The sequence below is a fragment of the Variovorax paradoxus genome, from assembly GCF_902712855.1.
Classification (GTDB): Bacteria; Pseudomonadota; Gammaproteobacteria; order Burkholderiales; family Burkholderiaceae_C; genus Variovorax; species Variovorax paradoxus_Q.
Genome location: NZ_LR743507.1, coordinates 1,240,754 through 1,471,439, shown reverse-complemented (window position 1 = coordinate 1,471,439; position 230,686 = coordinate 1,240,754). Strand labels below are relative to the sequence as shown.

Annotated in this window: 172 protein-coding genes, 5 tRNA genes and 2 riboswitches (1 of these 179 only partly in view); of the genes, 69 read left to right on the top strand and 108 right to left on the bottom strand. The window is 67.4% G+C overall.

Annotated features, from left to right (window positions below; translation table 11 throughout):
- On the bottom strand, nt 1-699 hold the 5' portion of the coding sequence (locus tag AACL56_RS06530; RefSeq protein ID WP_339089011.1) for a glycosyltransferase family 4 protein. It extends 399 nt beyond the left edge of the window; only the first 699 of its 1,098 coding nucleotides appear in the window; it begins with the start codon at nt 697-699; its stop codon lies off the left edge, out of view.
- Between the two features lie 45 nt (nt 700-744).
- On the opposite strand from AACL56_RS06530, the gene AACL56_RS06525 reads away from it, so the two are divergent.
- A complete protein-coding gene (locus AACL56_RS06525; RefSeq protein ID WP_339089010.1) occupies nt 745-1,503 on the top strand; it encodes a glycosyltransferase family 2 protein in 759 nt (252 codons plus the stop codon).
- On the opposite strand, the gene AACL56_RS06520 is transcribed toward AACL56_RS06525, so the two are convergent.
- Nucleotides 1,500-2,483, bottom strand: coding sequence for a glycosyltransferase family 2 protein (locus tag AACL56_RS06520; protein ID WP_339089009.1), 984 nt, complete (start codon nt 2,481-2,483; stop codon nt 1,500-1,502). The genes AACL56_RS06525 and AACL56_RS06520 overlap by 4 nt on opposite strands.
- Nucleotides 2,483-4,258 carry a glycosyltransferase family 2 protein gene (locus AACL56_RS06515; protein WP_339089008.1) on the bottom strand — a complete coding sequence of 592 codons (1,776 nt, stop codon included), beginning with the start codon at nt 4,256-4,258 and terminating at the stop codon, nt 2,483-2,485. The genes AACL56_RS06520 and AACL56_RS06515 overlap by 1 nt, the downstream gene beginning before the upstream one ends.
- 294 nt (nt 4,259-4,552) lie before the next feature.
- Here AACL56_RS06515 and AACL56_RS06510 point away from each other — a divergent pair, with 294 nt between their 5' ends.
- The 3 genes from AACL56_RS06510 to AACL56_RS06500 are packed head-to-tail and all read left to right on the top strand — an operon-like array spanning nt 4,553 to nt 7,479.
- A complete protein-coding gene (locus tag AACL56_RS06510) occupies nt 4,553-5,971 on the top strand; it encodes a mannose-1-phosphate guanylyltransferase/mannose-6-phosphate isomerase (RefSeq protein ID WP_339089007.1) in 1,419 nt (472 codons plus the stop codon).
- A 32-nt stretch (nt 5,972-6,003) separates the two neighbouring features.
- A complete protein-coding gene (locus AACL56_RS06505) occupies nt 6,004-6,771 on the top strand; it encodes an ABC transporter permease (RefSeq protein ID WP_339089006.1) in 768 nt (255 codons plus the stop codon).
- Nucleotides 6,772-6,774: 3 nt separating this feature from the next.
- Nucleotides 6,775-7,479, top strand: a complete 705-nt coding sequence (locus AACL56_RS06500) for an ABC transporter ATP-binding protein (RefSeq protein WP_339089005.1) — start codon at nt 6,775-6,777, stop codon at nt 7,477-7,479.
- On the opposite strand, the gene AACL56_RS06495 is transcribed toward AACL56_RS06500, so the two are convergent.
- From AACL56_RS06495 to AACL56_RS06460, 8 genes are all read right to left on the bottom strand, one after another.
- On the bottom strand, nt 7,480-11,484 hold the full coding sequence (locus tag AACL56_RS06495; protein WP_339089004.1) for a glycosyltransferase: 4,005 nt from the start codon (nt 11,482-11,484) through the stop codon (nt 7,480-7,482).
- Between the two features lie 40 nt (nt 11,485-11,524).
- Nucleotides 11,525-14,065 carry a glycosyltransferase gene (locus tag AACL56_RS06490; protein ID WP_339089003.1) on the bottom strand — a complete coding sequence of 847 codons (2,541 nt, stop codon included), beginning with the start codon at nt 14,063-14,065 and terminating at the stop codon, nt 11,525-11,527.
- Between the two features lie 79 nt (nt 14,066-14,144).
- Nucleotides 14,145-15,182 carry a GDP-mannose 4,6-dehydratase gene (gene gmd / locus AACL56_RS06485; RefSeq protein WP_339089002.1) on the bottom strand — a complete coding sequence of 346 codons (1,038 nt, stop codon included), beginning with the start codon at nt 15,180-15,182 and terminating at the stop codon, nt 14,145-14,147.
- Between the two features lie 142 nt (nt 15,183-15,324).
- Nucleotides 15,325-16,467 carry a dTDP-4-amino-4,6-dideoxygalactose transaminase gene (rffA, locus tag AACL56_RS06480; protein WP_339089001.1) on the bottom strand — a complete coding sequence of 381 codons (1,143 nt, stop codon included), beginning with the start codon at nt 16,465-16,467 and terminating at the stop codon, nt 15,325-15,327.
- Between the two features lie 86 nt (nt 16,468-16,553).
- Entirely contained in the window at nt 16,554-17,222 is a 669-nt protein-coding gene (locus AACL56_RS06475; protein WP_339089000.1) for an acetyltransferase, read from the bottom strand.
- Nucleotides 17,219-17,863, bottom strand: coding sequence for a class I SAM-dependent methyltransferase (locus AACL56_RS06470; RefSeq protein WP_339088999.1), 645 nt, complete (start codon nt 17,861-17,863; stop codon nt 17,219-17,221). Before AACL56_RS06470 ends, AACL56_RS06475 begins: the two co-directional genes overlap by 4 nt.
- A 7-nt stretch (nt 17,864-17,870) precedes the next feature.
- Nucleotides 17,871-18,806, bottom strand: coding sequence for a glycosyltransferase family 2 protein (locus tag AACL56_RS06465; protein WP_339088998.1), 936 nt, complete (start codon nt 18,804-18,806; stop codon nt 17,871-17,873).
- Entirely contained in the window at nt 18,803-19,498 is a 696-nt protein-coding gene (locus tag AACL56_RS06460) for a WbqC family protein (protein ID WP_339088997.1), read from the bottom strand. The genes AACL56_RS06465 and AACL56_RS06460 overlap by 4 nt, the downstream gene beginning before the upstream one ends.
- Nucleotides 19,499-19,659: 161 nt before the next feature.
- Between AACL56_RS06460 and AACL56_RS06455 the strand changes: the two genes are divergently transcribed.
- The 4 genes from AACL56_RS06455 (at nt 19,660) to AACL56_RS06440 (ending at nt 25,225) form a co-directional block, all read left to right on the top strand.
- The gene (locus AACL56_RS06455) at nt 19,660-21,582 is read left to right on the top strand and encodes a hypothetical protein (protein WP_339088996.1); all 1,923 of its coding nucleotides are present in this window, start codon (nt 19,660-19,662) and stop codon (nt 21,580-21,582) included.
- 97 nt (nt 21,583-21,679) lie between these two features.
- A complete protein-coding gene (locus AACL56_RS06450) occupies nt 21,680-22,642 on the top strand; it encodes a class I SAM-dependent methyltransferase (RefSeq protein ID WP_339088995.1) in 963 nt (320 codons plus the stop codon).
- Between the two features lie 8 nt (nt 22,643-22,650).
- Nucleotides 22,651-24,069 carry an MBOAT family O-acyltransferase gene (locus AACL56_RS06445; protein ID WP_339088994.1) on the top strand — a complete coding sequence of 473 codons (1,419 nt, stop codon included), beginning with the start codon at nt 22,651-22,653 and terminating at the stop codon, nt 24,067-24,069.
- Between the two features lies 1 nt (nt 24,070).
- Entirely contained in the window at nt 24,071-25,225 is a 1,155-nt protein-coding gene (locus AACL56_RS06440) for an alginate O-acetyltransferase AlgX-related protein (RefSeq protein WP_339088993.1), read from the top strand.
- On the opposite strand, the gene AACL56_RS06435 is transcribed toward AACL56_RS06440, so the two are convergent.
- Nucleotides 25,226-26,359, bottom strand: coding sequence for an acyltransferase family protein (locus tag AACL56_RS06435; protein ID WP_339088992.1), 1,134 nt, complete (start codon nt 26,357-26,359; stop codon nt 25,226-25,228).
- A gap of 20 nt (nt 26,360-26,379) precedes the next feature.
- Nucleotides 26,380-27,477 (bottom strand): hypothetical protein, encoded by a 1,098-nt coding sequence (locus AACL56_RS06430; protein WP_339088991.1) that lies wholly within the window; start codon nt 27,475-27,477, stop codon nt 26,380-26,382.
- Nucleotides 27,478-27,634: 157 nt separating this feature from the next.
- On the opposite strand from AACL56_RS06430, the gene AACL56_RS06425 reads away from it, so the two are divergent.
- Nucleotides 27,635-28,012, top strand: coding sequence for an EamA family transporter (locus AACL56_RS06425; RefSeq protein ID WP_339088990.1), 378 nt, complete (start codon nt 27,635-27,637; stop codon nt 28,010-28,012).
- Nucleotides 28,013-28,021: 9 nt separating this feature from the next.
- On the opposite strand, the gene AACL56_RS06420 is transcribed toward AACL56_RS06425, so the two are convergent.
- The 17 genes from AACL56_RS06420 to rfbB form a co-directional block, all read right to left on the bottom strand.
- Entirely contained in the window at nt 28,022-28,939 is a 918-nt protein-coding gene (locus AACL56_RS06420) for a hypothetical protein (protein WP_339088989.1), read from the bottom strand.
- On the bottom strand, nt 28,923-29,924 hold the full coding sequence (locus AACL56_RS06415; protein WP_339088988.1) for a class I SAM-dependent methyltransferase: 1,002 nt from the start codon (nt 29,922-29,924) through the stop codon (nt 28,923-28,925). The genes AACL56_RS06420 and AACL56_RS06415 overlap by 17 nt, the downstream gene beginning before the upstream one ends.
- Before the next feature lie 26 nt (nt 29,925-29,950).
- Nucleotides 29,951-30,811: a phytanoyl-CoA dioxygenase family protein gene (locus AACL56_RS06410; RefSeq protein ID WP_339088987.1), complete on the bottom strand. Its 861-nt coding sequence runs from the start codon at nt 30,809-30,811 to the stop codon at nt 29,951-29,953.
- On the bottom strand, nt 30,808-31,575 hold the full coding sequence (locus AACL56_RS06405; RefSeq protein ID WP_339088985.1) for a PIG-L deacetylase family protein: 768 nt from the start codon (nt 31,573-31,575) through the stop codon (nt 30,808-30,810). The genes AACL56_RS06410 and AACL56_RS06405 overlap by 4 nt, the downstream gene beginning before the upstream one ends.
- Before the next feature lie 17 nt (nt 31,576-31,592).
- Nucleotides 31,593-32,939, bottom strand: coding sequence for an ANL family adenylate-forming protein (locus AACL56_RS06400; protein WP_339088984.1), 1,347 nt, complete (start codon nt 32,937-32,939; stop codon nt 31,593-31,595).
- Between the two features lie 10 nt (nt 32,940-32,949).
- A complete protein-coding gene (locus AACL56_RS06395) occupies nt 32,950-33,972 on the bottom strand; it encodes a 3-oxoacyl-ACP synthase III family protein (RefSeq protein ID WP_339088983.1) in 1,023 nt (340 codons plus the stop codon).
- Nucleotides 33,962-34,624, bottom strand: a complete 663-nt coding sequence (locus AACL56_RS06390) for an MBL fold metallo-hydrolase (protein ID WP_339088982.1) — start codon at nt 34,622-34,624, stop codon at nt 33,962-33,964. The genes AACL56_RS06395 and AACL56_RS06390 overlap by 11 nt, the downstream gene beginning before the upstream one ends.
- Complete coding sequence (locus tag AACL56_RS06385; RefSeq protein WP_339092810.1) at nt 34,624-35,325, bottom strand: SDR family NAD(P)-dependent oxidoreductase; 702 nt, start codon at nt 35,323-35,325, stop codon at nt 34,624-34,626. The genes AACL56_RS06390 and AACL56_RS06385 overlap by 1 nt, the downstream gene beginning before the upstream one ends.
- A 2-nt stretch (nt 35,326-35,327) precedes the next feature.
- Nucleotides 35,328-35,615 carry a hypothetical protein gene (locus tag AACL56_RS06380; protein WP_187113771.1) on the bottom strand — a complete coding sequence of 96 codons (288 nt, stop codon included), beginning with the start codon at nt 35,613-35,615 and terminating at the stop codon, nt 35,328-35,330.
- Nucleotides 35,616-35,630: 15 nt separating this feature from the next.
- On the bottom strand, nt 35,631-36,704 hold the full coding sequence (locus tag AACL56_RS06375) for a hypothetical protein (protein WP_339088981.1): 1,074 nt from the start codon (nt 36,702-36,704) through the stop codon (nt 35,631-35,633).
- A gap of 20 nt (nt 36,705-36,724) precedes the next feature.
- Nucleotides 36,725-37,069, bottom strand: a complete 345-nt coding sequence (locus AACL56_RS06370) for a hypothetical protein (RefSeq protein ID WP_339088980.1) — start codon at nt 37,067-37,069, stop codon at nt 36,725-36,727.
- Nucleotides 37,070-37,128: 59 nt separating this feature from the next.
- Nucleotides 37,129-38,127 carry a glycosyltransferase gene (locus AACL56_RS06365; protein WP_339088979.1) on the bottom strand — a complete coding sequence of 333 codons (999 nt, stop codon included), beginning with the start codon at nt 38,125-38,127 and terminating at the stop codon, nt 37,129-37,131.
- Nucleotides 38,124-40,595 carry a hypothetical protein gene (locus tag AACL56_RS06360; protein ID WP_339088978.1) on the bottom strand — a complete coding sequence of 824 codons (2,472 nt, stop codon included), beginning with the start codon at nt 40,593-40,595 and terminating at the stop codon, nt 38,124-38,126. Before AACL56_RS06360 ends, AACL56_RS06365 begins: the two co-directional genes overlap by 4 nt.
- A 113-nt stretch (nt 40,596-40,708) precedes the next feature.
- Nucleotides 40,709-41,257 carry a dTDP-4-dehydrorhamnose 3,5-epimerase gene (gene rfbC / locus AACL56_RS06355; protein ID WP_339088977.1) on the bottom strand — a complete coding sequence of 183 codons (549 nt, stop codon included), beginning with the start codon at nt 41,255-41,257 and terminating at the stop codon, nt 40,709-40,711.
- Nucleotides 41,254-42,150: a glucose-1-phosphate thymidylyltransferase RfbA gene (gene rfbA, locus AACL56_RS06350; RefSeq protein WP_339088976.1), complete on the bottom strand. Its 897-nt coding sequence runs from the start codon at nt 42,148-42,150 to the stop codon at nt 41,254-41,256. The genes rfbC and rfbA overlap by 4 nt, the downstream gene beginning before the upstream one ends.
- Nucleotides 42,151-42,170: 20 nt before the next feature.
- A complete protein-coding gene (rfbD, locus tag AACL56_RS06345) occupies nt 42,171-43,061 on the bottom strand; it encodes a dTDP-4-dehydrorhamnose reductase (RefSeq protein ID WP_339088975.1) in 891 nt (296 codons plus the stop codon).
- Entirely contained in the window at nt 43,058-44,146 is a 1,089-nt protein-coding gene (gene rfbB / locus AACL56_RS06340; RefSeq protein WP_339088974.1) for a dTDP-glucose 4,6-dehydratase, read from the bottom strand. Before rfbB ends, rfbD begins: the two co-directional genes overlap by 4 nt.
- 116 nt (nt 44,147-44,262) lie before the next feature.
- Nucleotides 44,263-44,372, top strand: a riboswitch (glycine riboswitch).
- A 17-nt stretch (nt 44,373-44,389) separates the two neighbouring features.
- A riboswitch (glycine riboswitch) is annotated at nt 44,390-44,504 on the top strand.
- Between the two features lie 91 nt (nt 44,505-44,595).
- Here rfbB and AACL56_RS06335 point away from each other — a divergent pair.
- The gene (locus AACL56_RS06335) at nt 44,596-45,897 is read left to right on the top strand and encodes a D-amino acid dehydrogenase (protein WP_339088973.1); all 1,302 of its coding nucleotides are present in this window, start codon (nt 44,596-44,598) and stop codon (nt 45,895-45,897) included.
- Nucleotides 45,898-45,918: 21 nt separating this feature from the next.
- Here the strand turns inward: AACL56_RS06335 and AACL56_RS06330 are convergent, their stop codons facing one another.
- From AACL56_RS06330 to AACL56_RS06320, 3 genes are all read right to left on the bottom strand, one after another.
- Nucleotides 45,919-47,199: an FIST signal transduction protein gene (locus AACL56_RS06330; RefSeq protein WP_339088972.1), complete on the bottom strand. Its 1,281-nt coding sequence runs from the start codon at nt 47,197-47,199 to the stop codon at nt 45,919-45,921.
- A gap of 45 nt (nt 47,200-47,244) precedes the next feature.
- Entirely contained in the window at nt 47,245-48,006 is a 762-nt protein-coding gene (locus tag AACL56_RS06325; protein ID WP_339088971.1) for a PhaM family polyhydroxyalkanoate granule multifunctional regulatory protein, read from the bottom strand.
- A gap of 70 nt (nt 48,007-48,076) precedes the next feature.
- Entirely contained in the window at nt 48,077-49,522 is a 1,446-nt protein-coding gene (locus tag AACL56_RS06320; protein ID WP_339088970.1) for a PLP-dependent aminotransferase family protein, read from the bottom strand.
- A 127-nt stretch (nt 49,523-49,649) separates the two neighbouring features.
- On the opposite strand from AACL56_RS06320, the gene AACL56_RS06315 reads away from it, so the two are divergent.
- The 9 genes from AACL56_RS06315 to AACL56_RS06275 all read left to right on the top strand — a co-directional run bounded on the left by AACL56_RS06315 (nt 49,650) and on the right by AACL56_RS06275 (nt 57,642).
- Nucleotides 49,650-50,249, top strand: a complete 600-nt coding sequence (locus AACL56_RS06315; RefSeq protein WP_339088969.1) for a LysE family translocator — start codon at nt 49,650-49,652, stop codon at nt 50,247-50,249.
- A gap of 154 nt (nt 50,250-50,403) precedes the next feature.
- The gene (locus AACL56_RS06310; protein WP_339088968.1) at nt 50,404-51,357 is read left to right on the top strand and encodes a DMT family transporter; all 954 of its coding nucleotides are present in this window, start codon (nt 50,404-50,406) and stop codon (nt 51,355-51,357) included.
- Nucleotides 51,358-51,676: 319 nt separating this feature from the next.
- Nucleotides 51,677-52,879 (top strand): PLP-dependent aminotransferase family protein, encoded by a 1,203-nt coding sequence (locus AACL56_RS06305; protein ID WP_339088967.1) that lies wholly within the window; start codon nt 51,677-51,679, stop codon nt 52,877-52,879.
- Nucleotides 52,880-52,892: 13 nt separating this feature from the next.
- Nucleotides 52,893-53,567 (top strand): LysE family translocator, encoded by a 675-nt coding sequence (locus AACL56_RS06300; protein ID WP_339088966.1) that lies wholly within the window; start codon nt 52,893-52,895, stop codon nt 53,565-53,567.
- Between the two features lie 5 nt (nt 53,568-53,572).
- Nucleotides 53,573-54,214: a glutathione S-transferase family protein gene (locus AACL56_RS06295; protein ID WP_339088965.1), complete on the top strand. Its 642-nt coding sequence runs from the start codon at nt 53,573-53,575 to the stop codon at nt 54,212-54,214.
- A gap of 134 nt (nt 54,215-54,348) precedes the next feature.
- On the top strand, nt 54,349-55,272 hold the full coding sequence (locus AACL56_RS06290) for a PhzF family phenazine biosynthesis protein (RefSeq protein WP_339088964.1): 924 nt from the start codon (nt 54,349-54,351) through the stop codon (nt 55,270-55,272).
- A gap of 51 nt (nt 55,273-55,323) precedes the next feature.
- Nucleotides 55,324-56,016, top strand: coding sequence for a VOC family protein (locus AACL56_RS06285; protein WP_339088963.1), 693 nt, complete (start codon nt 55,324-55,326; stop codon nt 56,014-56,016).
- Between the two features lie 2 nt (nt 56,017-56,018).
- The gene (locus tag AACL56_RS06280) at nt 56,019-56,651 is read left to right on the top strand and encodes a LysE family translocator (RefSeq protein ID WP_339088962.1); all 633 of its coding nucleotides are present in this window, start codon (nt 56,019-56,021) and stop codon (nt 56,649-56,651) included.
- A gap of 25 nt (nt 56,652-56,676) precedes the next feature.
- Complete coding sequence (locus AACL56_RS06275; RefSeq protein ID WP_339088961.1) at nt 56,677-57,642, top strand: threonine dehydratase; 966 nt, start codon at nt 56,677-56,679, stop codon at nt 57,640-57,642.
- Nucleotides 57,643-57,652: 10 nt separating this feature from the next.
- Here the strand turns inward: AACL56_RS06275 and AACL56_RS06270 are convergent, their stop codons facing one another.
- Nucleotides 57,653-58,480, bottom strand: coding sequence for a creatininase family protein (locus AACL56_RS06270; RefSeq protein ID WP_339088960.1), 828 nt, complete (start codon nt 58,478-58,480; stop codon nt 57,653-57,655).
- A gap of 135 nt (nt 58,481-58,615) precedes the next feature.
- Here AACL56_RS06270 and AACL56_RS06265 point away from each other — a divergent pair, with 135 nt between their 5' ends.
- Nucleotides 58,616-59,413 (top strand): SDR family oxidoreductase, encoded by a 798-nt coding sequence (locus AACL56_RS06265; protein ID WP_339088959.1) that lies wholly within the window; start codon nt 58,616-58,618, stop codon nt 59,411-59,413.
- Between the two features lie 393 nt (nt 59,414-59,806).
- Here the strand turns inward: AACL56_RS06265 and AACL56_RS06260 are convergent, their stop codons facing one another.
- A complete protein-coding gene (locus AACL56_RS06260) occupies nt 59,807-60,715 on the bottom strand; it encodes a LysR family transcriptional regulator (RefSeq protein ID WP_339088958.1) in 909 nt (302 codons plus the stop codon).
- Nucleotides 60,716-60,823: 108 nt separating this feature from the next.
- Here AACL56_RS06260 and AACL56_RS06255 point away from each other — a divergent pair, with 108 nt between their 5' ends.
- Nucleotides 60,824-61,834 carry a zinc-binding alcohol dehydrogenase family protein gene (locus AACL56_RS06255; protein WP_339088957.1) on the top strand — a complete coding sequence of 337 codons (1,011 nt, stop codon included), beginning with the start codon at nt 60,824-60,826 and terminating at the stop codon, nt 61,832-61,834.
- Nucleotides 61,835-61,852: 18 nt separating this feature from the next.
- On the opposite strand, the gene AACL56_RS06250 is transcribed toward AACL56_RS06255, so the two are convergent.
- Entirely contained in the window at nt 61,853-63,622 is a 1,770-nt protein-coding gene (locus AACL56_RS06250; RefSeq protein WP_339088956.1) for a chloride channel protein, read from the bottom strand.
- Between the two features lies 1 nt (nt 63,623).
- A complete protein-coding gene (locus AACL56_RS06245) occupies nt 63,624-64,049 on the bottom strand; it encodes a MarR family winged helix-turn-helix transcriptional regulator (RefSeq protein WP_339088955.1) in 426 nt (141 codons plus the stop codon).
- 92 nt (nt 64,050-64,141) lie between these two features.
- Here AACL56_RS06245 and AACL56_RS06240 point away from each other — a divergent pair, with 92 nt between their 5' ends.
- Entirely contained in the window at nt 64,142-64,696 is a 555-nt protein-coding gene (locus AACL56_RS06240; RefSeq protein WP_339088954.1) for a GNAT family N-acetyltransferase, read from the top strand.
- A 49-nt stretch (nt 64,697-64,745) separates the two neighbouring features.
- Here the strand turns inward: AACL56_RS06240 and AACL56_RS06235 are convergent, their stop codons facing one another.
- Nucleotides 64,746-66,116, bottom strand: coding sequence for a PQQ-dependent sugar dehydrogenase (locus AACL56_RS06235; RefSeq protein WP_339088953.1), 1,371 nt, complete (start codon nt 66,114-66,116; stop codon nt 64,746-64,748).
- Nucleotides 66,117-66,247: 131 nt separating this feature from the next.
- On the opposite strand from AACL56_RS06235, the gene AACL56_RS06230 reads away from it, so the two are divergent.
- The 10 genes from AACL56_RS06230 to AACL56_RS06185 all read left to right on the top strand — a co-directional run bounded on the left by AACL56_RS06230 (nt 66,248) and on the right by AACL56_RS06185 (nt 82,204).
- Complete coding sequence (locus AACL56_RS06230; protein WP_339088952.1) at nt 66,248-67,024, top strand: alanyl-tRNA editing protein; 777 nt, start codon at nt 66,248-66,250, stop codon at nt 67,022-67,024.
- 54 nt (nt 67,025-67,078) lie between these two features.
- A complete protein-coding gene (locus tag AACL56_RS06225; RefSeq protein ID WP_425336990.1) occupies nt 67,079-69,319 on the top strand; it encodes a protein-disulfide reductase DsbD family protein in 2,241 nt (746 codons plus the stop codon).
- A 220-nt stretch (nt 69,320-69,539) separates the two neighbouring features.
- On the top strand, nt 69,540-70,232 hold the full coding sequence (locus tag AACL56_RS06220) for a thioredoxin family protein (protein ID WP_339088950.1): 693 nt from the start codon (nt 69,540-69,542) through the stop codon (nt 70,230-70,232).
- A 195-nt stretch (nt 70,233-70,427) separates the two neighbouring features.
- The gene (locus AACL56_RS06215; RefSeq protein WP_339088949.1) at nt 70,428-71,750 is read left to right on the top strand and encodes an MFS transporter; all 1,323 of its coding nucleotides are present in this window, start codon (nt 70,428-70,430) and stop codon (nt 71,748-71,750) included.
- Between the two features lie 155 nt (nt 71,751-71,905).
- Nucleotides 71,906-74,383: a type VI secretion system Vgr family protein gene (locus AACL56_RS06210; RefSeq protein ID WP_339088948.1), complete on the top strand. Its 2,478-nt coding sequence runs from the start codon at nt 71,906-71,908 to the stop codon at nt 74,381-74,383.
- Nucleotides 74,384-74,393: 10 nt separating this feature from the next.
- The gene (locus AACL56_RS06205) at nt 74,394-76,688 is read left to right on the top strand and encodes a M23 family metallopeptidase (RefSeq protein WP_339088947.1); all 2,295 of its coding nucleotides are present in this window, start codon (nt 74,394-74,396) and stop codon (nt 76,686-76,688) included.
- 216 nt (nt 76,689-76,904) lie between these two features.
- Nucleotides 76,905-77,339 (top strand): hypothetical protein, encoded by a 435-nt coding sequence (locus tag AACL56_RS06200; protein ID WP_339088946.1) that lies wholly within the window; start codon nt 76,905-76,907, stop codon nt 77,337-77,339.
- Nucleotides 77,340-77,544: 205 nt separating this feature from the next.
- Nucleotides 77,545-78,669: a uroporphyrinogen decarboxylase gene (gene hemE, locus AACL56_RS06195; RefSeq protein ID WP_339092809.1), complete on the top strand. Its 1,125-nt coding sequence runs from the start codon at nt 77,545-77,547 to the stop codon at nt 78,667-78,669.
- Nucleotides 78,670-79,161: 492 nt separating this feature from the next.
- Nucleotides 79,162-81,237: a primosomal protein N' gene (locus AACL56_RS06190; protein ID WP_339092808.1), complete on the top strand. Its 2,076-nt coding sequence runs from the start codon at nt 79,162-79,164 to the stop codon at nt 81,235-81,237.
- Between the two features lie 37 nt (nt 81,238-81,274).
- Nucleotides 81,275-82,204: a hypothetical protein gene (locus AACL56_RS06185; protein ID WP_339088945.1), complete on the top strand. Its 930-nt coding sequence runs from the start codon at nt 81,275-81,277 to the stop codon at nt 82,202-82,204.
- 46 nt (nt 82,205-82,250) lie between these two features.
- On the opposite strand, the gene AACL56_RS06180 is transcribed toward AACL56_RS06185, so the two are convergent.
- On the bottom strand, nt 82,251-82,460 hold the full coding sequence (locus AACL56_RS06180; protein ID WP_339088944.1) for a hypothetical protein: 210 nt from the start codon (nt 82,458-82,460) through the stop codon (nt 82,251-82,253).
- Nucleotides 82,461-82,761: 301 nt separating this feature from the next.
- Here AACL56_RS06180 and AACL56_RS06175 point away from each other — a divergent pair, with 301 nt between their 5' ends.
- Nucleotides 82,762-83,439, top strand: coding sequence for a hypothetical protein (locus tag AACL56_RS06175; RefSeq protein WP_339088943.1), 678 nt, complete (start codon nt 82,762-82,764; stop codon nt 83,437-83,439).
- A 27-nt stretch (nt 83,440-83,466) separates the two neighbouring features.
- Here AACL56_RS06175 and AACL56_RS06170 read toward each other — a convergent pair whose 3' ends face one another.
- Entirely contained in the window at nt 83,467-84,486 is a 1,020-nt protein-coding gene (locus tag AACL56_RS06170; protein ID WP_339088942.1) for an AEC family transporter, read from the bottom strand.
- Nucleotides 84,487-84,672: 186 nt separating this feature from the next.
- On the opposite strand from AACL56_RS06170, the gene AACL56_RS06165 reads away from it, so the two are divergent.
- The 6 genes from AACL56_RS06165 (at nt 84,673) to AACL56_RS06140 (ending at nt 91,751) form a co-directional block, all read left to right on the top strand.
- The gene (locus AACL56_RS06165) at nt 84,673-86,778 is read left to right on the top strand and encodes an ATP-dependent helicase (protein ID WP_339088941.1); all 2,106 of its coding nucleotides are present in this window, start codon (nt 84,673-84,675) and stop codon (nt 86,776-86,778) included.
- Complete coding sequence (locus AACL56_RS06160; protein ID WP_339088940.1) at nt 86,775-87,266, top strand: hypothetical protein; 492 nt, start codon at nt 86,775-86,777, stop codon at nt 87,264-87,266. Before AACL56_RS06165 ends, AACL56_RS06160 begins: the two co-directional genes overlap by 4 nt.
- Nucleotides 87,263-88,438, top strand: a complete 1,176-nt coding sequence (locus tag AACL56_RS06155; RefSeq protein ID WP_339088939.1) for a phospholipase A — start codon at nt 87,263-87,265, stop codon at nt 88,436-88,438. Before AACL56_RS06160 ends, AACL56_RS06155 begins: the two co-directional genes overlap by 4 nt.
- Nucleotides 88,439-88,772: 334 nt before the next feature.
- Nucleotides 88,773-89,633, top strand: coding sequence for an ammonia-dependent NAD(+) synthetase (gene nadE, locus AACL56_RS06150; protein ID WP_339088938.1), 861 nt, complete (start codon nt 88,773-88,775; stop codon nt 89,631-89,633).
- A gap of 5 nt (nt 89,634-89,638) precedes the next feature.
- Nucleotides 89,639-91,054 carry a coniferyl aldehyde dehydrogenase gene (locus AACL56_RS06145; protein WP_339088937.1) on the top strand — a complete coding sequence of 472 codons (1,416 nt, stop codon included), beginning with the start codon at nt 89,639-89,641 and terminating at the stop codon, nt 91,052-91,054.
- 283 nt (nt 91,055-91,337) lie between these two features.
- Entirely contained in the window at nt 91,338-91,751 is a 414-nt protein-coding gene (locus tag AACL56_RS06140) for a hypothetical protein (RefSeq protein ID WP_339088936.1), read from the top strand.
- Here AACL56_RS06140 and AACL56_RS06135 read toward each other — a convergent pair.
- The 8 genes from AACL56_RS06135 to AACL56_RS06100 all read right to left on the bottom strand — a co-directional run bounded on the left by AACL56_RS06135 (nt 91,748) and on the right by AACL56_RS06100 (nt 125,717).
- Nucleotides 91,748-93,031, bottom strand: coding sequence for a tetratricopeptide repeat protein (locus AACL56_RS06135; RefSeq protein WP_339088935.1), 1,284 nt, complete (start codon nt 93,029-93,031; stop codon nt 91,748-91,750). The two genes, AACL56_RS06140 and AACL56_RS06135, sit on opposite strands and share 4 nt — an antisense overlap.
- 5 nt (nt 93,032-93,036) lie before the next feature.
- Complete coding sequence (locus tag AACL56_RS06130) at nt 93,037-94,272, bottom strand: HlyD family type I secretion periplasmic adaptor subunit (RefSeq protein WP_339088934.1); 1,236 nt, start codon at nt 94,270-94,272, stop codon at nt 93,037-93,039.
- A complete protein-coding gene (locus AACL56_RS06125; protein ID WP_339088933.1) occupies nt 94,259-96,385 on the bottom strand; it encodes a type I secretion system permease/ATPase in 2,127 nt (708 codons plus the stop codon). Before AACL56_RS06125 ends, AACL56_RS06130 begins: the two co-directional genes overlap by 14 nt.
- On the bottom strand, nt 96,382-97,809 hold the full coding sequence (locus AACL56_RS06120) for a TolC family outer membrane protein (protein ID WP_339088932.1): 1,428 nt from the start codon (nt 97,807-97,809) through the stop codon (nt 96,382-96,384). The genes AACL56_RS06125 and AACL56_RS06120 overlap by 4 nt, the downstream gene beginning before the upstream one ends.
- Nucleotides 97,810-97,814: 5 nt before the next feature.
- Nucleotides 97,815-120,710, bottom strand: coding sequence for an Ig-like domain-containing protein (locus tag AACL56_RS06115; protein ID WP_339088931.1), 22,896 nt, complete (start codon nt 120,708-120,710; stop codon nt 97,815-97,817).
- A gap of 310 nt (nt 120,711-121,020) precedes the next feature.
- Nucleotides 121,021-122,394, bottom strand: coding sequence for a sigma-54-dependent transcriptional regulator (locus AACL56_RS06110; RefSeq protein ID WP_339088929.1), 1,374 nt, complete (start codon nt 122,392-122,394; stop codon nt 121,021-121,023).
- Between the two features lie 7 nt (nt 122,395-122,401).
- Nucleotides 122,402-124,276, bottom strand: coding sequence for a sensor histidine kinase (locus AACL56_RS06105; RefSeq protein WP_339088928.1), 1,875 nt, complete (start codon nt 124,274-124,276; stop codon nt 122,402-122,404).
- A gap of 91 nt (nt 124,277-124,367) precedes the next feature.
- Complete coding sequence (locus AACL56_RS06100) at nt 124,368-125,717, bottom strand: dicarboxylate/amino acid:cation symporter (protein ID WP_339088927.1); 1,350 nt, start codon at nt 125,715-125,717, stop codon at nt 124,368-124,370.
- 250 nt (nt 125,718-125,967) lie between these two features.
- On the opposite strand from AACL56_RS06100, the gene AACL56_RS06095 reads away from it, so the two are divergent.
- From AACL56_RS06095 to AACL56_RS06085, 3 genes are read left to right on the top strand one after another with little or no spacing between them, the layout of a single operon-like run.
- Nucleotides 125,968-127,386 (top strand): MFS transporter, encoded by a 1,419-nt coding sequence (locus tag AACL56_RS06095; RefSeq protein ID WP_339088926.1) that lies wholly within the window; start codon nt 125,968-125,970, stop codon nt 127,384-127,386.
- Nucleotides 127,387-127,397: 11 nt separating this feature from the next.
- Nucleotides 127,398-128,246, top strand: coding sequence for an amidohydrolase family protein (locus AACL56_RS06090; RefSeq protein WP_339088925.1), 849 nt, complete (start codon nt 127,398-127,400; stop codon nt 128,244-128,246).
- A gap of 26 nt (nt 128,247-128,272) precedes the next feature.
- Complete coding sequence (locus AACL56_RS06085) at nt 128,273-128,971, top strand: aspartate/glutamate racemase family protein (protein ID WP_339088924.1); 699 nt, start codon at nt 128,273-128,275, stop codon at nt 128,969-128,971.
- 31 nt (nt 128,972-129,002) lie between these two features.
- Here AACL56_RS06085 and AACL56_RS06080 read toward each other — a convergent pair whose 3' ends face one another.
- The 3 genes from AACL56_RS06080 to AACL56_RS06070 form a co-directional block, all read right to left on the bottom strand.
- The gene (locus AACL56_RS06080) at nt 129,003-129,305 is read right to left on the bottom strand and encodes a hypothetical protein (protein ID WP_339088923.1); all 303 of its coding nucleotides are present in this window, start codon (nt 129,303-129,305) and stop codon (nt 129,003-129,005) included.
- 11 nt (nt 129,306-129,316) lie between these two features.
- Nucleotides 129,317-133,534: an OmpA family protein gene (locus tag AACL56_RS06075; RefSeq protein WP_339088922.1), complete on the bottom strand. Its 4,218-nt coding sequence runs from the start codon at nt 133,532-133,534 to the stop codon at nt 129,317-129,319.
- Between the two features lie 92 nt (nt 133,535-133,626).
- Nucleotides 133,627-141,699 carry an SdrD B-like domain-containing protein gene (locus AACL56_RS06070; RefSeq protein WP_339088921.1) on the bottom strand — a complete coding sequence of 2,691 codons (8,073 nt, stop codon included), beginning with the start codon at nt 141,697-141,699 and terminating at the stop codon, nt 133,627-133,629.
- A gap of 229 nt (nt 141,700-141,928) precedes the next feature.
- Here AACL56_RS06070 and AACL56_RS06065 point away from each other — a divergent pair, with 229 nt between their 5' ends.
- From AACL56_RS06065 to AACL56_RS06055, 3 genes are all read left to right on the top strand, one after another.
- A complete protein-coding gene (locus tag AACL56_RS06065; RefSeq protein ID WP_339088920.1) occupies nt 141,929-142,786 on the top strand; it encodes a response regulator transcription factor in 858 nt (285 codons plus the stop codon).
- 7 nt (nt 142,787-142,793) lie between these two features.
- A complete protein-coding gene (locus AACL56_RS06060) occupies nt 142,794-145,103 on the top strand; it encodes a sensor histidine kinase (protein WP_339088919.1) in 2,310 nt (769 codons plus the stop codon).
- 122 nt (nt 145,104-145,225) lie between these two features.
- Nucleotides 145,226-145,633: a PaaI family thioesterase gene (locus tag AACL56_RS06055; protein WP_339088918.1), complete on the top strand. Its 408-nt coding sequence runs from the start codon at nt 145,226-145,228 to the stop codon at nt 145,631-145,633.
- Here AACL56_RS06055 and AACL56_RS06050 read toward each other — a convergent pair.
- The 3 genes from AACL56_RS06050 to AACL56_RS06040 all read right to left on the bottom strand — a co-directional run bounded on the left by AACL56_RS06050 (nt 145,599) and on the right by AACL56_RS06040 (nt 147,161).
- The gene (locus AACL56_RS06050) at nt 145,599-146,618 is read right to left on the bottom strand and encodes a lysylphosphatidylglycerol synthase domain-containing protein (RefSeq protein WP_339088917.1); all 1,020 of its coding nucleotides are present in this window, start codon (nt 146,616-146,618) and stop codon (nt 145,599-145,601) included. The genes AACL56_RS06055 and AACL56_RS06050 overlap by 35 nt on opposite strands.
- Nucleotides 146,615-146,812, bottom strand: coding sequence for a hypothetical protein (locus AACL56_RS06045; protein ID WP_339088916.1), 198 nt, complete (start codon nt 146,810-146,812; stop codon nt 146,615-146,617). Before AACL56_RS06045 ends, AACL56_RS06050 begins: the two co-directional genes overlap by 4 nt.
- Before the next feature lie 118 nt (nt 146,813-146,930).
- Entirely contained in the window at nt 146,931-147,161 is a 231-nt protein-coding gene (locus AACL56_RS06040; protein ID WP_339088915.1) for a hypothetical protein, read from the bottom strand.
- A gap of 557 nt (nt 147,162-147,718) precedes the next feature.
- Between AACL56_RS06040 and AACL56_RS06035 the strand changes: the two genes are divergently transcribed.
- Nucleotides 147,719-148,678: a hypothetical protein gene (locus tag AACL56_RS06035; RefSeq protein ID WP_339088914.1), complete on the top strand. Its 960-nt coding sequence runs from the start codon at nt 147,719-147,721 to the stop codon at nt 148,676-148,678.
- 916 nt (nt 148,679-149,594) lie between these two features.
- Complete coding sequence (locus tag AACL56_RS06030; RefSeq protein WP_339088913.1) at nt 149,595-149,921, top strand: hypothetical protein; 327 nt, start codon at nt 149,595-149,597, stop codon at nt 149,919-149,921.
- Nucleotides 149,922-150,387: 466 nt separating this feature from the next.
- On the opposite strand, the gene AACL56_RS06025 is transcribed toward AACL56_RS06030, so the two are convergent.
- On the bottom strand, nt 150,388-150,819 hold the full coding sequence (locus AACL56_RS06025) for a hypothetical protein (RefSeq protein WP_339088911.1): 432 nt from the start codon (nt 150,817-150,819) through the stop codon (nt 150,388-150,390).
- Nucleotides 150,820-151,063: 244 nt separating this feature from the next.
- Between AACL56_RS06025 and AACL56_RS06020 the strand changes: the two genes are divergently transcribed.
- Both AACL56_RS06020 and AACL56_RS06015 read left to right on the top strand, forming a co-directional pair.
- Nucleotides 151,064-151,339, top strand: coding sequence for a hypothetical protein (locus tag AACL56_RS06020; protein ID WP_339088910.1), 276 nt, complete (start codon nt 151,064-151,066; stop codon nt 151,337-151,339).
- A gap of 80 nt (nt 151,340-151,419) precedes the next feature.
- Nucleotides 151,420-152,379 carry an integrase gene (locus AACL56_RS06015; RefSeq protein WP_339088909.1) on the top strand — a complete coding sequence of 320 codons (960 nt, stop codon included), beginning with the start codon at nt 151,420-151,422 and terminating at the stop codon, nt 152,377-152,379.
- A gap of 2 nt (nt 152,380-152,381) precedes the next feature.
- On the opposite strand, the gene AACL56_RS06010 is transcribed toward AACL56_RS06015, so the two are convergent.
- The 28 genes from AACL56_RS06010 to trpE form a co-directional block, all read right to left on the bottom strand.
- On the bottom strand, nt 152,382-152,753 hold the full coding sequence (locus tag AACL56_RS06010; protein ID WP_339088908.1) for an aspartyl protease family protein: 372 nt from the start codon (nt 152,751-152,753) through the stop codon (nt 152,382-152,384).
- A 548-nt stretch (nt 152,754-153,301) separates the two neighbouring features.
- Nucleotides 153,302-153,377: transfer RNA gene (locus tag AACL56_RS06005), tRNA-Phe, on the bottom strand.
- A 24-nt stretch (nt 153,378-153,401) separates the two neighbouring features.
- Nucleotides 153,402-154,103, bottom strand: coding sequence for a response regulator (locus tag AACL56_RS06000; RefSeq protein WP_093126705.1), 702 nt, complete (start codon nt 154,101-154,103; stop codon nt 153,402-153,404).
- Nucleotides 154,104-154,192: 89 nt separating this feature from the next.
- The gene (locus AACL56_RS05995; RefSeq protein WP_339088907.1) at nt 154,193-156,523 is read right to left on the bottom strand and encodes a sensor histidine kinase; all 2,331 of its coding nucleotides are present in this window, start codon (nt 156,521-156,523) and stop codon (nt 154,193-154,195) included.
- Nucleotides 156,520-157,101: a DUF4390 domain-containing protein gene (locus AACL56_RS05990; RefSeq protein WP_425337050.1), complete on the bottom strand. Its 582-nt coding sequence runs from the start codon at nt 157,099-157,101 to the stop codon at nt 156,520-156,522. Before AACL56_RS05990 ends, AACL56_RS05995 begins: the two co-directional genes overlap by 4 nt.
- A 37-nt stretch (nt 157,102-157,138) precedes the next feature.
- A complete protein-coding gene (gene rsmB / locus AACL56_RS05985; protein WP_425336989.1) occupies nt 157,139-158,518 on the bottom strand; it encodes a 16S rRNA (cytosine(967)-C(5))-methyltransferase RsmB in 1,380 nt (459 codons plus the stop codon).
- Between the two features lie 87 nt (nt 158,519-158,605).
- A complete protein-coding gene (locus tag AACL56_RS05980; protein ID WP_339088905.1) occupies nt 158,606-159,223 on the bottom strand; it encodes a lema family protein in 618 nt (205 codons plus the stop codon).
- A gap of 98 nt (nt 159,224-159,321) precedes the next feature.
- Nucleotides 159,322-163,557 carry a DNA-directed RNA polymerase subunit beta' gene (rpoC, locus tag AACL56_RS05975; RefSeq protein WP_339088904.1) on the bottom strand — a complete coding sequence of 1,412 codons (4,236 nt, stop codon included), beginning with the start codon at nt 163,555-163,557 and terminating at the stop codon, nt 159,322-159,324.
- Nucleotides 163,558-163,578: 21 nt separating this feature from the next.
- Entirely contained in the window at nt 163,579-167,703 is a 4,125-nt protein-coding gene (rpoB, locus tag AACL56_RS05970) for a DNA-directed RNA polymerase subunit beta (RefSeq protein ID WP_339088903.1), read from the bottom strand.
- A gap of 296 nt (nt 167,704-167,999) precedes the next feature.
- Nucleotides 168,000-168,377: a 50S ribosomal protein L7/L12 gene (rplL, locus tag AACL56_RS05965; RefSeq protein WP_280814954.1), complete on the bottom strand. Its 378-nt coding sequence runs from the start codon at nt 168,375-168,377 to the stop codon at nt 168,000-168,002.
- 43 nt (nt 168,378-168,420) lie between these two features.
- Nucleotides 168,421-168,954 carry a 50S ribosomal protein L10 gene (rplJ, locus tag AACL56_RS05960; RefSeq protein WP_339088902.1) on the bottom strand — a complete coding sequence of 178 codons (534 nt, stop codon included), beginning with the start codon at nt 168,952-168,954 and terminating at the stop codon, nt 168,421-168,423.
- Between the two features lie 257 nt (nt 168,955-169,211).
- Nucleotides 169,212-169,910: a 50S ribosomal protein L1 gene (gene rplA, locus AACL56_RS05955; protein ID WP_339088901.1), complete on the bottom strand. Its 699-nt coding sequence runs from the start codon at nt 169,908-169,910 to the stop codon at nt 169,212-169,214.
- Nucleotides 169,911-170,342 carry a 50S ribosomal protein L11 gene (gene rplK, locus AACL56_RS05950; RefSeq protein ID WP_093206996.1) on the bottom strand — a complete coding sequence of 144 codons (432 nt, stop codon included), beginning with the start codon at nt 170,340-170,342 and terminating at the stop codon, nt 169,911-169,913.
- A gap of 137 nt (nt 170,343-170,479) precedes the next feature.
- Nucleotides 170,480-171,091 (bottom strand): transcription termination/antitermination protein NusG, encoded by a 612-nt coding sequence (gene nusG / locus AACL56_RS05945; RefSeq protein ID WP_425336988.1) that lies wholly within the window; start codon nt 171,089-171,091, stop codon nt 170,480-170,482.
- On the bottom strand, nt 171,091-171,474 hold the full coding sequence (secE, locus tag AACL56_RS05940) for a preprotein translocase subunit SecE (RefSeq protein ID WP_339088900.1): 384 nt from the start codon (nt 171,472-171,474) through the stop codon (nt 171,091-171,093). Before secE ends, nusG begins: the two co-directional genes overlap by 1 nt.
- A gap of 103 nt (nt 171,475-171,577) precedes the next feature.
- Nucleotides 171,578-171,653 (bottom strand) — tRNA-Trp (locus tag AACL56_RS05935).
- 22 nt (nt 171,654-171,675) lie between these two features.
- The gene (gene tuf / locus AACL56_RS05930) at nt 171,676-172,869 is read right to left on the bottom strand and encodes an elongation factor Tu (protein ID WP_339087812.1); all 1,194 of its coding nucleotides are present in this window, start codon (nt 172,867-172,869) and stop codon (nt 171,676-171,678) included.
- 73 nt (nt 172,870-172,942) lie between these two features.
- A tRNA-Thr gene (locus AACL56_RS05925) sits at nt 172,943-173,017 on the bottom strand.
- A 52-nt stretch (nt 173,018-173,069) separates the two neighbouring features.
- Nucleotides 173,070-173,143 (bottom strand) — tRNA-Gly (locus AACL56_RS05920).
- Nucleotides 173,144-173,208: 65 nt separating this feature from the next.
- A tRNA-Tyr gene (locus AACL56_RS05915) sits at nt 173,209-173,294 on the bottom strand.
- Nucleotides 173,295-173,400: 106 nt separating this feature from the next.
- Entirely contained in the window at nt 173,401-174,108 is a 708-nt protein-coding gene (locus AACL56_RS05910) for a uracil-DNA glycosylase (RefSeq protein ID WP_339088899.1), read from the bottom strand.
- Nucleotides 174,105-174,905, bottom strand: a complete 801-nt coding sequence (trpC, locus tag AACL56_RS05905; protein ID WP_339088897.1) for an indole-3-glycerol phosphate synthase TrpC — start codon at nt 174,903-174,905, stop codon at nt 174,105-174,107. The genes AACL56_RS05910 and trpC overlap by 4 nt, the downstream gene beginning before the upstream one ends.
- A gap of 29 nt (nt 174,906-174,934) precedes the next feature.
- Nucleotides 174,935-175,957 carry an anthranilate phosphoribosyltransferase gene (gene trpD, locus AACL56_RS05900; protein ID WP_339088896.1) on the bottom strand — a complete coding sequence of 341 codons (1,023 nt, stop codon included), beginning with the start codon at nt 175,955-175,957 and terminating at the stop codon, nt 174,935-174,937.
- 33 nt (nt 175,958-175,990) lie between these two features.
- Complete coding sequence (locus AACL56_RS05895) at nt 175,991-176,659, bottom strand: LysE family translocator (RefSeq protein WP_339088895.1); 669 nt, start codon at nt 176,657-176,659, stop codon at nt 175,991-175,993.
- Nucleotides 176,660-176,675: 16 nt separating this feature from the next.
- The gene (ltaE, locus tag AACL56_RS05890) at nt 176,676-177,734 is read right to left on the bottom strand and encodes a low-specificity L-threonine aldolase (RefSeq protein WP_339088894.1); all 1,059 of its coding nucleotides are present in this window, start codon (nt 177,732-177,734) and stop codon (nt 176,676-176,678) included.
- A gap of 5 nt (nt 177,735-177,739) precedes the next feature.
- Nucleotides 177,740-178,324, bottom strand: coding sequence for an anthranilate synthase component II (locus AACL56_RS05885; RefSeq protein WP_339088893.1), 585 nt, complete (start codon nt 178,322-178,324; stop codon nt 177,740-177,742).
- A complete protein-coding gene (locus tag AACL56_RS05880; protein ID WP_339088892.1) occupies nt 178,321-178,713 on the bottom strand; it encodes a GxxExxY protein in 393 nt (130 codons plus the stop codon). The genes AACL56_RS05885 and AACL56_RS05880 overlap by 4 nt, the downstream gene beginning before the upstream one ends.
- A gap of 2 nt (nt 178,714-178,715) precedes the next feature.
- Nucleotides 178,716-180,218, bottom strand: coding sequence for an anthranilate synthase component I (gene trpE / locus AACL56_RS05875; protein ID WP_339088891.1), 1,503 nt, complete (start codon nt 180,216-180,218; stop codon nt 178,716-178,718).
- A gap of 349 nt (nt 180,219-180,567) precedes the next feature.
- Between trpE and AACL56_RS05870 the strand changes: the two genes are divergently transcribed.
- Nucleotides 180,568-181,176, top strand: a complete 609-nt coding sequence (locus tag AACL56_RS05870; protein WP_339088890.1) for a chalcone isomerase family protein — start codon at nt 180,568-180,570, stop codon at nt 181,174-181,176.
- A gap of 17 nt (nt 181,177-181,193) precedes the next feature.
- On the opposite strand, the gene gph is transcribed toward AACL56_RS05870, so the two are convergent.
- Entirely contained in the window at nt 181,194-181,898 is a 705-nt protein-coding gene (gene gph, locus AACL56_RS05865) for a phosphoglycolate phosphatase (RefSeq protein ID WP_339088889.1), read from the bottom strand.
- A gap of 53 nt (nt 181,899-181,951) precedes the next feature.
- Nucleotides 181,952-183,007 carry an alpha/beta fold hydrolase gene (locus AACL56_RS05860; RefSeq protein ID WP_339088888.1) on the bottom strand — a complete coding sequence of 352 codons (1,056 nt, stop codon included), beginning with the start codon at nt 183,005-183,007 and terminating at the stop codon, nt 181,952-181,954.
- A gap of 364 nt (nt 183,008-183,371) precedes the next feature.
- On the opposite strand from AACL56_RS05860, the gene AACL56_RS05855 reads away from it, so the two are divergent.
- The 3 genes from AACL56_RS05855 (at nt 183,372) to AACL56_RS05845 (ending at nt 184,603) form a co-directional block, all read left to right on the top strand.
- A complete protein-coding gene (locus tag AACL56_RS05855) occupies nt 183,372-183,926 on the top strand; it encodes an Rrf2 family transcriptional regulator (protein ID WP_339088887.1) in 555 nt (184 codons plus the stop codon).
- 27 nt (nt 183,927-183,953) lie between these two features.
- Nucleotides 183,954-184,310 (top strand): hypothetical protein, encoded by a 357-nt coding sequence (locus AACL56_RS05850; protein ID WP_339088886.1) that lies wholly within the window; start codon nt 183,954-183,956, stop codon nt 184,308-184,310.
- 128 nt (nt 184,311-184,438) lie between these two features.
- Complete coding sequence (locus AACL56_RS05845; RefSeq protein ID WP_339088885.1) at nt 184,439-184,603, top strand: hypothetical protein; 165 nt, start codon at nt 184,439-184,441, stop codon at nt 184,601-184,603.
- Between the two features lie 19 nt (nt 184,604-184,622).
- Here AACL56_RS05845 and AACL56_RS05840 read toward each other — a convergent pair whose 3' ends face one another.
- Nucleotides 184,623-186,014, bottom strand: a complete 1,392-nt coding sequence (locus tag AACL56_RS05840; RefSeq protein WP_339088884.1) for a PLP-dependent aminotransferase family protein — start codon at nt 186,012-186,014, stop codon at nt 184,623-184,625.
- 354 nt (nt 186,015-186,368) lie between these two features.
- On the opposite strand from AACL56_RS05840, the gene AACL56_RS05835 reads away from it, so the two are divergent.
- From AACL56_RS05835 to AACL56_RS05805, 7 genes are all read left to right on the top strand, one after another.
- Complete coding sequence (locus tag AACL56_RS05835; protein WP_153282735.1) at nt 186,369-186,851, top strand: MSMEG_0572/Sll0783 family nitrogen starvation response protein; 483 nt, start codon at nt 186,369-186,371, stop codon at nt 186,849-186,851.
- Between the two features lie 145 nt (nt 186,852-186,996).
- Nucleotides 186,997-188,043: a Nit6803 family nitrilase gene (locus AACL56_RS05830; RefSeq protein ID WP_339088883.1), complete on the top strand. Its 1,047-nt coding sequence runs from the start codon at nt 186,997-186,999 to the stop codon at nt 188,041-188,043.
- A complete protein-coding gene (locus AACL56_RS05825; protein WP_339092805.1) occupies nt 188,006-189,076 on the top strand; it encodes an MSMEG_0568 family radical SAM protein in 1,071 nt (356 codons plus the stop codon). Before AACL56_RS05830 ends, AACL56_RS05825 begins: the two co-directional genes overlap by 38 nt.
- Before the next feature lie 2 nt (nt 189,077-189,078).
- Nucleotides 189,079-189,642, top strand: coding sequence for an MSMEG_0567/Sll0786 family nitrogen starvation N-acetyltransferase (locus AACL56_RS05820; RefSeq protein ID WP_339088882.1), 564 nt, complete (start codon nt 189,079-189,081; stop codon nt 189,640-189,642).
- On the top strand, nt 189,639-190,718 hold the full coding sequence (locus AACL56_RS05815) for an AIR synthase related protein (protein WP_339088881.1): 1,080 nt from the start codon (nt 189,639-189,641) through the stop codon (nt 190,716-190,718). The genes AACL56_RS05820 and AACL56_RS05815 overlap by 4 nt, the downstream gene beginning before the upstream one ends.
- The gene (locus tag AACL56_RS05810; protein WP_339088880.1) at nt 190,709-191,002 is read left to right on the top strand and encodes an MSMEG_0570 family nitrogen starvation response protein; all 294 of its coding nucleotides are present in this window, start codon (nt 190,709-190,711) and stop codon (nt 191,000-191,002) included. Before AACL56_RS05815 ends, AACL56_RS05810 begins: the two co-directional genes overlap by 10 nt.
- A gap of 34 nt (nt 191,003-191,036) precedes the next feature.
- Nucleotides 191,037-192,359, top strand: coding sequence for an MSMEG_0569 family flavin-dependent oxidoreductase (locus AACL56_RS05805; RefSeq protein WP_339088879.1), 1,323 nt, complete (start codon nt 191,037-191,039; stop codon nt 192,357-192,359).
- Nucleotides 192,360-192,383: 24 nt separating this feature from the next.
- On the opposite strand, the gene AACL56_RS05800 is transcribed toward AACL56_RS05805, so the two are convergent.
- A complete protein-coding gene (locus AACL56_RS05800; RefSeq protein WP_339088878.1) occupies nt 192,384-193,082 on the bottom strand; it encodes a response regulator transcription factor in 699 nt (232 codons plus the stop codon).
- 242 nt (nt 193,083-193,324) lie between these two features.
- Here AACL56_RS05800 and AACL56_RS05795 point away from each other — a divergent pair, with 242 nt between their 5' ends.
- The gene (locus AACL56_RS05795) at nt 193,325-194,647 is read left to right on the top strand and encodes a DotU family type IV/VI secretion system protein (protein WP_339088877.1); all 1,323 of its coding nucleotides are present in this window, start codon (nt 193,325-193,327) and stop codon (nt 194,645-194,647) included.
- Between the two features lies 1 nt (nt 194,648).
- The gene (locus tag AACL56_RS05790) at nt 194,649-195,809 is read left to right on the top strand and encodes a type VI secretion system protein (protein ID WP_339088876.1); all 1,161 of its coding nucleotides are present in this window, start codon (nt 194,649-194,651) and stop codon (nt 195,807-195,809) included.
- 14 nt (nt 195,810-195,823) lie between these two features.
- Here the strand turns inward: AACL56_RS05790 and tssJ are convergent, their stop codons facing one another.
- Nucleotides 195,824-196,360, bottom strand: coding sequence for a type VI secretion system lipoprotein TssJ (tssJ, locus tag AACL56_RS05785; protein WP_339088875.1), 537 nt, complete (start codon nt 196,358-196,360; stop codon nt 195,824-195,826).
- A gap of 71 nt (nt 196,361-196,431) precedes the next feature.
- Between tssJ and tssA the strand changes: the two genes are divergently transcribed.
- The 7 genes from tssA (at nt 196,432) to AACL56_RS05750 (ending at nt 203,401) form a co-directional block, all read left to right on the top strand.
- Nucleotides 196,432-197,469, top strand: a complete 1,038-nt coding sequence (tssA, locus tag AACL56_RS05780; protein ID WP_339088874.1) for a type VI secretion system protein TssA — start codon at nt 196,432-196,434, stop codon at nt 197,467-197,469.
- A 52-nt stretch (nt 197,470-197,521) separates the two neighbouring features.
- Nucleotides 197,522-198,037, top strand: coding sequence for a type VI secretion system contractile sheath small subunit (tssB, locus tag AACL56_RS05775; protein ID WP_339088873.1), 516 nt, complete (start codon nt 197,522-197,524; stop codon nt 198,035-198,037).
- A 50-nt stretch (nt 198,038-198,087) separates the two neighbouring features.
- Nucleotides 198,088-199,581: a type VI secretion system contractile sheath large subunit gene (gene tssC / locus AACL56_RS05770; RefSeq protein ID WP_339088872.1), complete on the top strand. Its 1,494-nt coding sequence runs from the start codon at nt 198,088-198,090 to the stop codon at nt 199,579-199,581.
- Between the two features lie 174 nt (nt 199,582-199,755).
- Nucleotides 199,756-200,229, top strand: coding sequence for an Hcp family type VI secretion system effector (locus tag AACL56_RS05765; protein WP_339088871.1), 474 nt, complete (start codon nt 199,756-199,758; stop codon nt 200,227-200,229).
- A gap of 115 nt (nt 200,230-200,344) precedes the next feature.
- Entirely contained in the window at nt 200,345-201,499 is a 1,155-nt protein-coding gene (locus AACL56_RS05760) for a peptidoglycan-binding domain-containing protein (protein ID WP_339088870.1), read from the top strand.
- A gap of 40 nt (nt 201,500-201,539) precedes the next feature.
- Nucleotides 201,540-202,400, top strand: a complete 861-nt coding sequence (locus tag AACL56_RS05755) for a hypothetical protein (RefSeq protein WP_339088869.1) — start codon at nt 201,540-201,542, stop codon at nt 202,398-202,400.
- Between the two features lie 2 nt (nt 202,401-202,402).
- Entirely contained in the window at nt 202,403-203,401 is a 999-nt protein-coding gene (locus AACL56_RS05750) for a peptidoglycan-binding domain-containing protein (protein WP_339088868.1), read from the top strand.
- A gap of 54 nt (nt 203,402-203,455) precedes the next feature.
- Here AACL56_RS05750 and AACL56_RS05745 read toward each other — a convergent pair whose 3' ends face one another.
- From AACL56_RS05745 to AACL56_RS05650, 20 genes are all read right to left on the bottom strand, one after another.
- Nucleotides 203,456-204,250 carry a PP2C family protein-serine/threonine phosphatase gene (locus AACL56_RS05745; protein ID WP_339088867.1) on the bottom strand — a complete coding sequence of 265 codons (795 nt, stop codon included), beginning with the start codon at nt 204,248-204,250 and terminating at the stop codon, nt 203,456-203,458.
- A 53-nt stretch (nt 204,251-204,303) separates the two neighbouring features.
- Entirely contained in the window at nt 204,304-206,031 is a 1,728-nt protein-coding gene (tagH, locus tag AACL56_RS05740; protein ID WP_339088866.1) for a type VI secretion system-associated FHA domain protein TagH, read from the bottom strand.
- Nucleotides 206,032-206,120: 89 nt separating this feature from the next.
- Nucleotides 206,121-206,288: a hypothetical protein gene (locus tag AACL56_RS05735; protein ID WP_339088865.1), complete on the bottom strand. Its 168-nt coding sequence runs from the start codon at nt 206,286-206,288 to the stop codon at nt 206,121-206,123.
- Nucleotides 206,289-206,300: 12 nt separating this feature from the next.
- Entirely contained in the window at nt 206,301-207,548 is a 1,248-nt protein-coding gene (locus AACL56_RS05730) for a TIGR02270 family protein (protein ID WP_339088864.1), read from the bottom strand.
- Nucleotides 207,549-207,579: 31 nt separating this feature from the next.
- Complete coding sequence (locus AACL56_RS05725; RefSeq protein WP_339088863.1) at nt 207,580-208,434, bottom strand: hypothetical protein; 855 nt, start codon at nt 208,432-208,434, stop codon at nt 207,580-207,582.
- 35 nt (nt 208,435-208,469) lie between these two features.
- The gene (locus tag AACL56_RS05720) at nt 208,470-209,516 is read right to left on the bottom strand and encodes a DUF4150 domain-containing protein (protein ID WP_339088862.1); all 1,047 of its coding nucleotides are present in this window, start codon (nt 209,514-209,516) and stop codon (nt 208,470-208,472) included.
- Nucleotides 209,506-210,564 (bottom strand): hypothetical protein, encoded by a 1,059-nt coding sequence (locus AACL56_RS05715; protein ID WP_339088861.1) that lies wholly within the window; start codon nt 210,562-210,564, stop codon nt 209,506-209,508. Before AACL56_RS05715 ends, AACL56_RS05720 begins: the two co-directional genes overlap by 11 nt.
- Nucleotides 210,565-210,569: 5 nt before the next feature.
- Entirely contained in the window at nt 210,570-211,721 is a 1,152-nt protein-coding gene (locus AACL56_RS05710) for a DUF2169 family type VI secretion system accessory protein (RefSeq protein ID WP_339088860.1), read from the bottom strand.
- 16 nt (nt 211,722-211,737) lie between these two features.
- Nucleotides 211,738-212,214, bottom strand: coding sequence for a DUF6484 domain-containing protein (locus AACL56_RS05705; protein WP_339088859.1), 477 nt, complete (start codon nt 212,212-212,214; stop codon nt 211,738-211,740).
- Nucleotides 212,215-212,239: 25 nt separating this feature from the next.
- Nucleotides 212,240-214,618 carry a type VI secretion system Vgr family protein gene (locus AACL56_RS05700; protein WP_339088858.1) on the bottom strand — a complete coding sequence of 793 codons (2,379 nt, stop codon included), beginning with the start codon at nt 214,616-214,618 and terminating at the stop codon, nt 212,240-212,242.
- Nucleotides 214,619-214,687: 69 nt separating this feature from the next.
- A complete protein-coding gene (locus AACL56_RS05695; protein ID WP_339088857.1) occupies nt 214,688-215,083 on the bottom strand; it encodes a DUF4150 domain-containing protein in 396 nt (131 codons plus the stop codon).
- A 19-nt stretch (nt 215,084-215,102) separates the two neighbouring features.
- The gene (locus AACL56_RS05690; protein ID WP_339088856.1) at nt 215,103-215,753 is read right to left on the bottom strand and encodes a DUF3540 domain-containing protein; all 651 of its coding nucleotides are present in this window, start codon (nt 215,751-215,753) and stop codon (nt 215,103-215,105) included.
- Nucleotides 215,754-215,791: 38 nt separating this feature from the next.
- Complete coding sequence (locus AACL56_RS05685) at nt 215,792-216,853, bottom strand: pentapeptide repeat-containing protein (protein WP_339088855.1); 1,062 nt, start codon at nt 216,851-216,853, stop codon at nt 215,792-215,794.
- Nucleotides 216,850-222,696 (bottom strand): type VI secretion system tip protein TssI/VgrG, encoded by a 5,847-nt coding sequence (gene tssI, locus AACL56_RS05680; RefSeq protein ID WP_339088854.1) that lies wholly within the window; start codon nt 222,694-222,696, stop codon nt 216,850-216,852. The genes AACL56_RS05685 and tssI overlap by 4 nt, the downstream gene beginning before the upstream one ends.
- Before the next feature lie 173 nt (nt 222,697-222,869).
- Nucleotides 222,870-225,599 carry a type VI secretion system ATPase TssH gene (tssH, locus tag AACL56_RS05675; protein ID WP_339088853.1) on the bottom strand — a complete coding sequence of 910 codons (2,730 nt, stop codon included), beginning with the start codon at nt 225,597-225,599 and terminating at the stop codon, nt 222,870-222,872.
- 39 nt (nt 225,600-225,638) lie between these two features.
- Complete coding sequence (gene tssG, locus AACL56_RS05670) at nt 225,639-226,721, bottom strand: type VI secretion system baseplate subunit TssG (RefSeq protein ID WP_339088852.1); 1,083 nt, start codon at nt 226,719-226,721, stop codon at nt 225,639-225,641.
- Nucleotides 226,718-228,610, bottom strand: a complete 1,893-nt coding sequence (gene tssF / locus AACL56_RS05665; protein WP_339088851.1) for a type VI secretion system baseplate subunit TssF — start codon at nt 228,608-228,610, stop codon at nt 226,718-226,720. The genes tssG and tssF overlap by 4 nt, the downstream gene beginning before the upstream one ends.
- Nucleotides 228,611-228,721: 111 nt before the next feature.
- Entirely contained in the window at nt 228,722-229,231 is a 510-nt protein-coding gene (tssE, locus tag AACL56_RS05660; protein ID WP_339088850.1) for a type VI secretion system baseplate subunit TssE, read from the bottom strand.
- Nucleotides 229,224-230,063 (bottom strand): type VI secretion system accessory protein TagJ, encoded by an 840-nt coding sequence (locus AACL56_RS05655; RefSeq protein ID WP_339088849.1) that lies wholly within the window; start codon nt 230,061-230,063, stop codon nt 229,224-229,226. Before AACL56_RS05655 ends, tssE begins: the two co-directional genes overlap by 8 nt.
- Nucleotides 230,064-230,108: 45 nt before the next feature.
- Nucleotides 230,109-230,666, bottom strand: coding sequence for a type VI secretion system tube protein Hcp (locus tag AACL56_RS05650; protein WP_339088848.1), 558 nt, complete (start codon nt 230,664-230,666; stop codon nt 230,109-230,111).
- Nucleotides 230,667-230,686: the final 20 nt, after the last annotated feature.

The following is a 230,686-nucleotide window of genomic DNA, read 5'->3' as shown; positions in this document are numbered from 1 at the left end:
CACGGCGATCACCATGCCCCAGACGTAGGCTCCGCCGTCGCCGGCGAAGATCTTGCCGCGCGGATAGTTCCACACCAGGAAGCCGAAGGTGGCGCCGACGAGGCAGACCATCATGGCCGCAAGTTGCCGGTCGCCCACCTGCAGCGCCACGTGCGAGATGGCCAGGCAGACCAGCACCGCGACGGTGCCCGCCAGGCCGTTGTAGCCGTCGATGATGTTGAACGCGTGCGGCAGTCCTCCGATGGCCAGCGCCGCGAACAGCACCGTGGCGAACGGAATGGCGACCAGCCAGCCGTCGACCACCTCGAAGCCGGTGCGCGACACGCCCAGGCCCAGCAGCCAGCACACCAGCAGCGCGGAGCCGATGGTCAACCCCAACCGGTAGCGCACCTTCACGCGCTGCGTGACGTCCTCGACGATGCCGCCCAGCACGGCCGGCGCGATGCACAGCAGCGTGAGCATCGAGGTCTTCACCGGCCAGGAGACGTTGAACGGATCGGTACCGGTGATGCCGGCGGCGAGCCAGGCCACGCCCATGCCCAGCAGGATGCCCGCACCGCCCAGGCGTGGCACGTGGCCCTTGTGGAAGCGTTGCGGCATGTCTGCGCCATAGAGACGGGCATGCCTGCGCGCACGGCGCATGAACACCTGGACCGAGAAGGCGGCGACGAAGAAACTGATGACGATCAGAGCAATCATGTGTGGGGGTTCGGGAACCCTAGAATTCCCGAGCGAAATTAGACCATGCCCACGCCCCCCTCTTCCTCTTCCCCACCGTTTGCCCCGATCACGATTTCCATCGTGAGCCACGGCCAGCTCGCGCTGGTATTGCCGCTGCTCGAGCAGCTGGATCGCCACAGTCGCGCCGCCACCGCCAAGGTCGTGCTCACGCTGAACATTCCGGAGGCCGACCTGCTCGCGGGCCGGACGTGGGGCTTCGAGGTGGAGCGGATCGAGAATGCGAGCCCCAAGGGCTTCGGTGCCAATCACAACCAGGCGTTCGAACGCTGCGGCACCCCCTGGTTCCTGGTGCTGAACCCCGACATCCGCTTCGACAGCGACGTGCTGGGGCCGCTGCTTGCCCAGGCCACGGCCGATGCCGGCCTGCTGACGCCGCGCATCCTCGAGCCGGGCAAGGCCGCGCCTGAGCCGCACCGCGCGCTGCTCACGCCGTTCGAGATCGTCGGACGCAAGAAGCCCGGCTACGTGCAGCCGAAGGTGCCGGCGTGGATTCCCGGCCTGTTCATGCTGTTCCGCAGCGAGGCCTACCGGCAGGTCGGCGGCTTCGACGAACGGTTCTTCATGTACGGCGAGGATTTCGACATCTGCGCCCGCACCCGTCTCGCAGGCTGGAAGCTGCAGGTCGGCGAAGACCTCGTCGCCCGACACGACGCCCAGCGCGAAAGCCATCGCAGCAGGAAGTACCTGTACTGGCACGTGACCAGCCTGCTGAAGGTATGGCTGTCGGGGTCGTTCTGGCGCTACCGGCGCCTTCGCGGCTAGCCGCGCTCGAGCAGGTCCTGCGCGACGGCATGGCCGCCGCGCCCGAAGCGCGCATAGCGCCCGCGCAACGCTTCCACCAGGATCGGCAACAGCCGCAACGGGCGCGCCGCCGGCAGTTGCGCACGGAAGCGCTGGTGCGCCACCTTGGCGTGCTGCGCCTCGAGGTAGCGCGCCGGCACCCGATCGCCAAGCTGCTGCAGGCGCTGCAGCAGCGCCTCGGCCCGGCGCAGCCGCGCCACGTGCTTGTCGCCGCGCTCGGCGAAGGCCTTGGCGATCTTCTCGGACAGCGTGAGCCGCCGCGCCCCGATCTGGTTGCTGGCGTGCTGGCGGTAGTCGATGGTCGGTTCGGGCAGCACGTCCATCCGCCCGATGGCGGCTGCCACGGCTGCCAGCCACTCGTCGTGCACCCACTCGGGCGCGAACGGCAAGGCCGTGTCGAGCAGCGCCCTGCGGAACATCGTGGTGGCGCCTGTCACCAGATTGCGGCGCAGCAGCACACCGAAAGCCTCGCCTCGCCCGATGGCCGAGAGCTCGACGGGCTGCACTTCCAGCGCGTGGAACAGCGTGGAGCCCAGGGGCTTCAGGTCGCCATCGACCAGGCGTGCGTCGGTGTGGAGCAGCAGCAGGTCGGGCCGCGCCTCGAACTGCGCCACCATGCGCGCGAGCCGTCCCGGATGCCAGACATCGTCCTGGTCGCACAGCGCGACAAGTTCATGGCTGCAGGCCCGCGCCGCCTGTTCGAAATTGCGCGTGACGCCCAGCGGCGGCACGTTGCTGAACACGCGCAGTTCGATCTGGTCGGCCATGCCGCACTGCGCAAGCGTGTCGCGCACCACCGCCAGCGTGTCGTCGGTGGAGCCGTCGTCGGACACCACGATCTCCCGCGGAAGGGGCGTCTGCGCGCAGATGCTGCGGATCTGATCGGGAAGGTAGCGCGCGCCGTTGCGGGTGCAGAGGGCGACGGAGACGGTGAGAGTCATCAGACAGGCGGCAGCCGGGGGGGCCAGGCGTAGCTGAAGTCTTCGCGGGCGAGCATGAGGTTGGGGCTGTAGGCGGGGTCGTTCTGGATGAGGTCGCCCCAGCGCTGGTGCATGTAGGCGGACTCTTCCTGGAACTGCGCCTGCCTTTTGGGCGACATGTTCTTGGAGCGCGTTGCGGACTCGTAGTGATAGAGCTCTGCGTAGGGTGTCCAGACGTTGCGCAAGCCCGCCTCGCGCAACCGGAGACAGAAGTCGATATCGTTGAAGGACTCCTTGAGGTGCACTTCATCGAGTCCGCCTACCGCCAGATAGTGGCGCTTCTGGATCACCAGGCAGGCCGCCGTGACGGCAGAGAACGATTGAATCAATGCAGCCCGGCCGCCATAGCCTTCGCGCCCCATCGGCATGCCGCGATGCGCATGCGCCGCGATACCACCGATGCCCAGGATCACTCCCGCGTGCTGGAGTGTCTTGTTTGGATACCAGAGCCGCGCACCCACCGCACCCACGCCTGGCTGCACGGCGAGGCTCACCATTTCGCTGAGCCAGTCCGGGGTGATGACTTCAATGTCGTTGTTGACCAGTGCGAGTATCTCGCCAGTGGCCGAGGGCATCGCGCCATTGTTCAGCGCTGAATAATTGAAATCCCGATCGTCACGCAGCACGCGAACATTCGACCTTTGCGCTGAAATTTGCTTGAACCACGCCAGTGTCGCCGGATCGTCGGAGCCGTTGTCCACGATGATGATTTCGTAGTTCGAATACGTGGTCTTCGCCAAGATCGAATCCACGCATTGCCGCGTCAGCTGCAAGGCGTTGCGCGTCGGGATGATGATCGATACCAGAGGTAAAACCTCGGGCAGCGCGTAACGCACTCGATAGCCGAAGTCGAGATGTTCGGCCGTGGCCCGCACGCCTGTGCGCTGGAAATGCTCATTCAATGCGCGCTCGCCGGCGACGGCCGCGTAGGGCTTCGCGTTCATCGAGCGCGCCGTACTTTCGACATGAACGCGCCAGTGGTACAGCACGCGCGGGATGTGATGAATCTGCGACGGATCGACTTGCTCGATGCAGCGCAGCACGAGATCCCAATCCTGGGAGCCCTCCATTCCAACCCGAAAGCCGCCAACCGACCGCATCAGTTGGGTCGACAGCACACCCAGATGGCTGAACATGTTCTGCGAGCGGAAGAGATCAACGTTCCAGTCGGATTTGAAATACGGGCCGAAACGGAAGCCCGTCTCGTCAGCCTTGTCTTCGTCCGAATAGATCAGCTTCGCGCCGGGGTTCCTGACGATGCAATCGGCCACCCAGAACAATGCGTCGGCGGGCAACAGGTCGTCGTGGTCCATGAGCGCGACCCAAGGCCCCGACACCAGTTCCAGCGCGCTGTTGGAAGCCGCGGAGATGTGCCCGTTCTTCGGACGAAACACGACTTTGATACGGGAATCACTCTCGCTGTACGACTTGAGAATGTCGCGCACCTCTGCCGACGGCGATGCGTCGTCTGCGATACAGAGTTCCCAGTGCGGGTATATCTGCGCACGGACCGACTCGATGGCCTCGCGCAGCCAACCGGGGTTCGGGTTGTATGTCGGCATCACGACCGAGATCAGCGGCGAGCCTTTCATGCCCGATACGCGTTGCGCAATCTTTTCGCGAATCTCCGGGGTCAACGTGTCGTAGCGGCGCACCCAGGTCGAATAGTTGTTGTAGCCGCCTATGCGGCGCCCCATTTCCCAGCGGATGCCTGGCCAGCCCGACTTCTTGAACATCCGCCACGCCCGCTGGACACGCCCGGTCAATCCGGGACCCCGCGCGAAAGAGACCAAAGCAAGAAGAAACCGATAGACAGCATGCATAGATTGCAGACCCGCAAGCGGGCAGAACGAAAACTTGGGAGGCGGGGAACGAGCCGACGGCGGAGCACAGGGGCGGTCGCCGCCCGGGCGATTATCTTCCCACCCGTCATCGGCCGCCCTTAGGGACGCGCGTCGGCCGAATCTGCAGTGCCGGTCCGGCACAGGGGCTGCCCGTAAAATTGGCCGGTTAACACGCAAAGGAAAACAATGAGGCTGCTCTCAGTGGTGCTCTCGGGAGGCGCCGGCTCCAGGCTGTGGCCTGCTTCGCGCCAGGCTTTTCCCAAGCCATTCATGAAGATCGGCGACTCCACGTTGCTGCAGCAAGCGATCGAACGCGGTCAGGCCTGCGGCACGGGCGACCTGATGATCGTGACTAACAAGGAACATCTGTTCCTGACCCGCGACGTTCTTCAGCAAATGGCCGATCCACCGGTCACCTCACTACTGCTCGAGCCCAAAGGTCGCAACACAGGTCCTGCAATCGCCTTGGCCGCTCTGCAGTGCGCGCGCGAGTTCAGCGGTGACACGGTGATGCTGGTCCTGTCCGCCGACCACCTCGTACCCGATGTGCACGCCTTCGTGGCCAGTGCAAGTGAAGCGTTCCGCTTGGCGCAGAACGGCAATCTCGTGGTATTTGGCGTGAGCCCAACCAGCCCCGACACCGGATTCGGCTACATCGAGGTCGAGCACGTCTCGCGGGAAAGCCAAGGTGTCAAGCGCTTTGTGGAGAAGCCCGACCTCGAAACGGCGCAGAGCTACCTGGCGACGGGCCGCTACTACTGGAACAGTGGCATGTTCGCCTTCACCGCGGACACCATCATCGCGGCGCTTGAAGAACATGCGCCCGAGGTCATCCGGGCTGCAAGGGCTGCGCTGGGTACATCCAAAGCCACGGGCAACTGCATCAATTTCGACTTGCATACCTTCGGCCTGCAACCGGATATCAGCATCGACTACGCAGTGATGGAACGCGCCTCGAACGTTCACGTGGTCCCGGCCAAATTCAGTTGGAGCGACGTGGGTTCATGGCCTGCGGTGTCCAACGCGCTCATTCCGGACGCCAGCGGCAACACCTTGCCCGATGATGTTGTGGCGATCGACACGACGGGCACGCACGTGCAAGTCGAGAGTTTCGGGCCCAAGGTGGTCGCCACCGTGGGCGTGCACGACCTGGTCATCGTCGACACGCCGGACGCTCTGCTGGTACTTCACAAGGACAGTGCGCAGAAAGTGAAGCAAGTGGTCAACGCGCTCAAGACCCGGAAGCACGACACGGTCCATCAGCCCACGCTGGTTCACCGTCCGTGGGGCACGTACACTTCGCTCAAGCAGGAAGAGGGCTACAAGGTCAAGCGCATCACGGTCAGACCCGGTGAAGCGCTCTCCCTGCAATATCACCACCAACGTGCGGAACACTGGGTGGTGGTACAGGGTCAAGGAATGGTGCAGATCGGAGACGTCGAACACGAGACATTCCCGGGACAGTATCGCTACATTCCCTTGAAGGAAAAACACCGCCTCACCAACACCGGCGAAGAGGAACTCGTACTGATCGAAGTCCAATGCGGCGGCTATCTCGGCGAGGACGACATCGTTCGCCTCGCGGACACTTACGGGCGTACATGAGCCAAGTCCATTCCAACCTACATCGAAACGCCTTGTCAGACTGGTGGCAGGGAACCCGCCGCACAGACATCTGGCTTACCCTTGCATGGTTCGATATCGTGCTGCGCTATCGGCGCTCGATGCTCGGACCACTATGGCTCACGCTGAGCATGGGCGTCATGATCGCCGGCATGGGGCCGCTCTACAGTTCGTTGTTCGGCACCGAATTGTCGCGATTCTTTCCTCATCTGGCGCTTGGCATCATCTTCTGGGCGCTCTTCTCGAGTATCGTGACCGATGCGTGCAACGCGTTCGTGGGATCGTCCAACTACCTGAAGCAGGGCTATTTTCCGATCAGCCTGTTCGTCTGGCGCAGCCTGGCGCGCAACCTGATCCAGTTCGCCCACCAGATCGTGCTCTACATCCCAGTCGCAATCTGGGCCGGCATTTCTCTTTCGTGGTCGACGCTGCTCATCTTGCCGGCCTTCGCAATTCTGATCATCAACGCGCACGCACTGGGACTGTTGCTGGGCCTGATCTGCACGCGCTACCGCGACGTCACACAAATCGTGACCAGCGTGATGCAGATGCTGATGTTCCTGACACCCGTGTTCTGGCTGCCCGAAAGCCTCCCGGGGCGTGCCAAGTACGTCCTCTGGAATCCGTTTGCGCAAATGCTCGATCTGCTTCGCACGCCACTGATGGGCGGCGTCGCACATGTGCACAGCTGGATCGGCATCTTGGTCTGGACTGGGCTGTGTCTGGTAATTGCCGCCTTTCTGTTCTCGAAGTACCGCCGCCGCGTCGTTTACTGGCTCTGATTCATGGCTTCCATTTCACTCAAAGACGTCGCCGTCAATTTTCCGATCTACGGTGCCGGAGCTTCCTCACTCAAGAAGACGCTGGCGGCATCCGTCACTGGTGGACGCTTCGGCAAGGAAACCGGTGTGACCGTCGTCCAGGCTCTCAGCGGAATCAACCTCGAATTGAAAAGCGGGGATCGGCTTGGCTTGATAGGGCACAACGGCGCGGGCAAGTCGACGCTGCTGCGCACGCTCGCAGGAGTCTACGAGCCGTCATCGGGCGAGTTCGTGAGACAAGGAACGGTTGCAAGCCTGATCGACCCATCGCTGGGCATCGAGATGGATGCCACGGGTGTCGAGAACATCATGCTGCGGGGACTTGTGATGGGCATGAGCAAGAAGGAGCTCGACCGCCTGACACCGGATATTTGCGAGTTCAGCGGGCTTGGCGAGTATGTCAACATGCCTGTGCGCACCTATTCGACCGGCATGATGATGCGTCTGGCATTCTCGATCTCGACCAGCGTCGAAGCCGACATCCTGCTCATGGACGAATGGCTGTCCGTGGGCGATGCGGAGTTCACGGAGAAAGCCGAGCAACGCATGCGCGATGTGGTTTCCAAATCGGGCATCCTGGTATTGGCGTCGCACTCCCCCGAATTGATCGCCAAGGAGTGCAACCGTGTGATCCACCTTGAGCACGGACGGATCGTCGAAGTTTCCTGATCAGGCGCAGTTACTGCGCTTGCTGCGTCGTAACGCTTGAATCTCGTTGAGTCGCTGCGCAACCTTGGCGCCTGCGACCTCAAGTGACAGCGCAGCCTCTGCGCTGGCCCTGCCCTTCTCTCCCAACTCGGCAGCCCACGCCTGATCGTCATATACGCGACGCATCAGCTCGGCCGCGTGAGATTCCGAAGGCTGTGCCCATTCAAAATTCGCCTCGTAAGGAGGAATTGCCTTACCTAGCTTCACGATCTCATGACGCACCGGCAGGCTGTTGCTCTCGTTCATGAAGTCGACGTTACCGGAGAAATCGGTGGCGATGACTGGCTTGCCCATCAACATGGCTTCGGCCATTGTCAGTCCAAGGCCTTCGCTGCGATGCAGCGACACATATGCGTCGCATACATCCATCAGCGCCAGCACATCACCAGGACTATAGACCTCGTTGATGATCTTCACATTTCCTGCGCTGGCTGCAGCATCCTTCAGCGCCTTGAATTGCTCCGGGTGGCGTTCTGCAAAAGAAGTTTTGAGCACCAACTGCACAGACTCTTCTGGTTTGAAAGCACTGGCAAAGGCTCGGATCAAGCCAAGCGGGTTCTTGCGCTCCATCACGCTCATCATGTGGAACGTGAACAGGAATGTATAAGGCGCTGTCTCGAGTCCAAAATGAGCTCGTGTGCGCCGGTCAAAAGACCCGAGCTTCACGCCTGGAAAAATCGTATGTACAGGCTTGGAAACCTTCGCGCGAAGCCCGCGCGCCACAAACTCCGTCGCGACCCATATCTCGTCGACCTCATCGATGTGCGAAAGCCAAGAATCCGGAATGACGTCGAACTCCCAATACCAGTAGCCGATGCGATAGGTGCGTGGCAAACGCTCGAAAAGATCGCTTCGGCTATAGACCTTGTCGAAGAACGGCTCGGGCTGCACGTGGATCAGCGTGGTTTCAAAATCTTCGAACCCCTGGAAGTCCGCATGCAGCGGGTCGTCCTTGCGGTCGGTCTTCAGATCGCGCAGCGACGTTTGGACGCCAGCGCCCTGCGCCCCCTCGACCAGGGCCTCGATCGACACCCGCAGACCCGAGGGGTAAGCGAAATGGCCGATCACGTTCAATCCTGGCGCGACCAATTCCGCCGCGACCTGCTGTACGTCGAGCGCAGCACACCATTCGACGACATCCGGCGGCTGCGCTGAGGCCGGTGTTGCCAACCACTCGACCAAAGCAGTCGCATGGCGCTGATCGTCCAGCGCACAGGGATGAAGCAGGCGCCAGTCTTCACGTGCCCAGTAGGCCGCACGGATCTGGCGTGCAGGGGTGATGTCCAAGGGCCAGCATGCCGGATCGATCCAGGGGTCCCTCACTCGGTATGTCGCTGCAAGCCAACCTGCGAACGCGCGGCGGCCGAAAACCGTGAGCCCGTCCGGATAGAGCGCCTGCCAAGCAGGCGAGAAAGCATAGGCTCGTACCAGTTCGGCGGCGGGCCGCTCAACCGCCTCATGAAATAGCCACCAGATCTCTTCGAGCCTCAGATCCGCAACGTGGCGGCCCTCGCGCATGAACCAACGGAACAGCGCATGCTGCCCCATCGGAAGCAAACCATGCGGCAGCCTGGTCTTGACGTCTTCATCGAACAGATACGCCTGCCTCGCTCGCGCTCCCAGACGCTCGCCCAGGCACTGGACGATCCATGATCTTGCGCTGCCGGACAGCCCCAGCGCGACGCCACCTTCACCCGCAATCCAAGCGCCGAAGCGCCCTTGCGGGCCTTCTGACAAGGCAGTGGGAAAGCGCCGGACGACCTCCGGACAAGTGCGCAGGAGATCCAGACACCAACGCGCCGCGGACCACACATCGGTCACGCCGTACGCTGGCTGCGGCAGCCACAGTACATCTTCGCGTGGCAAGCCCGCCGCCTCAAGGCTCGAACGTTCGACCTGGAGGTCTAACGTCAAGGACGGCAGCATCATCGATCCGAGCGCCCGTGTATCGATCTGCAGGCTCTCACGCGGGGACCGCGCCTCGCCTATGCGCAGCGAGGGAATCGGCTGATTTGCATCCAACTCGGGATGCAGATAAGGATCCTCGTCGATGCCCAGGAGACGAACATCATCGGCAAAGCGTTGAAGATCTGCAGTGGGGTTAACGACCCCGCGCGTTGCGCCCTCATGGTGCAACAGGCGGGCGTGCGGGGCGTAGGCAGTTCGATACCCTAGGCGCCAAACCCGAAGGCAGAGTGCAACGTCGCTGAAGGCAACGGCATAGGCCTCGTCGAATCCGCCTGCTCGCTCGAAGGCTTCGCGCACCACCATCTGGCATGCGCCCATCACGGCCATCCAGTTGCGTGGATGATCTGCCGAGCCGAAGATACCCCAGCCATTGTTGCGATCGGAGTGGTACATGAGTCCACAGAGCGTCACGCCCACACCGACACCTCCGTGCTGCAATTCACCGCCTGGGTAGCGCAGTTGGGTACCGACCACACCCACACCCGGCCGCTGCGCGAATCGCACCAACTCCTGCAACCAGTCCGCCGTGACGATCTCGACGTCGTTGTTGAGAAACAGCATCAAGTCGCCACGCGCAAATCCAGCGCCGAAATTGCACGCAGCCGAGTAGTTGAACTTCCTGCCGAAATGGACGATCGACACCTCCGGAAAAGCACGAAGCCTCTCGTAGTAGGCCAGCGTGGATTCTTCGGTGGAACCTGTATCTACAAGAATGATTTCCTTGTTTGGATAGTCGGTACCTTGCAGCAGTCCGTCCAGGCACACCTGCAACAGGTCTGCCTTGTCTTTGGTAGGAATGACGATCGACACCAGCGGTGGTGCCTGCAACTGCCAGACACTGCGCTGCGTACCGTCGGGCTGCGTTTCGATGTTGGCAGCAATGCCAGCGCGTGCCCACCGGTTCCGCAGGGCCTTGCGCTGGTCTGCTGCCGCCTCGGATGCAGGCGCAGGCCGCTCGGACTCGCCATTGCCGCCCCGATGACAAAGCACCTTGGGAATGCGTGTGACGATGCCGGCCTTTTCACATGCTCGAAGGTTGAGATCCCACTCCACGCCTGCGCCCATGGTGGCATCGACACCCCCGACCTGAGCGACCAACTCACGCCGCAACAACGTCAGGCGGCCAAAGTAGTTGAAGGCATAGAGAAGATCGGGCGACCATCCCGGCTTGAAGTACGGGTTCTGGCGCAAGCCCTCCTGGGAAAGCTGATCTTCATCACCGTACAGGATGTCGCTCCGCGGCGCCCGTCGAAGCGAGTGAGCCAGTTCGTTCAACGCCCCTGCAGCCAGCATGTCACCCGCGTCCAACAAAGCAACGAGGTCTCCGCTGGCCGATGCGAGGCAAGCAGCCAGACCGGGCGCACGAGAGTCGCTCGACACCGGTATGCGGGTAATTCGCTTGTCCTTCGAAAGACCTTCAAGTAACGTTTGAATGTCGTCTGGCGCGTCATTCGAGACGGCCACCAGAGCGTCCCAATGCCCGACGGACTGCGAAAGCAAAGACTTCAGCGTCTGCTGTAACTTTTCAGGACTCGCGCCTGCCGTCAGCAGAAACGAAACATGCTGCCCGGCAACGCGATCAGGCAACAGAGGTGAACGCATCTCATTGGTCGCAATCCACACGCCGTACGCATCCGAAGCGTCCGTGGTGCCGCGCAGAACCACTTCCTTGAGTGGCCGAAATCGCATGGCCCGCAACCGCGCAGGCATTCGCCACGGCGTCATCGCCCACCATGCAGCCTTTGCGACGCGCCGCAGGTTGGCGCGCACCTGCGGCGACACGGTGGAGGCGGCCTTGCGAAGGGGCGCCGTGACGCGCCAGGACATCGATGCGCGCATGGCGCGCTCACGATCCAACGCAGCTTCAGCGCGTTGATTGGCCGCTTCGAGCAGGATTTCGAAGGCGGATGTATTGCCTTCTTCCGAGACTGCCGGCTTGTCTGTGGCGGGCTCAATATCGGTCGTGGGGCGATCCGTACCGGATCTGTTGTTATTCATGGGACTCACCGTGGCCAATCGAGAGAAAAACCCGATCGCCTCAGGCGGGTGTTATTCGCCCGAAATCACCATTTTCCGCCATGATCTGCTCAAGTGACCGTCGGCACCTGAGTTCCTGCCGGGTCAACCACGTCTGATCGGCCACCTCCATCGCGCGCATGCAAATCTTCGACGTCGCGAGACGCGAGTAGTTTTCTTCTACGTACGACAATCCTGCTTCTCGCATGGCCTGCCATGCAGCCTCGTCACGATACAACCGCAAAACCTCGCTGGCGAATTGTTGAGGGTCATCCGTCGTCGACAAATGGCCATCTTCCGGATTCGCAATACCCTCTGCTGCAACGGCCGTTGCCACGCTGGGCACACCATGCGCCAATGCGGTGACGATCTTGCCCTTGATGCCCGCCCCATAACGCAGCGGTGCAACAAAGACGCGTGAGGTCTGAAAATACGGCGCAAGCTCTTCCACAAAACCCGTGACCACGATGCGATCCGACGCCAAGGCCACGACTTCAGGCGGCGGCTTGTTACCAACGACGAGCAGTTTGGCCTCGGGCGGCAATTCTCTTTCCAGCGCAGGCCATATCGCCTTGACGAAATAGAGAACCGAATCGACATTGGGCGCATGTGGAAAGTTGCCCAAGAACATGATGTCCGACCGACTCGCAAAACCGGGCGTGTCGCGATATACGTCAGCAATCCATGGCAACACGACCATATTGCCAAGCGGTGCCGGCAACGACTGCTGGATCACCTCGCGCTCGATCTCGGTATGAACGAACGAGGCATCAGCCTGCGCGAACATCTCAAGCTCCAGCTTCTTTGTGACCTTGGCGGAAAACAATGCTTCCGGCGTGTTTGAGGTTTCCGCCGCACGCGTTTCTCGCAGGAAATGCAGATCGACGTTGGCAAACAGAATTCGGGTGCTGGGCGCCTTTTTGCGCAGATGCGAATAAACCGAACTCGCAACGTTGTAGCGATACAGCAGCGCGTAGTCGAATTTGCTGTCGATATCGAGTAGCGCAGGAATGCCGGATGCAAAGGGCATGTAGTAGCAGCAAACCCCTCGACGCTGCAGCGCGCCGGTGTATTTCTTGGACCAATAAGGTGAATGCTCCGGGAAAAAACTTTCACCGAAGCCGCATTCCCTGTATGCGCTCATCACTTCATCGGTCACGATGGAGCCGGAGTCTTGGTCCGGTGTTGGCGTGAGTGCGTCCACCACAAGGATGTTGCGGCGCACACGCCAGCTGGCGGCGCGCATCGAGCTCGTGCCCGGCTGCGGGTGTGCCTTGAGTTCGGTGCTGAAACGCTTGGCGAATTTCTCCAAATTCGTCACCTGATAGGCTTTGATGCCCTTGGTGGTGTCGCGCCCGTGGGTGATGCCTTCGTAGTGAATGGCACGCGAGGTCGGCACGAACCAGACCTCGTAGCCAACGCGGCGTAAACGAAACGCCAAGTCGGCGTCCTCGCAGTACGCCGGCTTGTATTCCGGGTCGAAGCCGCCGAGTTCGTTCCACACCGACTTGCGCAACGCGATCGACGCGCCAGAAATGAAATCGGCCTGCCGCGCAAAGCAGTACTGCGGCAAGTTGGGATCTTGGTTCCGACCGTAGTTGTGGGCCGACCCGTCGCGCCAGAAGATGCCACCCGCCTCTTGCAACGTTCCGTCGTCGTTGAAGAGCTTAGAGCCAACCATGCCGGCTTTAGGGAAGAGCATGAAGGCGTCGACCAATTCGTCGAGCCAGCCCTCAACCACGCGGGTATCGCTGTTCAGGAGAACTACGAATTCACCGTTCGCCAGTTGCACCGCGGAGTTGCAGCACTCAAGAAAACCGCCGTTCTCGGCGCGCCGCTCATAGCGGATCCACGGAATGACCTTCAGTACGTCCACGCGCGACGCCACCGGCGAGGCGTCGTCGGCGACGATGATTTCAACCGAGTGTTTCGAACGCAGCTTCGCGAGCGAGTCGAGGCAATTGAGCACGAAATGCGTTTGCCCGTAGACCGGAATGATGATCGACACCTTGGGTGCAGCCGTCGTCACCTGCAATAGCGGTGTTTTCGCAGCCATTGCCTTGGCTGCGGCCTGCACGGTGTCACCCGCTTCTCGCTGCGCGAAATCAAAACCGGCTCCTGCGAAATACGCCTTGCCAGCCATCAGCGCGTACTGCACCACGTCATCCGGCAGAGGATAGCGTCGGCCTTCCTCATCTGACCAAAGCGGCTCTGCATGTGGTGCGGTAGGCAGAACTCGGCCCTCATGGCGACCAAAACGCACCCAATGCACGAGAGGATTCAGGTTTACCTTGCGTAGATCAGGGTTCTCGGCCATGTAGGCCCGCACAGAGAAGTTAGGCGACGGCTCCAGGCCGTCTTTCCAGCCGTGCACCAGATAGTGCTTGAGCGGATCCTTGCCGCTGGAGGCCACCGCCGGGTACTCTTTTAGATAGAAGTCGGCATCGAAAAAGCCGCCTTCCTGAATCGCACGGACATCCGATGCGGTGTGACGTGCGCTGATTCCGAGGACGCGCAGCGCCTTCTTGGAAAGCCGGACAGCCTGCTTGAATTCGTTGATCAAATCTTCTCCACTGTGGGCGTCTTGATGCGCCTGCTCCGCGCTGTAAAAACTCGAAGAGGCACGATCGGCTGCAAAGCAGTCAGAAAGAGTAGCCCTGCTTGTTACGGCGAAGATCCGCTTCAACCATCATCGCGCACAGTTCCTCGAGCGTGGTCTTGGGTTCCCATCCGAGCTTTTCTTTGGCACGTGCTGGGTTGCCAATCAGCAACTCGACTTCAGCAGGTCTATAGAACTTGGAATTCACCCGCACCAGTGTCTTGCCGGTGGCGACATCGATGCCCACCTCGGTGTGTTCTTCTCCTTCGAACCGAAGCTCATAACCCGCGGCTTTGAACGCCATATCGACGAAACTCCGCACCGTCTCGGTACGGTTGGTCGCAAGAATGAAGGTGTCGGCCTCATCAGCCTGCAACATGCGCCACATACCCTCGACATATTCCTGAGCAAAACCCCAATCGCGCTTGGCGCCCAGGTTGCCGAGTTCGAGCACGTCCAGTTTGCCTAGCTTGATCTTGGCAACCGCGTCGGTGATCTTGCGTGTGACGAACTCGCGTCCGCGCAGCGGGCTTTCGTGGTTGAACAGAATTCCGCTCGCACCGAAGATGTCGTAGCTCTCGCGGTAGTTAATCGTCATCCAGTGCGCGAACAGCTTGGCAACGCCGTAGGGGCTACGCGGATAGAACGGAGTGTCCTCGACCTGCGGAATCGCCTGCACCTTCCCGAACATCTCGGAAGTCGACGCCTGGTAAAAACGAATGCTCCGGTCGGTCAGGCGAATGGCCTCCAGCAGATGGAGTGCGCCCATGCCTGTGATCTGAGCCGTGGCATCGGGCTGGTTGAAGCTCACGCCCACGAAGCTCTGCGCGGCGAGGTTGTAGACCTCATGCGGCTTGGCGTCCTTGATCAGGGTGAGCGAACTGCCAAGGTCGGTCAGATCATGTTCGACCAACTTGAGATCGGGGTGATCCTGGATCCCCAACTCTTCCATCCGCCAGAAGTTGACCGAGCTGGTGCGACGGAACGTGCCATGGACCACATAGCCCTTATTCAGCAGGAGTTGGGCCAAGTAGGCACCGTCCTGACCAGTGATACCGGTGACAACTGCGATTTTCTTCATGGGTAGTTGGAAATTTCTCTATATGGAAAACGTTCGGCGTAATTGTGCCGCAATGAACCAATCGACTTTTTATGGCGGGCGCCTAAAAAAACCCGCAATGGGCGTTTCTGCCACACTTGTCCGCGACGCTTGGCAGACGGCGTCACTTCAGCGTAGCTTCCAACACGGCAAGCACCCTGTCCTGCTGCTGCTCGGTCAGGCCTACCCACAATGGAAGGCGAACCAGACGCTCCGACTGCGAATCGGTGATGCTCAACGTGTCGCCATGGGCCCGTCCATAGCGCCGGCCGGCAGGCGACGAGTGCAGAGGTACGTAGTGGAACACCGAATTGATGTCGTTTGCCTTGAATTCGTCCAGAAGTCGCTGCCGGTCGAAACCGTCTGCAAGCAGTACGTAATACATGTGTCCGTTATGAACGCATTCTTCCGGAATGATTGGCCGTCGGAGCATGCCGCGGCGCTCAAGCGGCTCCAGCATCGTGTTGTAGCGGTCCCATGCGGCGAGGCGCGCATGCGTGACACGGTCGGCTTCTTCAAGCTGGGCCCACAGGAATGCGGCGATCAGTTCACCCGGCAGGAATGACGACCCCACCTCCTGCCACGTGTACTTGTCGACCTCGCCGCGAAAGAAACGGCTGCGATCGGTGCCCTTTTCACGGATGACCTCCGCCCGCAGCGCGGCCGCCGGATCGTTCACGAGCAGCGCACCGCCCTCACCCGCAATCACGTTCTTGGTCTCGTGGAAGCTGTACGCGCCAAAGTGCCCGATGGAACCCAACGCGCGGCCTTTGTAGGTCGACATCACGCCTTGGGCCGCATCCTCCACGACCTTGAGGTCATGCCGCGCGGCGATGGCCATGATCGTGTCCATTTCACAGGCGACGCCGGCATAGTGCACCGGTGCGATCGCCTTGGTGCGCGGCGTGATGGCCGACTCGATGAGCTTTTCGTCAAGGTTCAGCGTATCCTCGCGGATGTCGACGAACACCGGCACCCCGCCGCGTAGCACGAACGCATTGGCCGTCGACACGAAGGTATAGGACGGCATGATGATTTCGTCGCCGGGCTTGATGTCCAACAGCAATGCGCCCATTTCCAACGCCGCGGTGCACGAGTGCGTGAGCAGCGCCTTCGAGCAGCCGGTACGCTCTTCGAGCCAGGCGTGGCAACGCTTGGTGAACGGGCCGTCTCCAGCAAGGCGACCGTTGAAGTGGGCCTCCGCGATATAGAAGAGTTCCTTGCCGGTCATGTGCGGCCAGTTGAAGGGGATGCGTTGGTCGTTCACAGGGTCAGGCTCCTTTGTGCCACAGGGCTTCTTTTTCCACCCGTTTGCATTGATTGCGAATATTTGGGCAGCAGTGCCATTTCAGATCAGATGCCCCGCAGCCTGGTGCTTGGCACTTTGGAGCGCTCCGTTGCCGCGCCGATGTAGACCCCTTCGGGCTCGGCGTCGGACAACAGCAATGCACCGGCACCTACCACGCAGCGCGCACCGACCTTGATGTGATCGCGCAGAGTGGCATTCACGCCAATGAAGCACTGTTCAGCGATCTCGACGCCGCCTGATACAACCGCATGGGAAGCAATGAAGCAGTGATCGCCAATCGTCGAGTGATGGCCGATGTGATTACCGCTCCACAAGGTCACGTTGTTGCCTATCGTGACGAAGGGCTGGATCGTGTTGTCCTCGAAGATGAAGCAGTTCTCGCCGATGCGCCCCTGGTTGAGCACAGTCGCATAGGAACTGACGAAGCTCGCGAGCGAATACCCCAGCGCTTTGACGCCAAGGTACTTTTCTTTTCGCACCGCGTTGAGCTTCGAGTAACTGAGTGCCACGAACACCTCGACCTCCGCGGAGGGATGGCGGGCAGCGAGTTCTTCGAACGGCACCACAGGCAGACCGCAGAATTCCGGCCCGGGCACGAAGGCCGCATCGACCGTGAAGGCCACGACCTCGTAGTCGGAATCCGAACTGAAATAGTAGTGCGCGAGCTGACCGATATCTCCGCAGCCGAAAATGACCAACTTCTTCGTTTTCATGGCATCTTTCGCACGATCATCGTGAACTCGTACAGGCCGTAGTCGTGCATCAAGGCGACGTTGCGTGAATATCGGCACTTACACAGGTCGAACAATGCAAGCGGGTCTGCGTAATAGAGATCGGCTCGCATCCTGTCCTTGTCCGAATAGGAAGTCAGACAGTTGAATGCGAAGCCTTTGGCGCTCGTGCGGTGCAACGCGTCAAGCGTGGCCTCTGCATAGGCTTGCCACTCGGCGTCGGAGCGGCCCAGCCGAACATTGAAGATGCCGCTGGCAACACTGTAGTCTGCAACCTTATCAGCTTCGCTCGCGATGACGAAGCGCGCATTCGGCTTGCTGAGATGCCTCTGTTCGGCCGCACGCACCATGGCCTCGGACACATCGATACCTATATATTCGAACGACTTGAAACGCGGCACTAAAAAATCGCAGAGAGCGCCATAACCACAGCCCAAATCATTCAGCGAAAAGGGGGCGTCGGCGTCGATCACCTTGCACAGTTGCTTGAAGCGCAGCATTTGCCCCTCTTCGCCATTCCAATCCACGCCGCGCGGACTCTCGCCGAATTCGGCGAGCTTGCCGGTGTAGTAATCCGCCACTTCGGAGAGCAGCGTTTGCCGTGGGTCTTGTTTCATGGTCATGGGACGGTTAACGCTGAGCCTTGGGATGCGCATAGACCTGCCGTACGATCGTGTAAGGCCTGCGTTTCACCTCGGAGAAGATTTTTGCGATGTAGATGCCCTGGACACCCAGAAAGAAGACGATCAGGCCCGAGAAGAACCAGATCGACGCAATAATCGACGTGTATCCGCTCGGTGCCGAAGCACCGAAGAAGTAGCGAAGCGCCAGATACATGATGTAAACAAGCGCCGAAAGGGAAATCAACAGCCCCGAATAGAACGTGAAAACCAGCGGCAGGCTGCTGAACGACGTGATCGCGTTGACCAAGTGGCTGAACTTTCGCGACAGCGAATAGGTCGTTGGACTGGTCGCATGCTTGCGAACGACCTGTTGCGACTGCCCGAAACCGGTGATGACCCACAAGCCACCGATGTTCAACTCACGCTCTTCGTGCAACAGCAGGGCATCGACATAGCGCCGCGTCATCAACCGCGCGGTGACGATGTTGCTCGGCTGAACGATTCCGGTCAGCGTGCGAAAGAGCTTGTAGAACAACGTGCCGGTGATCTGCTCGATGAAGCCACCACGGCGCTCGGCCTGCACGCCGTAAACCACGTCCGACTCATCGGCTTCCATCTGCGCCGCGAACGAGGTCAGCCATTCCGGCTCTTCCTCGAGGTCGCTGTCGATCAGGAACACGCGCTCGCCATGCGCTGCGGCCAAGCCGGTCATCATGGCCTTGTGGTGCCCGAAATTGCGCGACAGGTCGACCACCACCACATGGCTGTCGACCTGTGTGAGCTGCACGGCGACATCGAGGCTGTTGTCTGGCGACCCGTCGTTGACGAGCACGATCTCGTAGTCGTCGCCAGCGATCTGCTGCGCGGCAGTTCCCGCACGAAGGCAGAACTCGTTGATGTAGGCCGCGGATTGATAAAGGGTTGCAACGATCGACAGCTTCATGACCCGGCGTACCTCATGAAGCGACCTGCGTCCCTCCCGCAATTGAACAGCAGGTCGAGCACGGTCACTCCGTGCGCGAAGTCACCCCACAACTGCGGGTACTCGGGATAGCCGGCGTAGTCGAACCACGTGAGCTTGATGCCGCTGCGTTCGAAGACGCTTTCGTCCACGTAGTCGCGGGCAGACGGCCCCGACACGTACTCGGTGCCGCCAGCCTGTGCGCAAAGGTCGGCCAGGCGCTCCGTCTTGCCATCGATCAACACGTAATCGCGCGAATCGCTGATGACCGTATCGATGTGCAGATAAGCGCAGATCGCCTGGATGAATCGGCGATTGAGATCGGACAGGAGGGGGTAGGAGCCGCTCAGGTAGAGCGGCTCCAGCCAAGCGGCGATTTCGGCGAAGTGCGGTGCGCGCGCGTAGTTCTGCACGAGCGCCTTCCAATGCGCAACGGCCCAATCGCTGCCGTCGATCTCCGTGTCCCTGATCTTCTGCTCGTACTTGCCCTTGACACGCACCGGCACCGTGAGCCACTGCACGCCCTGTGGCGTCTTGATCTGGTTGCGGTTGCGCCAGTCGCGGCGTGTGTACTGCATGTCGTCGTAGAGGATGAATTCATCCACTGCGCCAATCAGGTCGAAGTAGCCCTTCCACGGAATGTAGTTCGACTGCAGGATCGCTACCTTTTTCAATGCTCTGGCCCTTCTTCGTTGTTGCCCTGGTACGGGGCCGTACGTCGGAAGGTCAACCCCGAAGTCCCCGCAGGGATTATCGGACACAATTTGGAGACACTTTTAAACCTCGGGAGGCGCCTGGCCTCCACGCGGTTACACGACCTAGCCAGCCGCCACAGATGCACGCATCCATTCCTTCCGCCAAAGCCCGGCAGCTTCCGATCCTCGCTATCTCCGTCATGACGGCGCTCGCGCTTTTTCTTTTGGAAGGCGCCAAGGGACTGAATCTGTGGGACGAAGGCTTCTTCTGGTACGGCGTGCAGCGCGTCATGCACGGCGAGGTCCCGCTGCGCGACTTCCAGGCCTATGACCCGTTCCGCTACTACTGGTCCGCCGCGCTGATGGGGCTCTGGGGCGGCGACACAGGCATGCTCGGGTTGCGCGCCTCGGGCGCCATCCTGCAGGCGGCAGGACTTTTCTGCGCTCTGTTGGTCATCGCCCGAGATGCACGACCAGACCGGAAGCTCCTGTATCTCGTCACCGCGTCCGTCGCAATGGCTGTCTGGATGATTCCGCACTTCAAGATGGCGGACATGTGCGCGTCGATCCTGCTGATCGGCGCGCTGACGATGCTGATCGAGGCCCCCACCGCGCGCCGCTACGTTCTGACGGGCGTGTGCGTGGGCTTTTCGGCCATCATGGGCCGCAACCACGGCATGTACGGACTTGCCGCGGCGGGCGCGACCATCCTCTGGCTGAATCTCCACCGCACGCAGGGCCCCGCGGTCGTGCGCGCAGCGCTGCTGTTCGCCGCCGGCGTCGCCCTCGGTTTTTTGCCCGTTGTCGCGATGCTGCTAATGATTCCCGGGTTCGCATCGGCGTACTGGGAGGGCATTCGCTTCCTGTTCGAAATCAAGGCGACCAACATCGGCCTGCCCGTGCCCTGGCCTTGGCGCGCCAACTTTTCAGGCCCGGTGGTGGCCATTGTGCGCGACGTGATGCTCGGCGTGTTCTTCCTCGCGACGCTCGTGTTCGGCATCGTTGCGCTGATCTTGGTGGTCTGGAGCCGCTGGCAGCGCAAGCCGGTGGTGCCTGCGTTTGCCGCATCCGCGTTCCTTGCACTGCCGTATGCGCACTACGCCTTCTCGCGCGCAGACTTCTATCACCTGGCTTTCGGGATTTTCCCGCTGCTCGTTGGCTGTTTCGCGCTCGCACTTGCAAAGCCGGGCGCAAGAACCCGCTGGGGGGTCGCGGGCGCGCTGCTCGCGGCCAGTGTCTTGACGATGTATGGCTATCACGCAGGCTGGGAATGCCGCTCCAGCGAACGCTGCGTGGACGTCGAAGTGTCCGCCAGCCGCATGCGCGTGGACCCGATCACTGCCAAGGAAGTGGACGTCCTCCGCCGGATTGCCAGACAGTACGCGGCCGGGGGACGAAACTTCGTCGCTGCGCCGCTCTGGCCCGGGGCCTACGCGCTGCTGGACCAGAAGTCGCCGGTGTGGGAGATCTATGCGCTGTTCCCCCGCCCCGCTGAGTTCGAGGAGGTGGAAATCGCGCGAATCAAGGCCGCCGACCCGGGCTTTGCGCTGATTTACGACCTGGCACTCGATGGCGACGAACAGTTGCGCTTCAAGAACTCGCATCCGCTGACCTACCGGTACTTTGCCGAAAACTTTCAGCGCGTGCCCAATCCGCTCAAGCCCGAACTCGAGCTCTTCGTTGCTAAGGGCAACCCCGGGCTCGCCAGCAAGCCCGAATTCCTGCAGAAGAGTACTGAGGAACTCGCCAAGCTGGCCGCCGGTGCCGCAAGGATGCGCATCCTGAATTGGGGACCGCGCTCGGCAACTGCCGGTACGGTGCCGAACGCGCAGCCGAACGGCAGCGCCGGCATCTGGGTGCAGGTCGCTGACGCGGACGACATCGGTGACGTCCGGATGACTCTGGACGGCAAACCCGCGTCGTCGACCGGCATCTCCCCGGCCGCCATCACGGCAGCTTTCGCCCCGGCGCTTTTCAGCGAAGGCGAGCATGAAATCGCCATCGAGCAGCTTTTCACGGGCACCGTGATCAAGGTCGGCCGCTTCTCAGTAACACCGAAATAGCGCTTGCCAGGCCTGCTGCACAATCGAGCCCGCTTTTTCCAGCCACACACAAGCCAGAAACCCAATGATCCTCGACGCTATCCAGCCCAACCTGGCCATGTTCATCCGCCCGCTCCGGTTGGTCTCCAGCGGCTGGACCGGGCATGTGCCCTTCGGCGCATGGCTCACCGCCGTGCAGCAGCCTCGCGTGCTGGTCGAGCTGGGCTCACACTTCGGCATGTCGTATGCGGCGTTCTGCCAGACCGTGCAGAACGAGGGCCTCACCACCAAGTGCTATGCGGTCGACACCTGGCAGGGCGACGAACACGCGGGCTTCTATGGCGACAGCGTCTACAACGACCTGGCGGCGTTCAACGACAAGCATTTCGCGGGCTTTTCGCGTCTCATGCGCATGACCTTCGACGAGGCCACGACCTATTTCGAGGACGGCTCGGTCGACTTGCTGCACATCGACGGGCTCCATACCTACGAGGCCGTGAAGCATGACTTCGAGAGCTGGCTGCCCAAGTTGTCGGACCGCGCCATTGTGCTGTTCCACGACACCAACGTGCGCGAGCGCGACTTCGGGGTCTGGCAATACTGGGCCGAGATCACGAAGAAGTATCCCGGCTTCGAGTTCGATCACTCGGCAGGCCTGGGCGTGCTGGCCGTCGGCCCCAATCAGCCGGCGGAAGTGCGCAAGCTTCTGAACCTGCCCAAGGAGCAGGCCCACGCCAAGGCGGTCAAGGAAGTCTTCTCCAGCTTGGGCGAATCCACGCTACGCCGCTGGGAGCTCGAGAGTACGCGCCAGGAACTGGCCTCCAAGGCCTCGGACGTCGAGCGAGTGCTCGCTCAGTTGGCCAATGTCGACAAGGAACTGAGCACGCTGCAGAAAGACCACCTCCGCGCGGCCAGCCTGCTGGAACAGTACGACCGCACCATCAAGGAGACCCACGCTCGCAATGAAGCGCTGAGCAGCGAACTCGCCCGCAGCGAAGCCGCACGCGGCGGGGTCGAGAATTCGTTGTCTTGGCGCATCACAAAGCCGCTGCGCGCCGCGCGTCGAATGTTCAAGGGCTAGAACGCAAAGTGACTTTCAGTTCGCCCGGCTTCCTGTTCGGCTTCATGCCGATCGTGTTCCTGCTGTATTTCGTTCTCCCCGCCCGCTCGCGCAACGCGTTCCTGATGTTGGCGAGCTTTGCGTTCTATTTCGTGGACGCCGGGCTGGTGTCGGTGGTCCTGCTGGGGTCGGTGGTCGTTAACGCGATCATCGGCAACGCGCTCTACCGCATGCCCGCCGACGGCCGAGCCCGTGCCTTGCTGGCGGTCGGCGTGGTCGCCAACCTGGTACCGCTGATCTATTACAAGTACTGGAACTTCATGCAGCGCGCAGCACTGGACGCGGCCGCTGCACTCCACATGCCCGCTTCATGGACGCTCAGCGACATCGTGCTCCCTGCGGGCATTTCGTTTTTCACGTTTCAGGGCATCTCGTACATCGTCGACATCTACCGGCGCGACGCGCCGCCAGCGACCACGCTGGTCGACTTTGGCATGTACCACACGCTGTTCCCCCAGCTCATCGCAGGGCCCATCGTGCGCTACAGCGAGCTGGTGAGCCGCATCCAGCACCGCCCCGTTCGCCTGGAAGACGTGCATGCCGGGCTGCTGCGCTTCTGCCTCGGCCTGGCCAAGAAGATCGTCATTGCGGACAACGTGGGCGTGGTCGCCGACCGCATGTTCGGACTGCCGGCCGACCAGCTCGGCACCGCCGCCGCCTGGATCGGCATCCTGGCGTACACGCTGCAGATCCTGTTCGACTTCTCGGGCTACTCCGACATGGCGATCGGCATGGGCCGGATGCTGGGATTCAAGTTTCCGGAAAACTTCAACCAGCCCTACCGGTCGCACAGCATCACCGAGTTCTGGCGGCGCTGGCACATGACGCTGTCGCGCTGGTTCCGCGACTACCTGTACATCCCGCTGGGCGGCAACCGCGCGGGGCCGGTGCGCACGTACCTCAACCTGCTCATCGTGTTCGTGCTGTGCGGCCTGTGGCACGGAGCGGCCTACACCTTCTTGCTGTGGGGGCTGTTCCATGGCGTGCTGCTGGTCATCGAGCGGCTGGCGCTGAACCGGTTCGGCTGGACGCCGCGCGGCTTCAGCGGCTGGCTGACCACGCTGCTGCTGGTGATGGTCGGCTGGGTGCTGTTCAGGGCGCCGTCGGCCGGCGTGGCCGGGCACTACCTGATGGCAATGGCCGGCGTGACCGCAGGCGAGACGCCTGCAGCCGCATGGTCTGTGCTGACATCCGACAAGCTGCTCTTTCTGGTGATCGGCAGCGTGGCGGTGCTGGTGCCCGAAAACTGGCGGCTCTCCGCCTGGCAACGTGCAGGCGACTCGATCGCCGCGCCGGTGCTATCGCTGGGCGCCCTCGTGCTCTTCGCCTACTCGGCCATGCTGATCGCAGCCAACGGATTCAATCCGTTCATCTATTTCCGCTTCTGAGATGCGCTCCACCGCCACACGCCGGATCTTCATAGCGGCCTTCCTCGTCCTGACGCTGCTGCCGGGCCTGCAGATGGCCACGCGATGGCTGCCGGAGATGACCATCGACGAGCAGCGCACGCTTGCGGCCCCGCCGAGCATGGCGCACCCCGATCGCTACCTGCAGCAGGCCAACAGCTGGTTCTCGGACCACTTCGGGTTTCGCGCGCTGCTGATCCGGCTCAAGGCCACGGTCGACTACCGCCTGTTCCGCGTGTCCGACAAGGTTCACGTGGGCCAGGACGGCTACCTGTTCTACCGCAGCACGCTCGACGTCGAAAAGCCGGCCGTCGACGCCTACCTCGGCACGCACGAGGCCGCAGTGGTCGACGGCGTGCGGCGCTATGCCGAAGCCCTGCAGCAAAAGGGCATCGGCATGGTGATGGTCGTCAACCTGCTGGGCGACCGGTTCCTGCCCGACAAATTGCCGGCCTCGGTTGCAGAGCGGCCATCGCTGCGGCGCATCGACAGCCTGCTCGACAGGCTGAAGCAGGTGCCCAACCTGACCTTCATCGACAGCACGGCCATCCTGAAGGAAGTCGAGAAAACGCGTCCGATCTTCCATCGCACCGACTTTCACTGGAACGACCCCGCGGCCTATCCGGTGGCCAAGAGTGTTGTCGACGCGATGAGCCACGCTGAGGGGCTTGCGGGCAGCACGTGGACGCATCCGCTGCGCTACGAAACGCAGTCTTACAGCGGCGGCATTGCCCGCTTCATGCCGCTACTGCGTTCGCCGTCCGAAAAGTCTCTCTTCGTGACGCCGTCGTGGCAATGGCCAAGGGGATTCACCAGCGTGTCCGGGCCGGCGCCGTATACCGACGTCAGCCACGTCGCTCCCGGCAGTCAAGGTTTGCTGCACCCAGTTCTGTTCGTGGGCGACAGCTTCATGGACGCATGGATGCGCAATGGCATGGCGGCGTATTTCGAGTCGTCTTACCGTTTGCGCTGGGGCGAGGGCTTGCGCCTGTCGGCGATCACCTCGGCCATACCTTCGGATGCCCGGTGGGTCACGGTGCAGTTCATCGAAGTACAGCAGGCTGCGCTGCTTGCCTTTGCTGACAAGACGGATGTCACGCACTCCATCGAACTGCTGCAGGCGCGCGCCTCGCGGTAGTCACGGCTTTTCCGGCAGGAAGACACTCGCAGGCTTTTTGCGAGCCAACAAGAAGTCCCTGAGCTCCTTCGCGGCGCGAATTCCCCATCGATCGATGGGCGTCAGCATCGTTGCAGAGGCGATGCTGACCGCGGCAATCGAGAGATTCAGCCAGAGTTTTTCCAGATCGGTCGGCTGGTCGATCCATTGGTACGCGCGGTTGCCATAGGCGAGCAACAACGGTCCGTGTATGAGGTAGAGAGGGAACGAGATCCGGCCCAGATAGCGACTCACGGGGCCCGAAAGCATCTTGGCCAGGGTCGCGTTGAAGATGCACGGAATGATCAGAAGCGTCGCGACCGTCAGGCAGGCGCCGAACGGATCGTTTCCGGCCCGGGGCAGGAGACTGGCGCCATAGATCCCTGGCACCAAGAGCAGCAACGAGGCCTTGGACCACAGGCTCGCGCTGGGTGACCGAGGGGTCGACACATGAATCTCGGCAAGCACAAGGCCAAAAACAAATGCCGTGTAGATGGGATGAATGAAGTACGCCACGACCGCCAACGCCCCATAGACGAGCATGCGCCGCTCGAGCCGACCTGCGACATACAGCGCGCCGAGAACAAGGCACGATCCCCATAGCTCGAAGCGCATGGTCCACAGCGGCCCGATCAACGCCTTGCTGAAGCTGTAGTCAAAAAACGTATCGAATAAGGAAGATCTGACGACATCCCAAAGCGACGGTGCGACAGGCAGGAAGCCCTGAAAATTGGGAAGGCGCTGTTCAGCGGGAAGAATAAGACCGGTGACGAAGAAAAGATAAAGGATGAAAGTCGCGCACAGAATTGGAACTGCCAGCCGCACATAGCGCCCTAGAGCAATTTTTGTCAGTGACTGCTGATCGCGCCGACGACAGAATTCGACGGAAAGCGACAAGCCCGACACCAGAAAAAATATCCAGACGGCCAGCACCCCATTGAAGAAAAAAAATTTCCGAAGCGCGATGGTCACGTCCGAATTTATTGGAAATGCATCCAGAAATACATGATAAACCAGAACGATCAATGCACCCCAGCCGCGAAGGCCGTCGAGAAACAGAAGCCGGCCCTGCTCTGTCGAGGGAAAGCTGGCAGGAAGATTCTCCTTCGCGTCCATAACGATGCCCTTCCTCTTGCTCACCAGTAAGTACCGACGAGCATGAAGTAGGGTGTCGCAAACCAGATCGCACCAAATATCACGTGAATTGCAAAGGCGATCCACGCCAGAATTGATTTCCTCCAAGAAATCGCGACCAGCGCAATCGCGCTTTCTACATAGAGAATGAAAGTCACCGCCTGCCCGGTCCAAGCAAAATTTCCGTGCATCAAACGCGGGCCGGTCTCTATCACGCACAGACTGATGAGCATCCCCACGGCATAAAGGAACCAGGAAAATTTCAATTTATCTGAAACCTTGCCGGCGGCTGCTAGCACGATCAGGGCCGCAACAGGAAACAAAAGAGATGCCGGTAGCTTTGTCAAAACCTCAATAGCCCCACCATAAACCTTGAACGGCGCGAACCCCAAGCCCGAACCGGTCCCTTCGTAGGTCATACGGAACTGGAGTGCAAGTGCGACGATGGCAGGCCCCGCAATCAAGACAATGTTGCGCAATGCCGGTCGCCATGACCCACGAACGACTCTTATCAATTCGACCAAGCAAGCGCATGGAAGAAATGCAATGAGAAAAGAAGGCTTTGCGATTGCCGAAAGAACGATGCTCAGCGGCAACATCAACTTGAGATAAAAATCTTCTCTCGAATCAAACGCAAGCGCAAAATAGGCGTAAATTGAAATTACTGCCAATATTTTGCACAACACCTGCGTTGGATTGTGATAGACAACCGGGGCGATATAGCCATACAGAAAATTGTATTTGAAAAATGTTTGCGCAAAGATGTGCGATGCAACCAACACACCCAGCGTGACCATGAAAACCACGCCAACACCGGATTCGCTCGCAGAGTTGCGAATTCTCTGGGCAATGATTGCAGCCATTCCGGCATAGCACGCGGCCATCAAAAAAATTGTTCCCCTCTCGAAATCAAGACCTGTTGCCTGGGCAATGCCAATCAGCAGGATCTGGAATAGAAAATGAGGCGAAACAATGTCGGAGGCCTGATGAATGGTTCTTGCATATTCAATATGAAGATTGATATCGCTGCCCTGCTCCAGATAAGGAGTCATCGGCATGGAGAACATCAGTGCGCCAGCCAGCGCGACGAGAATCAACATGGGGCTAAGATTTTTTTCGCGCCCCCCTCGCGAATCAGACACATTCATAATTTCCCCGCCAAATATCTTGAATTATTCTAAAATGCGATTCGCTGGGCTCGAACCAAAATCGAGCACCAAGATCAATTTTTCCTAACTTTTACGTACAGCAGAACCCATGTTTTCACGCCTGGCCGACTACATCTATATCGCCGCCACCATCGGATTCACCGTTTACGGTCAACTCATTCTCAAATGGCGTGTGGGCAAATTCGGAAGCCTTCCGGCCGACCTCATGGGCAAGCTTCAGTTTGTCTTCGGCGTGCTTTTCGACCCATGGGTGCTGTCGAGCCTTTTCGCCGCCTTTCTCGCCTCGCTGGCCTGGATCGCCGCCATGTCGAAGTTCGAGCTCAGCGAGGCTTATCCCTACATGAGTTTGAACTTCGTGGTGGTGCTGGTCCTGAGCGTCTGGTTTCTCAACGAACCACTGACCGCGGCCAAGTTGATCGGCGTTGCGATGATTGCAGCGGGCACCGTCGTGATCGCGCGAGGTTGAATTCGGCGCTCAAGATTCCGACCACACCGCAATACCGAACCCGGTCTTTCCGTACCCGTTGCCGTTGTAGAGCATGTAGCGCTGAGCGCCGTGCTCGAAAACAAACGGGTACTCGATCATGTCCGAATCCCATCCGCTTGCCGACACATCGATGCCTGCATCGGAGAGTGCCAGTTCCCAATGGTCGCAATCCGGGCTCCTTGCATATCCGATGCGGTAACTCTGGCCCGTGCCGCTGCGGTACGAGAACCACATCTCGTATCCTGCATCCCGTCCGCGCAGGACGTTCGGCCGTGAAAACGCCTGGGCCTTGCCGAGCGCATAGGGAACCGCCAATCCCTTGCGTTCCCAATGATCGCCGTCCGCTGATTCGGCGCCGTAGAGCACCGCGAGCATCTCGCCGTTGCCGGCTTCCCAAGCGATGGTCGACGGATACCACATTCGGTAGCCGTCACCCACCTTCATTACCCAGGGATACGAGAGACTGATGGGGTCCGTGGCGTCCGAGCCCATGAAAGGCCCGGGGCTGTCGAGCTCGAGGGTCAGGTCGTCGCGCACCACGAGGCGTCCGATGTCGCCGCGCCAATGTTGGCCAGGCGGAGCCTGCCAACCCATGAAAAGCATGTAATGCCGCCCGTTGGCTTCGTAGCAGTTGCCGATGCTCACGCCGTCCGCATAGAAGCTGCCGGGTGCGCCAAATTCGAAGAAGGGTTCGGTGTGCTCTTGAACCACTCTTCTCTGGCGTATGTCCATGTCCACAGCACCCACCGATGAGCGATTCTGAGCATCTCTGGCGCTGTAGAAGATCCTGTACACGTCTCCTTCGAGGTGTACAGCCAGCGGGTTGGCCGCATGCGACATCAGCTTCGGATGCAGGCCACCCTCGGGCAGCGAGTACAGCAGACCCTGCTTAACCCAGCGTTCCATCTTCGCTCTCGGTATTCTCGTTGATGAGCGCTTCGAGCAGATCATGGACGGAGATGCCACGCCGCTTTGCAGCGGCCGCCAGCTTGAGCTTGGTTTTCTCGGTGACGCCCTCGATCTTTCCAAAGTACCGCGTGCGGGCGGAGCCGCCGCGCGTGCCGATGTGGGGAATGTCCAGATCGACCTTCGGTAGTCCTTCGGTCGGAGCGAAGGAAATCAGATAGAAGCAATTTCCCAGGACGTAGCTGACGTGGATGTCCTCCGCGTTGTGCGGCAAGGAATCGACTGGCGCATGCAGGGCCCATAGGCCGTTGTTGTTGATCAGCACGTCGGCATATTCGGTGCCTCTGAGGTGCGGCGCGATGCCCTCGTCGCCAAACATGACACGTCCACCGATCTTGCAGACGCGTTCAAGCTCGGCAATCGCTTTCTTCATATCGCCGAACAGATTGATGCCGCCGAAGTGAAACACCACGTCGAAGTAGCGCGACCGGTAGGGCAGTTGGGTGGCATTGGACACCGAGAAGCTGGCGTTGTCAGCCCTCAGATGCGTGCTCGCGTTCTGGACCATCGACTTGCTGATGTCCTGTGCATGCAACTCGCCCTCGGGACCGATGGCTTCCAGGATGGCGGGGATGTCTTCGCCTAGCCCGCATCCGACGACGAGAACCTTCATGCCGCGATTCAGGTTCAACCTTCGCGTCAGATCGGCACGGAAGTTTGCTTCCTCGACATTGAAGGTCGCGAACAGCCAGTTCAGAAAGTTGCGATACTTTTCCGTCGACTGCTCGTCGTTGTACATCTGCAGGTTGACGTCGTCGGCCGCGGAGACGATGGAGGGCGCAATGAAATCGACGACCCGGCACTCGTCATCCAGGAATTCGAACGACACGCCCGAGCGGCTTGAAAGACCTTTTTCAGCCTGCATCAATGGCTCATGCGTCACGGGATCGCAGAAGGCTTGAAGAAGTGGTGAGTTCTTTGTCATCTCTTGAACGGACTGCTGGGTCCGAGTTATTTCTTTCGCGTACCGAAAAATTCGCCGAGAGTTTTGGGTTCCTGAAAATCGAATCCGAGAATCTCTCGCGCTTGTGGCGACAAACCGGCGCCATCGACGCTCGCAGGGATATTGATCTGCTGCTTGAAGTACGGGATGTTGTAAAGGTGGTTGACCGCCCGCCGTACCTTGTTGCTGGCGTTGTAGCCGCCCGAGTGGAACGTCATGCAATCCAACAGGATGAACTGGCCGGCCTTCGCCGGGATTTGCACCGCATTCTTCTGTACGTAGGCATCGGACGGAAACTCGGCGCTCTTGTGCGAAGCCGGCAGCACGAATGTCGCGCCGTTCTCGAACGTGAAATCGTCAACGCAGAAGAGTGCATTGATCGCCAAAGGCGTCGACGAGGTGAAGTGCTGGTACGGCAGGTCACGGTGCCACGCGCCCTGGTTGTAATCTTCTTTCGGCGGATTGACGATGCCGTTCTGCTGGTTGAGTATGAACTTCCCAGTGATCAGTTTTCCCAGGACCTGCAGCAGGTTCGGGTTGAGGGCCAGGCGCAGAAACATGCCGTCGCCTCGCGTGGACATCAGCCTAATGTTGTTGTGCTCGTCAAGGTCCTTGAGAAACGGCAGGCCGTGTTCGCTCTGATAGCTCGCGAGCGAAGCGTCGAATGTCTTCGAGATGGCGTCCAGCTCGCTGTCGGCATACCCGGCGTCGAGCGTGGCATAGCCCAGGACCCGAACCTGCTCGACGGCTTGGTCCAGCATCGTCGACGCCGCCCCGCGTTGCAGAATGCCGTAGGACTGCGATGGAATCTTGCTAAGCGCCGACATGATTGCCCTTGAGGTGTGGGTGCCCGACATCCAGTCGGTCAAGTGTTCGAGTCCGTAAACGCAGCAACGCGCCCGCTGAGCTCCGCCCAAGTAGTGAATTGCCGCCGCTCATAGTAAAGCGCCCCTTCATGCGGCCTCGAGGCCAGCCGCTCGGGAAACACCGGCTGCATCGCATCCCGCCCGCCAAACACATAGTGCAGCAGCACGAACGGAAACAGCCCGATCCAGGTCTTGCGCTGCGTCGGATAGCTGAGGCAATGGCGCATGAACGCGATACGGTTTCTCCATGGGACCGCAACAGGCTCCACCGGCCCATTCATGGGTAGCGGGCGCATGACATTGAAGAGTTGACCCGGGCGCTTGTAGCCGTTGTAGAGAGAGGATTGCCGTGCAAGATGCAGCAGCCCTGCTTGCCGAGCCACGGTGACGCCTACAGCGTGCAACGAGTCATGGTCGGGATGACCGCCCTCCCACGCTGGCAGGTACAGCCCGCACAGCGATGGGCAGCCGTCGATCCAGCCGCGCAACCAGGCAGCAGCATCGCCGAGGCGATACATCAATGCGCCGTCGTCGATCTGGAGCTGCTGCCCCACGAACAACACGTCGCCCGCGCCAACGCCGAGCTTTTCCAGGACGGCAAGCGACTCGCGATTGCGCGCCTCGGGAGACGCATCGCCCACCGTGCCCGTGGTCATGAACGCGCAGACCACCCGCGCGCCGGCGACCCGTTCATCGAGGATCTTCTGGAACACACCGAACTCGTCGTCCTGGTGCGCAAAGAGAAAAAGTGCGGTGCTTGCGGTCATGCCACGACAGTTGGCGTTCAAGACTTGGCGCGTACGCGCTTGAGCCTGTGCGACTGGGCGATCTCGGTCACGAACTTGATCTTTGCCGGGATCATGAACGGTTGGAGCCGTTCCTTGCCCAGCTTGCGGATGCCGCTGCGCGCCGCGGCCTCGTCGAAGCCCTCGCGCAGGATGACCTGCGCGCAGACGATCTTGCCCAGCAGCGGGTTGGGCTCGCCGTACACCACGGCATCCGCCACTTCGGGGCAATCGAGCAGCACGGCCTCGACTTCGGCCGGGTACACCTTCTGGCCACCGACATTGATGATGTCGGACTGCCGCCCCAGCACGCGGATCCATTCGCCGTCGGTTTCGACCAAATCGCCCGTCATGAGGAAACCGTCATCCGTGAAGGGGCTCGGCGCATTGATGTAGCCCAGCATCGCGGAATCGGCGCGAATCTGCAGCATGCCGTCGACCACGCGCACGTTGTAGCCTTCGCCGCCAAGCTTGACCCACAGCGAATCGGGCGAACGCGACTTTGCGCGCAAGACACCCAGTTCGATCATGCCGTAGGTCTGGCGCAGCTCGATGCCGGGGAACACCTTGCGCAGGTTCCTCAGCGTCGTCTCGGGCATCGGTTCGGCGCCGTAGGTGATGAGCTTCAACGAGCCGAGGTCGTGCCCCAGGTAGGCCTTGCTGATCAGCAGCATGCTCAGAAAGCTCGGCGTGGCGGGCAGCAGTTCAATGCGGTGTGCCGCCACCAGCGCGCACACCTGCTCGGGCGAGCGGCCGGCTGGCACGACGATGAGGCACAGGTTCGACAGGCAATGCAGCAACGTGTTGAGGCCGCCCCAATGGTCGAACAGCAGGAAGTTCAGGGTGATCATCGCGGGGCGAACCGCGTGGAACTTCTCCATGAGCTTGGAGAAATCGTGCACCACGGCCTTGGGCTTACCCGACGAGCCGGAAGTGAAGAGCACCAAGCCGGGCGCGGCGCGCTCGATCACGATCTTGTACAGATCAGGCAACGGCCTCGCGGCGAGCTTCTCGAAGCTGGCCTCGGTCTTCGACACGTCGATCAACCATTCGGGCGCCACGTCGTCGATCGAAGCGCCGAGGCTGTCGTAGGCCTCGGGCGTCAGCGGAATGATGATGCAGCAACGCTCGATGAGTGCGAGCAGCATGCTCACGGCCAGCGCCGAGTAGTCGCCACGCAGGATCACCGGCACGCCGGGTTGCACGCCTGCAGCTTCCAGCGCTTGCTGCTGCTGCGCAATGGCGGCGGACAGTTCGCCGTAATTGACGGAAGCGCCACGGAAGACAACCGCCGGAGCTTCTGGCTTCGACGCGAATCGGTCGAGAAGAAATTGGATCTGGCTCACGGTCTGGCCTTCAAACTTGAATGAGAACGGTGGCCCAGGACAAACCCACGCCAAAGCCGCAAAGAACGATGGTCTGGCCTTCGGCAACGACACCCTTGTCGATGAGCTTGGCCAGCACCACGGGAATGGAGGCCGAGACGAGATTGCCCGTGTTCTCCATGTCGACGACCATCTTCTGCTCGGGTATCTGCAGCGCACGCGAGATGCCGTCGAGCGCCAGCCGGCTGGCCTGGTGAAACACGAACAGCGAGATGTCGGAAACGGCGAGCGCATGCTTGCCGAGCATGTCGCGCACCGCCGTCGGCACGGCGTTGTTGAAGAAGCTCAGCAGGCCGATGCCGTCCATGCGGATGTGATCGTCGCTGTAGATGCGGCCGCTGCGGTCGGGTTCGGCGGGCGCACCGCCGGCGGTCGACGCATAGCGGGCGCCGCCGTTCTTCACGATAAAGCGCTCGGCATTCTTTCCGGACGTGCCGAAGCTTGCGTCGATCACACGCAGCTTCGGCTGCTGCGCGGAAACCACCGTGGCTGCGGCGCCGTCGCCGAACAACGGCCGGATCGACCGGTCCAGCGGATGCACCAGGCGCGAATAGGTGTCCGCGGTGACGACCAGCACGCGGCGTGCGGTGCCGCTGATCACGAGGCTGCGCGCAATGCCCAGCGCATAGACGAATCCCGAGCAGGCATGCGTGATGTCGAAGGCCATGACCGAGGGCTGCATGCCGAGCCGGCCATGCAGCAGTACCGAGTTGGGCGGGAGCACATGGTCCGGTGTCTGCGTGCAGAAGATCAGCGCGTCGATGTCGGCCGCGCCGATATCGAGGCGCTGAAACACGTCGACGCTCGCTTGCATCGCGAGGTCGAGCGCAGTTTCTCCTTCGGCTGCGATCGGCCTGGAGGACACACCGGTTCGCTCGATGGTCTTGGACATGTCCCAGTGCGGGTTCTCGGCCTGCAACTGGTCATTGGTCACGGTCAGGGCGCCGAGGCTGTAGCCGATGCCCTCGATGCCGACACCGGCGTTATTTGTCATCGAATTTGCTCCAGAACTCGCCCAGGGCGAACGGCTTGCCGTGGCCCGGATGCACGAGATAGCCAGCGTCCAGCTGGCGCAGACTTTCCAGCGTTTGCGCCAGCTTCATTTTGTCGCCACCAGGCAGATCGGTCCTGCCGGGTGCTCCCGGCAGCAGCGTGTCACCGCTGAACAGGTTATTGCCGACGATCAGGCAGATGCTCCCGGGCGTGTGGCCTGGCGTACGCACGATGCGTACGACGAACCCGTCGAGCGCCAGTTCGTTGCCCTCAATCTCAGCCAGATTTCGGTCGAACTCCGGCACCTTGATGCTGGTCTTGCTCTCGAACAGGATCTTGTAGATGTTGGCCTGCTTCATCAGCTTGGCATCGTCACCGTGCAGGTAGAACGGAATGCTGAACTTTTCTTGCAACGCGACCACCGCGCCAATGTGGTCGTAGTGCGCGTGCGTGTTGACGATAGCCACCGGCGTCACGCCGAGGGCGTCGATCAGCGCGACGAGGCCTTCGGCGTCACTGCCCGGGTCGACGATCAGCGCCTTGTGCTGCGCGTTGCCGACCACATAGCAGTTCTGCCGCCATTTGCCGTTGGTGAAAGTCGAAACGCTGTCGGTGCCCGTGTTGCTGGCGACGTGGCTCGTGCTGGCGGTCATCAGAGTCCCCCAAAATAGAGGGTCTGGCACGTCATGTTGCGCGCCAGCGGGGAAGCGAAGAAATTCACCGCATGCAGGATCTCGTCCACATCGAGGACCGTCGGCTTCAGCATGTTCGACTGCTTGGCGGACACGGCCTTCTCGCCGAGCGCGTCGAGCATGCCTGAATTGTTCACGAGCGACAGGCCCAGCGTGTTGATCGTGATGTCGGCGTTGCCGCACTCCCTGGCGAGGACGCTTGAGAACGCCTCCACCCCGGCCTTGCTGGCGTTGTAGAGGGAACTGCCGGCGCTGCCCAGCGGGACGTTGATGGAAGAGAAGTTCACGACGCGGCCGTACTTTTGACGCTGCATCAGCTTGAGCGCTTCGCGGGAAACAAAAAAGGTTCCAAGAAGGTTGGTGCGGATGATGGCCTCGGCATTGGCCGCTCGCGTCAGGATGCCCAGGCTGGCCTGCGAAACGCCCGCGTTGTTGACCAGCAGCGTCAACGGCACCTTGAGCGCCGCGATGTCCTTGAACATGGCGACGACACTCGGCTCGTCGCTGATGTCGACGATGAAATGGGTGTAATTCGGGTGCTCGATGTCGGACGACTGCCGCGAGCAACCCGACACGATCGCACCGGCCGCGAGAAGCCGCTCGACCAGCCCACGGCCCAGGCCTCTGCTGGCACCGGTGATCAGAATGCGGCCGTCCTGCATGTTCAAGCCAGAAGGTGGGTCACGTGCTGCAGCAGCGTGCCGACGGTAGCGAACGGGCTCTGCTCGGTCTCGAAGGCGGTATCGTCCACCACGGTGATGGCCTTGCCAGTTTTCTCTTCGATGAGTCGCTCGACGGCAAGCAGCAGGCGCACCAGCGCGAGCGAATCGACGTTGCTGCCTTCGCTGAGCAGCGCGGTGTTCGGCTCGTTCGCGATCTGCGCGTCGGCGTCTTGGTCCGCGTTCACTTCGAGGATCGCCTCGTCGACGATCTGTTTTGCCAAATCACTCATGATGTTCCTTCTAGTTTAAAAATAGTCTAGGTCTGCCAGCGAAAAGAACAGGTCCGCTCGCGCCATGGCGCCGCGCCTGCCCTCGACAGCATGAACGAATATTGGTGTCGGATGCGGCAGATGGCGGTCGGGAATGCCGAGGAACGGAAAACCGCCCATCCATTTCAAGGCCGGGTTCTGCAGGTTTGCGATGGTGAACACCGCATCACAACCGGCGTCCGCCGCCATGCGCGCCGCCATAAGCTTCAAGTGCACCGATTCTCCGCCCGACAGCGGCCTCAACAACACCGAGTCCATGATGACCATGATCTTCAGCCCGGCCAGTTCGACCTGCTTGAACGCCAGATAGCCCAGGCATTCCTGTTTTTTCCAGAGCCACTTGACGTCGCCGCGGAACAAAGTGCCTTTAGAAAACCGCCAGTCGACAAACGCATCGTCTCGCGCGAGGTGCGGCCCTGCATAGTTCCGGAAGCGCCGAAACACCTCGGCCCTTTCGACTTCCTGCGGCACCGGACCGAACGCCAGCCGGGTGCCCCATGCGCAAACTCCCGCGCCCACGCGGATCAGCAACCGCCAAGGCGACGCCAGGGAATTGCCGAACGCGATGAGCGCACGGTTCGACACGAAGCGCCCGATCGCACCAGCGACGCCGATCGGCAAGCCCGCAGCCTGCAAGGTAAACGCCACCGGGAACTTGAACAGCTTGCGATAGAAGATGTCGCTCACCTCGTTCGAGGTGTGAAACACGACGTCGACTCCCTCGGGCGCCCGCACCGCACGGGTCATCGAGATCATGGTGGCGGCATTGCGCTCTCCAGGCTTCACCACGAGGTCGGTGACAGTGGCTCCTGTGCACGACTCTGCCGCGTCTAGCGATACTCGTCGCGGCTGCAGGAACGAGCGCCCCACCAGGTCACCTTGCGGGTTTCGTGCGCTGATGCTTGTGGATACGCCGGCCGGGTTGCCCAGGTGCTTCCAGCGAAGATGCTCGCGGTCGGTGACTTCGGGAGTCGAATACACCGCAGCACCGACAGCGATCTGCTCGTCGAGTCCGTCCGCCTGCAGCGCCTCCAGTCGAATCTTGTTCATCGGTGTTGCGACGCCAGCACTCAGATCTTCTTGTCGATCGAAAGAACGACGAGGCCCGCTACGACCAGCGCCAAGCCCAGCCAATAACTTCCGCTGGGCATGTTGCGCTGAATGATGGCCTGGAAAATGGCGGTGAAGAATATGGCGGTTGAGGAAATAGGGTACGCGTACTTCACGTCGAAACGCGACAGGATATAGACCCAGAAGATCATGGCAAAACCATAAATGAAGATTCCGAGCCAAAGCCATTTACTGGTGATCAGCGCATTGATCGACAAGCCTCCCAGAGAAAAAACTTCCTTGGAAGCCTGAGACAGCACCAGCTGCCCTGAACCCATGATCATTGCAAACAGCAATGTCAGCATGACATTAATCATTTGACCGCTTCGTCCGTTGTTTAGATAAATAATTTTCGGTGAATCAGTCACAGCACATGCCGTGAAATCTTCTTGTGCAAAGGTGTGCGCGGAACCGCGGCAATGTCTTGACCAAAAAATGAAAGAATCAGTTGAATTCCCATCAGGATGGGAAGTGCAGCGAGCATTACCGTGCCTGACGAGGTTTCAACGCCGGCGCGCATCGAATTGGCCCAGTGGTAAATACCGAAAACACCGCCACCACAAAACAGCAATAGTCCAACCGGCAACTCGAGCGAACCGAGCGACATATCGCGTAGATAGTAGTTATAGCCGATTCGCTTCATGAAATTTCTGGCGTGCTTGAAAAGAAACTCAGTCACGATTTTGGATATTTTCAAATTGCTCACCTCGTCGCCGTATTGCGCTTCCATAGGCACATCCATGACCACCGCACGCAACGTATTGAGCCGAAAAAGCACATCAGTTTCAAAAAAGTAGCGCCGGCTCAATTTTTCCATGGGCAAGTGTTCAGCCACACGCGCGTGAATGGCCGTGTAGCCGTTCGTCGGATCGAAGAGATCCCAATAGCCGGATGAGAGCTTGGTCATCAACGAGAGAACCGCATTGCCGAAGAGGCGGACCTTCGGCATGGCGCGGACCTTCTCCAGGTCGAAGAACCGGTTTCCCTTGGTGTAATCGGCCTCCCCCGAAAGAATGGGGTCTACAAAATTCGGAATGAGCGCCGGGTCCATCTGCCCGTCGCCATCGATCTTCACGATGACCTGGGCCCCGTCCTTTATGGCGGCGCGGTAACCGGTCATTACCGCACCGCCGACGCCTTGGTTGACTTCATGAAAAACGACGGTGATTCGCGGATCGGAACAATTGGCCTTGACAAAATTACCCGATTGGTCGGGACAGGCGTCGTCCACTACGTAGATTTTCCACACGTACGACGGGATAGATGCAATCAGCGGCGCGATGTGCCGGGTGACTTTGTAGGACGGGATCACGACCGCGATCCGGGCACTCGACATCTGCGTTTCGTAGCTGGTGGAGGTCATTGTTTGAAAGATACTTCACTGAAGGTGACGGGGATGTCGGTCTGGCCCGAGGCATAGATAACGGCAGTGGCTGCTTTTCGGGGCGCCCTGACTTCCATGGAATAGGTCGTCGCCTGGGCAACGCATTCAAAGACTTGGATGTTCGTCCCGATAAATCGGCCCTTCGCATCCATCCAGTTCACCTGCAGGCGCCCCTGCGTCGGCTGCGTTTCGCAGACGCTCCTCGCGCTGTTCTTATAGCGACGTCCGGCAACCACGGGAACCTGCTGCGTAGCCACGGCCGTCACATTGACCGAAATGCCGTCCGCGCGCCTGCTCGACATGCCAGGAGGCAGATACCAGCCGTCGTCCGTGGCGAATTCAGGGTTGCGCAGCAGTTCCTGCGCGAACCGATATTGATCCTTGACGCGACGCACCGCAATGGGCGAGAACGCGGTGACCGGGTCGCTCACCTCCTCGATCAGTTTTCTCTGCGCGGATGTGCCCCAACTGCTGTCGAGAATGAGATAGTCGCCACCGGCAAGCACCAGCGCCTTAGCCATCGAGTCGGCTGAATCGGCAGCGGTCACGGCGCGCTCGAAGTTCGGGTTGTACCAACTGGGGTACAGCGCATCGGCGTGAAGGCCTGCGCCCAGCGGTGAGGAGAACACCGCGACCCGCGAATCGTCGAGGTTGAGCTTGTTCACTACGTCGACGGCGCTGCGAATGGGAAGCCGCTCGCGCAAGAAGGCTTCCCTGCCGGTCTGACTGAGCAGCGGCTGCGCCAAGATGTCCGCGTAATGGGTGCCCGACTTCAGGAAAAGGAGGTTCAGCAGCACGACGAAGGCGCCAGCGATCCAGAGCACCCTCCTGCCGGTCGGCCAAGCGATCTCCGATTGGGAGAACGCGGCTGCGATCAACGCGACCATCAACACGAAGGCTGGGAAGATGTAGCGAAGGTAGGCGATGGACTGAAACGTAATCACCGCCGAAGCAGCACCTACGAAGAGAATCGCCAGCGCGCGCTGTTTTCCTTTGCGGGCCACCAGCACGACTGCGGGCAGCAGAAGCAGCAACCACTGGAAACCACTCGCGCCAGGCCAGCTCTCCAGAAAAGTCTCTGTGTGGAAGGTCGCTTGGTAGAGCGTGTCCCACTTGAAGCCCTTTGTCCAACGCGAGTCCTGAAAGTTGGAGAGGGGCCAAAGCTTCGAACGGAAGATTTCGTTGAAGTAGGGAAACAGCGGATTCCTGGTGATCACCCACGCGGCGAAATAAGGAATACAACCCACCATCGCGAAGAGCCCCAGGGCGCGCGCAAATCGCCCTGCCGACGCCTTCGATGTCCACGCACGAAAGCGCAACAGGAACACGATGAGCAATCCGGGCAGGATTGCCAGAGTGATCGCTTTCGCAGCCAGCGCGCCTCCTAGCAGAATCGCTGCCGAGCGAATGTCAGCGGCACGCTGCCCGTCGCGTTGCAATGCTCTGAAAAGAGAGAGCGAGCCAGCGACGGCAAATGCGGCCCATACAGATTCGATGTACAAGCTGCTGCTTTCCAGCAGCGTCAAAGGCGTCGTAAGCAAGAGCAACGCGCCCCATTTCGCCCCGGCTCGGCTGCCGCCAGCCCACAGCACAAGTTCGCGAACCAAAAAGCAGGTTGCCAAAACAAAGCCGACATTGACAAGTCGCGCACCCTCTTCGCCCGCCAGCATGTAACCTAGGGAGAACAGCCAGTCCCCCATCATCGGCATCACCGCCCACGCATAAAGACTGACATCGAAGCCCCAGGCATGGCGCGCCGCTAGATGAGCGGGAATGAACAGATGCGACGCAAGCGCATCGTGGCCGGTTTCCGGCATCAGCCCCACGACGAAATGAAGCAGCGCTACACCAACGATCAGCAGGTCCAACCAGGATGTCGACTTGCTGCGCGCGAAAGTCCTCATCGACATCAGAGCCGCGCAAACGTGCCGCCACCCTAGCGCGACTGGCAAAGCCAGGGCAAACGCATAAACGCCGGGATAGTTGACTGGCCGATGTGCAGCGAGGCCGATCAGCGAACCATAGATGACAGCCCCGACAAGCATGGCGATCAAAGCCGAAGGCTTGTTGTCTGGGTGTTTGGTCCATACAGTGAGGACCGTCGAGCCCAGAACGTAGCTCGAAAGTGCAATCCACGCCACTACCAGCGACGCGCCCGCGGTGCCTGTGGCGAGAGCGATCGCGGCGGCCGCGATCGCGCCGACCGCGATGCGGTGGATGCTGAGCCAGCGCGAACCTACCTCGACAAACAACATGCCGCCCGCCAGCACGACGGCATAGGGCCTCAACGCATCCCACCGCAGGGCTGCGATCGAATGCCAGCTCAGTTGCTGCAACCCTGTCACCGTTGCCACGATGCCCGCGAGGAGCAAGACAAGCACGGCGGTCCATCTAAAAGTCATTGGGCAGCGATCAGAAAAATGCGAGACGGCGATTTGTTCATTCATTCGCCGTCGTCAAAACCGGCCATGCGCAAGTGAATCGCCAAAGGCAATTCACATGCAGGGAGAGATAGCGTCTTGCGCCCGAACTTGCTGGTGCTGCCGCGTTGCGTGCAACGTCATTCGAATACTTCAGCTTCGTCCAGTAGCTTGCCGGCTTGGTCCTTGGTGGACAGCACGAAGTCGGTTTGAAGATCTGGCCAGGCAATCGCGATCTTCGGGTCGTTCCAGGCAATGCATCGTTCGCTGGCTGGCGAGTAGTAGTCCGTCGTCTTGTACAGAAAGTCAGCCGTATCGCTCAGCACGAGGAAACCATGCGCAAAACCTGCGGGAACCCACAACTGCTTGTGATTCTCCTCGCTCAGCTCCTGAGACACCCATTGCCCGAAGGTCGGCGACTTGCGCCGGATGTCAACGGCCACATCGAGCACCGCGCCGCGCACCACCCGCACCAGCTTGCCCTGCGGTTGTTGAATCTGGTAGTGCAAGCCCCTCAGAACGCCCTTGACGGAACGGGAGTGGTTGTCCTGAACAAAATCGACATGCGCGCCCACTGCTTCGTCGAAAGCTTTTTGGTTGAAGCTCTCGAAGAAAAAGCCCCGGCTGTCGCCGAACACCTTGGGCTCGATCACCAGCACGTCGGGAATAGCCGTGGGCGTGGCCTTCATGAGCGCACCTCGTCGTTCAAGAGTTGCCGCAGGTACTTGCCGTAGCCGCTCTTTTCCAGGGGCTTGGCGAGTTTCTCGAGTTGCTCGCTCTGGATGAATCCGTTGCGCCACGAAATCTCTTCAGGACAGGCAATCTTCAACCCCTGCCGATGCTCCAGCGTCGCAATGAACTGCCCCGCCTCCAGAAGGCTCTCGTGCGTGCCCGTGTCCAGCCACGCGTAGCCGCGCTGCATGATCTGCACATTCAACTGGTCGAGGTCGAGGTATGCCTGATTCACCGCGGTAATCTCGAGTTCGCCGCGCGCGCTCGGCTTCACGGCCTTGGCGATGTCGACCACCTGGTTGTCGTAGAAGTACAGGCCCGTCACCGCGTAGCTGCTCTTCGGCTTCACCGGCTTCTCTTCGATGCTGCTGGCTTTGCCTTTGCCGTCGAATGCGACGACGCCATAGCGCTCGGGATCGTGCACGTGGTATGCGAACACGGTCGCACCCGATTGCTTCGCATCGGCGGCCGAGAGCAGGTTCACCAGGTCGTGCCCATAGAAGATGTTGTCGCCCAGCACCAGCGCGCTCGGCGAATTGCCCACGAACCTGTCACCGATGATGAACGCCTGCGCGAGCCCGTCCGGGCTGGGCTGCACCGCGTACTGCAGGTTGATGCCCCACTGGCTGCCGTCGCCTAGAAGCTGCTGGAAGCGCGGCGTGTCCTGCGGCGTGCTGATGATGAGGATGTCGCGCATGCCGCCGAGCATCAGCGTGCTGAGCGGGTAGTAGATCATCGGTTTGTCGTACACCGGCAGGAGCTGCTTGCTCATCGCCAGCGTGGCGGGATGCAGGCGGGTGCCCGAGCCACCGGCCAGGATGATGCCCTTGCGTTGCGTTGTCGTGGTCATGTTGTTCTTCTCGTGAGCGTTCACAAAGTCTCGCGCAGCATGCGCGAGACGCCCTCCTGCCACGGGGGCAGGCGCAGGCCGAAAGTGGTCTGCAATCTGGTGGTGTCCAGGCGCGAGTTGTGCGGCCGCTTCGCCGGCGTGGGGAATGCACTGGTCGGCACCGGTTCGACGGCCTGCGGCCCGGCCTTGAGTTCGATGCCCGATTGCTGTGCCATCTCGAGCACGAAGCGCGCATAGCCGTACCACGTGGTTTCACCGCCAGCGATCGCGTGATACAGGCCCGCCTTGGCAGGATCCTGCAAGGTCGCACGAATGGCATGTGCCGTCACGTCAGCCAGCAGTTCGGCGCCGGTGGGCGCGCCGAACTGGTCGTCGATCACGGTCAGCTTGTCGCGCTCCTTGGCCAGCCGCAGCATGGTCTTGGCGAAGTTCCCGCCGCGCGCGGCATACACCCAGCTGGTGCGGAAGATCAGATGCTTCGCGCAGTTCTGCGCCACCAGTTGCTCGCCTTCGAGCTTGGTCTGGCCATACACGCTGAGCGGGCCGGTGGCGTCGTCTTCCTTCCAGGGTTTGCTGCCGCTGCCGTCGAAGACATAGTCGGTCGAGTAGTGCACCATCAGCGCACCGATCTGCTGGGCAGCCTCGGCCACGACGCCGGGCGACGTGGCGTTGAGCTTGCGAGCGAACTCGGGCTCGCTCTCGGCCTTGTCGACGGCCGTGTGCGCAGCGGCATTCACGATGACGTCGGGGCGCACTTTCAGCACCGTGTCGGCCAGCTGCTCGGGGCGGCTGAAGTCGGCGTGGAAATCGGTGCTGTCGAAATCGAGTGCGACCACCTCACCGAGCGGCGCCAGGCTGCGCTGCAGTTCCCAGCCGACCTGTCCGCCCTTGCCCAGCAGCAGCAGCTTCATGCCACGGCCTTTGCAGATGCCGCCGGCGCTGCGTCGTATTGCTTCTCGACCCACTCGCGGTAGGCGCCGCTTTGCACGTTGCGCACCCATTCGCTGTTCGCGAGGTACCACTCGACCGTCTTGCGGATGCCGGTATCGAAGGTTTCGGCGGGCTTCCAGCCGAGTTCGGCTTCGAGCTTGCGCGCATCGATGGCGTAGCGGCGGTCATGGCCGGGACGGTCGGTGACGTAGGTGACCTGCTCCTTGTACGGCTTGCCGTCGGCGCGGGGGCGCAGTTCATCGAGCAGCGCACACACGGTGTTGACGATCTCGATGTTGGGCTTCTCGTTCCAGCCGCCCACGTTGTAGGTCTCGCCGAGCCGGCCGGCCTCGAGCACGCGGCGGATGGCGCTGCAGTGGTCCTTCACGTAGAGCCAGTCGCGCACCTGCATTCCGTCGCCGTACACGGGCAGGTTCTTGCCGGCCAGCGCGTTGACGATCATCAGCGGAATCAGCTTCTCGGGGAAGTGGAACGGGCCGTAGTTGTTCGAGCAGTTGGTGGTGAGCACCGGCAGACCGTAGGTGTGGTGCCAGGCGCGCACGAGATGGTCGCTGGCGGCCTTGCTGGCCGAGTACGGGCTGTTGGGCTCGTACTTGTTTTCCTCGGTGAAGGCCGGGTCGGTCTTGGACAGCGAGCCGTAGACCTCGTCGGTCGACACGTGCAGGAAGCGGAAGGCGGTCTTTTCGTCGGCCGGCAGCGCGGTCCAGAAGCCGCGCACGGATTCGAGCAGCCGGAAGGTGCCGAGCACGTTGGTCTGCACGAAATCCTCAGGGCCGTGGATCGAACGGTCGACATGCGACTCGGCGGCGAAGTTCACGACGCCGCGCGGCTTGTGCTCGGCCAGCAGCTTGTCGACCAGCGCGCTGTCGCCGATGTCGCCCTGCACGAAGATGTGCTTCGGGTTGTCCTTGAGCGACGCGAGTGTCTCGAGGTTGCCCGCGTAGGTCAGCTTGTCGAGGTTCACGACCGGCTCGTCGGTGTTGGCGATCCAGTCGAGAACGAAATTGGCGCCGATGAAGCCGGCGCCGCCGGTAACCAGGATCATGGGGTCCCCTGCTTGTTTTGAAAAATTCGCCCCGAGGCAAATGAACCGGCGATTATCCCATCGCCTTGACGCGAAAAAGTCACAGATTGGCAACCGCGTGCGCGCCTTCTACAATCGCGCCCACTGCAGGAGAGCGGGCCACCCCGGTGGCCCTACCGAAGGCGCAAACTCCCATAAACGCTCAGGTCGGCCCGACGAAATCCACGACACGGACTTCGGCAAGGGGTCAGTACTGCACCAACTGAAACGCCGTCTGGAGAGCCGTCACGCCAACACATGGCCGTGACGCACCGAAGGAGCAAACCCGCTGCGGGCGCAGCCGGTGAATCTCTCAGGTACCGAGGACAGGGGGAGCGGCAACTTGGACTTCGGTCGTCCGGTTGCCTGCTATTTATTCAATAGCACACCACGCCCGCCGTTCAAGCGCTGCAACCTCAAAGGTATTTGAAATGCGCGTGATCGTTCTTGGCGCCGGCCTGCTCGGCGTGACCTCGGCTTATTACCTCCAGCAACTCGGCCACGAAGTGACCGTGATCGACCGGCAAGCCACGCCGGCCGCCGAGACCAGCTTCGCCAACGGCGGGCAGATCTCGGTCAGCCACGCCGAACCCTGGGCCAACCCGAGCGCGCCGCTCAAGGTGCTGCAATGGCTGGGCAAGGAGGACGCGCCGCTGCTCTTTCGCATTCGCGCCGACATGCGCCAGTGGCTCTGGGGCCTGCAATTCCTGCGCGAATGCACACCGGCGCGAACCCGGCACAACATCGAGCAGATCGTTCGTTTGGGTACATACAGCCGCGCGATGTTGCAGCAATTGCGCCGCGACACCAATCTGGCCTACGACCAGCGCACGCAGGGCATCCTGCACTTCTACACGACGCAGAAGGAATTCGATGCTGCCCTCGCCCCTGCCGAGCAGATGCGCGCGCTGGGCTGCGAGCGGCAGGTCATCTCGGCCGACGAGGCGGTGAAGATCGAGTCCGCGCTCGCCCACATCCGTCCGAAGCTGGCCGGCGCCACCTTCACCGCAGAAGACGAGTCGGGCGACGCCAACCGCTTCGCGCGCGAACTCTCGAAGCTTGCGGCCGCGGCCGGCGTGAAGTTCCTGATGAGCCACACCATCACCGCCCTGCGCGAAGCCGGCGGCAAGATCGACCATGTCGAGGCCACCGACAGCGAAGGCCGCTTCCAGCGCATCCGCGGCGATGCCTTCGTGATGGCGATGGGCTCGCTGAGCCCGCTGCTCGCGGCACCGCTGGGCATCCGCCTGCCGATCTATCCGGCCAAGGGCTATTCGGTCACGCTGCCCGTGAAGGACGCCTCGAAAGCCCATCAGGTCTCGCTGACCGACGACGAGTTCAAGCTGGTGTTCTCGCGCTACACGTCGGAGTCCGGCGACCGCCTGCGCATCGCCGGAACAGCCGAACTCAACGGCTACGACCGCGACCTGAACCGGATTCGCTGCGAAGCCATCGTGCGCCGTGTCGAAGAGCTGTTCCCGGGCGCCGGCGACACCACGCAGGCCCAGTTCTGGACCGGCCTGCGCCCGGCCACGCCGAGCAATGTGCCGCTGATCGGCAAGACGAAGCTGCCGAACCTGTTTCTGAACACGGGCCACGGCACGCTGGGCTGGACGCACGCCTGCGGCTCGGGCAAGTCGATCGCGCGGATCGTGAGCGGCTTGGCGCCCGAGGTGGATTTCGCGTTCACCGGCATGCCGGCGCCGCAGCAGGGCGCACTGCAGCCGGCCTGACAGCCTGGCCGCGGCGTTCGCTCAGTCGTCGCTGGTGAACACCGTGAGCACCCCGGTATAGCCATACAGGTGATGCCGGGCAATCTCGCCCGCGGCGAAGAAACCGACCAGCGGCACGTCGCCGAGGGCATGCCGCACGATCTGCAATTCGGCGCCTGGCGCGCCGAAGTGCGGACCGCCGCGGCCGGAGCAGCTCACGTACACCGCACCCGCGATGCGCCTTGCCGGGTGCGGTGCGGCCTCGGCTTCGCCGGCGGCCACGGCGCGCGCGGTGGCCAGCGTCTGCTCCTCGGGCTCGAGCTCCTCGCGGATTTCCGCGCAGATGCGCATCAGGTCGGCGCGCGCGGCCTGCGCGTTGCGGCGGCAGAAGGTCAGCCGCATGCCGGCTTCGGCGGTGTCGGCGATGGCAATGCCGCGGCGGGTGGGATCGAGTCCGATGATGTGTCGCACCAGCACGTCGGCGCCCAGGTCGCCGGTGCGGCGGATGCCGTCGCTGCCTGCGTCGGCCAGGCCGACCAGGGTGTTGCGCACCGCGTCGATGGCTTCCTGCGGCCGGTCGAGCGACACCTGCAGGTCGGCGAGCAACACGTCGAGCGCCGGCTCGCCGTCGAGCCTGAGCAGCAGGTTGCCGTCGGCTTCGGTGATCTCGCGCTGGCGCCCCGCGCTCGAGCGCAGCGGCTGGCAGCCCTGCGTGACGCGCGACACCAGCCGCACGCCCTCGCCGAACACCACGCCCGACAACCCGCCCGAGAAAACGCCGCCCGCCGCGCCCTGGCCGCGGATGTTGCCGTTGCCGCCAATGGCGAACTGCAGCGCGCCGTGGCGGCTCGAGGACAGGCCGCCGAACAGGTAGCCGGTGTCGGTGCGCCCGGCCATCTCGCCGATCAACTCGGCCAGGTCGGGCGTGGCGGGGTCGGCATGCACCAGTGCGGTGTGCGCCTCGAAACCGCTCATTTCGGAACTGCCCAGCGGCGCCACGCCCGAGAACACCCGGTACTGGTCGCTGGGCAGCGCGCACAGCATCAGGCTGATGCCGGGCTCGTCGAAATACTCGGCGTTGTTAGCCGATACGCCGACGCCCACGGTGCCCGACCAGTCGGTCACCTCTGGCAACTCGGCGCTCAGGTGGTCGAGGATGTCCTGCGCGTCGCTCGCGTAGTGGTCGGTGATGTAGAGCAGGCCGAGCGTCGGCGACGATGCGTAGTCGGGCAGGGCCATCTGCGCGCGCAACTGGGCCAGCACGAGGCCGGCCGCCATGCGCCATTGCGGATGGGTGGCATGGCCGGAGGGAAACAACTTCATGATGCGTGCCAACCCGTTCTCTTCGAAAGATAGATGTGTATGACGTCAGCGCCGCGCGGAGGTTCGCTTGCGCGCTGCGGTGGTGGAGGTCTTCTTCTTCGCAGCCGGCGCAGCGGCCTTCCTGGCGGGCGCCGGCTTGCGGGCGGCGGCGGCAGCGGGCTTGCCGCCCATCGCCTTGCCGACCGCGTCGGCCAGCGGCTGCGCCATGGCGGGCACCTTCAGCTGGGCCGCATCCTGCAGTGCGGACGTGGCGATCTGCTGGAACTGCTCGGTGAGCGAGCCCCACCATTGCATCGGGTCGACCACGCCGGCGGCGCCGGCCTTGGCGTCAGCCTTCGCACCGGCCGACGCCCTGGCGCGCGGCTTCTTCGGTACCGGCGTCTCCTCTTCTTCAGGCGCTTCGTCCTCGATCTCTTCGACGTCCTCGGGCTCGGGCTCGGGTGCCGCGGCGGCAGGCGCCGGTGCGGGCGCCATCGCGCCCGCCTGCCTGGTGAAGGCGCTGGCGATGTCTTCCATCCGCACGTTCATGCCGCGCAACGTCGACAGCGTCATCTTCTGCACCTCGAGCGCCTGGATCGTGGCCTTGAGCGCATGGCCGTTCTGCTCGAGCCAGTACTGCACCGTCTTGAGCTCCTGGATGCGCTTGTCGACTTCTTCCACGCTCAGCGTGGGCGCCACCCAGCTCGCCAGGCTTGGAATGCCGGGCACCGAACCGCCGCCAGCGGCGGCACCGCCGGCAAGGTTCTTCAGGAAGTCGAATCCGGGAACGAACTGGCTGAAGTCGAAGGGCTTGCTGGTATTGCTCATGCGGCAGGTCTCCGGGGTGGGTTTTCTTGTGTTGCCAGCTTACTCCAAGGCCCCGGGGTTTTCGCGGCCGTCAGAGTTCGCTGCGCGCCTTGCTGAACACCTTCCAGAACGTGGCGTCCTGCGAGGTGGCGAAGTTGATCCGCATCATCGTGCTGGGCGGCCGCCGTGCGTGAAAGAGCGAGCCCGGCGCCAGCAGGTAGCCCTGGTCGAGCATGCGCTGGGTGAGTGCGTCGGTGTCCACGCCGGTGTCGACCCAGCCGAAGAGCCCGGCCGGCTCCGAGGCGAAGCGGCAGCCGTGCGCCATCGCCAGCTTCACCGCGCGTCCGCGCGCCCCGTCGAGCCGGATGCGCACGCGCTCCGAGTGCCGGCGCAGTTGCCCCTGGTCGATGCACCACGACAGGGCCCGCTCGAACAGCGTGGGCGAAGTCAGCGTGGCCAGCAGCTTGGTCTCGAGCAGCCGCTCCTTCAGCGCGGGCGGCGCGGCCAGGAAGCCGATGCGCCAGTTGGGCGCCAGGATCTTGGCGAAGCCGCTCACGTAGATGGTGCGCTGCAGCCCGTCGAGCGCGCTCAGCCGGGTGGCGTGCTCGGGCGCGAGGTGGCTGTAGGTGTCGTCCTCGACGATGTGGAAGCCGTGCTCGTTGGCCAGTTGCAGCACGCGGTGCGCGCTGCCGGGGGTGAGGCTGTAGCCGGTCGGGTTGTGCAGCACGCTCACGCTCACGAACAGCTTCGGGCTGTGCAGCTTGCAGTACTGCGCCATCACGTCCAGGTCGGGCCCGTCGGCACGCCGCGGCACCGGCAGGATGCGCATGCCCAGCGCCTCGAGCCGCGCGAACTCCAGCGCCCAGCCCGGCTCCTCGACCATCACCGGGTCGCCGGCGCGCAGCAACGTGCGGCTCACGATGTCCAGCGCATGCGTGGCGCCGATGGTGGTCACGATCTGGTCGGGCGCGGCCGGCACGTTGATGCCCACCAGCTTCTGCGACAGGCTGCGCCGCAGGCTCATGTCGCCGGCGGGCTCGCCGTACTGCAGCGACAGCTCCTGCAGCGAGGCTGTATTGGTCATGCGGCGCACGGCCGTGGCCATGAAGGTGGACGACATCCAGTCCGGCGGGAACACGCCCATGCCCGGCTGCGGCTTGTCGCTCGGCCGGTGGAACATGCTGCGGATGAGCGAGCTGGCGTCGGCCGGCACGCGCGAGGCCATCATCTGCACAGCCAGTGCGGCCGGCATGCCGCTCACGCCGCCTGCGTCCGAGCCCTTGCCCGGACGGGTGTCCTGCACGGGCGCGGAGTCGCGCACGTAGAAGCCGCGCTGCCGTCGGGCCTCCACCAGGCCCTGCGCCAGCAGCTGGTCGTAGGCGGCGACCACGGTGTACGGGCTCACGCCCTGCTGCCGCGCGCACTCGCGCACCGAGGGCAGGCGGGCGCCGGGCGGCAGCAGGCGGGTGCGGATGCGCTCGGCCAGGCGGTCGGCCAACTGCCCCGTCAGCGACTGTGTGGAGGTGCGTGTCAGCATGCGTTTTTCGGGAGACACGGGGCCGGGCGGAGCGGCTTCTGTGTCGAAGGGTTGACCAATACAGATTGCAGGTTTGTTTGATCAACTGTACTGCAACTGTAATGGTCTCAAGTTTAGAGTGTGTGCCATGAACTGGCAAGAATTCACCGCGCTGCTGGTGCTGGCCACGGCGATGAGTTTCTCGCCCGGTCCCAACACCACGCTTTCGACCGCACTGGCGGCCAACGGCGGCCTGCCGCGCGCGATGCGGTTCGTGATGGCAGTGCCTGTCGGCTGGACGCTGCTGCTGGCGCTGAGCGCCGCCGGCATCGGCGCGCTGGTGGTGGCCATGCCCTCGCTGCGGCTGGCGATCAAGGCGCTGGGCATCGGCTACCTGCTGTGGCTGGCGTACAAGCTCAGCGGCAGCGGCACCCTCGGCAAGGCCGACGGCGCGAACCTGACGGTCGGCTTCGGCCAGGGCGTGATGCTGCAGTTCGTGAACATCAAGGCCTGGTTGCTCGCGCTCACGCTGGTGGCGGGCTGGATCGCCGGCCAGCCCGACGCGTTCGGACGCTTCGTCATCGTCGCGCCGGTGATGCTGGTCTACGCCTTCGCCAGCAACTTCGCCTATGCGCTGGTCGGCGCGCTCCTGCGCGAGTGGCTTGCCAAGGGCGCACGCCTGTTGTGGTTCAACCGCGCGATGGGCCTGGTGCTGGTGCTCACGGCCTGGTGGATGGTGACGGTATGAGGTTGGCCAACCCTCAGGCTTCGCGCACTTCGTGTCGCTTCTCCTCCCCCCTTGCAGGGGGCAATGCCTGTGGCCCGGCGAAGCCGGTTCCACGGCATTTCGCGAAGGAATGCCGCCCCTTTTTGGCGGCGTTTCTTTCTTTGGGTGCGTGCGCATGAAGAGCATCAAGGACGAGACGCTGGGCATGTGGCTGGGCGTGCTGGGTGTGGCGATGTTCGCCATCACACTGCCGATGACGCGCCTGGCCACCGGCCCGCAGGACGCGCCGCAGCTGTCGCCCTGGTTCGTGACGCTCGGACGCGCGGCGCTGGCGGGCGTGCTGTCGGCGATCTTCCTGCTGGTCACGCGCTCGGCGCGGCCGGCGGCGCACCAGTGGAAGTCGCTGGGGGTCGCGGTGCTGGGCAACTGCATCGGGTTTCCGCTGCTGCTGGCCTATGCGCTGCGCGTGGTCACGGCCAGCCATGCGGCAGTGGTGACGGCGCTGCTGCCGCTGGTCACGGCGGCGGTCGCGGCCTGGGTGCTGCACCAGCGCGCGCGGCTCGGCTTCTGGCTCTGCGCGGTCGCGGGCAGTCTGCTGGTGGTGGTGTTCTCGGTGCTGCGCGCGAGCCAGACGGGCCACGGCTTCGGCTTCGAATGGGCCGACCTGCTGCTGGTCGGCGCGGTGATCGCAGCCTCGTTCGGCTACATCTACGGCGCGCAGGTCACGCCGTCGCTGGGCGCCGAGCGGGTGATCTGCTGGGTCTGCGTGATGGCGTTGCCTGTCACCCTGCCGGCCACGCTCCTGCTGTGGCCGACGCAGCCGGTCGCCACCTCGTCGTGGCTGGGCTTCGTGTACGTGGGCATGTTCTCGATGTGGATCGGCTTCTTCGCGTGGTACCGCGGCCTGGCCCTGGGCGGCGCGCTGCGCGTGAGCCAGACCCAGCTGCTGCAGCCGTTCCTGTCGATCCTGGCATCGATCCCGATCCTGGGCGAGCCGCTCGACCTGGTGACGCTGGGCTTCGCCGTCGCGGTGGTGGCCACGGTGGTGATCGGCAAGCGGCTGTCGCAGCCGGCAAGTGCGGGCACGGGCGCCGTTCCCCCGACCGCTCCCGCGCCGAGGAGAGGCTGATGTCCGGTCCGCGCTTCCCAAACATGTACATCGCGCTGGACGGTGAACCCGCCAGCGCCGGCAACGGCAGCAGGGTCGCGCGCGACGCGCCCGGCACCGACGCCATCGACGCCGCCCACGAGGCGGCCCTGCGCCACGGCGGCCTCGACGAAGGCGCGCCGGGCCCTCGCCCGCACCCACGCTGCGGCCAGGGCTATTGCGGCGCCTGTCCGCGCGACCCGGACGGCAACAAAATGCCCCCTGTCCCCCGCGCGGCCCTCCGGTCCGCCTGTACGCTCCCCACCCGAATCTCACCCTCACCGCCTGAAAGAAGATCCCCATGAACTGGAAACTCGCCGCTCGCGCCGCAAAGATGAACCCCTCGGTGCTGCGTGAAATCCTCAAGGTCACCGAACGCCCCGGCATCATCAGCCTGGCCGGCGGCCTGCCCTCGCCCAAGACCTTCCCGATCCAGGCCTTCGCCGATGCATGCGCCGAAGTGCTGCACAACGACGGCCAGGCGGCCCTGCAGTACGCCGCCAGCGAAGGCTACGGCCCGCTGCGCCAGGCCGTGGCCGACATGCTGCCGTGGGAGGTCGACCCCTCGCAGGTGCTCATCACCACCGGTTCGCAGCAAGGCCTCGACCTGGTGGCCAAGGTGCTGATCGACCCGGGCAGCAAGGTGCTGGTCGAGACCCCCACCTACCTCGGCGCGCTGCAGGCCTTCGGTCCGATGGAACCCCATCCGGTGGGCGTGGCCAGCGACGACGACGGCGTGGTGGTCGACGACCTGGTGGCCAAGGCGAAGGACGCGCGCTTCATCTACCTGCTGCCCAACTTCCAGAACCCCACCGGCCGCACCATGACCGAGGAGCGCCGCGCCGCGGTGTCCGCCGCGGCCGCCGCCGCCGGCCTGCCGATCGTCGAGGACAACCCCTACGGCGAACTCTGGTTCGACGAAGCCCCTCCGCTGCCGCTGGCCGCGCGCAACCCCGAAGGCGTGATCTACCTGGGCTCCTTCTCGAAGGTGCTGGCACCGGGCCTGCGCCTCGGCTTCCTGGTGGCACCCAAGTCGATCTATCCGAAGCTGCTGCAGGCCAAGCAGGCGGTCGACCTGCACACGCCGATCTTCACGCAGCGCATGGTCTCCGCAGTGATGAAGGACGGTTTCCTCGACACCCACGTGCCCACCATCCGCGCGCTCTACAAGAGCCAGCGCGACGCCATGATGGCCGCGCTCACGCGCGAGATGAAGGGCCTGGACGTGAAGTTCAACGCGCCCAAGGGCGGCATGTTCCTGTGGGCGCGCCTGCCCGAGGGCATCGACACCGTCACGCTGCTGCCCAAGGCGGTGGAGCGCAACGTGGCCTTCGTGCCCGGCGCACCGTTCTACGCCGGCGAGGGCGACCCGCGCACGCTGCGCCTGTCGTTCGTGACGGCCAGCGTCGAGCAGATCGACACGGCCATTGCCGCGCTCGCGCAGACGCTGCGCGAAGAGCTGGTGCTGCTCGGCGACAAGACGCTCGCCGCCGCGCAGATCTGAGCCGGCCCGCGCCATGATCGGCCTCGCCACGCTGTCGCTGTTCCTGCTCGCGGTCCTGGCGCTGTTCCTGTCCCCGGGCCCGAACATGGCGTTCGTGCTGTCGCACGGCGTGGCCCATGGGCCGCGCGGCGGCTTCGCGGCGGCGCTCGGCATCTCCGCGGCCGACCTGGTGCACACGCTGTTCGCGGCCACCGGCGTCACGGCGCTGGTGGCGGCGTGGCCGCCGTCGTTCGACGTGCTGCGCCTGGCGGGCGCGCTGTACCTGCTGTGGCTCGCGGTGCAGGCGCTGCGCGGCGGCGGCAGGCTGCACGCCGGCGCGCATGCCGGGCCGGTCGCGCCGGTCGCCTTTGGCCGCATCGTGCGCATGGCGCTGCTGAACAACCTGGTCAACCCGAAGGCGCTGCTGTTCTTCATGGTGTTCCTGCCGCAGTTCGCCGATCCCGCGCGCGGCAGCGTGCCGCTGCAGCTGGTGCAGCTCGGCGCGGTGCTGTCGGCGGCGGCGCTGGCGTTCAATACCTTGCTCGGCGCATGCGGCGGACAGGTCGGCCGCTGGCTGCAGCGCCGCCCCAGCGCCGAAAGATTCCAGCGCACGCTGCTCGCGCTCGTGATGGCCGGGCTGGCGCTGCGCCTGCTGTTCCTCGACCGACCGGCCACGCCCGTGGCCTCCCTTTCCCTACAAGGACACTGACAGACATGCTCAACATCTGGGGCCGCATCAGCTCGATCAACGTCCGCAAGGTGGTGTGGTGCGCGCAGGAGCTCGGGCTCGACTTCCAGCGCACCGAGGCCGGCGGCAAGTTCGGCGTCGTGCAGACGCCCGAGTACCTCGCGCTGAATCCGAACGCCATGGTGCCGGCCATCGACGACGGCGAAGGTGCCGAGCGGGTGACGCTGTGGGAGTCGAACGTGATCGTGCGCTACCTGTGCGCCAGGCACTCGCACGGCAATCTCTATCCGAGCGAGCTGCCCGCGCGCTTCGACGCCGAGCGCTGGATGGACTGGCAGCAGACCACGCTCAACCGTGCGAGCCGCGATGCCTTCATCCAGTGGGTGCGCACGCCGCCGTCGGAGCGCCAGTTCGCGCTCATCGACGCATCGGTGCGCGAGAGCGAGGCGCTGTTCGCGATGCTCGACGCGCACCTCGCCAGGCGAGCCTACATCGGCGGCGAGCGCTTCACCATGGCCGACATTCCCGTCGGCTGCGAGGCGCACCGCTGGTTCGGACTGCCCGCCGCCGAATACCGCCGGCCGGGCTGGCCGAACGTCGAGCGCTGGTACGCCGACCTGCTTTCCCGTCCGGGCACGCGCGGCGTGCTCGACCTGGGGCTGGAATGACCCCCAGGCTTCGCGCACTTCGTGTCGCTTCGCCACCCCCCTTCCAGGGGGCAACACCTGTGGCCCGGCAAAGCCGGCTCCACGGTGTTATCCCGACTGACATCGCCCCTTGATCCGATCCTGCTGAGTCCCCAATGAAATCCCGCCCCTTCAAGCAAGTCGACGTCTTCACCGCGACCGCCTACTACGGCAACCCGCTCGCAGTCGTGATCGACGGCCAGGACCTCGACGACGCTGCGATGCAGCGCTTCGCGCAATGGACCAACCTGTCGGAGACCACCTTCCTGCTGCCGCCGACCGACCCGGCGGCCGACTACCGCGTGCGCATCTTCACGCCCGGCGGCGAACTGCCGTTCGCCGGCCACCCGACCATCGGCAGCTGCCATGCCTGGCTGCAGGCCGGCGGCAAGCCCAAGGCCGCGGGCCAGGTGGTGCAGCAGTGCGGCGCGGGCCTGGTGCCGCTGCGTCGCGAAGGCAGCCGGCTGGCGTTCGCGGCACCGCCGCTCAGGCGCAGCGCCCCGAGCCCCGCGCTGCTGGCCAAGGTGGCCGGCGCGCTCGGCCTGAAGGCGCAGCAGGTGATCGCGGCGCAGGTGCTGGACAACGGCCCGGTCTGGTTCGGCCTGCTGGTGAACGACGCCGATGCCGTGCTGGCGCTGCAGCCCGACCACCGCGCGCTGAAGGAACTCGGCGTGAAGGCCGGCGTGGCGGGCGTGCCCGCGGCGCACGACACCTCGCTGCTCATCGGCCGTTCGAACCGCGAGGCGCGCGCCTTCGGCAACCGGCCCGCAACGCCGAACGACGACGGCGCGAAGATCGACCTCGAGGTGCGCGCCTTCGCCGAACCCATCGGCGTGCAGGAAGACCCCGTCACCGGCAGCCTCAACGCGAGCCTGGCCGAGTGGCTGATCGCGGACGGCCACATGCCCGAGCGCTACCTCGCCGCGCAGGGCCAGTGCCTGGGCCGCGCGGGCCGGGTGTACATCGAGCGCGACGCCGCGGGACGCATCTGGGTCGGCGGCGATGCCGTGACCTGCGTCGACGGCAGCGTCACGCTGTAAGAAGGAAAGCAGGCAAGCCGCCACCGCGCCACGGAAGGAGACCACCGCACCATGCAAGCGCAGCTCGACCACCTCGTGATTGCCGCCGCCTCCCTCGACGAGGGCGTGGCCTGGTGCGAAGCCACCCTCGGCGTGGCGCCGGGCCCGGGCGGAACGCACCCGCTGATGGGTACGCACAACCGGCTGCTGAACGTCGCGAGCGATACCTTCCCGGCGGCCTACCTCGAGATCATCGCCATCGAGCCCGGCAGGAAGCCGTCGCGCCCGAAGACGCGCCGCTGGTTCGACCTCGACGACAGCGCGCTGCAGGCGGCGCTGAGGCAGCGCGGCCCGCGGCTCATTCATTTCGTGGCCCGCGTGCCCGACGCGCATGCGGCCACGCACGCCCTCGCGCACGAGGAGCATGCGCACATCGACCGGGGGCACCTCGTCGCAGCGTCGCGCGACACGCCGGCCGGCCGGCTCGAATGGCAGATCACCCTGCGCGACGACGGCCAGCGGCTGTTCTACGGCGCGCTGCCCACGCTGATCCAGTGGGGCCCGGTGCACCCCACCGACGCCATGCCGAAGTCGGGCCTGGCGATGCGCGCGCTGCGCGCCACGCACCCGCGCGCGCCGGCGCTGTCGGCCGCGCTCGCCGCCATCGGCATGGGCGGCATGCCGGTCGATGCCGGCCCGCCGAACCTCGTGGCCGTGCTCGACACGCCGCGCGGTCCCGTCACGCTCGAATCCCAAGGACTCTGACCATGCTGAGCCTCACCGAAATCGCCTGGTTCGCCCTCGCCTCGCTGCTGCTGGCGCTCACGCCCGGGCCGAACATGATCTATTGCGTCTCGCGCACGCTGATCCAGGGCCGCCGCGCCGGCCTCATCTCGCTGGGCGGCGTGCTGCTGGCCTTCCTGGTGCACCTGTTCGCGGCGGCGCTGGGCCTCACGGCGCTGCTGCTGGCGGTGCCGCTGGCCTTCGACGCGATCCGCGTGGCCGGCGCGGCCTACCTGCTGTGGCTCGCGTGGCAGGCGGTCAGGCCGGGAGGCAATGCGCCGTTCGAGGCGCGCGCATTGCCGGCCGATCCGCCGGGCAAGCTGTTCCGCATGGGCTTCCTCACCAACCTGCTGAACCCGAAGGTGGCGATGTTCTATCTTTCGTTCTTTCCGCAGTTCATCCACCCCGAGCGCGGCTCGGTGCTGCTGCAGAGCATGCAACTGGGCATCGCGCAGATGACGGCCAGCGCCGCGGTCAACACGGTGATGATCGTCGGCGCCGCCAGCATCACGGCCGTGCTGTCGCAGAGCGCCGGCTGGCTGCGCGCGCAGCGCTACATCATGGGCAGCGTGCTTGCGGCACTGGCCGTGCGCGTGGCGCTCACCGAACGCAAGTAAAGCCGATCCACCGCAGGACCACCCGATGCGTTTCACCCGCGAAGAAATCGAAGCCGCACAGCGCACCGTGCGCGCGGCCATGCCGCCCACGCCGCAGTACGCCTGGCCGCTGCTGTCCCGGCGCCTCGGCGCCACCGTGTGGGCCAAGCACGAGAACCACACGCCGGCCGGCGCCTTCAAGATCCGCGGCGGCCTCACCTACTTCGAGACGCTGGCACGCGAGCACCCCGAGGTGCGCCACGCCATCAGCGCCACGCGCGGCAACCACGGCCAGTCGGTCGGCTTCGCCACGAGGCGCCACGGCCTGGCCGCCACGATCGTGGTGCCGCACGGCAACTCGATCGAGAAGAACGCCGCCATGCGCGCGCTCGGCGTGACACTGGTCGAGCACGGCGACGACTTCCAGGCCGCGTCCGAGCATGCGGCGCTGCTCGCCGGGCGCGACGGCCTGCACCGCGTGCCCTCGTTCCATCGCGAGCTGGTGCGCGGCGTGTCGACGGCCTACGTCGAGTATTTCGAGGCGCTGTCGGCCACGCCGCCCGACGTGCTGTTCGTGCCTATCGGGCTCGGCTCGGGCTTCGCGGCCGCGGCTGCTGCGCGCGCGCATTGCGGCGTGTCGACGAAGCTCATCGGCGTGGTCTCGGCGCACGCCACGGCGTACCGCGATTCCTTCCGCGCCGGCAAGCCGGTCGAGTCGCCCGTCACCACGAAGCTGGCCGACGGCATGGCCTGCCGCACGCCGGTGCCCGAATCGGTCGAGGTGATCCTGCGCGAGGCCGACGACGTGGTCATGGTCACCGACGACGAGATCGCGAACGCCATGCGCGTTCTCTTCGCCGACACCCACAACGTGGCCGAGGGCGCAGGCGCCGCGGCGCTGGCAGCGGCGCTCCAGCAGCAGGAGCGCTGGCGCGGCAGGACCGTCGGCATCAGCGTGAGCGGCGGCAACGTCGACTCCGACGTGTTCGCCGCGGTGCTGGCGGCGGCCTGAGCGGCGGGCCTCAGGGCAAGGGCTGCGTGTTGGCGGTGCTCAACGGCAGCCGCGACACTTCCGCCAGCAGCAGCGCCAGTTGCTGCGCGGCCGCATCCACCACCGCCTGGCCGTTCCCGGCCGTTGCCGCCGCCGCGTTTCCCGCGGCGCCGTGGACGTTGTAGTCCTCCATCGCCCAGCCGAGCTTGGCGCTCTTTCCGTTGCCCAGGATGGCGTAGTCGGCCGCGCGCTGCTGCGAGGTGGAAGCGAAATCCCTTGCCTCGTCCATGCGAACCTGCTGGGGCGCGAGCGCCAGCATCATCGAGGTCTCGATCTCGCCCGCGTGCACGCCGAAGCGATGTTCCTGCGCGCTGAAGCGCGAGCCCGCGTCGCCCAGCGGCAGGTTGAACCAGCTCACGCTGTAGACGATGAGCCCGTGCGCCGCACGCAGTTCGCGCGCCACGATGTCCATCGCGCCCACGTGTCCGCCATGCGCGTTGAACAGCACCAGCTTCTTCACGCCCGCGCGCGCCACGCCCGCGCCGATCTCGTTCCAGACGCGGATCAGCGTCTCGGCCGACAGCGTGAGCGTGCCCGCGAAGCGCGCGTGCTCGGGGCTCAGGCCGATCTGCTGGGTCGGCAGGAACAGCACGGGCAGCCCGGCCGGCAGCAGCGGCAGCGACGCGGCCACGATGCCGTCGGCCAGCACGGTGTCCACGCCCAGCGGCAGGTGCGGCCCGTGCTGCTCCGTGGCCCCCAGCGGCAGCACCGCGACCGTGGCGTCCGCGTCGAGCGAAGCGAAGTCGCGCGTGGTGAGCTGGGACCAGAAGCGGGGCAAGGGAGCCGTCGGAGCGTTCATCGCGCGATCTTACTGACTGGGCCCGCCCGTGGGCCGGCCCACGCCCGATCGGCGCCGAGCAGGAATTTCGCGGCGGTGCTTCAATCGCCGCCGTACCTCGTTCATCCATCACGCCATCACGGCAAGGACTCTTTCATGGACCTCCAGCTCCAGGACCAGCACGTACTCATCACCGGCGGCAGCAAGGGCATCGGCCTGGCCTGCGCGCTGGGCTTCCTGCGCGAAGGCGCGCGCGTGAGCCTCGTCTCGCGCGACCTCTCCAACCTGCAGCGCGGCCAGCAGAGCCTGGTCGAAGCCTTCGCGCAGGCGGAGGGCCGCGTCTCGCTCCACGCCGCCGACCTCAAGGACCCGCTCGGCGCCGTGGCTGCGCTCGACGCGGCGGAGCAGGCCTTCGGCCCTGTCGACGTGCTCGTCAACTCCGCCGGTGCCGCGCGCCGCACCACGCCCGCCGAACTCACCGCCGCGTCCTGGCACGAGGCGATGGACGCCAAGTACTTCACCTACATCCACATGCTCCATCCCGTCGTCCAGCGCATGGGCGAGCGCGGCAGCGGCGCCATCGTCAATGTCATCGGCAAGGGCGGCAAGGTCGCCAGCCCCGTCCACATGGCCGGCGGCGCCGCCAACGCCGCCTTGATGCTCGTGAGCGCCGGCATGGCCGCGGCCTATGCGGCCAAGGGCGTCCGCGTGAACGCCGTGAACCCCGGCCTCACCCTGACCGAGCGGCTGCAGGAAGGCATGAAGGCCGACGCCAAGCTCGCCGGCATCGGCACCGACGAGGCCTTGAAACGCGCCACCGCCGGCCTGCCGCTCGGACGCATCGCCACCCCCGACGAGATCGCCAACATGGTCGTGTTCCTGGCGTCCGCGAAGGCGAGCTATGTGACGGGTGCGATCGTGGCGATGGATGGGGCCGTGACGCCGATGATCTGAGGGGAAGGGTCGCGGGCAACGCTGTGGCGGTATCGACGGCCGATGCCCTCACCCGCACCCTCTCCCGGAGGGAGAGGGAGTAAATCCGAAGGCCGAGCGCAGCGACGGTAAGGAAGGCGCTTGGAGGCCGAGCGAAGCGATGGCCCGTGTGTTCCCGCGCCCTCCCCTCTGGCTGCGCCGAGGAGCGCAGCGTTTCGCGGATCAGGGCCGCAGCTGTCTGAGCGAAGCGAGTTCTGCGGACCCCGCGAAACGCGAGCACCGCAGGTTGCCCGCAGCGAAGCGGAGGGTCGCAGACAGTGGGGTCGCCTTTCTTTTGCCTACTTTTCTTTGGCGAAGCAAAGAAAAGCAGGTCGGCCGCCGGGCCGAGACCCGGCCAGCAGCCTCAAACCCTCATTAATCCGCCACCCGCAGCCCCTCAAACTTCATCCCCAGAAAATCCACAAACGCCCGAACCCGGGCAGGCACAAACCGCCCGCTCGGCAGCAACGCATGCAACGGATAGGGCTCCGTCTCCCATTCGGAAAGCAGCCGCACCAGTCGTCCTTCCCGGATGTCGTTGCGCACATCCAGCGCCGACTTCAGCGAGATCCCGTACCCCGCCACCGTCCACTCCCGCGCCAGCGAGGCGTCGTCCACGCTGCGGTTGCCGTTGACGCGCACTTCAGTCCACTGGCCGTTGAGTGCGAAGCGCCACACGCGATGGCGGCGCCCCGAACGATTGAAAGTCAGGCAGTTGTGCTGCACCAGGTCCTGCGGCACCTTCGGCGCCCCATGGCGGCGCAGGTAATCAGGCGATGCCGTCAGCACCGGATTCGTCATCGCGAACGGCCGAGCCACCAGCCGCGAATCGGCCAGTGCGCCGTAGCGCAGCGCCACGTCCACCTCGTCGCGCATCACGTCGAGCGGCCGGTCGCCCACCGACAGCGACAGCTGCACCCCCGGATGCAGCGCCAGGAACTCGTCGAACCAAGGCAGCAGCGTGCTGCGCGTGAGGTCCGACGGCGAGGCCACGCGCAGCGTGCCCACCAGGTCGCCGCGATCGGCCGTGACCAGCGACTCCCCCTCGTCCAGCAATTCGAAGGCCCGCACCGCGTACTCGAGCAGCGTCTGGCCCTGCGGCGTGAGGCGCATGGCGCGGGTGGAGCGTTCGAACAGCCGCGCGCCGAGCTGGGCCTCCAACCGCTTCAGGGTGGCGCTGGCCGCTGCCGGCGTGATGCCCAAGGCATGCGCCGCCGCGGTGAGCGTGCCGCCGCGCGCGGTGTGCACCAGCACCTGCAGGTCGGAGACATTTTCAATCTTCATTTGAAAGTGTTGCTTTTCACGCCCGTCTTATCAAATTCTGATTGCGATCCTACATTCGAGGCATCGTCATTGAAAGAACGCGCTCCGAGCGCATCAAAGGTCCTCGCCATGAAAGCCATCGGTTACTACCAGCCCCTCCCCATCGACAACCCCGAATCGCTGCAGGACATCGAGCTGCCCGCGCCCGTGCCCGGCGCGCGCGACCTGCTGGTGCGCGTGAAGGCGGTGTCGGTCAATCCGGTGGACACCAAGGTCCGCAAGAACGCCGCGCCCGAGGCCGGCCAGGCCAAGGTGCTCGGCTGGGACGCCGTCGGCACCGTCGAGGCCATCGGCGGCGGCGTGACGAACTTCAAGGTGGGCGACCGCGTGTACTACGCCGGCTCCATCGTCCGCCCCGGCGCCAACGCCGAGCTGCACGCGGTGGACGAGCGCATCGTCGCGCTCGCACCGAAGAGCCTCGACGATTCGCAGGCCGCCGCGCTGCCGCTGACCACCATCACCGCCTACGAACTGCTGTTCGACCGCCTGCAGGTGCCGAAGGACGGTGGCGAAGGCCAGACCCTGCTGATCACCGGCGGCGCGGGCGGCGTGGGCTCCATCCTGATCCAGCTCGCGCGCCAGCTGACGAAGCTGCGCGTCATTGCCACCGCCTCGCGCGCCGAAACCCGCGCGTGGTGCCTGTCGCTGGGCGCGCACGCGGTCATCGACCACTCGAAGCCGCTCGCCGCCGAACTCAAGGCCGCCGGCATCGGCGAGGTCGACATGGTCGCCAGCCTCACGCAGACCGAGCAGCACTACGCGCAGATCATCGAAAGCCTCAAGCCCCAGGGCCAGCTCGCGGTGATCGACGACATGAAGCTGCTCGACGCCATGCCGCTGAAGACCAAGAGCCTTTCGCTGCACTGGGAAATGATGTTTGCGCGCTCGCGCTTCGAGACGCCCGACATGGCCGAGCAGGGCGCGCTGCTGGCCGAGGTGGCGGCGCTGGTCGACGCCGGCCGCATCCGCACCACGGCGAATGCGGCCTTCGGCACCATCAACGCGGCCAACCTCAGGAAGGCGCATGCGCTCATCGAGAGCGGCAAGGCGCAGGGCAAGGTGGTGCTGGCGGGGTTCTGACCCTGCGGGCAGCAGCCGCTAGGTGGACTGCCAGGGCAGCCCGCGCATGCGCTCGCGCTTCTCTTCCTCGTCGAAGTGCGCGAGCGACGGCTTGATGAGGTCGCTGCGCGCCACAAGGCCGACCAGCGCGAGCGTGTGCGCATCCTTCACCACCGGCAGCCGTTCGAGCCGGTGGCGCGCAAGCCGCGTGGCGACCGTGCGGCAGTTCTCGCCCGGCAGCGCGTAGTACAGCGGTGCGTCGGCGCAGGCGTCGCCCACCGTCGCGATCGGGTCGCTGGCGCCGCGTGCGGCCAGCATCGCGCGATCGGCCACGCCGATCACCGCGCCGTTGCGCAGCACCGGGAACGCACGGTGCGACTGCCCTTCGCCGAAATGCGCGTGCAGCGCCTGCGCCACCGGCATGGCGGCGTCGATGCTGCGCACGTCCCGCGTCATCACCTCGTCCACCGAATGCCGCTCGAGCGGATCGATGCCGTACTCGCGGTAGATGTGATAGCCGCGGCGCGCGATCTTCTCGGTGAGGATCGAGCGCCGCATGGTCAGCACCGTGAAGCCGTAGGCCACGGCCGAGGTGGCCAGCAGCGGCAGCAGCGCGTTGCTGTCGTGCGTGAGTCCGAAGGCGAAGATGGTGGCGGTGAGCGGTGCGCGCATCACGCCGCCGAGCGTGGCCGCCATGCACACCAGCGGCCACAGCAACGGGTCGTTGCCCGGCAGCACGTGCGACAGCACCGCGCCCAGGCCGGCGCCCATCATCAGCAGCGGCGCGAGCACGCCGCCGGAGGTGCCCGAGCCCAGCGAGATGACCCAGATGACCGCCTTCACGGCCAGCAGCGCGGCCACCACGCCGAGCGCGAGATGCCCGTGCAGCAGGTCGCCGATGACGTCGTAGCCCACGCCCAGCGCACGCGGCTGGAAATAGCCGCCGATGCCCACGGCCAGCCCGCCGATGGCCGGCCACCACATCCAGTGCAGCGGCAGCTTGCCGAACCAGTCCTCCACCTTGTAGAGCGAGAGCGACAGCGACGCCGACAGCGCGCCGCACAGCACGCCGGCGATCACGCACGACAGCATGGCGAGCGGGCCGGGCACGGCCGTCTGCAGCGGGAACAGCGGGCCGGGGTCCATCAGCAGCGGCCGCGCGAAGCCCGCCACCGCGCAGGCCACGGCCACCGGCAACAGGCTGCGGGGACGCAGCTCGAACAGCAGCAGTTCGACGGCCAGCAGCACGGCCGCCACCGGCGTGCCGAACACCGCCGTCATGCCGGCGGTGGCGCCGGCCACCAGCAGCGCCTTGCGCTCGGCTGCGGTGAGATGGAAGTGCTGCGCGATCAGCGAGCCGATGGCACCGCCGGTCATGATGATCGGCCCCTCGGCGCCGAACGGCCCGCCGCTGCCGATGACGATGCCCGAGGACAGCGGCTTGAGCAGCGCGACCTTCGGCGACATCTTGCTCTTGCCGAACAGGATCGCCTCGATGGCCTCGGGAATGCCGTGGCCGCGGATCTTGTCGGAACCATAGCGCGCGACCAGGCCGACGATGAGCCCGCCGACGACGGGCACCACGATCACCCATGCGCCCAGCGTGTGCTGCGCGGGCGAATGCTCGGCCAGCGAGAAGGTCTGGAAGAAGAACAGGTTGGTGAAGAAGCGGATCAGGTCGAGCAGCACGCGCGCGGCCACGGTGCCGATGGCGCCGATGACGGCCGCCATGACGGTGATGCGCATGAGGCGCGTGTTGAGCGCGAAGTCGCCGCGCGGCGGATGGGAGGTGCTTTTCCTGGAGTTCATGTCATGGCATGTCGGGAAGATCGATCTGCGGCACGTCGAACACGCCCTTGAGCGAGCGCAGTTCCGCACGGTGGAGTTCGGCCAGCCGCAGCAGCAGCTTCTCGCCCTTGGCGAGCAGGTGCACCTCAACTTGGCGGCGGTCGGTTTCGCTGGACCGGCGCTGCACCAGCTCGAGCGCCTCGCAGCGCGTGACCAGCGCCACCGCGCCGTGCGGCTGCAGCTGGAGACGCTCGGCGATCTCGCCGACCGAGGCCCAGTCGCGCCCCGGCACGCCCTTGATGTGCAGCAGCACCAGGTACTGCTGCGGCGTGAGGCCTTCGGCCTGCGCGGCGCGCTCGGAGAAGCGCTCGAAGCGGCGCATCTGGTAGCGGAACTGGGACAGCGACTCGAAGTCTTTCTTCGCGAGCTTGCGGGGTGTGGAGGCCATGGAACATCGCCCGGGTGGCGTGTGTGATGCGTCTGAAACGGCCGCAAATATATCACGTCATGACATAAATGCGTTACGCCAGAATCTGCGGCATGACGACCTCACCCATCGAATTCGACACCGCGCGGCTGCGGCTGCGTGCCTGGCGCGAGAGCGATCTCGCTCCGTTCTTCGCGCTCGCCTGCGACCCGCAGGTGATGGAGTTCCTGCTTCCGCTGCCCACGCGCGCCGACAGCGACGCCATGGTCGAGCGGCTGCGGCAGCGCTTCGCCGAGAACGGCTGGGGCTTCTGGGCGGTGGAGCACAAGGCGTCCGGCGCGTTCATGGGATTCACCGGGCTGAATTCACCGGCGGTCGCGCTGCCGTTCTCGCCATGCGTGGAAATCGGCTGGCGCCTGGCGCGCGAATGGTGGGGCCAGGGCTTCGCGAGCGAAGCGGCACGCGGCGCGCTTCAGGTCGGCTTCGAGCAGCTCGGGCTCGACGAGATCGTCGCCTTCACCGCATGGAACAACGTCCGTTCGGCGGCGGTGATGGAGCGCATCGGCATGAAGGAAGACATGGCCGGCGCCTTCGACCATCCGCTGGTGCCCGAAGGGCACGCGCTGCGCCGGCACCGGCTCTACCGCATCGCCCGGCCGAAGGGCTGAACCGGCAGAGCGGGCGGAGCGGGCGGAGCGGGCGGAGCGGGCGGCAAGGCTACTTCGCCTTCGTCACCCGCCACACGGCGTTGCCCACGTCGTCGGCCACGATCAGCGCACCGCCCTTGTCGAGCGCCACGCCCACCGGCCGGCCCTGCGCTTTCTCGTCGGCGGTCAGGAAGCCGGTCAGCACATCGACCGGCGGGCCGCTGGGCTTGCCGCCGATGAAGGGCACGAACACCACCTTGTAGCCCGACTTGGGCTTGCGGTTCCACGAGCCGTGCTCGCCGATGAAGGCGCCGCTGGCGTACTGCTCGGGCATGAGTCCGGCGCGCGAGAAGGCCATGCCCAGCGGCGCGACGTGCGAGCCGAGTGCGTAGTCGGGCGCAATGGCCTTGGCTGCCATCTCGGGGTTCTGCGGCGTCACGCGCGCATCGACGATGCCGCCGTAGTAGCTCCACGGCCAGCCGTAGAAGGCGCCGTCCTTCACCGAGGTGAGGTAGTCGGGCACGAGGTCGCTGCCGATCTCGTCGCGCTCGTTCACCACGGTCCACAGCGCCTTCGACTCGGGCTCCCAGCCCATGCCGTTGGGGTTGCGCAGGCCGCTGGCGTAGAGGCGCTTCTCGCCGGTCTTGGTGTCGACCTCCCAGATGGCGGCGCGCCCCTCTTCCGCGGCGAGGCCGTTCTCGCCGATGTTGCTGTTCGAACCCACCGTCACGTAGAGCTTGCTGCCGTCTTCGCTGGCGATGACGTTCTTGGTCCAGTGGTGGTTGATGCCCGCGGGCAGCTGCGTCACCAGCGTGGGGTTGGCGCTGATCGAGGTCTGGCCCTCGGTGTAGGGCACCTTCACCAGCGCGTCGGCGTTGGCGATGAAGAGTTCGTTGCCGACCAGCACCATGCCGTAGGGCGACATCAGGTTGGTCATGAACACCTGCTTCACCTCGGCCAGGCCGTCGCCGTTGGCGTCGCGCAGCAGCGTGATGCGGTTGGCGCTGGGCACGCCCGCGCCGGCGCGTCCCATGACCTTGCCCATGACCCAGTTGCGCACCTTGGCGAACAGGCCGCTGCCGCCGTCGCTGCTGCCGCCGGGCTTGGGCGGCTTGTTGCTCTCGGCCACCAGGATGTCGCCGTTGGGCAGCGTGTAGACCCAGCGCGGGTGATCGAGGCCGCGTGCCAGCGCCGTCACCTGGAGGCCTTCGGCGGGGGTCGGCGTGGCGGTGTCGGTCCAGCCGACGGCGGGAGCGACGTTGACGGTGGGAATCAGTGTCTTGTTCGGGGGGGCGAGCTGCGGGCGCGGGCCGGTGGTGAGCTCGGGGGCCAGCTTGGCCGCCTCGCCGCAGCCTGCCACGAGCAGCGCGACGGCCAGGGCCGAGGCGCCGGCCTGCCATGCGGATGCCACGCGGGTGGGTGCTTGCTGCGGTGCTTTCATGCGTATTCCTTGCGCGGCCGGATGCCGCATACCGGGCGGATGATCCACGGCGGGCCGGTGCGGGGTTGTCGGTCGTGGGCGCTTTCTGGCGTGGGCGCACCCCATTCGCGCATCGCCGCTACCATCGCCGCATGACCGACGACCTGTTCCGCGCCGACGCCTACCTGCGCAGCTGCGAGGCCCGCATCCTGCGCATCGACGATGCCGGCATCGTGCTCGACCGCACCGTGTTCTACCCGCTGGGCGGCGGACAGGCCGGAGACAGCGGCGTGCTGGTCATGGCCGACGGGCGCGAGCTCGTCATTGCCGACACGCGCAAGGCGAAGAACGAAGAGGGCCAGCCGACCAGCGAGTTCGTGCACGTGCCCGCGCCCGGCCAGGCCGACCTGCTGGCGGCACTGGCGCCCGGTGCCACCGTGACCGCACGCCTCGACTGGGAGCGCCGCCACCGGCTGATGCGCTTCCACACCGCCACCCACCTGCTGTGCCACCTGGTGCCGCAGCCGGTGAACGGCTGCTCGATCACCCCCGAGTACGCACGGCTCGATTTCCACATGACCGAGCCGCTCGACAAGGACGCGCTGACGGCCGGCCTCGCCCGGCTGGTCGAGGCGGCCCACCCGCTGACCGTGGGCGCCATCACCGACGAGGAACTCGATGCCAACCCGGCGCTGGTCAAGAGCATGAGCGTGCAGCCCCCTCGCGGCACGGGCACGGTGCGCACCATCCGCATCGGCGGAACCGGCGAGGGCGAGGTGCAGATCGACCTCCAGCCCTGCGGCGGCACGCATGTTGCGAACACGTCGGAGATCGGCGCGGTGGTGGTCACCAAGATCGAGAAGAAGAGCGCCAACAGCCGCCGCGTGGTGCTCGGCTGGGCACCGGCCGTTGCCCCCACTGCCGCCTGAAACATCCGGGAACATCCAGGAACTTCGCCCCCATCGAGCGCTCCGACTGCAGGCATGATCTTCTCGCGCATCCAATTCGCTACGCTTCTGATAGCAACCACCGCAGCCTGCATGCCGGCTGCCGCGCAATCGACCGCCGAATTGGGCAGCAAGCCCGGCGCCGTGGTCACCACACCCCACGTGCGCGCCGAACTGATCGCGCATGCGCCCGACGGCGTCACGCCCGGCGCCCCGGTGTGGGTGGGCCTGCAGATCACGCACCAGCCCGAGTGGCACACCTATTGGAAGAACGCCGGCGATTCGGGCCTGCCCACCGAGATGACCTGGACACTGCCGGCCGGCGTCTCGACCGGCGAGATCGCCTGGCCGGTGCCCGAGAAGCTCCCGGTCGGCAACCTCGCCAACTACGGCTACGAGAACACCGTGCTGCTGCCGGTGCCGCTGGAGGTGTCCACGCTGTATAAGCCGCCGGTCGCCCTGGGCAGCACGCCGGCCATGGACATCCAGCTCAAGGCCTCCTGGCTGGTGTGCCGCAAGGAGTGCATTCCGGAAGAAGGCACGTTCTCGCTGTCGCTGCCTTTGCAAGGCTCGACCGCGCTGCACAAGGCCGAGTTCGACGCCGCCGCTGCGGCCCAGCCCCAGGCGCTCGAGCAGGTGGGCTCCGTTCAGGTCGACGGCCACAACCTGAAGGTGCGCCTCGAAGGCCTGCCGGCCGCCGCGCAGGGCAAGACGTTGGGCTTCTTCCCCGAGACTCCCGAGGTGATCCGCACCGCGGCCGTTTCCGGCAAGGACTGGACCCAATCGTGGGACAACGGCGTGTGGACCGCGTCGATCCCGCTGGCCGACCAGCGCAGCGCGAGCCCGACGGTCATGCCCGTGGTGGTGGCGCTGGCAGCGGCCGACCGGCAGGCCGGCCAGCCGGTGGCCTGGCGCGCCGAGCCGCCCGTGACGGGCGACTGGCCCTCCACGGCGCCGCGCGCCCAGGTGTCGCCGGCGCTGCAGGCCGCACTGACCGCGAACGCCGCCGGCGCCACCTCGGCCGCGGCAGCATCCACCGAACTCCCGGCCCCTTCCTCCACCACCTTCCTGGCTGCGCTCTTCGGCGCCCTGCTCGGCGGCCTGTTGCTCAACCTGATGCCCTGCGTGTTCCCGATCCTGGCGATCAAGGTGCTGGGCTTCGCGCGACAGGCGGGCAACGACAGCGCGCACCGCAAGGCCGGACTGGCCTACACGGGCGGCGTGATGCTGTCGTTCCTCGCGCTCGGCGGCGCCATGCTGGCGCTGCGCGCGGCCGGCGCCCAGCTGGGCTGGGGCTTCCAGCTGCAGTCGCCGGGCGTCGTCGCTGCGCTGGCGGCGCTGTTCACGCTGATCGGCCTCAACCTGGTCGGCGTGTTCGAGTTCGGCCGCGCCGCGCCGTCGTCGGTGTGCAGCGCGCAGGCCAAGCATCCGCTGGCCAACGACTTCCTGTCGGGCGTGCTGGCCGTGGTCATCGCCTCGCCCTGCACCGCGCCGTTCATGGGCGTGTCGCTCGGCTTCGCCATCGGCCTGCCGGCCGCGCAGGCGCTGCTGCTGTTCGCCGCGCTGGGCTTCGGCCTGGCACTGCCCTACCTCGTGGCCGGCTTCGTGCCCGCCATCGCGCGGCTGCTGCCGAAGCCGGGACCCTGGATGCACACGCTGCGCCGCCTGCTGGCCTTCCCGATGTTCGCCACCGTGGCGTGGCTGGTGTGGGTGCTGGGCCAGCAAAGCGGCATCGACGGCGCGGGCACGCTGCTGGCGCTGCTGGTGTGCATGGCGGCCGTCGTCTGGGCGCTCACGCTGAGCGGGCGCACGCGCGTGGTCATCGCCGGCCTGCTGATCGCCTTCACCGCCGTGCTCACCGCCGCCATCGGGCGCAATGTGTTGCAAGTCGTAGAGCCGGCGCAGCTGGCGACAGCCGCGGGCAAGGATGCGGCGGGCCAGCGCTGGCAGCCGTGGTCGGCCGAGCGCGTGGCCGAACTTTCGGGCGCCGGCCAGCCGGTGTTCATCGACTTCACCGCCGCCTGGTGCGTGACCTGCCAGTTCAACAAGAAGAGCACCCTGGCCGACGCGCAGGTGCTGGCCGACTTCGACGCCAAGAAGGTCGCCATGCTGCGCGCCGACTGGACCCGCCGCGATCCGGCCATCACCGCCGCGCTCATGGCGCTGGGCCGCAGCGGCGTGCCGGTGTACGTGCTGCAGGCGCCGGGCAAGCCGCCCGTGGTGCTGACGGAAATACTGGGCAAGGACGAAGTCCGCGCCGCGCTCGCGAGCCTATGACTCGCCCGCAGGCCGCGCGCACTTCGTGCCGCTTCTCCAACCCCCTACCGGGGGCAACACCAGCAGCCCGGCAAAGCCGGTTCCGCGGTGTTCCACGAAAAGACGACGATCTTTCTTGCACGCAGCGCTGAACAATGACATGGGTTGTCACAAGCACTTGAAGAAACCGTTCTAAGCTGCAGTTGTTGTTTGGAATTTTTCTTTGGAGTTCAAGCTGGCCATGTCTCTCTCGCCAACCGCCGACTCGCGTTCCCTGCGCGCCGCGCGCCATGCCCGCGCCGCCCTGAGCCGGGCCTCCCGCCGTGCCGTCGTCGCCGCCGCAGTGGCGCTGGGCGCCACCTTCCTCATGGGCACCAATGCCGCCGCCGCCCCTGCAGTGGGCCAGCAGGCGCCCGATTTCGTCGCCGTCGACACCACCGGCGCCCAGCACAAGCTTTCAGACTTCGCCGGCAAGTTCGTGGTGCTCGAGTGGACCAACCCCGGCTGTCCCTTCGTGCGCAAGCACTACGGCAGCGGCAACATGCCCGCCACCCAGAAGGCAGCGACCGACAAGGGCGTCGTGTGGCTGGCCATCAATTCCACTGAGCGCGCAGCCACCGACTACCTGAAGGCCGACGCGCTCGACGCCTGGATGAAGTCGCAGAAGGCCGCGCCCACCGCCGTGCTCATGGACGAGGACGGAGTGATCGGCCAGGTCTACGGCGCGCGCACCACGCCGCACATCTTCATCATCGATCCCAAGGGCACGCTCGTGTATGCGGGCGGCATCGACAGCATCGCCTCGGCGCGGGTCGACGACATCAAGACCGCCACCAACTACGTGAACCAGGCACTGGGCGAGGCCTTCGGCGGCAAGCCGATATCGACGGCCAGCACGCGGCCCTACGGCTGCTCGATCAAATACAAGACGTAGTTCCCGCCGCAGGCTTCGCGCACTGCGCGTCGCTTCCCCGACCCGCTGCCGGGCGCTGCACCGGCAGCCCCGGCAGGGCCGGCTCTGCGGCGCTCCCCGAAAGACGCAACGACAGCTACCTGACTCGCCGCGTCAGCCAGCGGTCGGGGAGCCCGGCCTACCCTTGGCGGCACACATCGCTCAAGGGGACACCAGATGAACCACGCGCCCATCGACGCGCAACCGGGCGCCGCCGCGTCCGCCTCCAAGTTCGCCACCGTCCTGCGCGTGACCGGCGGCAACTTCATGGAGATGTTCGACTTCTTCCTGTTCGGCTTCTACGCCACGCAGATCTCGAAGGCGTTCTTTCCCGCGGGCAACGAGTTCGCCTCGCTGATGCTCACGTTCATGACCTTCGGCGCCGGCTTCCTGATGCGGCCGCTGGGGGCGATCTTTCTCGGCGCGTATGTCGACCGCGTCGGCCGCCGCAAGGGCCTGATCGTCACGCTCGCACTGATGGCCGTGGGCACGCTGCTCATCGCCTGCGTGCCGTCTTACGCCACCATCGGCTTCGCCGCGCCGCTGCTGGTGCTGATCGGGCGCCTGCTGCAGGGCTTCTCGGCCGGCGTGGAGCTGGGGGGCGTGTCGGTCTACCTGTCGGAGATGGCCACTCCGGGCCGCAAGGGCTTCTACGTGAGCTGGCAGTCGGCCAGCCAGCAGGTGGCCATCGTGGTGGCGGCCGCGCTCGGCTACTGGCTCAACGTGAGCTTCACCCCGCAGGAGATCGGCGACTTCTACTGGCGCGTGCCCTTCTTCGTGGGCTGCCTGATCGTGCCGGTGCTGTTCGTCATCCGCCGCTCGCTGCAGGAGACCGAGGAGTTCATGGCGCGCAAGCACCGCCCCGACGCACGAGAGATCTTCCGGTCGACGGTGGCCAACTGGGGCCTGGTGGTGGCCGGGATGATGCTGGTGTCGATGACCACCGTGTCGTTCTACCTGATCACCGTCTACACGCCGACCTTCGGCAAGGCCGTGCTGCACCTGAGCACCACCGACGCGCTCGTCGTCACGCTGTGCGTGGCCATCTCCAACTTCATCTGGCTGCCGGTGATGGGTGCGCTGTCGGACCGCGTGGGCCGCAAACCGCTGCTCATCCTGTTCACGGTGCTGACCATCCTCACCGCGTACCCGTCGCTCAAGTGGCTGGTCGGCGCGCCGAGCTTCGCGCGCATGCTCGAGGTGGAGCTGTGGCTGTCGTTCCTCTATGCGAGCTACAACGGCGCGATGGTGGTGGCGCTGACCGAAGTGATGCCGGTGAACGTGCGCACGGCCGGTTTCTCGCTCGCGTACAGCCTGGCCACGGCGCTGTTCGGCGGCTTCACGCCGGCCGTGGCGACCGGGCTGATCGAGATGACCGGCGACAAGGGTGCACCGGGGTTGTGGATGACGGCAGCCGCCGTCTGCGGGCTGATTGCCACGCTGGTGCTGTACCGGCGCAACGTGAGCCCCGCGGACGCGGGACGCGTGCCGGTGGTCTGAACGCGGGGCCGGCGCAACGCCCCGGGTGTGGCGCCTTTCACGGATCGGTCAGGGCACTGGCGGCCGCCCCCTTCGAACGTGACCATTGTTAGCAGTGTGAGCCAGGCAGTCCTCGCAAACTGCCGCGACCTCTTGTCCCGCCAAGGAAGTCGCCGATGCCGCGCACGCTGTCTGTTTCGTCTCCCGCCATTCCTGTCGTTCGCGAATGTCCCGCATTGGAGCCCGTGCGGCTGTCGGGCCATGAGGCACTGAACGCCCTCTTCGAATACGAGCTGCTGCTCAAGACGCCCGATGCATCGAACCTCGATGCGTCGATGGCCGCGAACTTCGATCTCGATGCGTTCGTCGGCCGCGAGGCCTGCTGCGAGATCGCCCTGGACGACGGCGCCTCGGGCGTGCGCCAGATCAACGCGCTCATCACCGATGCGGCCCTCTGGGGCGAGGAAGGCCGCCACGTCCAGTACAAGCTCACGCTGCGGCCCTGGCTGCACCTGGCCACGCTGCGCACCGACTGCAGGATCTTCCAGGACCGGACGGTCGTGCAGATCCTCGACGCGCTGCTCGCGGACTACGCATTCCCGGTGGACAAGCGCCTGGTCGAGACCTACCCCGCACGCGACTACCAGACCCAGTTCAACGAGAGCGACTTCGCCTTCTTCAGCCGGCTGTGCCAGGAGTGGGGCATCAGCTACCACTTCGAGCATTCGCACGGCAGGCACCGCCTGGTGCTGTGCGATGCGATAGGGGCCTACGGGCAGGCAGACAGTGCGGCTTACAGGGAGGTCGAGTACCACGCCCCGGGCTGGAAGCTCGATGCGGAGTACATCCACAGCTTCGTGCCCGCGAGCCATCTCGCGAGCGGGCGGTATGCGACACGGGACTACGACTACACCCGGCCGCGGGCCGACCTGGGTGCGAGCCGGAAGGACCCCCGCCCCACGGGCCATGCCGATGCCGAGGTCTACGAATGGCATGCGGAGGCCGGCGGCAGCCACTACGCCCAGCCCGGCGCTGGCAATGCAGCCACCCGCGACCCTCGCAGCGAAGGCAGCCTGCTGGCCCTGCTGCGCATGCAGGCCCTTCGAACCCACGGTGCCAGGGCCGAGGCCAGCGGCAACCTCCGGGGCATGGTGCCCGGGCGCACCTTCAGGCTGAACAGGCATCCTCGCGAGAAGGCCAACACCGAATACCTCGTGCTGGACACCCGCTTCCTCATCGAAGACATCGGCGAGAACAGCCAGCCCCGCGAAGCCTCCGGCAGAAAGCAGCAATGGCGGGTCGAGGTCGACTTCACCGCGCATCCAGTCACCGAGCCGCTTCGCCCCGCCCTGACGCAGCGCAAGCCCCGTTGCGACGGCCCGCAGGTCGCGCGGGTCGTCGGCCCCGAAGGACAGAACCTCTGGACCGACGCGCTCGGGCGCATCAAGGTGCAGTTTCCCTGGGACCGCATCGGCGGCAGCGATGCGCACAGCAGCTGCTGGCTGCGCGTGAGCTCACCCTGGGCGGGTAACCAGCTGGGCGGCATCCACCTGCCGCGCATCGGCCAGGAGGTCGTCGTCAGCTTCATCGGTGGCGATGCGGACCTGCCGATCTGCACGGGGCGCGTGCACAACCAGGTCAACATGCCGCCATGGGCGCTGCCCGGCCAAGGCGCGCTGAGCGGCTTCCGGTCCAGGGAACTCACGAGCGAAGGCGGCAACGCCGCGATGGGGCGCAGCAATCACCTGATCCTCGACGACACGGAAGGCGGGATCCAGGCGCAGCTCAGGAGCGATCACCGGCACAGCCAGCTCAGCCTCGGCGCGATCACGCGGATCGAGGACAACGCCGGGCGCAGGGACCCGAGAGGCGAAGGCTTCGAACTGCGCACGGACGGCCACGGCGTGCTGAGGGCGCGAGACGGGATGCTCATCAGCGCCGAAGCGAGGAGCCATGCGGCAAACCACGCCAAGGACATGGGAGAAACCGTCGCCCGCCTGACGTCGGCACAGGACCAGCATGAAGCGCTGGCCGAAGCTGCGCAGGTGCACAGGGCACAGGACAGGGGAGCGGATCAGGACGAGGTTCAGAAATCGCTCGCTGCCCAGAACGACGCGATCCAAGGCAAGGGCCGACCCTTCCCCGAACTGGACGAGCCCCATTTGGTGCTCGCAAGCCCGGCGGGCATCGAGGCGTCGACGCCCGGCAGCATCCACCTGCACACGGGCAAGCACGCGGCTATCACCAGCCAGGGCCACGTCTCCATCAGCGCCGCGAAGCGCTGGCTCGCAAGCGCCGCCGACGGCATCAGGGCCTTCACGCACAGGCAGGGCATCAGGCTCGTCGCGAGCGAAGGTCCGATCGAAGTCCAGGCGCACAAGGACGAGCTGGTGCTGGTCGCGCACAAGGACCTCGTGATGAAAAGCGTCGAGGGCGAGCTGCACATCACCGCGAGCAAGAAGGTCGTGATCATCGGCGGCGGCAGCTACACCGAGTGGAGTGCGCTGGGCATCAGGCATGGCACCGCGGGCACCTGGCAGGAGCACGCCGCGCTGCATGCGCAGGTCGGGCCGGCGAGCCGGCCGGTTCCCACCGTGTCGTTCGACACACCCAACGCCTTGCCACCGCACGGCAGGTTTCGTTTCTCCGCCTGAGGGCTTTCGAATGATCATCAGCCCTCCCTTTCTCTCGTTGGCCGAGATTCCTGTCTACGATGACACATGCATCCGCAATGTCATGCCCGGCGGCATCGTCGGCAGCGGCGCATACCCCGTGAGCCAGGCCATGGCGTGGCATGGCGGCATCCACATTCATGCCCCCACGAACACCGAACCCGTGCGTGCCATCGCCGATGGCGTCGTCATCTTCAGGCGTGACGGTGCCGTCGCGGGCAAGGCCGGCAGCGGCATCGCCCGCTACGACAACGAAGATCATTCGACGGGCTGCGTCGTGATCCGCCACACGACGGAAATCGGCGCCCAGGGAACCACACCGGTCACCGTCGTGTACTACTCCATCACCCAGCACCTGCGGCACGACGCCGGCCTGCCGGCCGTCGGCAGCCCGATCCACCGCAAGGACCGCCTGGGGTTGGCGGGCTTCATTCACGGACAGGGCGACCGCATCCACCTGGAGATCGTCGCGGGCGATGCGGACGTCCGGAATCTCGTGGGGCGAAGCACGGGCAACCTCGACCTGAGCCGCGACGGTCGAAGCGATGCGGTCTTCGGAAACCTCCATGTGCTCGTGCCTGCAAGAAGCCCGTACTACAGCGTGCAGCCCGTCGGCGTACCTCCTGCGCCCGCTGGATATTCGGGGGCGGATGACCTGATCATCGAAATTCAGTATGCCGGCGATGCCATCGTGACAACGTGTCTGCTTGATGGCAAGGAGGTCGGCCGCGTCGTCGAGGCGAATGCCGAATACAACCTGTATCTCGAGGCTGGGGTACGTCACCAGCGCGCGCCAACCGGTTCAAGCCCCAGCGGATGGATCGAGTTGTTGCGCTTTGGACGCAATTTGGGTGTTGATCCGCTCCCACCTTATGCACCTCACTGGAGAAAAGCAATCCTGCCCGGCCAGCCCGGTGGGGTTTGGATCGATCTGAACTCGTCAGTCTCGCTGAAGTTCAGCGACGCAGACTTTCCTCATTGGCGAGGATGGAAACTGATCGATGACGACATTGGCGACGACGACAGCCGCTGCGACTCCAGGTTGATCGACAAAATTCTTGCCCCACCACCGCAGGCGAATGCCCCAGCAAGCGCAACGGCAGAACCAATGCCTAAGGTCCGGGCAGTTGAACGCATGCGAAATCTTTGCGATCCAGTTGTCCAGGAGAACCTGGCCAAGACCATCTGCAAGTTCCCGACGGAATGGGCCAGGAGCGAGGTGCGGACCCGCTGGCTATGGACACGAAAGACTGGCAATCCCTATATGCCGTATCCCTTGGAGGATGAAACCGACTTCACCGAGATGACAGACTTTGCGCAAAAGCTTTGCTTCTGGGAAGAACTGCCCGATGAGGACAAGGCGAGGTTGACCATCAAGCACTGGCACTTTCATCCGCGCGAGTTCATCAGGCAATTCAGAAAGTGTGCCTGGCTCAGCGAGAAGGAGTTCAAGCAACTGCTTCCACAAAATGCCATGCGGCTTGACAGGAAACGCGGCCTGCTTTGGGAACCGATTCGGCTCAACGGTGCAAGAAACACCATCATCGCCAATCACCGGCATCCGTTAAACGTTGCAATGCGCAAGTGGGGAATCGACAACCCCTTGCGAAGAGCAACATTCTTCGGCAACTCAGTACAGGAAACACAGTGGTGGGCCCTTCTGGGAGAAGCTGCGGGTTCGACGCTCTGGTATGCACCTTGGTACGGACGCGGCTTCCTGCAGCTAACCAATCCGGGCAACTACATCGACTACTGGAGGTATCGGGGACGCTCCGTCCCAGAGCCCTTGCGGGCCGCTCTCGTGTCGGCATACCAGGCAGTCGCGGGCACATCTGTCGCAGCTCGCAGCAACGCAGGCCTTCAGGATGCTTGCTTTACGGCACTCACTCAGGAAATGCTGGGTTGGCGCTCAAACGTCGAGGCAGGCTCGGCGCCCGGTTCGCAAACAGCGGAAGACAACCTCGCGCCATCCGACAGCGCAGGCTACTACTGGGCCAAGAACAATATGTCCCGGGAAGCCGATGCCGCCCACGTGCTGACGCGAGTTCCGATTCAAACCGACCAAGGCGCCAAGGCGTACTACCGCAGTCCTACGTTCTGGAGAGCGTCGGCTGCAATCAACCTGCCAGGTGCAATGAACAGAACGAACTACACGGGCATCAACGGATTCGATGCCCGATGCATCGCCTACGGCTACGCATTGGCAGTGCTGACAGAAGCGAAATTCGAGGATTCGACAGGCCATGTCGCGCTTGAGTTTCCGGATACCAACGTGCCAAGAAGGTAGCGGATGAAACGCCGGCCATGCGAACGATCTGTTCGGCGGATACGCCTTACGGTCAGGTTGCTCCTTCTCACTTTTTCCGCGCTCTCGATGGCGAGCACGGCCGCAGCTCAGCCTGTGGTATTTCATGAGGTCGATGCCGGACCCGGTTGCAGGATCCGGATTGCAGGACTGCCTGACGGCAGCAGCACTGCCTCCTCCGCTCACCACGCAAATCCATTGGACGGCCTGAAGTTAAGCTGCATTTCAAGCGAAGACAGCCGCGTCGGGTTCTACGGCATCGCGACAGTGCAGCCATACACCAAGCGGTGGGTCCTGGATTGGAGTCGAATATTCGAAAATGCGGAAACCTCAAGTGCGCAACGTTGGCTTGACCGCTGGTACCACGCACAGTACAAGCTGATCCAACTGGCGACCCGCAACGCGGACGGCTTTGCCATCGTCGATCGCACACAAACGGACGACGGCTACATCCCGAGCGAGTCCGCCAGGAGCGCGCAAGGCAGGGGCCCCATCCTCTTGTCGTTTTGCGTCGTCCATCCGCCAACGGCCCTTTGCGGCGAGGGACTCATGGGCAAGAAGCAGGACGGTCCCAGAGGCGATCGCACCGCCCGTACGCTCGACGCTCTTCGCAGCATCGAGTTCGTGGACTGAGCTGCGGCCGGCGCCAAGATACGCGTGGACCGTGCTCGGGCTCGCTGAGGATGAGTGCGTCGCTCGTGCTGTCTTGGCATCGCGGCCTCATCACGATTGCCAATGGCGAGGCTGATGACCTGGGCACTCTGCGATCAGCCCGCCGCCTCCCCGCCGCGCCGACCGCTGCGTCCGGAAACAGCCCGCCGGACACACCCCTGCGACAATCGCGCGATGCCCTTCGCCCCCTGAAAACGACACCTTCCTGCGAGCCTGCTGGCGCCAGGCCACCGATCACACGCCCGTCTGGCTGATGCGACAGGCCGGCCGCTACCTTCCTGAATACGTGGCCACCCGCGCCAATGCCGGAAGCTTCATGGGGCTGGCGACCAACACCGACTACGCCACCGAGGTCACGCTGCAGCCGCTCGCGCGCTACCCCCTCGACGCGGCGATCCTGTTTTCCGACATCCTGACCGTGCCGGACGCGATGGGCCTGGGCCTGTCGTTCGAAGCCGGTGAAGGCCCGCGCTTTGCACGTCCGGTGCGCGACGAAGCGGCCGTGGCGGCGCTGGAAATCCCGGACATGCAGAAGCTGCGATACGTGTTCGACGCGGTGGCCTCGATCCGCAAGGCGCTCGACGGCCGCGTGCCGCTGATCGGCTTCTCCGGCAGCCCATGGACGCTGGCCTGCTACATGGTCGAGGGCGCAGGCTCCAGCGACTACCGGCTGGTGAAGAGCATGCTGTACGGCCGCCCTGACCTCATGCACCGCGTGCTCGCGGTGAATGCCGACTCGGTGGCCGCGTACCTCAACGCGCAGATCGACGCCGGCGCACAGGCCGTGATGATCTTCGACAGCTGGGGCGGCGTGCTGGCCGATGGCGCATTCCAGGAATTCAGCCTCGCCTACACGGCCCGCGTGCTGGCAGGCCTGAAGCGCAACGGCGCCGACGGCCAGCCGGTGCCGCGCATCGTGTTCACCAAGGGCGGCGGGCTGTGGCTCGACGCCATGCGCGCACTCGACTGCGAGGTGCTCGGCGTCGACTGGACCGTGAACCTGGCATCGGCACGCAGACAGGTCGCCGAGGGCACCGACGGCAAGGCGAAAGCGCTGCAGGGCAACATCGACCCGAACGTGCTGTTCGCGCCGCCCGCGCAGATCGAGGCCGAAGTCGCCAAGGTGCTGCAGGCCTTCGGCGCGCCGCACGCCGACCGCACGACGTCGGGGCCAACCCACATCTTCAACCTGGGCCACGGCATCAGCCAGTTCACGCCGCCCGACCATGTGGCGGCGCTGGTGCAGGCGGTGCACGACCGTTCGCGCGCGATGCGCACCGCGCGCAGCTGATTCAAAACTGTCACCTGCAGCGGGCTGGCGGGCGCCGGCCGGGCGCCGCGCGCCGCCGCCGAAAAACCGGTCCTCGGCGGTTTGTCAAGTGCAAAAACGGTATATCGGTCCCGACTTATGCACAAAACACGTGCTGCACTGCGCAAGATTGTCAAGGCCACCGCCTCGTTTGCTCACAAAGCAATAGCGCCGCTAAGTCGTTGATTTATATAGGATTTGAACTTTGCTTTTTTTCCGGGCATTTCAGCGGAAGCCTTGATTTTCAAGGCTTCGCGGCCTGCGAGGCCCGCTTGTCAACAAAGTTATCCACAGAAACTCTGGATCGATTTCAAAGCTCTGGAAAATCAACGACTTAAGTGGCCTTGCTCCAAGTCGCATTAACAACCCTTGCCAAGAAGGTCAACCATTTCCACCGCCGCCCTTCCCCTCGACGAGCCGTCCCAGCCGACGAACGGTCGTCCGCCGGCGCTTCCCTGGCGTCTCGACATCGCGGTGCAGACGCCCGCGCATGCCGCGTTGGGCGACCTGCTGAGCTACGCCAGCGCCGAGCCGATGCCGCCCGGCACGTTGGTGCGGGTGCCGCTCGGCAAGCGCGAGGTGCTGGGCGTGGTGTGGAACGAGCCTGTGTCGCTGGAGGGCGCCGAGCCCGACATGGCCCTCAGGCCCGTGGGGTCCGCGCTGGATGCGCTCGACCCGCTCGGCGAGGCCTGGCGCAACCTCGTGGCCTTTGCCGCGCGCTATTACCAGCGCTCGATCGGCGAGATCGCGCTGGCCGCGCTGCCGCCGCAGTTGCGCGACCTGACGACCACCCAACTGGCTCGCCGGCTCAAGCGCAGGACGACGGCGGGGCCGGTGGCCGAGACCGCCGAATCGTCGAACCTGATAGCACTCAGCGCAGAGCAAACGGCGGCGTTGGCGCGGATCGACGCTGAAACCGGCACCTTCCTGCTGGTCGGCAGCACCGGCAGCGGCAAGACCGAGGTGTACCTGCGCTGCGTGGCCGACCTGCTGGCGCGCGATCCCGACGCCCAGGCGCTGGTGATGGTGCCCGAGATCAACCTCACGCCGCAGCTCGAGGCCCGCTTCAAGGCCCGGTTCGGCGACGAGGCGGTGGTGTCGCTGCACAGCGGCATGACCAACCCGCAGCGGCTGGCGAGCTGGCTGGCGGCGCACGGCGGCGCAGCGCGCATCGTGCTGGGCACCCGCATGGCGGTGTTCGCGTCGATCCCGGCGCTGAAGCTGATCGTGGTCGACGAGGAACACGACCCGAGCTACAAGCAGCAGGAAGGCGCCCGTTATTCCGCGCGCGACCTCGCCGTGTGGCGCGGCCAGCGCGAAAAGGCCAAGGTGATCCTCGGCTCCGCCACGCCGTCGCTCGAGAGCTGGCACCAGAGCCGGCCCGCCGAGGGCGAAGACCCGGGCGGGCGCTACGTGCGGCTGGCCATGCCGTCGCGCATCGGTGCGGGCGAACTGCCGGCGGTGCGCCTGGTCGACATGAACCTGCAGCCGCCCAAGACCGTGATTTCGGGCGCGCTGCTCGATGCCATCGGCCAGCGCATCGCGCGCGGCGAGCAGAGCATGATCTTCCTGAACCGGCGCGGCTATGCGCCAGTGCTGGCCTGCGGCGACTGCGGCTGGAAGAGCGAGTGCCCGCACTGCAGCGCCTACCGCGTGTTCCACAAGATCGACCGCACCTTGCGCTGCCACCATTGCGGTTTCACGGAACGCGTGCCGCGCGCCTGTCCCGCCTGCGGCAACCCCGACATCGCGCCCGTGGGCCGCGGCACCGAGCGGCTGGAGGAACACCTGGCCGAACTCTTCGCCACGGTGAAGCACCCGGACGGCAGCCCGGTGCGCATCGCGCGCATCGATGCCGACAGCACGAAGAAGCAGGGTGCGCTCGAGTCGCAGCTCGCGGCGGTGCACGCTGGCGAGGTCGACGTGCTGGTCGGCACGCAGATGATCGCCAAGGGTCACGACTTCCGTCGCATCACGCTGGTGGCGGCGGTGAATCCCGACGGCGCGCTGTTCTCGAGCGACTTCCGCGCGCCCGAGCGCCTGTTCAGCCTGCTGATGCAATCGGCCGGCCGCGCGGGCCGCGACGCCGCCTACCTGGCGGCGCAAGGCGCCAAGGCCGAGATGTGGATCCAGACGCACCATGCGCAGCACCCGCTGTTCATGGCACTGCGCAAGCACGACTACGCCGCCTTCGCGCAGCAGCAGCTCGACGAGCGCCGTGCCGCGGCCATGCCGCCCTTCGCATTCCAGGCGCTGCTGCGCGCCGACGCCCGCGAGCAGTCGGTGGCGCAGGCCTTCCTGAACATCGCCGCCGACCAGGCCGAGGCGCTGCCCGGCGCCGACGTGGTAACGCGCTACCCCGCCGTGCCCCTGGCGATCCAGCGCGTGGCCAACGTCGAGCGCGCGCAGATGCTCATCGAAAGCCCCTCCCGCGCGGCCCTTCAGCGGCTGCTCGCAGGCTGGCAGCCGCTGCTGCACGAACTGCGACGCACGCCCGAGGGCAAGGGCGTGATCCGCTGGCTCGTCGACGTCGATCCGCACAGCATCTGAGCCGGTTGTCCTGCACGGCGGCGCGAAGAGGACGATCATGGTCCGCACCATGGAAATCCGTTCCGCCAGTTCCGCCAGGTTCGCTCGCACTTTTCATCGCACCGGCCTCGGCTGGCTGCTGGCCGTGGCTGCGGTGCTTGCGTCCTTCGCGGCGCTAGCGCAACAGCCGGCGCCATCGTCCGGCGATGCCGACGCGCTGCGCGCCAAGCTCGAGACCCTCAAGCCGCAGCTGGCGCGCAATGCGTTCAGGCGACCGCTGACGCTCGAATCGAGGGAAGCGGCAGACCGCCTGAGCGGCGATGTGTATGCGCTGGTCGACCATCCCTTCGCACGCGTGAGCGGCGCGCTGCGCGAGCCCGCCGCATGGTGCCAGGTGCTGATGCTGCACCTCAACACCAAGCACTGCGCCGTCACGAACGGCGGCGCAACGGTCGCGTTGGCGGTAGGCCGCAAGTTCGACCAGCCGCTGTCCGACGCGCAGAAGATCGATTTCGCATTCATGCTCTCGAAAGCCGAAGCGGACTACCTCGACGTGCGCCTGAGCGCGGCCACCGGCCCGCTGTCCACGCGCGACTACAGCATCAGGCTCGAGGCCACGCCGGCCGAGGGCGGCAAGACCGCCGTGCACCTGGGCTATGCCTACGCCTACGGCGTGGCCGCGCAAATCGCGATGAAGGGCTACCTGGCGACGCTGGGCAGCGACAAGGTCGGGTTCACTCGCAAGGACCAGGGCGAGGGTTACATCGGCGGCGTGCGCGGCGTGGTCGAGCGCAACACCATGCGGTACTACCTCGCGATCGACAGCTACCTCGATGCGCCCGCGCCGGGCCAGCTCGAGCAGCGCCTGGGCGCGTGGTTCGATGCCACCGAGCAGTACGCGCAGCAGCTGCACGAGATGGACCGCGCCGAATACATCACGATGAAGCGCCACGAATTCCAGCGCCTGCAGGAAAAGCCGGGCTCATGACCGGACCGGCCCGGAGCCGTGCCTCTACAGGACACCGCGATATCTATCAGTGGTAGCCCGTGGGCTCCTTGCCCATGTCGACATAGCGCAGTTCGTTGTGCCTTCGCCGCGCCACGCTCGCCGGCCAGGCGAACACCACGAGACTCAGCGCCCCGAGCGCTATCGCAGTGGCCGTGCCGAACTTGCCGGCTTGCCACAACCACCCGACTCCTGCGAGCCAGGTCACCCACACCAGGATGCGAACCAGAATTGCCATCGCGCGCCCCATTCACATCTTTGACTTGGGACTACTGTACCAGCGGTTCTGCAAACACAAGCATTCACCTGAAGTGGTAGCGGCCCCTATGCCGTACGGCCTGCCCGGCCTACCCGAAATTTTGTGAAAAAACAGTTGACGCATCCCCTGCCGCTGCACAAGCTGTAACGGCGCGAACTCGCCGCGGGTTTCGCGTTCCAAGCCTGCTCGCACGCCATCCTTCGGGTGCCGCGAGTCCAGCTTTGCAAAGGTCGCCATGAAACCGCCGTTCGTGTCTGGTTGGGTTCTGTCCGTCGCAGCAATGCTCTGCGCGGTCGCGGGCATTGCTGCCGTACCACCGGCTCGCGCGGCCGAGCTGGCGGTGCAAGGCAGCCGGCTGCTGGTCTCGGGCATGCTCGACGGCAGCGCCGTCAAGGAGTTCACCGAACAGCTTTCCAGCGGCACTGTGCACACGGTGGTTTTCGAGGATTCGTTCGGCGGCACCGCCGAGGCGGCGGGCGCCTACGCAGACGCCATTCGCGCGAGCGGCGTGCAGACCGAGGTGCGCGGCCAGTGCATGGCCGCCTGCGCCTATGCCTTCCTCGCGGGGCGGACGCACCGCTTCGGCTACGGCGGACAGGTCAACGGCATCCTGCTGCCGGTGGCGGCGCGACCCACGGCGGCCGAGCTCGCGGTGCGCTGGCGCGGCGACGAGGCGCACAAGACGCTGGCCGACTTCACACCCTCGCCCGGTTCCGCCTCCGGCGCGACGACGCTGGCCGCCGCCAAGCCGGCCGAAGCCGGCGCCGCGCCGGCATCCCGGGAACTGATGAAGGACAACTGGCAACCCGACCACGGCGTTCTCTTCACCGCGAGCCCGACGCTCTTCGGCCGCGTCTACAACACCTACTACTGCGACGGCACGCAGGGCCGCGACTTCTCCAAGTGCGAGCGCCTGCCCGACGCGGACCCCTACAAGCTCGGCGTGCTCACGCCCTGACCCAGCCGCGTCGCCGGCCCGGCCCGCTCACTTCAGCAGTCCCACCGCCAGCGGGAAGCTGAAGAAGGCCACCGCGGTCGTCCAGAGAATGATGCGGGCGATGCGCCCGTTGTCCGCGCCGAAGCGCTCGGCCAGCATCGACACGTTGCTCGCGCTGGGCAATGCGGCGACCAGCACGATCGTCGCCAGCGCGGCATGCGACAGCGCCAGCCCCGCCGCGATGGCGCCGAGCCCGAGGCCCCACACCAGCAGCGGATGCACAAGCAGCTTCACGGCCACCACCGGCAGCACGTCGGCCCAAGGCGCCCGGGGCGCAGCCTTCAAACCGGTGCCCATCGCCTGCGCCACCGCCTCGCTGGCGCCGTGCTCGCGCGCCAGCAGTGCCGAACGCGCCAGCACCGCGCCGATGGTGAAGAGCGCCACCGGCGAGGCGGCATCGGCCAGCATGGCGATGGTTTTTTCGATCGGGCCCGGCAGTGGCCAGCGCGCAGCCGACAGCAGCACGCCCAGCAGGATCGACCACGGCATCGGGTTCACCAGGATGCCGCGCAGCGCCTTGCGCGCCGCCAACGAGGCGCCCTGCCGCCCCGCGCCGGCGGCGCCGTCGAGCCGGGACAGCGCGATGCACAGCGACGAGGTCACCACCATGTCGAAGGCGATCGCGATGATCATCGGACCCGCGGCCTGCGCCCCGAGAATGGCCACCAGCAGCGGCACGCCCATGAAGCCGGTGTTCGGAAATGCGGCCACCAGCGCGCCGAAGGCGGCGTCGTTCCAGCCGACGCGCGCATTGCGCGTGAACATCACTACGCCCGCCACCACCGCCAGCGCGCACACGCCCCAGACCAGTGCGACGCTGCCGTCCAGCAGCTGGCCGATGGGCGTGCCCGCGCCGAAGCGCAGCAGCATGCACGGCAGCGCGAAATACAGCACGAAGGTATTGAGACCGGGAATCGCGTCCAGCGGGAGGATGCGCCCACGTGCGGCGGCGTACCCTGCGGCGATTAACGCGAAGAAAGGGAAGGTAACAAGGAATACAGGCAGCACCTGCCGATTGTCGTGTTTCCGGCAGGGTCTCGCCGAGGCGACCCGCCGGCCACGCAGGGGCTGCAGAAGCCGCATGGAGGGGTGCACGGCCTACATCGCCGGCTCGAGCCGTCCCCGTATCATTGCGCGCTTTCACGCTTTTTCGCCCGCGGTTCCGCGCGGCGACTTCCGGTTTCGCCATCCCCCATGTCTCACGGTCTCAATCTCGCGCAGCAGGAAGCTGTCAACTACATGCACGGTCCCTGCCTGGTGCTTGCAGGCGCAGGCTCGGGCAAGACGCGGGTGATCACTCACAAGATCGGCCGCCTCATCCAGGCCGGTCTTGCGCCGCAGCGCATCGCGGCCATCACCTTCACCAACAAGGCCGCCGCGGAAATGCGCGAGCGCGCCAAGGACCTGATCGGCAAGGACGCGCGCAAGGTCGTCGTCTGCACCTTCCACGCGCTGGGCGTGCGCATGATGCGCGAAGACGGCGGAGTGCTCGGTCTGAAGCCCGCATTCAGCATCCTCGATGCCGACGACGTCACCAAGATCCTGAAGGACGCCGGCGGCACCACCGACGCGGCGACCGCGCGCATCTGGCAGTGGACCATCAGCAAGTGGAAGAACATGGGCCTGAACGCAGCGCAGGCCGAGGCCCAGGCCGCCGACGACAACGAGCGCATCACGGCCAAGATCATGGCGCGCTACGAAGAGCGCCTGCAGGCCTACCAGAGCGTCGACTTCGACGACCTGATCGGCATGCCGCTGAAGCTGCTTCACGATTTTCCCGAGGTGCGCGCCAAGTGGCAGGCCGCGCTGGGCCACATCCTGGTGGACGAATACCAGGACACCAACGCCACCCAGTACGAAGTGCTGAAGGCGCTGGCCGGCGAGAAGGGCCAGTTCACCGCGGTGGGCGACGACGACCAGTCGATCTACGGCTGGCGGGGCGCCACGCTCGACAACCTGCGCAAGCTGCCGGTCGACTACCCGACGCTGAAGGTCATCAAGCTCGAGCAGAACTACCGCTCCACCAGCGCCATCCTGCGCGCGGCCAACAACGTGATCGGCCCCAACCCCAAGCTGTTCCCGAAGACGCTGTTCTCCGAGCTCGGCGAAGGCGAACCGGTGCGCATCGTCGATGCCGACAGCGAGGTGCACGAGGCCGAGCGCGCGGTGGCGCGCATCGTCAGCATCCGCGCGGGCGACGCGCTCACGCAGGGCAAGCAGTACAAGGAGTTCCGCGACTTCGCCATCCTGTACCGCGCCAACCACCAGGCGCGCGTGTTCGAGCAGGCGCTGCGCAAGGCGCAGATCCCGTACAAGGTGTCGGGCGGGCAGAGCTTCTTCGACCGCGCCGAGATCAAGGACCTCTGCGGCTGGTTCCGGCTGTGGGTCAACAACGACGACGACCCGGCGTTCCTGCGCGCCATCACCACGCCCAAGCGCGGCATCGGCCACACCACGCTGGCGAGCCTCGGCACCTTCGCGAGCCAGTACAAGCTCAGCCTGTTCGAGGCGCTGTTCAGCCCCTCGCTGCCGAGCGTGATGCCCAAGCGCACGCTCGAGGGCATCCACGAGTTCGGCCGCTACATCAACGATCTCGAATACCGCGCGCGCCGCACCATGGGCGCGGAAGACTCGCGCGCCTTCATGCTCGACTGGCTGAAGGAGATCGACTACGAGAAGCACCTGTACGACGGCGAGGACAGCGAGGCCGCCGCGGCATCGCGCTGGTCGAACGTGCTGGAGTTCGTCGACTGGATGTCGCAGCGCGCCGGCGGTGCGCTCGACGACACATCGGGCGCCGACAGCAACATCGAGACCGAGCGCAAGAGCCTGCTTGAGGTGGCGCAGACCATCTCGCTGCTGTCGACCATCAGCGAGCGCGAGCAGGACCAGAACGTGGTCACGCTGTCCACGCTGCACGCCTCCAAGGGCCTCGAGTGGCCGCACGTGATGCTGATCGGCGTGAGCGAAGGGCTGCTGCCCTTCAAGCTCGACGACGACAACGGACGACAGCAGAAGGTGAGCGACGACACGCTGCAGCGCCTTCAGGAAGAGCGTCGCCTGATGTACGTGGGCATCACGCGTGCGCAGCGCAGCCTGGCCGTGAGCTGGACCAAGAAGCGCAAGCAGGGCCGGGAGATGGTGCCCTGCGTGCCGAGCCGCTTCATCGCCGAGATGGGCCTGGACAAGGCCACCATCAAGGAAGACCCGCGCGAGAAGCTCAAGGCGCTGCGCGCCGAGTTCGCACGCAAGGCGCAGGACAGCGCGGCCAAGGCCGCGGCTGCCGCGGCAGCGCCATGAGCGCGGCCCGCCTCCCGCTCGCCGCCGCGCTGCTCGCCGGTGCGGCACTGCTGGCCGGCTGTGCCGCCGGCCCCGGCGGCGTTCGCGGCAGCAACCCCGACTGCCCCACCGACGCACGCGACCTGCCCCCGCAGGCGCTCTACGGCCGCTGGGAAGCCCGCTTCGACGGTCTGCCCGCCGTGTCCGCGGTGCAGCTCGGCAAGCACCCCGACTACGAAGGCGTGCGCGGCACCATCACCCGGGGCGCGCCCGACGCGTCCCGCGCGGGCAAGGCCACCGTGGCGCAGCTCGCCGGCGACGTCGACGACGAAGGCGCCCTCTCCATCGACGAATCGCTCGACGGGCGCGCCATCAGCGGCGTCTGGTCGGGCAAGCTCCAGGCCGGCTCGTGCGGCCGGGAGTTCAGGGGCACATGGCGCAACGCGGCGGACGAGAGCGTCCACCCGTTCGTCCTGAGCAAGGCAGCCTCACAGGAAGGAAAGCAATGAAGAGCACACGACCTCATCACTTCGGGTTCGGCACGCTGGCGGCCATGGCCGCCTGCCTGGGCGGCGCGGCCACGGCGCACGCGCAGGCCGTCGACAAGCCCGCGAGCCCGCTGGCCGACGCGCAGCTCACCTGGCAGCAGTGCACCGCGCTCGGCGCCAACAACGAGGCGCGGCTGGCCTGCTTCGACCGCTGGGCGCAGCAGCAGACGCTGCCTTCGGTGTCGGTGCCGGTGGCGCCGCCGGTGCTCGCGAGCACCCAGGCCCCGCCCGTGGACGGCGCCGTTCCGGCCACGCGCGTGGTCTCGGTGGCCACCACCGAAGGCTGCCGCGACCGCCAGTACTCGACGCTCTCGCGCTTCTGGGAACTCGAGAACGCCACCGACTGCGGCACCTTCGGCTTCCGCGGCTATCGCCCGCTCAACGTGTCGGTGTCGGCCGCCACGAAGCGGCCCGACACCCCCACCTCGCCCTCGGCCGACCACACCGCCGACCCCGTGGCCTACCAGGCCAACGAGATGCGCATCGGCCTGTCGGTGCGCACCAAGCTGGCGCAGGGCCTGCTCACGCAGAACGACCCGGTCAAGAAGGACTCGCTGTGGTTCGCCTACAGCCAGCAGTCGACCTGGCAGCTGTTCAACGGTGCGATCTCGCGGCCCTTCCGCACCACCGACCACGAACCCGAGCTGATGTATGTCTACCCGACCGACTTCAAGCTGCCGGGCGGCTGGCGCTGGCGCTACGCGGGCCTGGGCATCGTGCACCAGTCGAACGGCCAGACGCTGCCGCTGTCGCGCAGCTGGAACCGCGTGTACCTGATGGGCGGCGCCGAGCTCGACGACCGCTTCACCATCACCGGCCGCATCTGGAAGCGGATTTCCGAGAATGCCGCGAAGGACGACAACCCCGACATCGCCGACTACATCGGCCGCGCGGAAGTCACCGGCCGCTGGAACCTCAACCGCGAGAACCAGCTTGCCGTGACGGTGCGCAACAACCTGCGCGACAGCGGCCGCGGCTCGATCCGCCTCGAATGGCTCAAGGCCATCGGCGACCCGACCAAGAGCAACCTGCGCTTCCACACGCAGCTGTTCTCGGGCTACGGCGATACGCTGGTCGACTACAACCGCAAGCGCACCGTCCTGAGCATCGGCCTGAGCCTCGTGGATTTCTAGGCTCGCCCCCAGGCTTCGCGGCACTTCGTGTCCGCTGCTCCTTCCCCCTACCGGGGGCAACACCCGAGGCCCGGCGAAGCCGGTTCCTCGGTGTCCCTGGACTCGCCCCCAGGATTCGCGCACTTCGTGTCGCTGCTCCTTCCCCCTACCGGGGGCAACACCCGAGGCCCGGCGAAGCCGGTTCCTCGGTGTTCCTGGACTCGCCCCCAGGCTTCGCGCACTTCGTGTCGCTTCTCCTTGCCCTGCCGGGGCAGCACCTGAGGCCCGGCAGCCCGGCTCCCCGGCGTTTCTGGCCTAGGATGCGGGACTCCATCGAACGCAGAATGGTCTTCTCATGAGCCAAGACACCCTCACCCCCGCCGACGACACGCAGCGCGAGATCATCGCGGCGCTGCATGTCGCACCCGTCTTCGACGCCGCGAAAGAGCTGGCGCGCCGCGTCGACTTCCTTGCCGACTACCTGAAGCGCACCGGCCTGAAGACGCTGGTGCTCGGCATCAGCGGCGGCGTCGATTCGCTCACCGCCGGCTGCCTCGCGCAGCGCGCGGTCGAGAAGCTGCGCGCCACCGGCTACGAGGCGACCTTCATCGCGATGCGCCTGCCGTACGGCGTGCAGAAGGACGAGGCCGAGGCGCAGGCATCGCTCGCGGTGATGAAGCCCGACCGCACGATCACCGTCGACATCCGCCCTGCGGCCGACGGCATGCTGGCCGCGCTGAAGGCCGGCGACCTGAAGTTCCGCGACGCGGCGCACGAGGACTTCGTGCTGGGCAACATCAAGGCGCGCGAACGCATGATCGCGCAGTTCGCGGTGGCCGGCGCGCACGACGGCATCGTCATCGGCACCGACCATGCGGCCGAGGCGCTGATGGGTTTTTTCACCAAGTTCGGCGACGGCGCGGCCGACATCACGCCGCTCACCGGCCTCAACAAGCGCCGCGTGCGCGCGGTGGCGCAGCTGCTCGGCGCACCCGACGCACTGGTCTACAAGGTGCCTACCGCCGACCTCGAGTCGCTGGTGCCGGGCAAGCCCGACGAGGACGCGTTCGGCGTCACCTACGAGCAGATCGACGACTTCCTCGAGGGCAAGCCGGTGTCGGCGCGGGCCCGCGAGATCATCCTGTCGACGCACCGCAAGAGCGCGCACAAGCGCGCGCTGCCCGTCGAACCCGCGCCCCCCGGCACCGCGGGCTGAAGCCCATGACGCCCGAAGCCATGACGCAACAGGACATGCGCCAGGGCTTCGATGCCCTGCGCGCCGCGAACCTGCGCGCACCCACGCCGCCCTGGCCCGAGCGCGCCGACCGGCTCGAGCGGCTGCGCGCGCTCATGCTGGCGAACCGCGCGGCGATCGCCGCGGCCATCAGCGCCGACTTCCACAACCGCGCGGTGCAGGAGACCGAGCTCGCCGAGCTGTTCCCCTCGGTCGAAGGCATCGACCATGCGCTGCGCCACGGCAGGCGCTGGATGCGCGTGAAGCGCCGCAGCACCGGCCTGTGGTTCAAGCCGGCGTCGTCGAGGCTCATGCCGCAGCCGCTGGGCGTGGTCGGCATCGTGGTGCCGTGGAACTACCCGCTCTACCTGGCCGTGGGGCCGATGACCGCCGCACTGGCTGCGGGCAACCGCGTGATGGTCAAGCAGTCGGAGTTCACGCCGCGCTTCGCCGAGCTGTTCGCCGCGCTGGTGCGCAAGGCCTTCGCGGCCGACGAGATCGTGGTGGTCAACGGCGACGCCGAGGCCGCGCGCGCCTTCTCCGCCCTGCCCTTCGACCACCTGCTGTTCACCGGCTCGACCGCCGTCGGCCACCAGGTGATGCGCGCGGCCAGCGAGAACCTCACGCCGGTGACGCTGGAGCTCGGCGGCAAGTCGCCCGCGATCATCGGCCCCGGCGCGAACTTCGAGAAGGCCGTCGAGCGCATCCTCGTGGGCAAGACGCTCAACGCGGGCCAGACCTGCATCGCGCCCGACTACGTGCTGCTGCCCGAAGGCCAGCAGCAGCGCTTCGCGGACACCGCACGCCGCCTGTTCTCCGCGATGTACCCGGGCGTGGCAGGCAACGCAGACTACACGAGCATCGTGAGCCCGCGCCACTTCGCGCGGCTGCAGGAACTCGAAGCCGCGGCCCGGCAACAGGGCGCCGTGGCGCTCCCCTTGACCGACGCGCCGCCCGACGCCGCCACGCGCTGCTATCCGCCGGTGCTGCTGACCGGCATGAACGACGGCATGCGCGTGATGCAGGAAGAAATCTTCGGCCCGCTGCTGCCGGTGCTCGGCTACGCCGATATCGGCGAAGCCATCGCCTACGTCAATGCACGGCCGCGCCCCCTGGCGCTCTACCTGTTCGAGAAGGACGGCGCCATCATCGAGCGCGTGATGCACGACACGGTGGCCGGCGGCGTGTCGATCAACGAGACCCTGATGCACGTCGCGCAGGACGACCTGCCCTTCGGCGGCGTCGGCGCGAGCGGCATGGGCTCGTACCACGGCGAGCACGGCTTCCAGACCTTCTCGAAGATGAAGCCGATCTTCCGGCAGTCGGCCTTCAACGGCGTCGGCCTCTTTCGCCCGCCCTACGGCAAGACCTTCGCGCGGATGATGAAGCTGCTGCTGCGTTAGCCAGGTCTCGGGCCGGGGCCCTCGATATACTGAGCCGTCACGTCCGGACACGACGTGATCGGGATTGGCGTCCCGCTGAAATCACTGCGACACAAGCCGCAGTCACCCCGCATGGTCCGCGGCTTTGTCGTTCGTGCCTCCAGTTTTTGGCGGCTCGACGGGAGGGCTCGCGCCCTGCCGGTTTCACGCAAGTGGTTTCCCGGTACGCCAACCCGTCGAGCTGCCGCCCTCGATTGGCGTTGGAGGCGGCGGTTTCTGCAAACCGAAACCTCTGGAGGCTCTCATGGCCAGCCCCGCTCTTGCCCCGTCATTCCCTCAAGCCGCCAGCGCTGCCGCCGACGCGACGTCGAAGCATGCCCCCTCTTACCTCGACCCCGAGTCCCTTGCCTTGCAAGCGAGCGACGACATCGAGCACCTGCGCAATCTCCACTGTGTGAGTGCATGCATCGAGAAACTCGTTCTTCCTCAGCATGTGAACGACACCGAAGAGATGCCTCCCACGCGCTCGGAGCTGGGCGCGCTGATGCGGCTCGTCAACGATGAACTGCACCGCCGCATCGATGCAGCCGACGCGACGATCCAACTGCTGCGAAGTGTTGTCCGCACGTCGCCGCAAACCGCCGATCACGTGGCAGACCTCTCCAGCGGCGATGGCCCGACAGCAACAGGGCCGAGCCACGCCGCGCCCGGCAGTTAGCCCACCCGCCGCGTCACGACCTTCCAGCGGCCCGCACCGAGTTCGGCCGCATACGGCGCAGGGATGCCCACGGTGAAGCCGTTGTCGGCAATGACGGCGTCGTAGGCGCACACGGGCTGCCCCTGCGCGTCGTACAGGGTCCAGCTCACGGGCGTGCCGTCGGGCGCGGCGTGCGCCACATGCATCGAGGGCGCGCCGACGTTCGCGCCCACGTGGGCGTAGCGCGCGTCCACGGCCATCGGCGCATGCGCGGGAAAGGGTTGGCTGCCGGGCAGGTCGAACCACTCGTCGTGCGCCAGCAGGCTGGCCTGCGCCACCTGCCAGACGCGGTGCCGCAGGAAGTGCTGGTCGGCGAAACGCGCCGAGAACGGCCTGCTCGCCAGGTAGGCCCGCATCTCGCCCGCCACGTCCACCAGCATGCCGCCGCAGGCGCCCCACAGGCCGGCGAGCATCAGTTCGGAGTGCGAGGGGTAGTCGCGCATCAGGTGGAACCAGCAACCCGAGGCGCACCAGGCCTGCACGGCCGCCTGGTCGCGCGTGGACAGCAGCGCATCGGCGTCGCGGAACTGCACGCGGTCGACCGCCGGGTCATCCAGCGCCAGGAAGCGCCACATGGTGCCCGGCAGGCCCTCGCCGCCGGCGGCCTGCGCATCGACGACGGCCGCGCCCTCCTTCAGCAGCCGCTCGCGCACGGGCGGCGGCACGGAGCCGTCGACGTAGAAACGGCAGGTCCACTGCGGGAACAGCGTGCGCGCCGCGCGCACGTTCAGCACCGCCATCTCGCAATAGCGCGGGTCGCGGCCGAACAGGCTGAAGGCGATCAGGTTGCGTTCGCGCGCGGCCGGGTCGAACGGCGGCGGAGGCACCGGCCCGTCGCACGTGGCGGCGGCGGCGGCGGGCTCGCGCGCGGCCTCCTGCATCTTCAGCCGCAGCGACGCGGTGCCGTACTCGCGCACGTCCTCGCGCTTGCCCAGCTGTCCGGCCGCTTCCGCGAGTCCGTCGAAGGTGTTGGCGGTCTTGAGGTGCTGGATGGCGCGGCGGTAGGTGTCGTAGGCCTCCTGGGGCTGGCCCAGGCGCATCTGGCATAGCGCCACGTCGGCCAGCGGCTGCGGGCTGTGCGTGGCATGCCAGGCCTGCATGGCGAACTTCAGCGCCTGCGCGTAGTCGCCCTGCGCGAACGCGGCCCGGAAACGCTGGCCCATGAAGTCCAGCGCCTGCTGCGTGACGCCCGGCGCACGCCGCGGAAGATGCTGGATGCCGCGAATGTGGGGGGCCGCCATGCGCGTCATCTTTCGCGCAGTGCCTCGCGCGCCTTGTTCAGCGGCTTCAGCAGGTAGTCGAGCACGGTCTTGCTGCCGGTGTGGATGTCCACCGTGGCGATCATGCCGGGCACGATCGGGAAGTTCTCGCCGGCCTTGTTCTTCAGGTGGTCCGCGTCCGTGCGGATGTACACGCGGTAGTAGTACACGTCGCGCTTCACGTCGTCCTGGATGGTGTCGGGCGAAATGGTGGTCACCTTGCCCGGCAGGCCGCCGAAGATCGAATAGTCGTAGGCCGTCACCTTCACCGTGGCGTCCTGCCCCGGGTGGATGAAGGCCACGTCGCGCGGCGAGATGCGCGCCTCCACCAGCAGCTTCTCGTCCAGCGGCACGATCTCCATGAGCTTGCCGCCGGGCGGCAGCACGCCGCCCACGGTGGTCACGACGATGTCCTTCACGATGCCGCGCACCGGCGAGGCGAAGGTCAGCCGCGTGAGCGAATCGGAGCGCCCGCGCGTCACCGAGCGCTGCGCCTCGATCTCGGCATTGGCCTTGGCGAGGTCCTCGCGCGCCTTCACGTAGTACTGGCTCTTCAGGTCGGCGGCCTTGGTCTCGGCCTCGTTGATCTGCCGCTTCAGCCGCAGCACCTCCACGTCGCTGGCCGCGCCGCGCGCCACCAGCGGCTCGGTCAGCGCGAGTTCGCGGCGCATCAGCACCAGCGCCTGCGTCACGCCGGCCAGGCTGCTGGCGAGCTGCTCGCGGCGCGACTGGTAGAGCGCCGTCTCGGTGCGCACCAGGTCGGGCTCGGTGCGCACCTCGGCCGGAAACACCAGCGGCGTGCCGCCCACCTCGGCCGTGAGCCGCGCCGACATGGCCAGCGCCGCGCGCACGCGCGAGGCGCTTTCCTGCACCGTCGACTCGGTCTTGGTGCGGTCCAGCTGCGCGAGCACCTGGCCCGCCGCGACGATGTCGCCCTCGCGCACCTTGAGGTCGACCAGGATGCCGCCTTCCAGCGACTGGATCATCTGCTCGCGCGACGACGGCACCACCTTGCCGGTGCCGGTGGACACCTCGTCGAGCCTGAAGTACCAGGCCCAGGCGAGCATGGCGGCCAGCAGCGCCGCCACGATCCACACCACCAGCGAGGCGCGGGGCAGCGGCGGCTCCACCGGCGCGTAGCGGCGCTGGTCGGCGCGGGCCGCCTTCGCGCCGCTGCGCGGGCCGGCGGCAGGAGGCTGGTGCGCGAGGTCAGGCGTGGCCATGGGAGAGCTTTCCGAGAATCTGGTCCTTCGAGCCGTCCATCACGATGCGGCCGCCCTCGACCACCACGATGCGGTCCACCCACTGCAGCACCGGCATGCGGTGCGTGGCCACCACCAGCGTGCGCGGCGCGAGCCACTCACCCACAGCATCGATCACCTGCCGCTCGGTGACCTCGTCGAAATGCGCGGTCGGCTCGTCGAGCAGCACGATGGAAGGCTGGCGGATCAGCGTGCGCGCCAGCAGCAGCGCCTGGCGCTGGCCGCCCGACAGGCCCAGCCCGCCCTCGTGGATCAGGTCGTCGAGTCCCTCGGCGCGCGAATGCACGAAGGGCAACGCGCCGGCCATCGCGATGGCCTCGAGCACCTGCGTGTCGGTGGCCATCGGCATGCCGAGGGTGACGTTCTCGCGGATCGAGCCGTGGAACAGCCGCGCGTTCTGCGTGAGCAGGCCCATGTCGCGCCGCAGGTCGGCCGGGTCGATCAGCCGCAGGTCGAGCGCGTCGAGCGACACATGGCCGCGCTGCGGCGCGTGCAGCCCGGCGAGCAGCTGCAGCAGGGTCGACTTGCCCGCGCCCATGCGCCCGAGCAGCGCGATCTTCTCGCCAGCCTTGATCTGCAGCTGCGCCAGCGCGAGCGCCGGGGCCTTGTCGTCCTTGCCGTAGCGGAACTCCACGTTGGCGAGCGCGTAGTGGCCGTTCAGCGCCGGCACGTGCACGCGGCGCGCATGCTCGGGCTGGTCCACGGGGCGCTGCATGAGCTGGTCGAGCCCGGCGCGCGCCACCTTGGCCTGCTGCCAGCGCGCGAACACGCCCGACAGCTGCGCCAGCGGCGAGATCATGCGCGAGGCGAGGATCGACGAGCCCACCAGCGCGCCGGTGGTCATGTCGCCCTTCATCACCAGGAAGCAGCCCGCCAGCAGCACCACCGCGTAGACGATGCCCTGCACTTCCTGCGTCCACGTCATGAGCAGTCCGGTGAGGAAGCGCTGGCGCATGCTCACGCTGGCGGCCACGTCGTTGGCGTGGTTCCACTGGTTCTGGAAGCGCGGCTCGGCCCGCATCAGCTTGATGTCCTCGATGCCTTCGACGGCCTCCACCAGCAATGCGTTGCGCAGCGCCGACTCGCGCATGCCCTCGTTGGCCAGGCGCGCGAGCGGCTTCTGCACCAGCAGGCCCGGAATCACCAGCAGCGGCACCGCTGCCAGCGCCACCCATGCCAGCGGGCCGGCCACCATCCACAGCACCACCAGGAACAGCACGAAGAACGGCAGGTCGGCCACCGCGCCGATGGTGGTGGAGGTGAGCAGCTCGCGCACCTGCTCCACCTCGCGCACCTGCGCGATGAACGAGCCGGTGGACCTGGAGCGCGCGTCGTTGCGCACGCGCAGCGCATGGCCGAACACCAGGTCGGACACCTTCAGGTCGGCGCGCTTGCCGATCACGTCGGAGATGTGGGTGCGCGACATGCGCAGCACGAACTCGAAGGCCACCGCCAGCATCACCCCGCCGAACAGCACCCACAGCGTGGACTCCGACTGCGCGGGCACCACGCGGTCGTAGATCTGCATCGAGAACACCATGCTCGACAGCGCCAGCACGTTGGCGAACACCGAGGCCAGCACGATGTCGCCGTAGCGGCGCCAGTCGCGCAGCGCGATCGACCAGAACCAGTTGGCCTCGTAGGGCTTGATGTAGTCGTCCACCCGCGAGTCCGGCACCGCCGTCTCCGGCCGCAGGATGGCCACGCGCCGCGCACGCCGGCGCAGCTCTTCCACCGGCACCGCGGTCTCCAGGCCGTGGTCGCCGCCGAGCAGCACGCCCAGCTGGCCCTTGCCGTCGGCGGTGCGCACCACGCCGACCTCGCCGTCGTCGAACTCCACCACCAGCGGCAGCCGCCACGGATCGAGCTGCGCGTCGGAGAACGCGTCCAGCCGCAGCGCCAGGCCGAGCTGGCGGGCCATGTGGTCGAGCAGCGTGTCCAGCGGGGCGCCGCGCTCCCAGGCCAGCGAGACGCGCGCGCTTTCCTCCGAGGCGCCGATGCCGTAGTGCCGCGCCACGTAGACCATGGCGTCGAGCCAGCTCGTGTATGCGCGCGGAAGCTCCCTTGCGTTCATGGCAGCAGCTCCATGCCCTGGACCGTGGTGTTGTCCAGCCCGTAGAAGGCGCGGGCCTGGCCCGTGGCGCCGATGTAGCCGACGCGGCTGGCCCAGAGGTCGTGCAGCACGGCCTCCTGCTCGGCGGCGGCCTGGTAGATCTCCTGCTCGGCGTTGAGCAGGTCGAGGATGGAGCGCGTGCCCAGCGTGTACTGCTCGCGGTAGAGGTCGCGCGCCTCCACGATGCTGCGGCGGCGGTCGGCCAGCACGCCCAGGCGCGCCTGCGCACCGATGACCTGCTCGCGGTAGTTGCGCGCCTGGTCCACGGCATTGAGCCGCGCGGTCTCGATGCGCATGCGCGCCGCGTCCTCGGCGGCGCTGGCGGCGCGCACCTGCGCGTCGAGCGCGCCGCCCTGGTAGATCACGCTGGTGAGGTTGAGCATGACCGTGTGGTACGTGCCGTTGCGCTCCAGCGTGGCGGGGTTGATGCCGCCCATGGCCTTGTTGACGGAGGCGTCCACGCTGAGCGTGGGATAGCGGTTGGCCCGCGCGATCTCCAGTTGCGCCGAGGCGGCGCGCCGCTCGGCCTCGGCCGCGAGCACGTCGGGCAGCAGGCTGGTGTCGGTCGGCGCCTCCACGCTCAGCGTGCGCGCCAGGCCGTCGGGCAGCGCCGCCACCGTCGGCGGCACGCCGGGGCCGAGCAGCGTGCCCAGGCGCTCGCGCCACTGCGCGAGCTGCGACTTCACCTGCAGCATGTTGGCGCGCGCGCTGTCCACGCGCGACTCGGCCTGGATCGGATCGGCCTTCGTGCTGAGCCCGGCGTTGGCGCGCAGCCGCGCGGTCTCGAGCACCGCCTCCACCGCGCGCACCTGGTCCTGCGCGATCTGCAGCAGCGACTGGTAGCGGTGCGCCATCACCACGGCCTCGGCCGCCTGCTGCGCCACCGCGTCGATCTGCTTGAGGATGCCCGCCTGCTGGCGCCGCACAAGCGCCTGCGACTGCGCCACCGCGCCGTCGACCTTGCCGAAGTCGTAGAGCATCTGCGAGACGGAGGCCGAGGCCACCGTGCCGGTGCTGCCGCCCTGCGCGGCCGGCGCGTTGCTGGTGCCGCCGCCCACGCCCACACGCACCTGCGGGTAGTAGCCCGCGCGCGCCACGTCCACCCCGCCGGCCTGCTGCGCCAGCGTGGCGATGGCGTCGGAGATCGACGGGTGGCGCGCCACCGCCTGTCGCACTGCCTCGTTCAGTTCCAGTGGTTGGGTGCTGGGCGGCGCCTCGGGCAGCGGCCGCGCGGGGCGCAGGTCGAGCTCCTTCGCCAGCGAACTCGGAGCGAGCCGACGCGCGACCTTCAGGCCGCCGTCGTCGGCCTGCGCGAGGACCGGCAGGCCGGCCTGGCCGGCCAGCGCCAGCCATGCGAGCGCATGGAGGGCGGTGCGCGCCTTCACCCTTCTCAGACCACCACCAGCTGATGGTTGGCCAGCAGCGTGGCCAGGTCGACGCTCACGCCGTTGAGCGAAAGCAGCGGCGTCATCGCGTGCGCGCCGCCCGCGCCGTCGCGGTCGATGCTCAGCACGGTGTTGCCGTTGGACTGGGTCAGCTGCAGGTAGTTGCCGATCGGGTCGCCGCTGTGGGCGGCATGGTCGGTCAGCAGCGCCGAAAGGTCGATGCGGTCGGCATCCGCGCTCGACTCGAAGGCGCCCACCTTGAAGCCGTTCACCTCGTCGAAGCCGTTGCCGCCGGTGGCGCTGGCGGCCGACAGCAGCTTGTAGAGCAGCGTCTCGTGGCCCTGCTGGCCGTTGGCGGCGAGGTCCACGGTCTGCGCCGTGGCCGCCGGCTCCGTGGTGTGGCCCGTGTCCGCCACCGCCGCGACCGCCGTCTTCGCGGCGGCCGCGGGCTCCGCCGTGTCCTGCGACTCGGCGAAGGACGCGAGCGACTGGATGCCCGTGCTGCCCGCGTTGCCCACCAGCAGCTGCCCGTTGCCCAGCAGCGTCTCGAGCGAGGTGGTCACGCCGGTGAGCGTGAGCAGCGGCGTGCTGAAGTTGCCGGTGCCGTTCAGGTCGACCGAGATCACCGTGTTGCCGCCCACGTTGGTCACGTGGATGTAGTTCAGCAGCCCGGCCGAGGACGGGTCGAGCACGTAGCTGCCGCTGGCGGCGTCGAAGTACACGTGCGCGGTGCCGGTGTAGCCCGCGAGCAGCCCGCCCATGTCGATCAGGTCGGCGTCGGTGCTGGCGGCATTGGCCATGCTGCCGAGCGTGAAGCCGTTGGCCACGTCGCTGCCGTTGCCGCCGGTGGCCCTGTCGGCCGTGTTCAGCAGGTTGTAGACCAGCCGGTCGTTGCCGCCGCTCACGCCCAGCGGCCCGCCCAGGAAGTACACGTCGTTGCCGCCGCGGCCTTCGAACATGTTGTCTTCCACGCTGCCCACGAAGCTGTCGGCCAGCGCGCTGCCGCGCACGCCTTCCACGTTGTTGACCGTGCCCAGCACGCCCCAGCCGGTGACCAGGTTGGTCGTGAGGTCCACGCCCACGCCGGCCACGGCGTTGCGGAAGTCCACGATGTCCATGCCGCCGGTGGCCGACCAGGTCTTGGTCTCGCCCGGCAGCAGCGGCGTGCTCCAGCCCCCGCCGCCGTTGTAGACCCCGCTGCCGCCCAGCACGTTGTTCACCACGTAGACGTCGTTGTAGCCGGTGCCGGTCATCACGTTGGGCAGCAGCACGGCCGTGTCGGTGGTGCTCAGCACCTGCGCGCTGGTGGCTTCGCCCGGCGTCACGGTCCAGCTGAAGGTGGACGAGGCGCCGTTGCTGTTGGCCAGCAGCTTCACCGTGTAGGTCTGCGTGGGGTCCAGCCCGAACACGTTGACGATGCCCGAGCTGTCGTTGCCCCAGCTGCCCGACTGCGGGTTGAGGATCTGCGTGGCCACCAGCGTGCCCTGCGCGTTGAACACCTGCACCGTGTTGCCGAAGTACACGTTGTAGCCCTGCGCGTTCAGGATGCGCAGGTGCAGCGCGGTGCCGTCCTTCACCTGGTTGGTGTTGGCGACGAGCTGCGTGGCGGTGCTGCCGTTCATGCCCACCAGCAGGTCGACGTCGCCGTCCCAGTCGTAGTCGGCCGCGGCGATGCTGTTGATGTTGTTGGCGCCCAGGCTGGCGAGCTGGCGCGTGGCCCAGCCGCCCGCGGCCACGTTGCCGCTGTTGGTGTAGAGGTTGGCCACGCCGGTGGCGTAGTCGAGCTCGATGGCGTCCATGCGCCCGTCGCCGTTCCAGTCCACCGCCACCGAGGCGTCGCCGGCCAGCGTGTCGTTGGCCACCGCGATGCCGGTGGTCGACAGCGTGCCCGCGTTGTTCAGGTAGACCCGGCTCGCGGTGCCGGCCCTGCTGCTGTTGACGTACAGGTCGAGCCAGCCGTCGTTGTTGAAGTCGGCCCAGGTGAGCGACACCGGGTCGGTGGAGTTCAGCGTGTTCGCGTTGGTGGCGAACACGTCGTTGATGGCCTGCGACTCGGTCCAGTTCGCTCCGTTGATGCCCGTCTTGCCGTTGTTGGTCAGCAGCGTGAGCGTGAAGTCGTTGTTGTTGCCCAGCGTGGTGGTGGTGGTGCTGTGCAGCGCCAGGTCGACGCGCCCGTCGTTGTTCAGGTCCACGCCCGAGACCTCGCGGCCGGTCTGCAGGTTGGCGATGCCCGCGGCGGGCGGGACGAGGCCGGTGCTGTTGCCGTAGGTGCCAAGGATGCCCGCGGTGTTCTTGATGAACGAGGCGGAGTCGGCCGCACCGTCGCCGACGATGGCGTCCAGGAAGCCGTCGCCATCCATGTCGATCACCGCGACGCCGCCGTACGACACGCCGGTCAGGCCGGTGCCCACCGACGTGGGCGCGTAGCCCAGGCCGAGCGCCCCGGTCCACAACGGCGTGCTGTTCAGCGCCGCGTTGTTGTCGGTCCCGATGATGTCGAGGATGCCGTCCATGTTGTAGTCGAAGAACGAGTACGAGGTCGACCCGCCGCCCGACAGCACCTGCACCGCGAGGTCGCTGGTGACGTAGCTGGTGCGCGAGGTGCCGTTGTAGGCGGCCTGGTCGCCGGCGAAGCTCCAGTTGCCCTGCAGGTTGATCGCCATCGCGCCGCCGAAGCCGGTGCTGTTGCTGGTGCCGTGCGAGCCGGCCGCCGCGGGCAGGTGGTCGAGCACGGGCACCACGTCGACCTGCGTGGTGGAGGTCATGCGGCTCTGGTTGCCCGCCGCGTCCCACACCACGTAGCCCAGGTGGTAGGAGCCCACGGCGGTGGTGAGCCCCGTGGAGATCGACCACGCGCCGCCCGCGCCGACCACGGCCGTGCCGAGCACCACGTCCACGCCTTCGGTGTAGATGCCGTCGTGGTTCACGTCGTTGATGAGCGCCACCGTGGTGCCCACCTCGGCGGTGCCGTTCGTCGCGCTGCCGAAGACCGCCGTGCCGGCGGCGATGGTACGGTCGCCGTCGGCGTCGATGGCCGCCGCGTTGGCCAGCGCGGGTGCCGTGAGGCTGAGCGTGGGCGCGACCAGGTCCACGGTGTAGGTCACCGTGCTGGCCGTGCCGTGCGTGCCGTTGGCGGTGTTGTCGATGCGCACCTGCGCGGCCACCGTGGCCGAGGCGGCGTACGCGGGCGTGGCGTAGCTCCAGGTGGTGGCGCCCACCGTGCTCTGCACCGTGGTCCAGGTGAGCCCGCCGTCCAGGCTGATGCGCACCACCTCGTTGGCGTCCAGCGGGCGCGCGATGGTGCCGGTGAGCAGCGGCGTGCTGTCGCGCGTGACGAGGTCGGTGTTCACCGCGGAGCTGTTCGAGAAGCCGCCCGACACCGTCACGCCGGTGTCGGTGGCCAGCGCGGTGAGCGTGGCGAGCGCGTCCACCGTGAGCGTGAAGGCCGCGCCGGGCGTGGTCTCGTTGCCGGCCGCGTCGACCAGCGTCGCCACGTAGGTGTGCAGCCCGAAGCCCAGCACCGGCGGCGCGTAGGTCCAGCTGGTCTGCCCGGCGGTGAGCACCAGGGTCTGCACCAGCACGCCGTCCTGGTAGATGCGCAGCCGGTCGCCGGCCGCGACGCCCGCCGTGATCGTGCCGTTGAGCACGGGCGTGCTGTCGTCGGTGATGGCGCCGTTCAGCAGCGTGCCGGTGACCGCGCCGACGTTGTCGACGAAGCTGGCCACGCCCGCGACCTGCGCGGGCGGCGTGACGTCCACCGTCACGGCCTGCGAGCCGGTCGCCCCGATGTTGCCGGCCGCGTCGACCACGCGCACCTGGTAGGTGTAGGTGCCGCCGGCTAGCACGCGCGCATCGGCGAAGGACCACGCGCCGCCGACCACCACGAGGTCGACCCAGGTGGTGCCGTTGATGCTGATCTGCGCCCGCTCGCCGGTGCCCAGCGTGCCCACGGTGCCGTTGACGGTGAGCGTGGTGTCGTTGGTCAGGAAGTCGGTGGCGCTGACGCCGGTGTCGTCGCTGATCGAGACGATGCGGATGGGCGCCGTGGGCGGCGTGGTGTCCACCGTGAGCGTGAAGCCGGCCGAGGCCGCCGCCTGGTTGCCTGCCGCGTCCGTCACCACCGCGGTGTAGATGTGCGTGCTGCCGTTGGCCAGCACCGGCGTGGCGAAGGTCCAGCCGGTGCCGCTGACGGTGGCGTTGCCGAGGTAGGTGGCGCCGTCGTAGATGCGCACCGTGTCGCCCGCGGCCAGCGCGGCGCTCAGCGTGCCGTTGAGCACCGGCGTGGTGTCGTCGGTGGCGGTGCCGCTGCCGAAGTTGCCGATGTTGATGCCCACGTCGTCGGTGAAGCTCGCGATGGCCGTGGTCTGCGGCGGCGGCGTGGTGTCCACCGTGAGCGAGAAGCCGGCCGAGGCCGTGCCCTGGTTGCCCGCCGCGTCGGCCACCACGGCCGTGTAGGTGTGGGTGGTGCCGTTGGCCAGCACCGGCGTGGCGAAGGTCCAGCTGGTACCGGTGACGGTGGCCGTGCCGACCAGCGTCGCGCCGTCGTAGATGCGCACCGTGTCGCCCGCGGCCAGCGCCGCGCTCAGCGTGCCGTTGAGCACCGGCGTGGTGTCGTCGGTGACGGTGCCGCTGGCGAGGTTGCCCTGGAAGATGCCGACGTTGTCGGTGAAGTTGGCGATGGCGGCCGTCTGCACCGGCGGCGTGGTGTCGATGGTAAGCGTGAAGCCCGCCGACACCGTGCCCTGGTTGCCCGCCGCGTCGGCGATCGCCGCCGTGTAGGTGTGCGTGCTGCCGCTGGCCAGCGCGGGCGTGGCGAAGGTCCAGGTCGTGCCGGTGACGGTGGCGGTGCCCAGGAAGGTGGCGCCTTCGTAGATGCGCACCGTGTCGCCCGCGGCCAGCGCCGCGCTCAGCGTGCCGCTGAGCACCGGCGTGGTGTCGTCGGTGGTGGTGCCGCTGCCGAAGCTGCCCTGGTTGGTGCCCGCGTCGTCCAGGTAGGCGGCGATGGCCGCGGTCTGCGCGGGCGGCGTGGTGTCGACGGTGAGCGCCAGCGGCGCGGAGGCGGTGCCTTCGTTGCCGGCCGCATCGGCCACCACCGCCGTGTAGGTGTGGGTGCTGCCGTTGGCCAGCACCGGCGTGGCGAAGCTCCAGGTGGTGCCGGTGACGGTGGCCGTGCCGACCAGCGTGGCGCCGTCGTAGATGCGCACCGTGTCGCCCGCGGCCAGCGCCGCGCTCAGCGTGCCGGTGAGCACCGGCGTGGTGTCGTCGGTGCTGGTGCCGCTGCCGAAGCTGCCCTGCAGCAGGCCCGCGTCGTCGGTGTAGCCGCCGATGGCGACGGTCTGCGCGGGCGGCGTGGTGTCCACCGTGAGCGTGAAGGCCGGCGACGCCGTGCCGAGGTTGCCCGCCGCGTCGGCCACCACCGCCGTGTAGCTGTGGCTGCCGCTGCCGGCCAGCGCGCTGGGCGCGAAGGTCCAGGTGGTGCCGGTGACGGTGGCATTGCCGAGGTAGGTGGCACCGTCGTAGATGCGCACCGTGTCGCCCGTGGCCAGTGCCGCGCTCAACGTGCCGTTGAGCACCGGCGTGGTGTCGTCGGTGACGCTGCCGCCGGGCAGGTTGCCCTGGATGGTGCCGACGTTGTCGGTGAAGCTGGAGATGGCCGCGGTCTGTGCCGGCGGCGTGGTGTCGATGGTGAGCGTGAAGCCCGCCGAGGCTGTGCCGAGGTTGCCCGCCGCATCGGCCACCACGGCGGTGAAGCTGTGCGTGCTGCCATTGGCCAGGACGGCGGTGGCGAAGGTCCAGCCGGTGCCGCTGACCGTGGCGGTGCCGAGGAAGGTGGCGCCGTCGTAGATGCGCACCGTGTCGCCCGCGGCCAGCGGCGCGCTCAGCGTGCCGTTGAGCACCGGCGTGGTGTCGTCGGTCGCGGTGCCGCTGCCGAAGCTGCCTTGCAGGACGCCGGTGTCGTCGGTGAAGCTCGCCACCACCGCGGTCTGCGCGGGCGGCGTGGTGTCGACGGTGAGCGTGAGGCCGGCCGAGGGCGCGCCCTGGTTGCCCGCCACGTCGGCCACCACCGCCGTGTAGGTGTGGGTGCTGCCGTTGGCCAGCGCCGGCGTGGCGAAGGTCCAGGTGGTGCCGGTGACCGTGGCGGTGCCGACCAGCGTCGCGCCATCGTAGATGCGCACCACGTCGCCCGCGGCCAGCGCCGCGCTGAGCGTGCCGGTGAGCACCGGCGTGGTGTCGTCGGTGCTGGTGCCGCTGCCGAAGCTGCCCTGCAGCAGGCCCGCGTCGTCGGTGTAGCCGCCGATGGCGGCGGTCTGCGCGGGCGCGGTGGTGTCGATGGTGAGCGTGAAGGCCGCCGAGCGCGGGCCTTCGTTGCCCGCCGCGTCGGCCACCAGGGCCGTGTAGCTGTGGGTGCTGCCGTCGGCCAGCGCCGGCGGCGTGAAGCTCCAGGTGGTGCCGGTGACCGTGGCCGTGCCGACCAGCGTGGCGCCGTCGTAGATCCGCACCACGTCGCCCGCGGCCGGCGCGGCACCCAGCGTGCCGGTGAGCGTGGGCGTGGTGTCGTCGGTGCTCGTGCCGCTGCCGAAGCTGCCCTGCACGGTGCCCACGTTGTCGGTGTAGCCGCCGATGGTCGCGGCCAGCACCGGCGCGGTGGTGTCGACCGTGAGCACGAGGGCCGCCGATGCCGCGCCCTGGTTGCCCGCCGCATCGGCGACGACGGCCGTGTAGCTCTGCGTGCTGCCGTTGGCCAGTGCGGGTGGCGTGAAGGTCCACGTCGTGCCGGTGACCGTCGCGGTGCCGACCAGCGTGGCGCCGTCGTAGATGCGCACCACGTCGCCCGTGCCGAGTGCCGCACTCAAGGTGCCGTTCAGCGTCGGCGTGGGGTCGTCGGTGCTCGTGCCGCTGCCGAAGGCGCCCTGGTTGGTGCCCACGTCGTCGGTGTAGCTACCGATGGTGGCGCTCTGCAGTGGCGCGGTCGTGTCCACCGTAAGCACCAGCGGCGCGGAGGCCGTGCCTTCGTTGCCGGCGGCATCGGCGACGACCGCGGTGTAGCTGTGCGTGCTGCCGTTGGCGAGTGCGCCGGGCGTGAAGGTCCAGGTCGATCCGGTCACCGTGGCCGTGCCGACCAGCGTGGCGCCGTCGTAGATGCGCACCGTGTCGCCCGTGCCGAGCGTCGCGCTCAGCGTGCCGTTCAGTGTCGGCGTGGTGTCGTCGGTGCTCGTGCCGCTGCCGAAGCCGCCCTGGTTGGTGCCGACATCGTCGGTGTAGCCGCCGATGGTGGCGGTCTGCGCGGGCGCGGTGGTGTCGATGGTGAGCACGACGGCCGCAGACGCCGTGCCCTGGTTGCCCGCCGCATCGGTGACGACGGCCGTGTAGCTGTGCGTGCTGCCGTCGGCCAGGGCCGGCGGCGTGAAGGTCCAGTTCGTGCCCGTGACGGTCGCCGTGCCGACCAGCGTGGCGCCGTCGTAGATGCGCACCACGTCGCCGGTGGCCAAAGCGGCACTCAAGGTGCCGTTCAGTGTCGGCGTGGTGTCGTCGGTGCTCGTGCCGGTGCCGAAGCTGCCCTGAACGGTGCCGACGTTGTCGGTGTAGCCGCCGATGGTGGCCGTCTGCGCAGGCGCGGTGGTGTCCACCGTGAGCACCAGCGGCGCGGACGCTGTGTTCTCGTTGCCCGCCACGTCGGCGACCACGGCCGTGTAGCTGTGCGTGCTGCCGTTCGCCAGCGCGGGCGGCGTGAAGGTCCACGTCGTGCCGGTGACCGTGGCGGTGCCGACCAGCGTGGCGCCGTCGTAGATGCGCACCACGTCGCCCGTGCCGAGCGCTGCGCTGAGCGTGCCGTTCAGCGTGGGCGTGGTGTCGTCGGTGCTGGTGCCGGTGCCGAAGGCGCCCTGGTTGGCGCCCACGTCGTCGGTGTAGCCGCCGATGGTGGCGCTCTGCAGTGGCGCCGTCGTGTCCACCGCGAGCACCAGCGGTGCGGACGCTGTGTTCTCGTTGCCCGCCGCGTCGGCGACCACGGCCGTGTAGCTGTGCGTGCTGCCGTTCGCCAGTGCGGGCGGCGTGAAGATCCACGTCGTGCCGGTGACCGTGGCGGTGCCGACCAGCGTCGCACCGTCGTAGATGCGCACCACGTCGCCCGTGCCGAGCGCCGCGCTCAACGTGCCGTTCAGTGTCGGCGTGGTGTCGTCGGTGCTCGTGCCGCTGCCGAATGCGCCCTGGTTCGTGCCGACATCGTCGGTGTAGCCGCCGATGGTGGCGGTCTGTGCGGGCGCGGTGGTGTCCACCGTGAGCACCAGCGGCGCAGAAGCCGTGCCTTGATTGCCCGCCGCATCGGCGACCACCGCCGTGTAGCTGTGAGTGCTACCGTCGGAGAGGGCCGGCGGAGTGAAGGTCCAGGTGGTGCCTGTGACCGTCGCGGTGCCGACCAGCGTGGCGCCGTCGTAGATGCGTACCACGTCGCCCGTACCCAATGCGGCGCTCAGCGTGCCGTTCAGCGTCGGCGTGGTGTCGTCGGTGCTGGTGCCGCTGCCGAAGCTGCCCTGCACCGTGCCGGCGTTGTCGGTGTAGCCGCCGACGATGGCCGTCTGCAGCGGCGCGGTCGTGTCCACCGTGAGCACCAGCGGCGCGGAGGCCGCAGCCTCGTTGCCCGCCGCATCGGCGACCACCGCGGTATAGCTGTGCGTGCTGCCGTCCGCGAGCGCGGGCGGTGTGAAGGTCCAGGTGGTGCCGGTGACCGTCGCGGTGCCGACCAGCGTGGCGCCGTCGTAGATGCGCACCGCATCGCCCGTGCCCAGCGCCGCGCTCAGTGTGCCGTTCAATGTCGGCGTGGTGTCGTCGGTGCTCGTGCCGCTGCCGAACGCGCCCTGGTTGGTTCCGACATCGTCGGTGTAGCCGCCGATGGTGGCGGTCTGCGCCGGTGCGGTCGTGTCGATCGTAAGCACCAGCGGCGCGGAGGCCGCTCCTTCGTTGCCCGCCGCATCGGCGACCACCGCCGTATAGCTGTGCGTGCTGCCGTTGGCGAGCGCGCCAAGCGTGAAGATCCAGCTCGATCCGGTGACCGTGGCGGTGCCCACCAGCGTCGCGCCGTCGTAGATGTGCACCGTGTCGCCCGCGGCCAATGGCGCGCTCAGGGTGCCCGAGAGCGTGGGCGTGGTGTCGTCGGTGCTGGTGCCGCTGCCGAAGGTGCCCTGCACCGTGCCGACGTCGTCGATGTAGCCCGTGACGACGGCGGTCTGCGCAGGCGCGGTGGTGTCCACCGTGAGCGTGAAGCCCGCCGACCGTGCGCCCTCGTTGCCCGCGGCATCGGCCACCACCGCGGTGTACGTGTGCGTGCTGCCGCCGGCCAGCACCGGCGTGGCGAAGCTCCAGCTCGTGCCGCTGACCGTGGCCGTGCCGATGAGGGTCGTGCCTTCGTAGATGCGCACCACGTCGCCCGCAGCGAGCGGGCTGCCCAGCGTGCCCGTCAGCACCGGCGTGGTGTCGTCGGTCGGCACACCGCTGCCGAACGTGCCCTGGTTGGCACCCACGTCGTCGACATAGCCGCCGATGGCCGCGGAGACGGCAGGCACCGTGGTGTCCACCGCGAGCGCGAAGGCAGGCGACGGCGTGCTCTCGTTGCCCGCCGCATCCGTCACCACCGCCGTGTAGCTGTGCGTGCTGCCGTTGGCCAGCGCGGGAAGCGCGAAGCTCCACGTCGTGCCCGTGACCGTGGCGGTGCCCACCAGCGTGGCGCCGTCGTAGATGCGCACGAACTCGCCCGCCGCCAGGCCCGCGCTCAGCGTGCCGTTGAGCACCGGCGTGGTGTCGTCCGTGGGCACGCCGCTGCCGAAGCTGCCCTGGTTGGTGCCCACGTCGTCGGTGTACGACACCACCGTGGCGAGCTGCGACGGGCCGTTGGTCGTCACGCTCAGCGTGAAGTCCGCCGAGCGCGTGCCTTCGTTGCCCGCGGCATCGGCCACCACCGCGGTGTAGGTGTGCGTGCTGCCGTTCGGCAGGCCCGGCGTGGCGAAGCTCCAGCTCGTGCCGGTGACCGTGGCGGTGCCGATGAGCGTGGCGCCGTCGTAGATGCGCACCAAGTCGCCCGCCGCCAGGGCCGCCCTCAGCGTGCCGTTGAGCACCGGCGTGGTGTCGTCGGTGGGCACGCCGCTGCCGAAGTCGCCCTGCGCGGCGCCGGCGTTGTCGGTGTAAGTGGCGATCGCCGCCGCCTGTGCGGGCGCGGTGGTGTCCAGCGTGAGCGTCAAGGCGGGCGATGCCGCGCTCTCGTTGCCCGCGGCATCGGCGACCACCGCTGTGTAGCTGTGGGCCACGCCTTCGGCGAGGGTCGGCGGAACGAAGCTCCAGCCGGTGCCGGTGACGGTGGCCGTGCCCAGCAGCGTGGTGCCGTCGTAGATGCGCACCACGTCGCCCGTGCCGAGTGCAGCGCTCAGCGTGCCCGTGAGCGTGGGCGTGGGGTCGTCGGTGGTGCCGCTGCCGAAGCTGCCCTGCAGCGTGCCCACGTCGTCGGTGTAGCCGCCGATGGTCGCGGTCTGCGCGGGCGCGGTGGTGTCGATGGTGAGGGTGATGGGTGCGGATGCGGTGCCCTGGTTGCCTGCGGCGTCGGTGACCACGGCCGTGTAGCTGTGGGTGCTGCCGTCGGCCAGTGCCGGTGGTGTGAAGGTCCAGGTGGTGCCGGTGACGGTCGCCGTGCCGACCAGCGTGGCGCCGTCGTAGATGCGCACCACGTCGCCCGTGCCGAGCGCCGCGCTCAGCGTGCCGTTCAGCGTCGGCGTCGTGTCGTCGGTGCTCGTGCCGCTGTTGAAGCTGCCCTGCACGGTGCCGACGTTGTCGGTGTAGCCGCCGATGGTCGCGGTCTGCGCGGGCGCGGTGGTATCGATGTCGATGACGATGCCGGCCGAAGGTGTGCCCTCGTTGCCTGCGGCGTCGGTGACCACGGCCGTGTAGCTGTGCGTGCTGCCGTCGGCGAGCGCGGGCGGCGTGAAGGTCCAGCTGGTGCCGGTGACCGTGGCCGTGCCGACCAGCGTGGTGCCGTCGTAGATGCGCACCACGTCGCCCGTGCCGAGCGCCGCACTCAGCGTGCCGTTCAGCGTCGGCGTCGTGTCGTCGGTCGGCTCGCCGCTGCCGAAGCTGCCCTGCACGGTGCCGACGTTGTCGGTGTAGCCGCCGATGGTCGCGGTCTGCGCGGGCGCGGTGGTGTCCACCGTGAGCACCAGCGGCGCGGAGGCTGTGTTCTCGTTGCCCGCCGCATCGGCGACCACGGCCGTGTAGCTGTGCGTGCTGCCGTCCGCGAGCGCGGGCGGCGTGAAGGTCCAGCTGCCGCCAGTGACCGTGGCCGTGCCGACGAAGGTGGTGCCGTCGTAGATGCGCACCGTGTCGCCCGCGGCCAGCGGCGCACTGAGCGTGCCGTTCAGCGTCGGCGTCGTGTCATCGGTCGGAATGCCGCTGCCGAACGTGCCCTGGCTAGTGCCCACGTCGTCGGTGTAGCCGCCGACGGTGGCCGTCTGTGTCGGCGCCGTGGTGTCGACGGTGAGCACGAGCCCGGTCGAGGGCGTGCCTTCGTTGCCCGCGGCATCGGCCACGACCACCGTGTAGGTGTGGGTGCTGCCGTCGGCTAGCGCGCTAGGCGTGAAGGTCCAGGTCGTGCCGGTGACCGTGGCGGTGCCGACCAGCGTCGTGCCGTCGTAGACGCGCACCACGTCGCCCGTGCCGAGCGCCGCACTGAGCGTGCCGTTCAGCGTGGGCGTGGTGTCGTCCGTGCTGGTGCCGCTGCCGAAGCTGCCCTGCACCGTGCCGGCGTTGTCCGCATAGCCGTCGAGGCTTGCGGTCTGCGTGGGCGCGGTGGTGTCGATGGTGAGCGTGAAGCCGGCCGAAGGCGTGCCCTCGTTGCCGGCGGCGTCCGCCACCACGGCGGTGTAGCTGTGGGTGCTGCCGTTGGCGAGGGCTCCCGGCGCGAAGGTCCAGTTCGTGCCGGTGACCGTGGCCGTGCCGACCAGCGTCGTGCCGTCGTAGATGCGCACCACGTCGCCAGTGCCCAGCGCGGCGCCCAGCGTGCCGTTGAGCACCGGCGCGGTGTCGTCCGTCGTCGTGCCGCTGCCGAAATTGCCCTGGTTGGTGCCCACGTCGTCGGCATAGCTGGCGATGGCCGCGGTCTGCGCCGGCGCGGTGGTGTCCACCGTGAGCGTCAGCCCGGCGGATGCCGTGCCAAGGTTGCCCGCCGCGTCGGTCACCACCGCGGTGTAGGTGTGCGTGCTGCCGTCGGCCAGCGCGGGGGGCGTGAAGCTCCAGGCCGTGCCGTTGACCGTGGCGGTGCCGACGAAGGTGACGCCGTCGTAGATGCGCACGGTGTCGCCCGCGCCCAGCGCGGCGCTCAGGGTGCCATTCAGCGTGGGTGTGGTGTCGTCGGTGCGGGTGCCGCTGCCGAAGGTGCCCTGCACGGTGCCCGCGTTGTCGGCGTAGCCGCCGACGGTGGCCGTCTGCGCCGGCGCCGTGGTGTCGATCGTGAGCACGAGCCCGGTCGAGGGCGTGCCCTGGTTGCCTGCCGCATCGGCCACGACCGCGGTGTACGTGTGCGTGCTGCCGTCGGCCAGCGCCGGCGGCGTGAAGCTCCAGGTGGTGCCCGTGACCGTCGCGGTGCCGACCAGCGTCGCACCGTCGTAGATGCGCACCACATCGCCCGTGCCCAGCGCGGCGCTGAGCGTGCCGTTCAGCGTGGGAGTGGTGTCGTCGGTGCGGGTGCCGCTGCCGAAGCTGCCCTGGAGGATGCCGGTGTTGTCGGTGTAGCCGTCGAGGCTCGCGGTCTGCGCGGGCGCGGCGGTGTCCACCGTGAGCGAGAGACCGGCCGAGGGCGTGCCCTCGTTGCCGGCCGCGTCCGTCACCACCGCCGTGTAGCTGTGCGTGCTGCCGTTGGCCAGCGCCGGCGGCGTGAAGGTCCAGGTGGTGCCTGTGACCGTCGCGGTGCCGACCAGCGTGGCGCCGTCGTAGATGCGCACCACGTCGCCCGTGCCGAGTGCAGCGCTCAGCGAGCCCGTGAGCGTGGGCGTGGTGTCGTCGGTGGTCGTGCCGCTGCCGAACGTACCCTGGTTGGTGCCGACGTTGTCGGTGTAGCCGCCGATGGCGGCCGTCTGCACAGGCGCGGTGGTGTCCACGGCGAGCACCAGCGGCGCCGAGGCCGTGCCGAGGTTGCCCGCGGCATCGGCGATCACGGCCGTGTAGCTGTGGCTGCTGCCGTCGGCCAGCACCGGCGTGGCGAAGCTCCATGCGGTGCCGTTCACCGTCGCCGTGCCGATGAAGGTGGCGCCGTCGTAGATGCGCACCACATCGCCCATGCCGAGCGCCGCGCTCAGCGTGCCGGTGAGCACCGGCGCGGTGTCGTCGGTCGGCACGCCGCTGCCGAACGTGCCCTGCACCGTGCCCACGTCGTCGGTGTAGCCGATGAAGCTGGCGGTCTGTGTGGGCGGCGTGGTGTCGATGGTGAGCGTGACCGCCGGCGAGGCCGTGCCCTCGTTGCCGGCGGCATCGGCGACGACCGCCGTGTAGCTGTGCGTGCTGCCGTTGGCGAGTGCGCCGGGCGTGAAGGTCCAGGTCGATCCGGTGACCGTGGCCGTGCCCACCAGCGTGGCGCCGTCGTAGATGCGCACCACGTCGCCCGTGCCCAATGCCGCACTCAGCGTGCCGTTCAATGTCGGCGTGGTGTCGTCGGTGCTGGTGCCGCTGCCGAACGTGCCCTGGCTGGCGCCGACGTTGTCGGTGTAGCCGCCGATGGTGGCGGTCTGCGCGGGCGCGGTGGTGTCGACCGTGAGCGTGACGGCCGGCGAAGCCGTGCCCTGGTTGCCCGCCGCATCGGCCACGACCGCGGTGTAGGTGTGCGTGCTGCCGCCGGCCAATGCCGGCGGCGTGAAGGTCCAGGTGGTGCCGGTGACTGTCGCGGTGCCGACCAGCGTGGCGCCGTCGTAGATGCGCACCGTGTCGCCCGTGCCGAGCGCCGCGCTCAGCGTGCCGTTCAGCGTGGGTGTGGTGTCGTCGGTGCTCGTGCCGCTGCCGAACGTGCCCTGGTTGGTGCCGACATCGTCGGTGTAGCCGCCGATGGTGGCGGTCTGCGTGGGCGCGGTGGTGTCCACCGCGAGCACCAGCGGCGCGGAGGCCGCGCCGAGGTTGCCCGCGGCGTCGGCCACCACGGCCGTGTAGCTGTGGGTGCTGCCGTCGGCCAGCACCGGCGTGGCGAAGCTCCAGGTCGTGCCGCTCACCGTCGCGGTGCCCACGAAGGTGGCGCCGTCGTAGATGCGCACCGTGTCGCCCGTGGCCAGCGCCGCGCTCAGCGTGCCGGTGAGCACCGGCGCGGTGTCGTCGGTCGGCACGCCGCTGCCGAACGTGCCCTGCACCGTCCCCACGTCGTCCGTGTAGGCGATGAAGGTGGCGGTCTGCGCGGGCGCCGTGGTGTCGACGGTGAGGGTGAAGCCGGCCGAGGCCGTGCCCTCGTTGCCGGCCGCGTCGGCCACCACCGCGGTGTAGGTGTGCGTGCTGCCGTCGGCCAGCGTGGGCGGCGCGAAGGTCCACGTGGTGCCGCTCACCGTGGCCGTGCCGACCAGCGTGGCGCCGTCGTAGATGCGCACCGTGTCGCCGGTGCCGAGCGCAGCGCCCAGCGTGCCGTTGAGCACCGGCGTGGTGTCGTCGGTGACGCTGCCGCTGCCGGACGCGCCCTGCACGATACCGACGTTGTCGGTGAACGAGACGATGGCCGCGGACTGCGTCGGCGGCGTGAGGTCCACCGTGAGCGTGAAGGCCGGCGAGGCCGTGCCCTGGTTGCCGACCGCGTCGGTCACCACCGCGGTGTAGCTGTGCGTGCTGCCATCGGCCAGCGCGCCCGGCGCGAAGGTCCAGGTCGCGCCGGTGACGGTGGCCGTGCCCAGCAGCGTCGCGCCCTCGTAGATGCGCACCGTGTCGCCGGGGCCGATCGGGCCGCTGAGCGTGCCGTTGAGCACCGGCATGATGTCGTCGGTGGTGGTGCCGCTGCCGAAGTTGCCCTGGTTGGTGCCTGCGTCGTCCGCATAGCTCGCGATGAGCACGGTCTGCGCGGGCGGCGTGGTGTCCACCACCACGGTGAAGCCGCCCGAGGCCGTGCCCTGGTTGCCGGCCGCGTCGGCCACCACAGCCGTGTAGGTGTGGATGCTGCCGTCGGCCAGCACCGGCGTGGCGAAGCTCCAGGTGTTGCCGTTGACGGTGGCCGTGCCCACCAGCGTGCTGCCCTCGTAGATGCGCACCACCTCGCCCGCGCCCAGGGGCGCGCTGAGCGTGCCGTTGAGCACCGGCGTGGTGTCGTCGGTGGGCACGCCGCTGCCGAAGTTGCCGACCGTGCCGCCCGCGTTGTCGGCGTAGCTCGCGATGGCGACGGTCTGCACCGGCGCGACGGTGTCCACGGTGAGCGCGAAGCCGGCCGAGGGCGTGCCTTCGTTGCCGGCCGCGTCGGCCACCACCGCGGTGTAGGTGTGGGTGGTGCCGTTGGCCAGGGCCGGCGGCGCGAAGGTCCACGCGGTGCCGCTGACGGTGGCGGTGCCCACCAGCGTGGCGCCGTCGTAGATGCGCACCGTGTCGCCCGTGGCGAGCGGCCCGGTGAGCGTTCCGTTGAGCACCGGGGTGGTGTCGTCCGTGGGCGTGCCGGACGGGAACGCCCCCTGGTTGGCGCCGGCGTTGTCGGTGTACGAGACGATGCCCGCGCCCAGCGTGGGCGCCGTGGTGTCGATCGTGACGACCACCGGCGCGGAGGCCGCGCCTTCGTTGCCCGCCGCGTCGGCGACCAGGACCGTGTAGCTGTGGGTGCTGCCGTCGGCCAGCGGGCCCGGCGTGAAGGTCCAGCCCGTGCCGGTGACGGTGGCCGTGCCCACCAGCGTGGCGCCGTCGTAGATGCGCACCGTGTCGCCCGTGCTGAGCGGGGCGCTCAGGATGCCGCTCAGTGTCGGCGTGGTGTCGTCAGTGGGCACGCCGCTGCCGAAGCTGCCCTGCACCGTCCCGACGTTGTCGATGTAGCCGCCGACGCCGGCGGTCTGCGAGGGCGGCGTGGTGTCGACGGTGAGCACCAGGGGCGCGGACGCCGCGCTCTCGTTGCCCGCCACGTCGGCGACCACGGCCGTGTAGCTGTGCGTGGTGCCGTTGGCGAGCGCGCCCGGCGTGAAGCTCCAGCTCGCGCCGTTCACCGTGGCGGTGCCGACCAGTGTGGCACCGTCGTAGATGCGCACCACGTCGCCCGTGCCCAGCGGCGCGCTCAGCGTGCCGTTCAATGTCGGCGTGGTGTCGTCGGTGCTCGTGCCGCTGCCGAAGTTGCCCTCCAGCGTGCCGGTGTCGTCGGTGTAGTTCGAGATGGCGGCGGTCTGCACGGGCGCGGTGGTGTCCACCGTGAGCGTGAACGGCGGCGACGCCGTGCCGAGGTTGCCCGCGGCGTCGGCCACCACCGCGGTAAAGCTGTGCGTGCTGCCGTTGGCCAGCGCCGTCGTCGAGAAGGTCCAGGCGTTGCCCGTGACGGTGGCGGTGCCGAGGAAGGTCGCGCCGTCGTAGATGCGCACCGTGTCGCCCGCGGCCAGCGGGCCACTCAGCGTGCCGTTGAGCGTGGGGGTGGTGTCGTCGGTGACGCTGCCGCTGGCCAGGCCGCCTTGCACCGTGCCCACGTTGTCGGTGACGCTGCCGATGCCCGCGGTCTGCGCAGGCGCGGTGGTGTCCACCGTGAGCGTGAAGCCCGCCGAGCGCGCACCCTCGTTGCCCGCGGCATCGGCCACCACCGCGGTGTACGTGTGCGTGCTGCCGCCGGCCAGCACCGGCGTGGCGAAGCTCCAGCTCGTGCCGCTGACCGTGGCCGTGCCGATGAGGGTCGTGCCCTCGTAGATGCGCACCACGTCGCCCGCAGCAAGCGGGCTGCCCAGCGTGCCCGTCAGCACCGGCGTGGTGTCGTCGGTCGGCACACCGCTGCCGAACGTACCCTGGTTGGCGCCCACGTCGTCGACATAGCCGCCGATGGTGGTGGTCTGCACAGGCACCGTGGTGTCCACCGCGAGCGCGAAGGCAGGCGACGGCGTGCTCTCGTTGCCCGCCGCATCCGTCACCACCGCCGTGTAGCTGTGCGTGCTGCCGTTGGCCAGCGCGGGAAGCGCGAAGCTCCACGTCGTGCCCGTGACCGTGGCGGTGCCCACCAGCGTGGCGCCGTCGTAGATGCGCACGAACTCGCCCGCCGCCAGGCCCGCGCTCAGCGTGCCGTTGAGCACCGGCGTGGTGTCGTCCGTGGGCACGCCGCTGCCGAAGCTGCCCTGGTTGGTGCCCACGTCGTCGGTGTACGACACCACCGTGGCGAGCTGCGACGGGCCGTTGGTCGTCACGCTCAGCGTGAAGTCCGCCGAGCGCGTGCCTTCGTTGCCCGCGGCATCGGCCACCACCGCGGTGTAGGTGTGCGTGCTGCCGTTCAGCAGGCCCGGCGTGGCGAAGGTCCAGCTCGTGCCGGTGACCGTGGCGGTGCCGATGAGCGTGGCGCCGTCGTAGATGCGCACCGTGTCGCCCACCGCCAGTGCGGCCGTCAGCGTGCCGTTGAGCACCGGCGTGGTGTCGTCGGTGGTGGTGCCGCTGCCGAAGTCGCCCTGCGCGGCGCCGGCGTTGTCGGTGTAAGTGGCGATCGCCGCCGCCTGTGCGGGCGCGGTGGTGTCCAGCGTGAGCGTCAAGGCGGGCGATGCCGCGCTCTCGTTGCCCGCGGCATCGGCGACCACCGCTGTGTAGCTGTGGGCCACGCCTTCGGCGAGGGTCGGCGGAACGAAGCTCCAGCCGGTGCCGGTGACGGTGGCCGTGCCCAGCAGCGTGGTGCCGTCGTAGATGCGCACCACGTCGCCCGTGCCGAGTGCAGCGCTCAGCGTGCCCGTGAGCGTGGGCGTGGGGTCGTCGGTGGTGCCGCTGCCGAAGCTGCCCTGCAGCGTGCCCACGTCGTCGGTGTAGCCGCCGATGGTCGCGGTCTGCGCGGGCGCGGTGGTGTCGATGGTGAGGGTGATGGGTGCGGATGCGGTGCCCTGGTTGCCTGCGGCGTCGGTGACCACGGCCGTGTAGCTGTGGGTGCTGCCGTCGGCCAGTGCCGGTGGTGTGAAGGTCCAGGTGGTGCCGGTGACGGTCGCCGTGCCGACCAGCGTGGCGCCGTCGTAGATGCGCACCACGTCGCCCGTGCCGAGCGCCGCGCTCAGCGTGCCGTTCAGCGTCGGCGTCGTGTCGTCGGTGCTCGTGCCGCTGTTGAAGCTGCCCTGCACGGTGCCGACGTTGTCGGTGTAGCCGCCGATGGTCGCGGTCTGCGTGGGCGCGGTGGTATCGATGTCGATGACGATGCCGGCCGAAGGTGTGCCCTCGTTGCCTGCGGCGTCGGTGACGACTGCGGTGTACGTGTGCGTGCTGCCGTCGGCAAGCGCGGGCGGCGTGAACGTCCAGCTGGTGCCGGTGACCGTGGCCGTACCCACCAGCGTCGCGCCGTCGTAGATGCGCACCACGTCGCCCGTGCCGAGTGCCGCACTCAAGGTGCCGTTCAGCGTCGGCGTCGTGTCGTCGGTCGGCACGCCGCTGCCGAACGTGCCCTGGCTGGTGCCGACGTTGTCGGTGTAGCCGCCGACGGTGGCTGTCTGCGTCGGTGCGGTGGTGTCGATCGTGATCGCGATGGCGCTCGACGGCGTGCCGAGGTTGCCCGCCGCGTCGGCGACCACGGCCGTGTAGCTGTGCGTGCTGCCGTCCGCGAGCGCGGGCGGCGTGAAGGTCCAGCTGCCGCCAGTGACCGTGGCCGTGCCGACGAAGGTGGTGCCGTCGTAGATGCGCACCGTGTCGCCCGCGGCCAGCGGCGCGTTCAGCGTGCCGGTGAGCGTAGGCGTGGTGTCGTCGGTGCTGGTGCCGCTGCCGAAGGTGCCCTGCACCGTGCCGGCATCGTCGATGTAGCCGCCGATGCCCGCCACCTGCGTGGGCGCGGTGGTGTCCACCGTGAGCGTGAAGCCGGCCGAGGGCGTGCCCTCGTTGCCGGCGGCGTCGGCCACCACGGCGGTGTAGGTGTGCGTGCTGCCGTTGGCCAGCGCGGGCGTGGCGAAGGTCCACGTGGTGCCCGTGACGGTGGCCGTGCCGACCAGCACGCCGCCGTCGTAGATGCGCACCACGTCGCCCGAGCCGAGCGCCGCGCCCAGCGTGCCGTTGAGCACCGGCGTGGTGTCGTCGGTGACGGTGCCGCCCGCCAGGTTGCCCTGGTCTGCGCCCGCGTTGTCGGTGTAGGTGACGACGGCGGCCGCCTGGGTGGGCGCCACGTTGTCCAGCGTCACGGTGCGGGTGTCGGTGGCGGCGTTGAGCGCAAGGTCCTGCACGTCGGCGCGGATCGTCACCGGTCCGTTGGTGAGGCCGCTGATGTCGGCCGCGGTGGCGGTCCAGGCATTGCCCGCGACGACGGCGGTGACCGTCACGCTGTTCGTGCCGTCGCTGAAGGTCACGGTGACGGTCTGGCCGTTCTGCACGTTCTGCGTGGTGCCGCTGACCACCAGCGCATGGTCTTCCGCCGCGTTGACCCGGTCGTCGCCGGCCACCGGCGTGCCGATGGCGATGGCCGGCGCCGCGGTGCTGGTGGCGTAGGCGTGGTTGTCGGTGCCGGTGGCGGTGTTGCCCGCCGCATCGCGGGTGACCACGCTGGCGGCCACGGTGTGGTCGGCGTCGGCCACCAGGTCGCTGCCCGCCACCGCGATGCTCCACTGGCCGCCCGCGTCCACGGTGCCGCTGTAGCTCACGCCGTTGATCACCAGCGTGACCACGTCGCCGGCCTTGGTGCCGGTGGCGGTGCCGCTCACGGCCACCGTGCCGCCGGCCTCGACGGCGTTGACCACGTTGTCCGCCGTGACCGGCCCGACCGTGAGCACCGGCGTGGCCAGGGTGGTGTCGAGCGTGGCGCTGTCGGTGGCCGGCGCCGACACGTTGCCCGCCAGGTCGCGGCTGGTGGCGCTCACCGCGAGCGTGCCGCCTTCGGCCGGGTTGGCGAAGGCGACGTTGATGAACCCGTTGGCCACGTCCGCCGCACCCAGCGTGACGCTCACCACGTTCGTGCCGTCGCTGACGTCGATCACGTCGCCCGCCGCCGCGCCGGACACCAGCGAGACCTTCACGGTCACGTTGGGGCCCTTCTCGGCGGCGTTGATGAAGCCGTCGTTGTTGGCGTCGTTCACGATGGCGACGGCGATCACCGGCGCCACGCTGTCGACCGTGGCCGTGCCCGGCGCGCTGGTGTTGCCGGCCGCGTCGGTGGCGGTGACGTTGAGCACCGTGCCGTTGGGCGGCACGGTGGCGGGCACGAGGCTGTAGCCGCCGCCCGGCCCGGCGGTGACGCTGCCGATGACGTTGCCCGCGCCGTCCGTGATGGTGACCAGCGCGCCCGGCTCGGCCGTGCCGGTGATGGGGCTGCCGTCGGTCGGGTTCACCGTGGGCGCGGCCGGGGCCACGCTGTCGACCGTGACCGTCGCGTCCGAACTGGCGTTGCCGGCCGCGTCGCTGGCGGTGACGTGCAGCACGGTGCCGTGGGGCGGCACGGTGGCGGGCACCACGCTGTAGCTGCCGTCGGGCCCGGCGGTGGCGCTGCCGACCACGTTGCCGCCGTTGTCGGTGACAGTGACGGTCGCGCCCGGCTCGGCCTTGCCGGTGATCGGGCTGCCGTCGGTCGGGTTCACCGTGGGCGTGCCCGGCGCCACGCTGTCGACCGTGGCGGTGCCCTCGGGACCGGTGTTGCCGGCAGCGTCGGTGGCCGTGGCGTGCAGCACCGTGCCGTTGGGCGGCGGCGCCGAGGGCGTGATGCTGTAGCGCCCGTCGACGCCGGCGGTGGCGCTGCCGATCACGGTGCCGCCGCCGTCGGTGACGGCGACCACCGCGCCGGGTTCGGCCGTGCCGGTGATCGGGCTGCCGTCGGTCGGGTTCACGGTGGGCGCGCCGGGCGCCACGCTGTCGACGGTGGTGGTCGCATCGGGGCTGGTGTTGCCGGTGGCATCGCTCGCACGCACGTGCAGCACGGTGCCGTTGGCCGGCGTGACGGCCGGCACGATGGTGTACGCGCCGCCCGGCCCGGCGGTGGCGCTGCCGATCACGGTGCCGCCGGCGTCGGTCACGGTGACCAGCGAGCCCGGCTCGGCGGTGCCGGTGATGGGACTGCCGTCCGTCGGGTTCACCGTGGGCGTGCCCGGCGCCACGCTGTCGACCGTGACGGTGGCCTCCGCGCTGGTGTTGCCGGAGGCGTCCGTCGCCGTGACGTGCAGCACGGTGCCGTTGGGCGGCACGGTGGCCGGCACGATGCTGTAGCTGCCGTCGGGCGCCGCGGTGGCGCTGCCGATCGGCGTGCCGTTGCCGTCGGTCACCTTGACCACCGAGCCCGGCTCGGCGGTGCCGGTGATGGGGCTGCCGTCGGTGAGCTGCACGACGGGCGCGGCGGGCGCCACGCTGTCGACCGTGACGGTGGCCTCGGCGCTGGTGTTGCCGGCCGCGTCGGTGGCGCTCACGTGCAGCACCGTGCCGTTGGGCGGCACGACGGCGGGGGTGATGGTGTAGGCGCCGTTGGGCGCGACGGTGGCGCTGCCGACCACGGCGCCGTTGTCGTCGGTCACGGTCACCACTGAGCCGGGCTCGGCCGTGCCGGTGATCGGGCTGCCGTCGGTCGGGTCGACCGTGGGCGTCGGCGAGGTGGCGTCCACGGTGGCCGTGGCGGGCGCGCTGGCGTTGCCGGCGGCGTCGGTGGCCACGGCGACGATCACCGTGCCCTGCGCGGGCGGCGTGACGGGCGCGAAGCTGAAGGTGCCGTCGGGTCCGGCGGTGACGCTGCCGATCACCGCGCCGCCGGCGGTGCTGAGCGTGACCACCGCGCCGGGTTCGGCCGTGCCGGTGATCGGCTGGCCGTCGGTCGGGTTGAGCACGGGCGCCGCGGGTGGGGTGCTGTCGACCGTGGCGGTGGTCTCGGCGCCGGTGTTGCCGGCCGCGTCGGTGGCGCTCACGTGCAGCACGGTGCCGTCCGGCGGCACGGTGGCGGGGGTGATGCTGTACGTGCCGTCCGCACCGGCGGTGGCGCTGCCGATCACATGGCCATTGCCGTCGGTCACGGTCACCAGCGAACCGGGCTCGGCGGTGCCGGTGATCGGGCTGCCGTCGGTCGGTTTCACCGTGGGCGCCGCCGGGGGCGTGCTGTCGACGACGACGGTGGCCGGCGGGCTGGCGTTGCCGGCCGGGTCGGTGGCCACCACCTGCAGCACGCTGCCGTCGGCCGGCGGCGTGGCGGGGGTGATGCTGTAGCTGCCATCCGCGCCCGCGGTGGCGCTGCCGATCACGCGGCCGCTGGCGTCGATGACGGTGACCACCGCGCCCGGTTCGGCCGTGCCGGTGATCGCGCCGCCGTTGGTCGGCCGCACGGTGGGCGCGCCCGGAGGGGTGGTGTCGCCGGGGCCGGTGGGCGGCGGAAAGCCGCCGAAGACGGGGCCGTCGCCGCCCCCTCCGCCGCCGCTGGCCAGCGCGCCGACCGCAAGACCGGCACCCACCACCCAAGGCAGCGCGCCGAGATCCACGCCCTGCTGAAGAAGCAGGGGTTCGACCGAATCGATGCTGCTGTAGCCGACCGCCAGTTCGCCCTGCGGGCCCGGCGTGTCGCCGATGTTGGCCAGCCACTCGCCGCCTTCGCCGTTGAGCACCAGGTCGCTGCGCGGCTGGCCGGCAGGGGTGAAGAAACCGTGCACCGTGATCGTCTCGCCGGCGGTGGTGCTCACCACCAGGTCGTTGCCCACCCGGCGCATGCCGGCGACCTGGGCCCTCGACAGATCGAGACGGACCACGGAGGCCTCCGTCAGGGAAATTTCGCTTGCGGATGCAATCTTGTTGACCGCACCACCCCGCTTTTCGATTATTTCCAACGAGACCATTCCGCCCCCCGATGTCAGATCAATCTATTTCCCGAGCACCCGAAAGCGCCGTTGAAAACACAATCTAACAATGATGACGAAATATGCAACGTGACGCTAAGTCTTAGATTTCCTTGAGAATTCGGCGAAATTTGGAATAGATTAATACTTTTTTACAATACCTGTCAGTGTTTGTCCGACAAGAATTACCAAAAACTTATTTGTAAGAAATGCAATCGCCGAAACCCAATTGCATGCATTCGACGTCGCGGCAACACCTGAATTGGAATTGCGTGCCGGAATAACGCGTCGATGTCTGGGGCCTTGCGTTTCACTTGAACTCGTCGACCGCCACGCCCAGCTTGCGCACTTTGTCATGCAGCGTCTGCCGTGCGATGCCCAGCGCGGCGGCGGTGGCCGGCTGGTCGCCGCGCTGGCGGCGCAGCTCCTCGACGATCACCGCGCGCTCGAACGATTCCACCTGCTGCGGCAGCCCGCGCGGCAGGGCCGGCACGCCGTCCGCACCGCCGCCTCCACCGCCACGCGCCTGCGTGAGCCGCTCGCCCAGCAGGCCCAGCACGAAGCGGTCGGCCACGTTGCGCAGCTCGCGCACGTTGCCGGGCCATGCATAGGCCATCAGGTCGGCCAGCTGCGCGTTGCTCAGCAGCGGCGCGGGGCGCTCGTAGCGGCTGGCGGCCTGCAGCGTGAAGTGCTCGAACAGCAGCGGAATGTCCTCGCGCCGCTCGCGCAGCGGCGGCAGCTCGATGAAGGCGACGCCCAGGCGGTAGTAGAGGTCGGCCCGGAACTGCTTGCGGTCGCTCATGTCCTTCAGGTCTTCCTTGCTCGCGGCCACCACGCGGCAATCGAAGGGAATGGTCTTGTTGGAGCCGATGCGCTCGATGCTGCGCTCCTGCAGCGCGCGCAGCAGCTTGATCTGCACCGCCATCGGCATGCTCTCGATCTCGTCGAGGAACAGCGTGCCGCCGCTGGCGTATTCGAACTTGCCGACGCGCGCGCGGTTGGCGCCGGTGAAGGCACCGGCCTCGTGGCCGAACAGTTCGCTCTCGGCCAGCGCCTCGGGCAGGCCGCCGCAGTTGAGCGGCACGAAATGCTGGCGCCGGCGCGCGCTGTGGTCGTGCAGGCAGCGCGCCACCAGTTCCTTGCCGGTGCCGGTCTCGCCGTAGACCAGCACATCGGCCGAGGTCTCGGCGAGCGTCTTCACGGTCTGGCGCACCTGCTGCATCTGGGCCGAGCGCCCGATCAGCACCGACTGGATGCCCTGCCAGTTCTCCAGCGCCTCGCGCAGCGCGCGCACCTGCAGCGTGAGCTGGCGCCGCTCGATGGCGCGGCGCACGGTGGCCACCAGCCGGTCGGAGCTGAAGGGTTTCTCGATGAAGTCGTAGGCGCCTTCGCGCATGGCCTGGACGGCCATGGCGATGTGGCCGTGGCCGGTGACGAGGATCACCGGCAGTTCCGGGTCGGTCTCGTGCAGCTCGGGCAGCCACTCGGTGCCGCTCAGGCCGGGCAGGCGCACGTCGCTGATGACGATGGCGGGCACGCCGCTGCCGATGTGCGCACGCGCGCGCTCGGCGCTGGGAAAGGACTCGACCTCGAACCCGGCCAGGGTCAGCACCTGGGTGGTGCTGGCGCGGACGTCTTCGTCGTCCTCGACCAGCAGCACCCGGACGGCGGGGGCTTCGCTCACGTGGGGATCACTCCTGTTGTGCGGTGGAAAGGGGAGCATGCGCCGCAGCGGGCGCATCCGGCGGGCCGTACACCGCGGCCGGGGCCGCGGGCAGGTCGACCACGAAGCATGCCCCGCCGGTCTCCAGGTTGGCCGCGCGCAGCGTGCCGTCCATGGCCCGCACCAATTGTGCCGAGATGACGAGCCCCAGCCCCAGGCCCGACCCGGCGGGCTTGCGGGTCACGAAGGGCTCGAACAGCCGCGGCAGGATGTCGGGGTGGATGCCGGGGCCGGTGTCGCGCACGTCGAGCATCACGCGGGCGTCTGCGCCGCTGCCCTTCTGCCGCGCCTCCAGCCGCAGTGTGCGCAGCGGTGCGTCCTGCATCGCGTCGATGGCGTTGCGCATCAGATTGGCGAGCACGCTGCCGAGCGCGGCCTCCTCGGCCACCACACCGAGCCCGGCGGGCTGCACATCGACCTCGATCGTCACGCGCTGCCTGCGCGCGGCGTCGGCCACGATCGCCTGCGCATCGGCAATGGCCTGCGCCACCGGCAGCGGCGCCACCGGAAGCTCGCTCTTGTGCGCGAAGGTCTTGAGCTGCGTCGTCAGCCGCGCGAGCCGGTCGACCATGTTGCGGATGCGCTCGAGGTTGCCGCGCACGTCGTCGAGCCGGTTGCGCTCGAGCAGGATGCCGGCGCTCTCCGACAGCGTGCGCATGGCGGTGAGCGGCTGGTTGAGCTCGTGCACCACGCCGGCCGACATCTGGCCCAGCGCAGCCATCTTGCCGGCGTGCACCAGCTCGCCCTGCGCGGCGCGCAGCTGCGCGGTGCGCGCCACCACGGTCGATTCGAGCGTGTCGTGCGCCGCCTGCAGCGCCGCCTGGTTGGCCAGCTTCTGGCGCACCGCGCGGCGCCGCTGCCACAGCGCCACGGCCACGAGCAGCAGCACCGCCATGGCCAGCGTGGCGGTGATGGCCGCGTTGCGCGCCGCCAGCCGCACCGGCGCGAGGTCGTCGAACACCACCAGCTGCCACGGCGCGCCGCGCAGGGTGCGGGCCGAGGCGAGCTGGTCGCGGCCGTCGAGCGAGATCACCTGCACGTCGCGGTCGAGCGATTCCTTCTGCCGCCATTGCAGCGGCTGCAGGCTGGCCTCGCCGTAGGGACGCGAGCGCTGCACCTCGGCGCGCTGCTGCGCGTCCAGCGGCAGCAGCGGGCGGAATTTCAGTTCCTCGCGCGTGGCGAGGATGACCACGCCGCGCTGGTCGATCAGCGCCACGTCGCCGGGCAGCTTGCGCCAGGCGCGCTCGGCGTCCTCCAGGTTGACCTTCACCGCCACCACGCCGCGCTGCGGCTGGCCGCGCCGCAGCGCATACGACAGGTAGTAGCCGGGGCGCTTGCTGGTGATGCCCACGCCGTAGAAACGGCCGCGTCCCTGCCCCAGCGCGTCGATCACGTAGGGGCGGAACGACAGGTCCTGGCCCAGCGTGGTGCCGGGCTTGTCCCAGTCGGACGCGGCCAGCGAGGTGCCCGAGGCGTCGAGCACGTAGAGCATCTCGGCGCCTGCGGTGGCGTTGACGCCGTCGAGGTAGCGGTTGACCGCGTCGCGCAGGTGCGTGTCGGTGGGCGTGCCGAGCAGCGCCGGCACGATGGGCGTCATCTCGAGCAGCGCGGGCAGGTAGTCGAAGCGCGCGAGGTCGGCGTCGAGGCCGGTGGCCAGCATGTCGAGCCGGTGCTCGGCCGCCTCGCGCAGGCGCGCCAGGCCGGCCTGCATGGCGAGCTGGTGGCCGCAGAAGGCGGCCACCGCCACCAGCGCCAGCGCGCCGGACCAGCGCGTCAGCCCGCGCCAGCCCCGCGGAGGTTCGGCGGGTACGTCGCTGCGGCGGACCGGCTCCCTTGAAATCATGGGAGCGTTATTGCACAAGGCCCGGCTGCCCGCATCGGTGGCAGCCCGATGACCCCGCGCGGCCTGCCTGCGCAGGCCGGAAAGCGCAGGCTCAGGCCTGGCGCGGCATGTGCGCGTCGGTGGCGTCGAGCACGCGTTCGGGCTCGTCGGCCTCGGCCGCGCTTTCCTGGTTCAGGTGCTGGTGCATGCGCATGGTGTCGAGGTCGCCGGTCCACTTGGCCACCACAATGGTGGCCACGCCGTTGCCGATGAGGTTGGTCAGCGCGCGCGCCTCGGACATGAAGCGGTCGATGCCGAGGATGAGCGCGAGCCCCGCCACCGGCACGTGGCCCACGGCCGACAGCGTGGCCGCCAGCACGATGAAGCCGCTGCCGGTGACGCCGGCCGCGCCCTTCGAGGTCAGCAGCAGCACGGCCAGCAGCGTGAGCTGCTGCGTGAGCGTCATGTCGGTGTTGGTGGCCTGCGCGATGAACACGGCCGCCATCGTCAGGTAGATCGAGGTGCCGTCGAGGTTGAACGAGTAGCCCGTGGGGATCACCAGGCCGACCACCGATTTCTTCGCGCCCAGGTTCTCCATCTTGGCCATCATGCGCGGCAGCACCGATTCGCTGGACGACGTGCCCAGCACGATCAGCAGCTCTTCCTTGATGTACCTGACGAACTTCCAGATGCTGAAGCCGTGGAAGCGCGCGATGAGCCCCAGCACCACGAAGATGAACAGCAGGCAGGTGGCATAGAACGTGGCCATGAGCTGGCCGAGCTGCACGAGCGAGCTCACGCCGTACTTGCCGATGGTGAAGGCCATGGCGCCGAAGGCGCCGATGGGCGCCAGCTTCATGATGTAGCCCACGATCACGAACAGCACGTGCGAGCCCTTCTCGATCACGTCGAACACCAGCGTGCCGCGGCCGCCGAAGCGGTGCAGCGCGAAGCCGAACAGCACCGCGATCAGCAGCACCTGCAGGATCTCGCCCTTAGCGAAGGCGTCGACCACCGTGTTGGGAATGATGTTCAGGATGAAGTCGGTGGTGCCCTGCATCTTTCCCGGGCCGGTGTAGGCCGCGATGCCCTTGGTGTCGAGCTGCGTCACGTCGACGTTCATGCCCGCGCCGGGCCGCACGATGTTGATGATGACCAGGCCCACCACCAGCGCGACGCTGCTGACGATCTCGAAGTACAGCAGCGCCAGGCCGCCGGTCTTGCCGACCTTCTTCATGTCCTCCATGCCGGCGATGCCCACCACCACCGTGCAGAAGATGATCGGCGCGATGATCATCTTGATCAGCTTGATGAAGCCGTCGCCCAGCGGTTTCATCGAGGCGCCGGTGTCGGGCCAGAAGTGCCCCAGGAGCACCCCCAGCACGATGGCGGTGATGACCTGGAAGTACAGGGACTTGTAGAAGGGTTGGGGTACGGGTAGGTGTTGCACGGTGGCGCTCATCGGTATGTCTCCAGTCGCAGGGCCGGGCCCCGCATCGGGGGATGCGGCCGGGCTGGAAACTGAGCAATCGATATGCCACCGCCCAAAAGGTCCGGCGGGCGCGCTAAGTCGTTGATTTCATGCGCTTTGCATGCGCGGCCCCTGGCCCGGCCCGCCGACGATCCGGATGGCGCGCGCGGCCGCCGTCCGATCCGCCGGACCAATGCCCGAGGGGAAACCCTAGGTAAGCGGCCGCTGTCAGACTCGCCGCATGAACGTCAACGTGGACAAGGCCGACGGCGAGGGCAGCGCCTCGCGGCGCATCGCCCTCACCGTGGCGGCCGCCTTCTTCATGGAGTCGCTGGACGCCACCGTGATCGTCACGGCACTGCCGGCCATCGGCGCGGGCTTCGGCATCGGCGCGCTGGACGCGAGCCTGGCGGTCACGGTCTACCTCATCGCCATGGCGGCGCTGGTGCCGGCCGCCGGCTGGTGCGCCGCGCGCTTCGGTGCGCGGCGGGTGTTCGCGCTGGCGGTGGGCACCTTCACCGTGGCCTCTCTGCTGTGCGGGCTGGCGCCCAGCTTCCACGCGCTGGTGGCCGCCCGGCTGCTGCAGGGCGCGGCGGCGGCGTTCATGTCGCCGGTGGGCCGGCTGGTGGTGCTGCGCGAGACGCCAAGGCACCGGCTGATCGAGGCCATCGGCACCATCACCTGGCCGGGCCTCATCGCACCGGTGCTGGGGCCGCCGCTGGGCGGACTCATCGCCACGCACGCGTCGTGGCGCTGGATCTTCCTGCTCAACGTGCCGCTGGGGCTGATCGGGCTGCTGCTGATCCTGCGGCTCTTTCCGCGCCGCACCGACGTGGCCCGCACCCGCTTCGACGCCCCGGGCTTCGTGCTCACCGCGGTGGCGCTGGCCGCGCTGGTCGAGGGCCTCACGCGCCTGGGCGGCGCGCACCCCGGCTCGCCCGCCACGCTGGGCCTGCTGGCCACCGGCGCCGTGGCCGCGGCCGCCGCGGTACGGCATGCGCGCCGGGCCGCGGCGCCCATGCTCGACCTGCGCGCGCTGGGCGTGCCGACCTATGCCATCGCCACCGCCACGGCCGGCTTCGTCTCGCGCGTGGCGATCAACGCCTCGCCCTTCCTGCTGCCGCTGATGTTCCAGATCGGCTTCGGCATGACGCCCTTCCAGGCCGGCGCGATGCTGCTGGTCTACATGGGCGGCAACCTCGTGATGAAGAGCGCCACCACCGCCGTGCTGCGCCGCTTCGGCTTCCGCCGCGTGCTGACGGTGAACGGCGCGCTCTGTGCCGCGCTGCTGCTCGCCTGCGGCCTGCTCTCGCCCGGCGACCCGCTGCCGGCGATGTGCGTGCTGCTGTTCGTGGCGGGCATGACGCGCTCGATGAACTACACCGCCATCAACACCCTGGCCTTCGCCGACGTGCCCGACACCGCGCGCGCCGGCGCGAGCACGCTGGGCACCATGCTGCAGCAGGTGTCGCTCGCGCTCGGCGTGGCGCTGGGCGCGATGGTGCTCGGCGCCTCCCGGGCGCTGCGCGGTGCGCCGGCCGTGCAGCTGGTGGACTTCCGCCATGCCTGGTACGCGGTGGCCGCGCTGATGGCGATCGCCACGCTGATGTGCCTGCGGCTGGAGCCCGAGGCCGGGCTGGCGGTGTCGAGCAGGCAGTGACAATCCGCGCCATGGACGCCTTGCTTTTCACCGCCCGCAAGATCGACTGCCACTGCCACCTGTTCGACCCGGCCGCCTTCCCGTACGCGCCGGGCGTGTTCTACGAACCCGCGGGCGGCGAGATCGCCACCGCCGCGTACTTCAAGGAAGTGATGGACGCCTACGGCGTGCGCCATGCGCTGCTGGTGGGCCCCAACTCGGGCTACGGCGAAGACAACCGCTGCATGCTCGACGCGATCCGCCACGGCCAGGGCCGCTTCAAGGGCATCGCGGTGGTGGGCAACAACGCATCGAAGGCACAGCTGCAGGAGCTGCAGGCGCAGGGCGTGGTGGGCGTCGCGTTCAACATGGCGCTGCTCGGCCTCGACCACTACGCCGGCGCGGACGCGCTGTGGGAGCGGCTCGCGGGGCTGGGCCTGTGCGCGCAGATCCAGGTCGAGGGCGACCAGATGGCCGCGCTGGCACCGCGCCTGCTCGGCAGCGGCGCGCAGATCGTGGTCGACCACCATGGCCGCCCCGACGTGGCGCGCGGCCTCTCGGCCCCCGGCTTCCAGGCCCTGCTCGGCATGGCCGGCAGCGGCCGCTGCGCGGTGAAGCTCTCGGGCTACGACAAGTTCTCGCGCGAAGCGCTGCCGTGCGACGACGCGCGGCCATTCACCCGGGCGCTGCTCGACGCCTTCGGCCCGGCGAACTGCCTCTGGGGTTCCGACTGGCCGCACGTGCGCGCCACGCGGCGGCTGGACTACGGCACCCTGCTGGCCACGTTCGCGCGCAGCGTGCCAGCGCCGGCCGATCGCCAGGCGATCCTGTTCGACACGCCGGCGCGGCTGTTCGGCTTCGGCACCGAGGCGGCCGCATGAATCCGCACACACCTGGAGAAGCAGACATGGCACTTCACATCGGCGTGGTGGGCTGCTCGGCCGAAGGCGCGGCGCTGTGCTACCGCACCATCTGCACCGAAGCCGGCGCCCTGCTGGGCGTGCCGCATGCGCATCCCGAGGTGTCGATGCACACGCATTCGCTGGCCGCCTACGTGGACTGCCTCGATCGCGGCGACCTCGAAGGCGTGGCGCAACTGATGCTGTCGTCGGCAGGCAAGCTGGCCGCGGCGGGCGCGCAGCTGCTGGTGTGCCCCGACAACACCATCCACCAGGCGATGCACCTGGTGCTGCCGCGCTCGCCGCTGCCGTGGCTGCACATCGCGCAGGTGGTGGCGGACGAGGCCGCGTCGCGCGGCTTCCGCCGCGTCGGCGTGCTCGGCACGCGCTGGCTGGTCGACAGCGAGGTCTATCCGCAGGCGCTCTCCGCGGCGGGGCTGGAGGCGGTGAAGCCCGACGCACCGGAGCGCGCCGAGCTGGGCCGCATCATCATGGACGAGCTGGTGCGCGGCGTGACGCTGCCCGCATCGACCGCCGCGCTGCAACGCATGATCGAAGGCCTGAAGGCGCGCGGCTGCGACGCCGTCGCGCTGGGCTGCACCGAGCTGCCGCTGGTGCTGCACGACGGCAACTCGGCACTGCCCACCCTCGACTCCACGCGCCTCCTCGCGCGTGCCGCGCTGCGGCGCGCCATGGCCGCCGCCTGAAGCGCCGCTGGCGCAGGCGCACCGAAGGGCTTCAGCGCGCGCCGCTCAGCAGCCGCGCCTCGCTGCACAGGCGCGCGCCGAAGTCTTCGCTGCGCGCCTCGAAGCCGTAGGCCGCCGCGCGGCGCAGCGCGAACGCGGTCACGTCGCGCATGTAGGTGCGCCCCGGCTTGCGGCCGGCCGCGGCGCGGGCCTCGAAGTCGGCCTGGAAGTCGCGGGCCCATTCCTCGTAGAGGCGGTAGCGGTCGTGCTGGCCGTTCGGGCACTCCGCCGCCGCCAGCGCCTGCGCGATGTCGACCAGCGGAACCGTCATGGCGATGTGGCGTCGTTCGGGCATGGCGGCTGCGTTCAGAACTTGCCGAGCACGTTCAGGAACCAGCCCTTGCTGCGGTAGCTCATGTCGGTGAGGTTGTCGGAGTAGTCGGTGAAGTTGTAGCCCACGCCCACCTTCAGGTTCTCGTTGACGTGGTAGTACGCGGCGGTGACCCAGCCGTTCTTGCGGTCCTGCAGCTCCTTGGCGCGCAGCGAGCGCCACTCGAGCATCCAGTCCCAGTTGCGCACCAGCTTCCAGTCGACGCGCAGCACCGCGAGTTCGGCCGAGCTCTTGAACCACGGCGACGAGTTGTCGCGGCTGGCGCGCAGCTCGCCGCGGCGCCAGGCATATTTGCCGCCCAGCGTCCAGCGCTCGCTGAGGTCCCAGGTGGCGTCGATGGCAAACACATGGCTGCGCTGCTGGTAGTCGATGCCGGTGGTCGAGACGGTGCCGAGCGTGGAGTCGACACCGCCCGACACCACCTGCCCCGGCGACGACAGGTCGTACAGGTAGGTGTACTTGAAGAGCAGGTTCAGCCGGTCGTTCAGCGCGGGGCGCAGCGCGTAGCCGAGCATGGCTTCGGTGTACTTGGCCGCGGCCAGCGTGCCGGTGGTGCTGTCGCTGTCGGCCCAGTTGAATTTGCCGATCCAGCGCGCGTCGTCGTCCACCTTCCAGCTGAAGGAGTTCTTCACGAGCCAGCTGGTGCGGGTCTCGGCGGTGGTGCGGTCCTTGCGGTACTCGAGGCCGCCGCTGTACTTCAGCCGTTCGCTCGAATAGCCGGTGGTGAACGCCACCGCCTCGCGGCGCGTGGCGCCGAGCGTCTCGGCGCCGATCCAGCCGTTCTCGAAGTTCACGCCGAAGGTCCAGCGCGTGTCGGGCGCGTACTGCACGCCGTAGGCATGCGTGAGGCCCGGCTGCGTGCCGGTGGCCTGGCGGTGCTCGGTGAACAGCGTGAGGCCGTCGCCCACGCGAGAGCGCACGCCGGTCACGAGGCTGCCGCCGCGGCCGATGAGGTTCTCGTCGGTGCGGCCGGTGTCCGCCACGTAGGTCATGTAGAGGCTGGAGCGGTCGTCGTACTGGTAGTCGACGCCGGCCTTGCCGGCCAGGCCGCCGTCGCCGGTGGACAGCTCGCCGCGCAGCGCGAGCTTGTCGTTGATGCGGTAGCGCCCGCCCAGGCCCAGCCGGTCGTTCTCCAGCCGCGTGCCGGTGCGCCGCAGCGTCTTCTGCGCGAAGCCGTAGGCGCTCCAGCTGTCGCTGCCGGTGTACTCGAGCTGCACGGTGGCGTCGGCGCGCTCGCCCGACACCGCCTGCGTGGTCGGCAGCGACGGGCTGGTGATGAGCGCGTCGCCGGTCTTGTCGTCGTAGCGCATGCCCAGGCCGAGCTTCCAGCTCGGCGACAGGGCCACGGCGTACTGCGCGTCGAGCACGCTGCTGTTGTAGCCGTCGCGCTCGTCGCGGCGGTCGGCCTTCAGGCGCAGCTCGCCGTTCTCTCCCTTCTCGCCGAAGGGCACGGTGGCCTGCACGCCCACCTGGCGCGTGGCGTTGCTGGCGTACTGGCCGGGCGCGGAGAAGCCCGCGTCGCGCGACTGCGCATAGGCGCTCACGCGCCCGCCGCCGCGGATGTCGAAGTCGCCAAGGTCGGCCTGGCCTTCGAGGCGCCAGGCGTTGGCGTTGCCGGTGGGTCCGTTGCCGAGGCCGCTGGTCAGCGCGCCGTTGCGGCCGGTGAAGCTGAAGCCGCCGTCCGTCGAGTCGAGCTGGCTCGTGCCAGGCCCCTTGCTGCGCGCGAACTCGCCCTTGAAGTAGGTGTTCTCGGTCTTGCGCAGCGTGATGTCGGCGCCGGCCAGGCGCTGGTCGCCGCCGATCTGGTCCTGCCGCGACGCGGTGACGCCCACGCCCACGTGGTCGTTGGCCCACCACGACACGCGGCCGCCCACCGCGAGCGTGTCGAGCGAGGTGGCCAGCGGCGTGTATTCGTAGTCCACCACCAGGTAGGTCGGCATGCCGGTGAGCCCGCCGGCGCGCACCAGCGAGCCGTCGTCCGAGAGGCTGGGCAGCGGTGCGGACAGCAGCACGCGGCCCTGCAGGTAGTCGATCTCGTAGTCGGAACTCGGCACGAGCTGCGTGCGCTTGAGCACGAAGCCGGAGTCGCGGTCGCGGATCTCGAGCGACACGCGCTCGGCGCCGCGCGTGATGTCCTGGTTGCGCAGGTAGTACAGCGAGCCGCCGGTGCCGCGGAACTCCTCGCGCGCGGCCAGCGTGCCCGGCTCGGCCGCGAAGGCGTCGATCTTCAGGCGCGCCTCGCCGAAGGCGGTCGATTCCTCGCCCAGGTAGCGGCCGTGGAAACCGTAGAGGCCGCGGCTCACGCGGGTGAGTTCGGTGTCGCCGAAGTTGAGCTTGAAGTTGCCCCACATCGCCTGCGAGCGCCCGTCGTCCACGCGCAGGTAGAAGCGGCCCTGCGTGGGCGCGTCCTCGACGGTGGTGGAGTCGTCGCCGAAGGTGCTCCACGAGTCCTCGGGATCGAAGCGCCGGAACAGCGAGGTCGGGTCCTTGCGGTCGAGGTTGCGGAACAGCTCCTTCAGCGGACGTTCCTCGGTGTCGACGCTGGCGGTGAGGGTCCAGCGGTCGTTCAGCTGGCCCTTGGCGTAGCCGGCGATGCGGCCTTCGCTCCAGCCTCCGCCGCCGTAGCGGTTCTTGTCGTTGGTCATGATCGCGGCCGGGCCGCTCACGCTGTTGCTGCCCACCGTCAGGTCGGCCTGGCCGACGAAGAACCAGTCGCTGGTGGGCAGGTCGAAGTCGCGGCGGTAGGCGCGCGTGGCGCCCTGCGCGTCGGTGACGGCGATCTCGCCGGTCTGCACGCGGCGCGGCACCAGCTGCTGGAACACGAAGCGGCCGCTCTCGTCGACCGGCACCGCGAAGCCGAGCGCCCGCACGCTCTCGCCGGGCCGGATGGCCGCGCCGCTGGCGGTGACGGTGCCCGCGCTCAACGGGATGTTGGCGATGGCGATGTTGTTGTTGCCGTAGCCGCGCAGCAGCTCGCGCGCCGCATCGGGCGGCGTGCCGGTCTCGGGCTTGTGGCGCTTCGCGAGCGTGAGCGACAGGTCGTCGGTCTCGTCGAAGCGGCCCTGGCGGTCGTACACGCGCACGCGGTAGTACAGCTTGCCGGTGGCGCCCTCGGCGAGGCGCTCCGCCAGGCCCTCGGGCACCTGCCACTCGCCGCGCAGGCCGGCGTCCAGCGGCACGGTCGACAGCAGGCGGCGCTGCATCACGTCGTTGGCGGTGTACACGCGCAGCTCGGCCTTGGCGGTGAACAGCAGGTAGTTGCTGTAGCCGGCGAAACGCACGGTGTCGCCCGCCACCACGGTGGTGGGCCAGGCGCTGGCGCTGAGGCGGCGCGGCTGCGAGAGGTTGTCGTACTGCAGGCGCAGCTGGTTGCGCTCGAGCTGCACGTCGACGCAGCGCTGGCGGTCGGCGCTGGTGGTGCCGGCGGCGCCGTCGCCCGTGACCAGCTCGCCGTCCACGCTCAGGCGCAGCGGCGCGGCGTCGGTACCGAAGGCGGTGAAGGTGCGGCAGATGCCGGGCTCGGCGGCGGGCGCCACGGCGGCCGTGGCAACCGGTGCGTCGCGCCAGAACACGCGCACTTCCACGCGCCGGTTGGCGGCCCAGTTGGCGGGGTCGGCGGCGGGCACGGCCACGGGTGCGTCGGGGCCGCGCGAGGTGGCGGAGGCGGCCGCTTCGGGCAGGCCCAGGCGCTGCGTGAGGTAGCGCGCGGCCTGCTGCGCGCGGGCCAGGCCCAGCGCATGGTTGTCGGCGAAGCGCTCGCGCGACCTGGCGCTCAGCGGCTGCGTGTCGGTGTGGCCGACGATCTCGAAGCGCAGGCCCGCATGGCCCTTCACCTGGTCGGCGATCCGGTCGAGCTGCGCACGGTCGGCAGGCGCGAGGCTGTCGGTGCCGGAACCGAAATGCGGGGTGCCGGCGTCGCTGTGTTCGGCAAGCACAGCAGGTGCGGCCACGGCCGCGGCTGGAGCGGCAGCCACCGGCGCGCGATCGTCGCCGAGCACGAAGGTGGCCTTGGGCAACTCGCGCTCGCTGCTGCGCGGCAGGTGGCGCGCGCCATCGATCTCCACCGCGCGCGGATCGGCGGCGGCGCGGTCGAGCATGCGGCCGCGCACGGCGTCGTGCTGCGGCGCCGCGTCCTGCGCGGCGGCCATGCCCATGCTCAGGCAGGCGGCGGTGACGGCGCCCGCCAGGGTCATGCGCTGGGGGAGCTTTCTTCTTCTCATGTCGGCTCGCTGGATCGGATTCGGTGTACGGGGGCGGGTCGTGGCGGTGGTGCTGTGTCCTCGCGTCATGGCTTCACCTCGTCCGAAGCGGCCTGGGCGGGCACGAGTTCGACCTCGATGTCCAGGTTGAACAGCGGCGCTTCGTTGCGCGCCGCACGCTGTGCGCCCAGCTGCTTCCAGCGCGCGAGCACCGCGGCCTTCACCGCGTCGGTGCGCTGGCGGCCCAGCGATGCCGGCTCGCCGGGCGCGGCCTTGTAGGCCAGGCGCAGCACCGAGGTCTTCCCGGCCAGCACGGCGACGGTGCGGTCGAGTTCGCCCGCGAAACCGGCGCGCAGCGTGTCGGCGCCGTCGTCGAAGGCCGCGCCCTGCAGCGCGAGGCGCACCACGCGGTGCACGGTGGCGCCGAAGTTGATCTTCAGCACCTTGCCGCGCGTGGCGCGCTCGGCGGCCGGGTTCTCGCTGGTGGTGCGGTAGCCCGAGGGCAGCGTGCGCTCGTCGAGCTTGAGCACCAGGTTGCTGCCGGTGCCTTCCTTCGGGATGGCGGCGCAGGCGATGTGGTAGCGGCCCTCGGCGTCGGTGGTGGCCAGCACGCCGTTGACGGTGGCGATGCGCACGTTGGCCAGGCCCGGCTCGCCGTCGTCCTGGTAGCCGTTGGCGTTGCGGTCGTCGTAGACCTTGCCGATCACGTCGGTGCAGTCGAACAGCGCGTCCGGCACCACGCGAACGGTGGCGGTGGCCAGATTCGACAGAGTGCGGCCGCCCACGCCCTGCAGCGCGACGACCTGGTTGACGAACTCGCCCTCGCCCACGCCGACACCCACCCCCGCGACCATCAGGTATTCCTTGGTCTCGTTAGGCGCGAAGTCCTGGCCGGGCACCACGACCTGGCGGCCGCTGATCTGCGGCACCACCGGCAGCGCCACGCCGCCGGGCAGCGTGCGCACGGTGAGCGAGCCCTGGATGTAGCGGAAGCCCGGCGGCAGCGTGTCGACCACGGCCACGCCCGGCACGGCATTGCCGCGCGTGTTGCGCGCCGTGATGCGGTACGGCAGCAGCTCGCCCTTCTTCACGGTGAGCTTGGAGGTGGTCTTGCGCAGCTCGATGAGCGTGGCGTCCGAGGGGTCGAGCGGGATGTTGTTGGCCACCACGTGCATGCCGCCGCCGCCCGGCATCTGGAACACCAGGTAGTAGCCGGCGCCCGCCACCAGGGCCGCGCCGGGGCTCACCACGCAGGGGTTGCTCTGCGCGGGCGCCGGGCCGTTGGCCGGTGCCGCGCACGACTGCGTGGCCAAAGCGCCGGCCGCGGCCGGGTACATGGACGACGGCAGGTAGGCGCCCGGCGGCGTGACGACCAGGCGGTATTCGCCGGCCGGCGCGCCCGGCAGCACGAAGAAGTCGTAGTAGCCGTTGGGGCCGGTGGTGTAGCTGTCGCGCCCGTCGAAGAGGTGCTGCGCGGGGTCGAAGCCGCCCGGCCCCACCAGGCGCACCACGGCGCCGGGCACGGGCGTGCCGCTCACGCTGTCGTACACCACGCCGCCCGGGTCGTAGGGCAGGTCCTGCTTCTGCACGTTGGCGCCGGGGTTCACGCGCACCTTGATGGTGAAGCGCGGGTCGCTCGCGGCCGGGGTGGGGTACGGTCCGCCGGCGCCGTTCTGCGTCGGGTCGGTCGGCCACACGCCGCCCACCACGCGCCCGTCGGGCGAGCGGAAGCGCACGCGGTATTCGCCGGGCGTGAGGTCGCCGAAGCGGTAGCTGCCGTCGGCGCCGGTGGCCACGGTGTAGAGCACGGTGGCCGCGTTTTCCGGGCATGCGTTGCCGCCGTCGGCGCAGCGCAGCAGTTCCGCGGTCCAGCCTTCGCCCTGGCCTTCGCCCGATTCGCGCGAGCGGTTGTGGTTCTGGTCGAACCACACGGTGCCGGTGAGCGACGCGGGCTGGTTGCTGTGCTCGTTGAAGTCGTAGCCGGTGCCGTTGGCGTCCAGGCCGGTGAAGTTCACGCGGATCTGGTTCGGGCCGGCCGCGGTGCCGCCCAGCGTGCCGGGCACGGCGATGCCTTCGTCGTAGCCGGCGGGCTGCGTCTCGGTGAGGGTGTAGCCGCCGCTGCCGGGCAGCGGCAGGCCGGGCAGCTCGTAGCGGCCGTTGCTGTCGGTGACGGCGGTGCGCGTCACCGGCTGGCCCGCCGCGTCGGTGCCGGTCAGCGTGATGGTCACGCCCGCGATCGGCAGGTCCTGCGGCTCGCGCGTGCCGTTGCGGTTGGCGTCGTTGTAGACGGTGCCCGCCAGCGATGCGCCGCGTTCGCCGAAGTTGTAGTTCTCGCCGTTGCCGCCGCGGTAGGCGATGGCGCTGAGGACGTCGTTGCCGAGCGTGCCGCTCGGCGTGCCGTCGAGCGTGCCCACGGCGTCGAGGCCGTCGGCATAGGTGGCGGGCTGCGTCTCGCGCAGCGTGTAGCCCGCGGCGTCGGCCGGCAGCAGGCCGGTGAAGACGTAGCGGCCGCTGGCGTCGGTGACGGCGGTGGCGTTCACCGCCTGGCCGCCGGCCGTGCGGCCGGTGAGCGTGATGGTCACGCCCACGATGCCGGTCTCGGTGGGCTGGCGGATGCCGTCGTTGTTGGTGTCGACATACACCCAGCCGGCGATCTGGCCGCCGCGTTCACCGAAGTTGAAGTCGATGCCCACGTCTTCCGACACCAGCGCGAGGCCGCCGAAGCGGTCGTTGGTGCCGCCGGGGTTGGCGGTGCCGCGCGGCGCGCCGCCCACGGTGCCGAGCGACTCGGGACCGTCGGCCATGCCGGCCGGCTGGGTCTCGTCGATCTGGTAGATGCCGGGGGTCAGCGCGTCGAGCAGGTAGCGGCCGTCGGCAGCGGTCTGCACCGTGTGCGTGACGGCGTTGCCCAGGAAGTCGGTGCCGGTGACGCGCACGGTGGTGTTGCCGATGCCGGGCTCGCCGCTGTCGCGGGTGCCGTTGGACGGCGCCACGTCGGCGTACACGTAGCCCGAGAGGCTGGCCGGTTTCACGGCCGAGAAGTTGTTGCCTGTCGAGCCCGCGCCCGCGGCGCCGAGCACGATGGTCTGGATGACGTTGGCGGTCGAGCCGTTGGGGCCGCTGGCCACGCCGCTTCCGCCGGTGGGCACGGTGCCCGGCGCGCTGCCGGTACCGCTGACCGTGCCGGCGCGCGTGATGCCCGGCAGATAGCCTGCGGGCCGCGTCTCGGTCACGGTGTATCTGCCCGGCGCGAGGGTCGGGAAGCTGTAGTCGCCGCTGGCATCGGTGGTGGTGGTGAGCGACACGGACTGGTTGTTGACGTCGGTACCCGTGAGCGAGATCGTCACGCCCGCGAGGCCCTGCTCGGTGGCCGGCGCGCCCTGCACGCCGTTGCCGTCGCGGTCGTAGTACACGCGCCCCGAGATGCCGCCGGGCAGCAACTCGCCGAAGAGGTAGTCGCCTTGCGTGAGCGGCACGGTGGTGCCCGACACGGTCACGCCGCTGATGACGTTGCCGCCGCCCTGCGGCGTGCCGGGATGGCCGTTGTTGTTGGCCTTGCCGGGCGCGTACCCGGCCGGTTGCGTCTCGGTGATGGTGTAGCCGCCCGCGGACGAGGGAGGCACGTTGCGGAACTCGTAGCTGCCCACCGTGCCGGTGGCCGCCGCGAGGATGTTCACCGCGTTGCCCGCGGCATCGGTCCCTGTGAGGCGCAGCTCGACGTTCGGGATGCCGGCGTCGCCCGCGTCGACCGTGGCGTTGTTGTTGGGGTCAGCGAACACGAACACAGAGATGCGGGTGAGCAGTTCGCCGAAGTCGTAGCCCGTGCCGGCCTTGCCGGACGCCAGCGCGATGGCGCTCACCACGTCGTTGCCCACGGTGCCGCCCTCGGTGCCGGCCGCGTCGCGGCCGTCGGCAAAGGCCGCGGGTTGCGTTTCGGTCAGCGTGTAGCTGCCCGGCGTGAGGTTGTTGAAGGCGTAGTTGCCGGTGGACGCGGCGGTCGTGGTGGTCAACGACACCGGGTTGCCGAACATGTCGGTGCCGGTGAGCGTGACGGTCACGCCGGCGATGCCGGGGTCGCCCGCGCTGGCGGCGTCGTTGTAGTCGGCGTCCCGGTAGACGCGGCCGGCCAGGCTCGCGGCGCGCACTTCGCCGAAGTTGTTGTCGATGGAGGCGCCGCCCGCGCCCAGCACGATGTTGTCGATGCGGTTGGCGTTGGAGCCCTTGGGGCCGTTCGAGGTGCCGGGGGGCACGGTGCCGGGCGTGCTGCCCGCGCCGCTGACGGTGCCGGCCTTGGTGATGCCCGGCAGGTAGGCGGCCGGCTGGATCTCGACCACCGAGTACGTGCCGGCCTGCACGGTGAAGGACCAGTTGCCGTTGGCGTCGGTGGTGGTCGTGCGCGTGACGGCATTGCCCAGCGTGTCGGTACCGCTCAGCTGCATCGTGACGCCGGCGATGCCGGGCTCGCCGGCGTCGATCGCGCCGCTGCCGTTCAGGTCTTCGTACACGCGGCCCGACAGCGCGCTGTTCTGCACCGTCACCTGGCCGTCGTTGAAGTTGTTGCCGCCGTCCGGATCGGTGCCGCCGTTGGTGTCGGCCGAGCCGGTCGTGACGATGTGCGCGCGGTTGGTGAGCACGGTGCCGTTGGCCGGCGCCGCGCCGCTGAAGCGCACCGGAATGCGCACGGTGGCCGTGCCGTTGGCGGGCATCGAGGTGATGGCGCAACTCACGGCGGTGCCGCCGGCCGCGCCGGTGCAGGTGGGCGCGGCGGGGGTGAAGCTACCGCCCGTGACGGTGAACACCGGCGTGCCGGTCAGCACCAGCGGTGCGGGCAGCGTGTCGGTGAAGGTGGTGGTCTCGGCCGGGTCGGGGCCGTTGTTGCGCAGGCTCACGAGCCAGTCGAAGGTCTGCGTCGTCGACGCGGTTGCGAGCGGCGTGGTGGTGCCAGTCGACACGGCGGCCTTGGAGACCACCTGCACGTCGGCCTTGTAGCGGAACGTGGTGTTCTCGGCCACCGTGTTGTTGACCTGATTGGGGTCGTAGGCGTTGCGCGCGGCGTCGACGAAGTCGACCTTTGCCCTGTTCTGGAAGGTGCCGCGCGACACCCCCTTGAGCACCACGCGGAACTGCAGCGTGTTGGGCTCGCCGGTGGAGGTGGAACCGGTGCCGCCCAGCGTCGGGATGGAGAAGGTGATATCGCCGCCGGCCGAGCCGATCGCGGCGCCGTTGCCCAGCGCGAAGGTGGTGCCCGAGGGCTCGGTCACCGACACCAGCGTGGGTGCGGCTTCGCCGGTGGCAAGCGGCAGCGGCAGCAGATCGACCAGGCGCACGTCTTCCGCCGTCGACGCGCTGTTGTTCGACACGGTGATGGTGTAGCCGACGTCGTCGCCCACGTTCACCGGGTCGACGTCGTCGTGTTTGGTGACGACGAGGTCGTATTCGGGCGCGGTGATCGTCGCCGGCGCGCTCGCGTCATTGTTGGTGGTGTCGAGCTCGGGCGTGGCGGTGTCTATGTGCACGCCATTGGTCACCGAGCTGCCGTTGAGCGCGTACAGCGGCCGCACGCGCACCGTGACGGTCTGCTGCACATTGCGATCGAGCGTGCTCCATGTGCACTGGAGCTGGTTGTTGCTGCCGCTGCCGGTGGCCTGCGTGGTGCTTGGCTTGGTGTCGCAGCTACCGCCGCTCGACGCGGTGGCCGAGATGAACATCAGGTTGGCCGGCAGCGTGTCGGTCAGCTTCACGGTGTAGGCGCGGCTCAGGCTCTGCGGCACGTTGCGGTTGATGGCCGTGAGCGTGTAGGTGAGCATCTGGCCGACCGGCACCGAGGCCGGGCTGGCCGACTTGGTGACCGTGACGTCGGTGCGCGCCAGCAGGTAGGCGGTGGTGCTGCCGTCGTTGTTGGCCAGGTCGGGGTCGGCCGGCGTGGCGGCCACGGCATGCGCGGTGTTGCCGATCTGGAAACCGTGGTCGGTGGCCGAGGCACCGTCGCCATAGTGCTTTGCGACGACCTGGATGACCGGGCACAGCGGCAGCGCGCTTGGCGCGTCGGTGCTCGCGCGGCACACCGGGAGGGTCGACAGCGTGCAGCCCGCGAGCGAGGCGGTGCCGAATCCGGCGCCGCTGGCCGGCAGCGCACAGGTGCCGGAGAAAGTGCCGCCGTTGGGGGTCTGCGTGACGGTACCGGCGCCGATCACCTGGGCGAAGGCGTCGGTGACGACCACGTTCTGCGCCTCGGAGGGGCCGGCGTTGACCACCTCGATCTGCCAGGTGACGTCCTGGCCCGCGATCTGCCGGTTGCCCGGCGCGTTGCCGATGCCGACCACGCGCTTGAACACCTTCACGTCGGCGGCGGTGGCGCCGTCGTTGGAGCCGGTGCCCAGGCTCACGCAATCGTTGCCGGTGTTGGCGTCGGGATCGGCGCCCAGCGTGGGAGCGGCCACGGGCAGCGCCACGTTCACGCACATGCTGTTGACGATCTGGCCGCCCGTAGCCGCTGGAATGGTGGCATTCACGATGACATAGCCGCCGTTGCGGGCACCACTGCCGTTGGACGTGTCCACGCCGATGTCGGCGGCGAGCGTGCGCAGGCAGGTCACGGTCGCGGGGCCGGGCACCGGGACTGCCGGTGTCGGCGTGACGGTGGCGCCGCCCTTGGTCACGGTGCAGGTGTAGCCGTCGCGCTGCGTGACGCTGTTGATCTGAACGCCGGCCGGCAGGTTGTCGACCAGCTGGATGGTGCTGCCCGCCAGCAGCCGCGTGCTGCCGAGGTTGGTGCTGCCGACCTGGTAGTCAAAGGCCTGGCCCAGCGGCACGTTGTCCTGCGGCCAGCTGCGGCGCTTGTCGGCGCGGAAGTCGGTGGCGGACACCGCCACGTCGGCCGGCACGCTGCCGGTGGCCGAGCTGGCGATGGGGCCGGTGGCGCTCACTGTGGCCGTGTTGACGATGCCCGTGCCGGGGTTCATTGCCATCACCGGGACCAAGATGTCGCCCAGCGGCACGTTGGCGCCGCCGGTGCCGCCGATGTCGCTGCGCGAGCAGCTCACCGTCTGGCCGGCGACCGAGCAGGTCCAGCCGGGCGCGGTGGGCACGGACTGGATCGCGAAATTGGCCGGCAGCGTGTCGCTCAGCGTGACGCCCGTGGGCGCGCTGCCGCTGTAGCTCGGGCTCAGCCTGAAGTTGAAACGCTGGCCCACGAGCAGCTGGCCGCCGTCGTGGCTCTTGGCGAGCGCGAGCACGTAGCCCGCCGTGACCGTGGTGTTGGCGGTGGCCGAGTTGTTGGTGGAGACGCCGTCGCCGATCGCGCCCGCGGCCACGATGGCCGGCTGATGGGTGACGGTGGAGCCCGCGCCGGCCGTGACCGTTGCGTTGACGGTGATCGTGCGCGTGCCGTTGACGCCGATCGATGCCACGTTGCACACGAGCGAGGTGCCGGACACGGAACACCCGGCAGGCGGAGCGCCGGAAAGCGCGAGGCCGGTGGGGATCGGATAGGTCAGCGTCGAACCCGAACTGGCGTCGGGGCCGTTGTTGGTGAGCGTGAAGACGACCGGCACAGTGGTGCCGCTGCCCGCGCTGGCCGGAGCGGCGATGGTCACGCCGACGTCGGCGCCCTGGTTCACCGTGATGATCTTGGTTTCGCTGGAACTCCCACCGGCGATCGCCGCCGTGACGGTCAAGCTGCCCTGCGTGGTCGTGCGCAGCAGCACCTTGAAGTTGCGCACCTCGTTCGCCGCGAGCGTGATGCCCGAGCAGGTGAGCGTGCCCTGACCGGCGCTGCCCACGGGCACGTCGGACGTGCAACTGCCCACCGGCACGGGCTCGGTGCCCATGTAGACGGCGTTGGCCGGAATCGTGAAGGTGAACGACGCGCCGGGCGCGCCGATCGCGAGGCTGTCGGTCTCGGCGATGGTGACGGTGCTGGTCACCGTGCCGCCGGCCGGCAGGATGTCGGGGCTGTGCACCAGGCCCGACACCTGCGGCACCGCGTGCGCGGCCGCGGCGAACAGCAGGCCGGCCAGCGGCAGCGCGAGCCGGCGCAGGCGCTGCCGCCACGGGCGGCGCGCCGAAGACGACGATGCAAGCGAAAGCGGCGTTTCGGCCGCGCTGGAAAACACCTCGCGTTGCGCCGACGCGCCCGGCAGATTTGGAGTCCTGGACATCCCGTCCCTCGTGATGGCTCTGATGGACCGGGCACCGATTTCTCGCTATGTCGCCGCTGGAGGCGGCGGGGGGTGCTCCGGAAAAGGCGGGATTCTTGGACCCCACCACCCGGCCGCCCTTTGCGATTCAGGACAAAACGTTTGCTTTGGCAGACAAATGTTTACGATTGCAACGTAATGTGAACTTAATCACACTGTGTTTCGCGACGGCTCCCCTACCCTCGACCGCATGTCCTACTGGTCGACCACGCCGCCGCGGCGCGCGCACATCCTCGTCATCGACGACAACATCGAAGAGCTGCACCTGCTGCTGAGCGCGCTGCGCGAAGCCGGCCACCGCATCAGCCTGGCGTTCGACGCGCTGCAGGGCTACCGCAGGGCGACGGCGCTTCAGCCCGACCTGGTGCTGCTGGATGTGCACATGGGCGCCACCGACGGCTATGCCACCTGCCGGCTGCTGAAGGCCGACGCTTCGACGGCGCACATCCCGGTGATCTTCGTGACCTCCTCGAGCTCGGTCGAAGAGCGGCTCACGGGGCTGCACGAGGGCGCGGTCGACTACATCCTCAAGCCTTTCGAGCCGGCGGAAGTGCTGGCGCGCGTGGCCGTGCACCTGGCGCTGTCCGCCAGCCGGCAGCATGCGCAGGCGTGCATGGCGCAGGCCGAGACAGCGCTCGACAACGCGCGGGGCGAGCGCGCGGGCAGCGTGCCGGCCGCCGCGCATGCCGACATGGTGCTGGCCCGCGCGGCCGAGCGCGTGGTGCGTGCGAACCTGAGCGACGTCCCCGCCCTGCCCGCGCTGGCAGCGCGCGTGGGCACGCACGAGAAGCGCCTGTCGCGCGTGTTCCGCGAGCAGACCGGCCGCACCGTGTTCGAGTTCGTGCGCGAGACGCGGCTGGCCGAGGCGCAGCGCCTGCTCGCGGCCTCGGCGCTGAGCGTGGAGGAAGTGGCGCTGGCGGTGGGTTTCTCCAGTGCGGGCAACTTCTCGACGGCCTTCCGCGAACGCTTCGGCCGCACGCCGACGGCGTACCGGCAGGCGCCGCAGCCGCCGCACGCGCCGTGTCCGCCGCCGATGGCGCCGGCCTGACAAGGCGGTGACCGCCGCGACGCTGCGCAGCTTCTGCGCGTTCATGCTGTGCGCCGCCCTCTGGCTGGCGGGCCTGCCCGCCGCGGGGGCCGCCGCGCTGCAGGTGAATGACGCGACGCGCTGGCCCGTGGTGCTCGATGCGCAGGCGGAGGTGTTCGAGGACACCGGCGCGCAGATGTCGCTCGACGAGGTCGACGCGCTGGGCACCGGCGGGCCCGACGGCTTCCAGCCCGGCACGCCGGCGCGCATGCGGCCGGGCTTCTCGAGTTCGGCCTTCTGGCTGAGGTTCGAGGTCGTGAACGACACCGGCACGATCCAGCCGCTGCGGCTGGTGCTCGACGCCACCTGGCTGCAGCATGTGGATTTCCATGCGCGCCGCGAACTCGCAGGCTGGGCCACCTGGACGCACGAGCGCGCCGGCGTCTCGGTGCCCACGGCCGCCGGGCACGACGGCGAGCGCGTGCCCACGCTGTCGCTCGACCTGCGTCCCGGCGAGCAGGCACGCGTGCTGGTGCGGGTGCAGACGCGCAGCAGCGTGAAGCTCACGCCGCGCCTGTATTCGGCCGACGCCTGGCGCGAGGCCGAGAGCAACCACGCACTGATCGATGGCCTCCTGATCGGCGGCCTGCTCGTGCTCGCGGTGTATTCGCTCGCGCTGTGGGCCATTTCTTGCCGCCTGTCGATGGCTTTCCAGAGCCTGGGCTTCGCAGCGGCGGCGCTCTACGAGAGTGCCTACCGCGGCCACGCACGGCTCGCGCTGTGGCCCGACAGCCTCGAGTGGAGCTACCGCGCGGCCGGCGTCACCGCAGGTTGCTGCGTGCTGACGCTGATGGCGTATCTGTATGCCGTGTCGCGGCGCAGCCCGGTGCGTCCACCCGGCCTGCCGGTGCTGGTGATGCTTGCCGCGGCGCAGTGCGTGGTCGTGCTGGGCACGCTGTTCGGCCCGTATGCGCCGTTCGCCAAGCTCGGCACGGCGAGCGCGCCGCTGGTGGTGCTTGCGCTGACCGCCAGCACCTTCATCTACATGCGGCGCGCCGGCCCGGGCGGGCGCCTCGCGTTCCCGGTGATGAGCATCGTGGCCATCGGCGTGTGCCTGCGGCTCACCGAACTCGCGCTGCCCGCGCACATGCTGCCCGGCTTCGATGCCTACGCGCTGGGCTTCCCGGGCATGCTGGTGGGACTGGTGGCACTGGCCGCATGGACGCACCACCTCTCGCGGCAGCAGCACAGCGCGCAGCGCACGCTGGTGCACTGGCAGGCCGAGGAACAACAGCGGCTGCAGGAGGAAGTGAAACGCAAGACGCACGCGCTGAATGCAGCGCTCGAGCAGGCCGAACACCAGGCGCGCGAGCAGACGCGCCTCATGGCCTACATCAGCCACGACCTGCGCGCGCCGCTGTCGACCATCATCGGCAACGTGCGCCTGCTGCGCGACGACAGCTCGCCGCCGCCCGAACGGCTGCAGGCCATCGAGCGCAGCGTGGCCTACCAGCTCGCGCTGATCGACGACCTGCTCGACTACGCCAGGAGCGAGCTTTTGCCTTTTGCCGTGGAGCCCACGCCGGTGCGGCTGCGCGCGCTGATCGACGACATCGCGCAGTACGCCGACACGCTCGCCCAACGCCAGCACAACCGCTTCGAGCTCGATGTGCAGGGCGCGCTGCCGGTCGGCGTGCACCTCGACAGCAAGCGCTTCCAGCAGGTGCTGCTGAACCTCCTGTCGAACGCCGCCAAGTACACGCGCGACGGCAAGATCGGCCTGCGCGTGCAGGCGCGCCCCCGCGCGGATTCGTGGCGGCTGAAGTTCGAAGTGTGGGACAGCGGCGTCGGCATCGACGCGCAAGACCAGGCGCGCATCATGCAGGCCTTCGTGCAGGGCGCATCGAGCACCGACGGGCACGGCCTGGGGTTGGCCATTGCGCGGCGCATCGTGCAGCACATGGGAGGCCGGCTGCTGCTGGAAAGCCATCGCAACCTGGGCACGCGCGTGCGCTTCTCCGTGATCGTGAAGGACGCGCCGAAGGAACTGCTGCCGGTTCCCGCGAAGCCGCAGCTTGCGTCGCCGCCGCCGTTGCCCGCGCCCCGGACCGGCCGCACGCCGCCGCGCGCGATCGCGCCGCTGCCCGCCGGGGTGCGCGACGAACTCGAAGTGCTCGCGCGCGACGGCCGCTGGAGCGACCTGCACGAATGGGCAGACCGGCTGGCCGCGGACATGCAGCACGCGGTGCTGGTCGATGCGGTGCGCAACGCACTCGACCGCCTCGACTTCGAGCACATCCGTCTGCTGGCGCGCGCCACGCCGAACACGGGTTCATGACGTCGCGGTGTCTTGCCTGAGGGTGGCGCACGCCCAAGGGCGGTGCCCGCATCGAGCCCGCCGCCCTCTTGCACGGTGCCTGGCAGGAACTAGCATCGACACCCCGATCACGAGGAAACCCCATGCACGACATCGCCGCACTTCAGAAGCTGCTCGATACGCTCTTCCCCGGCTTGATGGGATTGAAGCTCGCGGAACTCGCACCCGACCGGGTGGTCGCGCAGATGGTGGTGCGCGCCGACCTGTGCACGGCCGGCGGCATCCTGCACGGCGGCGCCTTCATGGCCTTCGCGGACACCCTGGGCGCCGTCGGCACCATCGTCAATCTCGGCGAAGGCCTGCGCACCACCACCACGGATTCGAGCACCAAGTTCATCGCGGGCGCCAAGCTCGGCAGCACCGTCACGGGCACCTGCGTGGCACTGCACCGCGGGCGCACCACGCACGTCTGGCAGACCTCGGTCACCAACGCCGAGGGCAAGCTCTGCGCAGTGGTCACGCAGACGCAACTGGTGCTTCAGGCGGCGTGAGCTCTTCGGCTTCTGCAGCGTAGCGCTCGAGGAACAGGTACAGCACCAGGCCGCCCGCCAGCGGCAGCAGGTAATACAGCGCGCGGTAGGCAAGCACCGCGCCCATCAGCGCGCCCTGCTTCACCGTGCCCGACAGCAGCGCGAGGTACACCGCCTCGAGCACACCCAGCCCGGCCGGAATGGGCGTGATCACGCCGACGATCGAAGCGGCAAGCAGCACGCTCAGCGTGGTCGCGTACGGCACCTGCTGGCCCAGCAGCAGGTACATCGCCGAGCCCATCAGCGCCCAGTTGGCGGCGGAGAGCGCGAGCTGCGTCACCGCGATGCGCGCGCTCGGCAGGTGAAGCCGCCTGCCCTTCACGACCCATTCGCGCCTGCGTGAGACCGCACAGGCCGCCACGTAGCCCAGCGCGAGCAGGATCATCGCGACGCCGAGCACGCGCAATGCGCCGTGCCTGATGTGCGCCTGGTGCGGCGGCTCGATGACGCCTGCGGCGAACAGGCCGCCCGCGAGCAAGCCGTAGCCGAGCCAGTTGGTGGTGAGGCTCAGGCCGACGATCTGCGCGACCGTCGCCTCGTCGAGACCGGCGCGGGCGTAGAGCCTCGCGCGCATCGCAATGCCGCCGACCAGCGAACCGAGATTGAGATTGAAGGCATAGCTCGTGACGGCAATGGCCCACGTGCGCCACCAGGGCAGGCGATGGCGCAGGTGACGGCGGCCCACCAGGTCGAAGCAGCCGTAGAGCACATGGCTGGCCGTGCAGAGCCCGAGCACGGCAAGCAGAAGCCACGGCGAGTAACGCTGCAGCGCCTGCCACGCGCCGGCCCAGTCGACCTTGTGCGCGTGCGACAGCAGCAGCCCCAGCACGGCGACGCCGAGCAGCGGCAGCATCCATCGGCGGCAGCGCTGCCAGAGCGAGACATGACCTGATTCGGCGGGCGCCGCCTCGGAAAGACCAGCCGCGTGGGCGGCCTGAAGGCTCATGACGACTTGTCGGACCTGCTGTCTTTGCCGGTCGTTCTGGTTCCGGCTTCGTCCTTTTCGTGGAGCTTGCTGTTGCTCACGTCCTTCATCAGCCGTTCGCCCTCGGTGTCGCGGCCGTCGCTGGGCACGGCCTCTTCCTGGGTCACTTCGGGTTCTTCATGGGGCGCCTGCGTGGCGGGGGACGACTTGGACATGGGCGGCTCCTCGGTCTATGTGGAAAGACAGAGTCTTCGGCGTCCGGCACCGGCGGATCGCCATCCTTGGACGATGGCGGGTGCAGGACATTTGCCATAGCCGCTCGCGGCGGCGAATTCAGACGCCGGGCTTGGAGCTACTGCCGGCACCATCGGTGTCGGCGTCCAGATAGATCAGTTCGGTGGGATGGATCGGCACGCCGTAGCGCGAACCTTCGAACTTGACCCGCACGCAATCGCCGCTGGAACGCGTGATGACGCCGATCTTTCCCTGGTACGACACGCGCGCCCGAAACCTGGCCGGCACGCTGTGCTCCACGCTGAGGTATTCAAGGGCGGGTCTGAACAAGGGGCCGGCATGGCGGGCGGGTGGCGTGATCGGATGACAGACCGACTCCTCGCCGGGCAATCGCCGATGCTAGCCAGCGCGTGCTTCGTGCGTAAGTGACGAAAGTCATGCGGGAGGGCGGGCAGGCGGGCCGATGCCAATGCCAGTGCCAGTGCTGGGGCCAGTGCTGGGGCCAGTGCTGGGGCCAAGCAGCAATGGCAGCCGCCAAGTGAAAAGCCCCTGACTCTTTTCAGAATCAGGGGCTTCGGATTGGTGGCCTGGGGCGGAATCGAACCACCGACACGCGGATTTTCAATCCACATGGCAATCCAGCGCCAGTGCGGTCTTCACCGGATCTATGGGAACTGTCACGTCGCAAAGTGAGCAACGGGCCGCTGGCTCGCGGCCTGTAATTCCCGCCGAATCCGACAGTTGTAGCTCCAGCAAGAAAGTGGTCCTTTCGAGGGATGCCAGCATCTGAAAGACGACGTCTGCGCATTGAAACAACTTGTAAGTTGACGTATTGTCCACCCTTCAGGCGCACCAATTCGTACCGCACACTACATAAAAGGATCTACATGTCAGCTATTCCGACCCTTCAGGAATGGAAGCTCGCCCGAGAAATTTCTCTGGGCGACCCACCCCTTTCTTCACAAGAAATAGCCGTAATTGAATCGCTCGATTTTCTCGTTGAACAGTTCAATTCTTTGCGTCACGCAGACATTGAAGATCACAAACTTACAAAAGCCTTGATCGCTTTGCACATAACTTTTGCCACCAACTTTTGGCTCAGGAAGCAGGATACAAAATTCAAGACAGGACCAACTCACTTTGTTGGACAGACTCGAATTAGATCAACATCAAAACTGACAGCACCTATCACCACGTTGCGCAAACAGTCCATCGAAAAATGGACAAAATTTCTCAAATTTTCAATGGAAATCAAAGAAGAAGAATTGGCCGACAACAGCTATCTCTGGGGACTCATTTATGAAGAGGACCTAGCGATTGGAGTTTCAAACAAATCAGAAGACGGAATAGACGACCGCGCATACCTGGGAGGGATGCCAAAGTTTTCAGAAAAGGCAACAAGAGTTAGATACAAAGCGAGGTTTCGACACGGCCTTCTATGGCGTAGCAAATCCCTGTTTCCGAAGGATGAGGTCGAATTCACCGTCTATGATTCGACAACTTGCAACGAAGCCGAGTCCAATGATGGTCTGGTTCACTATGCGATGGATATGCGGGGGCGCATTTACATCGGCTACCGGAAAGATGTTGCGTTCTTTCATAGCGCTTTCACAGAGAAAGACTATGTGCTGTGCGCAGGAAAGATGGAAGTCAAAAACGGACAAATTACTTTCGTCAACAACGCAAGCGGCCACTACTTTCCTCAAGGAAAAAACCTTGTCACCTTGCTACACCGTTTGAGGGTCTACGGCGTCAATTTGGACAAAGTTTTGGTCGGCTCTTGGTCAGGGGAACATCAATTCATGGCCAAAACAATTCTTGAACATCTTGGATTCCCCAATACATAGCTTTACCGCCATGAAAATGGTCGAGACCTATCAAATTTGGTAGTTTTCGCAATACAGTTCAGAAAAAACGATCAACCTCGCGCAAACTGACAGAGGTGTGAATGTCAACTGTTGAGCTTGGACCTTGTGAGTCGAAAGGCTACTTCGTAGTTATTACCGCAACTCGGCGGCGTGGCGATTGATAGGCTTGGGCGGAGTTCGAGCGGGATATCGGATGATGGAACAGTCAGTTCACATCCCGGTGTACTGCAATAGGGTTCCGTGCACGTTCAGGCGAAGCTGGCGTCCGCGGAAGCTGGATGTGAGTATGCGCACCGAACGCTCGTCGCGCGGACGGTCGTCATTCATTGAAAGGCAAGGATCTGAGCCGAATTAGCGGGCCCAGAGTTCGAGCGGCAAGTTGCCACCGTGCACGGTTCAGGTGAACATCCGGGCAAAACACCCTCCCGTTGGAAACGCTATGACTACGAAGTTGCTGACCGTAGAGATGACCCACGAGGATGGAACAGACCTCGCTGCTGGTCCACCACCGGAGAAATCACGCCCGCTGAAGCCTTCGACAGGCTCATTCGGGTATTGGCCGAGACTAGGAAGACGATGGAGCCTGCGTTTCCGCCGAAGCTCCCGCTGGTCATTAAAGATCCACCGCAAGTTAACGGCCCGGCCTGGCAATGGTCCTTCCAAGGCGACGGCAGCTTGGTCCTCAACCTCCGTCATCCCGGCCTAGGCTGGATCGGGTTCCGGCTTCCCTGATGTTGAGGGCTTCCACACGAACTTGGTGGACGTGATCCAGCAGCGAAACTTGCTGCGCGCAGAGATCGGGCCTCCCACGCAATGATTGGCAACGCCCTTAGTCGTCGCTTTGCAGGTGCATGCCACGAAGCACAGACAATGGCCCGCTGCGATACTGATGTACATGCAGAAGCTTTCAACCTCCGGTGGGCGCCTGTTCACCGTGACCGTTCAAGGCCCTCGCGTGACGCTTGCAGACACCATGGTTGCCGCGCCCCATTACCTTCGCGTGCTGGAGGAACAGTTCGACAGCGCAGCAGATGTCTTGCGTTGCCTCCGAGCATGGGAAAACGGCGGCCCGCTGCGGCCAGGCAATGTCCCTGACGAACAGAACAGCCTAATCCGACGTTGGGTGAACGCGCACCATATGGCCGACGTCGCAGCGCGGCGCTGGCTTAGCCAACCCGACGCGCAGAACTTCGAGGTCACGCTTGCAAGCAATATGCGCTAGACGCTCGCCGCGGAATCTGCTTTCTCGATCCACTCGATGCACTTCTGCTTGAGCTGATCGTAAGCATCCGCCTCGGCGATGTTCGGGACGCAGTAGACCAGCTTGCATCGCTGTCGACCCTTGCAGCTGATGTCCGCGGAAGCGGAAAAGCTGCCATCGGCAGCGTGGCCGCGGGTGATCGTGGAGACCCATCGGCCTGATCGACTCCAGTACTCAGTACAGGCGTGGCCCCGGGATTGAAGATTGGCGCGAGCAGCAAGTACTTCGGACCATACGCCTACTCAACTTCAAAAGACACAAGTAGGGATTTTTGACGCATGGTCAACTTTTGCACGAGTCGCTCACCGTGTTACCTGCTCAGCAATCTTGCGGACCGAGTCGCCCGCCCGGCGCGAGCCCGCCGACGAGCCGAGCCAGTAGTTCCCAACCTGGCCAAAGCCGAGAATCAAGGCGCCGAACAACGTGTTCAGCAGTCCAGCCTGCGCTCTGTCCACTCGCGCTCGAACAGGAACAGCAGAAAAATGCATGCGAAGAAGCCGATCGTGATAATCGCGCTGATGATCACGGGCGCCCACGCGATGCCGCTGCCCGCCTGCGCCAGAGCGACTGTCTGCTTGCGCGCGCTGTCGGTATCGGCGAGGTAAGCTGCATCCGCGACCTGATTGATGCGGGCCATCTCGACCTGCATTTCCATCTCGGCCTGCTTCAGTGCGCGGACTTGGTCGCCGGTCAGCGAGCCCGACGCGAGCGCCGCGGCTACGTCCGCCTCGGTGGCATTTGGATTGCCGAAGACCTTGTCGGCGATGACCTTCACCGCGGCGCCGGCGAGCGGACCACCGAGAGCCGTTGCCAAGCCGGGTGCCACGGCACCGATGGTTGCTTTCCAGTCGAACTCCATTTCAGGCCTCTAGGTTCTTCAGGTTAGTGGCAATGCGACGAGCCCAGCCCTTGCCGTAGCTCGGCCACGTGCCGAGGTCCGTGTAGAACTGAAGCCGTTCGCCGTTGAAGTGCGCTGCGATCAGAGGCCCCGAAGTTCGAGCAGAGCCGATGGTCTGGGCCCCAATCACGCCGTCATGCTGATCCCCTGTTGACGACGAACAGCAGAACCGCGCCCACAGCTGGTCAACGTAGGAAGGAGCCGCGTGACACGAACGACGCTTCCACGTCCGGCAAGGGTGATTGATACCGTGGCCGACGTTCTCGCAACACCGTTCCTCTCTGCCGTCGAAGTAGACGAACTCTGCGCGCCGCTCAAGCAGCGCCATGCACAGATCCGTCACCTTTGCCTGCTGCTTGGCGTGCGTGAGCTACCGCGACGACCTGATGGTCTTCCGCTTGTTGGCCGACGCATGGTCGAAGAACGCCTCAACGGCGGAAGCGAGTACACCGCACCGAGCGGCTTCAACTGGAGTAAGTGATGGGGAGAAAAAGAGAGCGGGCATCGGGCTTCGGCCTCCTGCCCAGGATGGAGGCGCGCCCACACGCCAGCAGCGACAAGGTGACGTACCGCTATCACCCCATCGGTGCAAAGCCGATCAACCTGGGCCAGGACAAGCGCGCGGCAATCCAGAAGGTGCTCGACCTGAACGGCGCGAGCAATGACGCCGGCACTATCGAGGAGCTGTGGCGCACGTACCAGACCATGCCGCAATGGAAGCGACTGGGCGAGCGCACCAAGGAGGACTATGCGAAGTACAGTGTGCCGCTGCTCGCTGTCATGGGGAAGGTGTCGGCACGTCTGGTGCGGCCAGCGGACATCGCACGGTATCTGCGCGTCGAGCGTGCTGATGCGCCAGTGCGCGCCAACCGTGAAGTCGCATTGCTCTCCAACCTGATGACCGTAGCTGTCGAGCGCGGCGACATCGACGTGAACCCATGCAAGCAGGTGAAACGCAATCTCGAGCGTCTGCGCACCGAGGCGCCAGAGCCCGAGTCCTTCGCGGCATTCATCGCGTGGTTGACAGCCCAGGGTTCGCAGCGCCAGGTAATCGCGCTGATGGCCGAGTTCGCCGCGATGGCAGGCTCGCGACGCATTGAGTTCCTGCATCTGACGCTGCCGCAGATCGACAGCATCGCCGGCGAGATCCGGACCACGCGCGCGAAGCAGCACGGCGGAAGCACTCGCGTCGAGAGCATCAGCATCACGCCGAAGATGGAGGACCTGGTGCGCCGGTTGCGCGCATTGCCGCGACCGGACACCTGCCTTCACGTCTTCACGACGCGCGACGGCAATCCGTACACCGACACTGGCTTCGCATCGACCTGGCAGCGCTCAATGGCTAAGGCCTTGGAAGAAAAGGTGATCACTCGCCGCTTCACGTTCCGCGATCTGCGGGCCTACTACACGACACAGCACAAGGCTCAGTACGGCGAACTGCCGGAGTTGCATGCTGACGTGAAGACCACTGCGCGGGTGTATGACCGGTCGAGAGTTTCGGAACGCAAGGGCCTCAGCTGACCCTAATAGACGACAGAGAACTGCCGTAGATGGCCTTCGATAGTGAGGACCATATTGCTCATCACGTCACGACCGACGACTCCGTCGATCATCTCGTTATGAAAAGGTCTTCCAATGACTTCGACAGATGTCAGCGTCAACGGTCGATCACCTGCCGAGTTGATAAATTCCAAACTCAAGTCGTAGGTGTTGCACTCCGTGGCGCCGGCATCTGTAGTCGCACCTCGAACCTCGGTCGCGCCACGCACCGGCACTCCCAGCGATCGCATGTGCATTTCTTTGATAGTCGTCGTGTCCGCGCCCGTATCGAGCAACAACTCCAGCTCAATACGCTCCGGGACTTCCTTACCTTGGCGCCGCAGCAAAGCTGCCATCGGCGCGCTTACACCCACAAGAACGTGGACGATAGGACCGCGAAGACCGTATGTTCCTCTTATGGACGGCACGGGCCCACATCGCGACTGAAGTGGGCTACTGCCTCTTCCTCAGAAACCTTCTTGACGAAGAACTGCTCGAGCCCGAACTTGTCGTATGCCCAAGACAGAGCGCCTTCGTAAGTGGGATCAAAGTGCTCAACCTTCGCACCCTTGATCACGACATACTGACCGTTGTGCCGGCTGACCATGTTTGGCAATCGGTTCCAAAAAGTTTGGAGCTCGGCCCGAAGTTCAACCATAGGCCGCCGCCTCTGGGAAGTAGGTCATTTGATGTCACCCCAAAAATGTATTTATTAACTGGCTGCCCACAGACTTATCCACAGCCGAGTGCCCGGAGGGTATCGAATATGGAAGACCTAATCAATGGGGCATTGCCTCAATCCGACTGATGGTCGATTGAGTATGTCGATTTCGCTAAATTCCCACGATGGGAATAAAAAGCAAAAGGCGCTACAACTTTGATAGCTGTAGCGCCTTGCGGGATATGGTGGCCTGGGGCGGAATCGAACCACCGACACGCGGATTTTCAATCCGCTGCTCTACCAACTGAGCTACCGGGCCATTGCATTTGTGTGCAGCCTTAAATTATACAGCGCTTCTGCGGCCTCGTGAAAGATCCACACCAAGTTGTTTGAGTTTTCTGTAGAGATGGGTTCGTTCGAGGCCAGTTTTCTCAGCCACGCGCGTCATCGAACCGTTCTCCATCGCCAGATGGAACTCGAAATAGGCCTTCTCGAAACCGTCACGTGCGTCGCGCAGCGGGCGGTCGAGATCGAAGCTTTGCGTCGATTGGGGACCCGTCTCGGCGACAGGCACCGATGCCAGCGACGCCATCAGCAGGCTGTCGCCCGTGGTGGTGATCGCCGCGGCCTGTGTGCCGGTGACCGGCGCGGGCACCACGCCTGCGGCTGCGCGGCGGGCGCTTTCGCGTGCCAGGCCCTGCTCCACTGCCTTGAGCAGCTTCTGCATGGTGATCGGCTTTTCGAGGAAGGCGAAGGCGCCGATGCGCGTCGCGTCGACCGCCGTGTCGATGGTGGCATGGCCACTCATCATGATCACCGGCATGCTGAGCAGGCCCGAGGTCGACCACTCCTTGAGCAGCGTGACGCCGTCGGTGTCGGGCATCCAGATGTCGAGCAGCACGAGGTCGGGCCGTGCGCGTTGGCGCGCAGCGCGTGCTTCGGCGGCGTTTTCCGCGAGCTCCACGTTATGCCCTTCGTCATTGAGAATTTCGAAGAGCAGGTCCCGGATGCCCAGCTCGTCATCGACCACGAGAATGTTTGCCATGAGTGCTGCTTGTTGTGTGCGCTGGTGTCTGCAAGATGTGTGGAGGTCCGCCGGCCCATCCATCGCCTGTGCGACGGATTCGCGTGCGCTCAGGCGGCAGAAGACTTCGGATCTTCGGTGTGAGCGACCGCTGCCCGCGGCTCGCTTGCCAGCGCGAATGATAGCGAGACTTGCGCCCCCGCCACAGCCCCGCCCACGACGCGGTTGGAAAGCTCGATGCGCGCACCGTGCTCGTCCGCGATCTTCTTGACGACAGCGAGGCCCAAACCGGTACCTTTTGTTTTCGTGGTGACGTAGGGCTCGAACGCGCGCTTCAGGATATTTTCGGCAAAGCCCGGACCGCTGTCCTGCACCGTCATGCGCACGCGCTGGCCCGAATCGCCGAGCCGCGTGCGGATGACCACCTCGCCCGTCCGGCCGGTGCCGCTGGCGGCAGCCTCCGCAGCGTCCTGCGCGTTTTGCAACAGGTTGTGAATCACCTGGCGGATCTGCTGCGCGTCGCCTCGCACCGGCGGGCAACGTTCGTCGAGCTCGGAGCGCAGGGTGATCGGCAGGCTCTCCGCGTGATAGAGCTGCAGCACATCGGTCAGCAGCGCATTGAGATCGACCGGCTTCAGGTCGGCCGCGGGCAGCCGCGCATAGTCGCGGAACTCGTTGACCAGCCGCTTCATCGCGTCGACCTGGTCGACGATGGTCTTCACCGACTTCACGAGCACTGCCTGCTCGGGCGGCTGCACCTTGCCCGAGAGCTTCATCTCGAGCCGCTCCGCCGACAACTGGATCGGCGTCAGCGGATTCTTGATCTCGTGCGCGAGGCGGCGTGCCACCTCGCCCCAGGCCTGCGCCCGCTGCGCAGAGACGATCTCGGAGATGTCGTCGAACACGAGCAGCCGCGCGGCGCCGGGCAGCTCGGCCCCACGCGCCACGATGTTGATCACGCCGTCCTGCTGCGGCAGGTCGTTGCCCGATGCGTGCAGCTCGAAGGCATGCTGCCAGTGGTCCAGACCATGCTGCATCCGCTCGACGAGGAAGTCGTCGAACTGCTGCTGCACCTTGGCGCCGAACTCGGCCAGCCCGGGTACGTCGACCAGCGCCTGTCCCTCGTAGGCCGCGAGCGGCGCGCGCAGCACGCGGGTGGCGCCGGGATTGGTCGACAGCACGGTGCCCCGGGCGTCGAGCACGATCACGCCCGAAGTGAGGTTGTCCAGGATGGTCTGCAGGTTGGCGCGCGCGGCGTCGAGCTGCCCCATCGTCTTCTCGACCGCGCCGCGGGCGTCGGCCAGCTGCTGCGTCATGACGGCGAACGAACGCGTGAGGCCGCCCAGTTCGTCCTTGCCCTGCAGCACGGCGGTGGGCCGCAGGTCGCCGGCCGCCACCTGGCGCACGCCGTCGGCCAGCACGAGCAACGGCCGTGCGAGCTGATTGCCGAACAGCACGGCCAGCAGCACCGCGCCGAACACGGCGAGGAACAGGCTCAGCGTGAGCGTGCCGATGTACATGCGGCGCAAACCCTCGCGCGCCAGCGCCCGTTCCTGGTATTCGCGGTTGGCCTCCTGCACGGCGAGCGCGTTGGCAACCACTGCCGGCGGAAGCGGCCGCGTGACCTGCAGGTAGCGGGGTGCGGTGTCGAAATCGAAGCCGGGACGCTGCACCATGGCCAGCGCACGGACGCTGGCCACCGGCGGGGCTGCACCCGGCACGGCGGTTTCGTCCAGCCCTTCGACGTGCGCCACCGCGCGCTCGGGGCGGACCTGCCGGAACTGCTGGGCGGTCGGCCGGTCGGGACTGAGCTGGAACCGCGACGTGCCGGCGCTGGCCACCAGTTGCCCGCTGCCGGTCCAGAGCACCACATCGCTGGCCTCGAGCTGGTCGCGGATGCGTTCGAGCGCCAGGCCCGCGCTGGCATCGGACACCTGGGCAAGCTGCGAACTGGCGCTGCGGGTCTTGACGGCCAGATCGTCGGACAGCGAATCGAGCGTGGCCCGCCCGAGGTTCAGGCCGGCGTCGAGCGCGCCCTCGACCTTGACGTCGAACCAGCTCTCGATCGAGCGCGCAACGAACTGGTAGGACACCACATACACCAGCGCGCCGGGCACCACGCCCACCAGCGCGAAGATGGCCGCCAGCTTGATCAGCAGGCGGCTGCCGAACTTGCCCTGGCGCAGCCGGCGCAACAGGCGGAACGCGACCCATCCGATCACCAGCACCAGCAGCACGGCCACCACCACGTTGATGCCGAACAGGCGCACGTAGTAGCGCTCGTAGAGCGCGCGGTTGTTGGTGGCCTGCGCGAGCAGGAACATCAGCACCAGGCCGATGGCGGTGACCAGGGCCGCACCGACGCCGACGGCCCAGCGCGTGGCCCGCGCGCGGCGCGCGGCCGGCGTGGCCGCTGCGCCGCTGCGCCCGGCGGTGCTCACTTCTGCTTCTCCACCGTGAGCTTGGCGGTGCGCTCGGCGGCAATGTTCCAGTCGTTCTGCCCGACCACGCCGATCTGGAACGGACGCGGCAGCTGCGAGGTGTCGAGCCGGAAGCGGAAGGTGACCTGGTGCTGCGGGTCGTCGCCGATCTCGGCGAGGTCGCCGAGCCGCAGCCGGCCGACGCGCTTGATCGCGTCGAGTGCGTCGGCCAAGGTGTCGAAGTTCTGGTTCAGCGAGATGCCCAGCCCCGCAGCCCCGGTGATGGGTGCCGCCGACACATTGAGGCGCCAGCGCCGGGTCAGCGGCTGGTAGGCCAGGCGCATGTGACGCGTGACCTGGGCGACCTTGCGGTCGGTCCAGTACCAGCGTTCCTGGAAGACTTCGGCCTCGGCCACGAAATAGATGGCGATGCCCTTGTCGAGCACTTCCTCGACCAGCGAGGGCAGCTCGAACTGCACGGCGGCGCTGAAGTACAAGCCGTCATCGGCCTGTTCGAGGCGCATCTGGGAAATCGAGGTGCCGCTGCGGCCGTCGGCCAGCGCCGGTGCCGGCAGCCACGCCATCCACACGACCCACATCCAGAGCAGCACGGCCAGCAGGACGGGCCGGTGGCGCTCAACGCGGGCGTTTTTCGAGCAGGGCGTAGAAGAAGCCGTCATGGTCACCTGAGGGATTCTCCGGGACGCCACGGGCATTCGACTCGGTTTGGGGCAGCAAATGGCCTGGCGACGGCAGCAATCGCGCGTCGGTGTTGTGTACAAGAAACGCGTCAATTTGTTGCGAACCTTCTTCGCGAAACACGGAGCAGGTGCAGTAGAGAAGGCGTCCGCCCGGACGCACGAGCGGCCACAGGGCTGCCAGCAGCGCAGCCTGCTGTACCGCCAGTTGCGCGGTATCGCTTTCGCGGCGCAGCCAGCGGACGTCGGGGTGGCGGCGCACGATGCCCGAGGCGGTGCATGGCGCATCGAGCAGGATGGCGTTGAACGGCTGGCCGTCCCACCACTGGGCAGGACGCGAAGCGTCGGCCACCAGCACCTTCGCCGGCAGGCCGATGCGTGCCAGGGTCTCGTCGATGCGCCGGGCGCGCGTGGCATCGACCTCGAGCGCGGTCACGTCGACCGCATCCGGGCCGGCCAGCTCGAGCAGGTGCGCGGTCTTGCCGCCGGGCGCGGCGCAGGCATCGAGCACGCGCAGCGGCACGCCGTTGACATGGTCAGGCAGCAGGCCGTCGAGCAGCAGCGGCGCGGCCATCTGCGCGGCGGCGTCCTGCACCGAACAGGCGCCGTCGGCGAAGCCCGGCAGCTGCTGCACCGGGCGGGCGCGCGCCAGCTGCAGCCCGAAAGGGCCGACGCGGGTCGCTGCCAGGCCGGCCGCCTCCAGCTCGACCTGGTACGAGGCTGCGGTCGATTTGCGGGCGTTGACACGCAGCGTCATCGGCGCCTGCGCGTTGTCCGCGCCGAGCACCCGCTGCCACTCACGCGGATGGTCGCGCTTCAGGCGCTCGATCCACCAGCGCGGGTGGTTCCATTGCGCGACGGGTTCGGCATCGGTCGCGGCCACGAGTTCATCGCGCTCGCGCAGGAAACGCCGCAGGCAGGCGTTGATGAAACTGGCCTGCGCCCGCGTCGCGGGATTGCGCTTGGCAGCCTCGACAGCCTGGTCGACCAGGGTGAAGGGCTCGTAGGGCGCGCGTTCGCTGTCCCATGCAAGAGCCAGCGCGGTGCACAGCAGGGCGTCAGGTAGCGGCGGCGGCGTGCGCTTGGCCAGGTGGCGGCGCAAGGCCTCGGCGCGGCCCAGCCAGCGCAGCACCTGGAAGCCGAGCGCCTGGACGCCGGGCCGCATCGCGGGCTCGACCGTCTCGAAGGCGACCGAGCCGGACGTACCGGCGCGGATCGACGCCAGCGCTGCCGCAGTCAATTGCAGTTGGCGCCAGAGCGGAGGCTGCTGCGGCGATGCGCCGCTGCTGCTCAAGGAATCGGAATGTAGTTCTGACAAGTTGGGGGCGATGGTAACGGGCGGCCACAAAGCCGGTCGCCCTGCAATGAATAGGAGAAAAGAGGCCCGCCGGAGTTCGTGTGCAACTCAAAGCAGCGGCGCGGCCGGACGCAGACGCACGGCCCATGCCACCAGCAGCGCAGGAAACTGTGCGATCGCGGCGTTGTAGTGCCCGACAGCCTGGTTGAACTGGTTGCGCGCGATCTCGGCAGCCGCCGAGGGCTCGGGCCACGCGATCGGCTCGACCGCGCCCGCCGAAGCGCCGATGCCGATCAGGCTGCCGGGCAGCAGCTGCGCTGGCCGCGACAGCGTCCCGTCGGCGTCGAACACCGTCACGTCATCGGGATGCTGGCGCCGCCAGGCGCCGATCCACACCTGCAGCGCGGTGGCCAGCGCGGCCATCACGCCGGCGTCGAGCGGGCGCGCACGCGTGGCCCCCAGCAAGGTGGCCAGCTGCGTGGTGGCCGCCTGCAGCGGAGCGATGGACGACAGCGACTCACCGGTCGGCGCGGCCTCCGGCGGCGGCCCGGCGGTGATGCTGGCCTGCACGAAATCCAGCTGCTTGCCCAGTGCCGCGTCGAGCGCACCGTAGGCCTGCAGCACGGTGGCGCGCAGGCGCACCAGCCGGTTGTAGGCGCCGACGAACCAGAACAGCAGCACGGCAATCACGATCCAGCTGGCCAGCGACTCGGGCAACAGACTCATCGACGACAAGGCCTCAAGGGAAACACAAAGAAAAACGCCCCCCGACCGGGAGCGGTCGGGGGGCGTGGGTACCGGTCATGGCCGGTGATGCTAACCAGTTATTCGGTCGCTGCGCCTTCGCTGGCGTCCGCCGTGGTGGCTGCATCGCTGCTTTCGCCGGACGCTGCCATTTCGGCGGCTTCCGATTCGGCAATGGCGCGGCGCTCGGCTTCGTCCATGGCGTCCTTGACCTTGCGTGCCTGGTGGTACGCCATGCCGGTGCCCGCAGGAATCAGGCGGCCGACGATGACGTTTTCCTTCAGGCCGCGCAGTTCGTCGCGCTTGCCCATGATCGCGGCTTCGGTCAGCACGCGGGTCGTTTCCTGGAACGAAGCGGCCGAGATGAACGAGTCGGTCGACAGCGACGCCTTCGTGATACCCAGCAGCAGGTTGGTGAACGTCGCGGGGATCTTGCCTTCGGCGCGCAGGGCGTCGTTGGTGTTGAGCATTTCGCTGCGTTCGACCTGTTCGCCGGAGATGTAGCTCGTGTCGCCGATGTTGTCGACCACGACGCGGCGCAGCATCTGGCGAACGATCACCTCGATGTGCTTGTCGTTGATCTTCACACCCTGCAGGCGGTACACGTCCTGCACTTCGTCCACGATGTAGCGCGCCAGTTCTTCCGAACCCAGCAGGCGCAGGATGTCCTGCGGATCCGCCGGACCGTCGACCACGCTTTCGCCCTTGTTCACCACCTGGCCTTCGTGCACCAGGATGTTCTTTTCCTTCGGCACCAGGTCTTCCCAGACCGTGCCTTCCGGATCAGTGATCTGCAGGCGAATCTTGCCCTTCGTTTCCTTGCCGAACGACACGGTACCGGTCATTTCGGCCAGCATGCCCTTGTCCTTCGGCGAACGGGCTTCGAACAGCTCGGCAACGCGCGGCAGACCGCCGGTGATGTCGCGGGTCTTCTGGCCTTCGACCGGAATACGCGCCAGCACTTCGCCGGGGCCCACGTCCTGGCCGTCGCGGATCTGGACCAGCGCGCCGATCGGGAAGCCGATCGTCACCGAGTGGTCGGTGCCGGGGATCTTCACTTCCTGGCCTTGCGCGTCGATCAGCTTCACCTGCGGGCGAACGACCTTGGCAGCGCCGCGGCGCTTCGGGTCGATCACGACCAGGGTCGACAGACCGGTCACTTCGTCCACCTGCTTGGCGACCGTCAGGCCTTCCTCGACGTTCTCGAACTGCGCCTTGCCGGCGAACTCGGTAATGATCGGGCGGGTCAGCGGGTCCCAGTTGGCGAGCACGTGGCCGGCCTTGATCTGCTGGTCGGCCTTGACCGTCAGCGTGGCGCCGTACGGCACCTTGTGACGTTCGCGCTCGCGGCCGTGCTCGTCATGGATGACGATCTCGCCCGAACGCGAAATCACGACCAGCTCGCCCTTGCTGTTGGTCACGTAGCGCATCGTGGCATTGAAGCCGATCGAGCCGTTCGACTTGGCTTCCACGCTCGAGGCGATGGCTGCACGCGAAGCGGCACCGCCGATGTGGAAGGTACGCATCGTCAGCTGCGTGCCGGGTTCGCCGATGGACTGGGCGGCGATCACACCGACGGCTTCGCCGATGTTGATCAGGCCGCCACGGCCCAGGTCGCGGCCGTAGCAGGTCGCGCAGATGCCGAAGCGGGTTTCGCAGGTCAGCGCGGTACGCACCTTGACCTCGTCGACGCCTTGCGCCTCGAGAGCCTCGATAGTGTCCTCGTCGAACATCTCGCCGGCCTTCAGCAGCACGGCGCGGTTCTCGGGGTGCAGCACGTCGTCCGCAGCCGTACGGCCGAGGATACGGTCGCGCAGCGACTCGATCACTTCACCGCCTTCGACAATCGCGCGCATCAGGTAGCCGCCGTGCGTGCCGCAGTCCTGCTCGGTCACCACCAAGTCTTGCGTCACGTCGACCAGACGACGGGTGAGGTAACCCGAGTTCGCCGTCTTCAGCGCCGTGTCGGCCAGACCCTTGCGGGCACCGTGGGTGGAGATGAAGTACTCCAGCACGTTCAGGCCTTCGCGGAAGTTCGCGGTAATGGGCGTCTCGATGATCGAGCCGTCGGGCTTGGCCATCAGGCCCCGCATACCGGCCACCTGGCGAATCTGCGCTGCGGAACCGCGGGCGCCGGAGTCGGCCATCATGTAGATCGAGTTGAAGGACTCCTGCTCGACTTCCTTGCCGTGGCGGTCGATGACCTTCTGCTTCGACAGCTTGGCCATCATCACCTTCGACACTTCGTCGCCGGCCTTGCCCCAGATGTCCACCACCTTGTTGTAGCGTTCGCCGGAGGTCACGAGACCCGAGACGTACTGCTGCTCGATCTCCTTCACTTCCTTGGCGGAGCGCTCGATGATGCCGTGCTTCTCGGCGGGCACCAGCATGTCGTCGATGGCGATCGAGATACCGGCCTTGGTCGCCAGGCGGAAGCCGTTCTGCAGCAGCTTGTCTGCGAAGACCACGGTCTCCTTCAGGCCGCACTTGCGGAACGAGACGTTGATGAGCTTGGAGATTTCCTTCTTCTTCAGCGCCTTGTTGATGTTCGAGAACGGCAGGCCCTTCGGCAGGATCTCGGACAGCAGGGCACGGCCCACGGTGGTGTCCACGAGCGAGGTCGACGGCGTGAATTCGCCGGTTTCCTTGTTCTTGGTGTACTCCGTGATGCGCACTGCCACGCGGGCGGTCAGCTCGACCTCGTTGGCGTCGAGCGCGCGCTGCACTTCACCGATGTCGGAGAAGATCAGGCCCTCGCCCTTGCCGTTGATGCGGTCGCGGGTCGTGTAGTACAGACCCAGCACCACGTCCTGCGAAGGAACGATCGACGGTTCGCCCGAAGCCGGGAACAGCACGTTGTTGGAGGCCAGCATCAGCGTGCGGGCTTCCATCTGCGCTTCCACCGACAGCGGCACGTGAACAGCCATCTGGTCGCCGTCGAAGTCGGCGTTGAAGGCCGCGCAAACGAGCGGGTGCAGCTGGATGGCCTTGCCTTCGATCAGGATCGGCTCGAAGGCCTGGATGCCCAGGCGGTGCAGCGTCGGAGCGCGGTTCAGCATGACCGGGTGCTCCTTGATGACCTCTTCCAGGATGTCCCAGACCACCGGCGTGCCCGATTCGACTTCCTTCTTGGCAGCCTTGATCGTGGTCGCGATGCCCATGGCTTCGAGGCGCGAGAAGATGAAGGGCTTGAACAGTTCGAGCGCCATCAGCTTCGGCAGGCCGCACTGGTGCAGCTTGAGCGTCGGGCCCACCACGATGACCGAACGGCCCGAGTAGTCGACGCGCTTGCCCAGCAGATTCTGGCGGAAGCGGCCGCTCTTGCCCTTGATCATGTCGGCCAGCGACTTCAGCGCACGCTTGTTGGCGCCCGTCATGGCCTTGCCGCGGCGGCCGTTGTCCAGCAGCGAGTCGACAGCCTCTTGCAGCATCCGCTTCTCGTTGCGCGCGATGATTTCCGGAGCCTTCAGCTCCAGCAGGCGGCGCAGGCGCGAGTTGCGGTTGATGACGCGGCGGTACAGGTCGTTCAGGTCGGAGGTCGCGAAGCGGCCGCCATCCAGCGGCACCAGCGGACGCAGGTCCGGCGGCAGCACGGGCAGCACGTCGAGCACCATCCACTCGGGCTTGATGCCCGACTTGCGGAAAGCTTCCAGCACCTTCAGGCGCTTGGAGTTCTTCTTGACCTTGACTTCGGAACCGGTCAGGTCGCCGCGCAGGCGTTCGATCTCGCTGTCGAGCTCGATGCCTTCCAGCAGGTCCTTGATGCCTTCGGCGCCCATCTTGGCGACGAATTCATCGCCGTATTCCTTGCGCTTCGCGTCGTAGTCGTCCTCGGACATGATGCCGAACTTCTTCAGCGGGGTCATGCCGGGGTCGGTGATCACGTAGGCTTCGAAGTACAGCACGCGCTCGATGTCGCGCAGCGTCATGTCGAGCACGAGGCCCAGGCGCGACGGCAGCGACTTCAGGAACCAGATGTGCGCGCAGGGCGCGGCCAGGTCGATGTGGCCCATGCGCTCGCGCCGCACCTTGGTCTGCGTGACTTCGACGCCGCACTTCTCGCAGATCACGCCGCGGTGCTTCAGGCGCTTGTACTTGCCGCACAGGCACTCGTAGTCCTTGATAGGGCCGAAGATCTTCGCGCAGAACAGACCGTCGCGCTCGGGCTTGAACGTGCGGTAGTTGATCGTCTCGGGCTTCTTCACTTCACCGAAAGACCACGAACGGATCTTCTCGGGCGAAGCCATGCCGATCTTGATGGCATCGAAATGCTCATCGGGCGTGAATTGCTTGAACAGGTCGAGTAGCGATTTCATAAGACTCTTTCCCTTTTCAAATTAAGAACGCTCGAGCTCGATGTCGAGGCCCAGCGAACGAATTTCCTTGACCAGCACGTTGAACGATTCCGGCATGCCGGCTTCGATCGAGTGCTCGCCCTTGACGATGCTTTCGTACACCTTGGTACGGCCTTGCACGTCGTCGGACTTCACGGTCAGCATTTCCTGCAGGACGTAGGCGGCGCCGTAAGCTTCCAGCGCCCACACTTCCATTTCCCCGAAACGCTGGCCGCCGAACTGCGCCTTGCCGCCCAGGGGCTGCTGCGTGACCAGCGAGTACGGGCCGGTCGAACGGGCGTGCATCTTGTCGTCCACCAGGTGATGCAGCTTCAGGAAGTGCATGTAGCCGACGGTGACGGGACGCTCGAACTGGTCGCCGGTGCGGCCGTCGAACAGGTAGGCCTGCGTGCGCGTATCGGTCAGGCCCTTGGCCTTGGCGATGTCGTCCGGGTAGGCGAGCTTCAGCATGCCGCGGATTTCCTCTTCCGAGGCACCGTCGAACACGGGCGTCGCGAAGGTCGCGCCGTTCTGCAGGTTGGCAGCCATCTCGAGCAGTTCGGTGTCGCTCAGCGTACCGAGGTCTTCCGAACGGCCGGAGCCGTTGTACAGCTGCTCCATGAACTTGCGCAGCTCGGCCACCTTGGCCTCCTGCTGCAGCAGGTCGCCGATGCGCTGGCCCACGCCCTTGCCGGCCCAGCCCAGATGCACTTCGAGAACCTGGCCCACGTTCATCCGCGAGGGCACGCCCAGCGGGTTCAGGCAGATGTCGCACGGCGTGCCGTCGGCCATGTGGGGCATGTCTTCGACCGGAACGATCTTCGACACCACACCCTTGTTGCCGTGACGGCCGGCCATCTTGTCGCCGGGTTGCAGGCGGCGCTTGACGGCCAGGTAGACCTTGACCATCTTGAGCACGCCCGCGGGCAGCTCGTCGCCCTGCGTGAGCTTCTTGCGCTTTTCTTCGAACGCGAGGTCGAAGCTGTGGCGGGTCTGCTCCAGCGAGTTCTTGATCGACTCGAGCTGCGTCGCCACTTCGTCTTCCGCCGGGCGGATGTCGAACCAGTGGAACTTCTCGACGGACGACAGGTAGGCCTTGTCGAGCTTGGTGCCCTTGGCCAGCTTGTTCGGGCCGCCGTTGGCGACCTTGCCGGTCAGCAGCTTCTCGATACGGTCGAACGCGTCGGCTTCGACGATGCGAAGCTGGTCGTTCAGGTCGAGGCGGAAGCGCTTGAGTTCGTCGTCGATGATCTGCTGGGCGCGCTTGTCGCGCGTGATGCCTTCGCGGGTGAACACCTGCACGTCGATCACGGTGCCTTGCGAACCCTGGTCCACGCGCAGCGAGGTGTCCTTCACGTCGGAAGCCTTCTCGCCGAAGATGGCGCGAAGCAGCTTCTCTTCCGGCGTCAGCGTGGTCTCGCCCTTCGGCGTGACCTTGCCCACCAGCGTGTCGCCCGGCTGCACTTCGGCGCCGACATAGATGATGCCGGACTCGTCGAGGCGGTTGAGCTGCTGCTCGGCCAGGTTCGGGATGTCGCGCGTGATTTCTTCGGCGCCCAGCTTCGTGTCGCGGGCCATCACCACCAGTTCCTCGATGTGGATCGAGGTGTAGCGGTCTTCGGCGACGACGCGTTCCGAGATCAGGATCGAGTCTTCGAAGTTGTAACCGTTCCAGGGCATGAACGCGATCAGCATGTTCTGGCCGAGAGCCAGTTCGCCGAGGTCGGTCGATGCACCGTCGGCCACCACGTCGCCCTTGGCGATCTTGTCGCCGCGCTTGACGATGGGGCGCTGGTGGATGTTGGTGTTCTGGTTCGAACGCTGATACTTGATCAGGTTGTAGATGTCCACACCGACTTCACCGGCAGCCGCTTCGGCGTCGTTCACGCGCACCACGACACGGGTCGCGTCGACGTAGTCGACGATACCGCCGCGGGTGGCCGTGACCACGGTGCCCGAGTCGACCGCGGAGACGCGTTCGATACCGGTACCGACCATCGGCTTCTCGGGGCGCAGCACGGGCACGGCCTGACGCTGCATGTTGGCGCCCATCAGCGCGCGGTTCGCGTCGTCGTGCTCGAGGAACGGCACGAGCGAGGCGGCCACCGACACGATCTGCGCGGGCGACACGTCCATGTACTGGATACGTTCGGCACCGACCAGGATCGATTCGCCGGCTTCACGCGCGGAGACCAGGTCGCCGGTCAGCACGCCGTCCTTGTCCAGAGCCGCATTGGCCTGGGCGATGACGTACTTGCCTTCCTCGATGGCCGACAGGTAGTCGATCTCGTTCGTGACCTTGCTGTCCACCACACGACGGTACGGCGTCTCGATGAAGCCGTATTCGTTCAGGCGGGCGTACAGGGCCAGCGAGTTGATCAGACCGATGTTCGGGCCTTCAGGCGTTTCGATCGGGCACACGCGGCCATAGTGGGTCACGTGCACGTCGCGCACTTCGAAGCCGGCACGTTCGCGCGTCAGACCGCCCGGGCCAAGGGCCGACACGCGGCGCTTGTGGGTGATCTCGGACAGCGGGTTCGTCTGGTCCATGAACTGCGACAGCTGCGAGGCGCCGAAGAATTCCTTCAGCGCGGCCGAGATCGGCTTGCTGTTGATCAGGTCGTGCGGCATCAGCGGCTCTTGCTCCGCCTGGCCCAGACGTTCCTTCACGGCCTTCTCGATACGTGCCAGGCCGGTGCGGTACTGGTTTTCGGCCAGTTCGCCGACGCAACGCACGCGGCGGTTGCCCAGGTGATCGATGTCGTCGACCTCGCCATTGCCGTTGCGCAGGTCCACGAGGATCTTGACCACGGCCAGGATGTCTTCGTTGGTCAGCACCATCGGGCCGGTCGATTCGTCGCGGCCGACCTTGGCGTTGAACTTCATGCGGCCCACGCGCGACAGGTCGTACGTGTCCGGGTTGTAGAACAGGCGCTGGAACAGGGCCTGCACCGCGTCTTCCGTCGGCGGCTCGCCGGGGCGCATCATGCGGTAGATGGCCACGCGCGCGGCGAACTCGTCCACGGTCTCGTCGATGCGCAGGGTCTGCGAGATGTACGCGCCCTGGTCGAGTTCGTTCGTGTAGATGACCTGCACGTCCTGCACGCCGGCGCTGCGCAGCTTCTTCAGCAGCGCTTCGGTCAGCTCGTCGTTGGCCTTGGCCAGGATTTCGCCGGAGTCGGCGTCGACGATGTTGCGAGCGATGACGCGGCCGACCAGGAAGTCTTCCGGCACGCTGATGTGCGTGGTGCCGCCCTGCTCGAGCTCACGCGTGTGGCGCGCAGTGACGCGCTTGTCCTTGGCGACCACGACCTTGCCCGACTTGTCGGTGATGTCGAAGCGCGCGACTTCGCCGCGCAGGCGCTCAGGAACGAATTCCATCTGCGCACCGCTGTCCATCAGGCGGAAGTTGTCGTTGACGAAGAAGTTCGCGAGGATCGATTCCGGATTCAGGCCGATGGCCTTCAGCAGGATCGTGACCGGCATCTTGCGGCGACGGTCCACGCGGAAGTACAGCATGTCCTTCGGGTCGAACTCGAAGTCGAGCCACGAGCCGCGGTAGGGAATCACGCGGGCCGAGAACAGCAGCTTGCCCGAGCTGTGCGTCTTGCCCTTGTCGTGCTCGAAGAACACGCCCGGCGAACGGTGCAGCTGGGACACGATCACGCGTTCGGTGCCGTTGATGATGAACGAACCCTTGTCGGTCATGAGCGGCACTTCGCCCATGTAGACCTCTTGTTCCTTCACTTCCTTGACCACCTTCGACTGCGACGTCGACGACTCGCGGTCATAGATGATGAGCTGGACCTTGGCGCGCACGGCCGAGGCGAACGTCAGGCCGCGGGTCTGGCACTCGCGCACGTCGAACGCCGGCTTCGCCAGGTTGTACTCGAGGAACTTCATCTCGACGAAACCGTTGTGCGAGACGATCGGGAAGGCGGCGTCGAACGCGGCCTGAAGGCCTTCGACGGTGCGCTGTTTGGGGGCGATGCCGGCTTGCAGGAACGCGGTGTAGGCGTCCTTCTGCATCTGCAGCAGGTAGGGGATTTCGACGACGCTGTCGCGATTGCCGAAACTTTTTCGGATGCGCTTGCGTTCGGTGTAACTGTACGCGGACGATTGGGCCATGAGAGCTCCGGTGCTTGAGATCTTCAGCGACTTGTCAGCAGTGCCGAGGCACCACTGCTTGGCGGCTGGCCACTACCAGCCGTTGGCGGACAGCGATGCGTTGCACATCGCCCGAACCAAGGGGTCTTCTGCAGTCGGGGTCAGAAGACACTCGGAAATCCGCTTGATCTCGGCTTTCCCGTCGACCTGAAGGTCTTCCGGGAAGCCGGCAATCAAGCCGACTTTCGGGTGCGCTCTGAAAGCGGCAAAGGCTGGAGGGCCTTTTCAGGCACCTCCAGCCCTCTAGGGGGTCTGAATTACTTCAGTTCCACCTTGGCGCCGGCATCTTCCAGCTTCTTCTTGGCGGCTTCAGCGTCAGCCTTCGACAGGCCTTCCTTGACAGCCTTGGGAGCGGCTTCCACCAGGTCCTTGGCTTCCTTGAGGCCCAGGCCGGTGATTTCGCGCACTGCCTTGATCGCCGAAACCTTGTTCGCGCCAGCGTCCATCAGCATGACGTTGAACTCGGTCTTTTCTTCGACTGCAGCAGCAGCGGCACCGCCACCACCAGCAGCCGGAGCGGCCATTGCAGCGGCGCTCACGCCGAACTTCTCTTCGATGGCCTTGACCAGGTCGTTGAGTTCCAGGACCGTCATGCTGTCGAGCGCGGTCAGAAATGCGTCTTTATCGAATGCCATTTTTGTTTCCTAACAATTGGGTTGAATATTTCAAACGCAAGGCTCAGGCGGCCTGCGCTTCTGCCGGTGCATCGGCGGGTGCAGCTTCGCCACCACCGCGCTTCTCGGCCAGCGCCGCGAGAACGCGGGCGGTGCGAGAGATCGGCGATTGCATCAAGCCCAGCAGCTGCGCCAACAGAACTTCCTTCGAAGGAATGTTGGCCAGTTGCTTCACGCCGTTGACGTCCAGGGCCTTGCCACCGAAGGCGCCGCCGCGAATGACCAGCTTGTCGTTGGTCTTCGCGAAATCGGCCACCACCTTGGCGGCGGCCACAGCGTCTTCGGAGAAGCCGTAGATCAGCGGACCGGTCATCTGGTCGCCGACGATCTCAAACGCGCTACCTGCGACAGCACGGCGTGCCAGGGTGTTCTTCAGAACACTCAGGGTCACACCCTTGCTGCGCGCTTCGTTGCGCAGTTTGGTCATATCGGCCACCGTGATGCCACGGTATTCCGCCATCACGAGCGTTTGAGCTTTTGCGGCGAGGCTGGTCACATCACTGATGACCGCTTCTTTCTCACTGCGATTCAGACTCAAGGTCTACTCCTTTTAATGCGACCTCCGGCCGGGGCCTCGGATCGCGCTTCATGCAGCGACCAACTGTTTCGGAACAAAAATCAAATTCCTTGCAGCGGGATCGCCATCTGCGCTGGCTGCCGGGCGGGAAGGCCCGGCGATTAGGTGCAGCACCCTGCACACCAGCGGTCTTGGATGGCCCGAGGCAACCGAAGCTGCCACGACCCACCACATTCGCCTCGCCCATTCCCTTGCGGGAACGAGCAAGGCCAATCTCATCAGCTCGCCGCGATGGTTTGCGTGTCCACGCGGACACCCAGACCCATGGTCGACGACACGGCCACCTTGCGCAGGTACACGCCTTTGCTGGTCGCGGGCTTGGCCTTGACCAGAGCGTCGATCAGCGCAGCGAGGTTGCCCTGCAGCTTGTCGTTGTCGAACGAACGACGGCCGATCGTGCCGTGCACGATGCCGGCCTTGTCGACGCGGAACTGGACCTGGCCAGCCTTGGCGTTCTTCACAGCCGTGGCAACGTCCGGGGTCACGGTACCGACCTTCGGGTTAGGCATCAGGCCGCGCGGGCCGAGGATCTGACCCAGCGTACCGACGACGCGCATGGCGTCCGGTGCGGCGATCACGACGTCGAAAGGCATGTCGCCAGCCTTGACCATGGCAGCCAGATCGTCCATGCCGACGATGTCGGCGCCGGCGGCCTTGGCTTCTTCTGCCTTGGCGCCCTGGGCGAACACGGCGACGCGCTTGGTCTTGCCGGTGCCGTTCGGCAGCACGACAGCGCCCCGCACGACCTGGTCCGACTTCTTCGCATCGATGCCGAGCTGAACGGCCACGTCGATGGACTCGTCGAACTTGGCAGTTGCGGCGTCCTTGACGATGGTGATCGCGTCAGCCAGCGGGTACAGCTTGTTGCTGTCAACCTTGCCTTCGAGCGACTTCTGCTTCTTGGTGATCTTGGACATTTACACGCCCTCCACATTCACGCCCATGGAACGGGCCGTACCTGCGATGGTGCGAACCGCTGCGTCCATGTCGGCTGCAGTCAGGTCCTTCATCTTGGTCTTCGCGATTTCTTCGAGCTGAGCACGCGTGATCTTGCCGACCTTGTCGGTGTGCGGGCGGGCAGAACCCTTCTCGAGCTTGATCGCCTTCTTGATCAGCACGCCAGCCGGCGGCGACTTGATGATGAAGGTGAAGCTCTTGTCGGCGAAAGCGGTGATGACCACCGGCAGTGCCAGGCCCGGCTCATAGCTCTGCGTCTGGGCGTTGAACGCCTTGCAGAATTCCATGATGTTCAGACCGCGCTGACCGAGTGCGGGACCGATCGGGGGGGACGGGTTGGCCTTACCAGCTGGGACTTGCAGCTTGATGAAGCCGACGATTTTCTTCGCCATGCTTTGCTCCTTGCGGGTGATATCGCCTTGGCTTGCAGCCAAGGCTCCCCGGGGTTGAACGACTCTTCGAGATCAGGGCCGCGCGCCGAGTCGGATAACGCGCAACCGAAATGAGTGCGGGCCTTGCGGCCCGGAGCTCAGGTCTTCTCGACCTGGCTGAATTCGAGCTCCACAGGCGTTGCGCGGCCGAAAATCATGACCGACACGCTGACCTTGCTCTTCTCGTAGTTGACTTCCTCGACGGTGCCGTTGAAGTCGGTGAACGGACCTTCCTTGACGCGCACGAATTCGCCAACGGTGAACTCGACCTTGTGACGCGGCTTCTCGGTGCCCTGTTGCATCTGGCTGACGATGTCCTCGACCTCTTTCTGCGAAATCGGAGCCGGGCGGTTCTTGGCGCCACCCACGAAACCCGTCACTTTGTTGGTGTGCTTCACCAGGTGCCAGCTTTCGTCGTCCATGATCATTTCGACCAGCACGTAGCCCGGAAAGAAACGGCGCTCGGTGGTGCGCTTCTGGCCGTTCTTGATCTCGACCACTTCCTCGGTCGGGACCAGGATGCGACCGAACTTGTCCTGCATACCGGCGCGGTTGATGCGTTCGGTGATGTTGCGCTCGACGGCCTTCTCCATGCCCGAATAGGCATGGACCACATACCAACGCAGATCAGGGTTGGCGGCGGGAGCCAGCACGGAGGCATTTTCTTCCTCTGGCGTGCCCGGCATTGTTTCAACTGCGTCGTCGGTCATTATTTTCTCCAGCCCAGAATGAGGTCGAAAAACACCCATTCGAGCGTCTTGTCGGTGAGCCAGAGGAAGACGGACATGATCGCCACAAAGGCGAACACGTAAGCCGTCATCTGCATCGCTTCCTTGCGGGTCGGCCAGACAACCTTCTTGACCTCGCGCCACGAGTCACGGCCGAAGGCCCACAGCTGGCGGCCATTTTCCGAACTGCCAAAGGCAGCCACGGCGGCAGCCATGCCAACCAGCAGCGCAGCCCATTGCACCAGCGAACCCTGGCGCGACAGCAGATAGAACGCCACGATGGCACCCACAGCCAGCACGACTGCCACGGCCAGCTTGGCCTTGTCGGCGCCGGTACTCACTGTTTCGACTTGAGATGTGGCCATGTTCGGCTGATTTCCTGTGACCCTGAGGCCTTCAATTCAATGCGCCTTCTTCAGACGCCGAAGCCCGTCGGGACACGACGGGCTTTTCGGGGCGCCACCTAGGTGGCAGGGGCAGTAGGAATCGAACCTACAACCTTCGGTTTTGGAGACCGACGCTCTGCCAATTGAGCTATACCCCTCCGGTACTCTTTTGCGTCCGACTCAGATGTCGAGGATCTTTGCCACGACGCCCGAACCCACGGTGCGGCCGCCTTCACGGATGGCGAAGCGCAGGCCTTCTTCCATCGCAATCGGGTTGATCAGCTTCACGGTGATGCTGACGTTGTCGCCAGGCATGACCATTTCCTTGTCCTTGGGCAGCTCGATCGCGCCGGTCACGTCCGTCGTGCGGAAGTAGAACTGCGGACGGTAGTTGTTGAAGAACGGCGTGTGACGGCCGCCTTCGTCCTTCGACAGGACATACACCTCGGCGGTGAAGTGCACGTGCGGCTTGATCGAGCCGGGCTTGCACAACACTTGGCCGCGTTCGACTTCTTCGCGCTTCGTGCCGCGCAGCAGCACGCCGACGTTGTCGCCAGCCTGACCCTGGTCCAGCAGCTTGCGGAACATTTCCACGCCGGTGCAGGTGGTCTTGACCGTCGGGCGGATGCCCACGATTTCGATTTCTTCACCGACCTTGATCACGCCGCGCTCAACGGCGCCGGTCACCACCGTGCCGCGACCCGAGATCGAGAACACGTCTTCCACGGGCATCAGGAACGTGCCGTCCACGGCGCGCTCGGGCGTCGGGATGTACGTGTCCAGCGCTTCGGCCAGCTTCATGATTGCGCCTTCGCCCAGGTCGCCCTTGTCGCCTTCAAGGGCGAGCTTGGCCGAGCCGTGGATGATGGGCGTGTCGTCGCCGGGGAATTCGTACTTGTCGAGGAGTTCGCGGACTTCCATTTCGACCAGCTCGAGCAGTTCCTTGTCGTCGACCATGTCGCACTTGTTCAGGAACACGATGATGTAGCCCACACCCACCTGGCGAGCCAGCAGGATGTGCTCACGGGTCTGGGGCATCGGGCCGTCGGCGGCCGAGCACACCAGGATCGCGCCGTCCATCTGGGCGGCACCCGTGATCATGTTCTTCACGTAGTCGGCGTGGCCGGGGCAGTCGACGTGTGCGTAGTGGCGGTTGGCCGTTTCGTACTCGACGTGCGCGGTGTTGATCGTGATGCCGCGGGCCTTTTCTTCAGGCGCAGCGTCGATCTGGTCGTAAGCCTTGGCTTCGCCGCCGAACTTCGCCGACAGCACCGTGGCGATCGCAGCCGTCAGCGTGGTCTTGCCGTGGTCGACGTGACCGATCGTGCCCACGTTCACGTGCGGCTTGGTGCGGGTGAATTTACCTTTTGCCATTTTTCGACTCCGAAAAAAACGTTTCCAACGTATGCAGATGGGTTGCAATGCTGCCGTTGCAACCCCCAAAAACTGGTGCCCTTTGCGGGAATCGGACCCGCGACCTCTCCCTTACCAAGGGAGTGCTCTACCACTGAGCCAAAAGGGCTTTTTGTAACAAAGTTACGAATTCACATCGCCTCAACAATGAACGAAGTCTCTGGAGCGGGAGACGGGAATCGAACCCGCGTCATCAGCTTGGAAGGCTGGGGTTCTACCATTGAACTACTCCCGCATTCGAGGGCAACCAAGGCACCCAAAGCGCGAAATCCAATCGCTCTTAGAAACCAAATTCATCGCTGGTGGAGAGGGCTGGATTCGAACCAGCGTACTCGTAAGAGGGCAGATTTACAGTCTGCTGCCATTAACCACTCGGCCACCTCTCCGGCGAACCTCGAAATATAGCACGGTTTTGTGACTACTCAGAAATTCCGCATCACGATGATGCGGAAGAACTGCTCGAGGAGCGAATCCATCGATTATCCAACAACTTCAGCCCTCGGCCCGCTGCGCCTCACGCCAAGCACGCGCTTCGCCGAAATGTCCGCAGCCGATGAACGGAACGGGCGGACGCAGCGCAGAAAGCGGCGACGGATGATTCGACATCAGCACCTTATGGCGGCCAACGTCGATCAACGCGCGCTTACTTTGAGCATGCGAACCCCATAGCATAAAAACAACAGGTTTCACGCCATTCGAAACATGGCGGATGACGGCATCGGTCAACACTTCCCAGCCCTTGCCTGAATGGCTGGCCGGCTGGGATTCTTCGACCGTCAGGCAGGTGTTGAGCAGCAGAACCCCATGCGTCGCCCATTTCACAAGGCTGCCCCCCGGTTCGGGAAACTGCGGCGGCGCAACACCCAGATCGCGCTGGATTTCCTTGAAGATGTTCCGCAGCGATGGCGGCAGCGCCACGCCCGGCGCCACGGAAAACGCAAGCCCCTCGGCCTGGCCGCGCCCGTGATACGGGTCTTGCCCCAGGATCACCACGCGCACATCCTCCGGCGGCGTGAGCTCCAGCGCCCTCAGCGGCTGCGGCGGAAAGATCACGGCGCCCGCGTCGAGCCGCTCGCGCAGGAAACCCAACAGCTTCTTCCCCACCGCTCCCCCGAAAAATTCATCGGCCAGCGGCTGCCATCCCGGCGCCACCGGCCAGTCGGCAGGATCACTGCTCGACAGCTGATCGGGCCGGCTCATTTGAACAACGCAGCGAGGGCCTCGCCGGGTTCCTTGGCGCGCATGAAAGCTTCGCCGACAAGGAAGGCATTGACGCCAGCCGCGCGCAGCGTGGCCACGTCCTCGCGCGTGCCGATACCCGATTCGGTTACCGGCAGGCGGTCGGCAGGCAGCTTCGGCAACAGGTCGATCGTCGCCTGGATCGACACCTCGAAGTTGCGCAGGTTGCGGTTGTTGACGCCGATCAGCGCCGTCTTCAGCCTGAGTGCGCGATCGAGTTCTTCCGCGTCGTGAACCTCCACCAGCACCGCCATGCCCAGCCCGAGCGCCATGGCTTCGTAGTCCTTCATCTGCGCGTCGTCGAGGCAGGCGGCGATCAGCAGGATGGCATCCGCGCCCATCGCGCGCGATTCGTACACCTGGTACGCATCGACGATGAAGTCCTTGCGCAGCACCGGCAGGTCGCAGGAGGCGCGCGCCTGCTTGAGGTAGTCCACACCGCCCTGGAAGAACTGCTTGTCGGTGAGCACCGAGAGACAGGCCGCGCTGACGGTGCCGTCGCCCTCCGCATAGCTCTGTGCGATGTCGGCCGGAATGAAGTCCGCGCGCAGAACGCCCTTGCTCGGGCTCGCCTTCTTCACTTCCGCGATCACGGCGGCTTGGCCGGCCGCGATCTTCGCGCGCAACGCGCCTTCGAAGTCGCGTGTCAGCACGCGGCTCTCGGCATCGAAGCGAACGGCTTCGAGCGGCGTGCGCTTCAAGGCAGCAGCCACTTCCTGGCGCTTGACGGCAACGATCTTGTCGAGGATGTCGGACATGAGTTTCTGGTGTTCCGGTTTGCGTGAGTTCAGACGGTCGCGGAGGCCTTGACCAGTTCGGCCAGCTTGGCCTTGGCCGCGCCCGACGCGATGACACCGCGCGAGCGCTCCACGCCCGCAGCGATGGAGTCGACCACGTTGGCCGCATACAGCGCAGCGCCGGCGTTCAGCAGCACGATGTCGAGCGCCGGGCCGGCCTGATTGTCGAGCACCCCCAGCAGCATCGCCTTCGACTGCTCCGGCGTCTCCACGCGCAGCGTGCGGTTGCTCGACATCTGGAAGCCGAAGTCTTCCGGGTGCAGTTCGTACTCGCGGATCTCGCCGTCCTTCAGTTCGCCCACCATCGTGGACGCGCCGAGCGAGATCTCGTCCATGCCGTCGCGGCCATAGACCACCACCGCATGCTCCGCGCCGAGGCGCTGCAACGCGCGCACCTGGATGCCCACGAGGTCGGCGTGGAACACGCCCATCAGGATGTTCGGCGCACCCGCCGGGTTGGTCAGCGGCCCGAGGATGTTGAAGATCGTCTTGATGCCGAGCTCCTTGCGCACCGGCGCCACGTTCTTCATGGCGGGATGATGGTTCGGCGCGAACATGAAGCCGATGCCGCACTGCTCGATGGAGCGCGCGATCTGCTCCGGCTTCAGGTTGATGTTGACGCCCAGCGACTCCAGCACGTCAGCGCTGCCCGACTTGCTCGACACGCTGCGCCCGCCGTGCTTGCTGACCTTGGCGCCCGCAGCGGCCGCCACGAACATCGAGCAGGTCGAGATGTTGAAGGTGTGCGAGCCATCGCCGCCGGTGCCGACGATGTCCACCAGATGCGTGGTGTCGGTCACGGGCACCTTGGTCGACACCTCGCGCATCACCTGGGCAGCGGCGGTGATCTCGCCGATGGTCTCCTTCTTCACGCGCAGTCCGGTGATCAGCGCGGCCATCATCACGGGCGAGCACTCGCCGCTCATGATGAGCCGCACGATGTGCAGCATTTCGTCGTGGAAGACCTCGCGGTGCTCGATGGTGCGCTGCAGCGCTTCCTGGGGGGTGATCATGAAGGGTCTCCTCGAGAGTGAATCGACGGCGCGTCAACGGCCGATGCGAACGGTAGGTGCGTCGGTGAACGCGAGCTTGAGGCCGAAGCCGATGAACAGGACGCCGGCGGCACGGTCGAGCCAGTGCATGCCCTTGCGCACGGCGCCTCGGCGTGCCATCCAGCCCGCGGCCAGGGCCCAGCCGACGTTGACGGGAATGGCGTTGAGGTTGAACAGCACGCCCAGCAACACGAAGTACAGGGCCGCGTGTTCGCTGCCGGCTGCAATGAACTGCGGCACGAAGGCCAGGAAGAACAACGCGACCTTGGGGTTCAGCACATTGGTCCAGAAGCCGCCGAGAAAGATCGCCTTCAGGCTGTGATCGCCGACCGCGGTGGCCGCACCGCGGCTCTCTTCCAGCTCGGCTGGCGGTGGCGCGCGCGACAGCACCATGCGCACGCCCAGGTACAGCAGATACGCCGCGCCGATGTACTTGAGGACCGTGAACGCCGCCGCCGATGTCGCCATCAGCGTGCCCACGCCCACCGCTGCCGCGAAGATGTGCACGAAACAGCCCGTCGTGATGCCGAGCCCCGCGACGATGCCCGCGCGCGCGCCGGTCCGAAGCGAATTCGTCACCACGTACAGAACGTCGGGCCCGGGCGTGAGGTTCAGCAGCCAGCCGGCGGCGATGAAGGCGAGCAGATGCGGGAGATCGGGCATCGCGTCCTCGCAGGACTCAGGCGCTGAAGAAAGCGCGGATCGCTGCAACCGCCCGATCGACGCCGGCGGCATCGACATCGAGGTGCGTCACGAAACGCAGCCGGTAGAGCCCGGTCGCCAGAATGCCTTGCTCGTTGAGGCTTGCGATCAGCTCCGCCGAGCGCGCCTGCGCGGCACCGGTGAGGTCGACGAACACGATGTTGGTGTGCGGCGCCTCGACCTTCAGCCCTTCGATGCCTTCGAGCCCTTGTGCCAGCCTTTGCGCGAGCGCATGGTCGTCGGCCAGCCGGTCGATGTGGTGATCGAGCGCATGCGATGCGGCTGCGGCCAGCAGGCCTGACTGCCGCATTCCGCCGCCCGCCATCTTGCGGATGCGATGCGCGCGCGCGATGAACTCGCGCGAACCGACGAGCGCCGATCCGATCGGCGCGCCGAGCCCCTTGCTGAAGCACACCGACACGCTGTCGAAGCACTGCGCGATGCGGCGCGCTTCCGCGCGGATGTCGCTGCGCTTGTGCAGCGCCGCCTGCGCGGTGGCCGCATTGAAGAGCCGGGCGCCGTCGAGGTGGCGCTGCAGGCCCTTGCTCCTGGCCAGTTCGGTCGCGGCCTGCACGTAGTCGAACGGCAGCAGCTTGCCGCCCAGCGTGTTCTCCAGCGCGAGCAGGCGGGTGCGTGCGAAGTGCGCGTCGTCGGGCTTGATGGACGCCTCGATCTGCGCGAGCGGCAGCGTGCCGTCGGGTGCATGGTCGAGCGGTTGCGGCTGCACGCTGCCGAACACCGCGGCGCCGCCGCCTTCCCACCGATAGCAATGCGCCTGCTGGCCGACGATGTATTCGTCGCCGCGGCCACAGTGGGCGAGGATCGCGCACAGGTTGCTCTGCGTGCCGGTGGGCACGAACATCGCCGCCTCGAAGCCCAGCATGGCCGCGATCTTTTCCTGCAGCGCGTTCGCGCTCGGATCGGTGCCGAAGACGTCGTCGCCCAGGGGCGCCGCCATCATGGCTTCGCGCATCGCGGGCGTGGGCTGGGTGACGGTGTCGCTGCGAAGGTCGACGATGGCGGAGCGGTCGGTCATGGCTTTCAGTCCAGGAAGTTCTTGAGCATGGCGTGGCCGTGCTCGGTGAGGATCGATTCGGGGTGGAACTGCACGCCTTCGATGCGCACCTCGTGCGCATACCCGGTGTGCCGCACTCCCATGATCTCGCCGTCGTCGGTCCATGCCGTGACAGCCAATGCCTTCGGGCAGCTCTCGCGCTCGATCGAGAGCGAGTGGTAGCGGTTGACGACGAAGCGCGCCGGCAGGCCCGCGAAGACGCCCTCCTGGGTGGTCGTGATCTCGCTGGTCTTGCCGTGCATGAGTTGCTGTGCACGCACGATCCTGCCGCCGAAGGCCGCGCCGATGGCCTGGTGACCCAGGCACACGCCCAGGATGGGCAGCTTGCCCGCGAACGCCTCGATGGCCGCCACCGACACGCCGGCCTCTGCCGGCGAACACGGCCCCGGGGAGATCACGAGCCGCGCGACGCCACCGGCGATGAGCTCGCCGACCTGTGCCACCGAGATCTCGTCGTTGCGGTGCACCTGCACATCCGCACCCAGCTCGCCGAAGTACTGGACGATGTTGTAGGTGAAGCTGTCGTAGTTGTCGATCATCAGCAGTTTCATGGCTTGCTCACAATCCGGTGCACGCCCTTCACGACGGGGAACACGTTGAAGTTGATCAGCAGGCCCAGCTTGAGCCCGGACAGCCGCAGCGCGGCCAGCACCTGCGCGCGGTGCAGATCGGTCAGCACGTCGACCGCCTTGAGCTCGACGATGACCGACTGCTCGATCACGAAGCCCGCGCGGTAGACCTCGCCCAGCGAACGGCCCTTGTAGCTGGCCGTCAGCGCCACGTCGCGCGTGAAGCCGATCTCGCGCTCGGCCAGCTCGATGGCCAGCGCAGCGGCGTAGGCTCCTTCGTCGAGCCCTGTGCCGAGCACGCGCTGCACTTCCACGGCCGCGCCGATGATCTCGTGCGAGAAGTCGTTCTGGATATCGGGTGCTGTGCTCATGTTCACTCCAGGCCTTCCTCGACCAGCTCGGCCGCGCGCAGCAGCGCCCGCGCCTTGGCCTCGGTCTCCTTCCATTCCAGCTCGGGCACCGAATCCGCCACCACGCCGGCCGCAGCCTGCACATGCAGCATCTGGTCCTTCACGATCCCGGTGCGGATGGCGATGGCCACGTCCATGTCGCCCGCATAGCTGATGTAGCCGCAGGCGCCTCCATACAGACCGCGCTTGGTGGGCTCCAGCTGGTCGATGAGTTCCATCGCGTGAACCTTGGGCGCTCCGGTGAGCGTGCCGGCGGGAAACGTGGCCTTGAGCACGTCGATGGCGGTCATGCCGTCCTTCAGCGTGCCTTCGACATTGCTCACGATGTGCATCACGTGGCTGTAGCGTTCCACCGCGAAGGCCTCGGTCACCTTCACGGTGCCGGTCTTGGCGATGCGGCCGATGTCGTTGCGCGCCAGGTCGATCAGCATCACGTGCTCGGCCCGTTCCTTCGGGTCGTTGATGAGTTCCACCTCGGCCGCCTTGTCGAGCTCGATCGACGCGCCGCGCGGACGCGTGCCGGCGAGCGGGCGGATGGTGATCTTCTGCTCGCCTTCGCCCGTGTTCTCCTGGCGCACCAGGATCTCGGGCGAGGCGCCCACCACGTGGAAGTCGCCCAGGTGGTAGTAGTACATGTAGGGCGACGGATTGAGCGAGCGCAACGCGCGATACAGCGACAGCGGCGACTCGGTGTACCGCTTGCTGATGCGCTGGCCCACTTGCACCTGCATGAAGTCGCCGGCGGCGATCAGTTCCTTGGCACGCTCCACGGCCGCGAGGTAATCGGCCTTGGCGAAGCTGCGCTCCGGCGGATGCGCCTGCGTGGGCTTCACGATCGGGGCGCTCACCGAGTACTTGAGCTTCTCCTTCAGTTCGCGCAGGCGGCGCTTGCCGGTGGCATACGCCTCGGCCTGCTTCGGGTCGGCATAGACGATGAGGTAGAGCTTGCCCGACAGGTTGTCGATGACGGCCAGTTCCTCGCACTGCAGCAGCAGGATGTCGGGGCAGCCCAGCGCGTCGGGCGGGCAGCTGTTCTCGAGCTTGCGTTCGATGTGGCGGACGGTGTCGTAGCCGAAGTAGCCCGCAAGGCCGCCGCAGAAGCGCGGCAGGCCCGGTCGCAGCGCGACCTTGAAGCGCTTCTGGTACTCGGCCACGAAGTCGAGCGGATTGCCCTTTGCGGTTTCGACGACCTGGCCGTCGGTGACCACTTCGGTGACGGCCTCGGCGCCGAAGCCCGAAGCGCGAAGCAGCGTGCGGGCCGGCAGGCCGATGAAGCTGTAGCGCCCGAAGCGCTCGCCACCGACGACGGATTCGAGCAGAAAGCTGTGCTTGCCGCCGCCTTGCGAGTGGGCCAGCTTGAGGTAGAGGGAGAGGGGCGTCTCGAGGTCGGCAAAGGCCTCGGCCATCAGCGGAATGCGGTTGTAGCCCTGGGCGCTGAGGCTCTTGAATTCAAGTTCGGTGATCACGGATTCGTTCTCCAATTGCCTGCCGGCGCTCCTTCGGCCGGTGGCAAGGTCATTCACGGGTGGTCCGGCGTCGGCGTGCGTGTCGACTCGGAACCTCGGGCGCACGGCGTGCGCCGCGCAATCAAACAGTCAGCGATGTATGGCGACGCCAGGGCCAGGCTCCCCGGCTGCCTTCACCTGTTTGAATGATGTGATGAACGAACATGGAGCGCGGAGTTTAGCCCACGAAAACGCGCAGCGCGTGCAATGCGGCCGCCAACGATGTTCTTCAGGGTTCCCCCGAAGGCTCGCGCATAAAACGAAAAGATACATTCGCACGACCGTTCGCAAAATCCCCGAGGAGACATCCGTGCCCGCTCCAACGCCCCTGCCCGTGTACGCCCTTCTGGCTCGTCTGGCCCTGGTGGCCGGCCTGGCCGCCACCTTCGGCGCCTCGGCCGCGCAGGTCGACGTGGGCGGCGTCAAGCTCGAGGACCGCATGGACCTTCGCGGCACCGCGCTGCAGCTGAACGGCGCGGGCATCCGCTACAAGGCGATCTTCAAGGTCTACACCGCCGGGCTGTACGTGGGACAGAAAGTGTCGACGCCCGAAGAGGCCCTGGCCGCGCCCGGCCCGAAGCGCGTGACGATCACGATGCTGCGCGACATCGACGCCAACGAGCTCGGCAAGCTCTTCACCAAGGGCGTGGAGGACAACTCCCCCAAGAGCGAGCTGGTCAACCTCATTCCTGGGCTGCTGCGCATGGGCCAGATGTTCGCGGACCAGAAGCAGCTTAAGACCGGAGACACCTTCACCATCGACTGGCTGCCCGGCACGGGCACGCTCGTCACGGTGCGCGGGGTGCCGCAGCCCGACCCGGTGAAGGAGCCCGCCTTCTTCAATGCGCTGCTGCGCATCTGGCTCGGACCGGCCCCGGCCGACTGGAAACTGAAGGACGCGCTGCTCGGCAGGCAGTAGGACTCAGCAGTCAGCCGTCAGGCGGCCGGCGCCAGTTCGGCCAGCGAATCGACGAAGCCGTCGGCATCCACGCCGCGCACCGGCTCGCCGTGGTTGTAGCCGTAGCTCACCAGCACCACCGGGCAGCCTGCGGCTCGCGCGGCGCGCGCATCGTTGCTCGAGTCGCCGATCATCAGCGTGCGCGCGGGCGACGTGCCCAGTGCCTCGCAGGTCTTCAGCAGCGGCAACGGGTCGGGCTTCTTGCGCTCGAAGGCGTCGCCGCCGAACACCAGCTCGAAGAAGCCGTCGAGCCCCTTGGCGGCCAGCAGCGGCTTCGCGAACGAGCCGGGCTTGTTGGTGAGGCAGGCCAGCCGCAGGCCGCATGCGCGCAGCGCCTCCAGCCCCTGTGCCACGCCGGCATACACCGCGGAGTGCTGCCCGTTGATGGCGAGGTAATGGTGCTGGTAGCGCTCCCAGGCACGGTCGAACAGGGCGCGCGCACTGGCCTCGGCGCCGGCGCCCTCGGCCGGCGCCATCACGTGCACCAGCGCCGAATGGATGAGGTGTTCGGAGCCCTTGCCCACCATCACCTCGATGGCGGCGGGCGCCACGCTCGGCAGCGACAGGTCGCGCAGCATGCGGTTCAGGGCCTCGGCGAAGTCGCCGAGCGTGTCGACCATCGTGCCGTCGAGGTCGACGATGGCCGCGTCGAAGCGGGTTGGATCGAAACTGAAAGTGGTCAAGACAAGCCTTCCGGGAGATCGGTCGATTCTCCCGGAAGGCCCGGTGCGCAGTGTCAGCGGCGCGAAACGTCCACCACGGCGGCGGCGAATGCCTCTGGCGCTTCCTGCGGCAGGTTGTGCCCGATGCCGCCGCTGGCCAGGCGGTGCTCGTAGGGACCCGAGAACTTCTTCGCGTAGGCGCTGGGCTCCGGATGCGGTGCCCCGTTGGCGTCGCCTTCCATCGTGATGGTGGGCACGGTGATCACCGGCGCCTTGGCCAGTTGCGTCTCCAGGTCCTGGTACTTTGCCTCGCCCTCGGCCAGGCCCAGGCGCCAGCGGTAGTTGTGCACCGTGATCGCGACGTGGTCGGGGTTCTCGAAGGCCATGGCGCTGCGCTCGTAGGTGGCCGCGTCGAAGTTCCACTTGGGCGAGGCGAGCTGCCAGATGAGCTTGGCGAAGTCGTGGCGGTTCTTCTCGTAGCCCAGGCGGCCGCGCTCGGTGGCGAAGTAGTACTGGTACCACCACTGCAGCTCGGCCTGCGGCGGCAGCGGCACCTTGCCCGCTTCCTGGCTGCCGATGAGGTAGCCGCTGACCGACACCAGCGCCTTCACGCGCTGGGGCCACAGCGCGGCCATGATGCAGGCGGTTCGCGCGCCCCAGTCGCAGCCCGCGACGGTGGCGCTCTGGATCTTCAGCGCGTCCATCAGCGCGATGATGTCCACGGCGATGGCCGCCTGCTGGCCGTTGCGGGGGGTGTCGGCCGAGAGGAAGCGGGTGGCGCCGTAGCCGCGCAGGTACGGCACGATCACGCGGTAGCCCGCGGCGGCAAGCTGGGGTGCCACGTCGACGAACATGTGCACGTCATAGGGCCAGCCGTGCAGCAGGATGACCGGGGCGCCGTTGGCGGGACCGGCTTCGTAATAGGCCACGTTGAGCACGCCGGCATTGATCTGCTTGAGCGGCTCCAGGCGCCGCAGCGGGCCCGCCCCGCGCGCGCCGCCGGCGCCCGATCCGGACGAACCGCCGGACTGTGCGAAGGCGGGAATCACCGCGGCGAACTGCGCGGCCGCGACGCCGATGGCCGCGGTGCCGAGGAACGACCGGCGGGGCATTTGGACTGGGTCAGACATGGGAATCTCCTTGCGAATCGGGTGGGGCAGAGGTTGAAGAGGGTGATCGGTGCAGCCGTGGGCGACTGGCGGACCGGATCTTCGCGGCGGGATCGCCCGCTGGCCGGCCGTCCGTATCGCTCTGTATCCGCGCGGACTTTTTCAACAATAAATTTCGTTCGAAGGCTGTTTTCACCCGCTTGCACAAGGTTTCCGGGCTTTCATTCGCTGCGGATTCAAGATGTCGCAAACCCGCCGAAACCCGCGCCGGAAACTTTTGGTGGCCTTTTGGACACTCACATCCGGTCCCTGCCCCGCGCCAGCCGCCGGGCAGCCTTCATATCTGCATTGCCCGGCAATGCACGTTCACGAGGAACAACTCCAAATGCGTCTGACGACGAAGGGCGGCTTCGCCCTGACCGCCATGATCGATGTCGCGCTGCGCGAACAGGATGGCCCCGTGCCCCTGGCGTCGATCAGCAAGCGCCAGCACATCGCACGTTCGTCTCTCGAACTGCTTTTCAGCAAGCTGCGCCAGCATGCGCTGATCAAGGCCACGCGCGGACCGGGCGGCGGCTACACGCTGACCCGCAAGGCGTCCGAGATCACTGTGGCGGACATCCTGGCCTCGGTCGACGGCCAGGCGGCTTCCGAACCCGAGGCGGACACCGCTCCCGCCTCTGCGCGCAACAAGGACGGCACCGAGATCGGCTGCTATTCCACCGAGGCGCTCTGGGCTTCCGCCAAGCACCACGTGATGGAATTCCTGGGCTCCGTCACTCTTCAGAGCCTGGTCGACGATCAACTCGCCAAGGGCGTGCGCGTCGACGACGCCCCGGTGCGCAGGAAGGAACCCGCGCTGCGCCCCAGCGCGAGCCTGCGCCATGTGAACGCGCCGAATTCCGTGTTCGCGTGGAACGGCGTGTTCGCCAAACGCTGACCGACGCCCAGCCCCGCTCTCCGACCCGTGTTCGCCGCGCCCCGCTGGCTGCTGAGCTTCGCCCTGGCCGTCGCCCTGCTCTGCCATGGCTTCGGCGCGCTCGCGAAGGCGCAGCCGCACGGCAGTGAACCGCTGCATCTCGCGAGCGCGACCACCGCGCTGGCGACCGGCGACGCCCCGACGACGCCGCCCTCCTCGGCCTCCGAACGGCCCCATCCCGGCGAGCTGGCACCCGACCTCTCGGAGATCTGCGGCCTGCCATGCGTCGCACCGGGACACTTTGCGCCCATCGGCGCCAAGCCTGCAAACAGTGAGCGCATGCTCACCTCACGTGTGCTGCAGGTTCCCCGCAGGCCGCCCCGGCACGCAGCGCTGGCCGCCTGACGCCGGCCGCGGCGCGCGCAACCTGACTGCGCCGCGCTTCCTCTCTCTTTCCTTTTCGACGAACCACGCACCCGTGCGTGCCGATTGACGGCGCGCGGGTGCGCCAATCACTTCGCACCCTCTTCGCCATGATCGAAATCACCTGGTCTCTTCTCGGCTTCGCCCTGCTGCTCCTGTACCTCGCCTGGCGCGAACGCGTCGCCACCAACCACCGCGATGCGCGCCTGCTTGCCGGCGCCGCCACCGTCGCCGGCCTTGCGGGCGCCGCGGGCGCGGTCGTCGGGGTGCTCTGAAGCAGCCCCGGCCGCCGCTTCAACGCAGCGTGGCGTGCGGATGCAGCGGATGCGCCAGCGTGTCCGCGATCAGCCGCAACGCCTGGTCGCATTGCTCGCGCGACATCGGCCCGCCCAGGCAGATGCGCACGGCATCGGGCGGGTCGCCGTCGGTCGAGAACGCGGCGCTCGCCACCACGCCCACGTTCTGGGCGCGCAGGTAGGACGCGAATTCCACCGGGCTCCAGCCCGGCGTGAGCGGCAGCCAGGCATGAAAGCCCTCGGGATGCGCCTGCAGGCCGCGGTCGCCCAGGTAACGCTGCGCGAGCGCCTGGCGTGCCGTCGATTCGGCCCGCACGGCCTGCAGCATCTCCTCGGTGGTGCCGTCCTCCACCCACAACGTGGTCAGCGCATTGGTGATCGGCGACGCCATCACCGTGGTCGCGCGCATCGCCCCTGCCAGCCGCTGCGACTGCACCACCGTGGGCGAGCACACGTACGCACTGCGCAGCCCTGCGCCGAAGCATTTCGAGAATCCGCTCACGTAGTAGGTCAGCCCCGGCGCCAGCGTGGCCAGTGAAGCCGGCGTCTGGCGCGGCAGCATGCCGTAGGCATCGTCCTCGATGATCGGCACCGCATAGCGCAGCGCCACATCGGCCAGCGCCTCGCGGCGCGCGCGCGAGACGGTGGCCGCCGTCGGATTCAGCAGCGTCGGATTGCAATACAGCGCCTTGGGCTTGAGCGTCCTGCAGGCGTGCTCGAAGGCATCGGCGATGGGCCCGTCGTCGTCCATCTGCAGCGCGTGCAGTTGCACGCCCAGCTGCGCCGCGATGGCCTTCACGCCGGGGTAGGTGAGCGACTCCACGCACACCAGCTCGCCGGGCCGTGCCAGTTGCGAGAACAGCGCGGTCAGCACGCCGTGGATGCCCGGGCACACCAGGATGCGGTCGATGCCGGCGTCGGGCACGAAGGGCCGCAGCCAGTGCATGGCGGCGGCGCGGTCGTGCGCGGTGCCGCCGAAGTCCTGGTAGCGCAGCAAGTCGTGGAAGTCGGCCTGCGCGAAGGCGCGGCTGGCGCTGTCGTGCAGCCGCGCCATCAGGTGCTCGTCGTCGGGCTCGGGCGGCATGTTCATCGTCATCTCGGCGCCGCTGCCGCCGCGCAACCGCAGGCTGGGGCTGCCCGAGCGGATGAATGTGCCGGTGCCCGCGCGCGAGTCGATCAGCCCGCGCTTGCGCGCTTCCGCATAGCCGCGCGCCACTGTCGTGTAGTTCAGCGCGAGATCGGCGGCCAGCTCGCGCAGCGTGGGCAGGCGGTCGCGCACGCCCAGGCGTCCGGTTTTGATGTCGTCGGCGATCAGGTCGGCCAGCAGCAGGTAGGCCGGCTTGGCGGTGCTGCGCAGCTGCTTGCGCCAGTGGGCGGTGATCGTGGTCATGGGGCACTCCGGGCGAAGTTGATCGCATCCATTGATTGCATCGGGCCGCCAATCAACACGCAGGAATCGCGCCTGTGCCAAGGCTTCCCGATGCTTCGATCAGGTGCGGCCGGCCCCGTTGATCGGGTGCATTGATCGCATGCCGCCTGCGTCGTCGCGGTGCAGAACCGGCCGGTTGACCGCCCCGCCGATCCGCCTTTGCGAGCAGCAGAAAAAAATTTCGTGCCACGCGGCCCGCGCCGCTGCGCATTGATCGCGACTTGATCGCACGCACACCGGCCGGCGCTGGCACATCGCCTGCGAAGAGGAAGGCACGCAACACCCTGCGTGCCCATCACCCAACCGGAGTACCCCATGCCCAAAGTCACCCGCCCCCGCAACGAGAAAGGCGAGTTCCTCGTCGACTACGAAGAGAAGGTGTTCGAAGACGTCAAGGCCGAGCCCGGCGAGAAGGCGCTCGTCACCTTCCACACCGTGGCCTTCGAAGGCTCGATCGGCTTCGTCAACCTGCTGCAGGCCACCCGACTGCGCCGCAAGGGCTACGAGACCTCGGTGCTGCTGTACGGCCCCGGCGTGACGCTGGGCGTGCAGCGCGGCTTTCCCACGCTGGGCGACGAGGCCTTTCCGGGACACCAGAACTTCAACAAGCAGATCGTCAAGTTCATGGAAGAAGGCGGCAAGGTGTATGCCTGCCGCTTCGCGCTGCAGGCGCTGTACGGCCACGGCGAGGGCGCGCTCATCGAAGGCATCACGCCGATCAACCCGCTCGACGTGCTGGACCTCGTGCTGCTGCACAAGAAGGCCGGCGCCGTGATCCTCGATACCTGGACCCTCTGAGCATGCACGCCCCCAGGCTTCGCGCACTTCGTGTCGCTTCGCCACCCCCCTGGCCGGGGGCAACACCGGCAGCCCGGCAGAGCCGGTTCTGCGGTGTTCCCCGAATTGGCTTCGCCTCGCTCGCCGCTGCGCACAGGAGGGGGTCATGAATGCATCGCCGAGCCGCACCGTTCGAGCCGCGGCGATCCAGATCGCGCCCGACTTCGAGCGCCCCGACGGCACGCTCGACCGGGTGTGCAGCGCGATCGACGAGGCCGCGGCCAGGGGCGCGCAGATCGCGGTCTTTCCCGAGACCTTCGTGCCCTACTACCCCTACTTCAGCTTCGTGCTGCCGCCGATGCTGCAGGGCGCGCCGCACCTGAAGCTGGCCGAGCGCGCGGTGGTCGTGCCCGGCCCGGTCACGCAGGCAGTGGCCGAGCGGGCACGCGCACGCAGCATGGTGGTGGTGCTCGGCGTGAACGAGCGCGACCACGGCAGCCTCTACAACACGCAACTGGTGTTCGACGCCGACGGCACGCTCGCGCTCAAGCGCCGCAAGATCACGCCCACGTACCACGAGCGCATGGTCTGGGGCATGGGCGACGGCGCCGGCCTGAAGGTGGTGGACACGGCCGTCGGCCGCGTCGGCGCGCTGGCCTGCTGGGAGCACTACAACCCGCTCGCGCGCTATGCCCTCATGGCACAGCACGAAGAGATTCATTGTGCGCAGTTCCCCGGCTCGCTGGTGGGGCCGGTCTTTGCGGAACAGATGGAAGTCACCATCCGCCACCACGCGCTGGAGTCGGGCTGCTTCGTGGTCAATGCCACCGGCTGGCTCACCGACGAGCAGATCCGCTCGGTCACGCCCGATGCGCAGCTGCAGAAGGCGCTGCGCGGCGGCTGCCACACCGCCATCGTCTCGCCCGAGGGCAAGCATCTCGCGCCGCCGCTCACCGAGGGCGAAGGCATGGTGGTCGCCGACCTCGACATGGCACTCATCGCCAAGCGCAAGCGAATGATGGATTCGGTCGGCCACTACGCGAGGCCCGAGCTGCTGTCGCTCGCCATCAACGACCGGCCGGCGCAGACCACCGTGCCGATGCACCCCACGCAACCCTTCGCCTCCAGGAGCCCCGAACATGAGCACGACGACACGCATCCACAGCCGGCAACTGATGACCGAGCTCCAGTCCTTCGGGTTGCGGCTGGTTGACCCTTCCGCAGGCGTCGCCAGCCGGCGCGGCGGCGCGGGCCCGTCGGACCACAAGGCCGTCACGGTGGACGGCCACACGATCATGGTGCCGGTTCACACCTCCACCGCGTGGCACTCGCCCTTCACCGCCGAGGCGCCCGACGCCAGCGGCATGAGCCGCGTGATGCGCGGCAGCATCCCCATCGCGAGCATCAGCTTTCCGAAGCAGCCGCGCTTCTATGCGATGCAGACCTTCGACGGCGTTCCCTATTCGCACATCGCCACGCTGCACGGCAGCGATGTGCTCGCCACCACCGTGCTGCAGACCTGCATCCGCTACGAGAGCCGCAGGAAGAGCTGCAAGTTCTGCGCGATCGGCCAGTCGCTCGCGGCCGGTCGTACCGTGGCGCGCAAGACGCCCGAGCAGCTCGCCGAAGTGGCGCGCGCCGCCGTGCTGCTCGACGGCGTGAAGCACATGGTCATGACCACCGGCACGCCCAACGCCACCGACCGCGGCGCGGCCATCCTCTGCGAGAGCGCCTTCGCCATCAAGGCGGCGGTCGACATCCCCATCCAGGGCCAGTGCGAGCCGCCCGACGACGACCAGTGGTTCCACCGCATGAAGGCCGCGGGCATCGACACGCTGGGCATGCACCTGGAAGTGGTCACGCCGGACGTGCGCGAACGCATCATGCCGGGCAAGGCCGGCGTGCCCGTCTCGCGCTACATGAGCGCCTTCGAGGCGGCCGTGGGCGTGTTCGGGCGCGGGCAGGTCAGCACCTACATCCTGGCCGGGCTGGGCGACACGCGCGAGGCCATCCTCGACACCTGCGACCAGCTGCTCGCGCGCGGCGTGTACCCGTTCGTGGTGCCCTTCGTGCCGATCAGCGGCACGCCGCTCGAGGACCACCCCGCGCCCTCGCCCGAGTTCATGAAGTCGCTGCTCGCACCGCTGGGCGAGCGCGTGGTGGCGGCCGGCCTGCGCTCGGCCGACATCAAGGCCGGCTGCGGCAAGTGCGGCGCCTGCTCGTCGCTGTCCATCTACGAAAGCTGACCATGCTGTGCATCGACGACCTCTGCGAAATGGCGGATCACTACGCGCCCGTCGAGTACCTGGTGCGCGAAGCCGCGCAGCAATGGGAGCTCGACGAAGCCATGGCGTTGCGCCGCGCGGTGTTCTGCATCGAGCAGGGCATCTTCGCGCGCGACGACCGTGATGCCATCGACGGCCATGCAAGGCTGCTGGTGGCCATGTCGTGCAACGCCGGCATGCCGGAGCAGGTGGTGGGCACGGTGCGCATCCATCGCAGCGACGTGCCGGGCGAATGGTGGGGGTCGCGCCTGGCCGTGCACCCCGCGTTCCGCAGCCAGGGCCACCTGGGCGCCACGCTGATCCGGCTGGCCGTTTCGCGCGCCCACGCGCTGGGCTGCGACACCTTCCTGGCACAGGTGCAGATGCAGAACGTGCCGCTGTTCAGGAAGCTCGGGTGGCGGATGCTCGAGGAAACCAGCGTGCATGGCCGGCCGCACGCGCGCATGCAGGCCGACCTCGGCTGGTACGCGCCCTGCCACGATCCGGTGAGCGGCTTCGTCACGCGCGCGAAGGTGGTGGCGGCATGACAGGGACCACCGACGTCCATGCCGTTGCCGAAGCGCTGCGCGCCACGCGCGGCTTCGCCCACAAACGAGACATCAGCGACGTGGTGTCCGCGCTCGGCCGGTCGCTGCCCGGCGGCCACGCCGCGCTGGCGCAGGCAGTGCCCATCGGCGACGACTGCGCCGCCATTCCCGACGGCCACGGCGGCTACCTGCTGTTCGCCATTGAAGGACTGGTGGAAGACTTCATCGTTCGCATGCCATGGTTCGCAGGCTACTGCGGCGTGATGGTCAACGTGAGCGACATCTACGCCATGGGCGGGCGCCCCACCGCCGTGGTCGATGCGCTGTGGAGCACGGGCATGAGCGCCGCCCGGCCGCCCGAAGGCGCTCGCACCGCCGCCGAAGGCGGAGGTTTTTCAATGTTCCCGGCTGACGACGTACTGCGCGGCCTCGCCGAGGCCGCCGTGCGCTACGGCGTGCCCATCGTCGGCGGGCACAGCAACAACCGGAGCGACCGGCCGCAACTCGCGGTCGCGATCCTTGGCCACGCGCGCAAACTGCTCACCAGCTTCGACGCCAGGCCGGGCGACCTGCTGGTGATGGCCGCCGACCTGCGCGGCGAATACCAGGAGCCCTTTCCGTACTGGAACGCCTCGACCAGCGCGCCCGCCTCGCGACTGCGCGCTGACCTCGAAGTGCTGCCCCTGCTGGCCGAAGACGGCCTGTGCCGCGCGGGCAAGGACATCAGCATGGCCGGCGCCGTGGGCACCGCCATGATGCTGCTCGAATGCTCGGGTGTGGGCGCGCGCATCGATCTCGACGCGCTGCCGAGGCCCGACGGCGTGCCGCTGATGCGCTGGCTGTCGTCCTTCCCCAGCTACGGCTTCGTGCTCAGCGTGGCGCCGGCTCAGGTGGCCGCCGTGCTGGCGCGCTTCGTCGCGCGGGACATCGCCTGCGGCGTGATCGGCGAGGTGGACGCCACGCGCCAGGTGCGCCTGCGTGCCGCCGGCGAGGAAGCGCTGCTGTGGGACTTCGGCAGCGACACCTTCATCCAGCCGCCGGCCCTGGTGGCCGGGGAGGCCTTGCCATGCCGGTGACCCACTTCCACACGCGCTGGCCCGATGGCAGCGAGACCCGCTGCTACTCGCCCTCCAGCGTGGTGCGCGACTACCTCGAGCCCGGACGGCGCTATGCGCTCCACGACTTCATGCAGCGCACGCGCGAGGCCCTGGGCATGGCCTCGGAGCGCGTGCGCGCCAAGTACGGCTTCGCCTGTTCGCAGGCGATGGACCAGCTCGCCGAGATCGAGCACATCGCCGCGCGCTTTGCCGCGGCGCCCGGCGAACCCGCCCCCGAAGTCACCGTCGTCGCCTTCGACTGACATCCCGCATCCAGACAGAGAAAGAAGCACCCCTATGTCATACCCCTACGGCGGACGCAGCCACTACAGCGTCGTCATCGTCGGCGGCGGCCAGGCCGGCCTGTCGCTGAGCCACTGCCTGCAGCAGCGCGGCATCGACCACCTGGTGATCGAGAAGCGCAGCCTCGTGCACACCTGGCGCACGCAGCGCTGGGACTCGTTCTGCCTGGTCACGCCCAACTGGCAGTGCCAGCTCCCCGGCTGGGGCTACACCGGCGCCGATCCGCACGGCTTCATGGTCAAGGAACAGATCAACGAATGGCTCGCGGGCTTCGTGCAGCACGTGAATGCGCCGGCCATCGAGGGCGTGACCGTGGAGCGCGTCTCGCGCGTTCCCGCCGCGGGCGAGCGCGACCGCTTCTGCGTGCAGACGGATGTCGGCATCTACACCGCCGACCAGGTGGTGGTGGCCTCGGGCGGCTACCACCGCCCCATCGTGCCGCGCCTGGCCGAGAAGCTGCCGGCGCACGTGGCGCAGTTCCACTCGGCGCAGTACCGCAACCCCGCGCAGTTGCCCGAAGGCCCGGTGCTGGTCGTCGGCTGCGGCCAGTCGGGTGCGCAGATCGCCGAAGACCTGCACCTGGCCGGCCGCAAGGTGCACCTGGCCACCGGCAACGCGCCGCGCTGCGCGCGCTTCTACCGGGGGCGCGAGGTGGTCGACTGGCTGGCCGACATGAAGTACTACGACATGCCCGTCACCGAGCATCCGCTGCGCGAAGGCGTGCGCGACAACACCAACCACTACGTGACCGGCCGCGACGGCGGACGCGACATCGACCTGCGGCGCTTCGCGCTCGAAGGCATGGAGCTCTACGGCCTGCTGAGCGGCTTCGACGAGGGCCACTTCGAGCTGCAGCCCAACCTGCGCGACAACCTCGACCAGGCCGACGCCACCTACAACCGCATCAACGCGTCGATCGACAGGCACATCGCGGCCCTCGGCATCGAGGCGCCGCCGCCCTCGGTCTACACACCGGTGTGGGAACCGGCGCAGGAGCGCACGCGGCTCGACCTCGCCGCCGCCGGCATCGCCAGCGTGGTGTGGTGCATCGGCTTCTCGCCGGACTTCGCGTGGGTCGATGCGCCGGTGTTCAACGGGCGCGGCGCGCCGGTGCACCTGCGCGGCGTGACGAACGAGCCGGGCCTCTACTTCCTGGGCCTGCCATGGCTGCACACCTGGGGGTCGGGGCGCTTCTCTGGCGTGGCGCGCGACGCGGAGTTTCTGGCACAAGCCATCGCGCAGAAGAAGAAGGAGGGAGCGCGCAACACCGCCGATGGCGAAGCGGCCGAAGCGTTGCAGGTCCTGCGCGCCGCCTGACCACGGCAAGCGCGGCAGGCCTCCTCAGGCCTGCGCTTCGGTCAGCGCCTGCGCCGCCACCACCGCCTCGGTGCGGTTGCGCACGTTGAGCGCCCGGAAGATCGCGGCAAGGTGAATCTTCACGGTGCCTTCGCTGATGCCCAGGCTGCGCCCGATCAGCTTGTTGGGCTTGCCCTGCGACAGCAGCTGCAGCACCTCGACCTGGCGCTCGGTCAGCACGCTGCGCAGGTGCTCCAGCGTCTGGGTGCCGCCGGCGCCGCTGCCGTTGCCGCCGCGCGCGAACGCCTCGGGTGCCGCCTGCGGCGACACGCCCGCCACGATGCCCGGCGGCAGCGCGGTGAGCATCATCGGCGGCACATACACGCCGCCGGCCAGCACCAGCCGCACGGCCGAGAGCATCACGTCGGGGGAATAGGCCTTGGGAATGAAGCCCAGCACGCCGCGCTCGAGCGCGCTGCGCATGATGGCGGGGTCTTCGTAGCCCGACAGCACGATGACCGGCACGGCCGGATGGCGGCGGCGGATGTCGTCGATGTGGGCCTGCCCGTCGGCGCCGGGCATGTTGAGGTCGATCAGGGCCAGGTCGAGATCGTCGGTCGCCCCGGCCAGCAATTCGTCGACGCTCATCGCCAGTACGAATTCGATGCCAGGCTCCAGCTCCGACAACTTGGCTTTGACCGCCTCGATGACGAGCCGGTGGTCGTCGGCGATCAGGATTTTCATGGCATTTCCCCGTGTCCCAGCATGCAGAGATCTTTGCAGACGCTGAAGATACCGGCGAAAGCCCGGCACAGCAAGGCCGGCGGCCCCACCAACGGCATAGACCCCAAGCGGTATGGCGCACGCGCGGCCTCGTTTGAAACAATGAACGCCCACTCGAAGGAACCGGGGACATGGGCATGTGCCATCGCTGCAGACGCCGGTGCAAGGCATCCTTCGCCACCCACGACTGAGCGGGCCCGCCCATGGCCCGCCTTTTCGACTGCTTTTCCGCCCTCGTCTCGTTCGGCCTGGCGCTGGACGCGTCGATCGCGGCCGGCGCGCCGATGCGTCCGCACGAGGCGGCCCAGCATGAAGCACGCCGGCTGATCGATCACGCGCGCGCCGCCGCCGACGCCGCAGGCACGCCCGCCGCGCAGGTGGAATCCGCGGCTTTCGCCATGGTGGCCTGGATCGACGAGATCCTGGCGCGCCACCCCGGCGCCAACGGCACCGCGCCGCTGCAGGTGCAGCTCTTCAACTCCAACAACGCGCACAGCGAGTTCTTCCATCACCTCTCGGCCCTGGGCTCCGGCGACGACGACGTGCGCGAGGTCTACTGGCATGCGATGGCGCTCGGGTTCAAGGGCCAGTACTACTTCGAGGAAGGCGACCAGGGCGAGCTCGGCAAGCTGAAGGACCTGCACGGCCAGCAGCTGCGCACGCGCCTGATGGCCGCTGCAAGCCTCGCGCAGGAACGCATCACGCCGCAACCCTACGGCGTGGCCGACCCGCGCGGCCCCAACGACACGCGCCGGCGCGACCGCACGCTGCTGCGCAGCAGCGCCGCGCTCGCGCTGATGCTGCCGCTGCTCTACCTGCTGTGGCTGTGGTCGACCGGGCCGCCCGCCATGCCCACCGGCCTGAGCCAGCGCGTGGAGCAGCACCTGCAGAGCTTCGCTTGCGCCGACCTCACCGTCACGGTGGAGCCGGACGGTCGCACGCGCGTGGGGGGCTTCGTCTCGCAGCCCGGCGACCTGCCGCGCGTCGAGGCGGAAGTGAGCGCCATGCCCGGCGTGCGCGCGCCGCAGTTCGACATCGGCCTGCGCGTGTGGCCGCACTGCGAGGTGTTCTCCATCCTCAAGCCCTACCAGGTGCGCAATGTCGAGAAGGCCTACGGCCTCGACGTGGAAGCGCCCTCGGCGGTCGACGGCAAGCTGCGCGAGGGCGACAGCGTGCGCGTGCAGGTGGTGGCGCCGCGCCACGACAGCTACATCTGGGTCGACTACTACACGGTCGACGGCTCGGTGATGCACCTCAACCCGGGCCATGCGCCGCTGGCGCTGCGCGCCGGCCAGACGCTGGAACTGGGGCGCGACATCCCGTCGAGCTGGCTCGTCAGCCCGCCCTTCGGCAGCGTGCTGGTCACGGTGCTGTCGGCGCCGATGCCGTTCAGCGAGACCTCCGACCGGCCACCGTTCGAACTCGCATCGGCCTACATGCTGCGGCTTCGCGAAGCGCTCGCGGCCAGCAAGAACAGCGAGCGGCTGATTGCCGACTTCGTCTTCCTCGAGACCGTCCCGCGCTGACATGAACGCCCTGCTCTCCCCCGCCCTCCGCTTCTGGCTGCTGCTGTCGCTGTGCCTGCTCGGCTTCGGCCTGCTGTACGCGGTGGTGCGCGATGCCGGCTGCGGCGCGCGCAGGCGCGGCCTGATGCGGCGCATCGCGGCACTCGGAACGCCGGCCGCCGAGGCGGACCAGCTCGCGGTCGACGCGCTGCGCGAGGGCATGTCGCAGGCGCAGCAGGCCCTGCGTCGCAGCCAGCGCTCGAAGGCCGCGGCACCGGTGCCGTGGTTCCTGTTCTTCGGAAGCAAGGACGCCGGTGTGCCGGCGCTGCTGGCCGCCGCGCGCGGCGAACGCGCACCGGCCGGCGGCGACGGCATGGCCCGCCTTGCCACCGGCGATCCGTTCGGCGGCGCATGGTGGCACTGGTGGCTCACCGGCACGACCGTGGCGGTGGAAACCCATCCGGGCCTGGCGGGCGACACCGGCGGCACGCCGGCGATGCGCGGCCTGTGGCTGCAGTCGCTGCTCGCACTGGCAGAGCGGCGCGACCGCCTGCCCCTCAACGGCCTCGTGGTGTGCGTGGGCGTGCGCGAGCTGCTGCACGACGATGCGACCGAACTCAGGCCGCGGGCCGCGCGCCTGCGCCAGCTCATCGACGAGACCGGCGATACGCTGCGGCTGCAGATGCCCACCTACCTGCTGGTGACCGGCCTGGAGCAGCTCACCGGCTATGCGGCACTGCGTGCGGCGCTGCCGGACCAGGTGCTCAAGCAGGCCATCGGCCACCGCTTGACGGACCCGTCGGCCTTCATCGACACACCGGCCACCGAGCGCTTCGATGCGGTGTTCGACCCCATCGCGCAGCAGCTGCACCGGCTGCGCATGGCCCTGCTGCGCGAAGGACCCGATGCGGCCGGGCGCCTGGCGGTCCATTCGTTCGTGGAGGAAGTGCGTGCGCTGCAGCCGGGCCTGCGGCAGTTCGCCGAGGTGCTGTTCGAAAGCCACGGCAGGGGCACGCGCATGCCGCGATGGCGCGGCCTGTACCTCACCGCTTCCGCGTCTCAGGATGGGCGCCATGTCGAAGGCGCCTTCGTCGACGACCTGTTCACGCGCTTCCTGCCGGCCGACCAGCCGCTGGTGCGGCCGGGCCGTCCATCGTCGAACGGGCCGCCCGCGCTGCAGTGAGCCCCCGCGTTGCGCTACTTGCTGTCGATGCGGATCTGCCGCGCGCCGAAGTTCACGTCGAACGTGTGCGCCTTGCCGGTGGTGACCGGCCGTACCTCGCGCCAGCGCGCGCGGTCGAGGTCGCGAAACGCTGCCATCACGCCGATGGCCTTCGCGTCGGGCGGCAGGTTGAACTCGAGCCGCTTGCTCTCGCCGGGACGCAGCAGCACCTCTTCGCGCTGCACGAGTTCGGCGCCGAGCGTGGCCTGGTCCTTCTCGAACAGCGAGAAGAAGTCGGCGCCTTCGAACGGGCCCGGCGACTTCAGCGCATACACGCGCACCGTGAGCGGCGATGCGCGTCCGCGTGCGTCGGGGTTGGCGTCGGCGCCGGCCACGAGATTGACCGACGCCGTGGTGACCACCGGCTTGGCCGCGCACCCCGTGAACAGAAGACCCGCTGCAGCAAGGCCAAGGACGGTGAAGCGGCGCCGCGTCGCTTCGGCAGCAGGGCCTTCATCGGCGACGTTGCAGGAGGCTTCATAGGACGAATGGTGTGTACCCAGCGTGCGCATGCTATTCCCTTCGTTGCATTGACCGGTTCAGGTGCTTCTTTGATTATCACCAGCCAACTCGAACAGGCAACATGCTGACCAACGAACTTGCAGCCACATTGCTCGCGCCCATCGGCGAGGCCTCGCCATGCGGCGACGATCTCGAATACGACGCGGACTTCATGGCCCTGGTCGCAGCAGCGCAAGGCAAGCCCGAGCAGCAGTTCGGCGACACCGTGATCCCCGCGGTCGAGCCCGAGTGGCGCGAAGTGGGCGAGCAGGCGGAGTCGATCCTTCGCCGCAGCAAGGACGTGCGCGCCGCCGTGCTGCTGCTGCGCGCATCGGCACGCACGCAGGGCGTGGCCGGCTTCGCCGCCGGCATGCAGCTGCTCAACGGACTGCTCGACACTTTCTGGGAGGGCATACATCCAAAGCTGGATGCCGACGACGACAACGACCCGACGATGCGCCTCAACGCGCTCGCGCCGCTCACCGACGAGACGATGGGCCTGCGCGACCTGTACGAGGCGCAGGTCGGCATCGCGCGCGGCGTGGGAGCCATCCGCGTGCGCGACATCGCCATCGCGCACAACACGCTCACCGCCGTCGGCGGCGAGCCCACCTATTCGATCGCGCAGGTGCAGGGCGGCCTCGAGGCGATCCGGGACGAGCGGCCCGAGTCCATCCAGGCGGCAGTGGAACTGCTCGCGCTGATCGACGGGTTGCACAGGCTCATCGTCGATCGCACCGGCCGCGCCGATGCCGTCGATCTCGATCCGCTGCGCGCCATCGGCCGCGTGCTCCACAAGGCCTGCGCATCGGCCGGCGGCTCGCCCGCCGATGCGGACGAAGCTGCAGGCGACGCCGGCGCCGACGTGCAGTCCGCAGGCGCTGCGGCCGCGCGCCCCGCCGCGATGCGCGGCGAGATCCAGAACCGGCAGGACGCCGTGCAGATGCTCGACCGCGTGATCCGCTATCTCGAGCAGGCCGAGCCCGGCAACCCCGCGCCGCTGCTGATCGAGCGCGCCAAGAAGCTCATCGGCGTGAGCTTCCTCGAGATCATGGCCAACCTCGCGCCCAACGCGATGGACACGATCGAGACGGTCACGGGCAGACGCCCGTCCGACTGAGTCCACCCCTTCCAGACACCTGTCCCCTTTCACCCCCGCAAGGAGCATCTCCATGGCCAAGAGCAGTCAGAAATTCATCGCCCGCAACCGGGCGCCCCGGGTCCAGATCGAGTACGACGTGGAGCTGTACGGTGCCGAGAAGAAGGTGCAGCTGCCCTTCGTGACGGGCGTGCTGGCCGACCTCTCGGGCAAGCCGGCCGATCCGCTCGCGCCGGTGGCCGACCGCAAGTTCCTGGAGATCGACGTCGACAACTTCGACTCGCGCATGAAGGCCATGAAGCCGCGTGCGGCGTTCGCGGTGGAGAACTCGCTCACCGGCGAAGGCGACCTGAAGGTCGAGCTCACCTTCGAGAACATGGACGACTTCTCGCCCGCCGCCGTGGCCCGCAAGGTGGGCGCGCTCAACAAGCTGCTCGAGGCGCGCACCCAGCTGTCGAACCTGGTGACCTACATGGACGGCAAGGGCGGCGCCGAGGAGCTGCTGGCCAAGGTGCTGGAAGACCCGGCCCTGCTGCAGACGCTCGCCGCGAGCAAGAAGCCCGAAGACGGCGGCACGCCGGCTGCCTGAGCGCCGCCAACCCATTCGCCAGAACCACCGGTACACGAGGAGTAACCACCATGGCCGAAGCACTCGAACAGAGCGCGCTGAAAGATGTCGCGTACGCGGGCAGCGACTTTTCGTCGCTGCTGCAGAAGGAATTCAAGCCGCGCAGCGACGAAGCCAAGAGCGCCGTCGAAGCCGCCGTGCTCACGCTGGCGCAGCAGGCGCTGAGCAACAGCACCGTCATCGGCAAGGACGTCACCAAGTCGATCCAGGCCATGATCGCCGCGATCGACGCCAAGCTCACCGACCAGGTCAACAAGATCATCCACCACCCCGACTACCAGAAGCTCGAGAGTGCATGGCGCGGCCTGCACTACATGGTGAACAACACCGAGACCGACGAGCACCTGAAGATCCGCGTGATGGACATCTCCAAGCAGGAGCTGGCCAAGAGCCTGAAGAAGTTCAAGGGCGCGGCCTGGGACCAGAGCCCGATGTTCAAGAAGATCTACGAGCAGGAGTACGGCCAGTTCGGCGGCGAGCCCTTCGGCGCGCTGGTGGGCGACTACCACTTCGACCAGAGCCCGCCCGACGTGGAGCTGCTCGGCGAGATGGCCAAGATCGCGGCCTCCGCGCATGCGCCCTTCATCACCGGCGCAAGCCCGAACCTGATGCAGATGGAGTCGTGGCAGGAACTCGCCAACCCGCGCGACCTGACCAAGATCTTCCTCACGCCCGAGTACGCCGCATGGCGTTCGCTGCGCGAATCGGACGATGCCAAGTACCTCGGGCTGTGCATGCCGCGCTTCCTGGCGCGCACGCCCTATGGCGCCAACACCAACCCGGTGGAGGAGTTCGACTTCGAGGAGGACACCGCCGGCGCCGACCACGGCAAGTACGCCTGGGCCAACGCGGCCTACGCCATGGCCACCAACATCAACCGCTCGTACAAGCTGTACGGGTGGGGATCGCGCATCCGCGGGATCGAGTCGGGCGGCGCGGTCGAGAACCTGCCGCTGCACACCTTCCCGAGCGACGACGGCGGCGTGGACCAGAAGTGCCCCACCGAGATCGCCATCAGCGACCGGCGCGAGGCCGAGCTGTCGAAGGCCGGGCTGCTGTCGCTCATCCACCGCAAGAACTCCGACTTCGCGGCCTTCATCGGCGCGCAGTCGCTGCACAAGCCGGCCGAGTACGACGACCCCGACGCCACGGCCAACGCCAACCTGGCGGCGCGCCTGCCCTACCTGTTCGCCTGCAACCGCTTCGCGCACTACCTCAAGTGCATCGTGCGCGACAAGATCGGCAGCTTCAAGGAGCGCGAGGAAATGCAGCGCTGGCTCAACAAGTGGATCATGAACTACGTGGACGGCGACCCCGTCAACTCGTCGGAGACCACCAAGGCGCAGAAGCCGCTGGCCGCCGCCGAGGTGGTGGTGGAAGAGGTCGAGGGCAACCCCGGCTACTACACCTCCAAGTTCTTCCTGCGCCCGCACTACCAGCTCGAAGGCCTCACGGTCTCGCTGCGGCTGGTGTCGAAGCTGCCGTCGGCCAAGGGCGGCAAGTAGGCGAAATTTTTTCCGAAGAACCGCCACGAAGACTTTGAAACCCGCGTGGCCTCTTCGTTCTAGAGACAGCCGGCGACAGGACGTCGCCCGGCACCCACAGGCAAGAGTCCGGGGAGGCCCGGAGCGCTTTTTCAACCACCCGGCCGCATCGCAAGGCCACTCAGGAGAAAGAACATGATCGACTGCCATTTCAAGATCGACGGCGTCAAGGGCGAAGCCGTGCACAAGGACCACAAGGAAGAGATCGAGCTCATGAGCTGGAGCTGGAACGTGCACAACGCCACCTGCACGGTCGGCGGCGGCTCGTCGGTCGGCAAGGGCTCGCCCGGCATGGTCACCCTGACCAAGAAGTTCGACAGTGCCTCGCCCACGCTCGCCAAGGCCTGCGCCAACGGCAAGCACTTCGACAAGGCCACGCTCGTGATGGCCAAGTCGGGCGAAGGCCAGCAGACCTTCATGACCGTCACCTTCAAGGAAGTGCGCATCGCCGACTTCAACGTGAGCGCGGCGCAGGGCGGCGAAGTGCACGAGAGCGTGGCCGTCTCGTACGGCGACATCGAGTTCGCCTACAAGCCGCAGAAGGCCGACGGCACGATGGGCGGCGACATCAAGTTCGGCTGGGACACGCGCACCACCGAGACGCGCTGAGCGCGCAAGGCATCGCCGGCGGCACCAGCCCCGGCGGTGCGCTTCCTCTCCTTCGGGCACCTGCGCGGTGGTCCCGTTGTCCGGTGACGAGGCCGCCCAGGCCGCCGAGGTTGAAATGGCTACGACACCCCCCATCAAGACGCGCCTGGAGTCGCCCGAGCTCACGAGCCAGCAGCCGGCCGCCGTGCAGCAGCGCCTGAGCCTGTGCCTGGCATCGGACGCGCACAACATCCGCCCCCGCACCGGAGGCGATCATGTCAAGGCGATCCAGGAGGCGCTCGAGGCCATCCGCAAGCGCATGCCCGGCATCGGCCTCGAAGAGATCACCGACGCGCGCGGCACCTTCGGCCCCTCCACCGAGAAGGCGGTGGGCAAGTACAAGGCGCACTTCGGCATCGTGCGCCCGGGGCAGCCGCTGGACACCATCGTGGGCCGCGGCACCATCACCCAGATGGACGAGCACCTGAAATCGCCCGCGCCGCAGCCGGCGCCGGCCGCGGTGAAGTTCGTCTGCGGGCCCGACGTGACCGACCAGGTCGCCGCCACCTGGATGAAGATCCAGAGCGACTTCCGCGCACTGAACCGCGACCAGAAGGTCAAGGCCTGCAACACCATCCTGATTCCGGTGCAGATGCCCGACAACCCGTTCGAAGGCGGCATCCCGCTCGACCTGGATTCGCTCAAGCAGAAGGCGCAGATGTTCGCCGACATCAACGGCTGGGACACGCTGCCGCTGTTCCAGGGCGCATCGGCCTGGCTGCGCTCGCCGCCGGTGTACGACCCGGCGCTGAAAGGGCCGTGCGCCACGCCGTCCTCGGACACGCTTCCCGGCGCCGATCAGGCGAACCCCTTCGACCCGCTGCACGAGAGCCCCGACGTCTGCTCGAACACCGTGCAGGTCGCGGGCAAGTGCTGGCTCAACGGCACCGTCAACTACGGCACCTTCGGCGTCATGGTGCGGCTGTGCAGCGACTTCGCGGGCAGCGACCTGCGGCTGCGCTTCAACCCCGTGGTGCGCGCGGTGTACTCGCTGAGCTGGGCGGTGATGCTGATCCGCGCCTACAAGCGCTTCGGCCACGACCCGGAGGCCGCAGCGCTGCCCGTGGCCTGGACCGAGGCCACCTTCAACGGCGGCCCGCGCGCCACACCGGCATCGGCACCGCCGAACCGCCCGAAGTGCGAGTGCTCGTGCACCTGCAGCGGCAACACCGTGCCCTGGGACTACGTGTGGGAACCGGTGCACAACAGCCGCAAGGGCGCGGCGCCCTGAGCGCCCGCCACAGTTTCCGCAAGGACAAGGAGAACCCACCATGGCCGACATCTCGCCCGCCATCGCCACGCTGATGACCGTGCTGAAGGACGAGTTCCCGGGCGTCAAGCTCGATGCGGGCAACAACATCCAGCCCGGCACGCGGCACACCTCCGGCATCGCGCTGGACATCATGCTGAACTACAAGAAGGACGCCGATGCGCGCATCGGCAGACGCATCATGGCCGGCCTGGTCAAGAACTTCGAGGCCATGCAGTGGTCGGCGTTCATCTTCACCGTGCGCAACGCGACCACCAACGCACCCGTGCACTTCTGGGTGCGCGGCGCCGACGGCACCGGCTACGGCGGGCGCAAGCTGGAGGCCGGCAAATACACCGCCGACACGCGCCACGAGGACCACATCCACATCGACTGGGTGAACTTCAGCATGAAGAACACCGGCGCCACCTATGCCGTCAACCCGTACAGGCAGCCGCCCTCGTCGCAGCTGGTGGGCTTCGAGGCGGCGCTCAAGATCTTCCTGAAGACGGCGACGGACGCCGAGGTCGACGGCATCGTCGACACCATGTTTGCCAGCATGCCCGTGAGCGCGCCGAAGAAGCCCACGCCCGCGTGGGCCCGCGGCTGGTGGAAGGTGCAGCAGGAAGGACAGACCTACTACTACCTGATCGACGACACCAGCGGGGCGAGCTGGACCTACACGCGTCCCGTGTCGCAGACCACGCCCATGAGCAACCGGCAGAACGGCGGCAGCTGCACCTTCGGCAACGCCGGCGACATGAAGATCAGCTGGACGCCGTTGACCTCGAACGTCGGCACGGTCGAATCGTTCAAGGGCTCCGGCAGTGCGCTGACCGGCAGCTCCAACCGCGGCGGTGCACTCACCGCAGAAAGGATCTGACCATGAGCGACACAGGCATGACGGCCTTCTGCGGCATCGACGGCTGCAGGAAGTTCGAGAAGCTCGGCAGCGCCGGCGGCACCGTGCTCGGACTGGGCGCCCCGGTCGGGTCCGCGGCGCGCTGCCGCAACATGCCGGCCGACGTGCGCAAGGTGCAGGACGCGCTCAACCGCTTCACGCCGCTCGAGGGCGGCCCCAGCCCCGCGCTGGTGCCGGACGGAAAGTTCGGGCCGCTGACGCTGAAGGGTGTCACCGGTTTCCAGAAGAAGCACTTCGGCGTCGAAGGCGCCGACGGCGTGGTCGATCCGGGCAAGCGCACCGACAAGGCGCTGTGCGCCGCCGCCGGAACCTATCCCGACCTGCCCGCCGAGATGCAGAAGCACCGCGCACGCGCGATGCACATCATCAACCTGGCGCGCATGTCGGTCGACCGGGCGCGCTACTTCAAGACCGGCAAGCCCAACACCTGGGGCATCGGCAAGTCCGACTGGGAGAAGGCCACCCGGCACTTCCAGATCGACAAGTTTCCGGGCGCCAGCGGCTGGAGCACCGCGCTGGGTTTCGTGGACAGCATCTACCTCAACATGCAGACGGCGCTGGGCTACGTGCCGCGCGGTCTGGTGCTGGCGACGGACGAGCCGCTCACCAGCAACGAAGGCGCCTATGCCTTCACCTTCGCCGGCGGCTACGACCTCTCGCAGCGCAACCGCGAGTGGAACGGGATTCCCCGCGGCAGCATCTACCTGTGCGCCCGCATGCAGAACCTCGACAGCGATGCGTTCTCGTACGTGCTGATCCACGAGACGGCGCACTACGTCGGTCCGGTGGCGGAAACGCAGAACAGCATCACCGACTACGGCTACGCACACCGCAAGGACGGCAAATACCAGAAGCTGCTGCCCTGGCAGCGCACCCACAACGCCGACTGCTACGCGCAGCACGCCTTCGATGCGGCCGGCATTCCGTTCGATCTGAACGCGCATCTGCTGGTGAGCTCCTGACGCCCGCGTGCACGCGCCCTCGCGTGCCGGGCGCCGGGCGCCGCGGCTTCGGGCTCAGGTGGCCGGCGGCGGCTCGGCGATGGGCTCCATCAGCCGGGTGGCATCGGCGTCCTCGTCGATCACCCAGAGCGTGAGCGCGGTGTAGTTGTCGTGGCCGGGCTTGGCGTTGGCCTTGACCTGCGCGTCGATCAGTTCGGTCCACTGGCTCGGCGTGCGCGAGGCGTGCAGCGTGTCGATCAGCCGCTCGTCGCCCAGCGGCTCCCACACGCCGTCGCTGCACAGCAGCAGCACGTCGCCGGGCAGCAGGCGCATGCGGTCGGACACCGCGATGTCCGGCGCTTCCTCGATCGAGCCGAGCGCCGACAGCAGCATGTTGCGCTGCGGATGCAGCCGCGCACCCTCCTCGTCGAGCATGCCGCCGGCCACCATCTGCTGCACCAGGCTGTGGTCGGTGGTGCGCGCCACGATCGCGCCGCCGCGGAACAGGTAGGCGCGGCTGTCGCCGCTGTGCACCCAGGCCAGGGCCTGGCTCTCGAGATCGATGGCCGCGAAGACGACGGTCGAGCGCATGCCCGCGAGCTTTCCGCCTTCGGCCTGGCGCGCCACCACGTCGAGGTTGGCCTGCTCCACCAGCCGCCGCAGCGTGGGCTCGTCCAGCCCCGGCGCGGCCGAGAAGCCGCCGAGCATGCTGCTGCGCGCGGTGGCCGCGGCCACGTCGCCCCCGCCATGCCCGCCAGCGCCGTCGGCCACCAGGCAGGCGACGTAGCGCTCGTCGTACCAGTGGCCGTGGACGTCCTCGTTGTAGTTGCGGCCGCCCTGCCGGGAGAGCGTGACGATTTCGATTTCCAAGCGGTGTGCCTCGCGTGTGCTTCTGCTGCTGCCGTTGTCGTTCTCGTGGAGGGTCAGGCGTCGGACTTCAGGCGCGCCATCTGCTCCTCGTAGGCCTCGAGGAAGGCCTTGCCGAAGAGGCTGTGGAAGTCGTCCTCCGCCTCGCTCGCGATGCCGCCGTACAGCGACACGAACTGGTCCCACAGCTTGGCCTTGCGGTTGGCGGTGAACAGCGAGTCGAGCGCCGTCTTCGCGCTGATCTTCTTCTCGAGTTCACCCGGCTCGAAGCGCGCGATGACGTGGGCCAGCGCCGCGCGCATGCCGACCATCACGCCGAACTGGTGGGCGCGCAGGTCGTTGAAGGCGTCGCGCATCGCGGCCTCGGGCGGCATGAAGCCGCGCACGCCCGGCCCCAGCAGGTGCGCGAGCGCCACCTCGACCGTGGGCGAGAACTTCAGCGGGTTGTTGGCCTGCGCCGCGATCATCGTGACCTCTGCACGCACCTCGCGCTTGAACTCCTGGCGCGTGAGCAGCAGTTGCAGCGTGCCTTCGGTGGCGCTGCGCAGCATCGCGCCGACACGCTCCATCAGGCCGGGCGTGAGCATCTCGGGCGGCTGGTGCGTGCTGGCGAGCCCGCGCAGGAATGCGGCCAGCAGCTCGTCGTCGGTCGCTGTGCGCTCGGCCGGTGCGGCGCGCGGCGCGGGAGCCGGTGCGAGCGGTGGCACGTGGACGGGCGGCGGTGGCGGGTCGATGGCGCGTCCCGATACCTCGGGCCCGCTGATGCGGATCGGCTGGCCCGTCATGTCGTCGAAGTTGCCGGGTGCCGGTGCGTGTGCCGGTGCGTGTGCCGGTGGGTTCGCCGGTGCGGATGCAGGCGCCGGCACGGGCGGCGCGACGGCCTTCGGCGGCGTGAAGCCGAACTGGTCGATCGGCAGGTGGTCCGCGCGCGGCGTGGGTGTGGCGGGCGCGGCGCGCTGCAGCGCGGCCAGCGGATCGGTGTCCGAGGCGGTGTTGGGCTGCAGCAGCGGGTCGGCGAGCGGCGACAGCGCCAGCGGATCGCCGCCGATGCCGCCACCCGTGCCGCTGTTCATGCCGCCGAACAGCTCGTCGATGCCTGTCGCCTTGCCGTGCGCGGGCGCACCGAGGTCGGAGAAGTCGTCGAGCGCGCCAAGCCCGCCGGCAGGCGAAGCGGCCGCCGGCGAAGGCGTGGGCCCGAGCAGGTTCGCGAACGGGTCGATGCTGGCGGCCTGCGCGTTGCGCGAGCCGCTCTGCATCGGGTCGGGGAACAGCAGCGGATCGGCCGGCGCCGCGGCGGGCGACCGCGCAGGCGCCATGGACGGTGCAGCAGGCGGCGCGAGCCCCGCCAGCAGGTCGGCGAAGGGATCGTCGCTCGACGGCGCGGCGGCGGCCGCACCCGGCGTGCCCAGCACCGTGTTCGGAATGATCGGCACGGAACCAGCCGCAGCGGCCCCAGAAGCCGGTGCGCCTGCGGCCTTTGCGCGCACCGTGAGTTCGAAGCTGCCGATGACCAGCCGCGCGCCATCGCCCAGCGCGGCTTCCTTGCCGGAGCCGAGCGACACGCCGTTGCACTGCATCGGATTGCTGCCGCGGTCGATGACGAAGTACTGCCCGTCGCGGCACAGCACCTGCGCGTGCACGCGCGACACCGTGCGGTCGGGATCGTCGAGCACCAGCGTGTTGGTGTCGGCGCGGCCGATGGTGCCGCCGTTGGGCCCGAAGTCCGCGGCGATGGACTGCCCCGCCGGAGCGCCTTGCCGGGTGATGACAGCGATATGGATCATGAAACGGCCCCCGAAGGCTCTGTGCCTGAATGCGCCCGAACAAACTCGCAGGGAGTATTCATTCCGTGGGACATGTTGGCAATCTCGCCTTAAGAGGTATGCCATTGCAGCCAGGCGGCGACGGCGGTGAAGATGAAGGCGACGAGGAGCCAGATGCGGGTGGCGGAGTCGATGCGGCGGGCGTTGCGCGTCCAGCGCCGCGCGGCGGCGAGCAGGAAGACGGCGGCCAGCGCGGAGAGGACGTACCTGGCAGCCATGCCGTGCATCCGTCAGTGCGCACCATCGAGCCAGCGCTGCTGCCGCCACGCCGGCGCGCGTGTCGGGAACAGCCATGTGCCGGGACGCAGCAGGCAGAGATGTTCGGCGGCGGCCCCGCGTTGCCGCTGGAAGCCGGCCCGGAGCACTTCGATGCAGCGCTCGACCGCAGGCGGACTTCCCATGAAGTACCGGGCGCCGGGCTGCCATCGATCGGCATTGGCGGACCACCACGCACTCACGCGCTGCGGGTCGGGCCACGGCAGACCGTCGTCTTCGTCGGTGCTCACGTCTTCGTCGCCCGGATCTTCGCTCGGCCCCGGCTCCGCATCTTCGGGCGGCTTGCGCTCCAATCCGGCGTCGGACAGGTCGATGCCGGTGATGAGGCTGAGCGACTCGCCAGCCAGACGCGCCAGCGCCGGGACCTCCATCTGCTGGAGAAGCCAAGGCACGTAATGAGGATCGCCGGCCGTGCCCACGCCACGTACCAGCATGCGCATGGCGTCCGGTTCCTGCGATAGCGCTTTCAGGTGCTCATGGGTCTCGCCGGGTTCGCACAGCTTGAGAACCAGGTCCAGGCTGCGCGCACGCAAGTCTCCGTGCGCCGAAGCAGCATCGTGGAGCGCCGCCACGGCGCCATGGCGATCGCCGAGCAGCACCGCCGCGCGCGCCGCATGCCATGCGCAGGCCGGATCTGCGTCTGCCATGGCGCCGGTGCACCGGGCGAGCAAGCCGGTCCGCCCCTGCTGTGCGATCACGCACAGGGCACGCGAGCGCAGTCCGGGATCGGCATCGCCCAGCGCATCGGCGGCGGCGGTGCTGCCGTCGACGCGGTGCATCGCGCACGACGCCAGCCCCACCTCGCGCCGGAACGGCGTCGGCGACTCGAGCAACCGCGAAGTGATGCCGCGAAGGCTCGATGCATCCACCCAGCCGAAGGCCGAGATGACGCCGCGTGCCGCGTCGGGCAGGGCTTCGGCGAGCGAAAGCAGCCGCTCGAGTGCCGCAGCATCCCGGTTGCCGATGGCATGGACCGTGGCCGCGAATGCCTCCCCGACACCTGCCCGCTCCAGCGCCGCACCGGCGGCCCGCGCCGCGAAGTCCCCCGCCTCTGCCATGCCGTCGAGGTGTGCTGCCAGCCGCTCGTCCTGGCGGGCAAGGTGGCGCAGCGCGACGTGCGGGGCGCGCACCACGAACGAGCGGGTGTTGCGCAGCATCGCGGCTTCCTCCGTGTGCCTGAACACCACGTCGGCAATGGGCATGCGTACATGGGACATGCGGACCTCGCCGTCATCAGTCCGGGAGCCCGCGACCCCAGAAGCACCGCACGGCTTGCGCATACAGACCGTCGGTCTTGTCCTCCAGGAACTCTTCGACGATGGCCATCGCGTTCAGGGGCTGCAAGTCGCCGTCGTCGAAGAAGGCGCTGCAGTCGATGCCGGTGGCCGCTTCGAACAGATGCCTTTCGAACATGATCTCGTCCTCGTCGATCTCAGGTGCCGACAGCCCCGCATGCAGGTGCCGCGCCAGTGCCCTCACGCTGAAGGCCTCTCCGTGCAGCACGGCGGCCTCGTCCGAGCCGTGGGCGACCTTCAGTTCCTCGTACTTCGCCATGACGAGTTCGCGGTACTCGGCGTCCGGCAGCGCGGCAACGCCGATCGGCCCCAGCTCCGGCTCCATCAGGCGCGAAAGGAAGACGCTCAGCACGCCCGTCTGCTCGCGCTTGCCGGAGTCGAGGTACATCTTCAGGGTCAGGGGAACCGTCCAGAGCCGCATCGACTGCTGGAAGGCGTGTGCGAGCTCGACCTGGTAGGCGGGCTCCCCGGCATCGAGCAGTTCGTCCCGAAAGTCCCGCACGAAGACCTTCAGAAGAACCGATGAGCCCGCATCGCCCACGAGTTCCGCGCAATAGCGCCAGAACACATCGTCCTTGAAGGACCGCATCGCACGCAGGAGCACCGGAAGTCCGTCGAAGCGGCCTTGCTTCGCGCGTTCGAGCGCCGCCGCAAAAACGATCCAGGGGTTGCCGTCCGCCAGCGTCGAAGCGGCCAGCAGGTCCACGCCCGGCGGCTCGGCGAACCGGTAGCCCATGGCGTCCCACTCGAGCGCGCCGCCGTCGAGAAGGAATGATGGAGTTTCGTGATTCATGCGGTCCTTTGCTTGCTGCCGGCCCAGGCATCGGTTCACCGGTTCTGCCACCGCGAGGCGGCATCGCCCTGCGCCACGGTCAGTTCTTCGTCGACCTTCTTGCACTCGTCGCTCAGCCGGCTGTCGGGCACGAGGTTCCGGGGTCCGGTGGGGCAGCCGCCGGCAGCCTTGGGCGTGCGATGGTTGATCTTCTCGCCGGATGCGAGTTGCGGCCTGCGCCGCTTGTATTTTGCGCGGTGGGCGTCCCATGCGGACTCGATCTGCTTGGATCGCTTGGAAGCGGTGTTGACGCCCTTCGCAGTGTCGGCGGCGGTCTGCGGAAAAACGAAGTACACGTTGCACGGGGCCTGCGGAAGGCTCTTGCAATCCAGGTCGCGCGCACGCTGCACGGCCTCCTTGCGCTGCTTGAGCTTGTCGCCTCTGTCCGCCAGCGCGGCCAGGTCGTCTTCCCACTTCTTCACTTCCCTCCGGTTGGCGGGATGCGGCGGATGGTTGTGCAGCCGCCGGCTCGCGCGGTCGATCTCGGGGCCCTCGTCCAGCCCGTACCACTTGTCTTCGCTGACCTGCACACCGCCCTTCTGCCCTTCGTGCCGCTTGCCGCAACACGCGCATTTGTCGTCTTCCGGCTCCTCGTCCGGAGGCGCCATGAACGCCGCGTTGAGCATCGGCACCTGCGCATTGGCCATCGGGCTGGCATGGTTGGACGTCGTCAGGTCCGTGTGCCTGTCGACGTTCTGCCCCTCGAACTGGACGTCCATCGACCAGGCGACGAAGTAGGTCTTGCCGGTGATCACGTGCGTGACGACGCCCGCGCCCTGGCCGTTGGTGGCGGCCTCATCGCCCAGGGGCGACGTCTTGTAGTACGACGCGTCCTTGAGCATCACCTCCTCGCCCTTGATCTGCACCGTCTTGCTGCCCTCCTTCATGTCCTTCGAAAAGGACGTATCCGGGTAGGGCACCGGAAGCGGTCCCGCCGGCGGAGGCGGCGGCGTCAGGCACACGTCGGGAAAGGCAGCGATGACCTTGCCGTCGCCGGCCTTGCAGGCGATCTCGTCGCCGTTGGCGTAGACCTCACAGCCCATGGCCGTGCGCTCCATGACCGGCCGATGGCGGCAACAGGTTGCGCAACACGGCAGCGGCGCGCTCGCCTGCCAGCGAACTGCAGAGGCACAGGGCCGTGTCGCCCGGCGCGTAGCGCTTGCGGCACGCCTGGTGCGCGAGCACCAGTTGCGCGATGCCCGATGCGGCGCCGGTATCGCCGATGGCCTCGGCCCAGTGCCAGAGAGGCTGCGCCTGCTTGCGCACGACCCGCATGAGACGCCCCTCCATGAGAGGCAGTTCCTTGAAACCGTACAGCTCCCCGGTGACGTCGGACAGGCGCAGGTCGATCTCGTGCAATCCGAGCGACGCTTCGCCGAGCGCCGAACGCACGGCTGCTGTCAATCCGCGCCCGAGCAGCGGCGCCTCGGACAGGAGCGGCGCGTCCTCGAGGCCAAAGCCGAGCCCGGCCACCTCCACGGCCGCATCGCCCGCCGGCGCCGTCTCGACCAGCACCGCCGCCGCAGCTTCGCCGGGAATCGCTCCGTCACGGTTGGCCGGTGTCTTGAGCCGGTAGTGCCGGTCGAGCCAGAGCAGCGTGGCGGCATTGAGCATCGAATCGGCACCGCACACCACGCACGCAGGGGCCAGGCCCTGATGCACAAGGCGGCGCGCCTCGCGCAGCGCCTGGAACCCCGCGACGTGGCCCGAAGCGAACACACCGGAGGCTCCGGCATCGAACCGCATGCCGAGCACCTCCTGCAGGTGCTCGACGATCACGGGAGCGAGGTCGGCGCTTCCTCCAGGCCTGTCGGGCTCGGCGAGGCACACCAGGATCGGCACGCGCTCCCAGGCCAGGTCGGGCCGCTCGGCGGCGAGGCCGGCCACGCATCGCGCCAGCATCCGGCCCAGTCGCGAGGCACGAGGCAGCGTCCAGTCCAACCCCGGCACGATGGCTCCGACCACCGGCTCGCCGGCGTTGTCGCGGTAGGGCAGGTTGCCGAAGGCCGATATCCCTGCGCGCTTGGCTGCGCAAGCGCTCGCAGCGTCCAGCCCGACCGGGCAGACCATGGCGACGGCGCCGATGAACATCGCCTCTACACCCTGTCGTCCTGCGGCACCCGCGCACGGCGCCGCGCGCGCGACCATGCGACGACGTCCGCCAGCGAGTCGAAGTGCTGCTTGCCGCGCATGCGCAGGGCGCGCGCACGGTCGCGCTCCAGTTGCTGCGCATGCCGGCCCAGGATGACCTGTGCGATCTCGCGCACGTTCCGCCGCAGCGGGACGCTGGCGCGCCACGCCAGCGTGAAGCGGGCCTCCTCCGGCTCGATGCAGAAGGTGTCGACCACGCCGGCCACCTCGGTCACCTCGCCCGTGCGCGAAACGAACAGCACCGGCAGACCGAGATCCGCGGGCAGCCTGAACGCCGTGCGGCCTTCGGGCGTCAGGTTCATCAGCACCACCTCTTCCCCGCCGCGCGGATAGTCCATTTGCTGGTCCTCCGGAGCGCTCTGGAAATAGCGGGGATCGAAATCCTCGGGCAAGAAGGGAAACCTGTTGTCCAGCCATTGCCGGTCGTAGGTCCCCGCCCAGCGCAAACGCGCCTGCCAGGCTCGCCCGAGCGGGCCGAACGCCATGGGCATGTAGTTTCCGTCGGCGTTCACCACCTCCTTGCCGGGCTCCTGCGTGTGCGGCAACGCAAGCCCGTCCAGCGCCAGCCCCGACGCGCCGGGGTGGTATCCCACGCCGGCGTGGTTCATCGGATACCAGCGGTGCGCGGCCACGTCGCCAGCACTGCGGTCCACGCCGCCATAGGCATGGTCGTAGCCGATCGGCAGCACGGTGAACGGCCGCGGCGCGCCGGGTCTTCCACCGAGCGGGCCACCTTCGTAAACGCGAGGACCCACCACCTCGAATTTCTTGACGAGCGCGCCGACACGAATCCCGACAGGAACGCGCGTCGCGGGCATCCCTGCAGGTGCATGGCAGCGGCCGTTGACCAGCACATCGCAGCGCGGCTTGAACGGAGCGAAGTCGATCTCGTGCAGCGGCGCCGAAGAGCCCGGCTCGCCGGTGAAAACGTCCGTCGTCACGAGGGGAAGCTGCGCGTCCAGCAGCGCCGGTGCCTCGCCGGCGTGCGCAGGCATGCCGTACGTACCCTTGGCCACCACCACCAGCGACTCCCTGCCGTGCTTGTCGGTGGCCGCGGTGTAGCCAGCGGCCAGCCGCGTCGTGTTGACCAGGTTCACCGTTCGTTCCGCACGGCTAGTTGACCTGCACGGAGGCGCCCTTGATCCGGTTCACGCCGGAAGAGCGGCTGAGCACATGCGTTCCCTGGATCAGCACCTTGCCCGCGCGCGTGAGCGTGATGCTGGCCTCCCCGCAGCGCAGCACCAGCTGCCGGCTCGCGCTGACGAGCATGCGCTCGCCGTCCGGGTCCACCTCGACCTGTGCCGGCGTCGGCGAGAGAGGCCAACCCACGGCCTGACGGATGACGCCCGTCACGATGGGCCGGCTCGCATCCCCCTGCTCGAAGGCGAGCAACACTGGTTGCCCGATGTGAGGGCCGTGCAGGTCGACGACGGTACGCGCCCGCAATGCGGTGCTTCCCGGCTGCCCCGGGTACACCACGAGCGGCGTGCACCCACCCTCGCAGATCGCCACCAGCTCGCCGATCACCGCCGAAGGCAGCGGCGGCGCGGCCTCGGCCAGTTGCTCATGGACTGCTTCTCTTCCGCTCATCGCCCACCTCCGTGAATGCAATCGGTCAGTTCTGCAGAATCTTGGAACCCTTCATCACGATGTCGCTGCTCGCCTTCGCGTGAATCTTCCCCGACGCATCGATCGTGATGTCCTTGCCCTTGATCACGATGGTTCCGTCCTTCTTCATCGTGATGCTCGCGCTGCCGGTGGTGATGGAGATCGAGTCGCCCGCCGTGATGACGAGGTTCTTTCCCACCGACAGCGAATCGTCCTTGCCCACGCTGCTCGTGCGTCCCTCGCCCACGCTGCGCGATTCGCTGCTGCCGACGGTCGTCGACAGGTTCGCTCCCACGTCCACCGACCGGTTCGCCCCGATGCTGCTCGACTGGTTCGCGCCCACGCTGATGGTCTGGCTCGCGCCCACCGTCACCGCCTGCATCGCGCCCACGGTGATCTCCTGCGCGGCGCCGACGGTGATGGTCTCGTTGATACCCACGGTGTGCGTGCGCTGCAGCGCCACCGTCGCGCTCTCGCTCGCGCCCACCGTGATCGTGCGGTTCTGGCCGATGGAGATCGTCTCGTCGAGGTCCACCGTCTCCGTGCGGTTCATGTGGACCGTGATGGTCTCATTCCGGTCCACGGTTTCCGTGCGCTGGCCGTGCACGGTGATGGTCTCGTTGTTGTCGACCGTCTCGGCGCGGTCGTGCTTCACGTGCACGGTCTCGTCGTGGTCGATGGTCTTGGTGCGGTCGTGGCCGACCCAGTGCGTCTCGTCGTTCTCGACCTCGATGTCCTGGTTCTTCTCGGCATGCAGGTACACCTGCTCGGCACCCTTCTTGTCCTCGAAGCGCAGCTCGTTGCAGTTGGCCGCGCTGCCCTTGGGCGTGGAGCGCGTGCGAAACCCGCTCTGCGTGTGGGTGCCGAACGGAATGGGCTGGTCGTCGTTGTAGACGCGGCCGGTGACCAGCGGGCGGTCGGGGTCGCCGTTGAGGAAGTCGACGATCACCTCCTGGCCGATGCGCGGGCAGAAGTAGCCGCCCCAGCCCTTGCCGGCCCATGGCTGCGACACGCGCACCCAGCAGGTCGACTTCTCGTCGCTCCTGTCGTAGCGGTCCCAGTGGAAGTGCACCTTCACGCGGCCGAAGTCGTCGGCATGGATCTCCTCGCCCTTGGGCCCGACGACGATGGCCGACTGCGGCCCCGGCATCACCACGCGCGGCGCGAGCCGCGGCGGCCGGAACGGCATGTCGACGGGGAACACGGTGAGCAGGAAGGCACCGGCGCCCGGCAGTCCCGACTGCAGCGACGGCGTGCGCGCCACCACGGCCTCGAAGGCGTCGAGCGTGTCGGCCAGCACCGCGTCGTCCGCGAGCGTCTCGCGCAGCAGCTCGCTCACGGACACGCGCGCCTCCCCGGCGTCGGCGCCCTCGTAGCCGGGATGACTGGCGACGAAGGTGCAGGCGGCGATCACGTAGTCGCTGTCGCGCGTGCCGTCGGGGTCGTTCTCGAACCTGAAGCTGCGCCCGGCCGCGACGTCGGGCCAGGACGTGAGCGCCCAGTGGCGCTGGCGCCGCGCGCCGATCTCCTCGCCGCGCAGCTTGCCCTTGTCGTCCGCGTCGCCACCACTGAAGTAGCCGCCCGCGAACTCGAAGGCCTCGAATTCGGCCAGCTCGTGCCCGTCGGGCGTGCCGCCCGCGGCCTCCAGCTTCTTCTTGATGGCCTTGAAGTCGCTGTCGGTCGAGGCGTACTTGCCGGTGTCGAGCTGGCGCTCGCTCACCCAGCGCGAGACCTCGTTGAAGCGCGCCTCGGCCGCATCGCCCGAAACGTAGCGCAGGGTGCCGGCGGCGGGCAGCTTCTCGTGCGCCATGTCGCTGGCGTCCGACAGGTGCATGGTGCCGGGCGCGTCGTGCGCGTCGAACCAGCAGTAGATGCCCTCGTCTTCCAGCAAGCGCGAAACGAAACGGTAGTCGCTTTCCTGGTACTGCACGCAGTAGCGGCGCGGCTTGTGGGTGCCGATGACGTTGTCGGCCTTCGTCTTCTTGAAGCGCTTGATGGGGCTGTCCTCGAACACCGCGTCGAGCACCTCGAGCACGGGCTTGTCCTGCAGGATGCGCGAATTGATGCGCTTGGAGAGCAGCCACAGCCATGAGCGCAGCGTGAAGCGGTATTCGAAGTAGCGGCCCACGTGGCCCGCGCGCACGAAGCGCACCGCATGGCCCTGGCAGTGGCGCTCGTGGCGGCCGCCGTCGGCATCCTCGAAGCCGATGACCACGTCGAAGGCCCGCCCCAGGATGTCCTTCGCGTCGATGGCCTTGTTCTGCGACAGCACCGTGAGCTCGTAGGCCGACGGGCGCGCCAGCGCCTCGTGTCCCACGATGCGCCAGAACATCAGGTCGCCGCTGGCGGGCGAATCGCTTTCGATGCGGAACTCCTGTTCGGCCATGGATGGCTCTCTCCCTTGCTCTTCGGTGCGGCGGCGCACGGGCGCCGCCGCGGCACAGTCGAAGCGCCGCTACGGCGCCAGCAACAGCACCAGCGGCTGGCTCGGCACGGTGCGCACGCCGGGGCAGTTGGTGCTGTTCTGCAGCGACACGCTGGTCAGGCGCGACGCGGGCATGCCCATCCACAGCACGGTGAACGCACCGGTGAGATGGCGGCTCGGCCCCATGACCGTGCCCGAGGCCACGCCCAGCATCACGCCGGCGTTGTCGCCGTTGGTCATGGGGATGGTGGTGCCGAGGTTGTGCACGGGACCGCCCATGATCAGGATCGTGGGGCAGTTGGGGATCGCCATCGGTCCCATGGCGATGTTGGGGTACGGCACCGGGATCGGCGACGGCGCGGCGGGCGTGATGCAGACATCGGGAAAGCCCATGTCGGTGCCCATCAGCTGGCAGTTGGCGAACATGTTGCCTCCTGTTCGCCGTTCAGCCGAAATGGATCTGCGCACCGCGCGCCTTGACGAGCTCGCGGCCGTTGACCAGCGTGTGCTCGCCCTCGAGCCGCATGAGCTGCATGGCCTCGACCTCGACGTGCGTGGCGGCCACGCGGTCGATGCCGTCGGTGGTGCGCAGGTAGCTGGAGCTGAAGTGCTGCACGCGGTCCATCACCGACGACAGCATCGAGCCCACGAGCTTGAGGCTGGTGCCCACCACGCTGAGCTGGCGGCCGACGAGGTCGGCGGTGTCGCTCGCCACGCGGGCCTTCTGCGCGGCGATGTCGAGCTCGTCCGAGCGCACGCCGACGCGCGCGGCCTCCAGCTCGAGCGCGCCGCCCGGCACGGCGATGCGCATCTGGCCCGGGCAGCCCACAATGTTGGCCGTGCCTTCCTCGCGCTGCAGCACGGCCATGATCCAGACCTCGTCGGGCGCGATGCGCAGGCAGGCCACGCTGTCGCCGGCGGCGGGCTCGAGCAGGCAACTCGCGGCGCGTTGCGCGCGCAGCCGCAGTCCGCCGCTGGCCACGACCTGTGCGCCCACGGCATCGGTGCCGAGGATGCCCACGCACCATTCGCCGGTGATGGCCTTCGCGGCGGGCCGGCGCCGGGTGGCCGGCCGCTTCGAGGTTTCGTTGTTCATGGCGTGCTCCTGTCGTCTGTGTTCGTGTGTCCGCAAGCTCAGGCCACCAGCGGCTGCCACCGCTCGGACTCGGCCAGTTCGGGATCGGTCTCGATCGCGCGCGTGCGATCGGTCATCTGCGCGTCCGCGGTGTTCGCGCCGTGCAGCACGGTGCGCACCAGCGTGGCGCGGCGCAGGTCGGCCATGCCCAGGTCGGCATGGCGCAAGTCGGCATAGGTCAGCTCCGCGCCCGTGAAGTTCGCGCCGCGCAGCATGGCGCCGGCGAAGTGCGTCTGGTAGAGGTCGCACCCGGCAAAGCCCGCCTGCGGCAGCACGGCGCCCGTGAACAGCGCCTGCCGCAGGCCCGCTCCGGAGAAGTCGACGCCCTGGCCGGTGGCCTCGCAGAAGATGGCCCCGGGCGCGACGGCCTTCGTGAAGCGCGCGCCGTCGAGCTTCGCGCCCTGGAAGTTGCACTGCGGCAGCGCGATGCCGCTGAAGTCGGTGCCGCTCAGGTCGGCCGACGCGAACTGGCAGCCGTCGAGCGCGAGCCCCGCGAACGACATGCCCTTCAGCGAAGTCTTGCAGAAGGCGCTGCGCTGCATGCGGGCGCCGGCCCACGTCAGGTGCGAGAGATCGCACTCGCTGACGGTGGTGTAGCGCCAGCTGGTGCCGTCGGCGCACACGTCGAGAAGCACCGACTGCGTGAGCACCGCCGAATCGAGCTGGGCGCCGCGCAGGTTGGCATGGTCGAGCCGGCACTTGTTGAAGGCCGCCATGCCCAAGGCGGCATCGGCGAGCTGGACATGCATCGCATCGCATTCGGCGAACACGGCGCCGTGGAGGTTGGCCTGCCTCAGGTCCGCGTGATCGAGCTGGCAGCGATGGAACACGGCCTTGCGCAGGTTGGCGCCCGAGGCGATGGCGCCGCGCAGGTCGCACTGGTCGAACACGACCTCGCGCAGGTCGGCATTGCGCAGATCGGCCTCGGCGAGGCGCACCTGCGAGAACACGGCACCGCCGAGCGCCGCACCGGCGTATCGGCCCTTGCCGAGGTCGAGGCGGTGCAGGGTCTCGCCCATGCGCACCGCGATGGTCAGCAGCTTCGGTGTCATGGCACTCATGGCGCGGCCTGCTGTTCGGCGGTCAGGCGCGGCCAGGTGCGCGCACGCTTGAGCAATGCCCCGTCGAGGCGGGTGTCGCCGTCGAGCCGCACGCGCGCGAGGTCGGCGCCGAAGAGGTTGCTGCGCCGCAGGTCGGCACCGCGCAGGTCGGCCTTCTGCAGCACGGCGTCGGCAAAGTTCACGCCGGACATCAGCGCGCCGGCGCAGCTGCTCATGCGCATCAGCGCGCCCTTGGCGCTCGCCAGCCGCAGGTCGGCGCCGTCGAGCCGGGCCTCGCCGACGTTGGCGCCGTCGAGCAGCGCGCGCACCAGCCTGGCGCCGCGCAGGTCGCCGGCGCCGAAGTTGAACCGGCGCAGGTCGGCACCGCTCAGGTCGGCCTCCACCATGTGCGTGCCGCTGACCGCCACCGCGCCCGCGCAGCGCGCCATCTTCAGGTCGGCACGATCGAGATCGCTGGCCACGAAGGTCGCGCTCTCGAGCACGGCGCCGTGCAGGTCCACGCCGGAGAGATCGCACTCCAGGAAGGTCGCGCCCGACAGATCGGCTTCCGGAAAGCGCATGCCCCGCAGGTCGCGCTTGTGGAAGGTCTGGCCCGCGAGCCTGGCGCCCTGCCAGTCGGCGCGGCCCCAGGTGGTGTCGAGCAACTGCGCGCCCACGAACACGGCGCGCCGCATCTGCGTGCCGGCGAAGCTGCAGCCGGCGAGCACCGCGCCCGAGAAATCGGCGTCGTCGAACACCGCGCCGGCCAGCACCGCCTTGCCGAGGTTGGCGTTGCACAGGCGCGTGCCGATGGCGATGGCGCCGTCGAAGCGCGCATGCGCGAGCACCGCGCGCGACAGGTCGGCGCCCGACAGGTTGGCGTTGCGGAAGTCGACGCCCTCGAGCCATGCACCCTCGAAGTTCACCTCGCGCAGGTCGAGGCCGGACAGGTCGGCGCCGGTGAAGTCGATGCGCGCGAACAGGCGGATGCCGGCCGGCACCGCGCGCGCCATTTCTGCGCGCAATGTTGCGGCCTCGGCGGCCGGCATCGGGTCGACGCGCGGCTGCATGTGCGCGGTATCGAGGTAGCCCTGGCGATGCGCATCCTCGAGCTGGTAGAGCTTGGGCAGCACCGGCGCGAGGTCGATCGGCCGGGTGCCCGAGGCCGCCAGCGCGCGCATCTCGGCCAGGTGCTTCTCCGCGCGGTACACCGGCGGGCCGCGGTGCTGCAGCTTCGCGATGTCCATCTTCCCGGCCGGCAGGGCCAGTGCCTTCTCGAGTGCGCCCACGGCGTCCTCGACGGCGGCCCACTGCTGCGCCTGCGCCTGCGCCATCTGCTTCTCGAGGTACGGCGGCAGCGCGTCGCCGGTGGGCACCTTCTCGCGCGGCGGCATGCGGATGCCGAGCGCGTCGGGATCGAGCCCGGCCTGCGTGGCCTTGCCGCGCGCGATGGCGACGTCTGCCTTGGCGCGGCGGTACTGCCCGTCCGCCTGCAGGTTGTCGGTGGCGAAGGGCGCCTTGGCGGCCTCCACCGCCGGATCGAGCGTGCTGACGCCCGCAGGCAGCAGGTCGCTGTCGACGAGCGCGTAGACCGGCCCCATCTTCGGGTCGCCGCGCTTCGCCGCGGCATCGAGGTAGTGCTGGTCGTCGCGCGGCTCGCCGAGCCGCTCGACCGCGCCCATGAGGCTCAGCACGTCGGAGCCGTCGTCGGTGCCGACCTCGGCCAGCCCCTGGAAGATCGCGATGCAGCGCTCCGCATGAGGGAAGAACCACACGGTGGTCAGCCGCAGCGGCACCTCGCGGATCTTGGGTTCGGCGTCCGGCATGCGATAGCCGGCGAACACGCGCACCTTCATGCCCGGCAGCCGGCCCTCGAGCAGCGGCTTGCCGGGGTGCATGTTCTCGAACGAGAACGCCTCGTCGCCGGCGAGCGCGCCACCCATCCACTGGTCGGGCGGTGCGAGGTTGAAGCAGCGCCAGTCGGTATCGGGCGCGAAGCCGGGCGCGTGCTCGCGCAGGTAGCCGGCATCGTAGGTGCCGCGGTACTGCGCGCGCTGCGGATGCATCGGGTCGAGCGCGCCGAAGCCCGCGGGCGCAATGGCCTGGTCGGGACGCAGCAGCCGGTCGGACGGCAGCTCGAGGTTGGGCAGCCAGGTCACGCCGGCGCTGGCCTCGCGGCCCCGGCCCTGCGGGTTGGCCGCGAAGCCGGCGCCGCCGTAGGCGGCCGGCCAGATCAGCGGCATGGATTCGAAAGCCTGCGGCGCGCTCGGCTGGCTGCCGTCCCAGTAGCGGTCGCCGAACACCAGCAGCGTCTTCTCGCGGTCGCCGAAACGCGCGCGCACCGCACAGGCCGACGGCCGTTCCTTCGGCGCGAACGCCTTGCCGTGCACGAGGAATTCGGGCGTGAGCTTGGCCACGCCTTCGTCGATCAGCGGCTGCGCCATCTCCTGCGACAGAAAGCCCCACATCGACTGTTCGGCCCACAGGCAACCGCGCTCGCCCTGTGCGAACGGCAGATGCAGGTACGCGCTGACGTTCAGGCCGAAGCGCTTGCGGAATTCGATCGGCCGGGTGGACAGGCCGAGCGCCTGGGGTTTGAGGACTTGCATGGCGTGACTGCGAATGCCGCGACCGTCAAAGGCTGCTGCCGGAGCCGCCACCGGCACCGCCCGCACCACCCGCACCACCACCACCGCCGCCCGAGCCACCGCCGGAGCTGCCGCCAGAAACACCGCCTGCGCCGCCACCACCGCTAACGCCCCATTGCGACTGCTCGGAGCCACCGGCGCCACCCGCGCCGCCGCCGGCTGCGGAACTCGCGCCGCCGTCGGGGCCTGCGCCCGACGCCCCACCGGCGCCTCCGGCACCGCCGCCCGAACTGCCGCCGGCACCGCCGCCGCCGCCCGAGCCACCCCCGCACCTCCCGCGCCGCCGCCGCTGCTTCCGCTGCCGCCTTCCGCGCCGCTCGAACCGTCACCTGCGCCGCCCGCACCGCCCGCGCCGCCCGCGCCGCCGGCCCCGCCCGACGCATCGCCCGAGCCGCCCAAAGCACCGGCACCGCCGCCGTCCGCACCGCCGCTGCCTCCATCGGCCGGCGGCTGCCATGCCTGCGTCGGCTCGATCTCGCCCTCTTCCGGCGGCGGCGCGGCCGGCGTGCCGTCGGCGTTGCGCGATGCATCCTTCGACAGCGCGTCGGCGCCCGTCGCGTCGCCGCCGCTGAACACCTCCAGGAACACCTCCAGCCCGGTGCCGACCACCGGCACCGCGCCCATGATCCCCTGGTTCTTGCGCATGCCTGTGATGGCGGCCAGGCTGGCCAGGCGGCCGGCGAGGCCGGGCAGGCCGGCCGCCGCGGCTTCCTTGGCCGCCGTCTTGAGTTGTTCCTCGGCCGTGGCGTACTGCTCGATCGTGGCCTTGATGTCGACGAAGGCGCTGCCCGCGCCGGGCGAGAAGCACTCCAGCGACGACTGGCGCACGTTGCTGGTGTGCTGCTCGATCTGGATGGCCGCCACCGTGTCGAGCACCAGGCCGGCCGTGTTCTGGATGTTGACGCCCACGAAGTTCTGCATGCTCAGCGCCAGCGCGGTGTCGATGCTCAACCCCATGAAGGTGCTGCGCGCGATGCCCAGGTTGGCCTCGCTGTTGATGCCGATGTAGCCGCTCGAGTTGGGGCCCAGCACCGTGGTGTTCGAGCCGATCGAGGTCGCGTCGATGTTGCCCACCGCCATCATCTCGATGCCGGTGTTGCTCATCATCTTGATCTTGTTGGCCATCAGGTGCAGCGGGCCGGTCGGCACGGTGATGTACTTGGAACTCGCACCGGTCACCAGCCAGTCGATGTGCGCGGCCTCGAAGCTCATCTTCGCGGCCTTGTAGGTCAGGTTGCCGCTCACCGTGATGGTCTGGTTGCCGGTCACGCTGCGGGTTTCGCCGGCGCGCGAGATGTCGCTGCGCGCGCCCACCACCTCGTGCGTGCTGGTGCCCTTCACCTTGAGCGAATCGTTGCTGTCGACGAAGCTGTCGCGGTTGCCCACCACCTGGTTGTTCTGCTTGCCCTTGACGGTGTTCTTCTGGTCGACCACCACCATGTTGGTGTCGTTGCGCGTCACCGTGCTCTTGCGGTCGCGGTCCACGTGGTTGGTCTGGTCGCGCTTGACCGTCACGGACTGGTCGCGGTCCACCGTGGTGCCGTCGTCGCGCTCCACGCTGCGGCTCATGTCGAGCTCGGCGTGGATGTTGATGTTCTCCTCGCCCTTCTTGTCCTCGAACATGATCTCGTTGTAGTTCGCAGGACCGCCGCCGGGCGTGGAGCGGGTCTTGAAGCCGCTCTGCGTGGGCGACTTGTACGGAATGGGCTGGTCGTCGTTGTACACGCGGCCCACGATGACCGGCCGGTCGGGGTCGCCGTTGAGAAAATCGACGATCACCTCCTGGCCGATGCGCGGAATGAAGTAGCCGCCCCAGCCCTTGCCGCCCCACGGCTGCGACACGCGCACCCAGCAGGTCGACTTCTCGTTGCTCTCGTCGTAGCGGTCCCAGTGGAAGTGCACCTTCACGCGGCCGTGGTCGTCCACGTGCAGCTCGTCGCCCTTCGGACCGACCACGATGGCGGTCTGCGGCCCCGGCATGGTGACGCGCGGCGTGAGGCGCGGCGCGCGGAACAGCCGCTCCGCCGGCATCACCGTGAGCAGAAAGACGGTGCTGCCGGGCTGCGGTGCGGCCAGCGCGGGCGTGGCGGCGATGAGTTCCTCGAGCACCGGCAGCGTGCCGGCGTTCACCGCGTCGTCGCGCAGCACCTCGGCCAGCGCCTGCTGCAGCGGCTGCGCGGCCGCGCCGGCGCTCACGCCTTCGTAGCCGCGGTGGCTGGCGACGAAGGTGCAGGCCGCGATCACGTAGTCGCCGTTGCGCGTGCCGTCGGGGTCGCCCTCGAACCTGAAGCTGCGCCCCGCAGTCACGTCGGGCCACGGCGTCACGGCCCAGTGGCGGTCGCGGCGGGCGTTGAGTTCGTCGCCGCGCAGCTTGGCCCGCGTCTCGCTCCCGTCGCCGGTGAAATAGCCGCCCGGAAACTCGAACATCTCGAGGCCGGCCAGCTCGTGGTTGTCCGACGCGTCGATGTCGGCCCCCAGCTTCTTCTTGATGGCCTTGAAGTCGCTGTCGCGCGACGCATGCTTGCCGGTGTCGAACTGGCGCGCGCTCACCCAGCGCGAGACCTCGTTGAAGCGCGGCTCCGACGCATTGGTGGCCATGTGGCGCAGCGTGTCGGCGGCGGGCAGCTTCTCGTGCGCGATGTCGCTGGCGTCCGACAGGTGCATGGTGCCGGGCGCGTCGTGCGCATCGAACCAGTAGTAGATGCCCTCGTCCTCCAGCAGGCGCGACAGGAAGCCGTAGTCGCTTTCCTGGTGCTGCACGCAGTAGCGGCGCGGATCGTGGGTGCCGATCACGTTGTCGGCCCTGGTCTTCTTGAAGCGCTTGATGGGGCTGTCCTCGAACACCGCGTCGAGCACCTCGAGCACCTTCTTCTCCTGCAGGATGCGCGAGTTGGCGCGCTTGGTGAGCAGCCAGAACCACGAGCGCAGCGTGATCCGGTACTCGTAGTGCCGCCCCATGTGGCCCGCGCGCACGAAGCGCACCGCGTGGCCCTGGCAATGGCGTTCGTGCTTGCCGCCGTCGGCGTCCTCGAAGCCGATGACCACATCGAACGCATGCCCGAGGATGTCCTTCGCATCGAGCGCCCTGTTCTTCGACAGCACCGTCAGCTCGTAGGCCGATGCACGCGCCAGCGCCTCGTGCCCCACGATGCGCCAGAACATCAGGTCGTCCTTGGCAGGTGAATCGCTCTCGATGCGGAACTCGTTGTCGGCCATTTCTTGGTCTCTTGCGTGGATGCGGCGTCAGTGAGGCGTCAGTGCAGCGTCAATCGCCACGACCCGTTCGTGAAACACCGCGGAACCGGCTTTGCCGGGCCGCAGGTGTTGCCCCCTGCAAGGGGGAAGGAGCAGCGACACGAAATGCGCGCAGCCTGGGGGTGTGCGTCATGTCAGTCGAACGCGTAGGTGAAGTCGGCGTCCTTCACGTCCAGCGCGACGCGGCGGATCTCGCCGCCCGATGCCAGCCGCTGCAGGTACTCCACGGAGATCGTCGGCAGCACGGTGTTGGTCAGGATCGCGTCGATCACGCGCCCGCCCGACTCCGGGTCCTGGCAGCGCGCGACGACTTGGTCCACCACAGCGTCGCTGTACTCGAAGGGCACGCCGTGGTTGGTCTCCACGCGCTTCTTGATGCGGCCCAGCTGCAGCCGCACGATCTTCTTCATCATGTCCGGCGACAGCGGGTAGTAGGGAATGGTCACGATGCGGCCCAGCAGCGCAGGCGGGAACACCTTCATCAGCGGCGCCTTCAGCGCATCGGCCAGCGCGTTGGGGTCGGGCAGCAGCTCCGGGTCGCGGCACATGCTCATCACCAGCTCGCTGCCGGCGTTGGTGGTCAGCAGGATGATCGTGTTCTTGAAGTCGATCATGCGGCCCTCGCCGTCCTCCATCCAGCCCTTGTCGAAGACCTGGAAGAAGATCTCGTGCACGTCGGGGTGGGCCTTCTCCACTTCGTCGAGCAGCACCACGCTGTAGGGCCGGCGGCGCACCGCCTCGGTCAGGATGCCGCCCTCGCCGTAGCCCACGTAGCCCGGGGGGGCGCCCTTGAGCGTGGAGACGGTGTGCGCCTCCTGGAACTCGCTCATGTTGATGGTGATGATGTTCTGCTCGCCGCCGTACAGCGCCTCGGCCAGCGCCAGCGCGGTCTCGGTCTTGCCCACGCCGGAGGTGCCGCAGAGCATGAACACGCCGATGGGCTTCTGCGGGTTGTCCAGCCGCGCACGCGAGGTCTGGATGCGCCGCGCGATCATCTCCAGGCCGTGCTTCTGGCCGATGACGCGCTGGTTGAGCGTGTCGGCGAGCTTGAGCACCGCTTCCACTTCGTTCTTGACCATGCGGCCGACGGGAATGCCGGTCCAGTCGGCGACCACCGAGGCCACGGCCTGTTCATCGACCGAAGGCAGGATGAGCGGCGACTCGCCCTGCACGGCGTGGATCTTCGCCTGCAGCTCGTGCAGCTCCGCCAGCAGCGCGGCGCGGTCTTCGCTCCCTCCCCCGCTGGGGGAGGGTTGGGGTGGGGGCACGTCGGCCTTGGCATCGCCTTCGGCCTTTTGTGAATCCACCGGCTTGTTCCCCGCGCGCAATTTGCTGCGCAGCTCCAGCAGCCGGTCGACCAGCCCCTTCTCTTCCTTCCACCGCGCATTCAGCGTCTCGAGCTGCACATTCGACTCGGCCAGCAGCGATGCCACCTGCGCCGCGCGCTTCGTCACGTCGATGCCGATGGCCTCTTCGCGCCCGATGATCTCCTGCTCGACCGTGAGGCCTTCGATGCGGCGCATGCAGTCTTCCACCTCGGGCGGCGTGGCGTGCTGCGACACGGCCACGCGCGCGCACGCGGTGTCGAGCAGGCTCACCGCCTTGTCGGGCAGCTGGCGCGCGGGAATGTAGCGGTGGCTCAGCTTCACCGCCGCTTCGATGGCCTCGTCCAGCAGTTGCACGCGGTGGTGCTTCTCGAGCACGCTGGCCACCCCGCGCAGCATCAGGATCGCCTTGATCTCGTCGGGCTCCGGCACCTGCACCACCTGGAAGCGGCGGGTGAGCGCCGGGTCCTTCTCGATGTACTTCTTGTACTCGGCCCACGTGGTGGCGCCGATGGTGCGCAGGTTGCCGCGCGCCAGCGCAGGCTTCAGCAGGTTGGCCGCGTCGCCGGTGCCGGCCGCGCCGCCCGCGCCCACCAGCGTGTGGATCTCGTCGATGAAAAGAATGATGGGCGTGGGCGAACTCTGCACCTCGTCGATCACCTGGCGCAGCCGCTGCTCGAACTCGCCCTTCATGCTCGCGCCGGCCTGCAGCAGGCCGATGTCGAGCGTGAGCAGCTTCACGTCCTTCAGCTGCGGCGGCACGTCGCCGCGTGCCAGGCGCTGCGCGAAACCTTCGACCACCGCCGTCTTGCCCACGCCGGCCTCGCCGGTGAGCAGCGGGTTGTTCTGGCGGCGGCGCATGAGGATGTCGACGATCTGGCGGATCTCCTCGTCGCGGCCCGTCACCGGGTCCATCTCGCCCTTCTTCGCCTTCTCGGTGAGGTCGACCGCGAACTTCTTCAGCGCGTCGCCCTTGCCCATGGCGGCCGGCGCCATGGCGCCGGACTCCTCGCCGGGCGCGCCGCTGCCCATGCCGGTGCCGTCCTGTGCACGCATCTGCGCCTCGGGCGAGGCATCGCAGATCTTCGCGAAGTTGTCGGCGAGGTCCTCGACCTTCACCTTCTCGAACTGCTTCGACAGGCCGAACAGCGGGTTGCGCAGGCTCTGCGTCTTCAGCATGCCCACCAGCAGGTAGCCGGTGCGCACCTGCGCCTCGCCGAACTGCAGCGTGGCGTAGGTCCAGGCGCGCTCGATGGCGTTCTCGATGTGCGGAGAGAAATCGCTGATGGCGGTGGCGCCGCGCGGCAGGCGATCGAGCGCGGCCGTCATGTCCTTGGCAATCACCGACACGTCGAGGCCGTAGTGCTGCATCACGCGGTGCAGGTCTGAGTCCTGCGCCTGCAGCAACTGCGCGAACCAGTGCTCCAGCTCGACGTACGGATTGCCCCGCATCTTGCAGAACACCGTGGCGCCTTCGATGGCCTTGTAGGCCAGCGCGTTGAGCTTGCCGAAAAGGGCGGTGCGGCTGATTTCACTCATGGAGGACTCCGTATCTTTTCTGAACGAATGACGTCGGGTTTATTGAAAGGCGCCGTGGCTCGCGATGCGCACGTCGGCCGCATCGGCGGACCGCGCGCGCTCGCCGAGCCACGACACCCAGCCCAGGCGCGGGCCGTTGCCCTTCGCGGCGCCCAGGCGCGTGGCGGGCACCTGCTTCTTCTCGAGCACCAGTTCGGCGTCCCACTCGAGCTCGTCGCCGAGCAGCTGTTGCATCCAGCGCTGCAGCACGGGGCGTGCATTTCCGGTCGGCAGGAACATGCGGTACTGCTCGAACGAGAGCGGCCCCAGGTGCAGCCGCACGCGGTGCTGGCGGTCCCAGGCGCAGGTGCCGAGCATCGCGCCCATGCCCATCGACCGCGAGCTCTCGCCGCGCCCCAGGCGCGTGAGCTCGCCGGCGGGCAGGCGCATCCAGTGGCCGACCCAGCGCTCGAGCGTCACCGGCACGCCGAAGTAGCTGCACAGCACCGACTCCACGCTCTCCACGTTGTGCACACGGCGCGCGAGCCAACCCGAGAAGTGCAGGCGCGCGTCGTCGTGGATCTCGTCGCGCCCCGTGCGCCCCGGCGTGCCGATGCCCACCAGCGCGCCCACCTGCAGGCGGAAACGGTCCTCGCCCGGACGATCGAGCGCCACGGCCGGGCGCGACTGCGCCCACGCGCGGTAGAAGTGCAGCGAGAAGCGGTGCGAGAAGCTGTCGAGAAAGGCCAGCCAGGTCGGATCGCCATGGTTCAGGCTGCGCTCGCGGATGAAGTCGCTCAGGTGCACCGGCAGCGGGCCGTTGGGCCCGATGTAGCCGAAGAATTGCTGGCGCAGGCGCGGCGGCGAATGCGCGGTGGCGGGCTCGAAGCGGCTGAAGCTCGCAGGCGCGAACGACAGAGAAGGCTCCTGCCCCACGCGCACCGGCTCGGCGCCCGGCAGCAGGGCACGGCCCCAGCGCGGCGTGGTCGCGGCGACCGACTCGAGCCGGCGCATCACCGCGAAGTAGTCGAACGCCCACGGCTCGGCCGTCCATGCGCGCAGCGCGGCATCGACGCGGGCCTGCACCGCTTCGCCGGGGCGCGCCGCTTCGCGGGCGCCTTCGGGCGGCCGGGCGCCGTTCACAGGATCTGCCGCGTCCCGCACAGCGGCCTCCAGCGCATGGTCTCGCCCCGGCCCGCGACGCGCAGCACGGTCTCCACGAAATGGTTCACCTCGACATGCCGCGACAGAAAGCGCGCGAGCACCGCGCCGAACAGGAACGCGCTGTGGCCGTGGAAGGCGTCCTTGTCGACTTCCAGCGTCACCTCGAGTCCGCGGCCGAAGGCGATCGGGCCCTTCATCGGAAGTCGCCGCGCGACGGGCTTGCTTCTGACCGACAGCAGGCCGCGCACCTGGCCCTGGCGCATCTCGTCGGCATGCACTGCATAGAGCATCAGGGTTTCGCGCAGCGCGGCGGCCCCCTGCTCCGGCGTGCTGTCGGACAACGACAGGTAATTGAGCGCGAGGTGGTCGACCACGCGCCAGCCGAGCCCCTGGCTCACCACCGGCGACACCGGGCGCGAGGGCCCGCGCACCATGCGCACGCGCTGCACGGGGAAGGAATCGACGCAGTCGAAATCGTTCTCGCGGCCGAGCGGCATCAGCAGCGGCAGGTCGCGGTTGGTGCACAGCGCCGTCACCGCCAGCTGCCGCAGCGTGGCCGCATACGGCGCCTGCTGCGGATCGACGATCTGCATGTAGACCTCGGAGCCGATGTGGCTGCTGCGGTGGCCTTCGGTGCGCTGCCGCACCGAGAGCATGCGCGGCTCGCGCGTGGTCGTGAAGTAGGCCGGGTGGCTCGTGCGGCTGCCGTGGAAGGCCGAGTAGAACGGCCGGAACGGCTGCTCGGCCGCCGCCGCGTCGGGGCCCGGAACGCCATGGCCGATGACTTCGGTGACGGTGTGCACCTCGAAGTCCTGCGGCCGCGTGCGGTCGGGCACCAGGTGGAACTGGCTCACGCCCTCGGTCAGGGGCACGCGGTCGAGCCGCTTGGTGAAGAGGTTGACGGCAGGCACGCAGTGCAGCTGCACGTTGTCGGCGCTCACGAGCTTCTCGAGCGCCGCGTCGCCGCGCGAGAACAGCAGCACGATCTCGACGTCGCTCACCGGCATCGCCGCGAGCAGCGCCTTGAGGCCGCCGATGCGCACGAACTGGAAGCGCTGCGGAAACGCGAAGTACTCCTGCAGCAGGCGGAAGCCCGAGAAGCCGGTGGCCGTGGCGGGCAGCAGCGCCTCGTCGTCCCTGAAGCCGACCTCGCCGATGGCGCTGCCCGGCAGGCTCTGCGCCGCACCTTGCAGCGCACCCGCGGGCGACAGCGGCCGCACCAGCACGCCCACGGGTTGTCCCAGCGCGCATTCGTGCAGTTGCCAGGCCACGTCTTCCGCGCCGCCGAAGTGCAGCACGAGTTCGTCGAGCGCGATCTGGCTGAAGTTCAGGCCCGCCGTGGCGCGCAGTGCGATGCGAAGGCCGCCGCGAATGGCGCGCGATTGCGGGTGCGTGTTCAGCGGCAGGTCGGGCGCGTAGGTGAAGTACTGCGCGCGCTGCACCTCGACGGGCCACACGCGCAATGCACTGGCCGTGCGGAATTCGCAGTGCGTGTTCTGCCCAACGGCCTGCCGCGCGCGAAGGCCGCTGCCGCGCGGCAGCGTGGGCCCGGCCGCAAGGTTGGCGTCCTCGGGATCGGGCACGAACGACACCACCACCATCGCCGGGGTGGGTGCGAGGAAATGCGGATAGACGATGTCGAGCAGGTGCCCGGTGAAGCGCGGGTATTCGGCGTCGAGCTTCAGGCCCACGCGCGCCGACAGGAAGGCGGTGGCCTCGATGAGCCGCTCCACGTACGGGTCGGCCACTTCCTGGCCCTCGATGCCCAGGCGGTGCGCGATCTTCGGGAACGCGCGCGCGAACTCGGCGGAGCTTTCGCGGAAGTAGCGCAGTTCCTGTTCGTAGAGGCTCAGCAGCCGGGGGTCCATGGCACTACTCCGGGAAGGCGGCCGCCGCCGGGCCGCCCCAAGGCGAGCCGCGCCTCCCCCTCGGTAGGTGGCGAACTGCACGAAGCGCAGCGCGGTGAAAAGCCGGGGGGCTCATAGCTTCGCCATGTCCACGATCTCTATGCGTCCCTCTTCGAGGTCGACGCGGCTTCGCATCAGGAATTCGAGCGGCACGGGCTGCGCCCACAGCATGCCGCGGATCTGCAGGCCGATGCTGTTGTGGGAGTCCAGTGCCGGGCCTTCCATGACGAGTTCAACTTCGAGGGTGCGGGACAAGATGCGCGGCTCGAACTGCAGGATCGCGTTCTTCAGAGCCTGTTCCATGCTGACACGCTGCACCGACGAGGTGAACTGGCCAGACAGCATAGGCAATCCGTAGTTGATGACCGAGCGCGCTGCGTTCGGGTATTGCTTGTCGTCCATCGACAGGCCGTGGCCCGTCGCGTTGAAGAGCCAGCCGAGGTCGCGCAGCACGGCCTGGCGCAGCGCCTGCTTGGTCAGCGTCCGCTTGTCGTCGCCCTCGCGTTTCTCGTCGGGCGCGTTGTCGACGAGGCGGTCGAGCAGCGAAGGCTGCAGCCGCTCCTGCGCGGTGAGTTCAGCCATGGGCCGCGCCCGCTTCGGCGGCTCCATCGGCCGTGCCGGCGGCCTGCGCGAACACGATCTCGCGCACGTCCATGAGCGCGTACTCGCCTGCGTCGCTGCCGAGCACGCGCTGGCCGCGCCCGGCCCACACCTCGGGCCGCAGCTCGCGCCATTCGGTCTTGCGCGCCAGCAGCAGCTCGCCGTCCTCGGTCTTCTCGGTGCCTTCGTAGCGCGTCGGGATCAGCGCGAGCGTCTCGCCGCCGTTCTCGAACTGCAGGTGCGCGGGCATCCACACGGCGTCGCGCAGGTCCTCGGGCGGCTCGATCCTGATGTGCGCCAGGCGCGCATAGGGAATCCAGTAGTACTTGCCGTTGACGAAGGCCTCGAGCACCGGGCCGAGGCGCATGTCGGCATCGGCCAGCCATTCGAAGGGTGCACCGTCGATGGTGCCGCCGATGGCGGGCGCGCCGTCGAAGGCCCGCTGCCGCAGGTCTTCGGCGAGTTCGGTCTCGCCGCGGCCCTGGCGCAGCAGCGACTCGATGAGCAGCGCAAGCCACTCGTCGGGCTGGCCGAAGATCATCGGCGTGCGCGTGCCGGCGAACACTTCGGCGCGCAGGCCTTCGCAGCGCACCGCCTCGCCGTAGACCTGCTTCATGGGCACGGCGAGCGCATCGAGCTCGGCCGCGACGGTGAGCTGGTTGAGCGCGCGCTCCCATTGCCCGAGCACGCACAGCAGCTGCGCCATGAAGACGCGGTGCCTGCTTTCGGAGGGCTTGGCGCGCACGTCGTCGCTCAGTGCCTTGAGGGCGGACACCGGGTCGGCGGCCTTGAGAAATTCGGCAGCGGTGGTCATGGCGTGTGTTCCTTGAAGGGTTGCGGGCGGCGCATGCTCAGATGCTCAGGCGCGCGTGAACTGGCATTCGCGCACCGCGCCGCGCGCGCCGGTGGACTTCTGCGGGGCCGACTTGACCTTCGCCGTGCGGTAGCTGATGGAGATGAGCTCCGAGGGCACGCCCCAGTTGCCGCCGGAGTTCAGCACCAGGCGGCAGATGCGCGCGTTCTCCAGCACCAGCTCGAAGGTCGACTGCGCTTCGGTCGAGCGCAGGTCGCCGCCGGCCTTGAAGACACTGATGACGACCTTCAGGTCCTTCTCCTGCGCACGCAGCAGGCTCGCGATGGTGGCAGTGGCCGCGTCGCTGCGCCGCGCGACGATCAGGTTGTTCGGCACCACCTGGTTCTGCGCCGACGACTCGGGCACCTGCACCGACCAGTAGTAGCCGCCGATGCTCACGCGCGCCTTGCCGTCGTCGAACGCGCGCTCGAGTTCGCCTTCGACGGGCGAACCCTTGTTCTCGATCATCATGACCAGGTCGAGCTCGGCCGAGCCGGTGCCGATCAGCTCGTAGAACTGCCGCGCGTCCTCGGGGCTCCAGGAGCCGTCTTCAACAAATGCCATATCACCTCCGGTGTTCGGGA

What these genes read in the sequence shown, in the direction of transcription:
- tssE (WP_339088850.1), bottom strand. Translation starts at nt 229,231, where the DNA reads ATGGCTGAACTCACCGCGCAGGAGCGGCTGCAGCCTTCGCTGCTCGAC.
- AACL56_RS06210 (WP_339088948.1), top strand. Translation starts at nt 71,906, where the DNA reads ATGCCGCGCACGCTGTCTGTTTCGTCTCCCGCCATTCCTGTCGTTCGC.
- AACL56_RS06085 (WP_339088924.1), top strand. Translation starts at nt 128,273, where the DNA reads ATGGCACTTCACATCGGCGTGGTGGGCTGCTCGGCCGAAGGCGCGGCG.
- AACL56_RS06420 (WP_339088989.1), bottom strand. Translation starts at nt 28,939, where the DNA reads ATGGAACGCTGGGTTAAGCAGGGTCTGCTGTACTCGCTGCCCGAGGGT.
- AACL56_RS05695 (WP_339088857.1), bottom strand. Translation starts at nt 215,083, where the DNA reads ATGTTCGCCAACTGCCAGCTGATGGGCACCGACATGGGCTTTCCCGAT.
- AACL56_RS05750 (WP_339088868.1), top strand. Translation starts at nt 202,403, where the DNA reads ATGAGCGACACAGGCATGACGGCCTTCTGCGGCATCGACGGCTGCAGG.
- AACL56_RS06365 (WP_339088979.1), bottom strand. Translation starts at nt 38,127, where the DNA reads ATGACCTCCACCAGCTACGAAACGCAGATGTCGAGTGCCCGGATCGCG.
- AACL56_RS06165 (WP_339088941.1), top strand. Translation starts at nt 84,673, where the DNA reads ATGTCTCACGGTCTCAATCTCGCGCAGCAGGAAGCTGTCAACTACATG.
- AACL56_RS06285 (WP_339088963.1), top strand. Translation starts at nt 55,324, where the DNA reads ATGCAAGCGCAGCTCGACCACCTCGTGATTGCCGCCGCCTCCCTCGAC.
- AACL56_RS06290 (WP_339088964.1), top strand. Translation starts at nt 54,349, where the DNA reads ATGAAATCCCGCCCCTTCAAGCAAGTCGACGTCTTCACCGCGACCGCC.
- AACL56_RS05815 (WP_339088881.1), top strand. Translation starts at nt 189,639, where the DNA reads ATGACAGGGACCACCGACGTCCATGCCGTTGCCGAAGCGCTGCGCGCC.
- AACL56_RS05730 (WP_339088864.1), bottom strand. Translation starts at nt 207,548, where the DNA reads ATGCCCATTGCCGACGTGGTGTTCAGGCACACGGAGGAAGCCGCGATG.
- AACL56_RS06360 (WP_339088978.1), bottom strand. Translation starts at nt 40,595, where the DNA reads ATGAATGAACAAATCGCCGTCTCGCATTTTTCTGATCGCTGCCCAATG.
- AACL56_RS05980 (WP_339088905.1), bottom strand. Translation starts at nt 159,223, where the DNA reads ATGAGTCTGTTGCCCGAGTCGCTGGCCAGCTGGATCGTGATTGCCGTG.
- rplA (WP_339088901.1), bottom strand. Translation starts at nt 169,910, where the DNA reads ATGTCCAAGATCACCAAGAAGCAGAAGTCGCTCGAAGGCAAGGTTGAC.
- AACL56_RS06510 (WP_339089007.1), top strand. Translation starts at nt 4,553, where the DNA reads ATGAGGCTGCTCTCAGTGGTGCTCTCGGGAGGCGCCGGCTCCAGGCTG.
- AACL56_RS06055 (WP_339088918.1), top strand. Translation starts at nt 145,226, where the DNA reads ATGCACGACATCGCCGCACTTCAGAAGCTGCTCGATACGCTCTTCCCC.
- AACL56_RS06180 (WP_339088944.1), bottom strand. Translation starts at nt 82,460, where the DNA reads ATGGCAATTCTGGTTCGCATCCTGGTGTGGGTGACCTGGCTCGCAGGA.
- AACL56_RS05800 (WP_339088878.1), bottom strand. Translation starts at nt 193,082, where the DNA reads ATGAAAATCCTGATCGCCGACGACCACCGGCTCGTCATCGAGGCGGTC.
- AACL56_RS06050 (WP_339088917.1), bottom strand. Translation starts at nt 146,618, where the DNA reads ATGAGCCTTCAGGCCGCCCACGCGGCTGGTCTTTCCGAGGCGGCGCCC.
- AACL56_RS05760 (WP_339088870.1), top strand. Translation starts at nt 200,345, where the DNA reads ATGGCTACGACACCCCCCATCAAGACGCGCCTGGAGTCGCCCGAGCTC.
- AACL56_RS05725 (WP_339088863.1), bottom strand. Translation starts at nt 208,434, where the DNA reads ATGAATCACGAAACTCCATCATTCCTTCTCGACGGCGGCGCGCTCGAG.
- AACL56_RS06235 (WP_339088953.1), bottom strand. Translation starts at nt 66,116, where the DNA reads ATGAAAGCACCGCAGCAAGCACCCACCCGCGTGGCATCCGCATGGCAG.
- AACL56_RS06205 (WP_339088947.1), top strand. Translation starts at nt 74,394, where the DNA reads ATGATCATCAGCCCTCCCTTTCTCTCGTTGGCCGAGATTCCTGTCTAC.
- rpoB (WP_339088903.1), bottom strand. Translation starts at nt 167,703, where the DNA reads ATGGCCCAATCGTCCGCGTACAGTTACACCGAACGCAAGCGCATCCGA.
- AACL56_RS06255 (WP_339088957.1), top strand. Translation starts at nt 60,824, where the DNA reads ATGAAAGCCATCGGTTACTACCAGCCCCTCCCCATCGACAACCCCGAA.
- AACL56_RS05885 (WP_339088893.1), bottom strand. Translation starts at nt 178,324, where the DNA reads ATGAAACTGCTGATGATCGACAACTACGACAGCTTCACCTACAACATC.
- AACL56_RS05830 (WP_339088883.1), top strand. Translation starts at nt 186,997, where the DNA reads ATGAATGCATCGCCGAGCCGCACCGTTCGAGCCGCGGCGATCCAGATC.
- AACL56_RS06185 (WP_339088945.1), top strand. Translation starts at nt 81,275, where the DNA reads ATGGTCCGCACCATGGAAATCCGTTCCGCCAGTTCCGCCAGGTTCGCT.
- AACL56_RS06125 (WP_339088933.1), bottom strand. Translation starts at nt 96,385, where the DNA reads ATGAACGCAAGGGAGCTTCCGCGCGCATACACGAGCTGGCTCGACGCC.
- AACL56_RS06435 (WP_339088992.1), bottom strand. Translation starts at nt 26,359, where the DNA reads ATGGACGCGAAGGAGAATCTTCCTGCCAGCTTTCCCTCGACAGAGCAG.
- AACL56_RS06035 (WP_339088914.1), top strand. Translation starts at nt 147,719, where the DNA reads ATGTCAGCTATTCCGACCCTTCAGGAATGGAAGCTCGCCCGAGAAATT.
- AACL56_RS06385 (WP_339092810.1), bottom strand. Translation starts at nt 35,325, where the DNA reads ATGCAGGACGGCCGCATTCTGATCACCGGTGCCAGCAGAGGCCTGGGC.
- AACL56_RS05840 (WP_339088884.1), bottom strand. Translation starts at nt 186,014, where the DNA reads ATGACCACGATCACCGCCCACTGGCGCAAGCAGCTGCGCAGCACCGCC.
- AACL56_RS05755 (WP_339088869.1), top strand. Translation starts at nt 201,540, where the DNA reads ATGGCCGACATCTCGCCCGCCATCGCCACGCTGATGACCGTGCTGAAG.
- AACL56_RS05690 (WP_339088856.1), bottom strand. Translation starts at nt 215,753, where the DNA reads ATGAACAACGAAACCTCGAAGCGGCCGGCCACCCGGCGCCGGCCCGCC.
- AACL56_RS06240 (WP_339088954.1), top strand. Translation starts at nt 64,142, where the DNA reads ATGACGACCTCACCCATCGAATTCGACACCGCGCGGCTGCGGCTGCGT.
- tuf (WP_339087812.1), bottom strand. Translation starts at nt 172,869, where the DNA reads ATGGCAAAAGGTAAATTCACCCGCACCAAGCCGCACGTGAACGTGGGC.
- AACL56_RS05990 (WP_425337050.1), bottom strand. Translation starts at nt 157,101, where the DNA reads ATGTGGGTCGTGTGGATGGCGTGGCTGCCGGCACCGGCGCTGGCCGAC.
- AACL56_RS05835 (WP_153282735.1), top strand. Translation starts at nt 186,369, where the DNA reads ATGCCCAAAGTCACCCGCCCCCGCAACGAGAAAGGCGAGTTCCTCGTC.
- ltaE (WP_339088894.1), bottom strand. Translation starts at nt 177,734, where the DNA reads ATGACCGACCGCTCCGCCATCGTCGACCTTCGCAGCGACACCGTCACC.
- AACL56_RS06075 (WP_339088922.1), bottom strand. Translation starts at nt 133,534, where the DNA reads ATGACCCTGGCGGGCGCCGTCACCGCCGCCTGCCTGAGCATGGGCATG.
- AACL56_RS05795 (WP_339088877.1), top strand. Translation starts at nt 193,325, where the DNA reads ATGGCCCGCCTTTTCGACTGCTTTTCCGCCCTCGTCTCGTTCGGCCTG.
- AACL56_RS05790 (WP_339088876.1), top strand. Translation starts at nt 194,649, where the DNA reads ATGAACGCCCTGCTCTCCCCCGCCCTCCGCTTCTGGCTGCTGCTGTCG.
- AACL56_RS06080 (WP_339088923.1), bottom strand. Translation starts at nt 129,305, where the DNA reads ATGCCCGAACGACGCCACATCGCCATGACGGTTCCGCTGGTCGACATC.
- AACL56_RS06475 (WP_339089000.1), bottom strand. Translation starts at nt 17,222, where the DNA reads ATGAAAACGAAGAAGTTGGTCATTTTCGGCTGCGGAGATATCGGTCAG.
- AACL56_RS06390 (WP_339088982.1), bottom strand. Translation starts at nt 34,624, where the DNA reads ATGACCGCCAGCACGAGCCACGTCGCCAGCAACACGGGCACCGACAGC.
- AACL56_RS06380 (WP_187113771.1), bottom strand. Translation starts at nt 35,615, where the DNA reads ATGAGTGATTTGGCAAAACAGATCGTCGACGAGGCGATCCTCGAAGTG.
- AACL56_RS05650 (WP_339088848.1), bottom strand. Translation starts at nt 230,666, where the DNA reads ATGGCATTTGTTGAAGACGGCTCCTGGAGCCCCGAGGACGCGCGGCAG.
- tssA (WP_339088874.1), top strand. Translation starts at nt 196,432, where the DNA reads ATGCTGACCAACGAACTTGCAGCCACATTGCTCGCGCCCATCGGCGAG.
- AACL56_RS05715 (WP_339088861.1), bottom strand. Translation starts at nt 210,564, where the DNA reads ATGTTCATCGGCGCCGTCGCCATGGTCTGCCCGGTCGGGCTGGACGCT.
- AACL56_RS06270 (WP_339088960.1), bottom strand. Translation starts at nt 58,480, where the DNA reads ATGAACGCTCCGACGGCTCCCTTGCCCCGCTTCTGGTCCCAGCTCACC.
- tssI (WP_339088854.1), bottom strand. Translation starts at nt 222,696, where the DNA reads ATGGCCGACAACGAGTTCCGCATCGAGAGCGATTCACCTGCCAAGGAC.
- rfbB (WP_339088974.1), bottom strand. Translation starts at nt 44,146, where the DNA reads ATGATCCTGGTTACCGGCGGCGCCGGCTTCATCGGCGCCAATTTCGTT.
- AACL56_RS06370 (WP_339088980.1), bottom strand. Translation starts at nt 37,069, where the DNA reads ATGCTGACATTGCTGTTTGCAATGATCATGGGTTCAGGGCAGCTGGTG.
- AACL56_RS06145 (WP_339088937.1), top strand. Translation starts at nt 89,639, where the DNA reads ATGACGCCCGAAGCCATGACGCAACAGGACATGCGCCAGGGCTTCGAT.
- secE (WP_339088900.1), bottom strand. Translation starts at nt 171,474, where the DNA reads ATGGCCACATCTCAAGTCGAAACAGTGAGTACCGGCGCCGACAAGGCC.
- AACL56_RS06470 (WP_339088999.1), bottom strand. Translation starts at nt 17,863, where the DNA reads ATGACCATGAAACAAGACCCACGGCAAACGCTGCTCTCCGAAGTGGCG.
- AACL56_RS06265 (WP_339088959.1), top strand. Translation starts at nt 58,616, where the DNA reads ATGGACCTCCAGCTCCAGGACCAGCACGTACTCATCACCGGCGGCAGC.
- AACL56_RS06335 (WP_339088973.1), top strand. Translation starts at nt 44,596, where the DNA reads ATGCGCGTGATCGTTCTTGGCGCCGGCCTGCTCGGCGTGACCTCGGCT.
- AACL56_RS06025 (WP_339088911.1), bottom strand. Translation starts at nt 150,819, where the DNA reads ATGGAGTTCGACTGGAAAGCAACCATCGGTGCCGTGGCACCCGGCTTG.
- AACL56_RS06225 (WP_425336990.1), top strand. Translation starts at nt 67,079, where the DNA reads ATGATCTTCTCGCGCATCCAATTCGCTACGCTTCTGATAGCAACCACC.
- AACL56_RS06095 (WP_339088926.1), top strand. Translation starts at nt 125,968, where the DNA reads ATGAACGTCAACGTGGACAAGGCCGACGGCGAGGGCAGCGCCTCGCGG.
- AACL56_RS05805 (WP_339088879.1), top strand. Translation starts at nt 191,037, where the DNA reads ATGTCATACCCCTACGGCGGACGCAGCCACTACAGCGTCGTCATCGTC.
- AACL56_RS05825 (WP_339092805.1), top strand. Translation starts at nt 188,006, where the DNA reads ATGACCGAGCTCCAGTCCTTCGGGTTGCGGCTGGTTGACCCTTCCGCA.
- AACL56_RS06440 (WP_339088993.1), top strand. Translation starts at nt 24,071, where the DNA reads ATGCGCTCCACCGCCACACGCCGGATCTTCATAGCGGCCTTCCTCGTC.
- AACL56_RS06295 (WP_339088965.1), top strand. Translation starts at nt 53,573, where the DNA reads ATGCTCAACATCTGGGGCCGCATCAGCTCGATCAACGTCCGCAAGGTG.
- tagH (WP_339088866.1), bottom strand. Translation starts at nt 206,031, where the DNA reads ATGATCCATATCGCTGTCATCACCCGGCAAGGCGCTCCGGCGGGGCAG.
- AACL56_RS05655 (WP_339088849.1), bottom strand. Translation starts at nt 230,063, where the DNA reads ATGACCACCGCTGCCGAATTTCTCAAGGCCGCCGACCCGGTGTCCGCC.
- AACL56_RS06215 (WP_339088949.1), top strand. Translation starts at nt 70,428, where the DNA reads ATGAACCACGCGCCCATCGACGCGCAACCGGGCGCCGCCGCGTCCGCC.
- AACL56_RS06330 (WP_339088972.1), bottom strand. Translation starts at nt 47,199, where the DNA reads ATGAAGTTGTTTCCCTCCGGCCATGCCACCCATCCGCAATGGCGCATG.
- AACL56_RS06430 (WP_339088991.1), bottom strand. Translation starts at nt 27,477, where the DNA reads ATGTTGATTCTCGTCGCGCTGGCTGGCGCACTGATGTTCTCCATGCCG.
- AACL56_RS05720 (WP_339088862.1), bottom strand. Translation starts at nt 209,516, where the DNA reads ATGGGCTGTGAGGTCTACGCCAACGGCGACGAGATCGCCTGCAAGGCC.
- AACL56_RS06245 (WP_339088955.1), bottom strand. Translation starts at nt 64,049, where the DNA reads ATGGCCTCCACACCCCGCAAGCTCGCGAAGAAAGACTTCGAGTCGCTG.
- AACL56_RS05705 (WP_339088859.1), bottom strand. Translation starts at nt 212,214, where the DNA reads ATGAGCGGAAGAGAAGCAGTCCATGAGCAACTGGCCGAGGCCGCGCCG.
- AACL56_RS05855 (WP_339088887.1), top strand. Translation starts at nt 183,372, where the DNA reads ATGCGTCTGACGACGAAGGGCGGCTTCGCCCTGACCGCCATGATCGAT.
- tssF (WP_339088851.1), bottom strand. Translation starts at nt 228,610, where the DNA reads ATGGACCCCCGGCTGCTGAGCCTCTACGAACAGGAACTGCGCTACTTC.
- AACL56_RS06495 (WP_339089004.1), bottom strand. Translation starts at nt 11,484, where the DNA reads ATGAATAACAACAGATCCGGTACGGATCGCCCCACGACCGATATTGAG.
- AACL56_RS06305 (WP_339088967.1), top strand. Translation starts at nt 51,677, where the DNA reads ATGAACTGGAAACTCGCCGCTCGCGCCGCAAAGATGAACCCCTCGGTG.
- AACL56_RS05895 (WP_339088895.1), bottom strand. Translation starts at nt 176,659, where the DNA reads ATGCCCGATCTCCCGCATCTGCTCGCCTTCATCGCCGCCGGCTGGCTG.
- AACL56_RS05810 (WP_339088880.1), top strand. Translation starts at nt 190,709, where the DNA reads ATGCCGGTGACCCACTTCCACACGCGCTGGCCCGATGGCAGCGAGACC.
- AACL56_RS06220 (WP_339088950.1), top strand. Translation starts at nt 69,540, where the DNA reads ATGTCTCTCTCGCCAACCGCCGACTCGCGTTCCCTGCGCGCCGCGCGC.
- AACL56_RS06500 (WP_339089005.1), top strand. Translation starts at nt 6,775, where the DNA reads ATGGCTTCCATTTCACTCAAAGACGTCGCCGTCAATTTTCCGATCTAC.
- gmd (WP_339089002.1), bottom strand. Translation starts at nt 15,182, where the DNA reads ATGAAGAAAATCGCAGTTGTCACCGGTATCACTGGTCAGGACGGTGCC.
- AACL56_RS05845 (WP_339088885.1), top strand. Translation starts at nt 184,439, where the DNA reads ATGATCGAAATCACCTGGTCTCTTCTCGGCTTCGCCCTGCTGCTCCTG.
- AACL56_RS06320 (WP_339088970.1), bottom strand. Translation starts at nt 49,522, where the DNA reads ATGCTGACACGCACCTCCACACAGTCGCTGACGGGGCAGTTGGCCGAC.
- AACL56_RS06105 (WP_339088928.1), bottom strand. Translation starts at nt 124,276, where the DNA reads ATGATTTCAAGGGAGCCGGTCCGCCGCAGCGACGTACCCGCCGAACCT.
- trpC (WP_339088897.1), bottom strand. Translation starts at nt 174,905, where the DNA reads ATGTCCGACATCCTCGACAAGATCGTTGCCGTCAAGCGCCAGGAAGTG.
- AACL56_RS06045 (WP_339088916.1), bottom strand. Translation starts at nt 146,812, where the DNA reads ATGTCCAAGTCGTCCCCCGCCACGCAGGCGCCCCATGAAGAACCCGAA.
- AACL56_RS05820 (WP_339088882.1), top strand. Translation starts at nt 189,079, where the DNA reads ATGCTGTGCATCGACGACCTCTGCGAAATGGCGGATCACTACGCGCCC.
- rfbC (WP_339088977.1), bottom strand. Translation starts at nt 41,257, where the DNA reads ATGAAGGCCACGCCCACGGCTATTCCCGACGTGCTGGTGATCGAGCCC.
- AACL56_RS06525 (WP_339089010.1), top strand. Translation starts at nt 745, where the DNA reads ATGCCCACGCCCCCCTCTTCCTCTTCCCCACCGTTTGCCCCGATCACG.
- tssB (WP_339088873.1), top strand. Translation starts at nt 197,522, where the DNA reads ATGGCCAAGAGCAGTCAGAAATTCATCGCCCGCAACCGGGCGCCCCGG.
- AACL56_RS06175 (WP_339088943.1), top strand. Translation starts at nt 82,762, where the DNA reads ATGCTCTGCGCGGTCGCGGGCATTGCTGCCGTACCACCGGCTCGCGCG.
- nusG (WP_425336988.1), bottom strand. Translation starts at nt 171,091, where the DNA reads ATGACCGACGACGCAGTTGAAACAATGCCGGGCACGCCAGAGGAAGAA.
- AACL56_RS06135 (WP_339088935.1), bottom strand. Translation starts at nt 93,031, where the DNA reads ATGGCGGCCCCCCACATTCGCGGCATCCAGCATCTTCCGCGGCGTGCG.
- AACL56_RS06065 (WP_339088920.1), top strand. Translation starts at nt 141,929, where the DNA reads ATGTCCTACTGGTCGACCACGCCGCCGCGGCGCGCGCACATCCTCGTC.
- AACL56_RS06115 (WP_339088931.1), bottom strand. Translation starts at nt 120,710, where the DNA reads ATGGTCTCGTTGGAAATAATCGAAAAGCGGGGTGGTGCGGTCAACAAG.
- AACL56_RS06325 (WP_339088971.1), bottom strand. Translation starts at nt 48,006, where the DNA reads ATGAGCAATACCAGCAAGCCCTTCGACTTCAGCCAGTTCGTTCCCGGA.
- AACL56_RS06425 (WP_339088990.1), top strand. Translation starts at nt 27,635, where the DNA reads ATGTTTTCACGCCTGGCCGACTACATCTATATCGCCGCCACCATCGGA.
- AACL56_RS06070 (WP_339088921.1), bottom strand. Translation starts at nt 141,699, where the DNA reads ATGTCCAGGACTCCAAATCTGCCGGGCGCGTCGGCGCAACGCGAGGTG.
- AACL56_RS05685 (WP_339088855.1), bottom strand. Translation starts at nt 216,853, where the DNA reads ATGAGTGCCATGACACCGAAGCTGCTGACCATCGCGGTGCGCATGGGC.
- AACL56_RS06310 (WP_339088968.1), top strand. Translation starts at nt 50,404, where the DNA reads ATGAAGAGCATCAAGGACGAGACGCTGGGCATGTGGCTGGGCGTGCTG.
- rfbA (WP_339088976.1), bottom strand. Translation starts at nt 42,150, where the DNA reads ATGACCACGACAACGCAACGCAAGGGCATCATCCTGGCCGGTGGCTCG.
- AACL56_RS06250 (WP_339088956.1), bottom strand. Translation starts at nt 63,622, where the DNA reads ATGAACTCCAGGAAAAGCACCTCCCATCCGCCGCGCGGCGACTTCGCG.
- AACL56_RS06300 (WP_339088966.1), top strand. Translation starts at nt 52,893, where the DNA reads ATGATCGGCCTCGCCACGCTGTCGCTGTTCCTGCTCGCGGTCCTGGCG.
- AACL56_RS06160 (WP_339088940.1), top strand. Translation starts at nt 86,775, where the DNA reads ATGAGCGCGGCCCGCCTCCCGCTCGCCGCCGCGCTGCTCGCCGGTGCG.
- AACL56_RS06100 (WP_339088927.1), bottom strand. Translation starts at nt 125,717, where the DNA reads ATGAGCGCCACCGTGCAACACCTACCCGTACCCCAACCCTTCTACAAG.
- AACL56_RS06405 (WP_339088985.1), bottom strand. Translation starts at nt 31,575, where the DNA reads ATGACCGCAAGCACCGCACTTTTTCTCTTTGCGCACCAGGACGACGAG.
- AACL56_RS06275 (WP_339088961.1), top strand. Translation starts at nt 56,677, where the DNA reads ATGCGTTTCACCCGCGAAGAAATCGAAGCCGCACAGCGCACCGTGCGC.
- AACL56_RS06155 (WP_339088939.1), top strand. Translation starts at nt 87,263, where the DNA reads ATGAAGAGCACACGACCTCATCACTTCGGGTTCGGCACGCTGGCGGCC.
- AACL56_RS06280 (WP_339088962.1), top strand. Translation starts at nt 56,019, where the DNA reads ATGCTGAGCCTCACCGAAATCGCCTGGTTCGCCCTCGCCTCGCTGCTG.
- AACL56_RS06315 (WP_339088969.1), top strand. Translation starts at nt 49,650, where the DNA reads ATGAACTGGCAAGAATTCACCGCGCTGCTGGTGCTGGCCACGGCGATG.
- AACL56_RS06010 (WP_339088908.1), bottom strand. Translation starts at nt 152,753, where the DNA reads ATGGCAGCTTTGCTGCGGCGCCAAGGTAAGGAAGTCCCGGAGCGTATT.
- rplK (WP_093206996.1), bottom strand. Translation starts at nt 170,342, where the DNA reads ATGGCGAAGAAAATCGTCGGCTTCATCAAGCTGCAAGTCCCAGCTGGT.
- AACL56_RS05860 (WP_339088888.1), bottom strand. Translation starts at nt 183,007, where the DNA reads ATGTCTGACCCAGTCCAAATGCCCCGCCGGTCGTTCCTCGGCACCGCG.
- rpoC (WP_339088904.1), bottom strand. Translation starts at nt 163,557, where the DNA reads ATGAAATCGCTACTCGACCTGTTCAAGCAATTCACGCCCGATGAGCAT.
- AACL56_RS05765 (WP_339088871.1), top strand. Translation starts at nt 199,756, where the DNA reads ATGATCGACTGCCATTTCAAGATCGACGGCGTCAAGGGCGAAGCCGTG.
- rfbD (WP_339088975.1), bottom strand. Translation starts at nt 43,061, where the DNA reads ATGAAGCTGCTGCTGCTGGGCAAGGGCGGACAGGTCGGCTGGGAACTG.
- AACL56_RS06130 (WP_339088934.1), bottom strand. Translation starts at nt 94,272, where the DNA reads ATGGCCACGCCTGACCTCGCGCACCAGCCTCCTGCCGCCGGCCCGCGC.
- rplL (WP_280814954.1), bottom strand. Translation starts at nt 168,377, where the DNA reads ATGGCATTCGATAAAGACGCATTTCTGACCGCGCTCGACAGCATGACG.
- AACL56_RS06375 (WP_339088981.1), bottom strand. Translation starts at nt 36,704, where the DNA reads ATGAACAAGATTCGACTGGAGGCGCTGCAGGCGGACGGACTCGACGAG.
- AACL56_RS06455 (WP_339088996.1), top strand. Translation starts at nt 19,660, where the DNA reads ATGCACGCATCCATTCCTTCCGCCAAAGCCCGGCAGCTTCCGATCCTC.
- tssC (WP_339088872.1), top strand. Translation starts at nt 198,088, where the DNA reads ATGGCCGAAGCACTCGAACAGAGCGCGCTGAAAGATGTCGCGTACGCG.
- AACL56_RS05700 (WP_339088858.1), bottom strand. Translation starts at nt 214,618, where the DNA reads ATGGCCGAACAGGAGTTCCGCATCGAAAGCGATTCGCCCGCCAGCGGC.
- AACL56_RS05735 (WP_339088865.1), bottom strand. Translation starts at nt 206,288, where the DNA reads ATGGCTGCCAGGTACGTCCTCTCCGCGCTGGCCGCCGTCTTCCTGCTC.
- AACL56_RS06450 (WP_339088995.1), top strand. Translation starts at nt 21,680, where the DNA reads ATGTTCATCCGCCCGCTCCGGTTGGTCTCCAGCGGCTGGACCGGGCAT.
- AACL56_RS06030 (WP_339088913.1), top strand. Translation starts at nt 149,595, where the DNA reads ATGCAGAAGCTTTCAACCTCCGGTGGGCGCCTGTTCACCGTGACCGTT.
- tssJ (WP_339088875.1), bottom strand. Translation starts at nt 196,360, where the DNA reads ATGCGCACGCTGGGTACACACCATTCGTCCTATGAAGCCTCCTGCAAC.
- AACL56_RS06520 (WP_339089009.1), bottom strand. Translation starts at nt 2,483, where the DNA reads ATGACTCTCACCGTCTCCGTCGCCCTCTGCACCCGCAACGGCGCGCGC.
- AACL56_RS06230 (WP_339088952.1), top strand. Translation starts at nt 66,248, where the DNA reads ATGACCGACGACCTGTTCCGCGCCGACGCCTACCTGCGCAGCTGCGAG.
- AACL56_RS06090 (WP_339088925.1), top strand. Translation starts at nt 127,398, where the DNA reads ATGGACGCCTTGCTTTTCACCGCCCGCAAGATCGACTGCCACTGCCAC.
- AACL56_RS06260 (WP_339088958.1), bottom strand. Translation starts at nt 60,715, where the DNA reads ATGAAGATTGAAAATGTCTCCGACCTGCAGGTGCTGGTGCACACCGCG.
- nadE (WP_339088938.1), top strand. Translation starts at nt 88,773, where the DNA reads ATGAGCCAAGACACCCTCACCCCCGCCGACGACACGCAGCGCGAGATC.
- AACL56_RS06465 (WP_339088998.1), bottom strand. Translation starts at nt 18,806, where the DNA reads ATGAAGCTGTCGATCGTTGCAACCCTTTATCAATCCGCGGCCTACATC.
- AACL56_RS06000 (WP_093126705.1), bottom strand. Translation starts at nt 154,103, where the DNA reads ATGGCAAACATTCTCGTGGTCGATGACGAGCTGGGCATCCGGGACCTG.
- AACL56_RS06395 (WP_339088983.1), bottom strand. Translation starts at nt 33,972, where the DNA reads ATGACAAATAACGCCGGTGTCGGCATCGAGGGCATCGGCTACAGCCTC.
- AACL56_RS05910 (WP_339088899.1), bottom strand. Translation starts at nt 174,108, where the DNA reads ATGAGCCGGCCCGATCAGCTGTCGAGCAGTGATCCTGCCGACTGGCCG.
- trpD (WP_339088896.1), bottom strand. Translation starts at nt 175,957, where the DNA reads ATGATCACCCCCCAGGAAGCGCTGCAGCGCACCATCGAGCACCGCGAG.
- tssH (WP_339088853.1), bottom strand. Translation starts at nt 225,599, where the DNA reads ATGAGTGAAATCAGCCGCACCGCCCTTTTCGGCAAGCTCAACGCGCTG.
- AACL56_RS06140 (WP_339088936.1), top strand. Translation starts at nt 91,338, where the DNA reads ATGGCCAGCCCCGCTCTTGCCCCGTCATTCCCTCAAGCCGCCAGCGCT.
- AACL56_RS05880 (WP_339088892.1), bottom strand. Translation starts at nt 178,713, where the DNA reads ATGAGCACAGCACCCGATATCCAGAACGACTTCTCGCACGAGATCATC.
- AACL56_RS06515 (WP_339089008.1), bottom strand. Translation starts at nt 4,258, where the DNA reads ATGTTCAAGAAGTCGGGCTGGCCAGGCATCCGCTGGGAAATGGGGCGC.
- AACL56_RS06415 (WP_339088988.1), bottom strand. Translation starts at nt 29,924, where the DNA reads ATGACAAAGAACTCACCACTTCTTCAAGCCTTCTGCGATCCCGTGACG.